We start from the raw sequence: 225,581 nt of genomic DNA, 5'->3' as shown, positions 1-225,581 counted from the left end.
CTCAAGGTCGTACAGATACGTTGTTCAGTGCTAAAACCGGGACGTAGGGATTCTTCTCAGCATTTCCAGTTTTGTTCGCCCTATATAGAATTTCTATAGGGAACATTTTGATGTCTTATATTCATGCCACTGCGCCGCACTACCCAACTGCCCCGGCTACGGGCGATATTATCTCAAGCTACATGTCGAAAACGTTTATTTCGTTGCCGGAACCACTCAGCGTAAAAGAAGCGCGCGAGATGTTCCTGCGACAATTAAATGACGATCATTTCCCCTGCGCCGTATTCGTGGTTTCCGGCGACAACCTGCGTGGAATATTATCGACTCGCGCGCTGTTACAAGCGTCCGACGATCATCAGCCGGTCGCGCAGTTGATGACCACCACCCTATTCCACGTCGGCCCGGACGATACCCGCGACGTGGCCGCGGAGCTTATCGAAAAGCACCGCCTGACGCTGCTACCGGTGATTGAAAACGGCAAGCTTATCGGCTGCCTCAATGAAAAAGAAATTGATAAGCTGTTAGCCAATGAAATCACCGAAGATGCGCAGCTTCAGGGGGCGACGTTGCCGCTGGAAAAACCGTATCTGGAGATTAGCCCGGTTACGCTGTGGAAAAAACGCGCCGTCTGGCTTCTGCTGCTGTTTATCGCGGAAGCGTACACCAGCACCGTGATTCAGCACTTTGAAGAGGCGCTGGAGTCCGCCATTGCGCTAGCCTTCTTTATCCCGTTGCTGATTGGCACCGGGGGCAACAGCGGTACGCAAATCACCTCGACGCTGGTGCGCGCCATGGCGCTAGGCGAAGTGGGCTTAAGGGATCTGGGGCGAATTCTGCGTAAAGAGATGTCGACGGCGATGCTGGTCGCCATCACGCTCGGCGCGGCAGGCTGCCTGCGAGCATGGATCATGGGCATTGGCCCGGAAATCACCTTTATCGTCAGCCTGACGCTGGTGTGCGTTACCATCTGGAGCGCGATCGTCTCCTCGGTGATCCCGCTGGTCATCAAACGCGTCGGCATCGACCCGGCGGTGGTTTCCGCGCCGTTTATCGCCACGCTGATTGACGGCACCGGGCTGATTATTTACTTCAAAATCGCCCAGCATTTCTTAGGGTTAAGCTAGCGCGAAGCCTCTCATTCCGTAGCCCGGCCAAGCGAAGCGACGTCGGTCTACAGGGTGAAGGTGTCGCCGGTTGCCGGGGAGATAACCTCCGGCAGCCACAGTTTTCCCCACGCGCCGGTGCAGTGGCAGCCCATGATTTTATCGGGGTTAAGCTGCTGTAAAAATTGCCTGACCTGCCAGAGCGTGCGCGGTGAAGCACTGCGCAGATGAAAACCGCCGATAATCGCGTGAACCTTGTCGATGCCGGTAATCTGCTGGCAGTGCCGCACGATGTTGATAATCCCGCGATGCCCGCAGCCGGTAATAATGACCAGCCCGCGTTCGGACAGATAAATCAACACCCCCTCATCAATCACGTAATCCGTTTGATCGCCGGTCACCCCGTAGGCTTTGGGGCTATCAACGGCTATTTCGCCTGACCAGATAAAACGGTCGCTAATGTGCAGCGGCGCGCGGGTGTACTCCATACGATGGCGAGCGTAATCAATCTCCAGCGACAGCTTTTTGATTTTATGGCTGCGCCCCGCCACGTTCAGCGCGGCATAGCGCTCGTTGCCAATGGTCGGGTGGCAAATAATGCGGCTGTTATCCGGCAGCCAAGGCACGCCGCCGCAATGGTCGTAATGACCGTGTGAAAGCACCGTCGCCGTGAGGTTATCCAGCGAAATCCCCATGCGTTCGGCATTGTACTGGAAGCTGTCATCGGGGCCGGTGTCGAAAAGAATCGAGGTGGTTTCATCCTCAAGCAGCAGGCTTAGTCCCGCTTTGGCTCGGAGTCCGCTATCGGCACCACGAGCCAGGTGGTTTTCAAGCAATACATGGATAGTTAATGCCATCATCTCATCCCTGAACATTTCGTAGCCCGGCAAAGCGAAGCGCCGCCGGGGCGTCTCGGTGCCAAACCCCGGCGTCGGCTACGCCTCGGCCGGGCTACGGGTTATTTCCCGGCTTCGGGGTGGGTGTCGAATGCCGCCATTATGGCTTCCAGCTCGCTAACGCTAAAGCCATATTTCGGATCGGTCACACCAAGCCCGAAGCGGGTTTGCAGCGCCTCGTACAGCGCGGGCACGTCCGGGAAATCTATCTTCTCGACCACGTGGTTGTTATCCCAGTGGGTAAAGTGGAAGTTGGTCAGCGTCATTTTGCCACCGTCCGGCAGGTGACGACACATCAGCAAATGGTGGCGGAAATGCGACTGAGGCCAGTGCGCCGACCAGAAGTTGCCCATCACGTAATCTGACGCATACTGACGACCTAAATCGAAGTGATACATCGACTGCCAGTGATCGTGGTGGCTGAACTGTAAAATCCATTCCTGATTTTCATACAGCAGACGATAGTCGCCGTGCGGCGTTGTCTGGGTGATATCCGCCAGCAGCTTGATTGGCGCGGTCAGCGTCTGCCCGCCAAAGCCGACGTCGGCAATCCAGCGCTCGCCGTCAACGTCCACCAGCAGCAGGCGGTGGGTTCTCGGCGGCATCTGCGGCGGATGCGATAGCACCACGCGGCCCAGCAGGCTGCGCACGTGGAAACCCAGTTCGCGCAGCGCGCGCTCGAACAGACCGTTTTGTTCAAAACAGTAGCCGCCACGGCGTGCGTGAACCAGCTTATCTTCCAGCGATTGATCGTCGAGGTGCATCTCGCGCGGCAGCAGCACGTCAAGGTTCTCGAAGGGAATGGCGCTGTTATGGTGGATATGCAGACTGCGCAGCGTCTCAATGGATACGTCAGGGGTTCCCGTCCAACCGAGACGAGCAAAATAGGCGCTTAGGAAAGGGGTCATCAATGCCTCCAGCGTTGGTGTCCGTTCTTTATAACCTATTTTGCCCGCTCCACTGACCGATTTGTGCGATCGGTTAACCTACCGTGTACTTCGCTGCATTAACCCCAGCGCGGTCAGCATTAACCCCAGCCCGACGAACAGCGTCAGGCTCGCCATCGCCATCCCCTGGCCGACCGAACCCTGCTCGAACTGCCGCCAGATAAACACCGCTACGGTCTGCGTCCCCGCCGGTGCCAGCAGCAACGAGGTCACCAGTTCACGGGAAGCAACGGCAAACACCATCAGCATCGCCGCCAGCAGCGCCGGAAACACCAGCGGCAGGACAATCAACCGTAGCGCCAGCCACGGCGATGCGCCGTGCACCCGCGCCGCGGGCTCCAGATTATTCCCCAACTGACGCAGCGCGCTGCCGACATAGCGTACCGGCCACGGCAGTAACAGACAGCAATAAGAGAGCAGCAGCATAAACCACGTGTTGTAAGGTGAGACCGGCCAGAACGGCTGATTCCACAATAGAATCAACCCAACGCCCACCACCACTCCCGGCAACGCCGCTGGCATCAGCGACAGCGCATCAATCAGTGCGCTGCCTTTGATTTTTTGTACCAGCACCAGCCAGGCCGCCACCAGCCCGAGCAGGCCGACAATCAGCGCCGACGCCAGCGCCAGCGATAAACTAGTGCCCAGCGCCGACAGCGCATCGCCCTGCTGCGCGAACAGCGCGCTAAAGTGCTTCAACGTAAAGTTGCCCATGTTCAATCCGCCGGAAAGCGTCCCCATCAGGCTGGTTGCGACCATCGATGCGCCGGGAAGCAGAACCGCCAGGCCACCAACGCCGCCCATCACCAGCAACGCAGGTAGCGTCATCACACCGAGCGACGCCCCGCTGTTCTCCCCGGGTTTTCCGGTGACGCTGGTGACCTCCGTCGTTCCCGTCAGCCGTTTTTGTAACCACCAGGCGAGCAGCGCCACGGTAATCAGCAGCACCGACAGCAGCGACGCACCGGTGAGATCGATAGGCCAGTCCGCGAGCTTTTTCTCAATGCCCACGGTGAGCATCACCACGCCCGCCCGCGAGCCAAGCGCCGCGGGCACACCGTACTCTTCAATCGCCAGAGTAAAGGCCAGCAGCATCCCCGCCGCCAGCGCCGGGGAAAGCATCGGCAGCGTGACGTGCCAGAATGCCCGCCAGGCGCTCGCCCCGTGAACCCGTGCAACAATTGCCAGCCGCTGCCCGCTCGCCAGCAGGCTGCGGGAGACGGCAAAATAGACCACCGGGAAGATATTCAGGGTCATCACCAGCACGATCCCGGTGCGGCTAAACAGCAGATCGTTCAGATCCCAACCGGTCAACTGCTGCAGGTAACCGTTATGCTGGAGCACCAGCATCCATGACAGCGCAGCGATATACGGTGGCGTGAGGAACGGAATTAAGAACAGCAGATCCCACAGTTTCGGCAGCGGCAGGTTAAACAGCCCGCGCAGCACGCCGAGCGGCAGGCCGACAATCACGCTCATCAACGCCACGCCGCAGGCAATCCATAAGGTTCCGCCGAGCATCGGCATCAACTGCCGGTCGCTCAGTAAAGCCGTAATCCCACTAAACGGCTGATGCAGCGAACCGGCGCTGAACTGCGGGAAAATAGCCTGTAACAGGATAAAAAAGAGCGGCAATGCCACCAGCACCACCAAAGCGATGAGGGTGACGAGAGAGAGGGATTTTTGTTTCACCCGAGGTTCCAGATTGTAGCCCGGCCAAGCGAAGCGCCGCCGGGGCTGTAGACAATGCTAAATCCCGGCGTCGCTTCGCTCGGCCGGGCGATGGAAATTTACTGCCCGAACAACGTATTAAACCGAGCCAGAACGGCGCTGCGCTCGCTGCTACCATCGCTGGCGGCTGGCAGTACTTTCAGGTCGTTCAGCAACGGGCGTTTCGCCGACACATCGCTGCGAGCCGGCATCAGCCACGCTTCGGCCACCATTGCCTGACCTTCCGGCGACAGCACGTAGTCGACAAAGGCTTTCGCCTCATCCGCATGTTGTGTGGATTTGAGGATCATCATCGGGCGCGGCGCAATCACCGTACCGCTTGCCGGGAAAATCACCTTCAGCGATTCGCCCTGGGCGATATTACCGTAGGAGACATAGTCCACCGCGCCAAATACCGCCGCTTTTGCCCCCTGCATCACCGGCGCCACCGCCTGCGCGTTCGGCCCGCTCACCACCATGCCGTTCTTTTTCAGTTCATCAAACAGCGCCCAGGCTTTCTCGCCCATACCGTTTTGTAACCCGATCAGCAAATCGAGCGAAGCACCGGAGAGCGCCGGGTCCGGCGTGGTGACGTTGTCTTTAAACGCCGCTTCGGTCAGATCGCGCCACTCTTTCGGCTCCGGAGTACCGCTTTTGGTGTTCCAGACAATCCCCAGCGCCGAAATACCCTGCGCCACATAGTCGGTAGATTTCAACGCCGCCGGAACCTTATCGGCATTCCCGCTCTGATATGGCAGCAACCAGCCGCGGCCGTGCAAGTCTTCAGCGGTGTCCCACGAGGCGGAAATCAGCACATCCGCCTGCGGGTTAGCCTGCTCGGCTTCCAGACGGGCCATCACCTTGCCGGTGGTGGCCTGGAAAATATTCACCTTCACACAGGTTTTCTTTTCATAGCCGCTGGCCAGATTTTTTGCCAGCGAGCCTGGGCCTGCGGTGTATACGGTCAGCGCATGGGCGCTGGAAATCATCGAAGCAGATAACATCATCGCGAGCGCAACGCCTTTTTTAACGGATTTCATACCAATTCCCCTGAGGTAGAAGCAACAGTGCGAACAGCAGCAATGCTGCCCGCAGAAAGGTGCACAATTCGGTCGGCCAGCAGTTCGGCCTCGCGGCGGTCGTGGGTGACGTACACGGCGGTGATGCCGAGCTGGCGCAGCAGTCGGCTCATCTCCAGACATAACGATTCACGCAGTTCGCTATCGAGGTTGGAAAGCGGTTCATCAAACAGCAGTACCCGTGGTTCGGCGACGATCGCCCTTGCCAGCGCCACGCGCTGCTGCTGCCCGCCGGAGAGCCCGGAAGGCTTACGTTCGCCAAAACCGGAAAGCCCGACCATCGCCAGCGCGTCATTAACACGGCGCGTCCGCTCATCGCGGGCCACGCCGCGCATTCGCAGTGAAAAAGCGACGTTTTCAGCGGCAGTCATATGCGGCCACAGCGCATAGTCCTGGAAAACCATGCCAATATCGCGCTGTTCGGGCGGCAGCCCCCAGCCGGGTCTGGCAATCAGACGGTCGCCAAAATGAATTTCACCTTCAGCGGGAACGGTGAGCCCTGCCAGCAGGCGCAGTAACGTGCTTTTGCCGCAGCCGGAAGGCCCAAGCAATGCCACGATGCTGCCCGCATCGATCTGCAGGTTGATGTGATTAAGAACGGTGGTGGCACCGAAAGCGAAAGAAACGCCATCGAGCCGAATGCCAGTTAGCGCGCGCATTTTCGCCCTCCCCGATGGGAAAGCGATGCTTCACCCGTGGTCGAAATCCGACGGGCCGCGCTCACCTGCATGAAGATCAGGGGAGCCAACATATTGTTATCCTCTTTGGGACTTAGTGCTGGCGACTATAGGCAGGTGATATGACGTATTGATTACGCTTTTATTGCGATTTAGTGTGTGGTTAACCGCATCCCATTATTCAGGAAATCCTTATGAGTCGTTTTCGCCCCGTTGAACTTCACCACGCCAGCCGCCTGCTCAATCACGGCCCGACCATCCTCATTACCAGCTTTGACGTCGAGTCCAAACGACGCAACGTGATGGCCGCGGCCTGGTCAATGCCGGTGGAGTTCGAGCCGCCGCACATCGCTATCGTGGTCGATAAGAGCGCCTGGTCGCGGGAAATTATTGAGCGCAACGGCACGTTCGGCATCGTGGTGCCAGGCGTCGCCGCCGCCAGTTGGACGTATGCCGTTGGCAGCGTCAGCGGACGCGAAGAGGATAAATTCAACGCCTACGGTATTCCGGTGGTAAAAGGCCCGGTGCTGGGGCTGCCGGTAATTGAAGAGAAATGTCTGGCGTGGATGGAGTGCCGACTGCTGCCCGCCACGGCCGCCGCCGGGCAGTACGATACGCTGTTTGGCGAAGTGGTTTCCGCCGCGGCGGATGAACAGGCGTTTGTCGCCGGACGCTGGCATTTCGACGACGATAAGCGCAATACGCTGCATCATCTTGGCGCAGGAACGTTCGTAGCAAGCGGAAAACAAGTCCGCGCCAATACACCGTCAGAGTAACTCAGCAAGCGCCGCCGGGGAGGGTTCGGTGCCATTCCCGGCGGCGCTTCGCTTGGCCAGGCTGCGGAGTCTTACATGCTGTAGCCGGGTTTTTTAATCAGCTCATCCATATGTGGGGCAATCTCGGTATCCCACACCTGCTGCCAGTCGCTCTGCTGCACCTGATTCAGGGCAACGCTAACGGCGCCCTCTTTGCTATTCAGATGGCGAATTAATACTTCGGTGATGTCCGCTGCCAGCGCGGTTTTTTGCTCGTCGTTCAGGTCGCGGGGAAAACATTTGATATCAACGTGTGGCATCTGCAGGGCTCCTTATGGTTAGAGCCATAAAGCTACCATAGCCTGGCGTAAACCACTGCCTTTTCGTGCGCTTAAGCGACAGATTGCCGCGCTTTTTCGGCCATCAATTGCCTGATAAACGCTTCGGTTTCACGCTGATTACGCAGCCGCACAAAGCGGATATGCTGCCACGCGGGGTCGGCCATATCCCGCAGATAGCGCGCGCGGTTTGGCCGCCAGGTTTTCAGCGTCCAGAGGATGATGGAGTCACGGCTGAAGAAGGAACGCCGGAAGCTCTCCCGGTTACCGGTGCCCGGCCACAATTCCTGTTGTCGCCACGCCCGGCTTGCGGCACGCCCGACAGCCTGGCGGAAGGTGCGCCAGAAGCTGTAATCGACCCACACCACCAGATCCACGTCGCGCCATTTTACCGGGCGACTGCGATTGTAATTACCGTCCAGCACCCAGGCCGGTGCAGCGGTTGCCTGCGTCAGCGCGGCAAAGAGTTCCTCATCGGTTACGCCCTGCCAGTCTGGTCGCCAGTAAAGCGTATCCATTTCGATATAGGGCACGGAAAACAGCGTCGCCAGACGCTTTGCCAGCGTCGATTTCCCCACGCCGCTGGTGCCTACCACATTGATTTTCATTGGCCTCTCACTCACGTTCCCGGGTTGCACATCGCGCGACGAACATTAAACTAAAAAAATCCCTCTGGAGCTATGAACCAGATTCATTAATGGCCACATCCCATGCTTAAAGACAACATCAACGACCTCATTTCGTTTATGGTCGTGGCGCGCGAGCGCAGCTTTACCCGTGCGGCGGCGCAGCTTGGCGTGTCGCAGTCGGCGCTGAGCCACGCGATGCGCAATCTGGAAAGCCGTCTCGACGTACGTCTGCTGACCCGCACCACCCGCAACGTGGCACCAACCGAGGCGGGCGAAAAACTGTATCAGCGTCTTAGCCCACATCTGCTGGAAATTGAGCAGGAGATTTCCGCGCTGCGTGACACCCGCGATCGTCCGGCGGGAAATATTCGCCTGACGGTGGGCGAACATTCGATGAATACGCTGATCTGGCCGCGAATCAAGCCATTTATGCAGCAATACCCGGAAATCAATATTGAAGTGACCGTCGACAACGGTCTGACCGATATTGTTGATGCGCGCTACGACGCCGGTATCCGGCTGGGTGAACAGGTGGCGCGCGATATGATAGCCGTGCGAATCGGCCCGGATATGCGCATGGCCGTCGTTGGCTCACCGGACTATCTGGCACGCTGCGGCGTGCCGCAAACGCCGCATGATTTACAGCATCACCGCTGTATTAATATGCGCCTGCCTACCCGCGGCGGGTTGTACGCATGGGAATTCGAAAAGGATGGCGAACCGCTGCGCGTCCGGGTTGAGAGCCAGCTGATTCTTAACTGTCTGCCGCAGCGTCTGGAAGCCGCTGAAGCGGGCCTGGGGTTAGCCTATGTGCCGGAAGACACCATCGCCGATGCCGTGGCCGCCGGACGTTTGCAGTCGGTGCTTGAAGACTGGTGTGCGCCGTTTGCCGGCTACTATCTCTACTACCCCAGCCGCCGTCAGCACACCGCCGCCTTTGCACTGCTGGTCGATGCGCTACGCTACCCGTAGCGACGATTTTGTAGGCCTGATAAGGCGAAGCCTTATCAGGCCTACATTCCTCTTGCGCTAAATAGCAGATTTAGGCTGCAGGTTTTCGTCAAACGCCAGACGCTTACGGTCCGGCTCTTCTTCGGTTAACGGTTCGACGGCAACCAGCGTCTTCTGACAGCGGTCGACCAGCACCTGATACTCGCGGGTGCCCTGCTTTTTCCACTCGCGCTCCTGCTCGGTTAAGGCGCGAATCGCCTTCGCCGGGCTGCCGAGAATCAGGTGGTTAGCTGGCATTTCCGCCCGCGCCTTCACGAAAGCACACGCGCCAACGATACTGTTTTCACCGATGGTCGCGCCGTCAATAATCACCGCACTCATGCCAACCAGCGCGTTACGGCCAATCACGCAGCCGTGCAGAATGGCGCCGTGGCCGATGTGCCCGTCTTCTTCCACCACCGTGTCCTGCCCGGGGAAACCGTGCATGACGCAGTTATCCTGAATGTTCGCGCCATCTTTGACGACGATACGCCCAAAATCGCCGCGCAGGCTGGCGTTCGGCCCCACGTAAACCCCTTTGCCAAGGATCACATCGCCAATCAGTACGGCGGTCGGATGAACGTAGCTTTCCACTGGAACAACCGGGGCCATCCCGTCAATCTGGTAAATCGGCATGGCTTCTCCTGTTACGCTTCGGGTAATCCCCCAAAACGCTGGTAATAGAGCGGCCCCGGCGCGGGCAGTTCGCCCACCGAGCTTTCGCCTTTTTCACTGACGAAAGCCTGCGCCCCTGGGGCAACGCGTTGATAAATGTTGATGCACAGCTGACGCGCCGTCTGCCCCAGCCAGTGCGCAGGCAGCAGCTCTTCCGGCAGCAGCGGATCTTTCAGCACCACCCGACGATAGAAGTGAATCAGCAGCAGGCGGATCTGGAAGCAGCGTTCCGGTGTCAGCTCCGCCGGTTCGGCGTCGCGCAGTAGCGCCAGCAGCGGGCGAAACAGCGTGATAAAAGCCTCATACATGGCGTTCTGTTCAGTCAGATGCCAGCACTCTTCCACGCGCTCACGCAGCGCAGCGCGGGAAAGCGCCAGCGGTGAGTGCGCCTCAAAGAAGATCACGTTTTCCGCCACGCCGGCTTCATGCAGCAGCGACTGCACGTCGGCGAGTTTTTGCGACGGTGAGGCCAGCAGGCTGGGCGCAAGGACGCCAAACCCCTGCCAGATAAGCTGTTTTTTCACTTCGGCGAGGGTCTGTTTTTCCAGCCCTTCGGAAAGCAGGAGCAGCCAGGTGCCGTCCCATTCCGGCGCGCTGGCGCGGTAAATTTTGCTCTCGGCACGGCGGGTTAAGCGCAATCCTTTGTCGCTGAGGCGGTAGAAGCTGCGGCGGCCGATACGCACCACGTCCAGCCACTCTTCTTTGTTGAGGCGAAACAGCGCGGTACGCACGAAGCGTTCACCGAATCCCAGCCCTTCCAGCAGCGCAGCGACGCTGCCCAGCCAGACTTCCCCGCCGCGCTGGGATAGGCAGTCTCCGTATAGCGACGCAATCAGCGAGGTGCCGCTGATGGGCATCGCGGTCACCGCCTGTTGAATAAAGCTATCGAGTTTTTCCATATGATTCATACTGTTGTTATTTTTGTCCTTTTCGAATCATAGCACAGGAATAAAGCAGCGAAACGCCAGGCGTTTGTAGACCGGATAAGGCAACGCCGCCATCCGGCAGCGTTGCGCCATTGTGCCTGATGGCGCTACGCTTATCAGGCCTACGAGAGTTAGCCGTTGGCAGCGGCTTTACGCAGGTCAAATACGCGGCAGGCCTTGCCTTCGGAGCGTGGAATGCTGCCGCAGTTAACGATGCTCACGTCCGTTGAAATGCCGACCATCGACTTAATGCGATGACGCAGGTGGTGGCAAATCTGGCAGCGCTGCTCGTGGCTCAGTACGAGGCTACTCTCTTTCAGCTCAACGCGAATCGAAAGTGAATCAAGATGCCCACGGCGATCGACTTCCAGCTGGTAGTGCGGCGCCAGATGTTCAATCTTGAGGATCTCTTCTTCCACCTGCGACGGGAAAACGTTCACGCCGCGAATAATCAGCATGTCGTCGCTGCGCCCGCTGATGCGATCCATCCGGCGCATAGTGCGGGCGGTGCCCGGCAGCAGGCGCGTCAGGTCGCGGGTGCGGTAACGAATGACCGGCAGCGCTTCTTTGGTGAGCGTGGTGAACAGCAGTTCGCCGTGCTCGCCGTCAGCCAGCGGCGTACCGTCGTCCGGGTTGACCACTTCCGGGAAGAAATGGTCTTCCCAGATGGTTGGGCCGTCGGCGGTTTCAATACACTCCATCGCCACGCCCGGCCCCATCACCTCAGACAGGCCATAGATATCCAGCGCGGTAATGCCCAGACGGCGTTCAATTTCCGCCTTCATGCCGGTGGTCCACGGCTCGGCGCCGAAGACGCCGGTACGCAGCGAACAGCCGCGCGCGTCGCCGCCCATCTGGCGTTCCAGCTCTTCAATCAGGTTCAGGCAGTAAGATGGCGTCACCATGATCATGTCAGGTTTGAAATCGCGGATCAGCTGCGCCTGTTTCTCGGTCTGGCCGCCGGACATCGGGATCACCGTCGCCCCTAAACGCTCGGCACCGTAGTGCGCGCCCAGGCCGCCGGTGAACAGGCCGTAGCCGTAGGCCACATGAATTTTATCCTTTGCCGAGCCACCAGCGGCGCGCAGCGAACGGGCGACGATGTTCGCCCAGGTATCGATATCGTTCTGCGTGTAGCCAACGACGGTCGGTTTACCCGTCGTACCGGATGACGCATGAATACGCACAATCTGTTCCATCGGTACCGCGAAGGTATCGAACGGATAGTTATCGCGCAGGTCCTGCTTGGTGGTGCACGGGAATTTGCTCAGGTCGCTCAGCTCACGGAAATCAGCCGGGTGAACCCCCGCCGCATCAAATTTGCGGCGGTACATCGGCACGTTTTCATAGGCGTGTTTGAGCGTCCACTTCAGGCGCTCGGTCTGCAGAGCGACTAATTCGTCACGCGATGCGGTTTCAATCGGATCTAATGTTGTTATCGTTGTCATTTTGTAGGGTACTCGCAGGTCAATTCGCTCACACACGCTCGAGGATCAGGGCAATGCCCTGGCCCACGCCAATACACATCGTACACAGCGCATAACGTCCATTGCGTCGTTCCAGCTCCAGCGTTGCCGCCAGCGCCAGACGCACGCCGCTCATCCCCAGCGGGTGGCCTAAAGCGATGGCGCCACCGTTTGGATTCACGTGCGGCGCATCATCCGCCAGCCCCAGCTGCCGCATCACGCCCAGCGCCTGGGCGGCAAAGGCTTCGTTCAGCTCAATCACGTCCATATCGTTAATATTCAGCCCGGCACGCTCCAGCACTTTACGCACCGCCGGAACCGGCCCCAGCCCCATGTACTTCGGCTCAACGCCCGCCGTCGCCATCGCCACGATGCGCGCCCGCGGCGTCAGTCCCTGTTCTTTTACCTGCTGTTCACTGGCGATAATCATCGCCGCCGCGCCGTCGTTCACGCCCGAGGCGTTGCCTGCCGTCACCACGCCGCCCTTGCGGAACGGGGTTTTCAACTGAGCAAGCTGTTCCATTGTGGTTTCCGCACGCGGGTGCTCATCGTCGCGCACCGCGCTGACCGCGCCCTTCTTACCGATAATCTGTACCGGTACGATTTCCTGCGCCAGAATGCCGTCACGCTGCGCTTTTGCCGTGCGCTGCTGGCTGCGGTAGGCGAAGGCGTCCTGATCTTCACGGCTTATATTTAACAATTCGGCTACATTCTCCGCCGTTTCCGGCATGCTGTCAGTACCAAATTGTTGCTGCATGAGCGGGTTCACAAAACGCCAGCCGATGGTGGTATCGAACATTTCCGCCTGACGCTGGAACGGCGCGGTGGCCTTGCCCATGACGAACGGCGCGCGAGACATCGACTCGACGCCGCCGGCAATCAACAGATCCGCATCGCCCGCCTTAATGGCTCGTGCGGCAAAGCCGATGGCGTCCAGCCCGGAACCGCACAGACGGTTGATGGTGGTGCCCGCTACGCTGTGCGGATAACCCGCCAGCAACGTTGCCATATGCGCCACGTTACGGTTGTCTTCACCTGCCTGGTTGGCGCAGCCGAAAATCACATCGTCGATGGCGCTGGCATCCAGGCGCGGGTTGCGACGGAGCAATTCACGCAGCGGGATCGCCGCCAGATCGTCAGCGCGAACCCCCGCCAGCGCGCCGCCGTAGCGGCCAATCGGGGTACGAATTCCGTCACAAATAAAGGCGTCACGCATTAGGCTTCTCCTGTGATTGTGCCGCCGATGCGGTGCGATTTTCCGCGAAACAGGGCAACGGTTTTTTGCTGTTGATTAACAATCTCAATGTCGTAAACGCCGGTCAGCTTGCCCTGCTGTTTCACCCGCGCGGTGGCGGTCAGCAGATCGCCAGTGAAGGCCGGGCGCAGGAAATCGATGCTCGCCGCCGACGCCACCGCCGCCAGCCCCTGGCTGTTACAGGCGTAGGCAAAGGCGGTGTCCGCGAGCGAAAACAGCTGCCCACCGTGACAGGTCTGGTGGCCGTTGAGCATCGATGGCAGCACCGCCATCGTCATCTGCGCATAGCCTTCATCCATTTCGATAATCTCGATGCCCAGCGCGCGGGCGCAGGTATCTTTCTCGTACATGGCGCGGGCGTTGCGCCAGGCCTGGTTACTCATGACGCATCTCCAGCAGCGCCATCTGGCGCAGTCGCGCACTTGGGCGGTAGCGTTCTTCGCCGTAGTGCTGTTGTAGGTTTTCCAGCAGGCGCAGCACGCGCCCCCAGCCAAGCGATTCACCCCAGGCAATCGGGCCGCGTGGGTAGTTCACCCCCAGACGCATAGCGGTATCGATATCATCCGCGCTGGCGACGCCTTTTTGCACCGCATCCAGCGCTTCGTTCGCCAGCATCGCTACCGTACGCCATACCAGCAGGCCGGGATAATCAGCAATGTGCAGAACCTTTTTGCCCTGCTGCTGGAAGTAGTACACCGCTTTGTCGGTTGCCGACTGTGGGTTGGTTTGCGCGCTCGCCAGTACGATCGTGTTGCCCGCCGCATGGTCATAAACCACCACCGGACGCTGATGCTGCACGCTTAAGGCCAGCGCGGTTTCACCGGTGGTTTCAAGGAGCAGCACATCATCCAGTTCAGTGACAACGTCACACTGAATGTTTTTTGCTGCATTTTCAGGCACTACCGCTGCAACAGCCAGATCAGGCGATACTTCAACAGGCCAGCGATAGACGCCGTGGCCGCTCTTCTTGCCCAGACGCCCGGCCAGCGCCAGCTCCTGCTGAAGCAGCGACGGCAGAAAACGGCGGTCCTGCCAGAAGGCGTTAAATACCGAACAGGTGACGGCAAAGTTGACGTCCTGACCAATCAGATCGGTCAGCGCCAGCGGCCCCATCGGGAAACCGCCGCCGTCGCGCAGCGCCGCGTCAATCACTTCCGGCGCGGCGACCTGTTCCTCCAGCGCACGCCAGGCTTCGGCGTAAAACGGGCGCGCCACGCGGTTGACAATAAAGCCCGGCGTGGAGCGGCAGCGCACCGGCTGCTTACCCCAGGCGCTGACGCATTGGCATAGCTGCTCAACCACTTCCGTTGAGGTGGCAAGGCCGCTCACCACTTCCACCAGTTTCATTACCGGTGCTGGATTAAAGAAGTGCAGCCCCGCCACCCGTTCCGGATGCTTCACTCCCGCCGCAATTGCGGTAATGGAAATCGACGAGGTATTGCTGGTCAGCAGCGTTGACGGCGAACAGATTTCCGCCAGTTGGCTGAACAGCGCCTGTTTAATCTCCAGGCGTTCCGAAGCGGCTTCAATCACCAGTTGCGCGTCGGCAAGCTGGTGTAATTCCGTCGCCGGTGTAATCCGCGCGAGCAGGGACTGCGCCAGCTCGGCGCTGATTTTCCCCCGGCTGACGCGGGCGTTGAGGCGCTCGGCAATGCCGTCGATAGCGCGGGTAATCGCCTCAGGCGAAATGTCATACAGCCGCACCGCGTGTCCGGCACTGGCCGCCACTTCGACGATCCCGGCCCCCATGGTGCCACCGCCAATCACGGCGACGGTGTGAAGAGTCTGGTTCATGGCTTATTTCCCGCTGAACTGTGGCTGACGTTTGGCGAGGAAGGCGCTGACGCCTTCGCGATAGTCGTCGCTGCGACCGGCCATGCGCTGATAATCCCGCTCCAGATCGAGCTGGCTTTCCAGCGTATTGGTTTCAGAAAGCTGAAGCGCTTTCTTAATTAACCCCAGCCCATAGGTCGGCTGGGAAGCAAAATGACGCGCCATGGCTAACGCGGTGTCTTTCAGTTCAGCGTCATCCACCACCTGCCAGATCATTCCCCACTGCGCGGCCTGTTCGGCGCTGAGGTTATCGCCCAGCATCAGTAAACCTACGGCGCGAGCGCGAGTGGTCACACGGGGCAGCAGCCAGCTACCGCCGCAGTCCGGCACCAGGCCAAGCTTGCTGAAGGCCATCACAAACTTCGCCGAACGCGCGGCCAGCACGATATCGCAGCCCAGCGCTAACGTTGCACCCGCCCCGGCGGCCACGCCGTTAACGGCGCAGATAACCGGTTTTGGCAACGCGGCTAAACGACGCACCAGCGGGTTATAAAAACGCTCCACCGACATGCCCAGATCCGGCGCAGGGCCGCTTGGGTCAACGTTACGGTCGTTCAGATCCTGTCCGGCGCAAAAACCGCGCCCGGCACCGGTAATCAGCAGGCAGCGAATGGTGTCGTCGCGCTCGGCCTGTTTCAGGCAGTTGGCGAGCTGCTGGTGCATCACGTCATTAAAGCTGTTGAGTCGGTCTGGGCGGTTCAGGGTGAGGGTCATTACACCCTGTTCCACTTCGCTGAGAATGAATGCGTCCACGATTAGCGTCCTTTAAATTCCGGGGTACGTTTTTCTAAAAAGGCGCTCACGCCTTCACGACGATCTTCGGTAGCGCTGAGCAGCGTAAATAACTGACGTTCCTGCACCAGACCGGCCTGTAAGCCCACTTCATGCGCCAGACGCAGCGACTGTTTCGCCGCCCGCAGCGCCAGCGGCGAGTGGCGAGCGATGTTTGCAGCCAGCTTCAAGGCGTATTCATCGGAGAGGTTCGCCGGATGAATGTCGCTCACCAGCCCAGCCTGCTGTGCGCGTTCGGCGTCAATGCCTTCGCCGCTCAGCACCATCCGACTCGCCAGCGCTTTGCCAACACTGCGAATAAGACGTTGCGTGCCGCCTGCGCCCGGCATGGTACCGAGGGTAATTTCCGGCAGGCCAAAACGGGCGTTATCGCCGGCAATCACCAGGTCACACAGCAGCGCCAGCTCGCAGCCCGCGCCCAGCGCGTAGCCGTTCACCACCGCAATCAGCGGCTTGTTGAAGGCGTCGATGCGCGCCCACAAACGGGGACGAATATCGTCGAAGGTGGCGGGCAGGTCTTTTTCGGCCATTTCGTTGAGATCGGCACCGGCCGCGAAATAGCGCGGGTTGCCGCTAATCACGCAGACGCTCACCGTCGGATCGGCCGCCGCGCTTTCCAGCGCTTCGGCAAGCAGCAATAGCAGCGTATTGTTCAGGGCATTACGCGCCTGCGGGCGGTTCAGCGTCAGCTGCAGCACGCGGTCATGACGGGTAATCAGCAGTTCGCTCATGCCGTCCCCCGTGCGTCAAAGTCGACCACCACATCCGCGCTTTTGGGCAGCGCCTGGCAGCTCAGCACATAGCCCGCCGCCACTTCATCGGCTTCCAGACTATAGTTAGCGGCCATTGCCACTTCGCCCTGCACCACTTTGCATTTACAGGTGGCGCACACGCCGCCTTTACAGGCAAACGGCAGGTCTGCGCCCTGACGCAGCGCGGCGTCAAGAATGCTGTCATCTTCGGCAGAGAGGGCAATCAGGCGGTCGCGACCGTCCTGGCGAATGGTCACCGTGCGGCCTTCTGCCTGTACGCCGGTGGCCCGCTTAACGCTGGTGCCAGGCGTGTTGAAACGCTCAAGATGAATGGATTTCTCCGGCACGCCCAGTTCGCGCAGCGCCACTTCGGCTTCGTCCATCATCGCCGACGGGCCGCAGATAAACGCGTCGTCAAAACGGCTAAAATCGAGCAGGGTTTTACCCAGCGCACGCAGCTTGTCGCCGTCAATGCGCCCTTGCAGCAGGTCGCTGTCCATCGACTCCTGGCTGAACAGATGCACCACCTGCAAACGCTGCGGGTAGCGATCTTTCAGGTCAGCCAGCGCCTGGCGGAACATCATGCTGTGGCTGCTGCGGTTACCGTAGATAAGCGTAAACCGGCTGTCCGCTTCGGTCGTCAGCGTGGCTTCGATAATCGCCATCATCGGCGTAATGCCGGACCCGGCGGCAATCGCCAGATACTCGGCCTGGCGTTCGGCCTGTGGCTGATAGCCAAAATGGCCCTGCGGCACCATCACCTCCAGCGCCATACCCTGCTGGATATCGCGCTGGGCATAGCGGGAAAAACGGCCGCCGTCGATGGCTTTCACCGCCACGCTGATTTCAGACGGCGAGCGGCTACGGCAGATGGAGTAGCAGCGCCGCAGCTCTACACCGCCGAGGCGGGCTTTCAGCGTCAGATGCTGGCCCGGGCGGAAGGCGTAATCGTTGCGCAGCGCCTCAGGAATAGCAAAAGTGATGGTCACCGCATCACGGGTTTCCGGCTCAACGTTTGCCACGGTAAGCGAATGAAATGTTGTCATCGCAGCCTCAAATACATTTAAAGTAATCAAAGGGTTCACGGCAGCTGTCGCAGCGATACAGCGCTTTACAGGCCGTGGAACCGAATTCACTAATCAGCGAGCTGTGGGTGCTGCCGCAGCGCGGGCAAACCACGTCTTTCGGCATCTCGCCGGCGTGGCAGGCATGGGCCTGCGGCGGGCTGATACCGTACTGGCGCAGGCGTTCGCGGGCATCCGGGCTCATCCAGTCGGTGGTCCATGGCGGATCGAGCTGTAGCACAATATGTACCGGCGTGTAGCCATGCGTGGTCATCACCGTACGAATCTCACCCAACAGGTGCTCGGTAGCCGGGCAGCCCGAGTAGGTTGGCGTAAAGCCAATCACCCAGCCGTCGCCGAGGCGTTCAACCCGGCGTACCATCCCCAAATCGGTAATGGTCAGCACCGGCACTTCCGGGTCGGGGATCGCGCTTAACAGTCCCCACACGGTGCGCACTTCGGCGGGTGCGATATCGGCAAGACGTTGCATAGCCACCTCCTGTTACCACTGCTGTCCAGGGTACGAACGCTGTAAATACTGCATCTCTGCCAGCATCGGACCGAGATGCTCACTGTGCAGCCCCTGCTTACCGCCGCTGCGGAACGCCGCCTCCTGGGGAATTTGCAGGCCGGAATCAAGCAGCGCGGTGTGGACCGTTGCCTGCCATTCCGCCTGGAGCGTGCGCGGATCGACGGCGATCCCCTGCTCGCTCAGGTCAATTTCCAGCGCATCGGCAACGAACAGTTCACCGGTATAGCGCCACAGGTTATCGACCGCCTGCTGCATACGCTGCGTCGAGAGCGCGGTGCCGTTACCCAGACGTTCCAGCCAGCCGCGGCTGAAGCGCTGGTGATAACGCACCTCTTTCAATCCTTTGGCCGCAATGGCGGCGAGCTGCGCGTCGCGGCTATAGACCAGACGGCTGAACAGCGCCACGTGCCAGACGTCGATAAAGAACTGGCGGGCAATGGTGTCGGCAAAGTTGCCGTTCGGCTGTTCAACCAGCAGCAGATTGCTGAACTGGCGTTCATCGCGGCCGAAGGCCAGCGTGTCTTCGTCGCCGTTACCGTTCAGTTCGGCGGCGTAGCTGAGAAAATTGCGCGCCTGTCCCAACAGATCGAGACCGATATTGGCCAGCGCCAGGTCGATTTCCAGCTCCGGTGCGTGGCCGCACCATGCGCCTAAACGCTGTGCCAGGATCAGGCCGTTATCGCCCAGACGCAGGGCATAGGTTGCAACGGGATTGAGAGTCGTCATCGTTGCCTCACATATGTTCCATGCCGTCCGGCACGGTGTAGAACGTCGGGTGGCGGTAGACTTTGCTTTCTGCCGGGTCGAAGAATTCACCGCGATCCTCCGGCTGCGAGGCAACAATTTCACTCGCCTTCACGACCCAAATAGAGCAGCCTTCGCTGCGGCGGGTGTACGCATCGCGGGCGTTCTCCAGCGCCATCTGGTCATCGGCGGCGTGCAGGCTGCCCACGTGACGGTGCGACAGACCCTGCTTGCTGCGGACAAACACTTCGTATAACGGCCAGTATGTTTTGCTCATGGTTCTCTCCTTACGCCGCATCGCGGGCCTGTTGTTTTTGAGCATGCGCCAGCGCAGCTTCGCGCACCCATGCCCCCTCTTCCCAGGCCTTGCGCTTGGCGCCCAGACGTTCGTGGTTGCAAATACCACGGCCGCTGATGACCTCATTCAATTCCTGCCAGTCAATCTCGCCGAAACGGTAGTGACCGGTTTCTTCGTCGTAGCGCAGATCGGCATCCGGTACGGTCATGCCGAGGATTTCAACCTGCGGAACGGTGTTATCCACAAAGCGCTGGCGCAGTTCGTCGTTGGAATGCAGTTTGATTTTCCACGCCATACTGCGGGCGCTGTTCGGCGAGTTGTCGTCGCTCGGCCCGAACATCATCAGCGCGGGCCACCAGAAACGATTGATCGCATCCTGGAGCATCTGGCGCTGTTCTTCGCTGCCCGCCGCCAGCGCCATACAGGCTTCAAAGCCCTGACGCTGGTGGAAGCTCTCTTCTTTGCAGATTTTGACCATCGCCCGGGCATACGGACCGTAAGAGGTACGGCACAGCGCCACCTGGTTGACGATGGCTGCGCCGTCGACCAGCCAGCCGATCACGCCAATATCCGCCCAGCTGAGCGTGGGGTAGTTAAAGATGGAGGAGTACTTCATCTGCCCATCGAGCATTTTCTGATACAGGTCTTCGCGGGCGCAGCCGAGGGTTTCTGCAGCACTGTAGAGGTACAAACCGTGGCCAGCCTCATCCTGCACTTTCGCCAGCAGAATCGCCTTGCGGCGCAGCGTTGGCGCACGGGTGATCCAGTTACCTTCCGGCAGCATGCCAACAATTTCCGAGTGCGCATGCTGACCAATCTGGCGGATCAGCGTCTTGCGGTACGCATCCGGCATCCAGTCCTGCGCCTCGATGGCGGTGTCCTGCGCGATGCGCTGGTCAAAGCGTTGTTCTTCTGTCACGTCATCACCTTTATGATTCCGATAAATCAAACAATTCATTTTTTGTGAATCATGTTGTTTTGTAAAAGTTACACTCTGGTTAAATAAAACCACAAATTTTGTTTGTGGATTTTGTGATGCGCACCGCAAAGCCTTTTAGTTTATTCAGCAAATTCAGAACCATAATCAATAAAGGTAAAGTGTTCGCGATCGCATTGTTAATAAATTATTAAAATCACGCTTGCATTTTGTGATTCATAAAAGAACTATTTATGGCGAGATTACGTAACATATCTGGAGATTTACGATGCAGCAGTTAGCCAGCTATTTATCCGGCGCCTGGCAGACCGGCCGGGGCCGCACCCGCACCATCCATCACGCCATTACCGGCGAGCCGCTTTGGGAAGTGACGAGCGAAGGGCTGGATATGGCGCAGGCGCGCCGCTTTGCCATTGAACACGGCGGCAAAGCGTTACAGGCAATGACCTTTATTGAACGCAGCGCGATGCTAAAAGCGGTAGCAAAGCATCTGATGGAACTGAAGGCCGACTTCTATGCCATATCCACCGAAACCGGCGCCACGCGCGGCGACAGCTGGGTGGATATTGAAGGCGGCATCGGCACGCTTTTCACCTATGCCAGCCTCGGCGGGCGTGAGCTGCCGGATGATGTGCTGTGGCCGGAAGATGAGCTGATTCCGTTGTCCAAACAGGGCGGCTTTGCCGCGCGCCACGTGCTGACCTCCAAATCCGGCGTTGCGGTACATATCAACGCCTTTAACTTCCCCTGCTGGGGGATGTTAGAAAAGCTGGCGCCGACCTGGCTTGCCGGCATGCCCGCGATCGTTAAACCGGCGACCGCCACCGCGCAGCTGACGCAGGCGATGGTCAAAGCCATTGTCGACAGCGGGCTGGTGCCGGACGGCGCAATAAGCCTGATCTGCGGCGGCGCGGGCGATCTGCTGGATAATCTGGATAGCCAGGACGTAGTGACCTTTACCGGCTCTGCGCATACCGGGCAGCAATTGCGCGTACATCCGAATCTGGTGGCGAAATCTGTGCCCTTTACCATGGAAGCGGATTCGCTGAACTGCTGCGTACTGGGCGACGATATCACCCCGGAGCAGCCGGAGTTTGCGCTGTTTATTCGCGAAGTGGTGCGCGAAATGACCACCAAAGCCGGGCAGAAATGTACCGCCATTCGCCGCATTATCGTGCCGCAGGCGCAGGTGAAAGCCGTCAGTGAAGCGCTGATTGCCCGCCTGCAAAAGGTGGTGGTCGGCGATCCGGCGCAGGAAGGCGTGAAGATGGGCTCGCTGGTCAACGCAGAGCAACGTCAGGATGTGCAGGACAACGTGAATCGTCTGGTGGAAGCCGGATGTGAAGTGCTGCTTGGCGGTAAGGCGGATCTCCACGCCGCTGGCGCGTTCTTCCCCCCTACGCTGCTGTTCTGCCCGCAGCCGGATGAAATCAGCGCCGTGCATGCGATTGAAGCCTTTGGCCCAGTGGCAACGCTGATGCCGTATCAGAACAGCGAACACGCCCTGACGCTGGCGCGCGCCGGTGAAGGTAGCCTGGCCGGCACGTTGGTGACGGCGAGCAGCGAACTGGCGCGAGAGTTTATCCTCGGTGCAGCCCGCGCCCACGGGCGTATTCAGGTGCTGAACGAAGAATCTTCCGCTGAGTCCACCGGCCACGGCTCACCGCTGCCACAGCTAGTACACGGCGGCCCGGGACGTGCGGGAGGCGGCGAAGAGCTTGGCGGCCTGCGCGCGGTGAAGCACTACATGCAGCGTACCGCCATTCAGGGCAGTCCAACCATGCTTGCCGCCGTTAGCCAGCAGTGGGTGCGCGGCGCGCAGGTCACGGAAGATCGCATTCACCCGTTCCGTAAATACTTCGAAGAGATCCAGCCGGGCGACAGCCTGCTGACGCCACGTCGTACACTGACCGAAGCGGATATCGTTAACTTTGCCTGCCTCAGCGGTGACCACTTCTACGCCCATATGGACAAAATCGCCGCTGCCGAGTCTATTTTCGGCGAACGCGTGGTGCACGGCTATTTCCTGATTTCCGCCGCTGCCGGTCTGTTTGTAGACGCGGGCGTTGGCCCGGTTATCGCCAACTACGGTATGGAAAACCTGCGCTTTATCGAGCCGGTCAAACCGGGCGATACCATCCAGGTGCGCCTGACCTGCAAGCGTAAAACGGTCAAACGCCAGCGCAGCGCCGAAGAGAAAGCGACCGGCGTGGTCGAATGGGCGGTAGAAATTTTCAACCAGCACCAGCAGGCGGTGGCGCTGTATTCCATTCTGACGCTGGTTGCGCGTCAGCACGGGGATTTCCCGGCGTAAGTTGGCGCTATTGCCTGATGGCGCTTCGCTTATCAGGCCGACAAAGCCATCCGGCAACACAAACACCTATGCCTCTGCGGAGGCATTTTTTGTATCTGGCAAAACTGACAAATAACCTGGCAAGCGCAGGCAAACACCGGATGACCATCGGCTGTTAGGTTAAGACACTGGAACTGAAAAGCCTGGCACGGCACAACATAACGATAAGATGAGGTCACAATGTCTAAAGCTTTGATTCGATCTAACCGAAAAACAGCGCTCGCGCTGGCTATCGCCCTGTGTTGCGTCGGGCCCGCCACGGCTTTCGCCCACGGCGGCGAAGCGCACATGGTGCCAATGGACAAAACGCTGCAGGAATTTGGCGCCGACGTGCAGTGGGACGACTATGCGCAGATGTATACCCTGATTAAAGACGGGGCGTTCGTGAAGGTCAAACCGGGCGCCAAAACGGCCATCGTCAACGGGAAAACGCTGACCTTGCAGGTACCGGTGGTGATGAAAAAAGGCAAAGCCTGGGTGTCAGAGACCTTTATCAACGACGTTTTCCAGTCTGGCCTCGATCAAACCTTCCAGGTCGAAAAAGTCCCACACCCGCTGAACTCGCTGTCATCCGCCGAGATTGGCGAAGCGGTCACTATCGTCAAAGCCGCGCCGGAATTCCAGCCGAATACCCGCTTCACCGAAATTTCTCTGCATGAACCGGATAAAAAAGCCGTATGGGAATTTGCCCTGAAAGGCACGCCGGTAAATGCACCGCGCACCGCCGATGTGGTGATGCTTGACGGTAAGCACGTGATTGAAGCGGTGGTCGATCTGCAAAATAAAAAGATCCTCTCCTGGACGCCTATCAAAGATGCCCACGGGATGGTGCTGATTGACGATTTCGTCAGCGTGCAGAACATCATCAACGCCAGCACCGAGTTTGCTGACGTACTGAAAAAACACGGTATTAAAGACACCACCAAAGTCATCACCACGCCGCTGACCGTCGGTTATTTCGACGGGAAAGACGGCCTTAAGCAGGACGCGCGACTGCTGAAAGTGGTGAGCTATCTCGATACCGGCGACGGCAACTACTGGGCGCACCCGATTGAAAACCTGGTGGCGGTGGTTGACCTTGAGCAGAAGAAAATCATCAAGATTGAAGAAGGCCCGGTGATCCCGGTGCCGATGGAATCTCGCCCGTTTGATGGCCGCGATCGGGTGGCAAAAACGGTGAAACCGCTGGAAATTATCGAGCCGGAAGGCAAAAACTACACCATCACCGGCGATATGGTCCACTGGCAGAACTGGGACTTCCACCTGCGGTTGAATTCCCGCGTCGGCCCGATTCTCTCCACCGTGACCTATAACGACAACGGCAAAAAACGCCAGGTGATGTACGAAGGGTCGCTCGGCGGGATGATTGTCCCATACGGTGACCCGGACGTTGGCTGGTACTTCAAAGCCTACCTGGATTCCGGCGATTACGGCATGGGCACCCTGACCTCGCCTATCGCTCGCGGCAAAGACGCGCCAAACAACGCCGTCCTGCTGGATGAAACCATTGCTGATTACACCGGCACGCCAACGACGATCCCTCGTGCGGTGGCGATTTTCGAACGCTATGCCGGGCCAGAGTATAAGCACCAGGAGATGGGCCAGCCGAACGTCAGCACCGAACGCCGTGAGCTGGTGGTGCGTTGGATCAGTACCGTAGGTAACTACGACTACATCTTCGACTGGGTATTCCACGAAAACGGCACCATCGGCATCGATGCTGGCGCAACCGGCATTGAAGCGGTAAAAGGCGTGAAGGCGAAAACCATGCACGACCCAAGCGCCAAAGATGACACCCGTTACGGGACGCTGATCGACCATAATATCGTCGGCACCACTCACCAGCATATTTACAACTTCCGCCTCGATCTCGACGTGGACGGCGAAAACAACAGCCTGGTGGCGATGGACCCGGAAGTGAAGCCGAACACCAGCGGCGGCCCGCGTACCAGCACGATGCAGGTGAATCAGTACACCATCGAGTCTGAGCAAAAAGCGGCGCAGAAATTCGACCCGGGCACCATTCGTCTGCTGAGCAACACCACCAAAGAGAACCGGATGGGGAATCCGATTTCGTATCAGATTATCCCTTACGCGGGCGGCACTCACCCGGCAGCGACCGGCGCCAAGTTTGCCCCTGATGAGTGGATTTACCATCGCCTGAGCTTTATGGATAAGCAGCTGTGGGTGACCCGCTATCATCAGGATGAACGCTATCCGGAAGGCAAGTACCCGAACCGTTCCGTACACGACACCGGGCTGGGGCAATATGCGAAAGATGACGAATCCTTGAGCAACCAGGACGACGTGGTCTGGATCACCACCGGCACCACCCACGTGGCGCGCGCCGAAGAGTGGCCGATTATGCCAACCGAGTGGGCTCATGCGCTGCTGAAGCCGTGGAACTTCTTTGACGAGACGCCGACCTTAGGCGAAAAGAAGAAGTAATTTGTGATAACGCGCCGCCAGATTGCCTGGCGGCGCTTTTTGTGGTCATTCCCGCCGCGATCGCAGATTGGCTATCTGTTTATCGACACAGCGACGCACAATCTCATCAGTAGTGGTCAAAACATCCCAGCCATCAAATGCCCCATAGCGCTGCTGAAATGTCACCGCAGGCGCTGACGTCAGACGCGTCTTCGCCCCGTATGGGCGAATAATTTCAATTTAAATGCGAGAATATCAAGAAAATGTATTTAACGCTGATATTATGCGCAATACAAAATATGACACATAATATATTAAAACCAGTCCGAAACGTGTAAATAAATTTAATTAAACGCATATCAATACCATGCATAATATATCAATAAAAAATAATTCTCTGTCAATCTAAAATATTAAAAACAATCGCCGATAAATAAATTGCACACAGCCCGTGTGACTAAGCCATTATCGAAGGAGAGTTATTATGTCTGATTTTGCTCTGGTCCTGAATGATATGCGCGATCACTATAAGAAGAATTTAGGCAAGAAAAGCGTCACCCGGTTCCGACCGGTAGAGGAAGTGCACGACGATATTTTGTTTGCCGCAGTAACGGATGACGTTGCCGTATCTGGCGAAGAAGTACTGGCACAGCTTAAAATCACCGCCAAGGCAGGCGCCACGGCAACCGCTACCGCAATCCAAAATGGCATTACTGACGCCACCGGCGTCCTCAAGGACCACGGAGCGACATCGTCTGCTGTCGATGATTTTATCAGTAAAATGAACAAGCAAAGGGAAGATGCTAAACAGAACGCCAGTAAAACGATTGATAAGATTTATGACGAAGCGATCAGTATCGGCAAAGAGCATCCGAAGTTGCAGGGTTTAATTGCCGGTCTCATGGACACAGTTAGCCAGTTATTCCATGAGCTGGTGAGTAAAATTGTCGACTTTGTGGCGGGCATCGTGAAATCCGTCGTAGCGTGGCTAAACACCGCATGGAAAAGCATCAACACGTTCTTCTCAAGCGTTGGCAGTTGGGTCTCCGGCTGGTTTTAAGCCGTTAATCCCAGAATAAAAAACCGCCATCCTGCGGAGTGCGTCAATTTTGCGCCTCCGCTTCAACGCTGCCACTGCGCGTTGGTGATTCAGCGCATTGCGATACCATGAGAATGCCTGTGTTATCAGGCTGATGTAAAATCTTATCCTGCCATTAAGCCAAAGTACGATTTATTCAGTAAAGCCTGCCGCAGGATAGCGGCAATACCGTGCTGCGCAATCAAATAATCCCCTTTATTTATATGCGTTTTTTTCATCCACAAATGGGCGACTTTTTTTTGTTCAGCTACAATAAAATTTAGCTCAACTCAAATAATGGACGCGATCGTTTTCAACGCACAGGCCCAGAGGGATACAACTAACTCACTGATTTAAATGAGGTTAAAAATAAAACAGAAATATTAAACTCATAATAGCCAGACAGCATATGTAAATAGAATGCTAACTAAATTATAATTCTTTCACATCTGATAGATAGGTAAGGTTAGTATGCGATTCATTGTCATGTTGTTAAGCATTGTGGTCTGCGCGCAGGTCTGGGCGGGCGAACTTCCCAAACCTACAGGGAAAGTCCTGCTAACACTGTCCGGCAATATCGAAAATACAAATGGTAGCGGTAAAGCGGCTCTGGATATCGCGGGTCTGGAGAAACTGGGCATGGTCAGTTTCCAGACAACCTCTCCCTGGTATAATGGGCGCACGACCTTTACGGGTATTCCCGTACAGAAATTAATGGATTATGTCGGCGCGAAAGGTTCCGTTGTTAAGGTCACCGCGCTTAATGACTACACCACCGTTATCCCGCTCAGCGATTTCAAGAAGTACAACGTGATCCTCGCTTTAAAAATCAACGGCGAGTATATGCGCATCCGTGACAAGGGGCCGTTATTCATTGTGTATCCCTATGACAGTCTGCCGGAACTGAATAATCAGATTTATTATTCCAGATCCGCATGGCAAGTCAGCAGAATGAATATTGAGTAAGGGTTCAGAAGCGCATTATGAACAGAATACTGGCGGCCATCATTTTTTCCCTTTTTATTTCTACGGGATATATTTCTTTCCTTGTGCATGAAAGGCAACAAGAGTTACAAAAGCTGACCCACTACACCGATTCATGGTCTGCTGCACAGCTGGTGTCAGAATATTACCGCTTCGAATCGTCGTTAGGCCTGTACACCATCGATGACACCATGCCCCTCGATGCGGTGCGTCTACGCCTCGATATTATGCTCAGCCAGAGTGCTTTACTGAAAGAAGGCGACCTGGGGCACTACATTGATAGCAATAAACCGCATCATTTACTGGCGGTGAAGCTGGAGGAGATTCTTGACTATCTGGACGCGAATCTTGAGAAGATGGACCGCCCGGAGCTCCAGGCATACCTGAAAAAAATGCATGCGCTTGATACCCCACTGGGCCGCCTGTCGTCCGGTGCCTTGAATAAAGATGTTAACTCAATTAATAACGCCAACCTCAAAATTCAAACGCTGTATTATATTTACTCAGCGACATCGGTCCTGCTGATAATACTGAGTGCGATACTGGGCGTTCTGATATTTTATCAGAACAGGAACATCCTGAAGGCGCACCTTCAGGTGAAAAGCCTGGCTGAAGAGTTGCAAAAATCGAAAGAAAAGCTGCAAATCCAGAATGCGAAACTGGAATATGACGTATTCCATGACTCTCTGACTCAGATGAATAACCGTCATTTCTTCTGGGGAAATTTGAACAGGACTATCGACATCGCCAAAGAAAACAACACCTCGGTCACTGTGATGTTGTTCGATCTGGACTGCTTCAAGGAAGTTAATGACACCTATGGTCATGATGTCGGTGACATCTTATTACGCCAGATCTCCCATCGGCTGAGCTCGATAAACTTTACCTCCGACGCGCTGTATCGCTTAGGTGGCGACGAATTTGCGTTTCTCTCGAGCGGTCTGACCGAAAATCGTGCCGTGTTGCTGGCGCAAAAAATCAGTGAATCCGTCAACCAGCCCTACACCATCTATAACTCGATTATCAATATCACCACCTGCGTCGGGATTGTTATCTCAGAAACGGAACGTCGCCCGGACTATCTGTACAAGTTCGCCGATTTGGCCCTTTATGAAGCCAAAAATGAAGGCGCAGGCAAGATTAAAGTCTTCCGTCAGCGCATGTTGGACAAGCTGCAGGAACGCCGGACCCTTGAGCATGATATGGCGCTTGCGCTCGTGAATAAAGAATTTGTGGTTTATTATCAACCCATTGTGGATTCATTCAGCCGCGAGATTTACAGCTATGAAGCCCTGATTCGCTGGGTGCATCCGTCAAAAGGGCTGATGTCACCGGACAGTTTTATTCCCGTTGCGGAAAAAACCGGCATGATCAACGAAATGGGAAGATCGGTGCTGGAAATGGCCTGCCGGGAGGCAGCTTCGTGGGCGATTCCGGCCAAAATATCCGTCAACGTCTCTCCGGTGCAGCTCAGCAGCAAAGGCTTTGCCGGCATCGTGCTGTCTATTTTGAAAGAAACCGGGCTACCGGCGGACCGCCTTGAGCTAGAGGTCACGGAAACCGCGCTGTTTACCGAGAGCAATACGCCGATGAATACGCTCAACAAGCTCAGATCCCTGGGCGTAACCATCGCCATCGATGACTTTGGCACCGGCTACTCTTCTTTGTCACGACTGAGCAGGCTGTCCTTCGACAAAATCAAAATAGACAAATCTTTTGTGCACTCGATATCCACCCAGGAAGACGCCCTGAATATTATCAAGCTCATCACCGGCATGGCAAAATCGCTCAATATGAAGGCGGTTGCAGAAGGGGTGGAAACGCTGGAACAGTTGGAAAGCCTGCAGGCGCTGGGCTGTGATTTCGCCCAGGGTTATCTGTTCAGTAAACCTCAGCCCTATATCGATGACGTGGTTAAATATCGAAAATTCCCCCTGTCATCGTAAAAGCGCTGCTGCCCTGCTATTGATGGATGGACCGAACAGGTCATCGTGCATCGTTAGCCTGGGCGGCATGCCATTGTTGATTTCATTCCGCCTTTATTACGCAGAAATACAGGGTTAACCGGAATGGCCTGTTTGCGGGTCGTTATTGCCGCGGTCTGCGTAATATAATCGCGGAAGTGCGGCGTTTGCCGGTGCTGCTGATAGTCTTCCTCGCTCGCATAAACTTCATAAAAATACCAGCGGCAGGCATTCGTGACGTCCGTTGCGGCATATATGGCAAGCACGCCGTGCTCCACGTCGAGCGAAGTCGCCATTTCCGGCAACACGCTATTTTTGAATGCGATCTGGAATTCCGGCTTCACCTCCACAATCACCAGATTATTGATGGTTCGTTCATCCTGAATAACGTGCTTATCACCGACAAATTGAGGTACCAGCGTGATTTTCTGTTTCTGCTCGATAATCTCCGCGGCATTGGCGGCGAATGTCTTATAAGCTGCGCCATTCAGATGCTGGTAATAAGCGTCATCGTCATTATAGAGTTCGACCATATAAGCCCGTCGCAGATCATCCTTGTGTTTCAGAGCATACATTGCCAGCGTGCCAACTTCGCTACTGATAGAGGCTGAAATGGTTTGCTCCGCGATCTCATCATAGCGAGCGCTCTGATTGGCTTTAACGATAAGTTCATAAAGATTGATCGCGATATTCTGCATATTGACCCCTTTGTCAACGTCACACGGTAAAGTCGGTCGTCAGCGGCTGGCAAAAAATGCCCGATCGCCCTACGCTGCCGGTTGGCTGCGGGATGTCTGCCCCTTCGCCGAGAGCCCCTGCAAAACAGTCACCAACCTGGCGGCATGTTCTCTGGCCTGCGTTTTTTGCTGCGCAATTTTATCTGCATCCCTGTCGGCATAGCTGATTCCGCAGGTGTAAACCGGGTCTAATAATTCAAGATTACACAGCCTTGCCGTGGTCTCAAAGGGGATTAAATAGTCCTCAACCGCGTGGCCGAAGAGCCCCTGCGCGTCATACAGCGACGCTGGCGCGCCCGTGGTAAACGAAAGTAGCAGCTTTTTACCGCCCAGTTTTGCCCTTGAACCATGGGCAAAGCCATGTACAAAAACCTCATCCAGCCAGCGCTTCATCAGCCCCGGCAGGCCGTACCAGGAAAATGGAAACTGCCAGACGATAATATCTGCCTTCAACAGGCTTTCCTGCTCAGCGAGAATATTGATTTTTCCGTCAGGATACAGGCTGTCCAGGCGACGAATTTCAGCATCAGGCAGCGCCGCGGCGATTTCGCCCAGAATAGTGGCATTCGCGATGGAATGATTCAGGTCAGGATGCCCGGAAATAATGGTAATATTTTTCATATTCAATGCGTTAGTTAGCTGTATGTGTATCGTAAAGTCAGTATAGACCTGGCCTATTATTATTTTTAGACGAGTAATAACTTAATCTCTTTTAGCTAAAAACGAATAATCACCGCCCGGTCTGGCAAAGGTGCGGGGGCACGTTGGTGCTGACCAACAGACCGCCCGTCGCGCCTGGAGCCATCGTGCCCGCCTACTTTTGATCTTTAAATTCCGCACTAAACAAGTTTTCCCAGTTCACAAATGAACCCAGCGGGATGCATTCGAACGACAGCAGATTTGCCTTTGCCAGCGGGAACTCAGCCATCGTTTCCATCGCCTCATCTACCGAGTCGCATTCCAGAAAAATGGCAACGCCGGGCCGGTCCTGGCGGAAATAGATATCGCGGATAAACCCGGCTTTATAAAGCCCCCAGGCGTGCAGCGCTTCAGCGGTCAGATGCGGCGCATACTGCTCAAGCGTGGCGCCGGCGGCGGGAACATCCAAACATAAAATTCTCATAACGGTCTCCTGGACACAGTTACCAGTGGGAAGTGGCTGAAGTATAATTGCTTGTATTCAGGAAGATTAGGTGCCGATGGGCTTAAGCATATTTAGCCTATAGTTAAGAATAAGTCGGGGATTTACTCAGGATGACAGCATGAATAATGCGATTTATAACCAGATACGCATATTTCAGAGCATTGCTCGCGAAGGCAGTATTTCCGCGGCCGCGCGAAAGCTGGAAATTACGCCGCCCTCGGTCAGCCATGCCCTCAAGCTGCTGGAACAGCATCTCGGCCACCCTCTTTTTGTCCGTACCACTCGGCGTATTGAGCTGACGGAAGCAGGCCAACAGCTGCTTGAGCAAACTACCGCAGCGGTGGACTCGCTGGAGAAATCGCTGGAAAGCCTGCGCGACCAGAATCGGGAACCTTCTGGCCTGGTGCGGATTACGCTTTCACGCTTCGCCTATCTGTTGATTCTGAAACCCGCAATGGCCGGCTTCTGCCAGCAATACCCGGGTATCCAGCTGGAGATATCGGTCTATGACGGTACCGTGAATATTATCGACGACCGTTTTGACCTCGGCATTCGTTTCGGCGATATTCTCGACGGCGGCGTCGTTGCCCGTCCGCTAATGAAATCGTTCCGTGAAGGGTTGTATGCTTCTGCGGCCTATCTCGCCGAATATGGCGTGCCTGAAGTGCCGGACGATCTCAACCGTCACCGGTTAATTGGCTACCGCTTTATCACCAACAATCGTATCCTGCCGCTTATTCTGAACGACAACGGCGAACCGCTGACCGTTGAGATGCCCAGCCAGCTCATCAGCAACGATATTGAGGTGATGGCCGACGGTATTCGGCATAATCTGGGGATTGGTCGTCTGTTTGAACCGGTTTATCAGTTACAGCCCGACCGGGAGAAATTTATCCCCGTCATGGAGCGCTACTGGCGAACCTATCCGTCGGTCTATCTTTATTACCCGAAAAGCGCCGGGAAAACGAAAAGAGTGAAGGCGTTGATTGATTTTCTGCTAAGCCATATGGAAAAACAGGCGTCATCTTAACCCCATCTCACCGCTGAGGATTTCACTATGCCCACCTTTTATCAACTTTCCGCCACCGCGCTGAATGGCCAGCCCGTCGCCATGGCTGATTTCGCAGGCAAGCTGGTTCTGGTGGTCAATACCGCCAGCCATTGTGGCTTCACGCCGCAATACGCGGGTCTTGAAGCGCTCTACCAGAAATATGCCGGTCGGGGGCTGGTGATACTGGGTTTCCCCTGTAACCAGTTCGGTAAACAGGAGCCCGGCGGCAGCGACGACATTTCCCGTACCTGCCACATCAACTATGGGGTGAGTTTCCCGATGTTCGAGAAAGTCGAGGTTAATGGTGCCGGCGCGCACCCGCTGTTTCGTTACCTGAAACGCGAACTGCCCGGCGTGCTGGGGGGGCGAATAAAGTGGAACTTCACCAAGTTTCTGATCGGCCGTGACGGTAAACCATTCAAACGTTTTGCGCCATTTACCACCCCGGAGAAATTGGAAGCGGCTATTCTTGACGCGCTCAAAAGTTAACCAGGCTTAACCATCAAAGCCTCGCACTTTTAGAAAATGCTTACCTGACGATTTAAGTTCTGTCTGATTATGCCGATTATCATTAACAATGAAAATACCAGGCTAAGGTAGCATTTTTAATGAAGGATATTGCGAAATATACAAAATCTTTGGATTTAGCAAAGTACTATGTTTATGCCTTTTATGATCGAGAGGATCCCTTCAAAAAGCCTTTTTACATCGGTAAAGGTAAATCAGGACGCTGTTTTGACCATATAAGAAACCCCGACGACTCGCCAAAATCTGCGCGTATTAAAGCGCTGCTGGCAAAGAAGAGCCTGGGCATCGATATTCTTCGACATGGCATGGACGAGCCCACGGCCAAACTGGTTGAAGCCACGTGTATCGACCTCCTTGGCGTGGGTGAATTGACGAACAAAGTGCGTGGAAGCAGCTCGCTGATGGGGCGCATCACCCTTGATTCTCTTCAACATTTACTGCTGCAAGAAGAAACCGAGATTGCACCGGAGCACGCTGGCCTCGCATTTCTGCTTAACAGTACCTACAAATCCGGTATGAGTGCATTGGAACTCTATGAGGCCACGCGCGGAATCTGGAAAAACGTGCCAAAAGATGACTCTTTAAAATTTGCTTATGCGACTTATGGTGGGCTGGTTATGGAAGTCTACGAAATACGGTGCTGGGTAAAAGCGGGTTCGCAAGAATACTTTACGCGTGAATTGAATATTGCCCCTGACACTCAACGAAGGGAGTTTGTTGGCCGAATTGCCGCTAAAGAAATCAGAGAGTTGTATGTTGGGAAGTTAATCAAAAAAGCACGCAGCCACGGTAGCCCGTTCGTTAAAGTCGGCGCGGGACAAGCTACGCCTTAACCGCACTGGCAAATCGTTTATTGTGTCAGAGACAGCGCCCGGTTTCTGACACAAATTATCGATATATTAAGAAAAAGTCATCGGTGTATAAACGGAAAGCGCGGAAATGGTGGGTTGAGTCGCTACCTCCCACACTTTTTTATCGCGAGAAAACTCAATGCCATCGGTATTGATCGAAACATTCTGGGGTTTATTTCCCGTCATCAAAGATGACAGTAAAAAATCAAACTCCTGGCTTTTAAGACACGTGTCTAATTGCGCAGCAGGCGGTGTTTGCAGATAGTACATCGTTCCGACATTTTCATTCTCGCTGCCCATGCGGAAGATACGGAGAGTCCACGGGGCTGAGGCTAACTGGAGCCCATCCTCAGTAGAAAAATAAATTCGCTCGTCACGCTCAAGCGCAATTGTCATTGTGATGAAAACCCCAGCATCACTTGATGTGATAATTTTTATATTTGACGGTTCGAACTGAATAAACATAGTCATCCTCAGCATCAATTCGGTTTTTGATGCCTTCTATCTTCTGCCTCGATTTTTTAGAATTCAATTGATTTTCGAAACGCTTCTCGAAGAAGAATCACTTTGAGGACATGCAGAAGTCTGAATGCGAGAATTCGAACAGAGTTTGCCGCTCCATCGTTAGACCCACTCTCTCCCGGAAAGGGAGAGAGTGCTGATGGTAAAAATTAGTACCGCACGCACACCGATTTCGTTTCACACCAGTCATTCAGCCAGTCCGGACCAAAATCACGCCCCGTCCCCGACTGCTTCATGCCGCCAAACGGCAGGTTGGCGTCAATCAGCGTATGGCTGTTGACCCATACCGTGCCGGCCTGCAGACGGTCAGTGTAGTTCAGCGCCTGGGTCAGATCGCGAGTCCAGACGCTGGCGGTCAGGCCAAAGTCGCTGTCGTTGGCAAGGCGCAGCGCTTCTTCACCGTCGGCCACCCGCACCAGGTTCACCACCGGGCCAAATACCTCTTCGCGGGTCAGGCGCAGGTTGGCATCCGGGTTAATGACCAGCGTTGGCGGAATGTAGAAACCCTGCGCATCCGGGCCGACGTTGCCGGTAATCAACTCCGCGTTGTGCTTGCGGGCGTCGTCCAGATAGGCCGCCACTTTCGCGCAGTGCGCCTGAGAAACCACCGGGTTAATCTGCGTGGTCTCCAGCATACCTGGCCCCACCTGCAGCGATTTCACCGCCTGCTCAAAGCCGCTGACCAGCGTATCGAACAGCGGCGCTTCAATATAGATACGCGAACTGGCGGCGCACACCTGCCCCTGGTTAAGGAAGCTGCCGGTCATCAGGCCCTCAATCACCCACGCCGGATCGGCGTCTTTCAGCACGATCGCCGGGTTTTTTCCCCCCAGTTCCAGCGTGACGCGGGTCAGTCGGTCGGCGGCAACGCGCGCAATCTGTTTACCCGTGGCGGTGGAGCCGGTAAAGCTGACTTTCGCTACGTGCGGGTGCGATGTTAACGCCGCTCCGCACTCGGCGCCGCTGCCGGTGACCACGTTGAACACGCCTTCCGGCACCCCCGCTTCGATGGCCAGTTCAGCCACGCGCAGCAGCGTCAGCGGCGTGGTTTCAGACGGTTTGATGACGATCGAGCAGCCCGCCGCCAGCGCGGGCATCACTTTCCACATGCCAATCATCAGCGGGAAGTTCCACGGAACGATACCCGCCACAACGCCTACCGGCTCTTTTTTGGTCCATGCCTGGTAGCGCGCGCCTTGCGGGAAAGGAATCGATACGTCCAGGGTGCGGCCGCTGATCTTGGTGGCCAGCCCGGCGGTGTAGCGCATCCAGTTCAGCGTACAGCCCACTTCGAAGGCGCGAGAAATGTTGATCGATTTACCCTGCTCCAGGGTTTCTAACTGGGCCAGCTCTTCACCATGCTGCTCCACCAGATCGGCAAAGCGCAGCAGAATGCGTTCACGCTCGGCAGGCGTGCGGCCAGCCCAGCTGCGGGAGACAAACGCACGCCAGGCCGACATCACCGCGCGGTCAACGTCCGCCGCGTTGGCATCGGCGGTTGTGGCAATCGCCTGACCCGTGGCCGGATCCCAGACGGTGAGACGTTTTTCGCTCTGCGCCGCCTGCTGTGCGCCATCAATAAACAGGCCATGCTGACGGTCTAAAAACTGCTGCACGCTGGCGAGCAGCGCTACCTGTGCTGCGGACATATCGTCTCCTTATTCTTCGCGGTTAGTCATTTCAGTCTACGGCGGGTCTGGCGAAGGCGCTTTTATCTGTGTGACATTCGCTTGTGCGGCTGTGACAGAGACCGCAATTAAACAGATTGCTCTGGCAGAAATGTGCAACAGGTAATAGTTCTTTCATATATTCCCCGCTGAGCCCTTGTTAAAGGCAACATAAATGCAACAATGCCAAAACATTTTCATTGCAGAGATGGCGTATGGCAGCGGTAAATAGCGGTGAGACCTATCAGTCGTGGCTGGCAAAAATCAATCAGGTGTGCGGGCATTTCGCCGCGCGTCCGTTGGATGGCGACTTTCATGGTGAGATAGACACCAGCTATGCGGGCAGCCTCAAGCTCAGCACGGTCACCACCCGCAACGTCAATCTGTTCCGCACTCGTCAGGAGATCCGCAGCGGCAACGATGCCTGGTTCTATACCGTGTTTCAGCTCTCCGGCCAGGCGAGCATTGAGCAGGATGATCGTCAGGTGCAGCTGGAAACCGGCGATATGACGCTGATCGACGCCTCGCGGCCCTGCTCCATCCTCTGGCAGCAAACGTCGCGTCAGGTCTCGCTATTGCTGCCGCGACAGTTGCTGGAAAACCAGCTGCGCGGGAGTGGAATTAGCGTGGCGACCCGGCTGGATAAATCGCTACCGATGGTACAGCTCAGCCAGCGCCTGCTGCACGAGAGCATGAGCAGCCCGCAGCTATCAGCCAGTGAAAGCGAAGCCGCGCTTGATGCCATGGTCTGCCTGCTGCGCCCGATGTTACATCAGCAAGACGTCCGACCGTCACGGCGTGAGAAGCAGTATCAGAAAATCATGGCCTTAATTGATGATGCGATTCAGGAAGAGCACCTGCGCCCGGAATGGCTGGCCAGCGAAACGGGAATGTCGGTACGCAGCCTCTACCGGCTGTTTGCCGATAAAGGTCTGGTGGTGGCGCAGTATATTAAAAACCGCCGACTCGATTTATGCGCACAGGCACTGTTGCGCGCGCACGGCGATGAAAAACTCGCCGGAATCGGCTACCGCTGGGGGTTCAGCGACCACAGTCACTTCTCCACCGCGTTTAAGCAGCGATTCGGCATGTCGCCGGGAGAATATCGCAAGCGCGGCCGCTAAATAGCGAGAATCAGTTATCTTCGACCAGTTGGGCCACGTCGTTACTGTTGATTTGACGTGCGTTGCCGTCCTGATCGGTATAGCTGGTCATACCGGTGTCTTTATCAAGCTTCGGTTTTCCTTGCGTCACAATCGTCTGCCCGCTTTTGGTGGTCATCACGTAATTGCTGCTACAGCCTGCCAGCGCCAGTAGCATGACGCTCGCGCACAGAATAGATAACGGCTTATTCATGGTATCTCCCTTATTTAACCCTACCCACAGTGGGTTTAAGTGTCTGTATTGTAGGCCCGAGCGCAAAAAATGAAACCAGACGGATGTAACAGAAGTTATATCGGGAGCGAGCGGGAGGCGCAACGCGCCCCCCGTCGGGGTGATTACAGCGCGATGCGGATGACATCGTCAGGCGCAGTGGCCTCTTTCTGGCGGGTAGACTCCTGCTTCACGCTCACAAACAGCGTGTTACCGTCGGCGGACAGCGCCAGGCTGTTCGGGAAGGTTGGCGTCTTGATGGTTTTTGTCACTTTATAATCTTTGGCGTCGATCACCGTCACGGTACCGGCTTTACGCTGGGTCACATACACTTCGTTGCGCGTCGGGTTAAACAGCACCGCCAGCCCTTCCTGGGTATCGACCTTCGACAGCACCTTGCCATCTTTCAGGTTAACCACCAGCAGCTCAGGCTGTTTGGAATCGGTGATGAACGCACGCTGTCCGGCTTTGTCCAGGCTGATGTTGATGTAGAAATGCTCTTTGCCGTCATCCTGTAGCTTCTGGCGCTTGACGATTTTGTTGCTGGCGGTATCAATGGTCACCAGCTCACCGTCGGCGTTGGTCACGTACAGACGTTCTTTATCCGCATCAACCGCCAGCCCGGTGCCGAAGCTACCTGTACCTTCAATGGTGGTTTTCAGAGCAATTTTATCGCCATCTACCACCCATACCGAGCTGCCTTCTTTACCAATGCCGGTGATGTACACGGTATTGGTTTTCTCATTTACCGCCAGCTGGCGCGGCTGCAACGGTTTCACGGTTTCGCTACGCTGACGTCCATCCAGAACCAGTCGCCCTTTCACATCGCCGGTTTTAGCGTCAATCGCCGTTACCGCGCCGTTGATCGTGTTGCCGAACCACAGGGTCTGGGTTTGCGCGTTCAGCGTGGCGCCAAACGGTTTAAGGTCGTTATGAATTGTCTGGGTCACTTCCAGCGTGACCGGGTCCAGGCGATACACCACCCCGCCCTTATCGGTTTTACGGCTCTGTGAGGTGGCCAGCCACAGCGCGTTCTCCTGCTGGCTGTAGGCCATTTCATATGCCCCTTTACCGACCGCTTTACGCAGCATTTCATCTGCGGCGTGTGCGCTAAAGCTCCCGGCCAGCAGTAAAGCACTCAACAACAGAGAACGGCGCAGGCGCGGTGCGGATAATTGACGTAATGACATGACGACTCCCTTTGATGAACTGAATGATTACTGCTTCACATGGCTTCAGCCTTCGCAGCGTCATGGCGCTGCGTTTTGTAGATGCGAATAGTAATCATTAATTCATGGAATGTGGAGCTTTTCTTTGCATCCGCAACCGAAATGCCTCTATTTAATTACCTGAAATTAACTATTTATGCTGCTAAAGTTTTCAATGTGTTTACAAAACATTACTCTAGTCGAGTCTGTTCCATTTGGTACATTTTGCGAGTTTTTCATGAAAATAATCACAGTACGCTCAGCAGCGCTGCCTGCGCTGCTGTTACCACTTGTTTTTGCTCCGTTTTCCTGGGCCAGTGACGAACAAACGTTGATTGTGACCGCCGCCCCTCAGACCGTGTCCGAACTGGATACCCCGGCAGCGGTCAGCGTGGTCGACGGTGAGGACATGCGCCATGCGACGCCGCGCGTGAATCTATCAGAATCGTTGGGCGCGGTGCCGGGCCTGCAAATTCAGAACCGTCAGAACTATGCGCAGGATTTGCAGCTCTCGATTCGTGGTTTTGGTTCGCGCTCCACCTTCGGGGTACGCGGCATTCGGATGTACGTTGATGGTATCCCCTCCACCATGCCGGACGGCCAGGGGCAAACCTCAAATATTGATATCGGCAGCATCGATCATATCGATGTGCTGCGCGGCCCCTTCTCTGCGCTGTACGGTAACGCTTCCGGCGGCGTGGTGAACGTGACCACAGAAAGCGGCAAACAGCCCACCACGCTTGAAGCCAGCAGCTACTACGGCAGCTATGGCACCTGGCACTACGTGATGAAGGCCAGCGGCGCGGTTGGCGATGGCAGCCACGCGGGCGATGTTGATTACACTGTGTCGACGAATCGATTCATCACTCGCGGTTATCGCGATCACAGCGCCGCGCGCAAGAATCTGGCCAATGCCAAGCTCGGCGTGCGCATCAATGATGCCAGCAAGCTGACGCTGCTGTTTAACAGCGTCGATATTAAAGCCAACGATCCCGGCGGGCTGGATGAGAACGAGCTGCAGCAGAACCGCGAACAGTCGCCGCGTGGCGATCAGTACAATACGCGTAAAAGCGTGAAGCAGACGCAGGCAGGCCTGCGCTACGAGCGCCAACTGAGCGAGCAGGATGATTTGAGCGTGATGATGTACGCCGGTGAACGACAGACGACACAGTACCAGTCGATTCCGCGCGGACCGCAGCTTAACCCGACTCATGCCGGCGGCGTGATCGATCTCGATCGCCACTATCAGGGCATCGATACCCGCTGGACGCACCGCGGCGAACTGCTCGTCCCGGTGACCCTCACCACGGGGCTTAACTACGAGAATATGAGCGAGAAGCGCCGCGGCTATGAAAACTTCGTCATGGACGGCAGTACGCCGGTCTACGGCGAGAAAGGCAATCTGCGCCGCAACGAGCGCAACCTGATGTGGAACCTCGACCCCTATCTGCAAACTCAGTGGCAGTTGACCGATAAGCTGAGCCTCGACGCGGGCGTACGCTACAGCTCCGTCTGGTTTGACTCCAATGACCATTACATTACCGCCAAAAATGGCGACGACAGCGGCGACGCCAGCTACCACAAATGGCTGCCAGCAGGATCGTTAAAGTACGCGCTGACCGATGCGTGGAACCTGTATCTCTCCGCCGGTCGCGGTTTTGAAACCCCGACCATCAACGAACTGTCGTACCGCTCGGACAACCGCAGCGGGCTGAACTTCGCCCTGCAACCCTCAACCAATGAGACCGTGGAGATAGGCAGTAAAACGCGTATTGGCAATGGCCTGCTGACCGCCGCACTGTTCCAGACCGATACTGATAACGAGATTGTCACCGACGCCAGCAGCGGCGGACGTACCAGCTACAAAAACGCGGGAAAAACCCGCCGCCAGGGCGCGGAGCTATCGCTGGATCAGCAGTTTGCTGAAAACTGGCGTGCCAAAGCGGCCTGGACATGGCTCGACGCCACCTACCGCAGCAACGTGTGCGATGACGCAAACTGTAACGGCAATCGTATACCGGGCATCGCGCGCAATATGGGCTTCGCCTCGCTGGGCTATGAGCCGGAAAGCGGCTGGTACGCGGGCGCGGACGTGCGCTATCTGAGCGACATCATGGCGAACGACGAAAACACCGCTCGCGCGCCGTCGTGGACCGTTGTCGGACTGAACACCGGCTATAAATTCGATATCGGTAACTGGAATCTGGACGTCTTTGGCCGCGTCGACAATCTGTTCGACCGCCAGTACGTTGGCTCGGTGATCGTTAACGAATCCAACGGCCGCTATTACGAACCGGCACCCGGCCGTAACTATGGCGTCGGGGTCAACGTCGCGTGGCGTTTTGAATAAATAACCTGAACGTTTCCGGGGAGCCCCGGAAACGGTTTACTCACGAAATCATCAATGGCTGTATTGTTTTTGCAGGAAACTTGCGGACTCATCAATAACCTGACATATAGCACTATAGCTGGCGTTAGATTCTTTTTTCTCCAGCGCCGACAGCAACGGCTGGTATACGTTTATTTGCTGAAACGGTTCCATAGAATTTAAATATAAATAATGACAACTGGGTCCCACGCGTACCCATAATTGTTCGATAATGGTCATTAACGTGGGCATTTCCGCGTATTCATATATTCGAAAACGAAACCGGTAATTACACTGCAGCATCCGTGTGATATCGCCCACAGCTTTTGCCTCATGAAATAATCCTGAGAGATGATGAAGTTCCCTTAATCTTTCCATGGTTATATGTTTAGACGCCGCTGCGGTCGCCATTCCTTCAAGATTTTTACGAATATGGTTTATTTCCTGATAGCCAGAATGGTTTAATACCGGGACCATAAATGCCTGTGCAGGCGCGGCCTGCAAGGCGCCAGAAGAAACCAGCCGCAGCAGCGCTTCTCGTACTGGCGTAATACTAATGCCCTGATTGACGGCAATTTCCCGAGTCACTAATCGTGCACCCGGCTTCAGTGCGCCAATGATCAGCGCGCTTTTGATATTATTCTCTACCTGCTGTGTCAAACTGATACGTTGTGCTTTAGCAAAATCCAGCATTTTTATTATAACTCCACATAGAATCGGCTCAGAGCCCTAATATAATTAATAGCTGGAGTTGGTTATTTTGCGCGAAAAATACAACATATATTTCAGAAACGAACCTTTAGTGAAATTTATGCCCCTAAGAGCGCTTCACCGTTTATCACAGTTAAAACCTCAGAAGATATAAAATCACGTCAGAGGAATATTCAAACGCACCACTAAATAAATACAAATGTGACCGCTATCGTTAATAAAGCGACAGTCGTTTGGCGGCCCCAGTTCCAGGCAGTCGCCGCCCCGCATGCGATGCGCGGTTTCGCCCTCCATAAACAGCAGCTCGCCCTGCTGCACCCAGATAAGCTGGCGCGCCATCGCGTAGGCCGATGCGGGCATGGGAATATCGCTGCCCGACGGCAGTTCAATCTGCACCAAATCGACCGGCAGCTCGCCGCGCGGTGAAACGTGACGACGGAGATAATGGCTCTGTGGATCGTGCCACACCGGCTGATCGGCAAAACGCAGCAGTTTGCCTTCCTGAATTTCCGCACGGGCAATCAGCGTTGACATGCTGATGCCAAATGCGCCGGACAGCCTCGCCAGCAGCGCTGCCGTGGGGCTGCTTTCGCCGCGCTCAATTTTGTGGATCATCGCCCGCGACACGCCCGCGCGCTCGGCCAGCTCGCTCAACGACCAGCCGCGAGACTCACGCTCAATGCGAATTCGTGCGCCGATGCGTTGATTTAGGTTGTCTTCAATAGTATTCATGGCGTAATAATATAGTGAACAACATACAGGGTGCAACTATGTCTATTCGTTTTGCGACAAAAGAAGACTGCGCCGCGATCGCGGCCATTTATAACCACGCCGTACTGCATACGGCCGCCATCTGGAACGATAAAACCGTCGATACCGATAACCGTATTGCCTGGTTTGAGGCGCGGCAGCTCGGCCATTTTCCGGTGCTGGTCAGCGAAGAAGACGGCGTGGTGACGGGCTATGCCTCCTACGGCGACTGGCGGGCGTTTGATGGTTTCCGCCATACCGTCGAACACTCCGTCTACGTCCACCCGGAGCATCAAGGCAAAGGTCTGGGCCATATTCTGCTTACCCGGCTGATTGAAGAAGCCAAACGTCGCGGCAAACACGTCATGGTGGCAGGGATTGAGTCGCAAAATCACGCGTCCCTGCATCTGCACGCCAAACACGGCTTCGTCACCACCGGGCAAATGCCGCAGGTTGGCACCAAGTTCGGCCGCTGGCTGGATTTAACCTTTATGCAGCTGCAACTGGATAACCGCTGCGACCCGGACGGTAACGCATGAATCAATCCCTCACGCTGACGTTTCTGATCGCCGCAGGGATTGGCCTGGTTATCCAGAACACGCTCATGGTGCGGATCACACAGTCCGCTTCGACGATTCTGGTAGCGATGCTGCTGAACTCATTAGTCGGCATCGTGCTGTTTGTCAGCATTCTGCTGATTAAGCACGGTCTGGCGGGCGTGAGCGAACTGGTTTCAACCATTAAATGGTGGACGCTGATCCCCGGCTTGTTGGGATCATTCTTCGTCTTTGCCAGCATTAGCGGCTATCAGTACGTGGGGGCGGCAACGACGATTGCGGTACTGGTCGCCAGTCAGCTGATTGGCGGGCTGGTGATGGATGTGGTGAGAAGCCACGGCGTACCCTGGCGAGCGCTGGTAGGACCGGTTTGTGGTGCAGTGATGTTGATTGTCGGCGCGTGGCTGATTGCAAAACGCCAGTTTTAATCGCTTGCGTAGGCCGGATAAGCGCAGCGCCATCCGGCCTACAAGAGGGCTTACAAAATCTTGCCACCTTCAGTGAGATGCTCCCTTCGCGCCTCTTCCTGTTCACGCTGATGCTGGCCGTGATGGGAAATGGTCACGCGCAGGCGCTGCTGCTGGGTGAAACGCTCTTCACGGCTCAGTTGCGTATCATCGCTCAGCGCGACCAGCAGCTCGTTCATATGCGTAATCACGCTTTCTGCAATCGCCGCATCAACGCGGGCGATGACCTCATCCAAATGTGACATATCTGCTCCTTAATTGATTTTCACTTTCGAGAAATCGCTGCCCATCAGACTGACGCTGTAGCCGCTCACGTTGCTGCGCGTGGCGTAGAACGTTTTGCCATTGGCAAGGGCAATCCACGGTACCTGCTGAGCGTAGATCTCCTGCGCCTGGCCGTACAGCGCGGCGCGTTTAGCCCGGTCGCTCACCACCAGCGCTTTTTTCACCAGACCATCATACTCTTTATTGCACCAGCGTGCGGCATTCGAGCCGGTCTTAATGCTGTCGCAGCCCAGCAGCGTGTTGGCGAAGTTATCCGGATCGCCGTTGTCCGACATCCAGCCGTAGAGCGCGCTGTCGTGTTCCCCTTTACGGATCCCGGAAAGGTACTCGCCCCATTCATAGGTGACAATTTTAGCCTTCACGCCGACTTTCGCCCAATCGTTCTGAATCATTTCCGCAATGCGGCGTGAATTCGGGTTATACGGGCGCTGCACCGGCATTGACCACAGGGTCACATCAACGCCCTTCTCCAGTCCCGCCTGCTTCAGCAGCGCTTTAGCCTTCTCGGGATCGTAGCTGTAATCCTTCAGATCCTTCTTATAGCCCATCATGTTTGGCGGGATCGGTGATTTTGCAACCGTACCTGACCCCATAAACACCGCGTTAACGATCGCTTGTTTATCGGTCGCGTAGTTCAGCGCCTGACGCACCAGAACGTTATCAAACGGTTTTTTCTCCGTGTTAAACGCCAGATAGCCAACGTTCAGCGCTTCAACCGCATGCAGCGTCAGATCGTGATTGCTTTTGATCGCCTCAAACTGGACCGGCGACGGTGCCGGAATAATCTGGCATTCGTTGGTTTGCAGTTTTGCCAGCCGCGTTTCAACGTTCGGCGTGATGGCGAAAATCAGGTGTTTCGTTGGCACCGGGCCATCCCAATAGTTCGGGTTGGCAAGATAGCGAATCTGCGAATCGACTTTGTACTGTTGCAGCACGTACGGGCCGGTACCGATAGGCCAGGTATCGACGTTCTCCGGCGTGCCTTTTTTCATCATCGCGTCTGCATATTCGGCGGAAAGAATAGACGCGAAATCCATCCCCCAATCGGCAAGAAACGCGGCATTGGGTTCGTTCAGGACAAACTGCACGTGGTAATCATCGACTTTTTTCACCGACTTAATCAGCTTATCGAGACCCACGTCGTTGAAATATTCGTAGTTACCCTGCGAAACCTTATGATACGGATGATCGTTGTCCTTCTGGCGCAACACGGAGAAGATCACGTCATCAGCGTTGAAGTCACGGGTTGGGGTAAAGAACTTGTTGCTGTTGAACTTCACTCCCTGACGCAGCGTAAACGTATAGGTCAGGCCGTCTTCCGAGATAGTCCAGTCGGTCGCCAGCGACGGGATGGGCGTATTTTTTACCGGGTCAAAGTTGATCAGGCGGTTGTACAGCGTTTGCGAGCTGGCGACAAACGTCGGGCCAGAGCTGGCAATTTGCGGGTTAAAGGACTCCGGCGAAGCTTCGGAGCAATAAACCAGCGTGTCATGATTGGCCGCAATGGCACCTGCCGGCAACAGCGCGCTGAGCGCCAGCGCGAGGAGCGTTTTCCCTGTCATCATGGTTATAAGCCTTTCGATTTTATTATATGAACGGCTTAATAACAGCACAGCGCCAGGTAACTGGCAAATAACCAATTTGTCTCAGGTTATACTGAATATCCGTTTTTTGCTGGTTTCTTCATCGCTTACCCATCAGGTTTTACTTAAGTCCAGATATTCAATGCCAGGAGAATTACCCTATTTACCCCTCTCTTTCACCGTTTGTTGCATCTTGCTTTGCGTAAAGTAATGCCGTGAAGAAGTCTATGGGACAGGAACGTGGCAAAAACTCTTTTACGCAGCGGAAGTCTTGATGACTTTCAGGCCGTAGGCGGCGGCGGGCAAACGGTATTTCACTCTGCGCTCCAGGTGCGCGAAACGCTGCGCCTACGCAAGCAAGACGCGCTGGTCGACTGCCTGGCGATACCGCAGCTGAACGATGAAGGTGACCGGGTAGACTGGTATTCGCCGGTTGACGGTACGCCAATTGGCTGGAAAGCGGCGAATGAATCTCAGCGCACGCGAGCGCTGCACTACTTAGAAGGATTGCAGGATAGCGCGCGGACGCTCAGCAAGAAATGCCTGCAATCTGAAAAAACGGCACAGCAGCTGTTCGGCGCGCTGCTGGAAAAAACGCTGCAGTTTCCCGGTGAAAACCACCTCTTTCTCGTCGACGGCAAGCCCGTCATCAGCTTCTGGGGCTTTGTAAACCTTAACGAAGGCGCGCGCGAAGACGTTTTTGACTGCCTGCGTTATGTGGAGCCCGAGCCGCCCGAAGTGCCGCTGATTGTCGAGCTGCCCGAAATAATAGAAGAACCCGAACCGGTTATCGCCACGTTCAGCGAGGCCGACGCCCCGTTGATTTCGCCAAATGAACCGCGCCTGGATGCTTACACTCTGCCGGAGGACGAGCCGGAAGAACAAACCCGCCCGGCAGAACCCGCGGAGCCGGTGGCGATGGTCATGACGCCCCCGCGTCGTCCGCGCTGGCTCTGGGCGCTGCCGCTGGCGGCCGCTATCGCCGCCGTTGCCATTGCGCTGCCGTTGATGATCCCCTCAACGCAGGCGGAAGCGGAGCCTGAGCCGGTAGCAAAAGATATTGCACCGCCGCTGCGGGCGGCGGCACCCGCCATGCCCACCCTGACGGACGGGCTGCCGCTGCATCAGGCAAGCGTCAAAACGACGCCGGACGTGAAAGAAGACGAAAAGGAAAAACCGCTGGTGATTGCCGCTATCCCAAAAGATGCGCTGGTGATGGATGCCGATCAAATGCGCGCGGGAACGACCCGCTTTCTCAACGGCAGCTGGCGTGCGCAGATGGATATCAGCGACGCCCATACCGGTAAAGCGCCCAATCTGCGCTACCAGATTCAGAACAATAAAGGCACCGCACGCCTGCTGCGCGACGGCAATATTGTCTGCAAAGCGGCGGTGTTCTCCGGGCTGCACCAGAACGGCGAGCTGATGATCAAAAGCCGCGGCAACGCGCAGTGCAGTGACGGCGCGCGCTATCCGCTGCCGGAAATCAGCTGCAAACCGGGCAACAGCAACGTTGCCGTATGCTCCGCGCGTTTCGATGCCAAAACGGTGGTGGCGCTGACCTTTAAGAAGACGGGAGCGTAAGCCATGCTGGTGACACTTTGCGATTACAAACAGAGCGTGACGCTGATTGCCAACAGCGGCGTGCAGTTCCTTGATTTTGGCCTCAGCCCGCAGGAATCGCTGCAAAACGGCCGCTTCGTGCGAAAAACCGCCAACGGCCCGCTGCTGCGTCTCGACTATGACGTGGTGAACCAGCGCTACACCCTGCCGGGTGAAGCGGGACGCCCGCCTGAGGTGGTCAAGCCGGAATCCACGCTCGCGCTGCACCATTCGTTGACGCTATTGGACGGAGTGTGGCTGCCCCTGCCGTTCCTGCGCTTTAACCCGCCGCGCACCTTCGTGGAAGGCCCGGATAACTGGGCGCGCGTGCAAATTCGCCGCCTCAATGAGCCGGACAGCGCGGGCAATAGCCACCGCGTAACCCTGGCATTTGATAGCCAGATTGGCCACGATGACCTTAACGCACTCTCGCCGGTCGCCAGCGACCTGCTGAACGGCACCCGCTTCGCGCTGGCCTGGCGCGATGACGAAATCAGCGATTTTCTCGACCAGACGTGGATTGACGGCTGGCTGCGCGAAGCCTTCCAGCAGAGCGTAACGACGCATGAAACCCGCAGCGAGCGCGATGTGGCGCAGGCGCTGCGCAGCTTTGAGTATCAGGGCCACTGGCTCAATATTCTGGCCCTGCTCGGCGAGCAGCTCACGGTACCGGAAATTAAAATGGTGACCGCCACGCTGAGCACCCCGGCGATTCCGGTTGATTTAATCCTCGATGTCGGCAACACCCATACCTGTGGCGTTATTATCGAAGACCACGGCGACGCGAACGACGGCCTGCGCCAGACCGCCGAGCTACAGGTCCGCTCGTTAAGCGAGCCGCAGTATCTGAATGAACCGCTGTTCACCAGCCGCGTCGAGTTTTCAGAGTCACGTTTCGGCAAGCAGCACTTCTCGGTGGAAAGCGGCCGCGAAGACGCCTTTATCTGGCCGTCGCTGGTGCGCGTGGGCGATGAAGCCCGTAAGCTGGCGATGCAGCGTGCCGGCACCGAAGGCTATAGCGGTATTTCCAGCCCGCGCCGCTATTTGTGGGACGAAACCCCGACCGTACAGGACTGGCGCTTTAGCCAGATGAACGGTAAAACCCAGCGCGAACCCCTGGCCACCGCCTTCCCGCTGATGAACCTGATGAACGATGAAGGCCAGCCGCTGTTTACGCTGCCGCCGGACGAGCGGATGCCGGTCTTCTCGCCGCAGTATAGCCGTAGCACCCTGATGACCCACATGCTGTGTGAAATTCTGGCGCAGGCGCTGGGGCAGATCAACAGCGTCGCTACCCGCCTGCGGCTGGGCTTCCCTGCCTCGCCGCGCCAGCTGCGTACGCTGATCCTCACCCTGCCGTCGGCGATGCCGAAACAGGAGCGGGAAATCTTCCGCCGCCGGATGTTTGAAGCGATTGCGCTGGTGTGGAAAGCCATGGGCTGGCATCCGCAGGATGAAGACTTTGCCAACGTGCGTCTGCAGGAAAAAAGCGTGGTTCCGGTACCGAAAATTCACATGGAATGGGATGAAGCCAGCTGCGGCCAGCTGGTCTGGCTGTACAACGAAGCGATCTCGCATTTTTCCGGGCAGACCGAAGCGTTGTTCGCCGCGATGGCACGCCCGGATCGCCAGCCCGAGCCGGGGGCTGCCCCCGGACGAGCGCTACGCATCGCCTCGCTGGATCTCGGCGGTGGAACCACCGACATGGCCATTGCGCAATACCAACTGGATGACGGCATCGGCGGCAACGTCAAAATTACCCCGCAGCTCCTGTTCCGCGAAGGGTTTAAAATCGCCGGTGACGATGTGCTGCTGGATATTATCCAGCGCTGCGTGCTGCCCGCCCTGCAAACCCAACTGCAAAAATCCGGCGTTGCCGACGCCCAGGCTCTAATGGCTACGCTGTTTGGCGACTCAGGCAGGCTTGATACCCAGGCGGTGCTGCGCCAGCAAACCGCCCTGCAGCTGTTTATGCCGATCGGCCATGCCATTCTGGCGGCGTGGGAGCAAAGCGACGTCCAGGACCCGCTGGCCGGGCTGCACGCTACCTTTGGCGAGCTGTTGAGCCAAACGCCAACCCGCAACGTGATGAACTATGTCGGCCAGGCCATTGAACATGCGCTCCCCGCAGGCAGCGCGCCGTTCGACCTGCTGGCAGTACCGTTAGAAGTCACCTTCAGCAACCTGCAAGACGCGATGCTTGCCGGGGAATTTACCCTCTCTGGCCCGCTGCACGCGCTGTGTGAAGCTATTTCTCACTACGCCTGCGATGTTCTGCTGGTGACCGGACGTCCTGGCTGTCTGCCGGGGGTACAGGCGCTGATTCGCTACCTGCAGCCGGTGCCGGTTAACCGCATGGTCTGGCTGGATAAATATCACGTTCATGAATGGTATCCGTTCAGTCAACAGGGGCGCATCGGCAACCCGAAATCCACCGCGGCCGTGGGCGCAATGCTGTGCAGCCTGGCGCTGGACCTTCGCCTGCCGCACTTTAATTTCAAAGCGGCCGACATTGGTGCCTACTCCACGGTGCGCTATCTCGGCGTTCTGGATAAAACCGTCAATACGCTGCGTGATGAAAACATCTGGTATCACGATCTCGATCTCGACAAACCCGGCGCAAAGCTTGACGCACGGCTGCATTTCCCGCTGCGTGGCAACGTGACGCTGGGCTTCCGCCAGTTAGCGAATACCCGCTGGCCCGCCACGCCGCTGTATACGTTGAGCATCAACTCGCCGGAGCTTGCAAAAGCGATCGCGGGCGACGGTGTTCTTCAGGTACGTCTGAAGCTTGAGGGCGGCAGCCGACACGAAGCGCCGCTGTCCTTTGTGCTGAGCGACGCCTGGCTACAGGACGGCACCCCGGTTTCGCCGGATGCCCTGACACTGAAGCTCAATACTCTGGCCGACCGCCGCCACAGCGGCAGCCACTACTGGATTGACAGCGGGAGCGTATTCCTGAAATGACCACTTTACCTGCAGTTATCGACTGGCTCGCCGCCGCCCGACAAACGCACCCGGCGCTGGACGACGATGCCGATGCGCTGATGATTCGCCTGCTGGCGCTCGACGCTCAGCACAAGGCACATCTGCACGCCAGCGCCCGTCGCGCCAGCATTGCCCTGTTTGGCCATTCGCAGGCCTCTAAGGCCCACCTGCTACGGACGCTGTGCGGCAGCGGCGACGGGCGGCTGACGGTACAAACGGGCAGTAAAACCCTTGATTACTTCAGCCATATCAATCCCGGGCATAGTCTGACCCAAATGGCGGTGCGTTTTAGCCGCGAGCAACCCACGCCCGATGACGCCTTCCCGCTGCGCCTGGCATTAATGAGCGAAGCCGATCTGGTTCAGCTGTTTATCGCCCACGCCTGGCAGCGCGGAGAGGTTAGACCGCCGGATAATGCGCTACTCGCCTCCCGCCTGCGCAGCTGGCAGAGCCTGCGCCAGCCGCAGCCGGTGGCAGGGATAACCGCCGCAGAGATTGCGGCCATCGCTCGCTTCTGGCGCGATACGCTGCCGAGCGCTTATCAGCAAATCGACGACACGCTGTGGTACCAGTTTGCCCATCTGCTGCCGTCGCTGGATCTCACCGCCCGCGCCCGCGCGTGGTCACTGCTCTGGGGGGAACAGCAGGCGCTGACCCAGCAATGGCTGACCCTGGCACACGCGCTGCATCAGGCGGGAAACCGTCGCGAAGTCATGGCGCCGCTGAGCCTGTTGGTCGATAGCTTCACGCTGCCCATGGATGCCTTCCTGACGCCGGGCGGCGACAGCGATGACGCGGTGCTGGTGCACCCGCTGACCGCCGAGGGCTATCAGAACGCAGTCAGCATACCGGTGGCGACGCTGGCGCTGCTGACCGTTGAACTGGTGCTGAATGTAGAACAAGGCGTGCTGGATAACGTTGATATTATTGATATTCCCGTCCCGGCGCTCGCCAACGATACGCCGCTGTGGGCCAGCAAATGCCGTTGGTTGCTCGATCATTACCGCCAGCAGCGCCAGCCGGATATTCTGTTAGCCTGCAACGCCACCGCCCAGCGCACCGCCATTCCCTCCACGGCGAAAGCGCTGCTGCGCTGGGTGCATGAAACCCAGCCAACGCAGGAAAATAAGCTGCCGGGCCTGGTCTGGGCGATTACGCCGCAAGACGATCGATTTGTCCATAAACGCCACTTTGATGAAGCGATTCAACAGCTGGTCGGCAAACCCGGCCAGCACTGGGGAACGCTGCAGGCGCTGGATCACAGCAGCCTTCAGCGGCTGATTGAATGGCTGTCGCAGGCCACGCTGCCTGAGCTACGCCAGCGCCGTTTTACCGCCATGTGCCAGGCACGTCACCAGCAGCTACGCGTTCTGTGTCAGCCGCTGCTGGCCTCCTCATGCCCATCGGCCGCACAGGCAGAAAGCCTGATTCGCGAACTGCAAACCCACGCCGCGCGCCACGGTGAGCTGCTGGAAGCGCTGCTGCCGCCGCTGAGCGAGTTCGACAGCCTGTGTCAGGTACAGCAGCAGCGCGAAGAGAAAGCCAGCGGTTTGTTTAACGATGCGGTGGATCTGTTTGCCGCGCCAGATACGGTGGCGCAGCATGCACCATCCTTCCAGGATCACGGTTCCCTGGCCTATGCGCTGTGGTCTAAGCACCTGCGTCAGTGGAGCCGTCAGCCTCACCCGTTGCTGACGCCCTCGGCCCAGCAGCAGCTGGTTCTGGCGCTGATTGCCGCCAGCCAGCGCCAGGGCTTAGCGTCACAGCTTCGTCGGGCCAGCGCGGAGCAGCAGGCCGGTGCCGCGCAGCTGCGCGCGCTGATCGGCAACTTCATTAACTGGCTAGGCTATGCCGAGCAGCCGGCTGAGCAACGTCCTGCCAGCCGTATTGCCAAAGGCAGCGCCATTTTCGCCACCGGCAGCACGACGGCCAGCGCACGCCTGACTCAGCTCGGCGAGCAGCCGGTTCACGCCGCCACGCGCTATGTGTACGACTGGCTGGTGGCGCTGTATGCGCGCAGCACCGAGCCCGGCGAGGCGGTGAATCTGCTCCAGCTCAGCGATAACGCCCAGCGCGAACTGCTGGCGTTTCTCGGGTAACCCTCGGCGGCACAGGGATGTGAACCGCTTTCAAAAGCTGAAAAAAAGCGTGCGAAATCCGCATCATGGATATTCAGCACGCTTGCGCCTCTCTACACTCGATGCGTTACCCGAGATGAGAAGAGGTTTCCATGACCATCACCTGTACCCTGCTGATTAACGGCGAAGCGTGCGCCGCGCAAGGCAATGCGACGTTTACACGCCATAATCCCATCGATCATTCCGTTGCCAGTATTGCCCCGGCGGCCACCCTCGCCGACGCGGTGCACGTTGCCGAGGCCGCCGCGGCGGCCTTCCCCGCCTGGCGCGATACGTCGCCCGGTGAACGTCGCCGCCTGCTGCTCGCGGCGGCCGAGCAGCTTGAACAACGCAGCGAACGCTTCACGGCAGCGATGCACGCCGAAACCGGCGCTACGCCGCACTGGGCGGGGTTTAACGTTCATCTCGGCGCGGATATTTTGCGCGAAGCGGCGGCGCTGACGACGCAAATCGAAGGTCTGGTGATCCCGTCTAATATTCCGGGTAACCTGGCGATGGCTATCCGCCAGGGGGCGGGCGTCGTGCTAGGCATGGCGCCGTGGAACGCGCCGATTATTCTGGCCGTTCGCGCCATCGCCACGCCGTTGGCCTGTGGTAATACGGTGATCCTCAAAGGCTCTGAGCTTTCTCCGGCTACGCAGGGGTTAATTGTTGAGGCACTGGCGGCCGCCGGGTTCCCGGCGGGCGTCGTGAACTATCTCACCTGCGCACCGCAGGATGCCCCAGCGATAGTCGAAACGCTGATTGCGCACCCCGGCATCCGACGGGTTAATTTTACCGGCTCCACGCCGGTGGGCCGAATCATCGCGCAGACCTGCGCGCAGCACCTGAAACCGGTCGTACTGGAGCTCGGCGGCAAAGCGCCGCTGCTGGTGCTGGACGATGCCGATATCGACCAGGCCGCCGCTGGCGCAACCTTCGGTGCGTTTGCCAATGCCGGGCAGATCTGTATGTCGACTGAACGGATCATCGTTGATCGGACCATTGCCGAACCGTTTATTGCCGCACTGGTAAAACGCGTCGAAGGCCTCCCCGCCGGGCTGCTGGGATCGGTGGTAGATAGCAAAACCATCGAGCGCTGCAATGCGTTAATTGACGATGCGTTGGCGAAAGGCGCCACGCTGTTGACCGGTGGCAAGGCCGACTCCACGCTAATGACGGCCACGCTACTGGATGGCGTCACGCCCGACATGCGCCTGTGGAACGAAGAATCCTTTGGCCCGGTCAAAGCGGTGATCCGCGCCCGTGATGAGCAGGATGCGGTACGCATCGCTAACGACAGCGCCTACGGTTTATCGTCTGCGGTCTACAGTCGGGATACCGCCCGCGCGTGGAATGTCGCGCAGGATCTGCAAACCGGCATTTGCCACATCAATGGCCCAACGGTGCATGACGAAGCGCAAATGCCGTTTGGCGGCACCAAAGATTCCGGATACGGCCGCTTTGGCGGGCGCGCGGGCGTCCACGAGTTTACCGAACTGCGCTGGGTGACAATGCAAACGCAGCCGCGCAAGCTACCGTTCTGACGCCAACGCCTGGCCGGGCTACAGGTTCGGCCAGGCGCCTCGCCTGGCTAGCGCTGCCAGCGCGTGTTCCACTCCCACAGGCGATTATGGTTCACATCATTCAGCTGCCGTGACGGCTGAGCGTTGCCGTTAAACGGCCGCGCCGTGGTGGCCGCCGCGCCCCACGGCGACAGTCGGTCATAGCCGCCATCAATCACGCTATCGACAATGAGCACCTGACCGTTGGCCGTGTTGCCCGGCAGGTAGCCGGTTTTCCCTGCCCCCTGATCCCACGCCCGCCCCAGCCTGGCCTTAAAGGTGCCTTTGTAACCTTCATCGGTAGTAAAGCGACTGTTTTTCACCAGAAAACCGTAGGGATTGTCCGGCAGCGTATTGGGTGCAAGCACGTAGGCCTCCGGCGATTTTCGGCTGGAAACGGTATGGAAATGCACGCGATCAAACACCGCATTGGCGCGGCCGAACACGTAGTCCACATCGCCTTCAATGTAGCTGTCCTGCACGTAAACGCGATGAATACGATCGGTCAGCGCATCGTTACGCCGGTTACTGACGTTGAGATAAAGCGTATCCTGCCGCCCCAACAGACGCATATTTTTCAGCTGTACACGGTCACCGTCGGTACGCAGCGCGACGCCCTGATGGGTGCCGCCGTCGACGGTATCGAGAAGGCTGTTAGCAATCGTCAGGTTCACCAGTTGAAAATCGTGGCTTTGCGACCAGAACACCGCCGCACAGTTGGTCCCTATCTGCGCGGTGGTTTTCCCCGCGCACAGCGCATACTGGTAGTACGCGGGCGACCCCGGAGGATAGTCTTCGGCGTTGACCGTCTGCCGGTAAGTTGCCGGACTGAACTGCGAGTCGATCGCGAATTCAATACGCACCGCCTCCGGCCCGTTGCCCGCCCCAAAAATCGTGATAGGCGGCGCATCGTCCGGGATATACACCGTGCCGACATACACACCCGGCTCAATGCGAATGTACAGACGCTCGGTCCCCTGGTGCTGAGCAATGGCAGCATCGATCGCTGGCTGAATGCGGGTGAAAGGTGCACCGGATGGCGCGACGCGCCACGGCGTATTGATGTTTTCCAGCGTGATTGCCGCAGGCCGCCAGGGGCCCTGCGGGCGGTCTGACAGACCGCCTTGCGCGAAATAGTTTTCAACGGTGTAAGGCGCGGCCTCCTGCGCCGTCAGCAGGGGCCGGGTTGCCGTTCCTGTTGACGACGGTGCCGCGCAGCCCTGTAGGACCAGCGGCATACAAAGCAGCGTCGACATGCCCAGATAAGGTCGTCTTGTCATCGGTTCTCCATGTGCAACGTTAAACAGAAACTAAGAACCGATAATAATGGAACGCTATTTTGTTTTAATCCTTCGCGATCACGCTTTGCCCTATTACGACAACGCTATCAGCAGGCCGTACAGCACTAACATACACACCAGCGTAAGCTGAACAACCCGGCACTCACGTTTTGATTTCTCAGCCATTATGCGACAGACGGAACGTCCCCTCGATCATCAATCGCGCCTGGCCGTACAGCGCCACGCGCCCTTCCTCACGCATCACACAACGCAGGGTTCCCTTCCGCGCGCCGCCCTGCTGGGCGCGCAGTGAATTTTTGCCACAGCGCTTCGCCCAGAACGGTGCCAACCAGGCGTGTGCTGATCCGGTGACAGGATCTTCATTAACGCCCACCTGAGGGCCAAACCAGCGGGATACAAAGTCAAATTCATCGTCTGGTGCCGTCACGATCACCCCTCGGGTATTAAAGGCAGCCAGCAGGTTAAAGTCCGGCGTCAGCGCATCGACGATCGCTTTATCATTCACCAGCACCACGATGTCATCAGACTGCCAGAAACCTTCAACGCCTTCACTCAGGCCAAGCGCAGCCAGCAGTCCCGGCGGTTCATCAATCGGCCGCAGCATTTTGGTCGGGAAATCCATGCACAGCTCGTCGCCTTCGCGCCGGACGGTCAGCAGGCCGCTACGGGTGGAAAATCGCAGCGTCTCGCCCGGATAGTTCAGCACGTTGAACAATATCCATGATGCGGCGAGCGTGGCGTGGCCACAAAGATCGACCTCCACCGCCGGCGTGAACCAGCGCAGATGAAAGCCGTCGTCGAGCGGGACGAAAAATGCGGTTTCAGAAAGGTTGTTTTCTGCAGCAATCGCTTTTAAGACGCTGTCATCCGGCCATTCGCGCAATGGCATAACGGCGGCAGGGTTACCGCCAAAAGGCTGCGCAGTGAAGGCATCAACCTGGTAAAACGGCAGCGTTAACGGGGTGTTAGTGTTCATTGAGTTTGTCCAGATAGTTGTAAATGGTGTAACGCGTCACGCCAAGCGCTTTCGCCACTTCATTGACGCTGCCTTTAATCTTGAAAACCCCCATGGCGTGCAGTTCGCTTACCACTCGCAGACGAAATGCTTTCGGGTTTTCCGTTGGCCCCGGCTGAAAGCGGCCTAACAGCGCCGTCAGCGAGCTTTCAGGCAGCGAACTGACCGGATGGTCAACGGGCTGGGCTGCGGGGACAGCGGAAACCAGGTAATCCAGCTCACGACGAAAACGCATCACCGGCTCCATATCGACGTTGACACAAAACGCGACGACCGCTTTGCCGCTGGCATCGTAATAGAGCGTCGAGGCGCTGCTCAGCGGTTTGCCGCCGTGCGTCAATGAGGTATAGCCGCTGAACAGGCGGGAAGAAGACGGCGGCTGCGATGCGTCAAGCAGCCCCAGAAACCCTTCATCGTCTTCCGGCCCGCTGAGCAGCCCATCACCCAGTTGCCGCCCGCTGACGTGCCCGTTGACAATGCCCACTACCGAGGACTGCGGCTGGGTTAGATCGTGCAGCACCACTTCCGTATTGGCCGGGAGCGTGGCTTTCAGTGCCTCCAGCGCAACGTTCAGCGTGGCGATCGTGGTGTCGCGTATCGAATTCATGGCTGCACCGCCTGAATCTCGATTTCAACATCGAGTGAGAACGCCAGCGCGCTGGTCGTCACGCTGCGGCTGGGGAAACCCTCAGGAAACCATAGACGCCAGGCGTGATTAAATTCAGCATAATGCGCCATATCGCTCAGCCAGACCTGCGCACGCACCACGTTACTCAGCTGTGCGCCCCCGCGCGCCAGCGTTTCACTGACCGAGCGCATAATGGCATTAACCTGCTCAGTTACGGTGCCGTACTGCGGCTGCCCCTCCGGGCTCATCGCCACCTGACCAGAAAGGAAAAGAAAACCGTTCGCCGCTACGGCGTCGGAAAAGGGAAAGGGTTTGGTCGTGGGATAACGGACGAGTGCCATCGTAAAACTCCTGAGGTAACGGAGAATTGACGATAGCATCGCCCGCTGACAATTTCAACAAAATTGCAATTTTCAACAAATGTTGATTTTCAGACGGCGGATTCAGCATCCATCTCACTAAACACCTGCTGCGCCAGATGCAGCGTCGCGTTGGCAGCCGGCAGGCCGCAGTACAGCGCTGAGTGCATGATCAACTCTTTTAGCTCATCGCGGGTCACCCCGTTGTTAAACGCCGCACGCAGGTGCATTTTCAGCTCCGCTTCACGGTTAAGCGCGATCAGCATCGCAATGGTTATCATGCTGCGGGTATGATGATCCAGCCCCGGCCGGGTCCAGGTTTCTCCCCACGCGTAGCGGGTAATGAAATCCTGAAATTCTTCGTTCAGTGGCGACAGGTTTTTCAGCGTCCGGTCAACGTGCGCATCGCCCAGCACCTTGCGGCGTACCGCCATCCCCTGTTCATAACGTTGCTTATCGTCCATTTTCCCTCCGTAAAAAGGCAATCAGCGCCGAGGTAAATTCCTCGCTGGCTTCCACGTTAGAGAGATGGGAAGCCGGTAAATTCACCAGGAAAGCGCCGTCAATCTGTTGGTGCAGGTAGTTGGCATCGGCAACCGTGGTGACCGGATCGTGTTCGCCAGCGATGATCAGCATCGGCAGTCGGATGGCCGCCACTTCGCCGCGCAGATCGGCCGCCGCCAGCGCTTCACAGCACTCGGCGTAGCCTTCGGCGTCGGCATGCGCCAGCTGATGGCACAACGGCTCAACAATCGCAGGCTGGTGCTGGCGAAAATCGGCAGAAAACCAGCGATCCGCCGAGCCCGCTGCCACCACGCCCATGCCTTCGCTTCGAACGGTGCGCGCACGCGACAGCCAGTTTGCCTGCTCGCCAATTTTTGCCGCCGTGTTGGCCACCGCCACCGCCATAAAGCGTTCTGGCGCAAAGCGGGCCAGCCAAAGCCCGGTCAGGCCGCCCATTGATATCCCGCAAAAGAAGGCGCGCTGAATATGTAAATGGTCAAGCAGCGTGATCACATCTTCACCCAACTGTGACAACGTCACTTTTCCGCGTTTACCCGTTTGCCCGTGACCGTGGGTATCGTAGCGGAGTACGCGAAAGTGCTCGGTTAGCGCGGGCATCTGCGCATCCCACATGGACTGGGTGGTTCCCAGTGAATTAGAGAGCACCAGTACCGGTGCCGTTTCTGGTCCTTCAAGACGATAATGGATATTCATGTCCCTGCTCCTGATAGCGCGCCAGTACCTGGCGCACGAAATGATCGGTACTGCCGATGGCGGCCGCTGGGTCCAGCAGCTGCGAAAGTTGCGCCGGGGAAAGGTGCTGGCTGACCAGCGGGTCCTTCTCCAACAGCGGTTGTAGCGGGCAATCCAGCGCGATGGCCCGCTGACAGAGTTTTTCTATCTGATGATGGGCGTCAGCTTTACCAATAAAGGCCGCCAGCGCCTGAGTGACCGATTCGGCCATAATCAAACCATGAGTGATATCCAGATTGGCGCGCATTTTCGCCGTATTGACCTGCATACCACGCAACAGATATTCACTGTTTTCCAGCACGCCGCCGGAGAGCATCACCAGCTCCGGCAGCGTCTCCCATTCGGCCTGCCAGCCGCCCAGCGCGCGTTCATGTTGCTGAATTTGCGCGGCATACAGCGTAGCCATTAGCCCCGTCATCCGCTGTACGGCGGCCAGAATGGCCGCGCAGCTGACCGGATTACGCTTATGCGGCATGGCCGAGGAGCCCCCCCTGCCTTCGGCAATCGGTTCGCTCACCTCTGCCACTTCGGTCTGCATCAGCAACGAGAAGTCATTGGCAAACTTGCCAAGCGTCACGCTCAGCCCGGCAAACCAACCGGCGACCTCAAGGATACGATCGCGTTGGCTGTGCCAGGGCGTAGACGGCAGCGCCAGCCCGAGCGTCGCAGACAGCCGCTGCGCCACCTCCGGCCCCTGCGCTTTCAGGGAGGCCAGCGTCCCCGCTGCGCCGCCAAACTGCAGCGACAGGACGCGTGGGCGCAGCTGTACGAGCCGTTCCTGCCAGCGTAGCAGCGCATCGAGCGTGCCAGCGAGCTTCAGGCCAAACGTGATGGGTAAGGCATGTTGCATCCACGTTCGCCCCGGCATCAGCGTGTGCTGGTAGCGCGCCGTCTGTTCTGCCAGCACCTGAATCAAACGGCACAGCCGGATTTCCGCTTCCTGAAGCGCGCCGCGCAGTTGAAGCACCAGGCCGGTGTCAATGGCGTCCTGGCTGGTCGCCCCCCAGTGCACATAGCGCGCAGCCTCAGGGTCTTGCGCCTTCACGCGCAGGGTGAGTTGCTTCACCAGTGGAATCGCCAGATTGCCCGCGTTCGCCGCCGCGCTTGCCAGCTCCGGCAGATCAAGCAGCTGCGCCCGGCACATCGCCGCGATGGGGGCCACCGCCGATTCGGGAATCACGCCGCACTGCGCCTGCGCGGTGGCCAGCGCCGCTTCAAAGTCCAGCATCCCCTGCACGGTCTGCTCGTCGCTGAAAAAATCAGTCAGCGCACGGGTACGCAATAGCGGGGTCAACACACTCATTCCAGCTCCTTATACGCGTTCAATAATCAGCGCGATCCCCTGTCCGACGCCGATACACATGGTACACAGCGCATACCGGCCGCCGGTACGACGCAGCTGGTAAGCAGCGGTCATCGCCAGTCGGCCGCCGGAGGCACCAAGCGGATGGCCCAATGCAATCGCCCCGCCGTTCGGATTCACATGGTGGGCGTCGTCAGGCAGGCCCAGATCGCGCAGCACCGCCAGCGCCTGCGCGGCAAACGCTTCATTCAATTCGATAACGTCCATCTGCGCCAGCGTTAACCCCGTCTGCGCAAGGACTTTTCGTACCGCCGGGGCCGGCCCGAACCCCATGATTCGTGGCGCAACGCCAGCGGTCGCCACGCCAACTACGCGGGCCAGCGGCTGTAAATCATTCTGCGTCATCGCCCGTTCGCTTGCCAGCAACAAGGCGCAGGCACCGTCGTTGACCCCGGAGGCATTCCCGGCGGTGACGGTCGCATCGGGGCGCACCACCCCTTTCAGTTTCGCCAGCGCCTCGATGGATGTGCTGCGCGGGTGTTCATCCTGTGAGAAATTCAGCGCTTCGCCCTTACGCTGCGGCACCCATACCGGAATCAGCTCATCGTTAAAGGCGCCGTTAGCCTGCGCCTGCGCGGTACGCTGCTGGCTGCGCAGCGCAAAGGCATCCTGATCGACACGCGAGATGGCGAAATCCATCGCCACGTTCTCCGCCGTCTCCGGCATCGAGTCTACGCCGTATAGTGCTTTCATTTGCCCGTTGATAAAGCGCCAGCCGATGGTGGTATCTTCCATTTTCATCGTACGGCTAAAGGCGCTTTCCGCTTTGCCCATCACAAACGGCGCACGCGACATACTTTCCACGCCGCCGGCAATCATCAGTTGCGTTTCGCCGCTTTTAATCGCGCGCGCCGCCACGCCGATGGCATCGAGGCTGGAGCCGCAAAGCCGGTTAATCGTACTGCCTGGCACCGTTTCCGGCAGACCGGCCAACAGCAGCGCCATGCGCGCGACGTTGCGGTTATCTTCCCCCGCCTGGTTGGCGCAGCCGTAGATCACATCATCAATACGCGATGGGTCTAACCCGCGATTGCGCTCCAGCAGCGCCTTCAGCGGCAGTGCCGCAAGGTCGTCAGCGCGAACGCCAGCCAGAGTACCACCAAAACGACCAAACGGTGTGCGTACCGCGTCGCAGATAAATGCTTGATTCATCATCATTCCTTAAGCGGTTTCCGCGACCGCGTCATAAGTCAGGGTAACCGGCGTGATGCGCTGAAGCTCATCAAAGGAGAGGCCGTTGAAAATCTCACGCACCACCGGGCCGTGGGCGGTGATATCGATAACCGCCAGGTCGGTATAAATACGGCTGACGCAGCCTACGCCGGTCAGCGGATAGGTGCAGTGCTCCACCAGCTTACATTCGCCGTCACGGGTCAGATGGTCCATCATGACAAACACCTGACGTGCGCCGACGGCCAGATCCATCGCGCCCCCCACGGCAGGAATGGCATCCGGCGCGCCGGTGCTCCAGTTGGCCAGATCGCCGCGAGCCGAAACCTGATAGGCCCCCAGTACGCAAATATCGAGATGGCCGCCGCGCATCATGGCGAACGAATCACCGTGATGGAAATAGCAGCCGCCCTGCAGCAGCGTCACGTACTCTTTCCCAGCGTTAATCAGCTCCGGGTCCTCCTCACCAGGTGCGGGCTTTGGCCCCATGCCCAGCAGGCCGTTTTCACTGTGTAAAAAAACTTCTTTATCCGACGGCAAATAGTTGGCGATGCGAGTTGGCAGCCCAATGCCCAGGTTAACGTAGGCCCCTTCAGGGATATCCTGTGCCACGCGTTTGGCCATATTGTCGCGAGAGAGTTTCTGCATTTTTCGGCTCCTTAAGCGCGCTGTGCCTGAGCGATGTGAGATTCCTGCGCATACACGCGCTGAACGAAGATGCCGGGCGTGACGACGTTTTCAGGATCGAGGTCGCCCAGCGCGACCATGCTGGCCACTTCCACAATGGTGGTTTTCGCCGCCGTAGCCATAATCGGCCCGAAGTTACGCGCAGCTTTACGGTAAACCAGATTGCCCCAACGGTCGGCCTGGTGAGCTTTAATCAATGCAAAATCAGCGCTTATCGGGTACTCCAGCACATAGTGGCGGCCATCGATTTCACGGGTTTCTTTGCCTTCCGCCAGCGGCGTGCCGTAGCCCGTAGGTGTGAAAATCGCCCCCAGCCCGGCGCCCGCGGCCTGAATGCGGGCCGCCAGGTTGCCCTGCGGTACCAGCTCCAGCTCGACGCTGCCGCGACGATAAAGATCATCAAAAATATGTGAATCGACCTGACGCGGGAACGAGCAAATCATCTTGCGCACGCGTCCGGCTTTGAGCAGCGCTGCGAGGCCGATTTCACCGTTACCGGCGTTGTTGTTGATAATGGTCAGGTCGCGCGCGCCCTGTTCAATCAGGGCATCGATCAGCAGCGTCGGCTGCCCGGCAGGCCCGAAGCCGCCAATCATAATCGTCGCGCCATCGTGGATACCCGCGACGGCATCGGCCAGCGACGGCACACTTTTATCAATCATCAGGTTGCTCCTTGTTGTGCGGTTATCGCACTAATATTCGTTGTTCGCACAAAATGTGACCCGCTTAACGATGTCGGTCAAGGGCGATAATCGAAATATGGTGCGATAATCGAACATCATGTATGTTTAGGTTCAGAATGTGATCGACGGCATAATCGGAGAGAAAAAGTGGACAAACATCCGGACGATATTTTGACGGGCGATAGCGACCCGTTTAAGGGCGACCCCAACTTTATGGCTTCGCTAGCACGCGGGCTGGAGGTGATTCAGGCGTTCACCCCACAGCGTCGGCTGCTGTCGATTTCGCAAATCAGCCAGAAGACGGGGATCCCGCGCGCGGCGGTGCGCCGCTGCCTGTATACGCTGGGCAAACTGGGTTTTGTTTACGCCGAGGACGGTAAGCATTTTCAGCTGCGTCCGCGTATTTTATCGTTGGGTCACGCGTGGCTGGCCTCTACCCCGCTGGCCCGTTCGGCGCAGCCGGTACTGAAACACTTGAGTGAGATGCTGAATGAGTCGTGCTCCATCGCCACGCTCGACGGCGACGATATTCTGTATATCGCCCGCGCCTCAAGCTCGCGCATTATGACTATCGATCTGGATATCGGCAGCCGTCTGCCCGCCTGGTCAACGTCAATGGGTCGCGTGCTGCTAAGCCATCAGCCGGAAGAGAAGCTAAACGATATGCTGGCACGCATCACCATGATTCGTTACACCCCGCAGACCATCGCCTCGGTCAGCAAGCTGCGCAGCGAGTTGAAGGCCGTACGCCAGCAGGGGTATGCGTTAAACGATCAGGAACTGGAAATGGGGCTGCGTTCACTGGCGGTGCCGCTGTTCAACGCCCAGGGCCAGGTTGAAGCCGCGCTAAACGTTGGCGTGCACGCCGGTCAGGTGTCGGCCAACGAGCTGCTCGAGCGCGTGCTGCCCGAGCTGCAAAAAGCCGCCGCAGAGCTGTCGCTGCTGCTGCGCTAACGGCTGCGTTTGGCGTGACGTTCCCAGTTTTCTTGCTTAGCGACCGCCGACTTACGCAGCGCCACGTAACATGCACCGCTGCCGCCATGATGCGGCAGCGCGCTGCAAAAGGCCTGAACGTCGTCAAATTCGGTTAACCAGCGGGCCAGATAGCTGCGGATGATATTAGCGTGCGAACCGTCCTCTTTGCCTTTACCGTGAATAATCAAGACATTACGCAAATTGTCACGCTGTGCCTGAACAATAAAGGCATACACATTCTGGCGGCAGCTTTCTACCGTTTGCTGGCGCAGCTCAAGGCTCGCCTGCTGGCCGTATTTTCCCTGACGCAGTTTATCCAGCACGCCGGTCTGTAGCCCTTCGCGCTTAAACTCCAGCGGCGTCCCCAGCGGGATGATGTCAAGAAAGCCGGTCGTCAGAAAATTGTCCAGCTGGAGCGTATCGATCTGCTGGCGGGTCCGGGAGTTTCGTACGGGCTGCCAGTGAACATCACTGTGCTGCTTCAGCGGCTGGACATCCTCCATGGCGCCAAGAAACAGCGATTTGTCGTCAAGATTCATGAGAACTCCCCAGTGTTGCAACTGGCGCATACTATAGCCGTGAGGATTGGCGTGCTCAATGCTTTTCCCTTTACTGTTAAATAATCACTCTGCGAAGTATATAAATGTGTAACAAATTCAAAATATGAATTATTTAACTCAACCTTAAATACAGTAAATCAGCCATTAATTGTTGGGGGCTATTTTGAATACGTGAAATAAATCACCAAGAATTATCTGGAAAATAAACGCAGACCCGTTATAAATAGTAATACCCGCTGTGCGGAGCAAAATGTGGGGAACGGTACGGATACAATTGTGTGGTTGCTGCGGGGTCTGGCGATGTCGACAGACCCCGATTTTTATTCTACGCCCGCCGGCAGTGACTTTACCCGCCCATTCAATGATATATCTTTACCTTACGGCCCTCGCTTTATATTCTCGCCTCGGCTTTATCTTATTTATTGATCAGTTTTAGCGAAGTTTACCTTTGATTATAAATACACCACATTAATTATAAGGTTATACATCTGAGGTATAGAGTCGTCCCCGCCCACATGCTATGGTGACGCGAGAATAATTTGCGTAAACAAATACAGAGAGTACGCATGCTGACTTTGCTTGAAGATAAAATAACCACCCCGCTTGGGCCGCTGTGGATTCTGTGCGATGAGCAATTTCATCTGCGCGCCGTTGAATGGGAAGAACACAGCGACCGCATGGAGCAGTTGCTGGATATCCACTACCGCGCCGAAGGCTATACCCGCGTAACGTCGGCTAACCCCGGCGGGCTCAGTCAGCAGCTGGCGAACTACTTTGACGGCGACCTGGCAATTATTGAATCGCTTCCCACCGCCACCGCTGGGACGCCGTTTCAGCGTGAAGTGTGGCAAGCTCTGCGCACCATTCCCTGCGGCCAGGTCATGCATTATGGCCAGCTCGCCGAACAGCTTGGTCGTCCAGGCGCTGCGCGCGCGGTGGGTGCAGCAAACGGCGCGAACCCGGTGAGCATTGTGGTCCCCTGCCATCGAGTCATCGGCCGCAACGGAACCATGACCGGCTATGCCGGAGGCGTGCAGCGCAAAGAGTGGCTTCTGCGCCATGAAGGTTACCTGCTGCTTTGATTTTCTGTGCCCTTTTCGACGTGCAACGGCGCGTTTAAGCGTAAAGATGTCTGAAATTTTATAAACCATATCAATTAGATATATATCAATCCAGGCTATCCCTTTTTAATCTTGGGTGAATACGCGCGTCGAGACTTACCTGCTCACCAAAAAGATGTTAAAATTGACCAATATCAATTACGGCTTGAGCAAACCTATGATCCCGGAAAAGAGAATTATACGACGCATTCAGTCTGGCGGTTGCGCGATCCATTGTCAGGATTGCAGCATCAGCCAGCTTTGCATCCCGTTCACTCTTAATGAGCATGAGCTTGATCAGCTGGATAATATTATCGAGCGCAAAAAGCCCATTCAGAAAGGGCAAACTTTATTCAAAGCCGGCGATGAACTGAAGTCTCTGTATGCGATCCGTTCCGGTACCATCAAGAGCTACACCATTACTGAACAAGGCGACGAGCAGATTACCGGCTTCCATCTGGCGGGCGATCTGGTTGGTTTCGATGCCATCGGCACCGGGCACCATCCGAGCTTTGCACAGGCGCTGGAAACCTCAATGGTTTGCGAAATTCCGTTCGAAACGCTTGACGATCTCTCGGGTAAAATGCCGAACCTGCGCCAGCAGATGATGCGTTTAATGAGCGGCGTGATCAAAGGCGATCAGGACATGATCCTGCTGCTGTCGAAGAAAAATGCCGAGGAGCGTCTGGCGGCATTTATCTACAATCTGTCACGTCGTTTCGCCCAGCGAGGCTTCTCTCCGCGCGAATTCCGTCTGACGATGACTCGTGGCGACATCGGTAACTACCTCGGCCTGACGGTCGAAACGATCAGCCGTCTGCTGGGTCGTTTCCAGAAAAGCGGCATGCTGGCGGTTAAAGGTAAATACATTACCATCGAAAACAGCGATGCGCTGGCGGTACTGGCGGGACATACCCGCAACGTTGCCTGATGCCCGTTTTGCTCTACAAATAAAAAACCCCGGCCTGCCGGGGTTTTTTATTGCCTTCGTTTAATCAAACACGCCGTTGATAATCGTCGTGACGATGGCCGTGCTCAGCGCAATCAGCACCAGATTGTCGCCAACGATCTGCCATTCGTAACCCGGGTAGTACGGCAGTTGATTCAGCATCGAACCGGGCACCGTTTTTTTGGCAATACCCGGCGGCAACGGTTTTCCACGGGCCAGGTTTTTAGCGATCCCCGGCGGTAACGATTTATAGCCGGTTAAGCCAAAGTTGACCGCTAGCTGCCTGGCCGCTGCATAGCTAATATCGCGATCGACACGATCGGGTTTACCGTAATCTTTTCGCCCTGCGCTCGCATGCCCGTTATCATGCCCGCCGCTCCACTGCTGGCTGCTTCCCTTGTTGCCATTATTGCCATTACCATGATTACCGTTTCCATTACCGTGCCCGTTGCCGGGATTAGCCAACGCGGGAGTGGTGCAAAGGACCAACGTCACGATCGCCACCACCGCCGTTGAGACTGAAGAACGTCTGGACATCATCATTTCCTTCTGTGCCGGAACCTATTAGTAATGTAAAAGATTCAGAACAAAATAACCTACGCAATAAATCTGATTTTTTAACCCGTGTGGCCGGCTCATGGCGCTGCGCTGCTGAATTCTTCCCGCCTGGCGCCGTCGGGTTAATTTATCCTGTTTATTGATCTTACGAAGGTTCTCCCCTGTTTCAATCCCATTATATGAGTTATCTTTTACTGACAAACTGTGGTTACAGCTGTAAGGAGACCCTGTATGGCCAGATATCAAAATATGCTCGTGGCGATTGACCCCAACCAGGACGATCAGCCCGCGCTGCGGCGCGCTGTTTATCTTCACAAGCTGATTGGCGGTCGCATTAAAGCGTTTTTGCCAATCTATGATTTTTCCTACGAGATGACGACCCTTCTGTCTCCTGATGAACGCACCGCAATGCGCCAGGGCGTCATTAGCCAGCGAACCGCATGGATCCGCGAGCAGGCGAAATTCTACCTGGAAGCCGGCGTTCCGCTGGAGATTAAAGTGGTATGGCACAATCGTCCGTTCGAGGCGATTATTCAGGAAGTGGTCAGCGGCGGTCATGATTTGCTGCTGAAAATGGCGCACCAGCACGACAAGCTGGAGTCCGTGATCTTTACCCCAACCGACTGGCACCTGCTGCGTAAATGCCCGTGCCCGGTGTGGATGGTAAAAGACCAGCCGTGGCCGGAGGGCGGGAAAGCGCTGGTTGCGGTCAATCTTGCCAGCGAAGAGGCGTACCACAACGCGCTGAACGAAAAGCTGGTCAAAGAGACCATCGAACTGGCCGAACAGGTCAACCATACCGAAGTGCATCTGGTCGGTGCCTACCCGGTGACGCCTATCAATATCGCCATCGAACTGCCTGACTTCGATCCCAGCGTTTATAACGACGCGATTCGTGGCCAGCATCTGATAGCCATGAAGTCGCTGCGCCAGAAGTTCGGCATTGATGAGAAGTTTACCCATGTAGAGAAGGGGCTGCCTGAAGAAGTCATCCCGGATCTGGCCGCACATCTGGATGCGGGTATCGTGGTGCTGGGCACCGTCGGGCGTACCGGCATTTCTGCCGCTTTCCTCGGCAACACCGCTGAACAGGTGATCGATCACCTGCGCTGTGACCTGCTCGCCATCAAGCCGAACGACTACCAGACGCCGGTTGAGATGGACGACGAAGAAGACGATTAAGCTCGTCTTTTAAGGCTAAAAACCGGCTGCTGGCCGGTTTTTTTATCTCTTATCGCTACCAGCCGACTTTGCTTCCCCGGCTGAACGGTGGAGTCTATCAATGGAGGCCTAGTCGCCAGGCAAAATCGATCTCTTCTTTGAGCTCAATAGCAGAGAGTGACATCAGATCGGCAAACTCCAGCTCGAGCTGCTTAACGCGTTTCAGGTACTGTGCGGGGGTTAAAGGCGTGGTTTCACGGCGGAGAAATTCGATTGCCAGTTGTGCAGGCGTTAACAAGGTATCCATAACTTCCTCTATAGGTTTAGACGACGTTATGCAGTATAGCACCTTTCGCTGCGCGTTTTTTGACCAAAAGCAATCGACAGACAAATAAAAGCCGCCCAAACAACAGGCGGCTTTTCTGCTTTATGCGCGTGATTAAAGCGCTTTCAGAATCGCGTCCACGCTCGCTTTCGCATCGCCGAACAGCATCTGGGTGTTCTCTTTAAAGAACAGCGGGTTCTGCACGCCGGCATAGCCGGTGTTCATCGAGCGTTTGAAGACGATAACGTTCTGCGCCTTCCACACTTCCAGCACCGGCATCCCGGCAATAGGACTCTTCGGATCGTCCTGCGCGGCTGGGTTAACGGTGTCGTTCGCGCCGATAACCAGAACGGTATCGGTGTCGGCGAAGTCGTCGTTAATTTCGTCCATTTCGAGCACGATGTCATAAGGCACCTTCGCCTCTGCCAGCAGCACATTCATATGCCCCGGCAGACGCCCGGCAACCGGGTGAATACCGAAGCGCACCTTGATGCCGCGCGCGCGCAGCTTCTCGGTGATTTCCGCCACCGGATACTGCGCCTGCGCGACCGCCATGCCGTAGCCCGGGGTGATGATGACCGAGTGCGAGTTTTTCAGCATCTCGGCGGTTTCTTCCGCGGTAATTTCGCGGTGCTCACCCACTTCTTCTTCGCTGCCGCTTGAGGAGCCGTCGGTACCAAAGCCGCCAGCGATAACGCTGAAGAACGAACGGTTCATCGCTTTACACATAATGTACGACAGAATGGCACCGGAAGAACCGACCAGCGCGCCGGTGACGATCAGCAGGTCGTTGCTGAGCATAAAGCCCGCCGCCGCCGCCGCCCAACCGGAGTAGGAGTTCAGCATGGAGACGACTACCGGCATGTCTGCCCCGCCAATTGACGCCACCAGGTGCCAGCCAAAGGCCAGCGCGATAACCGTCATTACCAGCAGGCACAGAACCTGGGTGCCAACGCTGTCGGTACGCACAAAAGCGACCATCAGCAGGAAGGAAACCACCAGCGCCGCCAGATTCAGCTTGTGGCGGTTTGGCAGCATCAGCGGCTTCGAGGACATCTTGCCGCACAGTTTGCCGAACGCCACGATAGAACCGGTGAAGGTCACCGCACCGATGAAGATACCGAGGAACACTTCGGTCAGGTGAATATTGACCAGAATCTGGTCCATGCCGGTTTCGTGCTGCAGGTAGCTGTTGAAGCCCACCAGCACCGCCGCCAGACCCACGAAGCTGTGCAGCACCGCCACCAGCTCCGGCATTTCGGTCATTTCCACTTTCTTCGCCAGGCGAATACCGATCGCGCCGCCGATAATCATCGCCAGCAAGATCCATGCGACGTTGCTGGTATCCGGCCCGAAGATGGTGGCAATCAGCGCAATGGCCATACCGGCAATACCGTAGTAGTTTCCCTGCTGTGACGTTTCGTGTTTAGACAAACCGGCCAGGCTGAAAATAAACAGGACGGCGGCAACAATGTATGCAGCTGTGACTAATCCTCCAGACATGTGTTACCCCTTATCCTTTGCGGAACATTTTCAGCATGCGCTGAGTGACGGTGAAACCACCAAAAATATTAATGCTGGCGATCAGCACCGCGATAAAGCTCAGGAAGCTCACCCAGCCTCCGTGGCCTATCTGCAGTAATGCTCCAACCACGATAATGCCCGAAATGGCGTTAGTCACCGACATCAGCGGCGTGTGCAGCGCATGAGAGACGTTCCACACCACGTAGTAACCAACGACGCAGGACAGCGCGAAGACGGTAAAGTGGCCGAGGAACTCTTTCGGCGCCACGTTCGCCAACCAGCCAAACAGGATAATGACCAGCGCAATCAGCGCGTATTTCCGCCACGGCGACGCCGGTTTTTCGGGTTCTTTTGCTGCCGGAGCTGCTTTTGGCGCAGCCTGCGGCTGGGCAGAAACCTGAATCGGCGGTGCCGGCCAGGTGACTTCCCCTTCGCGGATCACGGTTACGCCGCGAACCACGACATCGTCAAAGTCGATGGCGATATTGCCGTCTTTCTCTTTGCACAGCAGCTTCAGCAGGTTCACCAGGTTAGTGCCATACAGCTGGGAGGACTGCGTCGGCAGGCGGCCAGCCAGATCGGTATAACCAATCACCTTCACGCCGTTTGCGGTGGTGACGATTTCATTCGCCACGGTGTACTCACAGTTGCCGCCGTTCTGTGCGGCCAGATCGACAATGACGCTGCCCGGCGTCATGGAGTCGACCATTTCGCGGGTGATCAGCTTCGGTGCCGGTTTGCCCGGAATCAGCGCGGTGGTCACGATAATGTCGACCTCTTTTGCCTGGGCGGCAAACAGGGCCATTTCCGCAGCGATAAACGCCTCGGACATGACTTTGGCATAGCCGTCTCCGCTGCCGGCTTCTTCTTTGAAGTCCAGCTCGAGGAATTCGGCGCCCATGCTCTGCACCTGCTCTTTCACTTCCGGGCGAGTATCAAAGGCACGGACGATCGCGCCAAGGCTATTTGCCGCGCCAATGGCAGCAAGCCCGGCAACGCCCGCGCCGATCACCATCACCTTGGCCGGCGGCACTTTACCCGCAGCGGTAATCTGCCCGGTAAAGAAGCGGCCAAACTCGTGGGCGGCTTCAACAATGGCGCGGTAGCCCGCGATATTTGCCATCGAGCTCAGCGCATCCAGCGACTGCGCGCGGGAAATACGCGGCACAGAATCCATCGCCATCACGTTAATATTGCGCGCGGCGAGTTTCGCCATCAGCTCGGCATTTTGTGCCGGCCAGATAAAGCTAATCAGCGTGGTGCCCGGATTCAGCAACGCAATTTCTTCATCCAGCGGCGCGTTAACTTTGAGAATAACGTCGGATTGCCAGACATCGTCACCTGAGACGATTTCCGCCCCAGCCTGGACAAAGGCGCCATCATCAAAGCTGGCTAATTTTCCTGCACCACTCTCCACTGCCACGCTAAAACCGAGTTTCAGCAGCTGCTCTACCGTTTTCGGCGTTGCTGCAACTCGCGTTTCCTGGGCCCACCTCTCTTTCGGTACACCAATACGCATAACGATTCCCTTATAGCGGTTCTTATTTGATGGTTTGCCGTTTTGTCAGTTTGTTGCGGATACCCCGTCAGTGACCAACAGGCGAACAACCTGAATAAATAAAACAGTAACAAACTTTCTATAACCTACTGAAAATACCGATTGTGATCTAGCGCCGAAAAACAGTATTTTTGCATTAAATGCCAAATAAGGAGTTCCGGCCGCTGCAAACAGCGATATTTACCCCCATTTGAGTCGCGAACCTCATAATTCGCTTCATCTCCGTGGGAAAACATGATTTTTCGCGGGCGCAGCAGCGCGTTTAACATTCCATTAACTTAAAAAAGTCATATGGTTGACCGCTTTTTCTGGTCAAGCGCCCGTTTTTTCAACATATCAGGAAAAGTTATCCAAAACCGTCACCGGGTTCGCATCTGAAGTTAAAAATGACGCAGACAATGGCGTCATTTCAATGCCATAATCAGACGTTTTCCCATTAACAACATGACCCGAATTTGGTTTGCGCAAGGCGAAGGATTATTTTTATGAAGCTTAAGAACACCCTCCTCGTGTCCGTCATGCTGTCTGCCGCGGCAATGTCCGCCCAAGCAGCCACCGAGCTGACCCCGGAGCAAGCGTCCGCATTAAAGCCCTATGACCGCGTAGTGATCACCGGTCGCTTTACCGCCATTGGCGACGCCGTCAATGCGATGTCACGTAAAGCGGACAAAGAAGGCGCAGCCTCTTTCTATGTTGTCGATACGTCTGACTACGGCAACAGCGGCAACTGGCGCGTGACGGCTGACCTCTATAAACAAGATGCACCGAAGGCCGACACCCCGAAAAACCGCATCATCAACGGCGTAATGGAACTGCCGAAAGATCAGGCCGTTGAGCTGGAGCCGTACGACACCGTTACCGTGCAGGGCTTCTACCGCAGCCAGCCGGAAGTCAACGACGCCATTACTAAAGCCGCTAAAGCAAAAGGCGCAGACTCTTTCTTTATCGTGCGCCAGGTGGATGCCAACGACGGCGGTAACCAGCGTATTACTGCCTATATCTATAAAGCTGATGCGAAAAAACGTGTGCTGCAGAGCCCGGACGCCATTCCGGCTGACTCCGATGCGGGTCGTAAGATGCTGGCAGAAGGTGGCGAAGCCGCGAAACAGGTTGAGATCCCAGGCGTAGCCACCACGGCCGCAGTGGGTTCCGGCACCGGCGTAGGCCGCTTCTTCGAAACGCAAACATCGAAAGGCGGGCGTTACAGTGTCACGCTGCCGGATGGCACCAAGGTTGAAGAACTGAATAAAATCACCGCTGCGCAGATGATTCCGTTCGACAGCATCAAATTCACCGGTAACTACGGCAACATGACCGAAGTGTCTTACCAGGTGGCCAAACGTGCCGCTAAGAAAGGCGCTAAGTACTACCATATTACCCGTGAATGGCAGGAGCGCGGCGGCAACGTCACCATCAGCGCCGACCTGTACAAGTAAGCCACAGCAAAAGGCGGCCCCGGCCGCCTTTTTTATTCTTTTCCTGCCATCCTGTGTTGCATGTCTGCAGCGCTCTCCGTAAAATCGCCGCCTTCAGCGCAATCCTCCATTTTTATGCGATTTCGCCAAATAAATATTCTGGTTCTTCTCTTTCCACAACAGGATTCACATGGAAAAGAAATTAGGGCTTAGCGCCCTGACCGCTCTGGTTCTGAGCTCGATGCTCGGCGCCGGCGTTTTTAGTCTGCCGCAGAACATGGCGGAGGTAGCCAGCCCGGCAGCGCTGCTGATTGGCTGGGCCATTACCGGCGTCGGTATCCTGTTTTTAGCCGTCGCTATGCTGGTGCTGACGCGCATTCGCCCCGATCTTGACGGCGGCATTTTCACCTACGCCCGAGAAGGCTTTGGCGAGCTGATTGGCTTTTGTTCGGCGTGGGGCTACTGGCTCTGTGCGGTTATTGCCAACGTGTCGTATCTGGTGATTGTCTTTTCCGCCCTCAGTTTCTTTACCGATACGCCCGAACTGCGTCTGTTCGGTGACGGCAATACCTGGCAGTCGATCGTCGGCGCGTCGGTGCTGCTGTGGGTCGTCCACTTCCTGGTCCTGCGCGGGGTACAGACCGCCGCCAGCATTAACCTGGTTGCCACGCTGGCGAAGCTTGTGCCGCTAGGCCTGTTCATTGTGCTGGCCGCCATCGCGTTTAACAGTGATATCTTTACCCTGGATTTCCACGGCATCGATCTCGGCGTGCCGGTGTGGGAACAGGTGAAAAACACCATGCTGATTACCCTGTGGGTATTTATCGGCGTGGAGGGCGCGGTTGTTGTCTCGGCGCGTGCGCGCAATAAAAAAGACGTGGGCCGCGCGACCCTCCTGGCGGTCATTTCCGCGCTGGGGGTGTATTTGCTGGTGACGCTGCTGTCGATGGGCGTTGTCGCTCGCCCTGAGCTGGCGGAAATGCGTAACCCGTCAATGGCCGGGTTGATGGTGCGAATGATGGGGTCCTGGGGTGAGATTGTCATTGCCGCCGGGCTGATTGTTTCCGTCTGCGGTGCCTACCTCAGTTGGACGATTATGGCGGCGGAGGTCCCGCTGCTGGCCGCTACGCACAAAGCGTTTCCGCGTGTCTTTGCCCGCCAGAATGCTAACAATGCGCCCTCGGCCTCGCTGTGGTTAACGAACCTCTGCGTCCAGGCAAGCCTGGTGCTGATCTGGCTAACCGGCTCAGATTACAATACGCTGCTGACCATCGCGTCCGAAATGATCCTTGTACCTTATTTTCTGGTGGGCGCATTTCTGCTGAAGGTCGCCCGTCGCCCGCTGCATAAGGTGATTGGTATCGGCGCCTGTATTTATGGCTTATGGTTATTGTATGCGTCCGGCCCGATGCATCTGCTGCTGTCGGTGGTGCTTTACGCGCCGGGTCTGTTAGTGTTTATCTATGCACGCCGCACGCATCAGGATAATATCCTGCTCAAGCGCCGCGAATTAGCCTTAATTGGCCTGCTTCTGCTTGCCGCCGTGCCGGCAACGTGGATGTTGATGGGGTAACGCGTGTCGCCCCATCGTCGACAACATATGGAGATAACGATGGGAAATACGCTATCACGCCCCGTTCTGATAACCGGTGGAGGTCGCCGCATCGGCCTCGCCCTTGCCCACCATTTTCTCGCCCAGCAGCAGCCGGTGATCGTCAGCTACCGTACCCGCTACCCGGCCATCGATAGGCTGGAACAGGCCGGGGCGGTCTGCATTCAGGCCGATTTTTCCCACGATGATGGAATCTATACCTTTGCCGAGGCGGTAAAATCACGCTGCAGCGGCCTACGCGCCGTGCTGCACAACGCCAGCGGCTGGCAGGCGGAAAGCCCAACAACCCCGCTGAGCCATGTGCTCAACGCCATGATGCAAATTCACGTACACGCCCCCTACCTGCTTAACCATGAGCTGGAAGACCTGCTGCGCGGTCATGGGCACGCCGGGAGCGATATTATTCACTTCACCGACTACGTGGTTGAACGCGGCAGCGATAAGCATATTGCCTATGCCGCCAGTAAAGCCGCGCTGGATAATATGACCCGTTCGTTTGCCCGTAAACTGGCGCCGGAAGTCAAGGTTAACGCCATTGCGCCTGCGCTGGTGCTGTTTAATGAAGGCGACGATGCGGACTATCGTCAGAAGGCGCTGAATAAATCGCTGATGAAAATCGCCGGCGGCGAGAAAGAAATTATCAACCTGGTTGAGTATATTCTCACCAGCGATTACGTCACCGGCCGCTCCTACGCCGTCGACGGCGGGCGACCGCTGGTTTAAAGGTTAATGCAGGCGGCCCCATAGGAAAATCAACAGCCAGGCGCTGACGCCCCAACAGGCGACGGCGCCTGCTAATGCCAGCGGCAGACGCATCATGCCGGTGAAATACCACAGCGATAGCAGATACAGAAAGTACGGAATAATCGACCATATCCCAAAAACGATAGTGGCCCGCAGCGCCTCGGTGCCACGCTCGCTGGCAACGATATAGTGCGCAATCAGCGCAAAGGTAGGAAACAGCGGAATCAGTCCGGCGATGGCGTAGTTTTTCGTTTTTGCCAGAATGCCGATCAGTACCACCACCAGCGCGCCAAGCAGCGCCTTAATTAACAACCCCATCTTATTATTCACCAATATACAACATGTTGCTCCAGCATAGCGGAAGCGGTGCCATTAATGAATGGAAATTCAACGGTATTGCCAGCCCCCATTTTAACACGGCCGCAGGGGCGGCTTTTTGTGGCAGCAAAATCGCGCGCAGTGTATCGTAGCTTTTTTTAAGCCAGTGCGTAGAGTCATGAATAAGATCGTTTATGTTGAGGATGATCCGGATGTAGGCGCGTTGATCGCCGCTTATCTGGGTAAGCATGATATGGATGTGGTGGTCGAGCCACGCGGCGATAACGCCGAAGCAACCATTGCCCGCGAACAACCGGACCTGGTGCTGCTGGATATCATGCTGCCGGGCAAGGACGGCATGACGCTGTGTCGCGATCTGCGCGGCCAATGGCCGGGCCCGATCGTGCTGTTAACCTCACTGGACAGCGATATGAACCATATCCTGTCGCTGGAAATGGGCGCGAACGACTATATCCTGAAAACCACCCCACCGGCCGTGCTACTCGCGCGCCTGCGCTTGCATTTGCGCCAGCGCCCTACCGGCAGCAGCGCAGCAGCGCCCGCCCAGCCGGCGCTGACGCCGCATAAAGCCATTCGTTTTGGCACGCTGGCGATCGATCCGGTCAACCGCCAGGTGCTGCTGAGCGGAGACTCCATTGCCCTTTCCACCGCCGACTTCGATCTGCTGTGGGAGCTGGCTACCCATGCCGGGCAAATTATGGACCGCGACGCGCTGCTGAAAAATCTGCGCGGCGTAAGCTATGACGGGATGGATCGCAGCGTCGATGTGGCTATTTCACGCCTGCGCAAAAAGCTCCAGGACAGCGCGACGGAGCCTTATCGTATTAAAACCGTACGCAATAAAGGTTATCTTTTTGCGCCACATGCCTGGGAATAGCCATCAGCATTTTATGCTGGTGCTAAAACTATAACCCTCGAGAGACAGCGCACCACCCACCTTAAAAACAGCGTGTTTATGCTGCCAACGGCGCAAATCTTCGCCACATGGCAGCATTTTCTGCAATTACTCCGCAGCCAGATTCAGCGCAGCGGTGTTCACGCCGCGGGCAAAGCCATTTTCCAGTAGCCCAAGGGTCACGTTGTACACGTCCTCAGCGCTAATGCCTGCGTTCTCAAGCGGAAAGCTGAGCACCGCATCGCGAATCACCGTTATTGACAGCCCCAGGTCGGCCGCCATACGTACGGTAGAATTCACGCAGTAACCAGCTACGGCACCGATGACGGCAAGATCGTTTATCTGCGCACGCTTTAACCCGTCATAAAGATCGGTGGAGCTAAAGGCCGACGATGTGGTCTTGATAAATACCGCTTCACCGGCACGCTCTTCAAAGCCGGCAACGGGTTGAAACTGGGGTGAGTCCCGGTGCATCGGTGAGCTAGGCTCCAGCGTTTCGTGGCGCACGTGCAGCACCGGCTTGCCTGCCGCCCTGAATGCCGCAATGGCGGTGCGCATATTGTCGATACTGTTGGTGGGAAAATAAGCCATGCCCCCGGCGATTCTTTCCGGAACAAACCCCTGCATATCGATGATCAGTAACGCTTGCATAGCACCCTCGCGCGAACGGAAAACCACCAAACTACGTCCGTCACGCGAGGATAGCAAGCTGCTGATTTTAGGGTGTTAGCCTAAATAGCTGCGCGGAATAGTAGATCACTGAAAGGGAACTCAGCCCGGATTGCGCGATCTGATCATTCGCCAAACCAACCAAAACCACCAACCGGACTGAGCGATGCCGATCATAGCACCAATACCCCGTGGCGAACGACGCCTGATGCAGAAAGCTATTCATAAAACGCGCGATAAAAATCATGCCCGCAGACTCACGGCCATGCTGATGCTTCATCGGGGTGAACGGGTCAGCGATGTTGCCAGAACTCTCTGTTGTGCCCGTTCATCCGTTGGTCGCTGGATTAACTGGTTTACGCACTCAGGTATTGAAGGCCTGAAATCCTTACCCGCAGGGCGCTCCCGACGCTGGCCTTTTGAACATATCTGCACCCTGTTACGTGAGCTGATAAAGCATTCTCCCGGCGATTTTGGTTATCAACGTTCACGCTGGAGCACCGAATTACTGGCAATAAAAATCAATGAGATAACCGGTTGCCAGTTACATGCAGGAACCGTTCGCCGCTGGTTGCCATCTGCGGGGCTTGTATGGCGCAGGGCCGCGCCAACTCTGCGCATCCGTGACCCACATAAAGATGAAAAGATGGCGGTAATCCACAAAGCGCTGGATGAATGCAACGCAGAGCATCCGGTATTTTATGAAGATGAAGTGGATATTCACCTTAATCCTAAAATCGGTGCGGACTGGCAGTTGCGCGGACAGCAGAAACGGGTAGTGACGCCGGGGCAGAACGAAAAATACTATCTGGCCGGCGCACTGCACAGTGGCACGGGTAAAGTCAGCTACGTGGGCGGCAACAGCAAAAGTTCAGCGCTGTTTATCGCTCTGCTGAAGCACCTGAAAGCCACTTACCGGCGGGCGAAAACAATCACGCTGATCGTTGATAACTACATTATCCATAAAAGCCGCGAAACACAGCGCTGGTTGAAAGCAAATCCCAAGTTCAGGGTAATTTACCAGCCGGTTTACTCGCCGTGGGTGAATCATGTGGAACGGCTATGGCAGGCACTTCATGACACGATAACCCGTAATCATCAGTGCCGCTCAATGTGGCAGTTACTGAAAAAGGTCCGCCATTTTATGGAAACCGCCAGCCCATTCCCCGGAGGAAAACATGGTCAGGCAAAAGTGTAGCGGTATTAGGCGCAGCTATTTAGGGCCAGAACGTCATGAAAACGATCGCATCGCCACGATCTTTTTAACCTGGATATAGCCAGAGGTTTATAGGTTGTGTTGGTATCGTACGCCGACAGAATGCGACGCCGCATTATCATGTTTCATAAAATAAAAGCTGGTCAGAAACAGCCCCACCATAAACGGTATTTCGTACAACTCTTCCATCAGATCCGCATAATTCGGTTCACGCACAAACAAGGGTGCCAGCAGACGGTGATGTTCGATCGTGTCCGCAATCAAAAATGTCATCACCGTGACGGCCATTAACCACAGCGGCTTAGGGCTATCTTTAATGCGTCGAACAATCTCTTTACGCAGCGGCGACAACAGCAGAGAAAGAAGCACCCCTGCGACCAGTACCGTGGCTATCGCGTGAAACACAATACGCGGCGCATCAGGAAAATAAACGCGCCCCCAGCTGGTGCTGCGCCCAAGCAGCACCAGCCACCACAGCGTAGCCCACATCCAGAACTGTTTCTCGCCCGCCGGTTTTTCCCACGGCTTGCTGTAGCACACGGTAAACACGGCGCCAAACAGCAACCACAGCGCCTGTCCATTCTCGATATGTGTCACCAGCGCACCGTCGTCCAACGAAATACGCCACTCCGCCGCGAAAGGAAACAATGCGGAAAGCACCAGCAGGACCATCGCAGAGAATGAGAAGTGTGTGTCAAATTTCATCATCGTAATTTACCTTAAGAACCGACTTACGATAATAAAATTGAGAGGAGACAATACATTAGCATTGAATGCTATCTTCTTAAGGTTTTCTTAATATTCGCATCTTTGGCAAAAAACATTTAATGCTTTATTGCCCACACTTTTTGATCTGAGCCCGCACTGTATTTTATATAACAGCACATAATGCACAAATAGACGACGAGAAGAATATTCCTATCATCTCGTCATTATTCCGATCGTGACTATGATTGTTTAACAAGCCACCATCAGCGTGCATTGGCTTTATCGATCGCGTTATTTCCTGCCGTGCTTATGTTTATATTCACTCCCAATATGTCGACGGCATGACCGTCAGCGGCTAACGGCGTGGTATTAGGGGGATTTATCGGCAAATGAAATCACCGCTTCCCCGGCCACAGCCGCGGCGATTTATCTCGGTGACCCCGTGCGCTGCATGCAGAAAGTATGAATACAGTGTACTCTCCCGGGTACGCTGCTAACCGGCGGCTGGGTAGCGTTCTGGCCTGTTTGTACGCCAGAGTCATGCGCCCCCTCGCCACACCCTATTGAACGTTCGGTGGTTTTCGATGAAAAAGCTGTTTGTGCAGTTTTACCTGCTACTGTTTGTCTGCTTTCTGGTCATGACGATGCTGGTCGGGCTGGTCTACAAATTTACCGCCGAGCGTGCGGGGCGTCAGTCGTTGGATGACCTGATGAAAAGCTCGCTGTACCTGATGCGCAGCGAGCTGCGTGAGATTCCGCCGCGTAACTGGAGCAAAACGCTTAACGAACTGGATCTGAACCTGTCTTTCGATCTGCGCATTGAACCACTGAGCAAGTTCCAGCTGGCCGATAGCGCCATGCAGCACCTTCGCGCCGGTGATATCGTTGCGCTCGACGATCAGTACACCTTTATTCAGCGCATTCCGCGCAGCCACTATGTGCTGGCGGTCGGCCCGGTCCCGTATTTGTACTTTATGCATGAGATGCGGCTACTCGATATTGCCCTCATGGCGTTTATCGCCATTTCGCTGGCCTTCCCGGTATTCATCTGGATGCGCCCGCACTGGCAGGATATGCTACGTCTGGAAAACGCCGCGCAGCGCTTTGGCGACGGGCATCTGGGGGAGCGTATTCATTTCGACAGTTTATCCAGCTTCGAGCGGCTGGGCGTTGCTTTTAACCAGATGGCCGACAATATCAATGCGCTTATCGCCAGCAAAAAGCAGCTGATTGACGGCATTGCACACGAGCTGCGTACGCCGCTGGTTCGTCTGCGCTACCGTCTGGAGATGAGCGAGAACCTGACTGAAGCCGAGTCTCAGGCGCTGAATCGCGATATTAGCCAGCTGGAAGCGCTGATTGAAGAACTGCTGACCTACGCACGTCTTGATCGCCCGCAGACCGAGCTTTCTCTGACCACTCCCGACCTCCCGCGCTGGATAGCCGCGCACGTTGAAGATGTGCAAGCGGTGAACCCGCAGCGAGACATCACGCTTAAGCAGTTGACCCAGGGCGACTACGGCGCGCTGGATATGCGCCTGATGGAACGCGTTCTCGATAACCTGATCAATAACGCCATGCGTTACAGTCAGTCCCAGATTCAGGTCAGCCTGACCCTCAGCGGAAGCCAGGCCTGCCTGCTGGTGGACGACGACGGCCCGGGTATTGCCGCCGATGAACGCGAGCGCGTATTTGAACCGTTTGTTCGCCTGGATCCCAGCCGCGACCGCGCGACCGGCGGCTGCGGCCTGGGTCTGGCTATCGTCCACTCCATCGCCACGGCCATGGGCGGACACGCTAGCTGCGAAAGCAGCCCGCTCGGCGGCGCGCGCTTCAGTCTGCAATGGCCTATTTACCACTCTATTTCCCTGCCCGCGGCTAGCTGACCGCGGTTTGCACGGTGCCGAATCGTGGATTATAGTCACAACATCAAAAGTATGTTGTAACTAATTAACAACAGAGGAACGCGACCATGGCCAGTTACGATCTCGTTGAGCGCTTAACCGACACCTTCCGCCAGCTTGAACGCAACCTTGCCGAGCTGCGCAACGAGCTGTCTGCGTGCCGTCTGCTGACTGCCCGCATCTTCGCGCTGCCGGAAGTACCGAAAACCGCCGAGCACGCCCCGCTGTCGCGCATTCCGGTTGTCCAGCATCTCGGCCAGCCGGCGTTTGCCATGGCGCTTCAGCACTTCAGCCACCTGTTTATTCAGCAGCAGTCGGAAAACCGCAGCAGTAAGGCCGCGGTACGTTTGCCCGGCGCAATCTGCCTGCAGGCAGGCAGCGAACAGCACGATGCGCTCAGCCGCCGGGTCCAGCTGATTAACCGTCTGAAAGCCGAGCTGGAACAGATTATCACCGTTGATTCCGGCCTGCCGTCGGTGGCCCGTTTCGAATGGGTTCATCGCTATATACCGGGGCTAATTACCCTCAACGCCTACCGCTCGCTCACCCTGCTGCACGACCCGAGCACGATTCGTTTTGGCTGGGCCAATAAGCACATTATCAAAAACCTGACCCGTGATGAGGTGTTGGCACAGCTGGAGAAGAGTCTGAAATCGCCCCGCGCCGTGCCCCCCTGGACGCGGGAACAGTGGCAGGCGCGGCTGGAGCGCGAATATCAGGACATTGCCGCTCTGCCGCAAAAGGCCAGGCTGAAGATTAAACGCCCGGTGAAAGTGCAGCCCATTGCGCGCGTATGGTACGCCGGAGAACAAAAGCAGATACAGTACGCCTGCCCCGGCCCGCTGATTGCCGTCAGCAGCGGGCGCAACGGCGTCAGCGTACCGGATCTGGGCGAGCTGCTGGACTACGACGCCGATAATGTACAGCACCGGCATAAGCCGCAGGCACAGCCTCTACAGCTGCTTATTCCGCGGCTTCATCTGTGGCTCGCGACCGATTAACGCAGGCCCGGCAGGCTCCCTACCATCTCCTGCGGACGAACCCAAAGATCGAACTCTTCGGCGCTGAGATAGCCTAAAGCCAGCGCCGCATTTTTCAACGTCAGCCCCTCTTTGTGCGCCTTCTTGGCGATTTCTGCCGCTTTATCGTAGCCGATATGCGTATTCAGCGCGGTCACCAGCATCAGCGACTCATTAAGCAGTTGCTCAATTCGCTCGCGGTTTGGCTCAATGCCCACCGCACAGTGCGCGTTGAAGCTCTCCATGCCATCAGCCAGCAGTCGCAGCGATTGCAGCACGTTATGAATAATCATCGGCCGGTAGACGTTCAGTTCAAAGTTACCGGATGCCCCGCCCATATTCACCGCCACATCGTTGCCCATGACCTGGCAGCACAGCATGGTCATGGCTTCACACTGGGTTGGGTTGACCTTTCCTGGCATAATTGACGACCCCGGTTCGTTTTCCGGTATCGACAATTCACCGATACCGCAGCGCGGCCCCGATGCCAGCCAGCGCACGTCGTTGGCAATTTTCATCAGCGATGCCGCCAGCCCTTTCAGCGCACCGTGGGTATGCACCAGCGCATCGCAGGTGGCCAACGCTTCAAACTTGTTCGGCGCCGTTACAAACGGCTGCCCGGTCAGCACTGCCAGCTCTTTTGCCACGCGAACCGCATATTCAGGATGGGTATTCAGCCCGGTTCCCACCGCCGTCCCGCCCAGCGCCAGCTCGCTCAGGTGCGGCAGGCTCTGCTCCAGATGACGACGATTGTGCTCCAGCATGGCCACCCAGCCGGAAAACTCCTGCCCGAGGGTCAGCGGCGTGGCATCCTGAAGGTGGGTGCGGCCGATTTTGACAATATCGCGGAAGCGTTCGGCTTTCTGGCGTAACGTTTCCTGTAATATCGCAAGCTGCACCAGAAGATGTTCGCGCAGCGCGATGACCGCCGCCACGTGCATCGCCGTCGGGAACACGTCGTTAGAGCTCTGACTTTTGTTGACGTCATCGTTCGGATGGACCTTACGAGCCATCCCGCGCTCGCCGCCCAGCAGTTCGCTGGCGCGGTTGGCCAGCACCTCATTCATGTTCATGTTGCTTTGTGTGCCGGAACCGGTTTGCCAGATGGCCAGCGGGAACTCATCCTGATGACGGTTTTGCAGCACTTCATCGGCTGCCGCCATAATGGCACCGGCTTTATCCGCGGTGAGCAGGCCTAAATCCTGGTTGACCTTAGCCGCCGCGCGCTTGGTCAGCGCCAGGGCGTGAATCAGCGAAAGCGGCATTTTCTCCGTGGAAATACGAAAATGCTCCAGGGAGCGTTGGGTTTGTGCGCCCCACAGTTTGTCGGCGGGCACCTCGATAGGGCCCATTGAATCGCTTTCGCGGCGTGACGTTGTCATTACTTTCTCCTTGAATTCAAAGTGATTGTGAAGTGACAGTGCTCAAGCAGGCTAAGATCAGTATGGTACAAATAAAAAACCGCCCCGAGGGGCGGTGAAAGGATTACTTCACGCAGCGGGCGCACTGCGACGCCTGAATCTGCTGGAAGAAGTCGTTACCTTTGTCATCCACGAGGATAAACGCCGGGAAGTCTTCTACTTCAATTTTCCAGATGGCTTCCATTCCCAGCTCCGGGTACTCCACGCATTCAAGGCTCTTAATACTGCTCTGCGCCAGTACCGCCGCCGGGCCGCCGATGCTACCGAGGTAGAACCCGCCGTGTTTGTGGCAGGCATCGGTGACCTGCTGGCTACGGTTGCCTTTCGCCAGCATGATCATACTGCCGCCTTCCGACTGCAGCTGATCGACGTAGGAGTCCATACGGCCTGCGGTGGTTGGGCCCAAAGAGCCAGACGCGTAGCCCTCTGGCGTTTTTGCCGGGCCGGCATAGTAAATTGGATGATCTTTGATGTACTGCGGTAGACCTTCGCCTTTATCCATGCGTTCTTTCAGCTTGGCGTGGGCAATATCGCGCCCCACGATAATGGTGCCGCTCAGCGACAGGCGAGTGGAAACCGGATACTGAGACAGCTGCTTGAGGATCTCGCTCATCGGGCGATTGAGGTCAACCTTCACCGCTTCGCCTTCGCCCGCCTTACGCAGCGATTCCGGTATGTATTTACCCGGGTTGTTCTCCAGTTTCTCAATCCAGATGCCGTGACGGTTAATCTTCGCTTTGATGTTACGATCGGCGGAACACGAGACGCCCATCCCCACCGGGCAGGATGCACCGTGGCGCGGCAGACGAATCACCCGAACATCGTGGGCAAAGTACTTGCCGCCGAACTGCGCACCCAGCCCCAGGTTCTGCGCCTCTTCCAGCAGTTCTTTTTCCAGCTGTACGTCGCGGAAGGCCTGACCGTGCTCGTTCCCCTCGGTCGGTAGGCCATCGTAGTATTTCGTGGACGCTAGCTTCACCGTCTTCAGCGTTGCTTCCGCGGAGGTCCCGCCGATGACGAATGCGATATGGTACGGCGGGCAGGCCGCGGTTCCCAGGGTACGCATTTTCTCAACCAGATAGCTTTTCAGCTTCGCCGGGGTGATCAGCGCCTTGGTTTCCTGATACAGATAGGTTTTGTTCGCCGAGCCGCCACCTTTGGCAATGCACAGGAACTTATATTCGTCGCCATCGACGCTGTAGAGGTCAATCTGCGCCGGCAGGTTGGTACCGGTGTTGACCTCTTTATACATATCGAGAGGCGCGTTCTGCGAGTAGCGCAGGTTATCTTCAATAAAGGTGTCATACACGCCGCGCGCCAGCGCCGCTTCATCACCGCCGCCGGTCCAGACGCGCTGGCCTTTTTTACCCATGATGATCGCCGTGCCGGTATCCTGGCAGGTCGGCAGAATACCCTTCGCGGCGATATCCGAGTTACGCAGGAACTGCAGCGCCACGTGCTTGTCGTTTTCGCTGGCCTCCGGATCGTTAAGGATATCGGCCACCTGCTGCTGATGCGCGGGGCGGAGCATAAAGGAAGCGTCGTGGAAGGCGTGTTTGGCGAGGAGCGTCAGCGCTTGCGGGGCAACTTTGAGGACTTCCTGCCCTTCAAATTCTGCGACGGAAACGTAGTCGTTGCTCAACAGATAGTATTCGGTCTCATCCTTTTTTAACGGAAAAGGATCCTGATAATAAAAAGGTTTATTCGACATTGTGCTCTCACTTACTGCTTTGATGATGTTGTTAAAGGCAGTCTTTCCATTTGCCCGGTTAAAAGCGAGTTACCCTATCGTACACAATTTTTTAACAAAAACTGAGACTAGTACGACTTTTTATTTCTTGAGAATACGCGCGCGCTTTTTTTTGCTTTAATACGTCGCAAAGAATCCACATTGAAACAGGGCTTGATAATGCAAAAACTCATTAACTCAGTGCAAAACTATGCCTGGGGTAGCAAAACTGCGTTAACGGAACTCTACGGAATGGCCAATCCTGACGATCTGCCGATGGCGGAACTGTGGATGGGCGCGCACCCGAAGAGCAGCTCAAAAATTGCCGATGCTCAGGGAAATGTTCATTCACTGCGTGAGGTGATTGACGGCGACAAAACCGCGCTGCTAGGCGAGAAAGTCGCCGCGCGTTTTGGCGAATTACCCTACCTGTTTAAAGTCCTGTGCGCCGCACAGCCGCTTTCCATTCAGGTGCATCCGAGCAAAACGGCCGCGGAAACCGGCTTTGCCAAAGAAAATGCCGCCGGTATCGCACTGGACGCGGCGGAACGTAACTACAAAGATCCCAATCACAAACCTGAGCTGGTCTTTGCCCTTACCCCCTTCCTGGCGATGAATGCCTTCCGCGAATTCGGCCAGATCGCCGCGCTGCTGGCGCCGGTCGCCGACGCGAACCCGCTGATCGGTCAGTTTATTGCGCAGCCCGACGGCGACAACCTGAGCGCGCTGTTTGCCGGTCTGCTTAATATGCAGGGCGCAGAAAAAGCCCACGCCCTGCAGGTGCTGCGTCGTGCGCTGGAAGCCGAACGTGGCGACGCCTGGGATGCCATCCGCCTGATTGCCGAGTTCTACCCTGACGATAGCGGCCTGTTCTCACCGCTGTTGCTGAACATCGTCAAGCTGAATCCGGGCGATGCCATGTTCCTGTACGCCGAAACGCCGCACGCCTACCTGCGCGGTACCGGTCTGGAAGTGATGGCGAACTCCGACAACGTACTGCGCGCCGGTCTGACGCCGAAATACATCGATATTCCGGAACTGGTGGCGAACGTTAAGTTTGTTGCCAAACCGGCGAACACGCTGTTAACGCAGCCCGAGAAGCGCGGCAGCGAGCTGGACTTCCCGATTCCGGTCGATGATTTTGCTTTCTCTTTACATGACCTCAGCGCCAGCGAAACCCACCTGGCGCAGGACGGCGCGGCGATCGTCTTCTGCTTAGAGGGCGAGTCTGTACTGCATAAAAATGGCCAGCAGTTGGTGCTAAAACCGGGCGAGTCGGCGTTTGTCGCCGCCAATGAGTCACCGATTCAGGTCAGCGGCAGCGGCCGCTTAGCGCGCGTCTATAATAAGTTAAAGTAAATACTGAAGTTTCTGGACAGGCTTGCTACTCTTTCGCATAGCCTTATGACTTAACCAGGCGGCCTATTCGCCTGGTTTCATTTTTACGGACAAATACGATGAAAAAAACGCGGGTTGCTGTAGGCATCATTGTTGCTTTGGGGGTTATCTGGACGGGCGGAGCCTGGTACACGGGTAAACAGCTGGAATCACGCATCGCCGAAATGGTCTCACAGGCGAACGCCCAGTTGAAGCTGACCGCGCCGGAAGCGGGCCTTGAACTGAGCTACCAGGACTATCAGCGCGGCGTGTTCAGCAGTCAGCTGAAAATGGTGGTCAAGCCGCTGACGGGGGCCGAAAATTCATGGCTGAAACCGGGCCAGAGCGTACTGCTCGATGAAACCGTCAGCCACGGCCCCTTCCCGCTGGCATCGTTAAAATCCTTCAATCTGGCGCCAGCCATGGCGTCGGTTAACACCGTACTGGTCAACAACGATGTCACCAAACCGCTATTCGATATCGCCAAAGGGCAATCGCCGTTCGATATCAATACCCGTATTAGCTACGGCGGTGATACCGAGTCGGCTATTACCCTCAAGCCACTGGATTACGAGAAAGACACCGATAAAGTGACCTTCAGCGGCGGCGAATTCGTTCTCTCCGCCGACAGCCAGGGTAGCCTGGTGTCGCTGACCGGCGAAGCGAAGAGCGGCCAGGTTAACGCGGTCAACGAATACGATCAGAAGGTGCAGTTTACCTTTAACAACCTGAAAACCGACGGTTCGAGCAAACTGACCTCGTTTGATGAACGCATCGGCGATCAGACGCTGAGCGTCGAACGTCTGGCGATGAGCGTGGAAGGTAAAGATCTCGCCGAGCTCAACGGTATGCGCATTGCCGGTAAGTCTGAACTGACCGCCGACGGCAAAAAAATCAACAGCCAGCTCGACTACTCGCTTAACAGCCTGAAGCTGCAAAACAAAGACTTCGGCAGCGGACAGCTCACCCTGAAGGTCGACGGCATTGACGGTGTCGCCATGCATCAGTTCAGCCAGCAGTATCAGGCGCAGACCCAGGCGCTAATGGCGCAGCCGGACCTGGCAAAAAACCCGGAGCTGTATCAGCAAAAAGCGGTAGATGCACTGTTCAGCTCGCTGCCAATCCTGCTGAAAGGTGACCCAGTAGTGACACTGTCACCGCTGAGCTGGAAAAATGCCAAAGGGGAAAGTTCGCTGAACCTGTCGCTGGCGCTGAAAGACCCGGCGCAGGCTACCGGCGAAGCGCAGACGCTGTCACAACAGGTCGATCGCGGCGTGAAATCGCTGGACGCGAAGCTGAATATCCCAACGGACATGGCTGTCGAACTGATGACCCAGGTGGCGCAGCTGGAAGGCTATCAGCAGGAAGAAGCCGCTAAGCTGGCCAAACAGCAAATTCAGGGGCTGGCCGCGATGGGGCAAATGTTCCGTCTGACCACCACCCAGGATGACGCCATCAACAGCAGCCTGCAGTATGCCTCAGGCCAGGTCACCCTGAACGGGCAGAAAATGCCGTTGGATGATTTTGTCGGTATGTTCGGGATCCCGACGCTGGCCGACCCGGAAGAACCGGCGGACGCGCCGGCAGAGACGCCGGCACAGTAAGCCGCAGATAAGCCTACGGCCCCCGCGAAAAGCCCCGAATTGGGGCTTTTTTATTTTCTCACCACCAGCCGTGGCGGCATAATCAGATTTCGCGCCTCGCCCTGGCCGGTTTCAATGCGCTGCAAAATGCGCTCCGCCACGCTTTTGCCCATGTCACGGGCAGGCGTCGTTACCCAGGTTAAGGGCACATCGTCAAGCGCCTGCTCCGGCACCTCAGCAAACGCCGCCAGCGTGACCCGCTGCTCATAATAACTTTCAACGCTGTCTTCGCCGCTCTGCTTACCGGCGCGCATCAGGCCGAACCACGCGCCTACCGCAATCACGCTGTTGTAACACAGCACCGCGGTGATGGTCTGGTTGTGGCGCAGCAGGCCGGTAATCGCTTCCGCCGCCTGTTTCTGGCTGGACTCGCACTCCAGCACCCAATCGCTATGGAACGGCAGGCCGTACTTGATAAGCGTTGCGCAGTAGCCGCCCACCCGCTCCGCGCGGGTCAGCGATGAACTTTGCCCACCCAGCCAGGCAATACGCTGATGGCCGCGCCGAATCAGATGCTCGGTCACCAGTTGGGCCGCCTGCATGTTATCCGGACGAATAATGTCGACCTCGTCGAGATAGCTGGCGCGGGAGGCAAACACCAGCGGCGTCTCGGTTTCAGCGGCTTTGACCCGCAGTTCTGCGGCCCGGTCGACCGAACCGGCAATCACCACGCCGTCGACGCCCTGCGACACCAGCGCTTCAAAACGCTGGAGCATTTGCTCGCCGCAGTTGCCCCCCTGGGTCAAAAAGACCATTTTCCCCTGCGACTCGAGGGCGGCGGTTAACCCCGCCGTCAGTTCCGCATAAAACGGTGATGACAGATCGCCGACAATCAGACCAATCACGCCGGTTTGCCCGCCGCGCAGCGACACCGCCTGGCGGTTGCGCACGAAGCCCAACTGGTCAATCGCCTGATAAACCCGTTCCCCCGTGGCCGACGAGATACGCCCCTTGCCGCTCAGGACCAGCGAAACGGTGCTGACGGAAACGCCTGCCGCCAGCGCAACATCGTTAATGGTGACTTTCTTTGCAATCGCCATAGCGCCTGCGCGACTCCTTTTGCTTATCCGATAAAACGTTTTATCTCTAGGTATACTTTATAAACTGTATTATCCATTGCTTTTGTGATTTGTTTCTCACTAAAAATTGATAAAACGTTTTATCTTCCTTTACCGAAATTACCAGAAACCTTTTTTCAGGATTAAGGAGTCGTTTCATGACGGCGAAAACCGCACCAAAAGTCACCCTCTGGGAGTTCTTCCAGCAGCTTGGCAAAACCTTTATGCTGCCGGTCGCGCTGCTCTCCTTCTGTGGGATTATGCTCGGTATCGGCAGCTCATTAAGCAGCCATGACGTCATCACGCTACTGCCATGGCTCGATACCCCGTTCCTGCAAGCAGTCTTTATCTGGATGAGCAAAGTTGGCTCATTCGCGTTCAGCTTCCTGCCAGTGATGTTCTGTATTGCCATCCCGCTGGGTCTGGCGCGTGACAATAAAGGCGTTGCGGCCTTTGCCGGTTTCGTCGGCTACGCGGTCATGAACCTGGCGGTAAACTTCTGGTTGACGGCCAAAGGCATTCTGCCGACCACCGACGCCGCCATTCTGAAAGCCAACAACATCCAGAACATTATCGGTATTCAGTCCATCGACACCGGTATTCTCGGCGCGGTAATCTGCGGGATCATCGTCTGGATGCTGCACGAACGTTTCCACACCATCCGCCTGCCGGATGCGCTGGCGTTTTTCGGCGGTACCCGCTTCGTGCCGATTATTACTACCGTGGTCCTGGGCCTGGTCGGTCTGGTGATCCCGCTGGTGTGGCCGATTTTCGCCATGGGCATTAACGCGCTGGGTCACGTGATCAACAGCGCGGGCGATTTTGGTCCGATGATTTTTGGTACCGGTGAACGTCTGCTGCTACCGTTCGGCCTGCACCACATTCTGGTGGCATTGATCCGCTTTACCGAAGCCGGCGGAACCATGGACGTCTGCGGTCACAGCGTCAGCGGCGCGCTGACGATTTTCCAGGCCCAGTTAAGCTGCCCAACAACCCACGGCTTCTCCGAAAGCGCTACCCGCTTCCTGTCGCAGGGTAAAATGCCGGCCTTCCTCGGCGGCCTGCCCGGCGCTGCGCTGGCGATGTACCACTGCGCTCGCCCGGAAAACCGTCATAAAATTAAAGGCCTGCTGATTTCTGGCGTCATTGCCTGTGTCGTCGGCGGCACCACGGAACCGCTGGAATTCCTGTTCCTGTTCGTGGCACCGGTACTGTACGTCATTCACGCGCTGTTGACCGGCCTGGGCTTCACCATGATGGCGATTCTTGGCGTCACCATCGGTAACACCGACGGCAACATTATTGACTTCGTGGTGTTCGGTATTCTGCACGGTCTGTCTACCAAGTGGTATCTGGTACCGGTAGTGGCAGCGGTCTGGTTCGCCGTGTACTACGCCATTTTCCGCTTCGCTATCGTGCGCTTTAACATTAAAACGCCGGGCCGTGATATCGACAACGCACCGGCCGCAGAGCACGTTACCAGCGGCGCAACCGGCAAATCCGGCTACAACGTTCCGGCAATCCTGTCCGCACTGGGCGGCGCAGAGAACATTGTTTCGCTCGATAACTGCATCACCCGTCTGCGTCTGTCGGTCAGCGATATGGACAAAGTCAACGTCGATGCGCTCAAGGCCAACCGGGCGATTGGGGTGGTTAAGCTCAACCAGCACAATCTCCAGGTTGTCATCGGCCCGCAGGTTCAGTCGGTGAAAGATGAAATGTCGGTATTGATGCATTCCGTACAGGCGTAAACCACTTTGCCCCCGCCCGCTGCGGGGGCACAATAGCTCACCTCTTTTCTTCGTGAGGACCCTCACATGTTTGACTTCTCAACGGTGATTGACCGACATGGCACCTGGTGCACCCAGTGGGACTATGTTGCCGACCGCTTCGGCGACGCTGACCTGCTGCCGTTCACCATCTCGGATATGGATTTTGCCACCGCCCCCTGCATTCTCGACGCGCTCAGCAAGCGTTTATCTCACGGCGTATTTGGCTACAGCCGCTGGAAGAACGACGAGTTTTTACCGGCTATTGCCCACTGGTATGCCCACCGCTTTCACAGCACCATCGACACCAACAGCATCGTCTACGGGCCATCGGTGATTTACATGGTCGCCGAGATGATTCGTCAGTGGTCAGCCCCCGGCGACGGCATTGTGGTTCACACGCCGGCCTACGATGCCTTCTTTAAAACGATTGAAGGCAATCAGCGCGAAGTGGTAGGCGTTCCGCTTCATCAACGCGACGGCCAGTGGTTCTGCGATATGAACGTGCTGGAGGCCGCGCTATCGCAGCCGCAAAACCGCATCCTGCTGCTGTGCAGCCCGCAAAACCCAACCGGTAAAGTCTGGACCCGTGAAGAACTGCAAACGATGGCGGCGCTGTGCGCAAAACACAACGTTCGGGTGATCAGCGATGAAATTCACATGGACATGACGTGGGACGGTCATCGCCATATCCCGTGGTGCGACGTCGCACAAGGGCCGTGGGCGCTGTTCACCTCCGGCTCCAAAAGCTTCAATATTCCGGCTTTTACCGGCGCATACGGGCTGATCGACGACGAAGGCGCACGCAATGATTATCTCAACGCATTAAAAAGCCGTGACGGCCTCTCCTCGCCGTCCGTTCCCGCACTGGTCGCGCATATTGCCGCCTATCGGCACGGCGAACCGTGGCTGGACGCGTTGCGTGATTATTTGCAGGGCAATATGCGCTATCTCCAGCAAACGCTTAACGCAGCGTTTCCGGCGCTACAGTGGCAAGCTCCGCAGGCAACTTATCTGGCATGGATTGATTTACGCCCGCTCAATATTGACGATCGTGCGCTGCAGGATGTGCTGATCAAACAGCAAAAAGTGGCGATAATGCCCGGCTACACCTACGGTAATGAAGGCAACGGCTTCATTCGCCTCAACGCGGGGTGCCCGCGCGTGAAGCTTGAGCAAGGCGTGGAACGCCTGATTGCCGCTATCCGCACTCTGCACTAATCCCATCGCGCAACGTCGCCCGGCGTTGCGTATTTTCTCGCGCTACACACCGTGCAGCAAAATCTCGTAGGGCGCAAAAGCCTCGGCATATTGCTGACGTACGCTTTCCTCGACCACCAGCACGTCTATTTGCCGACAGCCGGCGACCACGTAGCGCGCGACGGCGGGAATTTTATCGGCCGTCAATCCAACAATAATTTCGCTACATTGCGGGATAACCGCTTTCTTGAATGCGCAGTCTGCATAGTCGAATCCGGTCAGCCCCGACTCCGGAGCCATGGCACAGCCGCCAATAAACCCCTGATCGAAAAGAATGTCGTTGACCTGCGCCAGCGCCGCGGCCCCTACGCTGCCACCGCTGCTGCGCTGGATCCCGCCGCCTAACATGATCACCTCACAGCGCGGCTTTTTAAGCAGCGCGCAGGCGATTTCCGGCGAATTGGTCACTGCCGTCAGAACCAACGTGTCGTCAATCGCCTCAGCCAGCGCCAGATTGGTGGTACCGGAATCAATAAACACGCAGCTATTGGGTTTGATAAGTTGTGCACATTTATGCGCGATGATGCTCTTTACATCCGCCTTTTGTGTTTTTCGTTCAATAAAGCTACCGGTATCAGGCAGCGTCGCGACAGCACCGCCGTAAACCTTCTTACACACGCCTTCCTTACTCAGTTCATGTAAATCACGGCGAATAGTGTGTTCAGACACCCCCAACTGCACGGCCAGTTCAGCACAAACAACCCGGCCTTGCTGCCCGAGCGCCTGGCGAATCAAGGCTTGTCGTTGATCCGGAAAAGCTGCATAATCGAGCATGAAATTACCTTTAATCATTAAACCGAGCAATAATAAGCATAATCGTGCATTGCAACAGTGACTGTCAACCCGCCCTGACTTTCGCCGTTGCGTACGTTAAAACCTTCTGGAGATCGGACATGAAAATTGCACACGTTGCGCTTTGGACGCAGGCGCTGGAAGCACAGGCGCGTTTTTGGGTGACGTTTTTTGACGGGAAAATCAACGAGAAGTACCGCAGCAAAACGAACCCGGGGTTCGAGTCATACTTTGTGACCGTCAATGAATCCATTGCCATCGAGTTGATGAGCAAACCCGGGCTACAGATTGCGCAGCCCGATAACAACACCACCGGATGGGTACATCTGGCGATTTCGGTCGGCAGCAAGGAGGCCGTTGATGCGCTGGCGGCGCGCGGAGCGGAGCAGCATATTCTGGTCTCCCCCCCACGTACCACCGGCGACGGATATTATGAAGCGGTGATTAAAGATCCGGACGGTAATCTTATCGAGATCGTCGCCTGATACCGTGGGATGTTCGCCAGCGCGCGATGATTGATACGTAAAAAATCTGCATAGTGAGATGCAGAGATTAAAATGCCGGTCGGAAAACGGTAGATGGATTGCCGTCATTGTTTTCAGGGGACGGAAGGCGAAAAATATCTGACGAGATAACGGTTACCCCCCCACATGACGCAGACGGTCGTATGGCGGCTTATACTTGTTTATATTTTAAGAACCCCGTTTTTGCGGCCAGACTTTCTTTATCAAAGTTAAGGTGTGCTTAAGGTTGTTTATTGATAATCAATTATCACATATTAAAAGGACATCACCGTGAAAAGAACCTTCGCCAAAAGCCAGATCCTGATGCACTGGCTCGTCCTGATCCTGATTATCATCGCCTATGCCGCCATGGAGCTGAAAGGCTTTGCCCCTAAAGGCAGCCCAGCCCGCGCAACAATAGCGTTAATCCACTACACGGCGGGGCTGAGCGTTTTGTTGTTGATGCTGGTCAGAGTGGTGTTAAAAATCACCCACCGCGACCCTGAAATTACCCCCACGCCGCCGCGCTGGCAGATTGCGGCCTCAAAGTCCGTGCACGGGTTGCTCTATTTAATGTTTCTCGCCTTGCCGTTGCTGGGAATGGCCTCGTTGTATTTCGGCCAGGTGGCATGGTCCTTTTTTGGTATCGCCCTACCGGTTGCCGAAGTCCCGAATCAAGATATTCAGCACAATTTAAAAGAGTGGCATGAATTAATTGCCAACGCGGGTTATTTTTTAATTGGTCTGCACGCGCTGGCGGCATTATTCCACCATTACATCATGCGTGATAATACGCTGCTGAGAATGCTGCCCATATCAAGCCACAAAAAATAACGACAAACCGGGTTAGACACGACGGTCAACGGGCTGGAATCTGCGGCCCGTTGACCTGAAAGCCGCAAAATACACACTGCTAAAAATTCATCGTCGTACAGCCAAATCCCTGTATCCTCGCAATTTTTTCAATACTTTTAATCAGTTATCTTCCTATGGTATAATGATTTGCACTTTAACTAAAACTCGAGTGCTATCATGATTGATACCAACCTGCCCCTAACTGACGTTCACCGCCATCTCGACGGAAACATTCGCGCCCAAACCATTCTTGATCTCGGCCGCCAGTACAATCTGACGCTGCCTGCGTCTACGCTCGACGCACTGCTGCCGCACGTTCAGGTCACCAGCAATGAACCCGATCTGGTGAGTTTCCTCAGCAAGCTCGATTGGGGCGTGAAGGTTCTGGCATCATTAGACGCCTGCCGCCGCGTCGCGTACGAGAACGTAGAAGACGCCGCGCGTAATGGCCTGCACTACGTTGAGCTACGTTTTTCCCCGCGTTATATGGCAATGAACCACGGTTTGCCGGTTGACGGCGTGGTTGAAGCGGTGATTGCCGGGGTGAAAGAAGGCAGTCGCGCGTTTAACGTTGATGCGCGCCTGATTGGCATTATGAGTCGCACCTTTGGCGAAGCCGCCTGTGAAGAAGAGCTGAACGCCCTGCTGGCGCACCGCGACGGTATTACCGCCCTCGATCTGGCCGGCGATGAGCTCGGTTTCCCGGGGCATCTGTTCCTGGAACACTTCAGCCGCGCACGCGATGCAGGCTGGCACATTACCGTGCACGCGGGCGAAGCTGCCGGCCCGGAAAGCATCTGGCAGGCGATTCGCGATTTAGGCGCCGAGCGTATCGGTCATGGCGTAAAAGCGGTTCAGGATCCGGCGCTGATGGATTTCCTTGCGGAAAAAGGTATCGGCATCGAATCCTGTCTGACCTCCAATATCCAGACCAGCACCGTACCGTCGTTGGCGCAGCATCCGCTGAAAACGTTCCTCGAGCATGGCGTGCTGGCCAGTCTGAATACGGACGACCCGGCGGTACAGGGCATTGATATCCAGCACGAATACCGCGTGGCGGCACCGGCGGCAGGCCTCACGGCTGCACAAATCCGTCAGGCGCAGATTAACGGGCTGGAGATGGCATTCCTCTCTGCGGCAGAAAAGCAGGCGCTGATCGCCCGCGTCCAGCGCGGATAACCTGCTCCCCGGCAGCCGCCGCTGCCGGGGTCTTTATTACCGTTTCGTTAGACCAGCGCCAGCGCCGCGCGATGTTTCGCCGATTCGATACCCAGCTCAATCAGCTCCATAATCTGAATCGCCTGGCCCGCCGGTACCGGGTTTTCGCCGATTCCGTTAAGCGCATCACGAATGCCCGCGTAGTATGCCGGATAGTTACCCGGCAGCGTCAGCCAGTTCTCTTCTACCCGCGTTTCCCCGTCAACCGTCGTCAGGATACCGTCTCGCATATCATAGCCCCAGTCGGCCTGCGGCAGACGTTCGCCGCTTTTCAGCCTATCTTCCTGCGGATCGAGGCCAAACTTCATATAACTGGCCTGCGAGCCATGTACGATGTAGCGCGCCGTTTCCGCCGCCGCCAGCAGCGTGCCGTGCAGCACCACGCGACGCTGCGGCCAGGTCAATACGGCATGAAAGTAGTCGGTGGCCTGCGCACCCGGGCGCAGCTGACCGAGATCGACATACAGGCTGTGCGGCAGGCCAAACAGATTGACCGCCTGATCCAGCAGATGAGGGCCCAAATCGTACCAGATACCGCTACCGAGCCCGGCCTGCTCGCGCCAGCGCGCGCGCACCTGCGGACGATAGCGGTCAAAGTGCGACTCAAAGTAAGTGACGTCACCGAGCTTACCTTCATTGATCAGCGCTTTCACCGTCAGAAAATCGCTGTCCCAGCGGCGGTTATGAAATACCGACAGCAGCTTGCCCTGCTGCTTTGCCAGCGCATCCAGCTCGCGAGCCTGTGACAGTGTCACTGTGAAGGGTTTGTCGGCCACGACGTTTTTCCCTGCCTCCAGCGCCGCTTTCGCCAACGGATAGTGCGTATCGTTAGGCGTAGGAATCACGACCAGATCAATGCTGGGGTCGTGGAACAGCGCCTGAGGATCGGAGACCACGCTGACCGTAGGCCAATCTGCGTGAACCTTACCGGCATCGCTGCTTGAGACAGCCGCCAGCGTCATCCCCGGCGTGCCGCAGATGAGCGGCGCATGAAACGTTTTACTGGCATAGCCATAGCCTACGAGTCCAACGCGGATTGAGTCACTCATATTTGCAGCCTCACTGGTGAAGTTTAAGGGGGTATTTTTATTTTGTAATCGATTTCTTATTTGACCTCATCTGGCGATAATGCACAACACTTTAATAACATTATGGCTTGCCTCCCCGAGAATCGATTAAAAAAACAACGCCCGTGGAATCGATCCCGCTGAAAACTTGCGTTGTGGCATGAGCGCGCTAATATCCTGGTCTGGCGTTACTTCTCAATGGATTGTTAAATAAATTTCATGAATTCTGTATTGTCTCGTATTGTTGAATTAATTGGTTGGGTTGTTCTCGGTTTTTCCGTTCTGCTGTTGTTTATTGCGCACCATATCGACGATTACAAGTCACCGGAGCCCGCCGCTACCGCCGCCGTCTCGCTGCAGAAAAAATAAGCCCATCGTGGGAAAAAAGTGATTCGGATCGCATAGATGCAACCGGTTTCTGAAACCGGTTGCAGATGATATTCACTCACTTTACACTCGCCTTATCACACAGATAAGGAGTGTTGTATGTCCGCTTTTCCCCAACATTTTCTCTGGGGTGCTGCTACGGCGGCGTACCAGGTGGAAGGTGCGTATAATGAAGACGGCAAAGGTCCGTCAATCTGGGATGTGTTTTCCCACCAGCCGGGAACGACGTATCAGGGTACCAACGGCGATATCGCCGTCGATCACTACCACCGCGTTAAAGAAGACGTAAAGCTCATGGCCGAAATGGGGCTTCAGAGCTACCGTTTTTCCATTTCATGGCCTCGCCTGCTGCCTGAAGGGCGCGGCACCATCAACGAAGCCGGAGTGAAGTTCTACAGCGATCTGATAGACGACCTGCTGGCCCACGGCATTGAGCCAATGATTACGCTCTACCACTGGGATCTGCCGCAGGCGTTGCAGGACGAAGGCGGCTGGGAAGCACGCTCCACCGCTGAGGCGTTCGAAGAGTACGCGCGGCTGTGCTATTCCCGCTTTGGTTCGCGGGTGCAAAAATGGGCCACCTTTAATGAAACCATCGTTTTTATCGGGCATGGTTATATTACCGGCAGCCATCCGCCGTCCGTGCGCAATCCGGCGCGCGCTATTCAGGCCTGTCATCACGTATTTATTGCGCATGCCATGGCCGTGAAAGCGTTCCGCGGCATGCAGATTAACGGCGAAATCGGCTTCGTTAACGTGCTGCAGCCCCACTCTCCGCTGACTCAAAGCGCAGAAGACATGGCTGCCAGCGAGTTAGCCGACGCGATTCACACCCACTGGTTCTACGACCCGGTATTAAAGGGCTGCTATCCTGCCGAACTGCTGGCACAGTCCCAGGCCCTTTGGGGAGTACCGCGCTTCGCGCCGGGCGATGATGACCTGCTGCGCAATAACCGCTGCGATTTTATCGGACTGAACTATTACCGCCGCGAAACCGTCTCTTCACAGCCGCCAGCAGAAAAAGTCAGCGGTGAACAGGGCGTCGAGGGGCTTTTCTATTTCGTGCGCAATCCACAGAGCGTCTATACCGAATGGGGCTGGGAAATCTGGCCACAGGGGCTGACCGACGGCATTATGATGATCAAGGCGCGCTACGGCGATATTCCGATGTATATCACCGAAAACGGCCTGGGCGCGGTTGACCCGATTATCGACGGAGAAGTGGTCGACGATCCTCGCATCGACTTCCTGCGCGTACATATTGATGCGCTGGAAACCGCCATTGAACAAGGCGCCGACGTGCGCGGGTATTATCCATGGTCGTTTATCGATTTGCTGAGCTGGCTGAACGGTTATAAAAAGCAGTATGGCTTTGTCTATGTCGACCACCAGCAGAACCTGGCGCGTAAGCGTAAGAAAAGCTTCTTCTGGTACAAAGATGTGATCGCCAGCCGCGGCGAACAGCGGTAACCTCAACCTTCTCTCTACAGGGCGTCAATCGGCGCCCTGATTGCATAAAAACGCATTAATTCTGGCGCGAAATCAATAAGCACATTTTCTGTTATTGTAATTCATTCCTATTAGCCAAATAATTAAGAATATCCTATAGAGGGTGAGCCGGATGCGCGAAACCCTCGCCAAAAATGGATGTCGATTAACAACATTGGCTATCAATGCCGCATTAACCGTCGCGTATTCTGCCCGTCTCCGGCGGAAATGACGTGCGGTGTGCCTTAACATTATAATGGATGCCCTCAAATGACCGTTCTGGATTATTTATTAAAGTTCCGCAAAGTCAGTTCGCTGGACAATCTTGAAAAACTTTATGACCACCTTAACTATTCCCTCACCAGTAACGAAGAATTGATCAATATGTATCGCGCCGCCGATCATCGTCGCGCGGAGCTGGTTTCCGGTGGCCGTTTGTACGATGTGGGCCAGGTGCCAAAGAACGTTTGGCGATTCGTGCAATAATAGTTTTTTCCTCAGCGCCAGTTGCTTATACTCCTCGACCTGTATTTTTCCATGCAACACTGGCGCTGATTTTCGGGAGACACAATGTCGGATAATTCTGCAGAACGTATTGGCGGATGGTTACTTGGCCCGCTGGCCTGGCTGCTCGTGCAGTTGTTGAGCATCACCATCACCCTGGCTAAATTTGGTTACGTCCTGCTGACGCCGCACACTCTGGCATTGGTAAAAGAAATGGGCGGCAGTAACATGCTGCTATTAGCCGCGTCGTTCCTGTCGTTTATTGCCATGTGGTATTACACGCTGTGGCTGACCATTGCCTTCTTCAAACGCCGCCGCAACGTTCCTAAACACTACATTATCTGGCTGATGGTTGGCGTACTGCTGGCAGTTAAAGCGTTCGCGTTTTCGCCGATCTCTGACGACCTGGCCGTGCGCCAGCTTCTGCTTCCGCTGTTAGCGGCGGCGCTAATCGTCCCCTACTTCAAACGTTCCCAGCGGGTAAAGCGTACGTTTACGCGTGCGTAATAACCCCACTGTTACCCTGTTGTCGCCCGACGCGCTTTGTCAGATAATAGGTGGCTTTTTTTGTTACAGGTCGAATGATGACTGACTATTTATTGCTCTTTATCGGTACAGTTCTGGTAAATAACTTCGTCCTGGTGAAGTTCCTTGGGCTGTGCCCGTTTATGGGCGTTTCCAAAAAACTGGAAACCGCAATGGGAATGGGGCTGGCGACAACCTTCGTCATGACGCTCGCCTCGATCTGCGCCTGGCTTATCGATACCTGGATTCTTATTCCGCTGGATTTAGTCTACCTGCGCACGCTGGCCTTTATTCTGGTCATCGCCGTGGTTGTCCAGTTCACCGAGATGGTCGTGCGGAAAACCAGCCCCGCGCTGTATCGCCTGCTGGGGATTTTCCTGCCGCTTATCACGACCAACTGCGCCGTGTTGGGCGTGGCGCTGTTGAATATCAACCTTGGCCACAACTTCCTGCAATCCGCGCTGTACGGTTTCTCCGCCGCCGTCGGTTTTTCGCTGGTGATGGTGCTGTTCGCATCGATTCGCGAACGTCTGGTGGTGTCCGACGTGCCGGCCCCGTTCCGCGGCAACGCCATTGCACTGATTACCGCAGGTTTAATGTCGTTGGCCTTTATGGGCTTTAGTGGGTTGGTGAAGTTGTAATGATAACCTTCTGGATTGCTGTCGCTGCGATCAGCCTGCTCGGGCTGATTTTTGGCGTCATTCTCGGGTACGCCTCGCGCCGTTTTGCCGTTGAAGACGACCCGGTCGTAGAAAAAATTGATGAACTGCTGCCGCAAAGCCAATGTGGGCAATGCGGTTATCCCGGCTGCCGCCCGTACGCCGAAGCGGTCAGTAACGGTGAAAAAATCAACTGCTGCGCCCCGGGAGGCGAAGCCGTCATGCTGAAAATCGCTACCCTGCTGAACGTAGACCCACAGCCGATTGACGGCGACGATGCGGCCCCCGAGCCGGCCCGCATGCTGGCAGTGATTGATGAAGATAACTGCATCGGCTGCACCAAATGCATCCAGGCCTGCCCGGTTGACGCCATTATTGGCGCCACCCGCGCCATGCATACGGTCGTGAGCGATCTGTGTACCGGCTGTAATCTGTGCGTGGCACCGTGCCCGACGCAGTGTATTACGCTGCGCCCGGTAGAGACGACCACCGAAAGCTGGAAATGGGACCTGCAAACGATCCCGGTACGAATTATTCCTGTGGAACACCATGCTTAAGCTATTCTCCGCCTTCAGAAAAGACAAAATCTGGGATTTCGACGGTGGCATTCACCCGCCCGAAATGAAAACGCAGTCTAACGGTACACCGCTGCGTCAGATTCCGCTCGCCCAGCGTTTTGTGATTCCTCTGAAGCAGCACATTGGCGCCGAAGGTGAACTGTGCGTGCAGCCCGGCGATCGCGTGCTGCGCGGCCAGCCGCTTACCCGCGGCTGGGGCCGTATGCTCCCCGTACACGCGCCGACCTCCGGGACGGTGGTGGCCATTGAGCCGCACGCCACCGCCCATCCGTCCGCCCTACCGGAAATGAGCGTCATCATTGATGCCGATGGTGAGGACCGCTGGATCGCCCGCGATGGCTGGAACGACTACAAAAACCGCAGCCGCGAAGTGTTGATTGAGCGTATTCATCAGTTTGGCGTCGCCGGCTTAGGCGGCGCGGGTTTCCCGACGGGTAACAAGCTGCGCGGCGGCGGTGACAAAATTGATACACTGATCATTAACGCCGCAGAATGCGAACCGTACATCACCGCAGACGATCGCCTGATGCAGGACTGCGCGGCGCAGATTGTTGAAGGTATTCAGATCCTGGCGCACATCCTGCAGCCGCAGCAGGTGCTGATTGGCATTGAGGACAATAAACCGCAGGCCATTTCGATGATGCGTGCGGTGCTGGCAGGCTGCCACGGTATCAGCCTGCGCGTCATCCCGACGAAATACCCGTCCGGCGGTGCGAAGCAGCTGACGCAGATTCTGACCGGTAAACAGGTGCCCCACGGTGGCCGCTCGTCGGATATTGGCGTACTGATGCAGAACGTGGGTACGGCCTACGCGGTCAAGCGTGCCATTATTGACGGCGAGCCGTTGACCGAACGCGTCGTCACCCTGACCGGTGAATCGATTAGCATGCCAGGCAACGTGTGGGCGCGTCTCGGCACGCCGGTGAAACATTTGCTTAGCCACGCGGGTTTCTGCCCCGTCAGCGATCAAATGGTGATTATGGGCGGCCCGCTGATGGGCTTTACCCTACCCTGGCTCGATGTGCCGGTGGTCAAAATCACCAACTGCCTGCTAGCGCCATCCCCGTCTGAAATGGGTGAACCGGAAGAAGAAAAGGGCTGCATTCGCTGTAGCGCCTGTGCCGACGCCTGCCCGGCCGACCTGCTGCCACAACAGCTTTACTGGTTCAGTAAAGGTCAACAGCACGATAAAGCAACGGCGCACAATCTGTCGGATTGTATCGAGTGCGGCGCCTGCGCCTGGGTGTGCCCAAGCAGCATTCCACTGGTGCAGTATTTCCGTCAGGAAAAAGCAGAAATTCACGCGATTCGCCAGGAAGAGCAGCGCGCTGCGGAAGCGAAAGCCCGTTTCGAAGCCCGCCAGCAGCGTCTCGAACGAGAGAAAATTGCTCGTGAAGAGCGTCATAAGAAAGCCGCCGTTCAGCCTGCCGCTAAAGATCAGGATGCTATCCACGCAGCCCTGGCGCGCGTGCGGGAAAAACAACAGCAGGCAACGCAGCCGATTATCATTCAGTCCGGTGCGCTACCGGACAACAGCGCCGTAGCCGCCGCGCGTGAAGCGCGTAAAGCACAGGCGCGCGCTGCCCAGGCGGAAAAACGCCTGAATGCGAGTGAAGCGTCAGATCCACGCAAGGCCGCCGTTGAGGCTGCTATTGCACGCACGAAAGCACGTAAAGCGCAGGACCCGCTGCCGGAAGCAGCATCGGCCGAAAGCGTCAACGACGCCGTCGACCCGCGCAAAGCCGCGGTTGAAGCCGCGATTGCCCGGGCCAAAGCGCGCAAAGCCGCCCAGCAGCCGGAAGCGGCGCCTGTTAAAACCGCCAGCGACGCCGTCGACCCGCGTAAAGCCGCGGTTGAAGCCGCGATTGCCCGAGCCAAAGCGCGCAAAGCCACCCAGCAGCCGGAAGCAGCGCCTGCCGAAACCGTCAGCGACACCGTCGACCCGCGTAAAGCCGCGGTTGAAGCGGCGATTGCCCGAGCCAAAGCGCGCAAAGCCACCCAGCAGCCGGAAGCGGCGCCAGCTGAAACCGTCAGCGACGCCGTCGACCCGCGCAAAGCCGCGGTTGAAGCCGCGATTGCCCGGGCCAAAGCGCGCAAAGCCGCACAACAGGACGTCAGCGAAGCTGCCGCCAATGACGACCCACGCAAAGCCGCCGTTGCCGCTGCTATTGCCCGTGTTCAAGCCCGGAAAGCCGCTCAGGCCGTTAACGAGGATTAAATGGTTTTCAAGATCGCGAGTTCCCCTTATACCCATAACCATCGCCAGACCTCTCGTATCATGATGCTGGTGATCGTCGCCGCACTGCCCGGCATTCTGGTGCAGAGCTGGTTTTTTGGTTGGGGAACCTTTATACAGCTCATCCTCGCAATCGTTGCTGCCTGCCTCGCCGAAGCGCTGGTACTGCGTCTGCGTAGGCAGAATATCGCCCGGACGCTAGCCGATAACTCGGCGTTGCTAACCGGCCTGCTGCTGGCCATCAGTATTCCCCCCTTCGCCCCGTGGTGGATGGTGGTGCTGGGGACCGTCTTTGCAGTGATCATCGCCAAGCAGCTGTACGGCGGGCTGGGTCAGAATCCGTTTAACCCGGCAATGATTGGCTACGTGGTGTTGCTGATCTCTTTCCCCGTACAGATGACATCCTGGCTGCCACCGCACGAGATTGCCGCCGTGACGCCGGGGTTTATGGATGCGCTGCAGGTGATTTTCACTGGCCATACGACGGCGGGTCAGGATATGAACGCGCTGAAGCTGGGCATTGACGGTATCAGTCAGGCCACGCCGCTCGACACCTTCAAAACCTCACTTCATGCCGGTCAGCCGGTCGAAACCGTTCTCAACGCCGCCATTTATCACGGTGCGCTGGCCGGTATTGGCTGGCAATGGGTGAATGTCGCTTATCTGGTCGGCGGCCTGTTCCTGCTCTGGCAGAAAGCGATTCGCTGGCATATTCCGGTCAGTTTCCTGGTCAGTCTGGCCTTCTGTTCAACGCTCGGGTGGCTGCTGCATCCGGAAAGCGTCGCCTCGCCGCAGATGCATCTGCTGTCAGGGGCAACCATGCTCGGTGCCTTCTTTATTCTGACTGATCCGGTAACGGCATCCACCACCAACCGCGGGCGCCTGATCTTTGGCGCGCTGGCGGGCCTGCTGGTATGGCTGATTCGCAGCTTCGGCGGCTACCCTGACGGCGTGGCCTTTGCCGTGCTGCTGGCCAATATCACCGTGCCGCTGATCGACTACTACACGCGCCCGCGCGTTTACGGACACCGCTGAGGATTGAGATGTTAAAAACCATGCGCAAACACGGTGTGACGCTGGCGCTGTTCGCGGCGGGCTCAACCGGGCTTACGGCGGCCATCAACCAGTTGACGAAGCACACCATTGACGATCAGGCTGAAAAGCAGCAAAACGCGCTGTTCCAGCAGGTGATCCCCGCCGACAGCTATAATAATTCACTGCTGAAAAGCTGCTTTGTGGTGAACGCTCCCGAGCTGGGTAAAGGTACGCACAAAGTTTACATCGCTCGCCTGGACGATAAACCGGTTGCCGCCGTGCTGGAAGCCACCGCGCCGGACGGTTACTCCGGGGCAATCCAGCTGTTGGTTGGTGCCGATTTTAACGGTACCGTTCTTGGGACCCGGGTAACCGAGCACCATGAAACACCCGGCCTCGGTGATAAAATCGAGCTACGCCTCTCCAACTGGATAACCTTCTTTGCTGGCAAAAAAATCGCGGGTGCAGATGACGGTCAGTGGGCGGTGAAAAAGGACGGTGGCCAGTTCGACCAGTTTACCGGCGCGACGATTACCCCACGCGCGGTGGTCAACGCAGTTAAACGCGCAGGGCTGTATGCTGAAACCCTACCGAATCAACTTTCACAACTGCAAGCCTGCGGAGAGTAAATCATGAGCGAGGTTAAAGAAGTTATCGTCCAGGGGCTCTGGAAGAACAACTCCGCATTGGTTCAGCTTTTAGGCATGTGTCCGCTGCTGGCGGTCACCTCAACCGCCACAAATGCGCTGGGTCTGGGTCTGGCGACCACGCTGGTGCTCACCCTGACCAACCTGGCTATCTCCAGCCTGCGTCGCTGGACGCCGGCGGAGATTCGTATTCCTATTTACGTCATGATCATTGCCTCAGTGGTCAGCGCCGTACAGATGCTGATTAACGCCTATGCGTTTGGCCTTTATCAGTCTCTGGGGATCTTTATTCCACTGATTGTGACCAACTGCATTGTCGTTGGCCGCGCCGAAGCCTTTGCGGCGAAGAAGGGCCCGGCGCTGTCGGCGCTCGATGGTTTCGCAATCGGCATGGGAGCTACCTGCACCATGTTTGTGCTGGGTTCTCTGCGCGAGCTGCTCGGCAACGGTACCTTATTCGACGGGGCCGATGGTCTGCTCGGCGGCTGGGCAAAAGCGCTGCGCATTGAAGTTTTCCATACCGACACCCCTTTCCTGCTGGCTATGCTGCCGCCGGGCGCGTTTATCGGCCTGGGCATGCTGCTGGCAATCAAATACCTGATTGATGAACGGACGAAACAACGACGCGCGCAGGCCGCTACGGCGGACGGCGCGAGCGTTGAAACGGCAGAGAAAGCCTGATGAACAAAGCCAAACGCCTGGAGATTTTAAGCCGCCTGCGGGACAACAACCCGCATCCGACCACTGAACTGAATTTTACCTCACCGTTTGAACTGCTGATTGCGGTTCTGCTGTCGGCACAGGCGACCGACGTCAGCGTCAACAAAGCCACGGCCAAGCTCTACCCGGTGGCCAACACACCGCAGGCAATGCTGGATCTCGGCGTTGACGGCGTGAAGCAATACATTAAAACCATCGGTCTGTTTAACAGCAAGGCAGAAAACGTCATCAAGACCTGTCGTATGCTGCTGGCGCTGCACGACGGTCAGGTACCGGAAGATCGCGCTGCGCTGGAAGCGCTGCCGGGCGTGGGCCGAAAAACGGCCAACGTGGTCCTCAACACCGCGTTTGGCTGGCCGACAATAGCCGTCGACACGCATATTTTCCGCGTCTGCAATCGGACAAACTTCGCACCGGGTAAAAACGTCGAACAGGTTGAAGAGAAACTGTTAAAGGTTGTCCCTGCCGAGTTCAAGGTTGACTGTCACCACTGGCTGATTCTGCATGGCCGCTACACCTGTATCGCCCGCAAGCCACGCTGTGGCTCCTGCATCATCGAAGATCTCTGTGAATACAAAGAGAAAACCGACCCGTAGCGCATTTTTGCGGCGTGGCAAGTCGATGGCACGCCGCCACCCTCTCGCGCCAACCGCAATTAACACCATATATTTATTCAGTATTTGGCATTTATATCGCTTATATAACGATTTTGCAGATTAAATACGTCATCACTAGCGAAAATTTCTATACAAACACTGACATGAACAGCCATGCAACATAATGTTGCATTTATGTTTCTTTACGTACAATCTGCCGTCATCATCACAATGCAACATTTGCAGCCAACAAAACGATCATCCAGCTTTTTTTCAGAATCCAGCCTATATCACTACTTCTAAGCGCGATCAGCAGAAGATATCGTTATATCCTACAGTTTTCCGCCCAATCCCAGAAGAAAAAACCATCTATTTTTAAACCGTGAAATTTAACGCTAAATAACATTTGCAAAGATGGTCGTTTGTGCCAGTCTTTTTATTTGTAACAGAGTATTGCAAAACCCTTGTTTGCAGGCGCAGGATAGTGAACATTACTTCCCGTTTCCCTCCAGAATAACTATAAGGCGGGTGCCAAAAAGAGCATCTCCGCCCAGTACACCCCCCATTAAGATGGGATGTAAATAAGAGGTATATGTGTCTACTGCAAACAATAAACCAACGGAAAGCGTTAGCTTAAACGCCTTCAAACAGCCTAAAGCGTTCTATCTCATTTTCTCCATCGAGTTATGGGAGCGTTTCGGCTTCTACGGCCTGCAAGGCATTATGGCCGTTTATCTGGTGAAACAGCTGGGTATGTCTGAAGCAGACTCCATTACGCTGTTCTCCTCCTTCAGTGCTCTGGTCTACGGTCTGGTTGCCATCGGCGGCTGGCTGGGCGACAAAGTACTGGGCACTAAGCGCGTTATTATGCTGGGGGCCGTGGTCCTCGCTATCGGCTACGCTTTAGTGGCGTGGTCAGGGCACGACGCCGGTATCGTCTATATGGGTATGGCGGCTATCGCTGTGGGTAACGGCCTGTTCAAAGCCAACCCGTCCTCTCTGCTGTCTACCTGCTATGCCAAAGACGACCCGCGTCTGGACGGTGCATTCACCATGTACTACATGTCCGTCAACATCGGTTCGTTCTTCTCTATGCTGGCAACCCCGTGGCTGGCGGCCAAATACGGCTGGAGCACCGCATTCGCACTGAGCGTTGTGGGTATGCTGATCACCGTAGTGAACTTCGCCTTCTGCCAGCGCTGGGTGAAACAGTACGGTTCTAAACCTGACTTCGAGCCGGTTAACTTCCGTAACCTGCTGCTGACCATCGTAGGCGTGGTTATTCTGGTTGCCGTTGCCACCTGGCTGCTGCACAACCAGGGCATCGCACGTATGGTTCTGGGCGTGATCGCGCTGGGCATCGTGATTATCTTTGGTAAAGAAACTTTCGCGATGTCCGGTGCGCCGCGTCGTAAAATGATTGTGGCCTTTATCCTGATGCTCGAAGCCATCATCTTCTTCGTGCTGTACAGCCAGATGCCGACATCGCTGAACTTCTTCGCGATTCGTAACGTTGAGCACACCATTCTGGGCATCGCGTTCGAGCCGGAACAGTATCAGGCGCTGAACCCGTTCTGGATTATTATCGGTAGCCCGATTCTGGCCGCTATCTATAACAAAATGGGTGATACCCTGCCGATGCCAACCAAGTTTGCCATAGGTATGGTGTTGTGTTCCGGTGCGTTCCTGATTCTGCCGCTGGGGGCAAAATTCGCCTCTGACGCTGGTATCGTCTCCGTGAACTGGCTGATCATCAGCTACGGCCTGCAGAGCATCGGTGAACTGATGATCTCCGGTCTGGGCCTGGCGATGGTGGCACAGCTGGTACCGCAACGTCTGATGGGCTTCATCATGGGTAGCTGGTTCCTGACCACTGCCGGCGCAAACATCATTGGCGGCTATGTCGCTGGCATGATGGCAGTACCGGAAAATGTGACCGATCCGCTGATGTCGCTGGAAGTATACGGCCGCGTGTTCCTGCAGATTGGCGTCGCGACTGCCGTGATTGCCGTACTGATGCTGCTGACCGCACCTAAGCTGAACCGCATGACTCAGGACGACTCAAAAGCAACTGCTGAAGGTAAAGTCGCTTCCGCCTAACGTCATCGGGAAACGAATAATTTTGGGCCGCTAACTGCTGTTAGCGGCTTTTTTTTTCTTACCGCAAGCACTAACATACCTTCATATCTATTGGTGCCCTTCTGCCAGTAGAGAACAAAAATAATCATAGTCTGAAGGAGTTACCCATGAAATTGTTCTATAAACCCGGCGCCTGTTCCCTCGCATCGCACATTACGCTTCGGGAGAGCGGAAAGGACTTTACGCTGATTGGCGTCGATCTGATGCACAAACGTATGGAAAACGGTGACGATTTCCTGGCGGTCAACCCGAAAGGCCAGGTTCCGGCGCTGCTGCTGGACGATAACACTCTGCTGACCGAAGGCGTGGCGATCATGCAGTACCTCGCCGATAGCGTAGCCGACCGCCAGCTGCTGGCACCGGTTGGCACCATCAACCGCTACAAAACGCTGGAGTGGATGAACTTCATCGCCACCGAGCTGCACAAAGGCTTTACTCCGCTGTTCCGTCCAGACACTCCGGAAGACTACAAACCAACGGTACGTGCGCTGCTGGATAAAAAACTGGCCTACATCGATGAGTCTCTGGCTGGCGCACAGTGGATCAGCGGCGCTCGCTTCACGATTGCCGATGCCTACCTGTTTACCGTGCTGCGCTGGGCGTTTGCTGTGAAGATGGATATGGCGGGATACAAAAATATTGCCGACTATATGGCGCGCGTTGCAGCGCGTCCGGCAGTCGCGGCGGCACTGGCCGCAGAAGGTCTGAAGTAATATCCCACGCCGGCTCGATAAGAGAGCCGGCGCTTTTACGCCGCAATCCGGCGCTGCCGACTACAGCTGAGTGGCGCTAAAGTGGCAGGTTGGTTTAGCAATACCATCCTGCGCGGCAACAACCTGCAGTTCGTACTCGCCCATCTCTTTCGTTGTAACCATGATTTCGTACACCGCTGCGGTGACATGCTCCAGCGCATCCTGCAACGAAGCCCCCTGTAGCAGTTTGACCAGCAGCAGCCCGCTGGTCACATCACCAACACCCACCGGGTGGCGTGCGCCAAAATCAATCAGCGGACGGCTGATGTGCCAGGCTTCATCAGCGGTGACCAGCAGCATTTCGAAACGGTCCGCGCTGTAGCCCGCACGCGCCAGATGTTTCACCAGCACAATTTGCGGCCCCAGGGAGATAAGCTCGCGCGCCGCCTGCACGGCGCCGTTAACGTCCTGCACATCATGACCGCAGAGGATCTCCAGCTCAATCAGGTTCGGGGCGATGATGTCGCTTGCCGGCAGCGCATAACGCTTGTGGAATTCCGCCACGCCCGGCGCAACGATACACCCTTTTTCCGGATGCCCCATCACCGGATCGCAAAAGTATTTTGCCTGCGGATTGGCCGCTTTCACCTGACGTACGACGCCAAGAATATGTTCACCCTGCTCTGCGGACCCGAGATAGCCGCTCAGCACGGCGTCACAGCGTTTCAACTGATCGATAGCCGCAATACCCTGCACTATCTCCGTAAGGTGCGCAGGCGGCATCACGCAGCCCGTCCATTGGCCATACTGCGTATGGTTGGAGAACTGCACCGTATTTAGCGGCCAGACGTTCGCGCCAAGACGGCGCATAGGAAATTCGGCGGCGCTGTTGCCCGCATGCCCGAAAACAACGTGGGATTGAATGGCGAGAATGTTGTTCATTAGTTCTACTCAGACGACAAAAAAGAAGGGGGCGTAGTTTCCCACGCCCCCCTGTTTCTAAAGATTACTTCCAGCAGATCAAACAGTAATTTTTCTTACCGCGGCGTAACAACGTGTAGCGCCCGAACAGAATATCGCTGTCTTTGAAGAAGTATTCCGGGTCAGCCTGTTTTTCACCGTTGATGGTGACCGCGTTTGACGCGATGGTTTTGCGCGCCTGCCCACGAGACGGCTGCAGTTCGGAATCGACCAGCGCCTGCATCAGGTCTGCGCCTTTATCCATCTCAACCATCGGCACGCCGTCCTGAGCCAACTGCTCAAAGTCAGCTTCGCTCAGCGCGCTCAGGGAGCCGCTGAACAGGCTGTCGGTGATGCGCTTCGCCGCCACCAGCCCTTCTTCGCCGTGCACCAGACGGGTGACCTGTTCGGCCAGTACGTACTGCGCGCGCGGTGCTTTGCCGCTGTTTTTGTCTTCTTCTTCCAGCGCATTGATCTCTTCAATGTCCATGAAGGTGAAGAACTTCAGGAAGCGGTATACGTCGGCATCCGCGGTGTTAATCCAGAACTGGTAGAATTTGTACGGGCTGGTTTTCTTCGGATCCAGCCATACCGCGCCACCTTCAGTTTTACCAAATTTGGTGCCGTCCGCTTTGGTAATCAGCGGAACGGTCAGACCGAACACCTGGTTCTGGTGCAGGCGACGAGTCAGGTCGATACCGGAGGTGATGTTACCCCACTGGTCAGAGCCGCCGATCTGCAGCGCAACGCCGTGCAGTTTGTTCAGGCAGGCAAAGTCATAGCCCTGCAGCAGGTTGTAGGAGAACTCGGTAAAGGAAATCCCCTGATCGTCACGGTTCAGACGCTGTTTCACCGCTTCTTTGTTAATCATCTGGTTAACAGAGAAGTGTTTGCCGATATCGCGCAGGAAGGTCAGCACGTTCATGCTGCCGAACCAGTCGTAGTTGTTCGCTGCAATGGCGGAGTTATCGCCGCAGTCAAAGTCCAGGAACGGCGCAACCTGCTTACGGATTTTGGCCACCCAATCCTGAACGGTATCTTCGGTGTTCAGCTTACGTTCAGCGGCTTTAAAGCTCGGGTCGCCAATCAGACCGGTCGCGCCGCCAACCAACGCCACAGGCTTATGGCCTGCCTGCTGGAAGCGTTTCAGGCATAACAATGGAACAAGATGCCCCAAATGCAAGCTGTCAGCGGTAGGATCGAAGCCGCAATAGAGCGCGATCGGGCCTTGCGCCAGTCGCTCTGCTAACGCTACCTCGTCCGTTACCTGGGCAACTAGCCCCCGCTCTTGCAGTTGTTTAATCAAGTTACTGCTTGCCATCAAATTCTCCATCTCTTTACGACTGCACCTTTGCCGGTACACGACTTTTCGCCAGACGCGAAAGCTCTATAGAATAAAGCGCTGACGCCCTCAGCGCTAGCGCTTAAAACAACAAATTTCGGGGATTACGGCGCCAGCCGGTCGATTTTCCAGGCACCGTCTTCGCGCTGGTATAAAAAACGATCGTGCAGACGATGTTCACCGCCCTGCCAGAACTCCATCTGTTCAACAGAGACGCGGAAACCACCCCAGAAACTCGGCAGCGGTACTTCACCCTGCTGGAATTTCTGCTTCAGCTCCATAAATTTGCTTTCGAGAATACCGCGCGCGGAGATGCGGCTGGACTGTTTTGACACCCAGGCACCTATCTGGCTATCGCGCGGTCGGCTATGGAAATATTTGACCACTTCCAGCGTCGATAAACGCTCGGCCTTGCCAATAACCATCACCTGACGATCCAGCATATGCCACGGGAACAGCAGGCTGATACGCGGATTTTGCTCGAGTTGATGCGCTTTGCGGCTGCCCAGGTTGGTGTAAAAGACCAGCCCTTTCTCGTCATAATGCTTCAGTAGAACAATACGCTGGTACGGCTGGCCGTTTTCATCGACAGTTGCCACTACCATCGCCGTCGGATCGGCCAGTTTTGCTTCACAGGCCTGAGAAAGCCAGCGTTCAAAAAGCGGGAGCGGTTCAGCGGGAAGGTCGTGGCGACGCAGGCCGCCACGGGTGTACTCTCGGCGCAGATGCGCAATTTGCTGCAGATCGTCGTTGTCAGACATGGCGTTGAAACCCGTAATCATTCGGTGGCGTTATTGTGCGCCGCCCGCCTGAAAATCTCAACGCTTAGGATTTTGTAACTGACAGTTATTCAACACGATACGGTCACGTTTGTAGACGGTCGCCTCATTGCCTTTCGACCAGAAAACGTAGATACCGTCGGTGTAACGCGCTCCGGAAGCGGAAACGCCCTGCGCAAGGGTCTGCTGTTGATTATCATAGATAAAGCTCACCTGCTGGCGCGAGTTGTTGAGATGCACCGTCAGCGGTTTTTCATCACACTGATACTCCAGCGTGTCGGTTTGCATCCGCTCCATAAACTGGTTATAGGCGCTACAGCCTGCGAGCATAAAAGGGAGAGCAACGATAAGAAGTTTTTTCATTTTTCCGGGCCTTTCGACATTCCTGGTCAAGGAGTGATTTTCACACTCCCGTTTTGCTTAAGTCTACCGGCCCAGTGTAAAAGATGATGTCAGTTAACTCTTATTATTCTGTGGGTTCGCGGGGAAAATGGCCCCCAGCACGCTTGCCTGTGACGCGCCGGTCACCGACGGCAGGTTGCCCGGTAACCCGGCAACGGTACGCCACGCCAGCCATGCAAAGGCCAACGCTTCCATATCATCACCGCTGATGCCGTATTCGTCGGTGGTCGCCACCTCGGTTCCGGCAAGCAGCCCGGCAAGGCGCGCCATAACCAGCGGGTTGCGGCTGCCCCCGCCGCACACCAGCAGACGCTCGCATCCACCGCTCAGCAGCACCTGCTCGCTGATGGTCACCGCCGTCAGCTCGGTCAGGGTCGCCTGGACGTCCTGGGCGCGCAGCCCCGGATAGCGTGCGAGGAACTGTGCCAGCCAGCCGTAGTTGAAGTACTCACGGCCGGTGCTTTTCGGCGCGGGTGCGGCGAAGTAAGGATCGCTCAGCATATCCTGCAACAGCGGCAGAATAACCCGACCTTCGTTCGCCCATTCGGCGTCTTTATCATACGGTTTGCCCAGGCTGCGCCAGATCCAGGCATCCATCAGCATATTGCCTGGACCGGTATCATAGCCGCGTACCGGCTGGCCGGGTATCAGCAGCGAAAGATTAGCAATGCCGCCAATATTCAGGATCATGCGGCGCTCGCTGGGGTCTGCCAGCAACGCCTGGTGAAAAGCCGGAACCAGCGGCGCGCCCTGCCCGCCAAGCGCCATATCGCGACGGCGGAAATCCCCCACCACGCTCACGCCGGTGCGGGCGGCAATAATATTGTTGTCGCCAATCTGTAGGGTATGGGGCGCATCGCCGGTCGGTTCATGCCAGACGGTTTGCCCGTGGCAGCCGATGGCCACAATATCCTGGGCGGCCAGTTTTTCCTGAGCCATCAGCGCCATAATGGCGTCTGCAAACAGATGCCCCAGTCGGTTATCCAACTGGCCCAGTTGAGAGAGCGTGAGCGGCTGCCCCTGGCAAACGGCCAGTACTGCTTCTTTCAGTGCGATGGGGATGGGCCAGGAAAGGCTCGCCAGCTGCGCCACGCTATGTTGATCAATAACCGCCAGCACCACATCCACGCCATCAAGGCTGGTTCCTGACATGACGCCAATATATCGCCCGGATTTCATACGCCGTCCTTAGTCAGCTCTGTAAAGTTAACACTCCAGCATAAAGCCGTACGTAATGCTATTAACCAATAATATTTTTTAACAATATACGTCCGCCCCACCGCTGTTTTTAGCGCTGCGCCACAGTTTTTCTTGCGTTTAGCGTTGGTTAAGTCAGGATGGCTTATTATCGTGAATAATGAATGCGGAAGATATGACCGCTCCGATCAAATGCCATATAATTGTTTAGTACGGATGCTCAAGAGAGCAATTCTTAGTGAACTGGAGATTCATAAATGATGTTACGCGTATTGGCTGTTTCAATGATTGGTTTATCCCTGGCCGGATGTGCCAACAACAGCGGTTTGTCAGGCGATGTTTACTCAGCATCCGAAGCAAAACAGGTTCAGAACGTGACCTACGGTACCATTGTACACGTGCGTCCGGTTCAGATTCAGGGTGGCGATGATAGCAACGTCATCGGCGCTATCGGCGGTGCAGTACTGGGTGGTTTCCTGGGCAACACCGTCGGCGGCGGTACCGGTCGTTCGCTGGCTACCGCAGCGGGTGCCGTTGCCGGCGGCGTAGCGGGCCAGAGCGTCCAGGGCGCGATGAACAAAACCCAGGGCGTCGAGCTGGAAATTCGTAAAGATGACGGCAACACCATCATGGTGGTGCAGAAACAGGGCGACACCCGTTTCTCAGCGGGTCAGCGCGTCGTGATGGCCAGCAACGGCCGCCAGGTAACCGTTTCTCCGCGTTAATGTTCTTCGGGTGCGTGCCTATCGCGCGCACCTGCTTTCATAATACTTACCGCTAACTTCCCTTCTATTAATTCATACTACAAATATACAAAGTCTATTCAGGCAATCTATTATTTGCGCACGGACAATATTTCTTTACAGCCAATCCATTAAAATTGAGCCCAATCCGGGCAGGACGCCCGAAGGTTTGCAGCGCTTAGCGTATACAGGACTCATCTATGCTTTTAAAATTCCCACTGCAACGCTTCTTGATTTATATCACGATATGCCTGATTGGTATTCTGTTACTCAATCATTTTTCTACTATTTTTATTCGCCACGTTCCCTCGATTGCGCCTATTCTTTTTCCCACGCTGACGATGTTTCTGATGGTCTTCCACACGATGATCGCGGTATTCATGGTGATGAAGTACCTGTGCGACAGGCAGCGTCTTTATTTGATGGCGATTGCCTGTGCCTTTGCCAGCTCAGCCATATTGATGATGGGGACGCTGAGCAGCTACCCGATGTGGTTCTTGTGCGGTGCCGCAAGCGAGGTGAACTATAACGATACGCTCATATTTTATTTATTCCGCAATATTATTATGACCGTATTGTTTATTGCTTCGGTGGGCCTATATGCCATCAAATCTCGCGATATGCACAGTACCAGAAATCATATTTTTATATTATGCGGCATCTTCGGGTTCGCCATTATTATGCTGATATTATCGTGGCTGTATTCCAGCCATAATCCAGCGTTAAGCGTACATCTGGTCGATAATGCCACATATCAATATAGCGAAACGTGGAACGATATTATGAACTGGGCATTGGTCATAATATGGTTGGTCACGCTATTTACGCTGATATTTATCACTCGCCTGAACAATATATTCTGGTATAGCGGTGCTTTCTTCTGCGCCTGCTATATCTTCACCCTACTGGTGCTGATGTCCGGTCAGGACACCGCCAGCTACAGCTGGTATCAGGCACGACTGTTTGAAACTATTTCAACAATGTTCCTGATCTTCGTTCTGTTTTGCGATGTGTTCACGCTGTACCGCCAGTCAAACACGAAATACCTGAACTCGTACCAAAACTGTGGGGAGGTGATCGTTTCTGCACTGTGAAGAATCTAGGGGAGAATGCCGGGAAGGCCGATGAATAGAGGGATTGCGTGGATTCTGTGATTTTGCACTGCAAAAAATAAAATGAGAAAAAATAGCTATTTTTGCGTTTAATTCTGCACTCGAATGAAAGGCTTTAGATCCTTTTTAAAGACCGTTTAAGCATTTTTCGATGCCAAGCACTATACCCTATAGTAGGTTGGTATGTAAGAAGTTGGCTTCAAAATCCATTTCGCTTAACCGGCCTTCTTGTCGTGACTTGTTAGGCCCGCTTCGGCTGTCTGTTGATCAGCTTCAGATGACCCTTTTTTCAGTTGCTCATTAAGGCGTAATAATCTTTCTTTATCTTCTATTGTGAGCATCTCCCAACTCGTCTCCCGCTCACTTTCATCAGTGAGTTTTTCTATCACTCCGTTTGCTCCCATTCTCATAAACAGACTAACCAGAGTCGCTCTTTGTTGGCGTGTTAAGGCCTGATAAATCATGGACCAAGCCAAGGATAAGTGCTCATCATTCTGAGTCCCAGACTGTGCTGGTGTGCCTGTAAATCCGATATAATTTGATGCGTTCTCTTCTAACTTCAGACCTTTAGCATCATCTATGTTGCCCTTGTGGGCCTCGTCAACCAATATTCCAGTAGCAAGCCATTCAAGAGGCACTCCTTCCACATGTGATATTTTTATTGCCACATTGAGTGATGGTTCTGTGCCGCGCGTAAGATAGTTATTCAAGGTTGAGAATGCCAGCCCCCAGTCAGCCGCAGCAGCTCGCACTGTACGGTGGCCAATTAGCTTCCGAATGCGTGAAGCAATGCTTTCTTTGCCTTCATCACTAATAGCAAAATCACTTTCTCTTTCCTGTTTCATTTTCCTTTCCTATAACTAGTTGATTTTTCTGCTGTACTCATAAAAACAAACCGCCAAACTCAAAAAGACAAAAGAAAGCGGTGTTTTTTGCTTTACATGCTCCACAAGTGGATCAATACTTATGCCAACGGATAACCCATGCGGATTATCCGCCCGGTTAACTTTTTAGGGTAATCGAAGTATGGAAAGAAATGAAGTACAGCGTGACTGGCATCGCATTGATATTGTCGCCGAGCTGCACAAGCGTGGCGTCACTATGCGCGGCCTTTCCGCCAGCGCGGGACTCAAACCCGACACGCTGAAAAATGCGCTGGCACGCTCTTATCCAAAAGGAGAGCGCATTATTGCAAATGCTCTCAATTTAGAACCCGCCAGTATCTGGCCAAGCCGTTACAACAAGGACCTGTGACATGTTCGTGACTGTTAACGAATTAGTTGGCGTCCCTGGATTGCCAACAACACAACAAGGACTGCGATACAGTCTTAAAAAAAGTGCAGGCAACTCCCCTGAACTGGTTCGCAAGCGTGCTGGCAGCAAAGCATTCGAGTACCACATCGACTGCCTGCCTGAACAGGCGCGTGAAATAGTCAAAGCCCGGCATTATCGGGAGGTGTTGAAACAGTCTGATTGCTCACCCGCTCCAGCGGCACCAAAGCGGGAAGTCACCACGACCCGTGATGAGCTGGCGTTATTACGGCAGTGCCCGGTATTGCTGGAGCGTGAAGTTTCCGACCTTACCGAACGCCAGAAACAGATCGCCGATGCGCGTGCATTATTAGCCGCAGAGGTTGAGCGCCTTCGGGATATCGGTATGTCTCGCGCATCGGCGGTTGAGTTCATCGCCAAAGAGTCACGCAAGGGTTCACTCCCGGAGAACATCCAGGCTGCGGCTGATATTGCCAATGCCCGTAAAGGCTCCAGCCGCCGTGGCGTGGGTGAAAGAACACTCCAGGAATGGCTGTCTGTTTACCTTTCAACCCGCCCTGGTATCGAACGCCTTGCTTTACTGGCCCCAGGCCATCTTAAAGCGCGTAAGCCTGAACAGATTAAGTGGCTCCCTGATTTTCTTGCTCACTGGCGGAAACTCTCAGGCCCTTCCCTGGTGGATGCGTGGCGTTCATTCAAGACTGAATGGCAGGCTATCTATGCGGGACAGCCAGCGATGCTCGCCGTCTGCCCGTCTTATGATGCCGTTCGCCGTGCGATGGAAAAGTTGCCCAAACGTGAACGCGCTCGCGGCCGTATCAGCGGTTCAGCGGCTCTCGCCTTTGAGGTTTACCAGAAACGTGACTGGTCACAGATGCCTGTAAATGGTTGCTGGATTGCGGATGGTAAATCGCTGGATATGAAAGTTGCTCATCCGGTCCATGGCCGCCCATTCACGCCCGAACTGACGCTGGTGATTGATGGACGAACCCGCTTCCTGGTGGGCTGGAGCCTGGCGCTCTCGGAGAACGTCATCGCCGTAGCGGATGCCTATCGCTACGCCATGAAATTCCACGGGAAACCTCTGTTCGTCTATTCCGATAACGGTGGCGGTGAAACAAACAAAACGCTGGATGCTGATATCACCGGTATTTTCACCCGCATGGGTATTGATCACCCGACCAGTATTCCTGGCCGACCTCAGTCTCGCGGGATTATCGAACGCCTGAACGCCGTAATACCGAGAGCGATTGCCAACAAATTTGATACTTACAACGGATTCGGGGCCGACCGTGAGCATGTCCGGATGACCGGTCGCGCCATCCAGTCAGCGATTAAGGCTCAGGAGAATGGCCGAGAGCTCACGAGCGTACAGCGTAACGCGCTGCGTAAACTGCCGTCATGGCAGATGCTGCTGGATACCATTGCTGAGGAAGTCGACAAATACAACAACCTGCATGAGCACAGCGAGTTACCGAAGCGTAATGGTGTTCATATGACGCCAGCACAGTACCGTCGCGAGGTTCTGGCCACTGAGGGTGACGAGATTGAATATCTGACGGATATCGAGCTTCGTGAAGCCTTCATGCCAGAGATGTGCCGTACCGCCCAGCGGGGCTGGATTGATCTGATGAACAACCAGTATTTCAGCGCTGACCTGATACAGGTCGATGGTGAAGAGGTTCGTGTTGCCTATGACATTCACGACCCTGCCGCCGTCATCATTCGCCGTATGGATGGTACTTATGTCTGCACCGCTATCTGGAACGGCAACAAGCGTGCCGCGCTGCCAACCAGCATGATGGATATCGCCGTTGAGAAACGCCGCCAGCGTCGTCTGAAGCGCATCGACGAACAGCGAGAAGAGATTGAAGCAGAGGCGCGAGGACTGCTGCCAGAAAGCGATATGTACCCTGATTTCGGCGCATTAATACCATCGGATGCCGAGCGTATTAATGATGACCGGGAACACGTGTTCCTGTTCGAGTCAGAGCGAGAAGAATGGCTGAAAAGTCAGGGCAATAAAAAAGCGGCCTTCTGACTGGACATCACAGGCCGCTGATTTACTAAAACAGAGGAAGTAATTATGTCAGCTAAAAATGAACTTGTCGAACTGATGAAAGCAAAAGGTCTTAACCAGACGCAGGTCGCCCGCGCTATTGGTAAGAGCTCTGCCGTAATCAGCCAGTACCTGAATAATAAATACGACGGCGATATTGCATCGCTGGAAAACGATATTCGTAGCTTTATCGATCGTCAGCATGAAAAAGAGCGTTCGGCACGTATCAGCGTCAAATTTGTTGATACCCCAACAACGCGCAAAGCCGTTGATGTTATACGCATGGCGCATGTCGAAGGTGATATCAACGTGCTTTACGGCGAAGCCGGTCTGGGCAAGACGATGATTTGCAAAGCCTACGTCTCTAAATACCGGGATGCGTTGCTGATTGAGGCCGACCCTGGCTACACCGCACGCGTAGTTCTGGAAGAACTCTGCAACCTGCTGGGGCTCAGTACCCGCGGCAATATGCATGAACTTAGCGAAGCCTGCATCAACAAGCTGCGCGACTCCGGGCGCGTGCTGATTATTGATGAAGCTGAGAACCTCCCTCTGCGTGCGCTGGAATCTATCCGCCGCATCCATGACAAAACGGGGATCGGCATCGTCCTGGTTGGTATGCCTCGCCTGATTCTGAACCTCAAGGGCAAACGCGGTGAGCTCGTACAGCTCTATAGCCGTGTCGGTTTCGCCCTCAACCTCGGGCATAGCCTGCCGGGTGCTGATATTGACGTCATCGCCAGCAGCGTTCTCCCGGATGGCCTGAATGAAGACCTGAGCAAAGCGCTGTTCAACGCGTCAAAAGGTAATGCTCGCCGACTGTTCAAGCTGCTGCGCGGTGCAGTTCGTACCAGTGCAATGAATGATGTTCCGGTCAGCGGTCATATCGTCAATCAGATAGCCGAAATGCTGATCCATTAATCCGGATTTAAGGAGGTTTTATGCTGACTTTAACATCAGATAACACGCTGGTTTCAGCGCTGTATCGTACCGAAGCTGTTGTCGTTTCCCTCCAGGCTCGTGGCGTGGAAGTGAAAGGCATCGTGGTTCGGGAAGGTCAGCCGGTCATTCGTATTCAGCGCCATGCCATGTGTGATTACCTGCTCAGCAGCGGTAAAGCCAGCTACATCGAATATGGCCAAGGGAAATCGGGTAAATACCGCCAGGGCCTTTTCATCCAGGACGGCTGTCGTGTCGTCTGGTCAGAATCTATTCATTGAAGGAGAAAATAAGTGGCAAAAGTCGTGATCAGCATAACCGATGCACCGCACGGCATCAGTGTGGAGTGCCAGGTTGTTCCAGATGAAAAAGACAGTGAGCTGACCCAGAAGGTCGCAGCCACTGTGGGGTATGGTCTGGCGGGCCATGTCAACGAAAAAATCCGTAATGCAATCCAGAAAAAGGGGAAGTCCAATGTCCACTGAATATCAACAATTTACTGATAAACCCGTACCAGCTGGTTATTGGGTTGATGCCAAAGGTGCCTTAATCCCAGAGCATCTGATTAAGCCGATTGATAAAGAGCGTGATCAGCTGGTTAAAGAACTGGTGTTTCATGCCAAAAAAGTGAATGAAATTCTCACTGAGTTTAAGAAGCGTGGTTTTACCGATATTGCCGCGTTTGTTGATCTCTCTGCTAATGAATACGGTGTGAGTGTCGGCGGGAAAAAAGGCAATGTCACCCTTTACTCTTATGATGGGTGCTACAAAATCCAACGAGCCATGAGCGACAAAATGTCATTCGATGAGCGTATTCAGGCAGCAAAAGAGCTGATTGACGCCTGCCTTTCAGACTGGACAGAGAATGCCCGCCCTGAAATCCGGGCGCTGATTAATGACGCATTCCGCGTTGATAAAACTGGGTTTATCAGAGTTGCAGAGGTTTTGAAACTGCGGAAACTCGATATTGATGATGAGCGCTGGCAGAAAGCGATGACTATCATTGGTGAGGCACTGCAACTGGTCGGAACGTCATCATACATTCGGGTCTATGAGCGTATCGGCGACAGTGAGAAATACCGCCCGATTGCCCTCGATATTGCCAGTGCGGGGGTGTGATATGTCTGGAAAGATTAAAGAAAATTCAGCCCGCAATAACTACGGATGCTATGCCACCGGCGCGATTCGTGCCGAACGTAATGGCGAATATTCCAGAGCCGCTGAGTTATGGGGTAAAGCGTTGATGTTTGCTCGTGGTACTTCCGGTCGATTCTGGGCCACTCGTCGACTGGAGTTCTGCGCGAACGCGGCTACTCGCGGTTGGGGGATTCCGGATGAAAGCTAAAGAGTTCAATCAGCGATACCCGGTTGGTAGCGTCTTTATTTATCAGCCAAATCCGGTTTTACGTGGCGGTAAGGTCGTCAGCACCGTTGACCTGGCTCGTGACTGCCGCGATGTATCAGTAGTTGAAATAAACCAGGAACCTTATTTCGCCAATATTAAATCGCTGATTCCTGCTGTCTGAAATAACTTTTAATTAAACCTGTTTTAAATATGGCGTAAACCCGCCGGGGCTGGCTTACGCCTGAATTAAGGAGTTCTGTAATGGAAAATAAAGAGAAATATCTCCAGCGTATTAAAAAACTGCTGGCAATGGCTCGTAATAACTCCAGTGCTGAAGAAGCAGCACTAGCGCTGAGACGTGCCCAGCGCCTGATGGAAACTCACAAACTGACTGAAGCCGATGCGGCGATGATGGATATCAACGAGGCATCCACTCAGAAAGCCCCATCACATGCTGAAAAGATGCCTGAATATATGGCGCTGCTGGCTCATATGATAGCGCTGGCATTCGGGGTTAAGTTCTATACCACCCACGGTCATGAGCGCTGGGATGCTCCAGCAAAACGAACCATCACCTATTACGGACCGGACGAACGTCCGCAGGTTGCAGCTTATTCCTTCGAGGTTCTTGGCAAGCAGCTGGCGAAGGCCCGTCGTGAATACACCGCCACGTTGCGTAAAAATATCAAACCCGCCACCAAGGTGGCTCGTGCCGATACGTTCTGCTCTGCCTGGGTGAATGGTGCCTATGCCGTTATCAGTGACTTTGCCGTCACTGAGGCCGAAGAGACTCTCATGGAGAGCTATAGCAGTAAAAAACTGAGTCAGGGCATGAAGAAACTGGAGCCTCGTAAACCGGGAAAAGCCAGCGGCACCGATGATGCAGCTAATCAGGGTTATCGGGCTGGCCGCAATGCGCAGTTACATCATGCTGTGACGGGGTCTTCAAATGCTGTAGCTCGAATTGAAGGGGGGCCTCAATGAGAGATATCACCGCACTGGCGCAACACCTAAGAGTGTATGCCGAAGAATTCAGTTATCCGGTTCTATCTCCTGATGATTGCAAAACGCTGGTAGATGCGCTGGAAGCAAGACAACCACACCACAACGGCCTGATGCAGCTCTCTAATGAACTGGTGATGGCTAAGCAGAGAATCGCAGAACTGGAGTCCGGCACAACCACCGCGTCGCAGAGCGATTACTTTGCCTCTCTGGTGGCAATGGCTCGTGTTTCAGCAGAAAAAGCGATGCGGAAGTTCCCTCAGCCGAACTACGTGCTTCTTAAGGTTGCGGAGGAAGCTGGCGAGGTCGTGCAGGCCGGGGTCCATTACGCAGAGAAACGGATGGAGTGGCAGCAGGTAGAGGGCGAGATTGTCCAGCTGTTGGCAATGCTGATTCGCCTGGTGACGGAGGGCGACCAGATTAATGGCATCACACCTCCGGCTGCTGGCATCCAGGTTATCGAAGGGGATAATTATGACTGAACAACAGCGCAAGCCGGTGGTATTCATCGCCGGGCCGATGACCGGGTATCAGGATTATAACCGGGCAGAGTTCGACGCCGAGGCTAGTGTCCTGTCCGATCGAGGCTTCACCGTACTAAATCCGGCGATACTTCCTGATGGCCTTGAGCACCAGCAATATCTGGCAATTACGCTGGCGATGCTGGAGCAGGCTGATTCCGTTTTCCTCCTGGATGGATGGGAAAAAAGCCGGGGTGCAATGCAGGAATTTCAGCGGGGCCGTGAGTTAGGTCTGGTATTTATGTTTCAGTCATGGGAGACAGCAACCCTCGCCATTATGCATAACCGCTACTCTCCTCGGGAGGTGACCAGTGAATAATGTTATTGGATGCCAGTTCCTGGACAATGGCAATCGACGCATCTGGCATTTTCGAAACACCAGCCAGGTTGTTGAATACCCCAAATTACCTCTCCGAATTCGATTCCAGTTTTTTGATGCTCATAACAGGAAAATTCGCGGCAAGGCCGAGCAAAGTGAAATGAGAATAGCCATTGACCATTATCGGAAGTTACGGGGGATTAAATAATGGATATCGGCTGGGTTTTAATTCTTATTATTTTTTATTTTCACCTGGGCTGGTGTTGGGTCAGCGTCCTGGAACGTATTAATCCAGATTACGTCTGGTCGCCTCTCAAGCACACCGCCGCACTGCTCCTTTGGCCATTCAGTCTAATCCTTGTCGATGCGGGAATGGAGGATACTCATGACCATCACGATTGATAGCATCTGGATTTTGCTTGGAATAGCGTGTGTTCTGGGGTTCGGTGGCTATCTGGGTGTTTACTGGGCTGTTCACTTTATTCTGGCCAGCAAAAATATTGGGTTTTGGTTAGCTGACAAAATTATCTGGCCGCTGTACCTAAAAGTTAAGGCATGGGGGCAAAAATGGACGAAATGACAGCGCGTGAACGAGCTCGCTTGCGTAAGCAGCGTTCCCGAGCAAGCCAGGCTAAAACATCTGGTTTAAACCGCTTTGAAATCATTATTAACGATCAGGAGCTGGCCGCGCTTGAGCGTGGCCGTGTAAACCGTAACCCCGGACGTGAACCTTATAGCCGTAATGAATATATCGCACTATTGCTGCTTAATGATGCTCGTCAGTTACAACAGCAAGAAGAGAACACTCCTGCATGTAAAAAATGTGGTTCAAAACCGCCAGAGCATTGTGGTGGGGCTTTCAAGGGGGAGCATAATTGCTGGTTAACGCTGAAATGTCTGAAGCTGAACTTAACCAGTGTGACTGGTCACAGTGAAAATAATGGTGAGGTGTGACCATGTTAATTAATAAGAAGGCGTTAATTGGGGCAATTAAAGCGGGTCAGAAATGGCTTCTTTGGGATGATACTACCTATCGCAGCACTATGCAGCGAATTACCGGAAAAACATCAAGTACGAAATGTACACTTGAGGAATTACAAAAACTACGCGAATATATGCATGAGCAGGGATTTCCCAGAAAAACATCCAGGAAGCATGGCCGCAAGCCTAACGTCGCCAAATCGCGTAAAGCAATACTAAGTAAGATTGAAGCGTTACTGGCAGACTCGGGACGCCCCTGGCAATATGCTGAGTCCATAGCGGAACGAATGTTTCATCAAAAAGTGATTGAATGGCTTGATGATGAACAATTAACCAAGCTGTTACAGGCTTTAGTCATCGACGCGAGACGACGCAATAAGTAATAATAAAGCGGGAAGACAATAGTTCTTCCCGCTTTTTGATCCGGAGGGTATATGGAACTTGAGAAGGTTAAATCGCTTTTGCCGGAAACGGTACTTGATATTGCTGGCCTGATTGGTTTTCCGGCAACGGCATTGCTGATTAAAGCCCTTGGAGGTACGACTATACCGTTTGGCAAGGGGGTTCGTGCCGTTGGTGCACGTCGCATGGGACTACTCAGAGATGCTGTCGGCGACGAGAATACGTTTATCCTGACAAAACATTTTGGTGGCCTTCCTCCGGTTTATCTTCCTCGCTGTGATCGTGCCCTCCGTGAGCTGCGTAACCGTTCATTCATTGTTGAGTTCGAAGCCTTACGTGAACAAGGTCTATCTTCCTTACGTCTGATGACTGAACTGTGCCCTAAGTATGGATTCAGTGATCGTTTTGGTTGGGAGTTACTTGCCGCAAAAAAAATAAAACCGATTCCGTCGCAAGAACAACTTTTTTAGGAGCTTCAATGAAAATCAGAATGCTTATGATTTTGCTTGTTTTGAGTTCTAGTGCTTTTGCCGCACAGAAAGAGAACGAAGATATAAAAAATGCACGTTTACTTATGGCTAAAACAAAATACTTAGTATCTAGATTTGATGATGCTATCATTTTGAATGGTCAAGGAAACCCATCATCACTATTAGCTTTAAATAAAGATATGGGCGATTTGTATAAGGATGGTATTAGAAAATATGGGATGTCAGCTGAAAATGGCTTTAAAGTCTCACCATTTTCTGATTGCAGTACGATGAGCACAGCTGCATACAATCTCTGGCAGGAGAAAAAATCCACATTAACCGATAGTGCTAAAAATGTAGAACATGTCAATTCTACTTATATTAACGCTTATAGCGATTGCAAGAGGGCAATACAGTCCTTCTTGATGCATGAGAATGCAAATGCAACTGATGAGAAAATAACAATTATTGACGTTCCATAATTTACCACTGAACCTCCTCATTCTTATCCAGCACCTAAGGAAGGTGCGAACAAGTTCCTGATATGAGATCATCATGTTCATCCGGAGCGCATCCCAGAGGGACATCATGAGCCATCAACTCACCTTCGCCGATAGTGAATTCAGCACTAAGCGCCGTCAGACCCGAAAAGAGATTTTCCTCTCCCGCATGGAGCATATTCTGCCATGGCAGAATATGACCGCTGTCATCGAGCCGTTTTATCCCAAGGCGGGCAATGGCCGACGGCCCTATCCGCTGGAGACCATGCTGCGTATTCACTGCATGCAGCATTGGTACAACCTGAGCGACGGTGCCATGGAAGATGCCCTGTACGAAATCGCCTCCATGCGCCTGTTTGCCCGATTATCCCTGGATAGCGCCCTGCCGGATCGCACCACCATCATGAATTTCCGCCACCTGCTCGAGCAGCATCAACTGGCCCGTCAATTGTTCAAGACCATCAATCGCTGGCTGGCCGAAGCAGGCGTCATGATGACCCAAGGCACTTTGGTGGATGCCACCATCATTGAGGCACCCAGCTCTACCAAGAACAAAGAGCAGCAACGCGATCCGGAGATGCATCAGACCAAGAAAGGCAATCAGTGGCACTTTGGCATGAAGGCCCACATTGGTGTCGATGCCAAGAGTGGCCTGACCCACAGCCTAGTCACCACCGCGGCCAACGAGCATGACCTCAATCAGCTGAGTAATCTGCTTCATGGAGAGGAGCAATTTGTCTCAGCCGATGCCGGCTACCAAGGAGCGCCACAGCGCGAGGAGCTGGCCGAGGTGGATGTGGACTGGCTGATCGCCGAGCGTCCCGGCAAGGTAAAAACCTTGAAGCAGCATCCGCGCAAGAACAAAACGGCCATCAACATCGAATACATGAAAGCCAGCATCCGTGCCAAGGTGGAGCACCCGTTTCGCATCATCAAGCGGCAGTTCGGCTTCGTGAAAGCCAGATACAAGGGGCTGCTGAAAAATGATAACCAACTGGCGATGTTATTCACCCTGGCCAACCTGTTTCGGGTGGACCAAATGATACGTCAGTGGGAGAGATCTCACTAAAAACCGGAAATAACGCCAGAAATGGCGGAAAAAATAGCCTAAATAGGCTGATTCGATGTGTTTGCGGGAAAAAAATCGGCCCAGATCCGCGAAATTTTAATCAGCGAGTCAGCTTTGGAAGAAATGACCTGCTTATTCGCACCTTCCCTAACCCAATGAAATACTGACGCCATCCCTAATTAACCGGATGGCGTCATGCTTTTAACTCAATCACAATTTCAGAAGGCAGCAGGCATTTCAGCCGTTGTCGCTGCCCGCTGGCTGGCACCTCTTTGTGCCGCTGCTAATGAATTCCAGATTAATACCCCAAAAAGGCTGACGGCATTCATTGCTCAGGTCGGTCATGAAAGCGGTGGCTTTAACACTATTAGCGAGAATCTCTATTACTCCGACGCTGAGCGTGTTGCCAGAATCTTCCGAAGCGATTTTGATCTTAATAAAAACCGCATCATTGAACCCGCTGAAGTCGAATTTGCACGTCGATATATCCGAAACCCAGAGAAAATGGCGAATTACGTTTATGCCAATCAGGGTGGTAACGGTAATGAAGCTTCCGGCGATGGCTGGCGTTATCGCGGCCGTGGGCTAATCCAGATCACATTGCGAAATAATTACCGGGACTGTGGTAAAGGCCTGGGGCTTGACCTGCTTAATAATCCAGACCTGTTGCTTGATTTCAATCAGGCTGCCCGAAGTGCGGCATGGTACTGGAGGACGAACGGCTGCAACGAGCTGGCCGACAGTGGCAGTTTTCTGGCTATCACCCGCCGTATTAACCCTCCTGCACAGGGACAAGCTGATCGTCAGGCACGTTATGACGTGGCTAAGGCAGCGTTATGCGTCTGATCTCCCTGGGTGACCTCATCACCAATCCCGGCTCTGGGCGGCTTTCCACCTCCGACACCATCATTCTGGGAGCCTTCCTTATCAGCTCCTTTGTGCTCGTCTGGGTCACGGTCACCCGAACTGAGATTGCGACTGAATTGTACTGGGCTTATCTGGGCGCGTGGGTTGCTCAGAGCCAGGCATCGAAACACATGTCCATTAAACGAGCCAGAGAGGTGAACAATGTGGGCGATAACCCTGAAACTTCTCAAAAGTAACTGGAAATCACTTCTGCTAATCGTCGTTCTGTCGGGTGGTGGTGTATGGCTGGGAACGCTCATTACGCAATCGCAGTTGAGTGACCAGGCGCTTGCGTTCAGTAAGGAAAAATCGACGCTTATCAGCGAGTTTAACACGCAAAAATCACAGTGGGATCAGGAGCGTATTACCGCCGCGAACCAGTATGCGTCCGACCTTAAAGATGCGCTGGCGTCGCAACAAGCCTGGCAGCGTAAAGCTGACGAAATAAGCCGTCAGCTCGCGGAACAGGATGCATCCCATCGTCGGGAAGTAAAAGACCTGAAAGAGAGGCTTAAAAATGCGATTAAAAGCGATGGTAATACTTATACCGGTATTGGCCCTGCCAGCCTGCAACTCTGGCGTGAAGCCCTCGGCTACCCCTCAGCCCAAACAGTCCACGCTGGTCACCATCTGCCAGAAACCACCGGCAGCGCTACTGGTGATACCGGAGATGCCCTCCGCGCCGGTGGCGGACTCTCTCCCTCCGGGATAGTTGGTCATAGCGCGGAATATGGCAAATGGTGCCTGTCACTCCGCGACCGTCTGCAAGCTATTAACGATTACTACAGGTGAAAGGAGTGAACACGGTAATGACTCTCGACACGGCCTTCCAGATTGCTGTGGGACTGGCCGCACTCTTTGGCGGCATTTTTATTCGCCGCCTGAATCAGGATATTCACGACCTCGAAAAAGCCGTCGAACGCATCCGCGACGAGTATCAGCGCCGCGAAGATGCCCGGACGAACTACACAGCAATGATGGATGCGATGAAAGAGCTGCGAGCGGCCATTGAGCGCATCGATAACAAACTCGACAGGAAAGCCGACAAATGAAAGCCAGACAAAAGCGCCGTACCCGCCGTATCCCGATTGCCAGCAATGAGCACGAAACGCTGAACCGAATCTCTGCTCAGCTCGACCGTCTGCAAATGCCAGTTAACCCCGATATTCTGGGCGGTATCAACGACAAGCTGGAGCGAATCGACTCCCGTTTATCAGCCATTAATGCCGATGCAACCCGTCATGGCGCAAAAGCCGGGGCTATCGCCGGTGGAGTTACTGGCGGTCTTATTGCTGTAGCCATCCTGTTAATCCGCGCAAAGCTGGAGCTATAGGTATGGCTCATCCGCAGGAAACACGGGAAAAACTGCGACGGTCGTACATCTTCAGCCAGATGTCGCTTGAAATTGCGTCAGCACAGGCAGGTGTTGCGTTTGCGACAGCGCGGCGCTGGAAGAAGGAAGCGCAGGATACGGGGGATGACTGGGACAAACTGCGGGCTGCTCACATTATGGCGGGCAACGGGCTGGAGGATATTGGCCGCGCCATTCTCACCGGTCTGATGACACAGTACCAGGTCACGCTGGAACTGCTTACCACCAATACCGACCTTCAGGCAGATAAGCGCGTTGAACTGCTGGCAAGCCTGGCAGATGCCTTCAATAAAGCCGTTGCAGCCAACAAAAAGATTCTGCCGGAGGTTAGTCAACTGGCGGTGGCGCTGGATGTGATCCAGAAGCTGAGCACCTTCGTGGCCGAGCATTACCCGCAGCATCTTGCTGCGTTCGTTGAAATTCTGGAGCCCTTCGGGGGCGAAATGGAGAAGCATTATGGCTGACAAGTTGATTCGCGTTAACTCGCGTGTAAGCGTCATGGCGAGCCAGGTGGCCTACGTAGAGTTACCGGAATTCCGGGATGAAGTGAACGTCCACCTGCTTGACGGGCGCATCGAATGCCTTGAGTTCTCCCTGCGTAATGAACGATGGGCCGCGAAAGACCGGTTTGAAAAGGCGGTTAATGACGCTTTAAATGGGGTTTAAGCCTGTGTCCAGTGGTAAAAAACTTTCCAGTAAAGATTTCCTCGCCGAGCTTGCCGAGCTGGGGGCCAGCCTTCGTCGGACCATCGAGGCCGAAGATGTTGGATTTGATCCGAAGCCTGCGGCGATAGCCGTTCGCCGCGCAAGCGTAGCTGACCCAGTCACCGGCTTTGAGTTTTTTGTGCAGAACTACTTCCCGCACTATGTTCGCCATACCGCCAAAAGTGAGCTGCATAAGCATCTCTACAGTCGCCTGCCAGAGATTGTCCAGGCAACGACCGGGCAGAACGATGCCATCGCTGCACCTCGTGGTGAAGCTAAATCCACCATCGTTAGCCAGCTGTTTGTTATCTGGTGTATCGTCCTGGCGCTCAAGCATTACCCGGTCATCATTATGGACTCGATAGACCAGGCTTATCCGATGCTTGAGGCCATCAAGGCCGAGCTACAGTTTAACCCGCGCCTGCTGATGGATTTCCCCGAAGCAACGGGCGGTGGGCGTGTCTGGCAGATGGGCACAATTCTCACCCGCAACGACATCAAAGTTCAGGTGGCCGGTAGCGGTAAAAAACTGCGTGGTCTGCGCCATGGCCCATATCGTCCTGACCTGGCTGTACTCGATGATATCGAGAACGATGAACAGGTACGTAACCCGGAGCAACGTGACAAGCTGGACAACTGGCTGAAAAAAACCGTACTGCCACTGGGCGGCGCGGGTTCTAAGTTCGATGTGGTCTATATCGGCACCATTCTGCACCACGACTCGGTACTCTCCCGTACCCTCAAAAACCCGCTATGGAAGCGAGCCCGTTTTAAGGCACTTATCAGCTGGCCACACAACATGGAGCTGTGGGACAAGTGGGAAGAGATACTGCGTAACAATGATGAGGATGGTGAAGCACTGGCGCAGGCTTTCTACACAGAACATGAGGAAGAGATGGAGGCCGGTGCGATTGTCTCATGGGCTGCAAGACCGCTTTATACCCTGATGTTGATCCGCGCCCGTGATGGTCACAGTACCTTCGATGCCGAATATCAGAATGACCCGGTTAGCGGTGAAGATGCACCGTTTGCGGGCTGCATTCAGTTCTGGGTTAACCGCCTGGCAGAGTGGCGCTTCTATGGTGCCCTTGACCCCAGTCTTGGTAAGGCGGGAAACAGTCGTGACCCCTCGGCGATCCTCGTCGGTGGATATAACCGTTTTACCGGCATACTTGATGTGGTCGAAGCCCGTATCCGTAAGCGTGTGCCTGACATGATTATCTCAGACGTCATTGCGCTACAAAAAGAATACCGCTGTCTGGTCTGGGCCGTGGAAAGCGTCCAGTTCCAGGAGTTTCTGCGCACTGAACTGGTGAAGCGTTCTGCTGCTGCGGGTGTCCCGGTTCCTGCCCGTGCTGTCATGCCGCATACCGATAAACTCCTGCGTATTGAGTCCCTTCAGCCACATATGGCCAACGGACTTATCCGTCTGCACTCCACCCAGAGCACACTGATTGAGCAACTGCGCCACTTTCCTAAGGCTGACCACGATGATGGCCCAGACTGTCTTCACATGCTGTGGGCACTGGCGGTCTCAGGCGCGGGTAATTTTGAATTTAAAGCCGTTCCCCGCCGTGGCCATGGCGACCGGTTCGGCACATCCGGAGGATGGTAATGGTACAGATTCTCGACCAGTATGGTCGCCCTCTTGATCGTCAGGTCCTGAAGGCCCCGCAAACGGCAAAGACGGTACAGCTCAACCGCAGCTGGCCAACGCATCCGTCGCGCGGTATCACCATCTCAAAATTACCGCGCATCCTTGAGGCTGCTGAGCAGGGAGACCTTGCCGCCCAGGCCGATCTCTTTGAGGATATGGTGGAGCGTGATGGTCATATCTTTTCGGAGATGAGTAAGCGAAAGAATGCGCTGCTCACCCTGGACTGGAGTATTGAGCCACCACCGAACGCCACCGAAGAAGAGCGTAAAATAGCCGAGATAGTGTCTGGCTGGTTTGCTGAAATTCCCGACTTTGAGGACATCACCCTCAATGCGGCCGAGGCTATCGGCCACGGGTTCGCTGCGATGGAAATCGAAAAGTGGGAACTCGCCGACGGCGTCTGGTTGCCGGTGAAGATTAAATTGCGTCCGCATCGCTGGTTCTGTACCACCCCCGATAAGGGTGACGAAATTCGCCTGAATGACGGCACAATGGACGGCGCTGAACTGTGGCCGTTCGGCTGGCTGGTGCATACCCACAATGCCAAATCAGGTTATATCTCGCAGTCCGGGTTATACCGTGTACTGGTCTGGCCATATCTCTTTAAGAACTTCGGCGTTCGTGACCTTGCTGAGTTTCTGGAAATCTATGGTCTCCCGGCTCGTATTGGCACTTACCTCCCCGGTGCTACCGAAGATGAGCAGGATAAACTGATGCAGGCGCTGGTATCGTTGGGGCATAACGCCTCGGGCGTCATCCCTGAAGGGACAACCATCGAGTTTAAATCGGCGGCCAGCGGGCAATCAGATCCCTTTATGGCGATGATTGACTGGGCTGAACGTACCGAGTCCAAGGTCATTCTGGGCGGGACGCTGACCAGCCAGGCTGATGGTAAGAGCTCAACTAACGCGCTGGGCAACGTACATAACGAAGTCCGCCATGATCTTCTCACTGCCGATGCCCGCCAGATAGAGGGTTTTTATCGTGGTTTCATCCGCATGTTACTGGCCATTAACGGCTATGACATCAGCTCCCGCCGACAGCCTCGTCTGGTCTTTGATACACGGGAACTGGAGAGTATTAAGGACTTTGCGGAAGGTGTGGCTACCCTGGTTGATCGCGCCGGTCTGGCGTCTATTCCGGCATCATGGGTGCATAAAAAGGTTGGCATTCCTGAGCCGCAAAAAGGTGAAGTCGTGCTGGCAGCTCCCGCACGCAATGCAACAATGGCGGGATTGTCTTTGCAAAATGGTGCGGCCTGGTCGAACTTCACCGCACTCAGTACCCGTACCGATATTACCGACCCGGCACAGGATGCACTGGATAAGACCAACCCAGGCATCGCCATTGGTGAAGCCATGGAGAAACTGATAGCACCGGTCATAGCGGCATTAAATCAGGGACAGTCTCCCGATGAAGCGCTGGACATTATTGCTGCCAGTTACCCGTTACTGGATGATTCGCAGCTACAGCAGCTGCTGAAGCAGGCTCTGTTTGTGAGCGAAGTCTGGGGACGTCTCAATGCCGAAAGCTGATGTTGATCTCAGTTACGCCATCGGTCTGAAACCCGAAGAAGCGATTGAGTATTTCAAATCCAAAGGCTATGCCATCGGGTTTAACTGGCATGACGTTGAGGCCAGCGCTCACGCTACGTCGTTTACTGTCGCGGGCGTACTGAAGCAGGATGTGCTGGAAGATATTCACGCAAGCTTACTCAGCATGAAGGACAGCGGCGGTACATTGCGGGACTTTGAGCGACAACTGACCCCCATACTGACCCGCAAGGGGTGGCTTGCCGATAAGGCGAAGCTGTTGGCCGATGATGATGGTGTGCTGGAGGGCAAGCAGCTGACGCCCCGCCGCCTTCGTACCATCTTTGAGACCAATATGCAGGCGTCCTATGCTGCCGGTCGTTATGCTGAACAGATGGCGAATACTGAGTTTCGCCCTATCTGGGAGCGTGTTGCGGTTATGGATACGCATACCCGCCCACTTCATGCTCGTCTCAATGGGTTTACCGCCCGCTATGATGACCCAGTCTGGCAATTCATGTACCCGCCAGACGGCTATCACTGCCGCTGCCGCATCCGTGCCAGAACAGAGGCTGATGCGAAACGCCTCGGTATCGAAGTGAAGTCGTGGGCAGAAGATATCGTGACCGTTCAGCAGGCATGGGGACCGAAAGAGACCCGCGAAGTTAAGGCTCTGCGCTACAAAGGGGAATTGTATACGCCTGATGCTGGCTTTGGTCAGAATCCCGGCCAGGGATGGTTGTCGTCACTGGGGCAACGTCTTATGGATAAATCAGCCACCACCACACCGCGTATCGCGAGCGAAGCTATCCACCAGACGCTCTCTGATAAAACCGTATTAAATGCTGTTTCCGACGATGTGCGCCGCTGGGTGGATCAGGTTAGCCTGCGCACGTCTACTCGTGGTGACCTGAAGCGCGTCGGGGGCATTTCTCCGGCGTTGTTGACCCGTCTGGAAGAGCGCGGCATTCGTCACCCGGTGACACTCAGCATCCACGAAGCCGATGTTAGCCAGGCTCCTGGCCCTCTATGGTCCGAGCTTCCAGCGTTGCTGGCGTCGCCCGAAGACGTTTGGCTCGATGGCGACAATCTGCTGTGGACGTTGTTCGGGGATAGCGGCACCCGCGCCGTTCGGGGCACAGGCACAGCAGACGGCTGGCGTCTGTCACTGGTCAACGGCGGCGACGTTACCAGGGCACAGGATATATCTGATGGCGCAGTATTACTGAGTTCAAAGCGATGAGCTATACCATCACCTATGACACCGGTGATTTTGAGAAGTCGCTGGGTAAGCTGATAAACGAGCTTGAGAACCGGGAACCCATCATGCGCGAGCTGGCGGCAGCCATGGCAGATGCGGTGGAAGAAAACTTCGCTCGTGAAGGCCGTCCGGAGTGGATGGGCTGGAGTCCCCGATATGCACGCAAACGTCATGGCGGTAAAATTCTGCAAAAATCCGGGAGACTGGCCAAAAGCATCACCCAGTACAGCACCAATGACGAAGCGGTTGTCGGCACCAATGTCAAATATGCCCGTATCCACCAGGAGGGTGGCGAAATTAATATCGCCGCCCGCAGCCAGCAGGCCTATTACCGCCAGCATAAAAATGGCAGTGTCGGTAACCGGTTCGTCAAAAAGTCCCGATCCAACTTCTCTCAATGGAACACCATCGGGGAATACAAAATCACGATGCCAGCCAGACCGTTCCTGCATCTGACCGAGGATGATATCAGCGGCATGGAAACGACGATTGAGACCTATTTGCAGCGGATTATCGAATAGGCCATTAAGCGAAGCGAGAGCCACCATGACGCGTTTAATGGAAAAGTGGTAGACTGATTCGTCATGCGACCCGTCAGGCGTTTTTAAAAGGGGTTTAAAAACGTTTGTCATGCTTTCTCCTTTGTTCTCTCCCTCGTATGTCTGTTTCACTTCGATAACTCCCCACTGAAGTCCCTCAGGCTAATCATCTTTTTCCCGCTGCCGTACTCTGGGCGGCATGAAAACATGTATCGCCGCTCTGGCAATTGAAATCAACAAAGCGACTCCCGGTGTCATCCAGTTGTTTCCGGCTGGTGAGTTCCGGGCGATGGACGGTCGTCCTGATGATGTCGCGCACTGGGTCATGACGGCGGAGATTGCTGCTGCGCTGATTGCTCAGGCAGATGCACGTCAGACGCCCTACATGCTGGATTATGAACATCAGGTGCAACAGGCGAAGACCAACGGTCTGCCCGTTCCGGCCGCGGGCTGGTTCAAGCAACTGGAATGGCGGGAAGGTGAAGGCCTTTTTGCGATTGACGTTGCCTGGACTGCTCGCGCGGCAGAGATGATTGCCGCCGATGAGTACCGCTATATCTCTCCTTTATTTGCTTACAGCAAACCCGATGGCTATGTGCAGCTGCTGATTAATGCTGCGCTGACCAATACCCCGGCACTTGATGGCATGGATGAGGTCATTCTGGCCGCAGCCTCGCTCCTGAGCGCCACCGACAATCCACAACCAGAGGACTCCACCGCAATGGATGAGTTACTTGAACGTCTACGCTGGATGCTGAATCTGCCGATCACAGCAACCCAGGACGACATTATCGCCGAGCTGAACAAGCTCATTGACCAGCTGTCCGGTGGTCAGGGAACGGCAGCTGCTTCAGTCAGCCTGATTGAGATCCTCGCTCAGCGTGAGCAGTCCATTGCTCAACTGAGTGCCCAGGTCGAGAGTCCTGACCCGGCTAAATGGGTGGCCGTCGATGTCATGAACAGTGCGATTCAGCAGGCAGTCGCAAAAGCAGGTTCGACGAACGAAGCCGCGCTGGCCATCCAGCAGGCAGAAACTCTCGTCACGGTAGCGCTCAGTGATGGCCGACTTCTACCGGCACAGGAAGCGTGGGCGAAGTCACTGGCTAAATCCGACCCGGCAAGCCTTACCGCTTTCATTGATAAGGCACCGAAGATTGCTGCGTTGAGTCACAGCCAGACTGGTGGCCTGCCACCAAAAGGTGCGCCTGAGCGTGAACCTGCGGGTGATGACGACACATTGAATGTCGCGGTCTGCTCCCTGATGGGCACCGACCCCGATGAAATCTCTTCTTTCTATAAAGGAGCGAAGTAATGACCGGTGATCGCAATACCCCTCATCGTGACGAAAAGCTGGGTCCTCAGCCGATGGCTGCTGCGACCGTGATTTATGGTGGTCATATGGTCGCCGTCAATGCGACCGGCTATGCCGTTCCGGCAAGTGCAGGCGCTGCGGTATCCACGCAGACGGTTCTCGGTGTATCTGATGGCTGGGCAGATAACACGGGGGGTGCTGATGGCGATGCACTGGTCATTATTCGCCGTGGTCGGGGCTTCCTTTTTGCCAACAGTACCGCTGATCCGGTAACCCAGGCTGAGGTGGGGAAAAACTGTTACGTCGTGGACAGCGTGACAGTGGCCAAGAGCAGCGACACAGACAAACGTCCGTACGCAGGCAAAGTCGCCGGGATCGAAGCCGACGGTGTCTGGGTCTATTTCTGACAGGAGAATCACAGTGTTAGTCAATAAACAGAACGTTAAATCCATTTTTATCAATCTGAAAGCCACCTTTCAGAAGGCCTTCACCCAGACCCCGTCAGACTGGCAAAAGGTCGCCATGGTGGTGCCATCCACCGGTAGCCAGAACGATTACTCCTGGTTGAGTCGTTTCCCTAAGATGCGGGAATGGATTGGTGAAAAGGTTATTAAGTCACTCGCTGCCTTTAACTACACCATCCAGAACAAAGACTGGGAAGCGACCGTTGAAGTTGACCGTAACGATATCGAAGACGATCAGCTCCTTGGTTATGCTCAGCAGGCTCAGGCTGCGGGACAATCAGCGGCAGAACTGCCCGCCGATATTGTCTTTGCGCTGCTGAGTGATGGTTTTAAAAATCTGTGCTACGACGGTCAGTTCTTCTTTGATAGCGACCATCCCGTCAATGGGGCCTCTGTCTCCAACAAGGGAACCAAAAAACTCAATGCCGATACGCTGGCCAAAGCGCAAGCCAGTTATGGAGCCGCTCGTACTGCGATGCGTAGCTTCAAGGATGAAGAAGGCGAATCCCTACGTATTAACCCGACCGTTCTGGTGGTGCCTCCGGCGCTGGAAGATGTGGCTAACTATCTGATGACGGCAGACCGTTTCCCGGACAACACCCCGAACATCTATAAGGGGACGTCTGAGGTGATGGTCGTGCCAAACCTCAAATCTGATACCGCCTGGTTCCTGCTGGATACCAGCAAGCTGATGAAGCCGCTGATTTATCAGGAGCGTAAAAAGCCGGACTTCGTCGAGCAGACGGACTACAGCAACGATAACGTCTTTATGAATAAGAAGTTCCGTTTCGGTGCCGAAGCACGTGCCAACGGTGGCTACGGTTTCTGGCAGATGGGCTATGGCTCTGATGGGAGTGTTGCGTAATGCCGATTCAAATCACTGCGAAACGCGATGGCTTTCGCCGCTGCGGCATCGCCCACAGCGAAACCACAACCACGTACGGTGATGATCACTTCACCCAGGCGCAGTTGCAGGAGCTGAAGTCTGAGCCAAACCTGATTGTCATTGAGGTGGCAGAAGGCGCGGAAAACGGCAATGTGCATACTGCGCTGGTTGACGCCGGTAATCGTATCGTTGAGCTCGAAGCCGTCGTACTTCAGCTCAATAGCGATGCCAGCGAGTTGAAGTCGAAACTCGATACCGTGACAGCCGAACGTGACGAACTGGCGGCAAAACTGGGGCTGCTGACTGCTACCGGGAGTGATGGCGCACAGGTTGCCGAACCGGCGCAAGATACGAAAGCGGAAGCTGCCGATGAGGCAGGCTCTGCGGACGATAAAACGTCAGGCAAGAAAAAGGGTTAACCCATGTATGCGACCCGAGATGACATGGTGAAAGCGTTTGGCGAGCGGGAATGCATCGCCATCACCGACCGGGATTTAACCGGGCTGATTGATGACGATGTTATGAGCGCCGCACTGTCGCAGGCCAGTGCCGAAATCGACGGTTATCTCTGCGGTCGCTACCCGGTGCCATGGTCTGATGAACCCCGAGTTCTGGTGGGTAAGTGCTGCAATATCACGCGTTATCTGTTGTGCGGTGCCGACACCCAGATGACCCAGGAGATTCGTGAACGTTACGAAGACACCATCCGATATCTGGAAAAGGTGGCTTCCGGAAACATTTCGCTGGGGCGTACGGGAGCCGGGGCTGTAATACGCAGCACTTCCGGTGCGAAAGTCGTATCTGGTGGGCGCGTCTTCGGACGCGACCAGACGGATGGAGGCGGATTCTGATGGTTATCACGCAGATAGAGCAGGCTATCGTTGCCCGTCTGAAACAGGGCCTTGGCAGGATGGTCAGGGAGGTCAGCTCCTATGGTGGTGAGATGGATGGCGAGCCAGCTGAGGTTATCCGCCAGTTACCCGGCGTCTGGGTCACGTTTGGTGGTATTCAGAAGACTGAACGCCTCAACACTGCCCGCAATAAGTTCGTTACCTATGGCCGGTTTGTGGTCATTGTTGGCGATCGAAGCGTGCGCAGCGAAGAGGCCTCCCGCACCGGTGGTGTCGGCAAGGATGAAATCGGTACGTACCGGATGGTAGCCGCCGTCAGACGCCTTCTGTCCGGACAGGATTTTGATGATGCCGGGCTGAAAATTGATGCGTTGCTACCGGGCAAGGTTCGAACTCTGTTTAACACCCAGTATGAACGCAGCGCATTGTCTGTGTTTGCCTGTGAATTTGACACCAAATGGGTAGAGAACGCACTGGAGAATGGTCGTTTCCCTCTGGAGAATGCCCCGGTTGGCCATGAGGATAACCTGTTTACTCCGTATGGCGGCAAAACGACTGAAGATGATCCGGCGTGGTTATCAACCAATTTAAGTTATTACCTGGAGCCCGGAGATGACCGGGCTGATGCAGAGGACATTATTCCCCATGCCAGTAAAAACAGTTAAAGCCCGGGAGGGTATCCGGGTCCCGATGGAGAATACCCCGCGCCGTTATATCACCGACGCAAAGGCCATCACAGTTCCTGAGACCGCCTATTACCTGCGCCAGATTATGAATGGCGATCTGGTTGAGGTTCTCCCGGAGCAAGCAGAGCAGCCTGCCATTACGGATATTCCTGAAAAAGAGGTGAAACGTGTCCAGTCCAAACGTTGAATTTTTCGAAATCGGCAGCAGCATTCGCAAGCCGGGTAAGTACTTTGAGTTCAATACCCGCCTCGCCGTACGCACTCTGCCAGGCAACCTTCAACGGGTGCTGATGATGACGCCAATCCTGCCTACCGGAACAGCTCAACATCTGCAAATCGTTGATATCTACTCAGACGAACAGGCTGCGACATTCTTCGGGCGCGGCTCGCTGGGGCATCTGATGGCACGTGCAGCGATCAAGTCTAATCCGTACCTGTCGTTGCAGATGATCGGTTCTCGCGGAAGCCAGACACAAATGGCCGCCACAGGAAAAATTACGCTGACCGGGCCAGCAACAGCGGCCGGGGAAGTGAAAGCTACCATCAATGGTACTGATGTGACAGCCGCTGTCAGCGACGCTGATACCGCGCTGGCCGCAGCTATTACCGCAAAATCCTCGTTGCCGGTAACGGCATCAGCTCAGGCTGCGGTGGTCACTCTGACGGCGAAGCAGCCCGGAACAGCGGGTAATGCGATCACCGTCGTCTCTTCGGCAACAGCTACGGGGGTGACTGCGACCGTAGCCGATATGGCCGGGGGAAGCAGCACGATTGCCGAGCCCGCTGGCGCGGTTGCCGCCACCGGAAAGGTCACCATCACGGGTCCCGCAACCGGTAATGGTACGCTGAGTATTTATATCGGTGATACTCGTCTTGATGTGGCCGTCGCCTCCGGGGATGCCGTGGATATTATTGCCACAGGGCTTATGGCCGCAGTAGCTGCGTCTCCAGACCTGCCAGTGACTGTTACCAGTGCTCAGGGGGTGCTGACATTTACGGCCAGAACTAAAGGGATTGATGGTAACGATATCTCCCTGCGAGCCATTACGGGAGCGGCGGGAACCACAGTGGCCGTGACGGCTATGGCGGGCGGGAGCGGAAATTACGATCTTGCTCCAGTGCTCGCGGCGGCGTTCGCCGGTGGCCACAACATCGTGGTTTCACCTTATAACGATCAGCCCTCCCTGACTACGCTGCGCTCTCATCTGACCAATGTCAGCGGCCCGCTTGAGCAGCGTGGTGCTATTGGTGTCGCAGGCTGGAAGAAAAGTCTCAGTTCCGCGATTACGCTGGCGGAATCGCTTAACGAAGGCCGTATCACGCTGGGGTGGCATAACGGCTCGGTCAAGTTGCCGTGCGAGATTGCTGCTTCCTATGCGGCGGTGATCGCCTCGGAAGAAGACCCGGCCCGTCCACTTAACACCCTGGCTATGGATGCGCTTGACGTAACCGCAATGGAGAACTGGCCCGGTCGTACTGAGCAGGAAAATGCCCTGCATAATGGGGTGACGCCATTTGAAATCGGGCCAGGTGATAAAGTTCAGATCGTCCGCGCTATCACCACTTATACCCGCAACGCTGAAGGCGTTGATGATGTGGCATTACTCGACCTGACCACCATTCGCACACTGGATTACGTCCGCAAGTCATGTCGTGAGCGTATCTCCCTACGATTCCCACGCGACAAACTCAGCACACGAACGCCGCCAAAAGTGGAAAGCGAACTGCTGGACGTGTTGCTGAAGCTTGAAGAGCTGGAGATTGTTGAGAACGTGATGGCCAATCGCGCCGATCTGATCGCAGAGAAAGACTCTCAGGATGCCAACCGCCTCAATGCGCGTATTCCGGCAGATGTGGTGAACGGTCTCCATGTCTTCGCGGGTCGCATCGACCTTTACCTGTAAGGAGTGACTAAAAATGGCACTTGAAGAATACGTTGGCGCCATCGTCATGGAAGTGGATGGCCAGGAGATTGAAGTCACGGACCTCAAGGTCGATACCAATACCGGTCGTAAGCTGGTGAAAACCATGAACCGTACCGGACGAGCTAAGGGCTTTTCCCGTGGTATCGCAGAGATTCAGCTTTCTCTGACCGTGGTGATTCCGGCCTCCGGTGACCTGGACTGGGCAGGTATCGAAGGGTCGAAGATTACTGAGTACCCACTCAGCAACACGGGTAAGCGTACGTCTTACCTGGACTGCTTTACCCTGACCGTGGGCAAAACCTACAGCGTGGATAACGAAGCACGCCGCGATATCACCATGCAGGCATTACGTGAGGTCACTGAATAATGGAAAAACACGAGCTTTTATACGGCGTTAAAGCCGGTGATAAAGTGCATTACGATTTCAGCGTTGGCCTGCCGGTCGTGAAAGATACCATCGAAGCGCTGCGCCTGACGGATGAAGCCTGCGGCACCACGGAAGGTGCTTCAGCAGGGATGTACTACCGTGTGGCGGTTATGGCCAGCGCATTAACCGCTTTGGGTGACTTAGCCAAAGAAGACATCACGCCGGAGCTGCTGCTTAACGAGCTCAATGATGATGACTTCGACATCATTGATGCGCAGATTGAAGCCGCTAAAAAAAAGCGGATGCGTTTGAGCAGCGCATCAGCGGCTACCGCCTCACAGTCCTCGCACTCGGAAAATACGGCATAAGCGAGCAGCAAATCGGAAACATGACGCGTCCAGAACTGGACGCGCATATCGATGCACTGGCCCGTCTGCACGGCAAAAAATCCGATAAAACCTCTTCGCGTACTGTGCGCAGCGTCAAATCCCGACGCAAAAAGAAACCCGTCCGGAGATAACTTATGGCACGCAACCTTCAGCTTGCGCTCTCCCTTTTGGCCCGAGATGGTGCATCGAAAGTCCTGAAGCAGGCAATGCAGGACATCATCAAGCAGACCAGGGCGACGCAAAAAGCAGGTGATGAGCAGGCAAAATCACAGCAGCAAAATACCAGTTCGGCTATTCGTGCATCGCGAACGCTTCAGGATGAGTATCGTCGCGCCAGTTCGGCGCGTTCATCGCTTGGCATCCGTTCCGAGCGTGAAATTCGGCGTGAAATCCAGCAGACACAGGCCGCCTATAATCGACTGACCCGAGCGGGTACGATGTCCGTGAATGAACAAAGTCGAGCCTTCCGAGCCATGACTGAGCGTGTTAGCAGGCTGCGTACTGAGCTGGTTGGTGTCAGTGAAACGATGACCCGAATGCAAAAGATCAAAGCAGTAGGCTCAACTGTTGCAGCTGTTGCGGGTGGTGTTACCGCTGCTGCTATGGTAATCAAAGACCCAGTACAGCGGCAGATGGCATTCGAACGTACAAATGCCGGGATTGCTAATACTGCATTTAATGAATTATCGCCTGAAGAGCGAAAGAAAAAAATTCCGATAATAAATAATGCTATTCGCGAATCCGTCCGTAAAGGAGGCGGAACGCCGGAGGCGGCGCAGTCAACACTTGGCTCGTTATTTGCTGCTGGTCAGGTTGATAATAATACCGCCATGAAAATACTACCTGATATTATGAAATACGCCACTGCTACTGGAGCTAACCCGGAAGATTTAGCGAAAATAGCATCAGCTGGAATAGCAAACTTTGGTATTAAACCAGAAGATTTACCTACATTTTTTGATAAATCTGTTCGCTCTAGTGAGAACGGTAGTTTTGAGTTATCCGATATGGCGGCCAAACTATCAACACAGATGGCAGCGGCCAGTAAATTAGGGAAGGTGCGAACAAGTTCCTGATATGAGATCATCATGTTCATCCGGAGCGCATCCCAGAGGGACATCATGAGCCATCAACTCACCTTCGCCGATAGTGAATTCAGCACTAAGCGCCGTCAGACCCGAAAAGAGATTTTCCTCTCCCGCATGGAGCATATTCTGCCATGGCAGAATATGACCGCTGTCATCGAGCCGTTTTATCCCAAGGCGGGCAATGGCCGACGGCCCTATCCGCTGGAGACCATGCTGCGTATTCACTGCATGCAGCATTGGTACAACCTGAGCGACGGTGCCATGGAAGATGCCCTGTACGAAATCGCCTCCATGCGCCTGTTTGCCCGATTATCCCTGGATAGCGCCCTGCCGGATCGCACCACCATCATGAATTTCCGCCACCTGCTCGAGCAGCATCAACTGGCCCGTCAATTGTTCAAGACCATCAATCGCTGGCTGGCCGAAGCAGGCGTCATGATGACCCAAGGCACTTTGGTGGATGCCACCATCATTGAGGCACCCAGCTCTACCAAGAACAAAGAGCAGCAACGCGATCCGGAGATGCATCAGACCAAGAAAGGCAATCAGTGGCACTTTGGCATGAAGGCCCACATTGGTGTCGATGCCAAGAGTGGCCTGACCCACAGCCTAGTCACCACCGCGGCCAACGAGCATGACCTCAATCAGCTGAGTAATCTGCTTCATGGAGAGGAGCAATTTGTCTCAGCCGATGCCGGCTACCAAGGAGCGCCACAGCGCGAGGAGCTGGCCGAGGTGGATGTGGACTGGCTGATCGCCGAGCGTCCCGGCAAGGTAAAAACCTTGAAGCAGCATCCGCGCAAGAACAAAACGGCCATCAACATCGAATACATGAAAGCCAGCATCCGTGCCAAGGTGGAGCACCCGTTTCGCATCATCAAGCGGCAGTTCGGCTTCGTGAAAGCCAGATACAAGGGGCTGCTGAAAAATGATAACCAACTGGCGATGTTATTCACCCTGGCCAACCTGTTTCGGGTGGACCAAATGATACGTCAGTGGGAGAGATCTCACTAAAAACCGGAAATAACGCCAGAAATGGCGGAAAAAATAGCCTAAATAGGCTGATTCGATGTGTTTGCGGGAAAAAAATCGGCCCAGATCCGCGAAATTTTAATCAGCGAGTCAGCTTTGGAAGAAATGACCTGCTTATTCGCACCTTCCTTAGGTATGAGAGGTCTTCAGGACTATGATAAATTACTGGCAATGAATCAGGCAAATGCATTAACGTCAGGCACACCAGATTCAGCTGCAACTAACGTTGAAAACTATTTAAATAAAATCACAAGCGCTGACACACAAAATTCCATGAAAAATTATCGTTTTCGTGGGAAGGACGGCAAGACGGTCCCTTATATGGAGTATCTATCACAACAGCGTTCGCAAGGTGTGAACACTTCTGATGCATTTATGAAGGCAGTGGATAGTATCGTTTCGTCAGATAAAGGCGTGCAGCGCCTACGAGCAGAATCAAAACAATTCCAAGGGACAGAAAAGGGAAATAATGCGGAAGCTGCGCTGAAGGTTCTTATTTCATCGATTACATCAAAGATTATTGCTGATAGAGAAGCTGGTGCCGCACTAACAACAAATATTCTTCAGCGGGAATATATTAAGAACCAAATCTCAGGCACTCGTAATTCTACGGGGGCTGGAGCAGCATCGTTTGATGTAATTTCATCAACAAACGATTTCAAATCCCAGCAACTAGAAGCTGAGAAAATGTTTTCTGAACAGGATTCCATGAAACCTGTTGCGGATTTATATGGTGATCTCGCCAGCAAGTTGGCCGACTATTCAAAAGAATATCCAGAATTAACAACAGCTATTTCAGGGGCGACTACAGCGATTAAAGCAATGTCGGCCGCCGCTATCGCATTCGCGGGTCTGAGCTTCCTCACCGGCGGTGGAGTTAAATTACCAGGTGGTATTAAGTTACCTGGTGGCGGTGCTGGAGGTGGTGGTGTTCTGGGTCGTACCTGGGGAGCAATCACAAAAGGTGGTGGCCCTCTAAAATGGCGAATTGCTGGCCCTCTGGCTGCCGCATATGCAGTCTATGACCTCAATAATACCTATGATGACGCGCGAGATGATGCCGGTAATGCAGGTATGAATACTGGTGAGTTTCTCGTCAATAAAATGAAAGAGCGGGATAAGAATAAGAAGCCACTCTTCGATATCGATCTAAATAGCTGCGCGGAATAGTAGATCACTGAAAGGGAACTCAGCCCGGATTGCGCGATCTGATCATTCGCCAAACCAACCAAAACCACCAACCGGACTGAGCGATGCCGATCATAGCACCAATACCCCGTGGCGAACGACGCCTGATGCAGAAAGCTATTCATAAAACGCGCGATAAAAATCATGCCCGCAGACTCACGGCCATGCTGATGCTTCATCGGGGTGAACGGGTCAGCGATGTTGCCAGAACTCTCTGTTGTGCCCGTTCATCCGTTGGTCGCTGGATTAACTGGTTTACGCACTCAGGTATTGAAGGCCTGAAATCCTTACCCGCAGGGCGCTCCCGACGCTGGCCTTTTGAACATATCTGCACCCTGTTACGTGAGCTGATAAAGCATTCTCCCGGCGATTTTGGTTATCAACGTTCACGCTGGAGCACCGAATTACTGGCAATAAAAATCAATGAGATAACCGGTTGCCAGTTACATGCAGGAACCGTTCGCCGCTGGTTGCCATCTGCGGGGCTTGTATGGCGCAGGGCCGCGCCAACTCTGCGCATCCGTGACCCACATAAAGATGAAAAGATGGCGGTAATCCACAAAGCGCTGGATGAATGCAACGCAGAGCATCCGGTATTTTATGAAGATGAAGTGGATATTCACCTTAATCCTAAAATCGGTGCGGACTGGCAGTTGCGCGGACAGCAGAAACGGGTAGTGACGCCGGGGCAGAACGAAAAATACTATCTGGCCGGCGCACTGCACAGTGGCACGGGTAAAGTCAGCTACGTGGGCGGCAACAGCAAAAGTTCAGCGCTGTTTATCGCTCTGCTGAAGCACCTGAAAGCCACTTACCGGCGGGCGAAAACAATCACGCTGATCGTTGATAACTACATTATCCATAAAAGCCGCGAAACACAGCGCTGGTTGAAAGCAAATCCCAAGTTCAGGGTAATTTACCAGCCGGTTTACTCGCCGTGGGTGAATCATGTGGAACGGCTATGGCAGGCACTTCATGACACGATAACCCGTAATCATCAGTGCCGCTCAATGTGGCAGTTACTGAAAAAGGTCCGCCATTTTATGGAAACCGCCAGCCCATTCCCCGGAGGAAAACATGGTCAGGCAAAAGTGTAGCGGTATTAGGCGCAGCTATTTAGGTAAAGCATTTAGCTCCTGGTGGAGCTCACCTTCTACTATCGGACAGGTTGACCCAGCCACAACAGGCGTGCCGTCATATTTGCTTCCCCAACAGCCAAAAAGTCAGCCTCTTACGATCACGACTAAAGTGATGCTTAATGAACGTGAAATTGCTCAGGCCGTCAATGAGTTCAATGGTGAACAGTCAAACCGCGGTTCAACAGGAGGCCCTCAGTGAGCTGGGAAGAGTCCCTACAGGATGCCTCATTTCGTGGCGTTCGCTTTGATATCGTCAACACCCGTGATAGTGCCAGCCGGGATACTGCTGTTTATGAGTATCCCTATGTGGACGGCGGTGATGTTGAAGACCTTGGCCGCAAGCCACGTAATCTAAGGGTGACTGCCTTATTCTGGGGTGATGACTATGAAACCAGGTTGCAGGCATTTCTGGCCGCGCTCGATGTGCGTGGCAGCGCTGAAATGATCCATCCGGTATTTGGTTCAATGCTGTATATGCAGTGTATCGAATACCAGGCGTCTCATGAAGCAGAGAACGTGGACTACTGTGTGGTCGAAGTAGTCTTTATTCAGGCCAGGCCGGGCATTGCCTTGTTTGGCGCAAGCGACCCAATGTCGCAGGCTGATATCGCCTTCAATCAGGTACAATCGGCGCTTGACGGCATTCAAAATGCTATTGATGACCTCCTGTCGCCACTGCGCACGGCAAAGAAGTGGATGAAGCGTGCCAAATCACTGGCAACGACGGCACTGGGTATGGTTACTGTCCTCAAAGGTGAACTTACCGGCTTTGTCAGCAGTACGACGGATTTTGTTAACTATCCGGCCGCATTTATGAATGACCTTCAGAATGCGCTGTCGCTCACATCGTTATCTTCTAAATCATCCGTCAGCAGCAATCCGGGGAGCTATGCGAAGTCAGCCGATGTTACTGGGGTAGCGGGCATCGTCATGGCTGACTGGGGGCGTGGGCGTACGGCTCTTCAGGATGTGGCCGCTCTGCCAGAGCAAATCGTCACCGGGCAAACCTCTGCATCAGTTACCGTTCCGGGCGGTTCATCTGTTGACGACATCACTACACTGGTCACAGCGGTCAAAGTGCAGGTCGCACTGCAAATGGTACTGGACGCGACAGATATTCTGAGCGATCAGGACCTCGGGGATTTGCTCTCCCCGGATGATATCGAACATATTGCCGGTGATACCCGAACATCATTGCAGACAGCCATCACGCAAATCCGTGATGCGTTCGCCAGTGATACGCAGAATGTCAGTTCCACCGCCACTCCAGCCGGTATTACCTGGTTACCTGTCGTTGACAGTCTCAAGACACTGGCGGTCATCGTTCAGGAACAGGCGACAGCGGTCATGATGCAACGCCCTCCGCTGACAACCCGTGTCGTCAGCGCTGAGACTAACCTGCATTTGCTGGCGCATCTGTGGTACGGAGATTACACCCGCGCCACCGAGCTGCTTCGCCTCAACCCGTCACTACGCAACCCTAATGCCATCAAAACCGGAGACATTCTGAATGCCTACTCCCGATAAAACAGAGCAGGATAAAGTCACGCTTGTCATCGACGGCAAGGTGCACAGTGCCTGGAGTCGCTATCAGATTGATTCTGATTTTCTGGTTCCGGCAGATGCCTGGAGTGTTACGCTGGGTCTGCCCGAAGGTAAATTCCCGGCGGTAATCCAGCGCGGTGCACCAGTGGTGGTAAGAATTGGTAATGATGTAGTGATGTCCGGGCGTATTGATGCCGTACAACGTCGGGTCTCCCGCCAGCAAGTCTCACTCACGGTGACTGGACGGGATGGTTCAGCGGTGCTGGTTGACTGTGCTTCACCGGTATTCACATCCCGTCAGTTAAGCCTGGAAGAAGTGATCGCCCGAATCGTGCGGCCGCTGGGCGTGAAAAATATCCGCATTATGGCCGAGTCCTCTATCCAGAGCGACAAGGTCAGCGTTGAGCCTGGTGAGCGAGCCTGGGATACGCTGGAGCGTGCTGCATCCGCACGTGGCCTGTGGCCATGGTTTGACCCGGACGGGACGCTGGTTATAGGGGGACCGGATTACACCGCAGACCCACTGGCAACACTCATTCTTAATCGTGATGGTAAAGGCACCAATGTCCTTGATCTGAATGACCGGTCATCCATAAACGGAAGTTTTTCGGAGCTGACTGTACTGGCGCAGGGCCACGCGCAGGGTAGCAAGTCGGCAAAGAATGACACTGAAATTATAGACGTAGACGATAGTAGTGATACGGCTTCAGAGCCGATGACAGCTGCGCAGTTGGCGGATGATTCGGCTGATGTTACAGATGATGATGATATCTTAATGACCACCGGGACGCCTGAAACAGGCCAGCATGGTCTGCGTAGCACCGTACGCGATACTACAGTCCCCTATTATCGACCACAAATCATGATGGTTGGAGATGCCGACAACCAGGAGCAGGCTGATTTCAGGGCCAGAAAAGCGATGGCTGATGCACGCCTTAATGGTTATGACCTTACCGCTGTCGTTCAGGGGCATCGCATGGCCAGTGGCAAGCTATGGCAACCCGGCCAGCGTGTACGGGTGCGCTGCGATATTCTGGGCATTGACGATATTTATTTTCTGATGGGGCGAGAATTCTCCGGTGGCCGTCCTGACGGAGCTATTACAACCCTTCGGTTTAAAGAAGACGGCATCTGGATACCTGATGCGTTTCCGAAAAAACGCAAGACGCGCAAACGCCGTACTAAGACTAATAAAGAGCTGGAGATTATCGATGTGGAATAAAATTGACAGCAGAATTAACAGTGCGTTAAACCGCATTAGAAAGGCGTTCAGAGGCGTTTTAACCCGCGCTAACAGTACCGGCGATGTACAGACTGTCCAGGTTAAAGGCGTACATGGTGAGGTGCTTCAGGACGCCGAACTGTACCAGCACTATGGTTTTACGTCTAACCCGCAGCCGGGGACGAAAGCGATCATATTGCCGCTTAATGGCCTCACCAGCCACAGCATTATCATTGCAACAGAACATGGTGGTTATCGTCTCAAGGCGCTGAAATCCGGAGAGGTTGCTATCTATACTGATGAAGGTAGTAATATTGTCCTGAAGCGCGGAAAGCTTATTGAAGCGAACTGCGATTATTTTTTGATGAATGCAAAAAAACAATTCAAAGTTGTGACGGAAGATTTTGATGTGACAGCGACCACGGGGGCACAATTCGACACGCCATTACTCCACGGAACTAATGATGTTTCTGACGGTAAATCATCAGTACAGGCGATGCGAGATACATTTGACGACCACGACCATAAGCATGGTGGCGATGCCGGAACAACAGATAAACCCAATCAGCAAATGTAATTCATGGTATTGTTTATTTTCTCCAGCCTTTAAATACCACTGAACCCCATCAGCATTATTTAAATATTCCATACCGATAGTATATCGGTATGGAAATGCTTATTGACCCTGTGACCGGTGATTATACCGGCGAATCATCCGATACCCTGGCGAATGCTGTTTATATTCGCCTGATGACACCTCTCGGCTCATGGTGGGCGGACCCGTCACTCGGTTCAAAGCTTCATTTACTCCAGCGTGAAAAAGATAAATCCCGCGTTCGTCTGCTGGCCCGGCAATACGCTGAGCAGGCTCTCCAGCCATTACTGGATGATGGCCGGGCCAGCAGTATTGTCGTGCAGACCGAAAGCTATCAGCCGGGCTGGTTGCTCCTTCTGGTCACAGTGATGTCCTCGACCAACATTTCACAGACCTGGAAATACCCGGTTAAGGTGAGCTGATGCCATTTACTACTAAAACTGCGGCGCAGGTACGTGATGACCAGCTACGTGATATTAAAAACCTGCTTCAGTTGCCCGACAGTAAGCTTGGCCCTGACAGTGACTGGTACGTTCGCGCATCGGCCGTCGGCAGCGTAGCTGAAGGCTGCTATCAGCACCAGGCATGGATTATCCGACAAGTGTTCCCCGATACAGCTGACCCGGAATACTTGTATCTTCATGCGCGAATCCGTGGCCTGACAAAAAAACCGGCAAACAGTGCAAGCGGTCCTGCAACCTTCACAGGGCAAGCGGGAACGCGAGCCGCAGCGGGGTTGGTATTCAAGCGCGATAACCTGACATGGAGCACCCTTGATGAAGTGGTTATTGGTGACAACGGACAGGGAACGACTCAGGCGGTTTCGGCACTTATCGGTACTGCGGGGAATACTGCTGCCACGACGGCCACGCTAACCAACACTCCTGCTGGATTTGATAGTTCGGTGACTGTGGGAGTTATGGCCGGGGGGACTGAAGAAGAGACTGACGATGAGCTGCTTGCTCGTTTGCTGGAAATTATTCGTCGACCACCCGCAGGTGGTAATAAATATGACTATAAGCGATGGGCGCTAGAAGTATCCGGTGTCACAGCTGCTTATATTTATCCTTTGCGCCGGGGGCTTGGTACGGTTGATATTGTTATTACGTCAGCCGGTGGCTTGCCATCTCAGGATGTCATTGATCGGGTAACTGATCATATTAACGATGTCCGTCCCGTTACGGCTAAAGGTATTCTTGTTCTGGGGCCGACAATTAAGGACTTTGATGTCCGGGTCAAAGTCTCTCTTGACGGCATTACTCTCGCTGATGCCAAAACAGCCATCACCTCGGCATTGCAGGAAGACGACCTACGTCGGGAACCGGGTGATTCTTTCATCCGTAGCCAGGCATCAACCCTGATTTCGCTTATCCCTGGTATCACTGATATTGAGATGGTTACACCAGCAGCGAATATTGTTCCCGTAACTGATGCGACAAAAATTGAATGGCTTCGCCTCGGAAATGTGGAGGTGGAGTCACTATGAGCGCCTTTACCATCCTGAACCTTTTACTGCCAAAGGGTAGTTACGCGACATCCCAGCCCACCCTTTCAGCCTCGCTACAGGCTGAGTCGCATGTATTTGATGATATTGAATCATCTGCCGATATTGTCGAGGGTGCGGTGACCCCTTATCGTGCAGGTGCACTTCTTGCCGACTGGGAGCGCGTTCTTGGGCTAACGTCATCTCCTAATGCCAGTTTTCAGCAACGCCAGCAACGGGTACTGGCAAAACTGTCTGAAACAGGTGGACTGAGCATCCCTTACTTCACTCGCCTTGCAGCCCGCCTTGGCTACGACATTTCCATCGAAGAGCCTAAACAGTTCCGGGCTGGTAGCAGCCGAGCTGGCGACCGGCTCTGGGATAAAGACACTATTTGGGTCTGGCTGGTCAACGTCAGTAATTCGAAAACAATAGCATTCCGTTTTCGCGCAGGTGCTTCTGCTGCTGGTGAGCGGTTGACCTCATTTGGAGACCCTATTATCGAAGAGATGTTTAAAGACCTCAAACCCGCTCATACCTATTGTTATTTTGCCTACCAGGGAAACTCATAATGAAACCGTTAATGCCTCCCATTGATACCCCGGATAAACTCTTCCATGACGGTAATCCTGCAACAGGTGCGGAAGGTACTATTGTCCCGGCAGAACACCTTAATAATGAACAGGCATCTATACGCGATCTTCAAAGCGAGATGATTGCCATTCTTACTGCTGCTGCGATGGCACCAGAATCAACTGCTGGTCAGCTTCTGGCAGCGTTGAATAAACTCTATGCCCCCGGTAACGATACCCTGGGAGCGCTGGCTTCTCTGGTCGGTGCTGCTAACAAACTTCCATACTTTACTGGTCCTAAAGGGGCGGCCCTGACAGACCTGACGGCTTTCGCCATAACGCTGCTTAGCCGTAGTGATGCCGCAGGTGTTCTCTCAGACCTTGGTATAGGAGAAGCTGCGAAACGCGCGGTTGGTAACTCTGCAAACCAGATACCTGATATGTCATTCTTTGCTTCTAGCCAGGAATTGTCAGGATGGGAAAAACTGCCTAACGGGAACATTCGCCAGTGGGGGACGGTAGCAGCGTCAATAAACGATACTGATTATCGAAATTTCCCAATCCCTTTCCCAAACAAATGTTTTGTCATTGTCGCTGGTTACTCGGATTTCTCCAGCTATGGATTTGGATGCGCAGCAGCGCCAACATCTAAATCACAATTTATTGTTTCTTCCAGGAATAGCGGTGGAACGTTATCAAACGCTAAAGTTTCATTTTTTGCGGAGGGCTATTGATATGAATACCTACGTTTTTTCTGCATCAAATTGCGCATTTTTCCCAGTGTGTATGATTGATTCCTATAAGGCGGCGGGATGGGATTTATCAGACATCATTGGCGTGGCGGATAGTATTTATCGTGAGTTCAATGCGCCGAAAGCAGGTAAAACCATGGGGGCTTCTGACGGCCTGCCTGTATGGATTGATGCTGCGAGGCCATCTGATGAGCAGAAGATTGCTAATGCAGAACAGAAAAAGACCGAACTACTGGCTGAAGCAGTGGCAGAAATTGAATGGCGTAAATTCGCTGTCAGCAAGGGCATAGCCACAGCGGAGGAAGTTGACGAACTTGATGCTTGGGAGATGTACCGGGTACTGCTGATGCGTGTAGATACCAGCAAAGCACCCGATATTGTATGGCCTGAATTACCAGCAAAATAATATTTGTTTTTTATTTTTGCTCTGTTATCCCATTGGCGGCTTTAATTCAATATCAGACTCATCCTCCTGGTTTTCCCCCTCGCTGGTTTCATCAGGCAATGGTGGTGGCGCAATAAATTCACCATCGATAAACCCCCATCCTATGCCAGCTTCTGGTGGTGCAGGGTGGGCTACTCCTTGAGCTGGCTCCCATTTCTCAGCGCCATCCCAGAGGACAATATTAGTTACCACATTGCCCTCAACTATCGCGTAAATATTTCCCATTAGCGCCACCTCTTACCATTCAATAATCACAAATCCCGGAGAGCCATTCCCGCCACTCCCACCGCTAGCTACACCTGCGTTATTCCCGTATTTACCACCACCGCCACCACCGCCAGCGCCGTAACCATCTGCCGTAGAACCTGCCATCCCCCCTTGAGTTCCGGCGCGACCGCTACCGCCACCACCACCGAATGGCGATGATGCCCCACTGCCACCACTGGCACATCCAGCGGTGATATGCCCGTCATTACCATAGCCACCTGATGGGTATCCGCTCCCGGAAATGCCACCTGTAGCACCATCAGTGCCATTGATAGCGTTACTGCCGCCACTCCCGCCTTTTAATGTTTGCAGTGCACCAATAATGGTATCGCCTCCCGCAGTTGCCACGCCGCCTCGGTCAACGTTTCCCACACCACCGACACCTGCAGCACCGATTGTGATCATGAGCGATGAGCCTGGTGTAACTGTGAATTTTTTCTTGATTATGGATTGCCCGGCGCCACCGCCACCACCACCACCGCCAAAGTACGCATTTGAACCGCCGGCACCCGGCGCACCTCCTCCACCGGCTGCGCAACCCGTAACGTAGATTTCAGTTATTGACGCGGGAATAGCGAGCTGAGCAGATGAGGTGAAAACAATTTGCTTCGACTCTTTCAAACCAACCTTTGAAAATGGTCACCTATATAGGTGACCATTCGGGTTAATGCAGCGTTGTAGTTGAGCTGGACTCTGCCATTGCCACTGTCAATTCATCGCCTTCGGCTGAGATCTTAATGGTATTACTTCCTTCTGATTTAGCGCCTTTTGGTAGACCTAGCTGATCATAGATACACAAGAATCTTGAATCATTTATAAAGGTGATTTCTGTTACAGTCCCACCTTCAACGACCTTAGAGTCTATTGATTTTATCAAATTGATATCCTGAACATTAATGTGCTTTATCGCATCCCAGTTAAGGCTGATGTCCACGTTATCCTTTTGCATCGTTATCACATGACCGGCCTTATGCTGGGTTGTGACTTTTCCATCAGGGCTCATCGTAATCTTTTGCCCCATGTGATAAATAATTTGAGTTCCGTCTTCGAGACACTCGATTTTTGGCTCTTTAGTAAAGTCGTTCATGAAAATCCTTCAATTATCTGTTGCTGGAAGGTGCTAATCTACACGAATCCTTGGTTATGTATGTAATGAGGCTCTAGAAATCCCCTTGAATATAAATAAATTTTTATGGTGTTGGCTTGTAATGCTCGCGTAGCTCTTTGTCAAAAGTGAAACTCTGATAACCTGGTTCTACTGACGAACAGAAGGATGAGCAGGAGATCGCTTTATGATTATTGGGTATGCACGAGTATCAAGTAACCATCAGGACACCGAGCTTCAGATGCAGGCGCTCAGAGCTGCTGGCTGTAAGTTAATTTTTGAGGAAAAGGCTTCTGGCCGTAAGACGAATCGACCAATCTTGAAGAAAGTGGTTGAGATGCTTGAACCCGGTGACGAATTGGTCATCTGGAAGTTAGATCGTATCGGTCGCAATGTACTGCACGCATTATTGACCTTTCAGAGCCTCGCAGAACGCAATGTTAATATTCGTTCTATTACAGATGGCGTTGACCTGAGCACTGCCAGTGGGCGCTATAACTTCCGTAATATTCTCTCTGCGGCACAATATGAGTCTGATCTGAATAGTGAACGCACTCTGGCAGGGTTAGCGGTTGCCCGCGCTAAGGGGAGGATTGGCGGACGTAAGCCTAAGTATACTGATGAGCACTGGGATGCGTTTGAACGGGAAATTAAGTCCGGCTGCTCACATCGTGATATAGCTCTCAAATATGGGGTCGGCCTGTCGACTCTCTACAAACGTTATCCGGCTCAGCAAGAGCATCACTAAACACTCTTTGCGTTCATTTTTGCACTGTGCAGAATGTGTCTTTTTGGCACCTTCTGGCAGTGCAAAATTTATCGCGTTTTGGTGCAAAAAAAATCGCCGCGCTACAAAACTCCATCCGCGATCCATTAACGCGGCTGTACAATCGCAGCTATTTCTACGACTCTTTTACCGCGCTACAGGCTTCTATCGCCAGCGGAAACCCGGTATCGGTTATTGTGAGCGATCTGGACCACTTCAAGCGCATTAACGACAAATATGGTCACCTGCAGGGCGATAAGGTGATTCAGTTCGTCGCGAAAGTGCTACAGGACTCGGTACGCCAGAATGATATCGCCGCGCGCATCGGCGGTGAAGAGTTTGCGCTGCTGTTAGCCAACACCGATGCAGAAGAAGCCCACGCTATCGCGGAACGTATTCGTCTGGCCATCGGCCAGCATGATTCCAATAGCAGCCAGGACAAGCTGCCTGAGCCAATTACCATCAGTATCGGCGTCTTTACCGTGACCGATTTGTCGGTACCGGTTGAAGAGTGCGTGCGTCGCGCTGATGAGGCGATGTACCGCGCGAAGGGAACGGGACGAAACCGCGTTGTGGTGTGGGAATGAGAGTATCCCCCTTCACCAGGCGTATGCGAGGGGGATAATAAAAAACCCGCGATATTCGCGGGTTTTTAGTGTCAATCGCGTGATTGCAGCTCGATGATGTTCTGCTCAAGCTTACGAATAAGCGTCGTCAGGATCTCCAGCTCATCGGCTGAGATACCTGCCAGAATATCACCGCGCGTATGGCTGATGACCGCTTCCATTTCCTGAATCAGCGGTTCAGCCTTCTCAGTTAACTTAATACGTTTAGCACGACGGTCGCTGGCACAGGTCTGGCGGGAGATCAGTCCCTTCTCTTCCAGCTGATCCAGTGTTCGTACCAATGACGGCTGCTCAATGCCGATCGCTTTAGCCAGTTGGATTTGCGACTGTTCGGGCGGAAGCTGATGAATGTTATGCAGCGTGACCCAATGTGTCTGCGTAAGTTCCAGAGGTTTGAGGCGATGGTCAATCAGAGCACGCCAAATGCGCACCAACCGTGCCAGATCAGAACCTAATGGCGATTCCAATTTCATCTCCTTATAATTAGCTTGCTAAGTTATTATACTGATTTTAGAATAGTGTGCAGTATTTAAATTAGCAAAACAAATGAATTGCCACGTGCACGTAAACCAGATCCATGCTTTACACTGTTTCAAATCATGTGATTTTATGTCAAAACACGACACACTATCGAGTTATAACTCTTCAATTGCAAAGGATTTCTGCTTGTGAAGTCGATTCTCCACATCCCGGGACTGCCTCTACAAGACCTTGTCGTCGGTGCTTCGATCTATTTTCCTCCCGTATTTAAGGCAGTTTTGCTCGGCTTCCTGTTCTGGCTGGTTCTCCACCGTCTGCTGCGTGACTGGATGTACGCTGGTGATATCTGGCACCCGCTATTAATGGATCTCTCTTTCTTTGCGCTTTCGGTATGCCTCGCGCTGCTGCTCCTTGTCTGGTGGTGATGTCATTCAATGAAAAAATTAAAATACTTCTCAACGCTGCTGATCGCCGCCGTTGCTATCGTCGCCGTCTGGCTGGTCTGGAACTATTACATGCAGTCACCGTGGACGCGTGACGGTAAAATTCGCGCCGAACAGGTCGACATCACCCCGCAGGTATCCGGTAGCATTCTGCACCTCAACGTGAAGGATAATCAGTTTGTGAAGGCCGGTGACGTTCTGTTCGAAATAGACCCAACGCCGTGGAAAATCACCGTCATGAACGCCGAAGCCAAATGGGCCAAGGCGCAGTCCGACCTACTGCGCGCAAGCCATGAAGTGGAACGTCGACGGGGGCTGTCGCAAAATGTTATCTCCGCTGAAGACCTTGATACCGTCAACATCGCGCTGAAAGTCGCGCGGGCCAATGCAGACGCCGCTAAAGCCGAACTGGACCATGCCCGCTGGCAGCTGGCGCAAACCGAAGTCAAAGCGCCGGTCGACGGCTGGGTCACCAACCTTACGACCCGAGCAGGCAACTATGCCGCGGTCGGCCAGCCGGTTTTCGCCCTTATCGACAGCCACTCATTTTATGTTGTCGGCTATTTTGAAGAGACCAAGCTGCGGCATATCCGCGAAGGCGACCGCGCAGATATCGTACTCTATAGCGATAATAAAAAGTTACAGGGTCACGTTTCCAGCATCGGTCGCGCTATCCACGATCAGAGCCTGGCCACGGATGGAACGCTGGTTGCAGACATCAAGCCAACCATCCCCTGGGTGCGCCTGGCCCAGCGCGTCCCGGTTCGCATTGCGCTTGATCCACAGCCTGCGGATACCATCCTGATCGCGGGCACCACGTGCACGGTGTCAATTACAGGCCGTCAGCAATGACCCTGCCCACGCTGACGTGGAGCGCATTGCCCTGGTTTAAAGCCACCGTTCCTCAGTGGCGCTACGCACTGCGCAACGCGATCGCCATGTGTCTGGCGCTGACCTTCGCCTACTGGCTGAATCTTGACGAACCGTATTGGGCCATGACCTCCGCTGCGGTGGTCAGCTTCCCCACCGTCGGCGGCGTCATCAGCAAAAGCCTGGGCCGCATCGCGGGCAGCCTGCTGGGCGCCAGCGCCGCGCTGCTTATCGCCGGGCACACGCTGACCGACCCGTGGCTCTTTTTGTTCGCGATGTCTGGCTGGCTGGGTTTTTGCACCTGGGCCTGCGCGATGTACAGCAATAATGTCGCCTACGCCTTCCAACTGGCGGGCTACACCTGCGCCATCATTGCTTTCCCGATCATTAACGTGGTCGACGCGACTAAACTGTGGGAGATAGCTCAGGCACGCGTTTGTGAAGTGATCGTCGGTATTCTGTGCGGCGGGCTGATGATGATGATTTTGCCCAGCACCTCCGACGGCAGCGCGCTGCTTACCGCGCTGAAAAATATGCACGCGCGTCTGCTTGAGCATGCCAATATGCTGTGGCAGCCGGTGACCACCGACGCCATCCGCAGCGCCCACCAGAGCGTCATCAGTCAGATCCTGACCATGAATCTGCTGCGCATTCAGGCCTTCTGGAGCCACTATCGTCTGCGTCGGCAAAATGCGCTGCTCAACTATCTGCTGCACCAGCAGCTGCGCCTCACCAGCGTTATCTCCAGCCTGCGGCGGCTAATGCTCAACTGGCCCAATCTGCCAAATCATGTTCGCCCGGTGCTGGAAACCTTGCTCCAGGCGCTGGCGTCTCCGGGCTGTGACGCCTACACCGTCGCGCGTATTATCGCCCCTCTGGCCCCCGTCGATCCGCAGGATTATCGCCACCATGCCTTCTGGGATCGCCTGCGCTATTTTTGTCGTCTGTACCTTAAAACCAGTCGCTGGCTTCAGCGGCTGGAGAACGCAACGGCGGTCACAGAGTTTTCCGTCCCGGCTGCGCCCGCACTGATGCGCCATACCGATCACGCCGAGGCGGCCTGGAGCGGTATCCGGACCTTTTTCGCCCTGGTCAGCGTGGGAGCATTAAGCATCAGCACCCAGTGGGAGTCCGGCGCGGCGGCGCTGACGCTGGCAGCCATTTGCTGCGTGCTTTATTCCAATGTCCCCTCGCCGTTCAGCTCTCTCACGCTGCTGATGCGCACGCTGATTCTGCTGTCATTCTTTAGCTTCGGCGTTAAGTTTGGCCTGATGGTGCAAATTAACGATCTGTGGCAGTTCATGCTGTTCTTATTTCCACTGCTACTGACCATGCAGCTGTTAAAGCTACAAATGCCGAAACAGGCACGGCTGTGGGGATCGCTGATCGTCTTTATGGGTTCGTTTATCGCCGTAACTAACCCACCGGTGTATAACTTCGCCGATTTTCTCAACGATAATCTGGCCAAGATTATCGGCGTCGGGCTGGCGTGGCTGGCATTTGCGGTACTGACGCCCGGCTCGGACGCGCGCAAAAGTCGTCGCCATATTCGCGCGTTACGCCGTCACTTTGTCGATCAGCTCAGTCGTCACCCGTCAAACCGCGAACATGAGTTTGAATCTCTGGTTTATCATCATGTTAGCCAGCTCAGCGCGAGCCAGGATGATGCCGCGCGCCGCTGGCTGCTGCGCTGGGGCGTGGTGCTGCTGAACTGTTCGCACGTGGTGTGGCAACTGCGAAGCTGGGAGGCGCGCTCGGACCCGCTGTCGCAGGTGCGCGATATGTGTATTAGCCTGCTGCGGGATGTGATGAGCGAACGCGGGGTGCAGCAACGACCGTTAGCCGCAACCCTTGAAGAACTGCAGCGAATTTGCGCCGCCCTGGCCCATCATCACCAGCCTGCTGCTCGTGAACTGGCGTCCATCGTCTGGCGGCTGTACTGCTCGCTATCGCAGCTTGAGGCGGCACCGGCACCCGATACGCTGACCGAGCAAACGGCGTAAAAACGACAGCAGGCGGCAGCGCCTGCTGTTTAGACATTACGGCACGTCGTAGCCCAATGCAGCTTTACGAATGCGGAACCACTGCTGACGAGACATATCGAGAGACTGCGCGACAATTGCCGAACGCACGCGCTCAATTTTCCCGGAACCGATAATCGGCAGCGGCTGCGACGGCAGGCGCATGACCCACGCGTAGACCACCTGTTCAATGCTCCCGGCATTCAGCTCATTCGCCACCTTTGCCAGCTCATCGCGCAGCAGCTGGAACGCGTCGTCGTTAAACAGGCGACCACCGCCCAGGCATGACCAGGCCATCGGACGAATACGCAGTTGCTGAAGCTGATCCAGCGTGCCATCCAGCAGCGTCGGCTGATGAACAGGCGAAATTTCAACCTGGTTCGTCGCCAGCGTGAACGGCAAACGCGACTGCAGCAGCGCAAACTGCGCTGGCGTAAAGTTTGACACCCCAAAATGACGCACTTTGCCGCTCTGATGCAGCGCCGTAAACGCCTCGGCCACTTCGTCCGCATCCATCAGCGGGTCCGGACGGTGGATAAGCAACAGGTCAATAACGTCGGTCGCCAGATGACGCAGTGACTGTTCAGCGCTGTGCACAATGTGCTGGCGATCGGTAATGTAATGCCCGATTGCATGTTCCGGTTTTGCCGTGGTGGCAATACCGCATTTGGTGACAATTTCCATCCGTTCACGCAGGTGCGGTGCCAGCTTCAGGGCTTCACCGAACGCCGCTTCACACTGGTAGCCGCCGTAGATATCGGCGTGGTCAACGGTCGTCACGCCAAGATCCAGATGCGCTTCCATAAAGCTGGCAAGCTCACGCGCGGACATATTCCAGTCCATCAGACGCCAGTAGCCCATGACGAAGCGTGAAAATTCCGGCCCCTGCGGCGCCAAAGTAATACGTTGAACCATAACCACTTCCTCAACAAAAAAGTTGGATTGAGTATACGCACTTTTGCGCTTAAAACAGTGAGGGCTGCTGAGGATCTTCCGTTGGATTCGCTTTCGCTGCGCGCAATTTGCGCAGTAGCCGCTGGCGACATAGCCGCAGCACTTCCTGTTTTTGCGCATCGCTCATCGTCTGCCAGTTAAAACGCTCGTCGCGACTACGAAAACAGCCGCGACAAAAGCCGCGTTCGTCCGACTGACAAATTCCCCGGCACGGACTTTGAACCGGGAAAAACTCCAGTTGCTCTGCCACGTTAGCCTCCCCATTACCTCGTCATTCCTTCATTGAAGACGTTTACTTCCCAGTACGCAACTTTTATCCCCTTTCGTGCTCATCTGGCGAGATGGGGCAAAAAAAATTTGCATTAGACCAATCGGTCTATTACAGTGCCAGCTATGAGCAAATCCATTGAACATGATACCCGTGAACATATCCTGGCAACCGGCGAGCGTCTTTGCATGCACCGCGGTTTCACCGGGATGGGCCTGAGCGAACTCCTGAAGACGGCGGAAGTGCCGAAGGGATCGTTCTATCACTATTTTCGTTCAAAAGAAGCCTTTGGCGTGGCCATGCTGGAGCGGCATTTTGCTGATTATCACCAGCGCCTGACGCAGCATTTCACGCAAGGGGCCGGTAACTACCGTGACCGCTTGCTGAACTACTACCAGCACACGCTTGAACAGTTTTGCCAGCAGGGTTTGATTAGCGGTTGTCTGACCGTCAAGCTGTCTGCTGAGGTGTGCGATCTTTCTGAAGATATGCGTACCGCCATGAATAAAGGTGCTAGCCAGATTATGGTTCTGCTCGCGCAAGCGCTGGAAAACGGCCGCCGTGAAGGCTGCCTGACGTTCAGCGGTGAAGCCGCCATGACAGCCCAGGTGCTCTATTCACTGTGGCTGGGGGCGAACCTGCAGGCAAAAATTTCGCGCAGTTCTGCACCGCTGGAAAGCGCGCTGACGCACGTCAGAAATCTGATTGCTGCGCCGGAATAATCCCGGCGTTTTTATTTCGTAAATTGCTAGACGACCGGTCTACTTAGGAGTCACCATGTCACAAGAAAAACTGTTTACCCCACTGAAAGTGGGTGCGGTTACCGTCCCAAACCGCGTGTTTATGGCCCCGCTGACGCGCCTGCGTAGCATCGTGCCAGGCGACATTCCCACTCCGCTGATGGCCGAGTACTATCGCCAGCGCGCCAGCGCAGGCTTGATTATCTCTGAAGCCACTCAGGTTTCCGCCCAGGCCAAAGGCTACCAGGGCGCGCCGGGTCTGCACAGCCCAGAGCAGATTGCCGCGTGGCAGAAAATTACCGCCGGCGTGCACGCTGAAAACGGCCGTATCGCCGTACAGCTGTGGCACACCGGGCGTATTTCACACAACAGCCTGCAGCCAAACGGTGAAGCGCCTGTTGCCCCTTCCGCGCTGAGCGCCGGTACCCGCACTTCGCTGCGTGATGAAAATGGTCACGCGATTCGCGTCGATACCTCTATGCCACGCGCGCTGGAAACCGCTGAAATTCCGGGGATCGTGAACGATTTCCGCCAGGCGATTGCCAACGCTCGTGAAGCCGGATTCGACCTGGTTGAGCTGCATTCTGCTCATGGCTACCTGCTGCACCAGTTCCTTTCTCCGTCTTCTAACCACCGTACCGATCAGTATGGCGGCAGCGTTGAAAACCGCGCGCGTCTGGTGCTGGAAGTGGTGGATGCCGGGATTAAAGAATGGGGTGCCGACCGCATCGGTATTCGCGTGTCGCCGATTGGTAGCTTCCAGAACGTCGACAACGGTCCGAACGAAGAAGCCGATGCGCTGTATCTGATAGAAGAACTGGGTAAACGCGGTATTGCCTATCTGCATATGTCCGAACCTGACTGGGCGGGTGGCGAGCCGTATAGCGATGCCTTCCGTGAGAAAGTACGCGCACGTTTCCATGGCCCCATCATTGGTGCGGGTGCCTATACGCCAGAAAAAGCCGAGGAGCTGATTGAAAAAGGGCTGATTGACGCCGTTGCTTTTGGCCGCGCTTATATTGCCAACCCGGATCTGGTCGCTCGCCTGCAGCACAAAGCCGAGCTGAACCCACAACGCCCGGAAAGCTTCTACGGCGGCGACGCGGAAGGCTACACCGATTACCCAACCCTGTGATCCTACATTGATAGCGGCGGCCTTCCGCCGCTATACTAGTCAGATTATTCATAAGTAAGGACGAGGGATATCATGCGTTTACTGCATACCATGCTGCGCGTCGGCGACCTGCAACGCTCCATTGATTTTTACACCAAGGTGCTGGGCATGAAGCTGCTGCGCACCAGCGAAAACACCGAGTACAAATACTCGCTGGCCTTTGTGGGCTACGGTGACGAACGTGATGAAGCGGTGATCGAGCTGACCTATAACTGGGGCGTAGACAAATACGACCTGGGCAACGCATACGGTCATATCGCGCTGAGCGTTGATAACGCTGCCGAAGCCTGCGGCCGTATTCGTCAGAACGGCGGCAACGTCACTCGTGAAGCCGGCCCGGTAAAAGGCGGCACCACGGTGATTGCGTTTGTTGAAGATCCGGACGGTTACAAAATCGAACTGATCGAAGAAAAAGATGCCGGCAAAGGTCTCGGCAACTGATTTTCTGCGGGTGCTTTTAGCACCCGTTTTTTCCCCCTGCCTTTCCAAGCCGCGGCAAAATTTGCCATAATGCGCGCTACTTTTTCTGAGTTAAGAGATTCTGATGTCCGACAATGCGCAACTTAATGGTCTATGCGACCGTTTTCGTGGGTTTTATCCAGTGGTGATTGATGTTGAAACCGCCGGATTCAATGCCAAAACGGATGCCCTGCTCGAAATAGCGGCAATTACGTTGAAAATGGATGAGCAAGGCTGGCTGATGCCGGACAACACGTTACATTTCCACGTTGAACCGTTTGAGGGAGCGAACCTCGAGCCGGAGGCGCTGGCGTTTAACGGGATCGATCCGAATAACCCGCTGCGTGGCGCGGTCAGCGAATACGATGCGTTGCACGCCATCTTCAAAATGGTACGCAAGGGTATTAAAGATAGCGACTGTAACCGCGCGATTATGGTGGCCCACAACGCGACGTTCGATCATAGCTTTATGATGGCTGCCGCCGAGCGTGCATCGCTGAAACGCAACCCTTTCCATCCATTCGTGACCTTCGACACCGCCGCGCTGAGCGGGCTGGCGTTGGGACAGACGGTTTTATCGAAAGCCTGCGCTGCGGCAGGTATGAATTTCGACAGCAGCCAGGCCCACTCTGCCCTGTACGATACCGAGCAGACCGCCATTCTGTTCTGCGAGATCGTCAACCGCTGGAAACGTCTGGGCGGCTGGCCGCTGCCCGTCGTTGCGGAATAACGCAAAAAAAAGCGACCTGACGGTCGCTTTTTTATTTCTGCATAGCACTCCCCGATGCCGCGCAACGCGCCATCGGGATTGAAGATTTATTCCGCTTTTGGCTCTTCCGCTTTATACTTCGCCGCGGTTTCTTTGATCAGCGGCTGCAGTTCGCCACGCTGATACATTTCAATGATGATATCGCAGCCGCCAACCAGCTCGCCGTCAACCCACAGCTGCGGGAAGGTCGGCCAGTTTGCATATTTTGGCAGTTCGGCACGGATGTCCGGATTCTGCAGGATATCAACATAAGCAAAGCGTTCGCCGCAGGCAGACAGCGCCTGAACGGCCTGCGCAGAGAAACCGCAGCTTGGCAGCTTCGGGGAGCCTTTCATGTACAGCAGGATCGGGTTCTCAGCGATCTGGCGCTGAATTTTTTCAATTGTTTCGCTCATTGTCTTGCTTCCTCAAACTTCTTTTTACGGCAGTAGTCCACCATTGTAACGTTTTGCGGCCTGAACAGAAAATAACATTTTATTCACGCCTTATTATTTTATCCTCTGCGCATTGAAGTTGCCTTATAAATATGTGTTTATCGGCAGCTGGATGAAAAACCTGCTCATTTTTTAGCTCAAGCTGTATCAAATGATGTTTTTTTTTGCACTTGCTAACGAAACAGCGTTTTGGGATGAAAAACACTATTAACATTTCGTGTTTTTATGGATTAGAATCGTTGGGTTTTGTAAACCATACCCAGGCAAGGATATTTAGCCTGCATACTCAGAGGGTTGTTCAGTGGCGCAGATAAAAAAATGGTCGATCACGCTCTGTGCATTGTTGTTTACATCGTTATCGTTCACGCCGTTGGCGCATGCAACAGGGCATGCCAAAACACCGACGGCGCAAAAATCACTTCCCGTTAAGGGCAGTGAACGCAAGAAAAAGAATACGGTCAGCAAATCAACCAGCAAGAAAAAAACCAGCACCGTCGCGAAGAACAAAACCGCACCCGCGGTCAGCAAAGCGAAAAAGGCCGCTACCCCTTCACGTAAAACGGTCGCCAGCAAAACCCGCAAAGCCAGCGCGGTAAAAACCGCCAGCGTCGTGACAACCTGCAAGACGACCCGCAAAGGGCATAAAAAAACCTGTACCACCAGCAAAGTAGAAAGTCAGCCCACCACCATCGCCCAGGCGCATAAAGTTCGCGTGCAGAAAGCGCAAAAAACCGCCATGAACAAACTGATGGGCCAGTTGGGTAAACCCTACCGCTGGGGCGGCAACTCGCCGCGTACCGGTTTCGATTGCAGCGGTCTGGTTTACTATGCTTATAAAGATCTGGTGAATATCCGTATTCCACGTACCGCTAACGAAATGTACCACCTGCGCGATGCCCGCCCGGTTGACCGCAGCGAGCTGGAAAGCGGTGATTTAGTCTTCTTCCGGACCCAGGGTCGCGGCACTGCCGATCACGTCGGCGTGTATGTTGGTAACGGTAAATTTATCCAGTCGCCTCGCACCGGTCAGGACATCCGCATTACCTCGCTGAGCGAAGACTACTGGGTACGCCACTATGTCGGCGCCCGTCGCGTGGTAACCCCGAAGACGATTCGTTAATTACTTACCCCGTTTGTTAATAAACGGGGTAAGCTTATCTTTTATCTCACCTTTTAATTTGCTACTCTATCCCCACTCAATACAAGGTTATTGAGAGTAAAAATAATAAAAGGAGAGTAGCAATGTCGTTCGAATTACCTGCATTACCGTATGCCAAAGACGCCCTGGTTCCGCATATTTCTGTGGAAACGCTTGAGTATCATTATGGTAAACACCACCAGACTTACGTCACCAACCTGAACAACCTGATCAAAGGCACCGCCTTTGAGGGTAAAACGCTCGAAGAGATCGTACGCACCTCTGAAGGCGGCGTGTTCAATAACGCGGCTCAGGTCTGGAACCACACCTTCTACTGGAACTGCCTGGCGCCGAACGCCGGCGGCGAACCGACCGGTGCCGTTGCAGAAGCGATTAACAAATCCTTCGGCAGCTTCGCCGACTTCAAAGCCCAGTTTACCGATGCCGCAGTGAAAAACTTCGGCGCAGGCTGGACCTGGCTTGTGAAGAAAGCTGACGGTTCTCTGGCCATCGTATCCACGTCTAACGCCGGCACCCCGCTGACCACCGACGCGAAGCCGCTGTTGACCGTCGACGTGTGGGAACATGCTTACTATATTGACTACCGCAACGCCCGCCCTAACTACCTGGAGCACTTCTGGGCTCTGGTGAACTGGGCGTTCGTGGCTGAAAATCTGGCTGCGTAAGCACAAAAAACCCGGCGTTGTCATGCTTCGCCGGGTGATATGCCATCGCGCAGAAGGCTTGCCTTCTGCGTTTTTTTTTACTCGCTGACCAGCGCCTGCGCACCACGGCGACGGCCGCTGAAGAACACGACCGCCAGCGCCAGCGCAGCAACGATCGCCCCCATCACCGGTACAAAGCTGTAGCCCAGCCCGCCCGATATAACCGCACCGCCGACCACGGCCCCCAGCGCATTACCGAGGTTAAACGCGCCAATATTCACCGACGACGAAAGCCCCGGCGCTTCGTGTGCTACCCGCATCACGCGCATCTGTAGCGGCGGCACCACGGCAAACGTTGCCGCGCCCCACACCACCATGCTAAACGCCGCCCCCACCTGGCTCTGCGCCAGCCAGGGAATGGCCAGCATAATGGCCATCAGCAGCAGCAAGAAACCTTTGAGCGTACCGCTAACCGAGCGGTCAGCAAATTTGCCGCCAAGGAAGTTGCCAATAGAGAAGCCAACGCCAATCAATACCAGCATCAACGTAATAAATCCCGGCGTGGCGTGCGTCAGGGTCCGCAATACCGGCGAAATGTAGGTATAAAGCGTAAACATCGCACCAGCGCCGAGCACGGTGGTCAGTAAGGCAGAAAGTACCTGTGGGCGCACCAGTACCGCCAGCTCACGCTTAACGTCCGGTTTTTCCCCTGCCCCACCCTTCGGCAGCGACAGCCACAGCCCCGCCATGGCGACAATCCCAAGGCCAGCGGTCGCCAGGAACGACATGCGCCAGCCAATGGTTTCACCCAGCCAGGTCGCCGCCGGAACGCCGCCGATATTGGCAATTGTCAGGCCCATAAACATGGTCGCTACCGCGCTCGCCTGCTTATGCTTCGGCACAACGCTCGCGGCAACCACCGACCCCAGACCAAAGAACGCGCCGTGGTTGAGGCTGGTAATAATGCGCGACAGCATCAGCGTGGTGTAGTCAGGCGAGATAGCCGACAGCACGTTACCAAGGGTAAAAATCGCCATCAGGAAAATCAGCGCATTGCGCCGCGCGCGATGAGACAACAGCAGCGTCATCAGCGGGGCCCCGACCATCACGCCCACGGCGTAGGCGCTGATCAACATTCCCGCGGCGGGAATAGAGACGTCAACGCCCTTCGCAATGACCGGCAGCAGCCCCATGGGCGAGAATTCGGTGGTCCCTATGCCAAAGGCGCCAATCGCCAGGGCAAGCAGGGGATAATTGACTTTCATGCAAAAACTCCGGTTGGCCGCGCACAGCTGGCGGCATGACAACATAGGGCAAAAGCATGACATCAATCACAGAAAATCAGAAGTGTACAAAACAGCAAAAGATTATTGCTAATTTGATAACAATTGACGGGAGGGAGCGAACTCCCTCACCGGAGGAATTAATGCAATACGGCGGTCAGTGCAGCGGCAACAATGAGCGCAAGCGTAATAATGGTAGTGGTGAGCGACAGCTTAAGTTCGGTACTCATCAATTTTTCTCCTTTTTATTGCCACAGTGAAACTGAGCTTACTCATTTTTGCACAGATAATCGTAAAAATCTTCACAGATTTAGCAGGATGTTGTTTTTTGCTCTTCCACTTTGCGTCGGGATACGTCAAAATTCGACGCTTATTTATAAGCGTACCGGCCATTGACCCCCTCCTGTCGTCCTGTATCGTTTTCCCGGCGAATCGCAATTCACAAAATTGCGTCAGGGTGTGTGAAGGCAAACGTTTTCCTTTCGATTTTTTCAGGGGCAGGCCAGGGTCTGGAGTGAGATGGAATGGCAACAATTAAAGATGTAGCGAAGCGCGCAAACGTTTCCACTACAACCGTATCACATGTAATTAACAAAACGCGTTTTGTCGCCGAAGAGACGCGTGAAGCGGTCTGGGCGGCGATTAAAGAACTGCACTACTCGCCGAGCGCCGTTGCCCGCAGCCTGAAGGTCAACCACACCAAATCCATTGGTTTGCTGGCCACCAGCAGTGAAGCAGCCTATTTTGCCGAAATTATTGAGGCCGTAGAGAAAAACTGCTTCCAGAAAGGGTATACCCTGATCCTCGGCAACGCGTGGAACAATCTTGAGAAGCAGCGCGCGTACCTGTCAATGATGGCGCAAAAGCGCGTCGACGGTCTGCTGGTCATGTGCTCAGAATACCCGGAGTCACTGCTCTCCATGCTGGAAGAGTATCGTCACATTCCAATGGTGGTGATGGACTGGGGCGAAGCCAAAGCCGATTTTACCGACTCGGTTATCGATAACGCCTTCGAAGGCGGTTATATGGCGGGCCGCTATCTGATCGAACGCGGCCATCGCGATATCGGCGTGATCCCGGGCCCGCTGGAGCGCAATACCGGCGCAGGCCGTCTGGCAGGCTTTATGAAAGCGATGGAAGAAGCGCAGATTAACGTACCGGCAAACTGGATTGTTCAGGGCGACTTTGAACCAGAATCCGGCTACCGGGCGATGCAGCAGATTCTGTCCCAGCACCCGCGCCCAACCGCCATCTTCTGCGGCGGCGATATTATGGCCATGGGCGCACTGTGTGCCGCCGATGAAATGGGGCTGCGCGTGCCGCAGGATATTTCGCTGATCGGGTATGATAACGTGCGTAACTCACGTTTCTTCACCCCCGCGCTGACCACTATCCATCAGCCGAAGGACTCGCTTGGCGAAACGGCCTTTAACATGCTGATGGATCGCATTGTCAGCAAGCGCGAAGAGTCACAGTCAATTGAGGTGCACCCGCGCCTGATTGAGCGTCGTTCTGTGGCCGACGGTCCGTATCGCGACTACCGCCGTTAATCGCGTTCTGCGAGCGCCCTATACGGGCGTTCGCAGCCACTCCTCGTTCAGCGTCTCACTATCCCCCAGGTACTCCAGCAGCCAGCTTAATGCCGGTGACGCTTCACTTTGCTGCCACGTGAGGCAACAGGCGGCATCCGGGAACGGGTTCTCCAGCGTCAGTGCGACCCACTCTCCGCTCTCCAGCCATGGCTGAGCCAGATGCCCCGGCACCATCGCCGCACATAAGCCGGCGGAAATACAGGTTTCTGACGACGCCCAATCCGGCACCACCACGCGTTTTTGGTTATCCAGCAGCCAGGTCGTACGCTTAGGCAGCGAACGCGAAGTATCCTCGCGCACCAGTGACGGCCAGTTGCGCAGCACATCATCGCTGAGCGGCCCATCCAGACGCGCCAGCGGATGTGCGCTGGACACCACGCAGTGCCAGTTGAGCATTCCCATATCCCGAAAAGCAAAGCGCCCCCCGACCGGAATCGCCTGCGTGGCGCCAATCGCCAGCTCGACGCGGCCGTCCGCCAGCGCATCCCATACGCCGTTAAAGACTTCCTGGTAAACAATCAGCTCAACGTCGCTAAAGTGACGGTAAAAATCGACGATCAGCTGGCGCGTACGCTGTGGCTTAACAATATTATCAACGGCAATCGCCAACTGGCCACGCCAGCCGTTGGCAATCTGCTGGCACTGCTGGCGGGTGATCTGCATTTTTTTGATAACAGACCGCCCTTCTTTCAGGAACCATGCCCCGGCAGGCGTTAATTCCACGTCGCGATGACGGCGTTCAAACAGCGGTACAGCCAGCCACTCTTCCAGCTGTCGTACCGTATAGCTTACCGCAGAAGGCACACGATGCAGTTCCTGCGCGGCGGCGCTAAAGCTACCGTTACGCGCTACCGCATCAACGACTTCAAGAGAATATTCAGACCACATTTTCTGCCTGCAAAAAATTTGAATCCATGGCTCAAATATTAGCGTTTCACAACCCTGAATGCACTCTCTACACTCGGCGGCAAGGTTAATATCAGATAATAAAGGGCAATTTATGCAACCTGGGAAAGGATTTTTAGTCTGGCTCGCGGGGCTGAGCGTGCTGGGTTTTCTGGCCACCGACATGTACCTGCCTGCTTTTGCTGCCATTCAGCAAGACCTGCAAACGCCGGCCTCGGCGGTCAGCGCCAGCCTGAGTTTGTTCCTGGCCGGCTTCGCCGTCGCGCAGCTGCTGTGGGGGCCGCTGTCTGACCGCTATGGCCGCAAACCCATTCTGCTGGCGGGCTTAACCATTTTCGCCGTGGGCTGTCTGGGGATGCTGTGGGTCCGTGACGGCACTACCCTGCTGGTGCTGCGCTTTGTGCAGGCGGTCGGTGTATGCGCCGCAGCCGTTACCTGGCAGGCAATGGTCACCGACTACTATCCGGCCCAGCGTACTAACCGCATTTTCGCAACCATCATGCCGCTCGTCGGGCTGTCACCCGCGCTGGCACCGCTGCTTGGCAGCTGGCTCCTGGTCCACTTTGACTGGCAGGCCATCTTTGCGACGCTGTTTATTATCACGCTGGTGCTGATGCTGCCGGCTTTTCGTCTCAAGCCCGCGCACAAAAAGCACGCCGTCAACGGAGAAAAGCTGACGTTTATGCGCCTGCTGCGCAGTAAAGACTATCGCGGTAACGTACTTATCTACGCCGCCTGCTCCGCCAGCTTCTTTGCCTGGTTGACCGGCTCGCCGTTTATCCTGCACGAAATGGGCTATAGCCCGACCGTCATTGGCCTGAGCTATGTGCCGCAGACAATCGCGTTCCTGATTGGTGGCTACGGTTGTCGCGCCGCACTGCAAAAATGGCAGGGTTCACAGCTGCTGCCATGGCTGCTGGTCGGGTTCGCACTGAGCGTCGTGGGAACCTGGGCCGTCGGCCTGGCCCAGGATGTGTCGCTGAGCGCACTGCTGATTCCGTTCTGCGTGATGGCCACCGCTAACGGCGCTATCTATCCGATCGTCGTGGCACAGGCGCTGAAGCCGTTCCCACAGGCCACCGGTCGCGCGGCGGCGTTGCAAAATACGCTTCAGCTCGGTCTGTGCTTCCTGGCCAGCCTGGCGGTATCGACACTGATTGCGACTCCGCTGCTTACCACTACCAGCGTGATGCTGGTAACCGTAGTGCTGGCCGGTATCGGTTACGGCATGCAGCGCGCCGCCCGTCGCGCCGAACGCCAGGCTGACGCCGCTGCGTCCCACGTCTGAATATTCCTCGCATCAATACCTCCATAAATGATTAGGGCGCTAAGTTTTTTTGTTGAATCAAGGCACTTAGCGTCCTATACTGGATCGGCATCACATAATTAGTATACATTGAACTTATTATGCGGAAGCAGGACGGCTTCCCCTTAAACCACGGATTGGCTTTCGGCAAGGGGTTCTTCCCTTCCTCTGTGCTACGTCGGATAGCAGGCTCACGAATTTTTCGTGACATTTCTCACAAACCAGAAAAAAGCGTCTACGCTGTTTTAAGGTTCTGATCATCAGGTCGGGATGGAGAAGCTATGAGCTCATCGTGTATAGAAGAAGTAAGCGTACCGGATGACGACTGGTATCGTATCGTTAGCGAGCTGCTAAACCGAGCAGGCATTGAAATTAACGGCAATGCCTCCTGCGATATTCAGGTTAAAAATCCGCGTCTTTTTAAACGAGTTTTACAGGAAGGTTCGCTGGGTCTTGGCGAAAGCTATATGGACGGTTGGTGGGAATGCGATCGTCTGGATATCTTCTTCGACAAGGTACTGCGCGCCGGACTTGAAAACCAACTCCCCCATCATTTCAAAGATACGCTGCGCGTGGCCGGTGCGCGTTTGTTTAACCTCCAGAGCCGCAGACGCGCCTGGCAGGTGGGCAAAGAGCACTACGACCTCGGCAACGATCTCTTTAGCCGCATGCTCGACCCTTTCATGCAATACTCCTGCGGCTACTGGAAAGAGGCTGAAAACCTCGAGCAAGCCCAGCAGGCCAAGCTTGAGCTTATCTGCCAGAAGCTGCAGCTGGCGCCGGGAATGCGCGTGCTGGATATCGGCTGCGGATGGGGTGGCCTGGCAGCCTATATGGCGAAAAACTACGGCGTGACCGTCAAGGGCGTCACCATTTCCGCTGAACAGCAGAAGATGGCGCAGGCGCGTTGTGAAGGGCTGGACGTTGAGATTTTGCTCCAGGACTACCGCGACTTAAACGATCAGTTCGACCGCATCGTGTCCGTCGGCATGTTTGAGCACGTTGGGCCAAAAAACTACGACACCTATTTCTCCGTCGTTGACCGCAATCTCAAGCCCGATGGGTTGTTTTTACTGCACACCATTGGTTCGAAAAGAACCGACAACAATGTCGATCCGTGGATCAACAAATACATCTTTCCGAATGGCTGTTTACCGTCCGTGCGCCAGATTGCCGTCGCCAGCGAACCACACTTCGTGATGGAAGACTGGCACAACTTTGGTGCCGACTACGATACCACGCTCATGGCCTGGCATAGCCGTTTCCTCGCCAGCTGGCCGGAAATCGCCGACAACTATTCTGAACGATTCAAACGCATGTTCAGCTACTATCTTAACGCCTGTGCGGGAGCCTTCCGTGCGCGTGATATTCAGCTGTGGCAGGTTATGTTCTCCCGTGGGGTTGAACAAGGTCTGCGCGTCGCGCGGTAATCCGGCATTGACGCCTGCGCCACCCGGCGCAGGCGTTTTCCGTTATTCTGCTACCGCCTGCGCGGCAGCCTCTTTCGCGGCCATCACGCGTTCAACGGTATCCACTACCGCCTGCGTTTGCGGATCGATCTCGATATTCACGCGGTCACCCAGACGTTTTTTTCCCAGCGTCGTGCGCTCCAGCGTCTCTGGAATCAGGTGCACGCAAAAACGCGTCGCCGTGACTTCACCTACCGTCAGGCTAATACCGTCGATGCCGATAAATCCTTTGTAGAGGATATATTTCATCAGCGACGGGTCCTGGATTTTAAACCAAATCTGTTTGTTGTTTTCAGACGTCAGAATTTTAGCCACTTCCGCAGTGGTCATAATATGACCCGACATCAAATGGCCGCCAATTTCGTCGCTGAACTTCGCCGCGCGCTCAACGTTAACGACGTCACCAACCTTCACATCGCCAAGGTTGGTAATACGCAGCGTCTCTTTCATCAGATCGAAGCTAATCTGGTCGCCGTTGATTTCCGTGACCGTTAAGCAACAGCCGTTGTGTGCAACCGAAGCCCCGGTTTCCAACCCGGCCAGCATAGATTCTGGCAGCGCTACTACGTGGGTGCGGAAGTTCGGTTTCTCATCAATAGACACGATTTTTGCCGTGCCCTGCACAATACCCGTGAACATATCGTCAACTCCTATTAATCATCGTGCCGGCATCGCTACCGGTTCATCTGCTACGCACAATAGCAGTTGATAAAACAGGTTGCCACCTTCCGCGCCGCTCCCCCCTTTTTTTGACTAGATTAATAGCAAATCCCCGCTACAATATCGGAGCAATTCCTCTATTTATTCTTCTTGCTGCCGGTTAAGGCGGCTTATCTGTCTCCCGTACACGGCGTACGGCGAGAATAAATAACAACAATACAGGTGTTCACGTGCAGAAGTACTTTAGCGAAGCGCGTCAGTTATTAGCTCTGGCTATCCCGGTTATCCTTGCGCAGGTAGCACAAACGGCCATGGGGTTCGTTGATACGGTGATGGCCGGCGGTTACAGCGCCACCGATATGGCCGCCGTGGCGATCGGCACGTCTATCTGGCTACCCGCCATTCTTTTCGGCCACGGCCTCCTGCTGGCGCTGACGCCGGTTATCGCCCAGCTTAACGGCTCCGGCCGACGCGACCGCGTCGCGCTTCAGGTTCGCCAGGGGTTCTGGCTGGCCGGTTTTGTCTCGCTGCTGATCATGGTTGTCCTGTGGAATGCGGGCCATATTATCCGCGCCATGCATAACATTGACCCGGCGCTGGCCGACAAAGCCGTTGGTTATCTGCGTGCGCTGCTGTGGGGCGCGCCGGGCTATCTCTGCTTCCAGGTAGCACGTAACCAGTGTGAAGGGCTGGCGAAAACCAAGCCCGGCATGGTCATGGGCTTTATCGGCCTGCTGGTGAACATTCCGGTGAACTATATCTTTATTTACGGGCATTTTGGGATGCCGGAACTCGGCGGCGTTGGCTGCGGTGTGGCAACCGCCTCGGTTTATTGGGTGATGTTCTTCAGCATGCTGTACTACGTCCGCCACGCAGGCTCGATGCGAGATATTCGTCACCACGCGCGTTTTAGCGGCCCGGACCTCACCATTCTGAAGCGGCTGACCACGCTGGGGCTGCCGATTGCGCTGGCGCTATTCTTCGAAGTGACGCTGTTCGCGGTTGTCGCACTGCTGGTCTCTCCGCTGGGGATCGTGGATGTCGCTGGCCATCAGATTGCGCTCAACTTCAGCTCGCTGATGTTCGTTCTGCCGATGTCGCTGGCGGCAGCGGTGACGATTCGCGTAGGCTTCCGTCTGGGCCAGGGTTCAACGCCCGACGCACAGGTTTCTGCCCGCACCGGCCTGGGCGTCGGCGTATGCATGGCCGTCTGTACGGCAGTATTCACGACGCTGATGCGGACCCATATCGCCCTGCTCTATAACGATAACCCGGAAGTGGTGACGCTGGCGGCACAGCTGATGCTGCTGGCAGCGCTGTATCAAATCTCCGACTCCATTCAGGTGATTGGCAGCGGAATTTTGCGCGGTTATAAAGATACTCGCTCCATCTTCTTTATCACCTTTATTGCCTACTGGGTGCTGGGCCTGCCGTGCGGCTATGTGCTCGCGCTGACCGATCTGGTGGTTGAGCGCATGGGTCCGGCGGGTTTCTGGTGGGGCTTCATTATTGGTCTGACCTCGGCCGCAATCATGATGATGCTCAGAATGCGTTTCCTTCAGCGTCAGCCTGCGGCGGTTATTTTACAACGCGCGGCACGCTAATTGCCCCGCCCGCGCCGCCGTGAACCCACGCGGCGCGGGCCGTACCTTAGTGGTGCAGCATCTCTTCTACAACCTGCTTGCTGGTGAGCTGGTACGGATAGTACGTCGGCCAGTTATCCATCTCAGCCAGCAGCGCTTCCTGCGACTGGTTGCCCATAAAGATATGGAAATGTGCGGATTTACGCGGCGCGATCGTGTGATCGCTGAACTGCACGTATTTCGGCGCAGCGCTTTTGGCATCCTGACACTCAAACAAATAGCGCACCCCTTTTTTGCCTGACGCGTAGGTTAACACCTTGTGCCCGGCATAGCGGTACTGGCAGGCGCTGACCTTGTCACCTACGTGAAACTCCATGACGCCGTTTTCAATGCCAATCATGTTCACGTCCGTCGCGTAACCTTTACGGTAATACTCTTTAATCTGCGCGAACGTTTTGCTATGGTCTTTTTGCGCTTTCTGGCGGAAAACCGGATCGAGCTCGCCGGACAGCAGCAGCGCATTCACCGACTCCCACACGCCGTCCCAGTCCTCAAGCGGGCGATCCTTCACGTCGCTGACGTCAAAAATGCCTTCTGCTGCCTTCTGCTCTTTTTCCGACAACGGCTTGCCGTGATCGTGATGTCCATGGGCCCATGTTTGCCCGCTCATCAGCAGCGCGCCCATCGCTAGCGCCATTTTTCCCAGATGCTTCACTCGCCTCTTCCTTCTGTGATATTGACAGGATGCAAAACGTTATAACATTACATTTCCATTTTCAACCATCGATGACAAAAATGGCCGGCAGCGGCAGGAGTGGTAAAAAGCGTCAAAAGTGGGGGGAATAAAAGCCAGCGAGATCAACGTATTTTGTAAAGCGAAGAAAAATGCGTCAGAGATGGGCAAAAGTTCTCCAGTCGCGTGAAATCACACATTTTCCACTTGCCACAGCCCGCCGCTGCCGCTAATATTCGTCCCCGTTGCCGCAAGCAACAATGCGTTCGTAGCTCAGTTGGTTAGAGCACCACCTTGACATGGTGGGGGTCGTTGGTTCGAGTCCAATCGAACGCACCATTATGCGTTTATAGCTCAGTTGGTTAGAGCACCACCTTGACATGGTGGGGGTCGTTGGTTCGAGTCCAATTAAACGCACCATAACGCGTTCGTAGCTCAGTTGGTTAGAGCACCACCTTGACATGGTGGGGGTCGTTGGTTCGAGTCCAATCGAACGCACCATATCCTCTCGATATGGCGCCTCTCTCTTCTCTTATGTATCACATCATCACGGCAGCTTGGTTAAGCGCTGTACGCTGATGCCGTCCAGCTTTCCATCCAGCGTTGCCAGAAAATCATCATGGTACGGCATTGCGACGTGCTTTTTCAGATCATCCTCTGATTTCCAGCGCTCGATAAACACGAACGATACCCTGCCCTCGTTCGCCAGCTCACGCACGTCGGGAATGGCCTTACTTTCATGAAGATCGTACTGCAGGCACCCCGCCTCCTGGTGCGTCAGCGGTACCATGGCCTGCGCGGCTTGTCTGATGGTGTCGATATATTCCGGACGGGGGGTGAGAGTGGCAACAATCTTGACTTCGCTCATGTGAGATCCTTCGTGCATTAATGACTACCCCGAGCGGCTTCACGCGGAAACCACCCGGGGACCTGAATTATTCAGGCTAGCAACGGAGTCTCATTTTCGCCAACCCTCGGCCAGCGAACGGCGATTACTTCACCAGCGTTTGTTTTTTCTCAACGTCTTTCAGGCCACCCTCATTGATGGCGTTCTTGTAGCCCATTTTTTGCAGCAGCGTTTCTGCTTTACCCGACTGGTTGCCGGTATTGCAGTACAGGTACAGCGTATCGTTTTTGTCCTGCGTCACTTCGCCAATTCGCGCCGCCAGCTGCTTAAGCGGAATATTCACCGCGCCCTGAACATGCGTTTCCTGATACTGTTCTGGCGTGCGTACATCAATCCAATGCTCAGCGGCCCAGGTCGCGGTAGAGGCCAGCATAACGGTACCGGCAAGCAGGATATTTTTAAGCAGTCGAAGCTGTTTAGACATGATATTTCCTCAAATTAAACGTCACGTCAGATTATAGCCCTCTGATTTATAGGGGATAGCCATCATTCGCGGTAAAAAGGTGACCTGAGTCATGTATCATGACCATTCAGCTCCATGCAAGCCTAGGGCAGCTTTGCGTATTCGTCGTCACTCACCGCTTCAAGCCACTCATTTGAGGCTCCCGGCGCCGGGACTTCAACCGCGATGTGGGCAAACCAACTATCGTGCGCCGCGCCGTGCCAGTGTTTGGTACCGGCAGGAATATTCACCACATCGCCCGCCTTCAGCTCACGTGCCGCTTCACCCCACGCCTGATACCAGCCCCGCCCACCGGTCACCAGCAAAATCTGCCCACCCTGATGATGAATGTGCCAGAAGTTACGACAGCCGGGTTCAAACGCTACGTTGCCAATCGTCACTCCCTCACGGGACAGCATGGTCAGGTAGCTGGTTCCGGTAAAATATTGCGCGTAGGCTTCATTTTTTTCACCGCGCGGGAAGGCGCTATTACCATCAAACGGTGTGTTCATCACTGCTCCTGTTGATTAAGAAATTGTTCAAGCACCGCACGCGCGTTTTCAGCCATGGCGGGCAAACATTTTTCCGCCAGTACCGCGATAAACGTCCGCAGTTGCTCCACCGTAATGCCATTATGACGGCTGATGGTGTAGTGACTTTTCAGCTGACTTTCCGCCCCTTGAATGGCCGCCAGCGCCGCGATAGTCGCCAGTTCGCGAGTAGGCCAGTCCAGCACATCGCGCTGGAAGATATCGCCAAACAGATGCGCCTTCAGATAAACGTCTATTGCGGGTGCAAAGTCGAACAGCGGCCCGCTAACCGGCTGCCCGACCAGCCGGGTCTGATTATCCGTTCCCGCAACAAGGCTGTTCCAGCCCTCCGGCGGCAGCGTGGCGCTTTTGCCCTCGTCGTCCACCTTCCCCTGCCGTTTGCGCGCGTCCACAACCGACATAAAACAGCCCAATGCATTCAGGCTGCGTGGAAAACCGCAATAGGCGTAGAGCTGAACCAGCACGTCTTTAATTTCATTAATCGTTAAGCCTGCATCAAGCCCTGCATTTAGCGCCTGATCGAGTTTGTCCATCGCGCCGCAGGCGGTAAATGCTGCAATCGGGATTAGCGCCTGCTGGCGAGCGTTCAGTAAGGTGTGCATGTTATGGTCTCCGAAACGGAGCCGTCGCCCCGTCTGAATGTGTGGATGCGAGAATTATAGCGAGCGACGACGATGGCGATTAGCGGGGTAAATCAGAACTGGCCTATGAATAAATTTCATCAATCATGCGGGTCGGCAGGAGGGTAAAAAACGAACAGCGCATAACGTCAAGCCCAGGCCCTCAGATACCAATAAAAACGGGCCATTCGGCCCGCTAATGATTAACACACTTCCAGCGCCCGCGTACGGGCCCTCTCAGCCTGCTTTCGGTAATGTTCATACCTTGCACAAAACCAGGCTTTCTGCTGCGCGTTCATGTTGCCCGTTACGGCGCTGATGTCGATGGGATGGCCCAACGCGTGCATATGAGCAAAGCTGCGGGCCAAAAAATCAAAATTGGTTAATGCCTGTGGGTCCTGTTTCTGCATTGCATATCCCTCCGAACTGGTTCATTTTTTAAGGTTATATGCTTTCCTGTTTCCAGTATTCGCCTGTTATCGATATCACTTTGAACAATGCGTGCGCATTCCAGTCGCGCTACGTCACATTTTGACCAAGAGTTCGGCAAAAGAGACGGTTCGTGCTGAATAGACGGTCGGCGGCTGTCTGAGTGGGTACATTAATCAACATTTTTGCAATATACTGTGACAAGTGTAGAACAGAGTGAGTACATGACGAATGGAAATTGATCTCGACAATCTGGTTTTTGATGGATTAGACGAAGCGCAGGAACGTAATGCGGAGCGTCTGGACGATGCGGATAAGAAAGCGCAGGCGATTATCGCCGATGACGACTGCGGCGACGCCTGCAAAATCTGATAAAAAACCGGCACCCCGTGCCGGTTTTTTATTATCCCTCTCGCTGCATTCGTCGCATCGCGCAGTGGTAGGCACCATTGCGAACCGAACGCCGCAGGATGGCGGCAATCAAACGCACACCGCCGCGTACCGCACGCCGTTCGATCGGGCTCAGCCGTAAATCCAGCATGTCTTGCGCCCAGCCGGGCAGCAGATCGATTCCCGCCTTGATGAAAATCACCCCGGCGGGCTGCGCCAACCGGCCGGGCAGTCGCGTCGTCATGAGCACCCTCGCCACCTCACGCGTCCGTTCGTCGCAGCGCAGCTGTGGGCGCATTCGCGCCAGATAGTCCGCCACCGCGTCCGGCGTCTTCGGCACGTTTCGCGCGCCCAGCCGCTCGGCGATGCTGGCCGATTCGATAAAATACTGGGCCTGTCGCGCAGGACTCACCACCGTACGCCGATAGCGCAGGTGTGAGGCCATAAACGATCGGCATTCCGCAACGTGCACCCAGGTCAGTAAGTCCGGGTCGTTAGCCGCATACGGCGTACCGTCGTTATCTACGCCGTTAATTCGCGCGTGAATCGCGTTGACTTTGGCAATCAATCGCTCGGCGTCTGGCTCGGTCGCAAACGTTGTTGCGGAAATGAACTGGCTGGTACGCCGCAGGCGACCGAAAATATCGTCACGAAATGACGAATGATCCCAAACGCCTGCCAGCGCCAAGGGGTGCAGCATTTGCAGCAGCAACGCGCTGATGCCACCGCACAGCATGGAGGTAAAATCGCCGTGCACCGGCCAGATGGCCGACTGCGGGCCAAACAGTCCCGGATCGCCGATAGGATGCTCGAAGTCTATTTCTTTCAACGCCATCCCCGTCAGGCCCAGTACCTGCTGCTCAATACGCTGACGTAGCCACTCCATTGCCCCCTCCCCGCACGTTAGATTTGACGCGCGTTATCAAGCCACGCGTACACCGCCGCCAGATCCTGCTCGGCCAGCCCGCCCTGCGCTGCGTTCTCCCACAGTGTGGCAATATCGCTCATCATCGGCATCGTGCCTTGCGGCGCGTTTGCCAGCGCCAGACGCGCATCCTTCAGCGCATGCTGTAGCTGCATCTGCGGGGTATAGTCGTTCTCGCGGATCATCGCCAGCTTCCCTTTCACGTACGGTGCTGCCAGCGGGCCGCCTTCCAGCGTTTCCCAAAGCTTGTCCGCCGTGAAGCCAAACTGTTTTGCCAGCTGCATGCTTTCCGCCACGCCCTGCATCATGGCAATCAGCCAGGCGTTGATCACCAGCTTCATTTTCTGGCTGTTACCCACCTCACCGTACCACTGTGTCCCGCGAGAAATCGCGTCAAACACCTGCTGCGCCGCCTCGGCGCGGGTGCGATCGCCGCTGGCCATCACCAGGATCTGCGCATTTTCAGCCGGGGCTTTAGTACCGGATACCGGTGCATCGAGGTAGAGCATATCCGGGCGCAGCGCGTGAAGCTGCGCGACCGCATTCGCGGTTTCCTGAATCCCGATAGTCCCCATCTGGCAGAAAGTCGCCCCCTGCTGGCAGGACGGGGCTACGGCGCGGATCAGCGACTGCGTCGCATCGCCGTCGGTCAGCATGGCGATAACCACCTGCGCATCGGCGACCGCCAGCGCAGGGTCATTACACAGCTGTAACCCCGCGTGCTCGAGGTCCTCGCCACGGCCTGGCGTGCGGTTCCAGCCGTATACCGTGAAGCCTTTTTTTAGCAGATTGGCCGCAAATGCGTGCCCCATTGCGCCCAATCCCAGAACCGCTACCGCGGGCAGTGCCTTCATTTCTCTCTCCTCACATGCTCGGTCGTTTTTTGTAGCCTGATGATTTTCCGGTCATAATGCAACCGGTTAGTCCATCATAGTGTCCGCCGTTGAGGTCTGGCATTAGCGAGGGTTGCGCTATTCGCTTTTTCGCCCACCGGATTTGCCGATGGCTTTGTGAAGATCGTTAATGCGTTTCATGGAGCGTAGCGTGCGCTGCGAAGCCGTCGACGCGACCGACAGCACCAGCATCTCCAGGCACACCATCACCGTCCCGTGCAACGGCACACGGCCGTTTTCACCACGTGGAACATGGATGACCACCTGAGACATTTCGCTAAACCGCGAGTCGGTTGCCTGGGTCAACAAAATCGTCGGAATACCCAAACGTGCGGCCTCGCGCAGGGTCGTCAGCCCTTCACGGTGCGGAGACTTTTGCCCCATCATAATCAGCACATCGCCACGCTGGAGTGAAATTAACTGTTCAGCCAGGCTAAATCCGGTGCGATTAAGGACATACGACGGCAGGCCGATACGGTTGAACATTCGCGCGGTATAGTCGGTGAGAATACCCGATGCCCCAATGCCAAACAGCGCAACCTGACGGGCGTCGCTCAGCAGCGCGACGGCGCGAGCGATAGCCGCACGGTTATCCGGTGTGGCCAGTACTTCACAGGCGCGCAGGTGTCCTTCCAGGACAAAATCAATGCTGGCGCTGACGTCGCTGGTTAGCGTCGCCACGGTAGAGGCCATTTTTTCTGATGACGTGATGGTCGGGCCAAACCAGTGCTGCATCGTTTGCTTAAGGTCACGTAGCCCGGCGAAGCCTAGCGCCTGAATGGCGCGCACCACCGTCGCATCTGAGGTTTGCGTCGCCGCTGCAATCTCCATTGCCGTGTGGTCAAGCACCGCTTCGCGGTTATCGTCAATCCAGTGCGCCACGGCTAATAGCCGTGGCGACAGCTGTGCCGCCCGGTTGCGCAGGCGCTCGCCGAACAAATCTACCCGTTTTTTTTCCTTACGCTGCACGCTCTGGCTCATTTGCCCTCCGAGGCAAGCGGTCTTCCGGCAATCTGGGACTGCACCTGCGCCACCAGCAGGCTCAACGCCGCATACGAGTTGGAGATAACTTCATCGCGCGGCAGCAGGACATAGTGCCCGGTACGGCAGGCGCGCATAAAATCGCACCAGCCCGGCATCACTTTTTCCATCTCATTGAGCTCATCCTGCGGTTTACCGCCGGTGTCGGAGCGCCAGGTGGCAAAGACAAAATCCGCATCCAGATCCGGCATTTGTTCAGCGCTAACGTCGATTCGCTGTCCGTCGGGAATGCGTTCGATCAACGGCGGGAAATGAAAGCCGGCATCGCGCAGGACGCGGCCCAGTGAGTGGTATGAATGATGTACGGTCACTTTGCCATTATTGGCTTGAATGACCGATACGCTGATATTTTGCGTATCCACGGTCTGCTTGAGCTGCGCAATCTGCGTCTGATAGCGGTGGTCAAGCACCGCCAGCCGCGCCTGAGTGCCGGTAAGCTGCGCCAGTTTGCTGTAAATTCGCGGCGCACTGCCCAATAAATGGTCAATACTGACCGTGGGGGCAATTTTTGCCAACTGCTCTATCGGCACATTGCGGTTAGGCTCGGTGATAATCAGGTCAGGCTTTGCCGCCGCCACGGCCTCAAGATCGATATCAGCGGTGCCAATGAACGCGATGTCGCTATTCTCAAAATCCACGCCGGTGAGTTCGGCGCTGGCGCGCAGATAATGGCTACCGTCAGGCCGCGTACGCCCGTGGCTGGCAACCGGCGGCACGCCGAGTTCAATCAGCGGAATGGTAATATCGAGATCGTGCATCGATACAATGCGTTTCGGGTGCTCAGGCACCTGCACCACCCGCCCCAGATCGTCAGTAAATGCCTGCGTTTGCGCGCCAGCAACGGCGCTTATCAGCCACAAAACGGGCAATAACCCTCGAATGGTCATGGATCCTCACAAAGCGTCGCGGCGACGCCACAGCAGTAAAATAAAGAACGGACAGCCGATCAGGGAAATAATGATCCCCGCCGGAATTTGCAGCGGCGCAAACGCCAGGCGCCCAAGGGTATCGGTGAGCAACACCAGCAGTGCGCCAATCAGCGCACTGCCGGAAAGCAGCGCAACCTGCCCGCCGCGCAGTAAGAAGCGCGCCATATGCGGCGCCATCAGTCCGACAAATCCCAGGCTACCGACGCAGGATACGCTCGCCGCCGTCAGCAGCACCGGCGCGAAAAAGCGCAGCAGGGTCAGGCGCGAAAGGCGCACGCCCAGACTGCTGGCAACCGAATTGCCCAGCATCGCCACATCTGCAGCCCGCGCAGTCAGATACAGAATCACGACCGCAGGCAACGCCCACGCGACGGCCACAGCAAGCAGCGGCCAGGTCGCGGCGTGCAGGCTGCCGGCAAGCCAGGTCATCGCCGTCTGGACATCACGTATATCTGCGGTGGTGACAAACAGCCCCATCGCCGCCGACAGCGCCCATGACACGCCAATACCAATCAAAATAAAGCGCGGCCGTGAAAGATCCCGCGCCAGCACAATCACCAGCAGCGCCACCAGGACACCACCGACCATCCCCACCAACGGCCGCCAGGCCAGGCTTAGCGACGGGAAAACGAGGATCAGCGTCAGCACCACAACGCTGGTGCCTTCTTTCACGCCGATAAGCCCAGGGTCGGCCAGACCGTTACGGGTCATCGACTGCATCGCAGCGCCGGCCAGCCCCAGCATACCGCCGCAGAAAATCGCCATCAGCAGGCGCGGCAGGCGGATATCCCGCACGATATAAAGCTGCTGAGCGTTAAGCGACTGGGGATAAAACAACGCGCGCCCAATGTCGCTGGTAGGGATCGGTAACGAACCGCGCGTTACCCCATAGAGCAACAACAGCGCAATCATCACCGCCAGCAGTGCGCTAATTTTTAATAGCCTTGGGCGTAACAAAACCCGCCAGGGGCCTAGCGTCAACGGGCGGAAGCCCGCTTTGGTCACCGCGCGCGTCATTTGAAATACCTCACGGCAATAGCGATAAACACCGGAGCCCCGATCAATGCGGTCATCACCCCCGTGGCGAGCTCCTGCGGGGCCAGCAGCCAGCGGGCAAGAATATCGGCCAGCAGCAGCAGCAGCGCGCCGGTCGGTAGCGCCAGCAACAGCCCAACGCGTACATCCTGCCCGGCCCAGCGACGAATCACATGTGGCACAACCAGCCCAATAAATCCGATCGGCCCGGCGATTGAAACCGATGCGCCGCACAGCAGCGCAATCGCCACGACGCCCAGTAGCCGGGTCCGCGCCACCGACACGCCCAGCCCGCTGGCAACGCGGTCGCCCAACGCCAGAATATTCAGCCGCGGCGTCAGGCACGCCGCCATCAGCACACCCAATAGTGCCGGGAGGCAGGCCAGCTGTAGCGAGGGAAAATTCATACCGGCTAAATCACCGGCGAGCCAGGTGCGCATCGCCTGGAGCGTCTGCTCATCCAGGATCAAAATAGAGGCTGTTATCGCTGAAGCAAACGCCGATAGCGCCACGCCGCAGAGGGTTATTTTCATGGCCGTCGCCCCCGCGCGTCCGGCGCAGGCCAGCAGCATGACCAGACCAAACAGGGCCGCCGCCCCGCCCGCTGCTGCCAGCGGGCGGCTGATACCCCAGTCGCTAAACGACACCCCTGCCGCCGAGCAGGCCACCACCGCCAGCGTGGCACCGGCGTTCAGGCCGAGGATATGCGGCTCACCTAAGGGATTGCGAATAACGGTTTGTAGCAACAGACCCGCCGCGCCAAGCGACGCGCCGGTGAGCAGCGCCGCCAGCAGTCGGGTTAATCGCAGGCTGACAATAATACGATGGTCAAAATTACGCGGATCGTAGTGGAATAAGGCCTCCACCACGACGCGCGGCGCAATCATCCGCGCGCCAAGGCCAAGATGGATAATCGCCGCCGCGCACAACAGCGCACCAAGCAGCATCAATGCCGAGAACGGACGGAAAGAACGCGGTCGCGCCAGCATGCTTTGCTCCGACATCAGGACAACGCCGAACGCGCGCAAAACGGCATAAACAACGGTTTGCCGGTCTGCGGGTTATGCAACATCTGCACGTCAACGTCGAACACCTGTTTGATCAGCGTCGGCGTGCACGTTTGCTGCTCATCAATCACGCCCGCAATACGCCCCTGCTTCATAAACACCAGCGTATCGGCGTAGTTAACGGCAAAATTGAGATCGTGCAGTACGGTAATGACCGTGCGCCCATGTTCGCGGGTCAGTTGCTGAAGGAGTTCAAGGATCTCCACCTGGTAGCGCAGATCGAGCCAGGTGGTTGGCTCATCCAGTAAAATGGTAGGGGTTTGCTGCGCCAGGGCCATAGCAATCCAGCAGCGCTGACGCTGGCCGCCGGAAAGACTGTCTACCGCCAGATGCGCATATTCCAGCGTCCCGGTCAGCCGAAGCGCCTCTTCCACCGCCAGCTCGTCCTGCTCTGACCACTGACGAATCAGCCCCTGCCAGGGATAGCGGCCACGCGACACCAGTTCAAATACCGTCAAACCTTCCGGGGTCAGCGGCGACTGCGGCAGCAGCCCCAACTGGCGTGCGACCTGCTTTGTCGGTTGCTGATGAATATCGCGACCATCAAGACGTACACAGCCGCCCAGCGGCTTGAGCATGCGCGCAATCGTATTCAGTAAGGTGGACTTACCCGACCCGTTAGCCCCTGCCAGCACCGTCATTTTACCGACGGGCAGCGTCAGGCTGATGTTATCGACAATTCGCTGATTACCGTATCCTGCGCACAGGGATTCCAGCACAATCCCGCTTTCCTGCGGGGTATCTTGCCGCTGAGGCATATTTCGTTCTCTCCGGCCGCAACGACGTGATATCGTTTCGCACTTTAAATAAATCTCATTCTCTTTTGATCATGCAATGACGTAATGTAGTAGTCAAGCTCGCTACATTACCACTTTGCTTCATAAGGTTTTCGAGCGCCGCCGCGTTCCGCCAGACACATCATGAACAATAAAAATATAAATATTCAAATAGTTAAAACAGACCACCTCGTTACTCTCGCCCCTGAAAGTCTGCGTTACCTGTGCCTTATAAATTTATTCCTCCATGCATTTACTACTACATTTCGTCATGTTTGAATGATTCTCATTACATATCCGGAACGTTTATAACGCATGTGAACGGATAGATTTTGCGATTCAGGGCAATGATTTTTATACAATTTGTCTGCCGTCCATCGGCAGATTTTTTATGGGAAACAGAGAGATGACACAGTTATCCCCGACGTTCACGGGAACTACCGGGCGCGCGCTTTTTTCACTGCTTTTTCTGGGGGCGGTCGCGTCCCCTTCGCTGATGGCGGCGGAAGCACAGCCGCAGGGTGACGCGGCAAAAAAAGAAGAATCCATGACGGTGGTCGGCGCGACCGCGCAGGCAGATCGGGACGTGACGGACGGCTACCAGCCGCTCAGCAGCTCGACGGCCACGTTGACCTCAATGCCTATGCTCGATATTCCGCAGGTGGTGAATACCGTCAGCGATCGGGTACTGGCCGATCAGCATGCCACTTCACTCGATGAAGCGCTGTATAACGTCGCCAACGTTGTGCAAACCAATACCCTCGGCGGCACCCAGGATGCCTTCACCCGTCGCGGCTTTGGCGCAAACCGCGACGGTTCGATTATGACCAACGGTCTACGTACCGTATTGCCGCGCAGTTTTAATGCCGCGACGTCGCGTGTTGAAGTGTTGAAAGGACCCGCCTCGACGCTGTATGGCATACTCGATCCCGGCGGGCTGATTAATGTTGTCACCAAACGCCCGGAACGTACCTTTTCGGGTGATATTTCCGCCACCTCCAGCAGCTTCGGCGGCGGTACCGGACAGATTGACGTCACCGGGCCTATCGACGGTACCCGGCTGGCCTATCGCCTGATTGGTGAATACCAGAATGAAGATTACTGGCGCAGCTTTGGTCAGTCGCGTAGCAGCTTTATTGCCCCTTCCCTGACCTGGTTTGGCGATGACGCCACGGTTAACCTGTCGTGGTCCCACCGGAACTACAATACGCCTTTCGATCGCGGCACAATTTTTGACCTGAATACCGGTCAGGCGGTTAACGTACCGAGTAAAGAACGCTTCGACGAACCGTTTAACATTACCGACGGCAATTCTGACCTCGCGCAGTTGAACGCGGAGTACCGTCTCAATAGCCAATGGACCGCGCGTTTCGACTACAGCTTCAGCCAGGATATGTACAGCGACAACCAGGCGCGCGTGATGGCCTATGACGCCAAAACCGGCGACCTGACCCGCCGCGTCGACGCCACGCAGGGTTCAACCCAGCGCATGCATGCCACGCGGGCAGATTTACAAGGAAACGTGGTGATCGGTGGCTTCTATAATGAGCTGCTCACCGGCATCGCCTATGAGAATTATGACCTGCTGCGCACGGATATGATCCGCTGTAAGAATGTTAAAAAGAGCCTTAATATCTACAATCCGGTGTACGGTACGCTGGATAAATGCACCACCGTGTCGGCTGCCGACAGCGATCAGCGTATTCAGCAGGAAACCTACGCCACCTATTTACAGGACGCGTTATATCTGACGGATAAATGGATTGCGGTCGCGGGCGTGCGCTACCAGTACTACACCCAGTATGCGGGCAAAGGCCGTCCGTTCCAGGCAAATACCGACAGCCAGGATGAAAAACTGACGCCGAAATTCGGCCTGGTGTACAAACTGTCGCCGCAGGTCTCGCTATTCGGTAACGTCGCGCAGTCGTTTATGCCGCAGTCCTCTATTGCCAGCTACATTGGCGATCTGCCGCCGGAAGAAGCAACCTCCTACGAAGTCGGCGCCAAGTTCGACCTCTTCGACGGTGTAACGTCGAACGTGACCTTCTTTGATATCCACAAACGCAACGTGCTGTATACCGAAACCATCGGCGATGAAACCTACGCGAAAACCGCCGGGAAAGTCCGCTCACGGGGGATTGAAGTTGACGTTGCCGGTTCATTGACCGACAACCTGAATATTATCGGCAGCTATGGCTACACCGACGCGAAGGTTCTGGAAGATCCGGACTATGCGGGTAAGCCGCTGCCGAACGTACCGCGCCATACCGGTTCGCTATTCCTGACCTATGACATTCACAACGTCTACGACAGCAATACCTTAACCGTAGGCGGCGGTGGTCACGCTCTGAGCCGCCGTTCCGGCACCAACGGCGCGGACTACTACTTACCGGGTTATGCCGTCGCGGACGTTTTCGCCGCGTACAAAATGAAGCTGCAATATCCGGTCACCTTGCAGGTTAACGTTAAGAACCTGTTTAACAAGACCTACTACACCTCGTCAATTGCCAGCAATAACCTGGGTAACCAGATTGGCGACCCGCGTGAAGTGCAGTTTACGGTGAAAATGTCCTTCTGATCCTGCCGCCCGGGGCCAGCGTACGTGCAGGCTTCGGGCTTTACATACTCTTTCAATCCATCGTCACTTCCCTACAGTATCCTTACGCATAATAGCCACTTTAACTTTTGGACAACATTTGTGACTTTGAGGGATTAGCGCGATGCGACACACACTGCAACTTTCACGCTGGCTGGCCGGGATTGTGCTTGCCGTCAGCGTTGCGCTGCCGGTCAGCGCCAACACCTGGCCGCTGCCGCCGCCGGGTAGCCGCCTGGTGGGTGAAAACCGCTTCCACGTCGTCGAAAACAACGGCGGTTCACTGGAAGCCATTGCGAAAAAATATAACGTCGGTTTCCTGGCGCTGCTGCAGGCCAATCCAGGCGTTGACCCTTACGTACCGCGTCCCGGCAGCGTGCTGACCATCCCACTGCAGACGCTGCTGCCGGATGTACCGCGTGAAGGCATTGTGCTTAACCTCGCCGAGCTACGGCTGTATTACTATCCGCCGGGCAGCAATACCGTCACCGTTTACCCTATTGGCATCGGTCAGCTTGGCGGCACCACGGTGACACCGACCATGGTCACCACCGTCTCCGATAAACGCGCCAATCCGACCTGGACGCCGACGGCCAACATCCGCGCACGCTACCGCGCGCAGGGCATCGAGCTGCCTGCTGTCATGCCGGCCGGGCCGGACAACCCGATGGGCCATCACGCCATTCGTCTGGCGGCCTACGGCGGTGTGTACCTGCTGCACGGCACCAATGCCGATTTCGGCATCGGTATGCGCGTGAGCTCCGGCTGTATTCGCCTGCGCGATAACGACATTAAAGCGTTGTACGATAAGGTGTTCCCGGGCACTAAAGTGAACATTATTAATACGCCGATCAAAGCGTCTATTGAGCCAAACGGCGTGCATCTGGTCGAGGTCCACCAGCCGTTGTCTGAGCATATTGATGACGATCCGAAAACACTGCCGATTGTGCTGAATGCCAGCATGCAGGCGTTTAGCCAAAGTGCGGGTACCGATGCGGAAGTGATGAATAAAGTCATGACCGTGCGTTCCGGTATGCCGGTCGATGTGACCCGCCATCACGGCGTCACGCAGCAAAATATGTAGAAAAAACGCTGAAAAGTAAAAGGCCCTGAGCGGGGTACGCTCAGGGCCTTTTTTATTGCAGTGACATAAGCATTATGAGGGTTTTAACGCTTATTTATAGATTACCGCAGTGCCGTGAAGGGAGTTCGGACCGCTAACAGAGGTGATGCGGAAAGATTTCGCACCCATTTCGTCGGCTTTCTGCGCTAATTCTTGTTCCAGGGATGCCAGGTTCGGGCCTGCGGATGCGGCAATGTTGCCGACTTTATGCTGGTCTGCCGGAGTGGATTGCACTTCAACAGCGGCAAAACTTGCAAATGACAGTGAGCTCAGTACAGCAGCGATGGCCAGGGTTTTTACGTTTTTCATGATTGTTACCTTGCAGATGAATTTTGTAGGTCAGACGTTATTAACTTAACGATCGATAAGATAATAATAATGAGATCCAGGTCACACGTCAACGTATTTTTATAACGACCGTTTATTTATTATAAATTCATATATTTTTCATACAAATATGATGAATTCGTATTTCTCGGCGGAAGCGCTAGCCCCCGCCGCAGATTATTTTTATAATGACCGTTCACTAATCACCGACTGAGGTAGGCGGCACGATGACAACTGACACGCAAGGTTGCGCGAAAAAAGGCCGTGGGCGACCTAAAGTATTCGACCGGGAAGCGGCGCTTGATAAAGCGATGACGCTATTCTGGCAGTATGGTTACGAAGCAACATCCCTCTCCGACCTTGTCGAGGCTACGGGGGCAAAGGCACCGACGCTGTACGCTGAATTTGTGAATAAAGAGGGGCTGTTCCGCGCCGTTCTCGATCACTATATCAGCCGCTTTGCATCGAAGAATGAAGCCTGTCTGTTTTGCGAAGAACAGACGCTCATTGAAGCGTTACGCAACTATTTCACCGCTGTCGCAACCTGCTTTACCAGCAAGGACACGCCGGCGGGCTGCTTTATGATTAACACGTCGGCGGCCCTGGCGGCGTCTTCTAAAGAGATCGCGAAGACTATCAAGTCACGCCACGCGGTACAGGAGCAGACGCTGAGCCAGTTCCTGCAGCTGCGGCAAGCGCGCGGGGAAATCCCGGCAGAGAAAAACGTCGCCGAACTGGCGCTGTTCCTGGGCTGTATTTTACAGGGCATGTCAATCAGCGCTCGCGAAGGGGCAAGCTTTGAAACGCTGATGCAAATTACGGAAACCACCCTGCGTCTGTGGCCGCAGATGATTGCCGCATAAAAAAACGCCCCGCAGTCGGGGAGACGACGGGGCGAATCGCACACTCATGCTTTTTTAGGCTTTATTCAGTACCAGCTGGCCGTTGCTGTCCAGCGGGATCTGGCTACCAGGCTGTTTATCCATGCGGATTTTTCCCTGCTGGTCGCCGATTTTATAAGTCACATCATAGCCGAGCGTCTTCTCAGACTTGTCATACACCGTCTTACAACGCTGCTCGGTGGTGGTGTAGGTATCGTTGTTCTGCATCGCACCCTGCACCTGATTACCGGCATAGCCGCCGCCCAGCGCACCGACGACGGTGGCAACGTCTTTACCTCGCCCGCCGCCGAACTGATGGCCAATGACACCGCCTGCCACCGCGCCCAGCACTGAGCCAGCGATACGATTTTCATCCTGGACCGCACGACGGTGGGTGACCGTCACGTTGCGGCACTCTTTACGCGGGTTTTTTACGGTTTCCTTGATGGGCGTAGCGGAGATCACCTGCGCATACTGCGGGCCGCGATCGAAGACATTCATACTCGCCACGGCCGCCACCCCAAGCGCGGCGGCGACGCCAATACCCATACCCGCCAACATTGATTTATTCACGGGACATCCTCTTTTGTTGCTATTGGTAACAATTGTGCAACTTAAGGTAAATGACCGCTATCAGACAAAAGCCCAAAAGCAGGATTTTCTCTGGCGAAAGAGGTGTTTGAGAGAATTCTGAAGGCCAACGAGAGGATAAACACGGGTAACGATTTGAAACCTGGAAAGCGTGGCACCATCAGGCTACGTTGGCATGCATTGCCGAATAGCGCTGTGCCAATCCGGCCTGCACGCATCAGAACATGCAGGCCGGGTGCAGAGATTAGTGCAGCTTCAGACGCGGGCGAATGACGCGGTTGATACTTCCCACCAGCATCATCAGACCGGTTTTGCAGTAACCGTGCAGCGCAATCTGGTGCATACGATACAACGAGATATACACCATACGGGCAATACGCCCTTCTACCATCATTGAGCCGCGCATCAGGTTGCCCATCAGGCTGCCAACGGTCGAGTAGTTGGACAGTGACACCAGAGAGCCGTGATCCTTATAGGTGTACGGCTTCAGCTCTTTGCCTTTCATCTGCGCCAGAATGTTATTCAGCGCACAGGTTGCCATCTGGTGTGCAGCCTGGGCGCGCGGCGGCACAAAGCCCCCTTCAGGACGCGCGCAGGATGCGCAGTCGCCGATCGCATAGATATCCGGGTCGCGGGTGGTTTGCAGCGTCGGCTCCACCACCAGCTGATTAATGCGGTTGGTTTCCAGCCCGCCGATCTCTTTCATAAAGTCCGGCGCTTTGATGCCTGCCGCCCACACCATCAGATCGGCCTGAATATATTCGCCGTCTTTGGTGTGCAAACCGCCCTGGTCTGCGCTGGTCACCATCGTTTGGGTCAGTACGCGCACGCCCATTTTAGTCAGTTCGCTGTGCGCAGCGCCGGAAATGCGCGGCGGCAGCGCGGGCAGAATGCGTTCGCCGGCTTCCACCAGCGTGACGTTCAGCGCTTCATTGCTCAGGCCTTTATAGCCGTAGCTGTGCAGCTGTTTCACCGCGTTGTGCAGCTCAGCCGACAGCTCAACGCCGGTCGCCCCACCGCCGACAATCGCAATGTTGACCTTGCCATTCGCGCCAAGGTTAGCCGAATATTTCAGGAACAGGTTCAGCATTTCCTGGTGGAAACGACGCGCCTGATGCGGGTTATCGAGGAAGATACAGTGCTCTTTCACGCCCGGGGTGTTGAAATCGTTCGAGGTGCTGCCCAGCGCCATCACCAGCGTGTCATACGCCAGCTTACGCTCCGGCACCAGCAGCTCGCCCTTTTCATCGCGCAGCTCGGCCAGCGTAATGGTTTTTGCTTCGCGGTTGATGTCCATCACCGAACCCAGCTGGAACTGGAAATGATGATTACGCGCATGCGCCAGATAGCTCAGCGCATCTACGCCTTCATCAAGCGAACCGGTCGCCACTTCGTGCAGCAGCGGCTTCCACAGGTGGCTATGGTTACGGTCTACCAGCGTAATTTTCGCTTTTTTACCGCGGCCAAGTTTGTGCCCCAGCTGAGTCGCCAGTTCCAGGCCGCCAGCGCCGCCACCTACAATTACAATTTTCTTCATTGGCGTAGTCACGAGACCCCCTTAAAATTTATTAACCAATTGTTAATTAAAAGTTATAAATATAGCCTTTAATTAACAACAAGTTACTAACAAGAAACCATTCAGCTGCAATGAGAATAACACGAATGGTGCATTGGTCATACCAAAATTGATGTGTATCAAGTTTTATCGCGCAGAAGTTGAACGAACGGCGGCTAAGCCCGCAAAAAACGCCCGTGCCAGGTTGAAAATTAACAAAAAAAAGCCCCGGCGACTCGACGACGCCGGGGCTTTTCCGATCCGCGTTTAACCTAACGTTTTAAACGCTTTGATTCGCTGCAGGTGCGGCGAGATATTCTTGAACTTATGGCCCTGCTGTTCGTCCCAGATGATCTCGTAGTAATGATGCAGCATGTCAGCTGAACGCTGGCTATCCAGCGCGTCATCATGACGAGAGAGAATGGCCAGGCAACGATCGCGGTTTTTCTCACGGAAGTTATTGACGCACTTAGTGGCAATATCCACGTACTCTTCCGGGCGATCTATCTTGCCGTCCATGTTCTCGTTGGGGAACAGATTCGGGTTAAACATCACCTGGCGAATATCACACAGGAAACCGATACGTTCGGCCCAATAGCCACCCAGCCCCACGCCGCAAATCAGCGGACGCTCATCGGCGTTCAGCTGCAGCATTTTGTCCACTTCTTTAAGCAGATGCTGCATGTCATGCTTCGGATGCCGCGTGCTGTAGCTAATCAACCGTACATCCGGGTCGATAAACTGCAGCTGCAGCACTTTTTCATGGTTACCAGGGCTATTCGAGTCAAAACCGTGTAAATAGATAATCATCGCGTCCTCACCACACCATTACTCCCACACCGGGAGGGTTAATGACCAGCCTTCACATCCTGCCAGCGTTCATGGAGTTGTTCCAACTGAGCGCTAACCGTTTTCCAGCGGGCGGAGTCCATCAGTTCCTGACGGCTAAATGAACCTTTATGATACAACTTCGTAACACGCTCTGCGTTGATCGGTGACAGGTTATCCAGCACGCTCACCGCACCTTTACGATTATTGCAGACGAGGATCATATCGCAACCGGCATCGAGCGACGCCTGGCCGCGCTCGGCGTAGCTACCCATAATTGCCGCGCCTTCCATCGACAGATCGTCAGAGAAAATCACGCCGTTGAACCCCAGCTCGCCGCGCAGTACGGTTTGCAGCCAATGGGCGGAACCGCTGGCTGGACGCGGATCGACCGCATCATAAATAACGTGCGCCGGCATAATCGCGTCCAGCGCATTCTCGGTAATTAACGTCTTGAACACCGCCATATCTTTTGCACGGATGTCCGCTTCCGGACGAGGATCGTGCGGCGTCTCTTTGTGCGAGTCGGCGGTGACCGCGCCGTGGCCCGGGAAATGTTTACCGGTGGTTTTCATACCGGCACTGTGCATACCGTCAATAAAATGGCGTGCCATCGCCAGCGCCTTTTGCGGGTCTTCATGATAGGAGCGCTCGCCGATGGCGGTGCAAATGTGCCCAACGTCGAGCACCGGCGCGAAGCTGATATCAATATCCATGGCGATCATTTCGCTGGCCATCAACCAGCCCGCCTCGGCCGCCATGCGCCCCCCTTGCTCTTCGCCCAGAACGGCGGCAAAAGACTGCGCGGCCGGCAGGCGGGTGAAACCTTCACGGAAGCGCTGCACGCGGCCGCCTTCCTGATCCACGGCCACCACCAGATGGTTACGCGACGCGCTGCGAATCTGGCGTACCAGCTCACGTAGCTGCGCCGGATCGTGATAGTTACGGGTAAACAGAATTAAGCCACCCACCAGCGGGTGCGCCAGAATCTCACGTTCTTCGGCATCCAGCTCGTAGCCTTCCACATCCAACATTACTGGCCCCACACGGCCTCCTTATCATTCTTAAGCTGCTGCCAGGTTTTATTGGCCAGCGTGATAAATTGTTCGTCACCGGTCTGCTGCCAGCGACACTCGAACCAGCCCGCCATCAGCATCAGTACCCATGGTCGCCAACGCATTGTCTGACGCCAAAGCCGTTCCGGCGGTATTCTCGCCAGCATGGCGTAGGCCTGCACCAGCTGATGACGCTGTTGATTGTCCTTCGTCCACACGGCCGCCAGCTCCAGGGCAACATCACCGTCACCGGCGTATTCCCAGTCGATCAGACGTAAACCGTCTACCGTGTGCACAATATTGCCCGCGTGGACATCCATATGCAGCGGCGCCAGCCGTAACGGGCGCGGCTCCCCCTGCTGACGCAGGCGCTGCAAACAGCGAAGCCAGCGCGGGGTTCGTCGCGACGGGCTACACTGCTGCCAGTACTGCTCAAGCAGCGGCAACAAAGCGAGCCGCCAGCCGAATCGGCGCTGCTGGTGTAAATCATACAGGAGAGTGGCCAGCGGTCGAGGCGCCGGGAGCACGCTTTTGATCTCTCCGGCTAAAAAATCGACCGCCATCCAGCCGGGCGTATAAAAGATAGGCTTTGGCGCCAGCGTCGACGGTAGCTGACGCAGCGCATGATACTGTCGAAGGAATTCGCTTTCCGGCGCATCGGGCGCGTGATGCTGGCGTAGCACCAGCCGCCTTTCGCCGCATTGCAAAATACAGCTGCTGCCGCTCAGCCCTGAGGTTTCAGGGCTGGCGACGACGTGATAATGCGGAAATTCGCGTGACAACAGCGCGTCACGCGAGAGTTTACTGTTGCGCAACCGCACCCTTACCTGACCAGACGATTTCACCGCTTTGCACCAGCATCAGCTGCATTTGCAGCGTCGGCGCATTGACGTTGCCGGTGGCGTTGGTATACAGCACATACTGGGCGCCGACGTTGCGGGCAATCCCCATCGCTTTACTGCGCGAACCCAGGCTATCCTGCGGCGACAGGCCCAGCTGTTGTTTCGCTACCGCCAGCTGCTGCGCAGAGACCAGCGTGAACTTGCCGTTCCCCGCCAGCGCATTACGCAGCGCGGTGGTGGCTTCGCCCGCGTTCAGCGAACCGTTGGTGCGGTTGTTGACGCTATCGACCAGCAGAATGCTGCCCGCGTTAACGCCGCCGGTTTGCAGCATTTTTGCGACCAGCGGCTGCGTTGCGCCGTTCCAGTCGTAATGACGCACACGCGGCGTAGGCTGCGCTGGCGTTTCTCCGCCGTGCTCAATCGGCCCCGGCTGCTGCGGAATCGTCGGCACCGTCGGTACCGTCGGCACCGGCTGCTGCGGCTCAACAGGCTGCTGTGGCTGCTGCGGATTCGCCGTCTCTACCGGTGCAGGCTGTTGACGTACCGTACACCCGGCAAGCACGATTGCCAGCGAAGCAATCAACGCATAGCGACCCAATTTACTCATTCCTGTTTACCCCTCAGAGATAAAGATGCAGTCGGGCTTTATGCGCCCCCAAACCGTTAGCTGTCCCGTACAGGGTGACCGAGCCCATCGCGGGTATCGTCACGCTGCGCGGCGCCTCCAGCGGGTGCATTTCCAGCCCTCTGGCGTCATACCAATAAAAACGATAATGAACGGTGACCGGCTCTCGCCTTTCATTGAACAGCTTTGCACTGGCGGTGGCCTGAATGTCCGACAGCGTCAGTTCAGGCTGTTCTGCGCTGATCCCGGCGGCCAGAACGTTGGACTCCATCACCAGCGTCTGCTGTTCACCGACGGCGATTTCCGGGCGTGAATGACACCCGGATAGCAGCGCCGTAGCCAGCAAAAGAACCAGACATGCCGATTTCATAAGTTAGCCTTTATGTGCCAGCATCGGCCCCAGCGGGCGCCCGCCCAGCAGGTGCATATGAATGTGGTAAACTTCCTGACCGCCGTGACGGTTGCAGTTCATGATCAGGCGGTAGCCATCTTCGGCAATCCCTTCATCCTGCGCAATTTTGGCCGCCACCGTGACCATCCGCCCCAGCGTTTGCTCATGCTCCGCGCTAACGTCATTAGTGGTGGCAATCAGCGTATTTGGCACAATCAGAATGTGGGTCGGGGCCTGCGGAGAGATATCACGAAAAGCGGTCACCAGTTCATCCTGATACACCATGTCCGACGGGATTTCCCGACGAATAATTTTGCTGAAAATGGTTTCTTCTGCCATAACGAATTCCTTTATTATTGTCCTATGCCGTCGGTAAAAGCGTGGCCGACAAACAGGTTAGATGCCAGGATTATGAGCGAGTTACAGCCCTTCTTTCAACCGGAATAGACTTTTTCTTATCCCTGCCAGTATGTTACTTGCGCACCCACTGACCGTTAATCCCCTGCACATATTCCCCAGGCTGCGCTTTTTCAATCAGTTTTTTTCCAGCGAGCCGCGCCACGTCCTGCGGCGGCAGGTTATGACTTTGCGCAAGCTGCTGATAGCTCTCACTACGGGCCTGATTAATCTTTTTCACCAGCGCCAGCGTTTCACTGTCCTGCTCGATCGGCGCCAGATAGCCGCCCTGCGTTTCGCCTACCCGCCCCTGTGTGCGGGCGTCCGACAGCGTTAATGCCATCGCCTGCGCGCCGATCAGGCCCCCCAGCAAAACCGCGATTATACGCATTTGTCTTATCATCACCGGCCTCAGAATAGATCGCTACGCGATTTGAGCAGATCCTCAACGTCCTTATCGGCCTTGATGCGGATTTCATGCTCAATCTTGACGTTCATATTGATGGTAATCGGCTCTTTCGGCGCCGCCACCTCTATACGCGGTACACAGCCCGATAGCAATGCCGTTGCCGCGACGGCCAGCATGGCGATGGATAATTTCATTGTTGCTCCTTACATTCCTTGCCGCTACGACACGGCACCCCGGGAAGGGTCGCGTGTTGCTCAAGCCATGACTGAAGTTTGTCGCCAAAGCGCAGGCTTCGCCACAAATCAAAAACATTCTCCTGGTGCGTATAGTTGAGCTGCACCGTACTGCGTTTTTCATCCATCACCCCGGTACCGGTAACCGTAGCCTGAAGCGATAACTGTCCCAGACTATCGAGGTTAATGCGCGTCCACGAGCGTGAGATTTCCAGGTAGCGCAGCCAGTTGATGGCGGCGCCAGCGGCGATGTTGTCCGCAGCAACCGCATCGGCAGTGTCTTTATCAAGCCGGAGGGTCATCGGGCCCGGGTTATGCAGCCAGCCGTCTTTAATAATCCACTGACTGTCGTTCAGCCACAGCGGCAGCGCGCCATCGACCGCTCCGGACATTGCAAACTGTTTCGGGTTAACCGCGCTCACCAGTTCACTGGTCGAAATATGCTGTAAACGCAGCAGCGCCGCATCATGCTGCGGCAACCGCAGCTGCTGCATCGTCACCTTGCCGCCAAGCACATCAACGCTGACGTCGCTCAGCTGCAATGGCGATGCTTCGCTCCACGGCCAGGTGCCCTGAAGGTCGGCGGTCACGTTACGTGCGGTCACCTGGTTAACAATTTCGGCGATACGCAGCGAAACCGGACGTCGCGTCCCCAACTGCCAGACGCCCGACTTCAGACGGAACGGCAGCACAAAATCAACGCCATTAATTTCGTTATCCGGCATCCACGCGCTGCCGCTGCGCAGCACGCCGTGGCCGCCTGCTTCAAAGCCTTGACCAGCGGCGGCGGAAAAGGCGACCTGTGCGTACAGCGACCCTTCGCGTAGCTTCATTTTCCAGTCCGGCGGCACCAGCGGCTGGAATACCGTCAGCGACTGCTTGGGCCACCACGCCTGGCCGCGCAGACGCTCACCGTCCCAGCGCCCGGTCACGCGCACCGGGCCGATAGCCTGCGCCTTGAGGTCACCTTTAAACTGAAAGAATGTGGGATCGCGCCCTTCCACGCTGAAGGTTAACGCCGAGGCTGGCAGTACGCTGCCGCCGGTAAAACGGGTTTCGCTGGCGTCCAGCGCCAATGCGCCGGTAAAGGACGGATGCTGTTCATTGCGGATCCAGTGAATCGGCTGCTCCAGCTTCAGGCGCGGCTTATCAATAGTCATGGTGCCGTACTGGAGCTTATCAAAACCGGTCGATAACGTATTGAGGACAATCGCGCTGTCGCGCCACTCTCCGGTGCCGGTCACATCCCACCGAGCCTGCATCGGAGTGAAATGACCGTCGCCCCAGTAGCGCCACTGCCAGGTGCCTTTATCCGGCATAAAGTTGTCGGCCTGCCCATCAAGGTGCAGCACAAAATCCCCGGTCTGCTGCTCGTGGGCGCGAAGGATCGCCTGCAGGCGGCCATCAATCCCCTGAGTGGAGATTTTCACCCCGGCCAGCGGCCAGCGCACGTCGTCAATATTGAGCGCATCAATCACTCGCCCGCGTGAACGCAGCAGTGCCCCGGGCTGGAACGCCAGCACCGGCGTCATCAGCGGGCCGCTGAGATGTGCGGGCAGTTTGGCGTAGAAAATCAGATCGCCCTGCTTGGCTTCCCCCACCAGCTGAAGCGGCATGTCGCTGTTGTCCATACTGAGCACGCCGGGCCCCATGTTCAACACCGCCACGCCTTTGCCGGCATCGCCGGAGGTGAGCACGCTAAGACGACCGCTTACCTGCGTCTTATCTACCCCCTGCTGCCAGTTTTCCAGCTTCACGCCTACGCGCCCGCTCAGCGGAATACCGGCCTGATAAGGCCAGTTCCAGCGGCCATCGCTGATGGTGAGCCGTTGTTCGGTTAAGGTCCACGGCAAATCGACCAGCGGATCGTCTTCACCGCGGGCCATCATCACCAGTTGACCTTGATTACCGTCCCAGTTGAGCTCGGCGTCAACCGGAGACGGCACCTGAGGCACCTGAAACGTCGACTCGAGATGCCCTTTGATCGGTAAGCCATCCGGCACCAGCGGCAGCGTAAATTCCCCCAGCAGCTTTACCGGCGGTTCCCCGTCAAGCAGGCTAGCGCGAAACTCGCTGACCGTCAGCGCCTGCCCGTGCAGGCGGGCACGCAGTGCGACCTGCTCGCCCTCGTACGCGATGTCCTGGCGCTGCGGGGTGAGCGAAGACGTTAGCTTGCCCTGCCATTTTTGCCAAGGCGAAATGCTGAGCGAATCAATCGTCAGCCAGGTATTGGGCAGCATTGACTGCCACTCCGCCAGCGTGCGCGGCGCACCGGGCACGGCATCGTTTTGTGGCAGTTTAGTAAAGCAGAGTGAGTTGAGGTTGACCGCCGTGGCGTGCAGTCGCCAGCGGCTTGGGTGTGACAGGGTCACTTCTTTGAGCGTCGCCAGTTCGCAGTCGCCTACCAGATAGCGAAGATCGGGAATGCGTAGCGCCGATCGGGTCAGCCGCGGGCTTTCGTTAAAGGCAATGCGCGTTCCGGCCGGAAGCCAGATGCCCACCAGCGTAGGAACCCAGTACCCCAACGTCATCACCAGCGTGAGCGGCAGCAGTACTAAAAGCAGGAGTAGCGCAATGATGGCTTTATATTTACCCTTCATGGGTGCAGTCATATCCAGATTGAAAAAGCAGTCATGCCTGGCCGCACAGCGGGCGGTCCAAAGGCGCATATTGTGTCATGTCAGACCAGATAGTGAAACCGCTGTGATGGATTAAGCGTAGCTGCTGCATAATAAAATGTGAGGAATTTCAGTTGATTCTGATTGAGATTACCTCTACGCGCCCCCATTTAAACGACCTATACTCATGCGTATATCTTTACGTATCCTTAGCATTCAAAACATTTTTATATTTTGTAAGATTTTTTGAATTATGCTAACTTGACTCTAAAATCATTGGAGAAAAGTCTCATGAAAATCGCCGTTTACAGTACAAAGCAGTACGATAAAAAGTATCTGCAAAATGTTAATCAGGCATATGGATTTGAGCTTGAGTTTTTTGATTTCCTGTTAACGGAGAAAACCGCCAAAACGGCCCATGGCTGTGAAGCGGTGTGTATTTTCGTTAACGATGACGGTAGCCGTCCGGTGCTGGAAGAGTTAAAAGCCAACGGCGTGAAGTACATTGCGCTGCGCTGCGCGGGCTTCAACAACGTCGATCTCGACGCGGCGAAAGAGCTGGGGCTGCGCGTGGTGCGCGTGCCGGCCTACGACCCGGAAGCCGTTGCCGAACACGCTATCGGCCTGATGATGACCCTGAACCGCCGCATTCACCGCGCCTATCAGCGCACCCGCGATGCCAACTTCTCACTGGAAGGGCTGACCGGTTTCACCATGTTCGGTAAAACCGCTGGCGTGATCGGCACCGGGAAGATCGGCGTTGCCGCCCTGCGTATTCTCAAAGGTTTCGGCATGCGCCTGCTGGCCTTTGATCCGTACCCAAGCGCTGCCGCGCTTGAACTGGGCGTGGAGTATGTCGACCTGCCGACGCTGTTTGCCGAGTCGGACATTATTTCACTGCACTGCCCGCTGACGCCGGAGAACTACCACCTGCTGAACGCCAGCGCATTTGAAAAAATGAAGAACGGCGTGATGATTGTTAACACCAGTCGTGGCGCCCTGATTGACTCCCAGGCGGCGATTGAAGCCCTGAAAACGCAGAAAATCGGCGCGCTGGGGATGGACGTCTATGAAAATGAACGCGATCTGTTCTTTGAAGATAAGTCGAATGACGTGATTCAGGATGACGTATTCCGTCGTCTTTCCGCCTGTCACAACGTGCTGTTTACCGGCCACCAGGCGTTCCTGACTGCGGAAGCCTTGACCAGCATCTCAGAAACCACGCTGCAAAACCTGCAGCAAATCGACACCGGTGCTGATTGCCCTAACGCTATCGCCTGATGTCCACCGCTCCCCGGCAACAACGGCCGGGGAGCATTTTCGGATAAGCCCCACAGACACGCCCCGCGTTAAAGTTAGACTTCAATATATTCACCAAACCAATAATTAAGAAGAAGTACTGTGCCATGAAGAACCTGTTTTTCCTGCTGGCGGCGGCCGCCCTTCTCTCAGGCTGCGTTTACAACAGCAAAATGTCGACCAACGGCGAGAGCCTTGCGCATCATCGCTTTGTGTTAGAAAGCGTGAACGGTAAGGCGGTCAGCAGCCATAGCGCTCCACTCGAGCTGAGCTTTGGCGAAAGACAGCCGATTCTGGAGCGGATTTATATTTCAGGCAGTATGTGCAACGGTTTTTCCGGCACCGCAACGTTACATAAAGGCGAGCTGAAGGCCACCGATCTGGCGGTGACCCGAAAACTGTGCAGCGACCCACAGCTTAATTCGCTGGACGGAACGCTGAGCACCATGTTGCGCCAGGGCGCGCAGGTTGATTTAACCGAGCAGCAGCTGACCCTCGCCACGGCAGACCAGACGCTGATTTATCGCCTGGCCGATTTAGTGCATTAACGCTTAGTAATTACCGCAGGTGCCAACGGCAAGCGACTGTTCGCTGCAGCGTTTGCCGTTTGGCAGCGCGCACATACCGATACTGGAGCCGTCCAGCTGGCGCGCGGCAGAAAGTGAGCCGCCAATCATCGCGCAGTTGGCTTCACCAGTGCTGGACATCGCCGCTCTCATTCCCGGCGTAACGTGTGCGGCAGTCGCCTGCTGAACGGGCTCACTGCTGCACGCAGATAATAATAGCGCCGCACACCCCACTAAAAACGCAGCTCGCATCTCTTCTCTCCGTATTGCAAAAATAAGAACAAACCTAAGCATCATAGGCAGCGCGAGCCGCTCCGTCGAGAGACGAAGTGCGCATTTATGCGCTGTAGAAACATTTTCTGGCAATTTTGTGGCGAAAATCATTCGCCTCATTGATATCGACGCCCCCTTAGGACACAAAAGCAAAAATGATTCAGCCCGAGGTTTGCTAGACTTCCCTTAACATCATCCTCAAGAGCGATGTGTCAATGACGAACAATTTCCCGGTTGGCGGCGCTCCCGCGGACCACTTTTTTGCGCAATGTAAGGTGTCATAATCCATGATCACAATTGATGGTAATGGCGCGGTCGCCTCGGTGGCGTTCCGTACCAGCGAAGTCATCGCCATTTATCCGATCACGCCAAGCTCAACCATGGCTGAACAGGCTGACGCCTGGGCGGGCAACGGGCTTAAGAACGTCTGGGGCGACGTGCCGCGCGTGGTCGAGATGCAGTCGGAGGCAGGCGCGATTGCCGCCGTACACGGGGCGCTACAAACGGGTGCCCTGTCAACGTCCTTTACCTCATCGCAGGGCCTCTTGCTGATGATCCCCACGCTGTATAAGCTCGCCGGACAGCTGACGCCTTTTGTGTTGCACGTTGCAGCACGTACCGTCGCCACCCACGCGCTGTCGATTTTTGGCGACCATTCTGATGTCATGGCCGTACGCCAGACCGGCTGCGCGATGCTGTGCGCCAGCAGCGTGCAGGAAGCGCAGGACTTTGCGCTGATTGCCCATATCGCTACGCTGAAAAGCCGCGTACCGTTTATTCACTTCTTTGATGGTTTCCGCACCTCACACGAGATCAACAAGATCGTGCCGTTGGCCGACGATACGATTCGCAGCCTGTTACCGCAGGAAGACATCACCGCTCACCGCGCCCGCGCCCTCAATCCTGAACACCCGGTTATCCGCGGTACCTCGGCAAACCCGGACACTTATTTCCAGTCTCGTGAAGCCACTAACCCGTGGTATAACGCGGTTTACGACCACGTTGAGCAGGCGATGGATGATTTTGCCGATGCCACCGGCCGGCGTTACAAACCGTTCGAATACTACGGTCATCCGCAGGCTGAACGCGTCATTGTGATTATGGGGTCAGCGATTGGTACCTGCGAGGAAGTGGTAGATGAACTGCTGACCCGCGGTGAGAAGGTCGGCGTACTGAAAGTTCGCCTGTATCGCCCGTTCTCCGCAGCGCACCTTCTGCAGGCGCTACCGGAAAGCGTGCGCAGCGTGGCGGTCCTCGATCGCACTAAAGAGCCGGGGGCTCAGGCCGAACCGCTGTATCTCGACGTCATGACCGCGCTAGCGGAAGCCTTTAACCAGGGCGAGCGCGAAACGCTGCCGCGCGTGATTGGCGGCCGCTACGGGCTCTCTTCAAAAGAGTTCGGCCCGGACTGCGTGCTGTCTATTTTCAACGAATTGACGGCGGCCAAGCCGAAGCCACGCTTCACCGTCGGTATCTACGATGACGTAACCCATCTCTCCTTGCCGCAGGTAGAAAACACTTTACCGTCGCGCGCACGTCTGGAAGCGCTGTTCTACGGACTGGGCAGCGACGGCAGCGTCTCTGCGACCAAAAACAACATTAAGATTATCGGTAACTCCACGCCATGGTTTGCGCAAGGGTACTTCGTCTATGACTCCAAAAAGGCGGGCGGCCTGACGGTCTCTCACCTGCGCGTCAGCGACGAGCCGATCCGTTCTGCCTATCTGGTGGCACAGGCCGATTTTGTCGGCTGCCATCAGCTGCAGTTTATCGATAAATACCAGATGGCCGAGCGCCTGAAGCCCGGCGGTATTTTCCTGCTCAATACGCCCTACAGCGCCGATGAAGTCTGGGCGCGCTTGCCGCAGGAAGTGCAGGCCGTACTGAACCAGAAACAGGCGCGCTTCTACGTGATCAATGCGGCGAAAATCGCCCGTGAATGCGGCCTGGCGGCGCGAATTAATACCGTTATGCAGATGGCCTTCTTCCACCTCACGCAGATTCTGCCGGGCGATAGCGCGCTAATGGAGTTGCAAAACGCCATTGCCAAAAGTTACAGCAGCAAAGGTCAGGATCTGGTTGAGCGTAACTGGCAGGCGCTGGCGCTGGCCCGTGAATCGCTGTTTGAGGTTCCGCTACAGCAGGTTAACGCCAGCAGCCCTAATCGCCCGCCGGTGGTCTCCGACGCCGCTCCGGACTTTGTCAAAACGGTCACCGCGGCGATGCTGGCCGGTCTTGGCGACGCGCTGCCGGTATCTGCCCTGCCGCCGGATGGTACCTGGCCTGTCGGCACCACCCGCTGGGAAAAACGCAACATTGCCGAAGAGATTCCTATCTGGAAAGAAGATCTTTGCACCCAGTGTAACCACTGCGTTGCCGCCTGCCCGCACTCGGCCATCCGCGCGAAGGTGGTGTCGCCGGAAGCCATGGATAACGCCCCGGCCTCCCTACACTCTCTCGACGTGAAGTCGCGCGACATGCGCGGTCAGAAATATGTCTTACAGGTGGCGCCAGAGGACTGCACCGGCTGTAATCTGTGCGTTGAAGTCTGTCCGGCAAAAGACCGACAGAATCCGGATATCAAAGCCATCAACATGATGTCGCGTCTGGAACACGTAGAAGAAGAGAAAGTGAACTATGACTTCTTCCTCGAACTGCCGGAAATCGACCGCAGCAAGCTGGAGCGCATTGATATTCGTACCTCCCAGCTTATCACTCCGCTGTTTGAATACTCCGGCGCCTGCTCCGGCTGCGGCGAAACGCCGTATATCAAACTGCTGACTCAGCTATACGGCGACCGTATGCTGATTGCCAACGCCACCGGCTGTTCTTCCATTTACGGTGGTAACCTGCCTTCGACGCCGTACACCACCGATGCTAACGGCCGCGGGCCGGCGTGGGCTAACTCCCTGTTTGAAGACAACGCCGAGTTTGGCCTGGGCTTCCGCTTAACGGTCGATCAACATCGTCAGCGCGTGATGCGCCTGCTGGACGGTTTTGCCGAGCATATTCCGGCAGAACTCAACGACGCGCTGCACGCGGATGCAACGCCAGAAGTGCGTCGTGAGCAGGTTGCCGCCTTACGCAGCGCGCTTAGCGGCGTAGAAGGCGCCGAAGAGCTGCTGACCGATGCGGACGCATTGGTTGAGAAATCCATCTGGCTTATTGGCGGCGACGGCTGGGCCTACGACATCGGTTTCGGCGGTCTGGACCATGTCATGAGTCTGACCGAAAACGTCAATATTCTGGTGCTTGATACCCAGTGTTATTCCAACACCGGCGGGCAAGCCTCAAAAGCGACCCCGCTCGGCGCGGTCACCAAATTTGGTGAGCACGGCAAGCGCAAGGCGCGTAAGGATTTGGGCGTCAGCATGATGATGTACGGTCATGTGTACGTGGCGCAAATTTCGCTCGGCGCACAGCTTAACCAGACGGTGAAAGCTATCCAGGAAGCGGAGTCCTACCCGGGGCCATCGATTATCATCGCCTATAGCCCATGCGAGGAGCACGGTTACGATCTGGCGCTCAGCCACGATCAGATGCGTCAGCTCACCGCGACCGGATTCTGGCCGCTGTTCCGCTTTGACCCGCGTCGTGCCGATGAAGGCAAGATTCCGCTGGCGCTGGACTCACGTCCGCCGTCAGACGCGCTGGCCGAAACGCTGATGAACGAGCAGCGTTTCCGTCGCCTGAACAGCCAGCAGCCAGAGGTGGCAGAGCAGCTGTGGAAAGACGCGGCAGAGGATCTGCAAAAACGCTACGACTTCCTTGCCATGATGGCCGGAAAAGCGGAAAAACCAGCGCCACAGGAATAACCGCTCTAAGGTCATTCTGAAACCATAAAAAAAGCCCGAATAGTTATTCGGGCTTGTCATTTAAGATAACGAATAAGAATAATGACACACGGCAACATAAATAAATCACGGAATAATAAAGGCATATAACGGCCGCAGCTTACGTTATATATCGTTACTTGTATAATTTTAAATTTGTATATATTTTGACAAATCATTCACCAAAATTATTACCATTTCAATTGACTCACCTCCTTTAGATTTTACTTATCGCGTTACAAATATTATTTACCCTCTCGAATTTTTCTCTATTAGCATGGCCATACTTCCTGTATCGGGAAGCGCACAAATAAAAATACTAAAGGAATATACTCAATGAACAGAAAAGTACTGGCCCTCATCATTCCTGCCCTGCTCACCGCAGGCGCAGCCCATACCGCAGAAGTTTATAATAAAGACGGCAATAAATTAGACATCTACGGCAAGGTAGATGGTCTGCATTATTTTTCTAATAATTCCGGCTCTGATGGCGACCAGAGCTATGTTCGTTTCGGTTTCAAGGGCGAAACACAAATTAACGAGATGCTGACCGGTTACGGCCAGTGGGAATACAACGTTCAGGCCAATACCGAAGAAAGCGATACGGGCAACGCGTGGACCCGTCTCGGCTTCGCGGGCCTGCGCTTCGGTAATTACGGCTCATTCGACTACGGTCGTAACTATGGCGTATTGTACGACGTTGAAGGCTGGACCGACATGCTGCCAGAGTTCGGCGGCGACACTTACACCAACGCGGATAACTTTATGACTGGCCGCGCCAACGGCGTAGCGACCTATCGCAACAACGACTTCTTCGGTCTGGTCGACGGTCTGAACTTTGCTCTGCAGTATCAGGGTAAAAATGAAAACCAGGGTGGCGAAGGCGACAATAGCTATGGCACAAACAACCGTTCTGACGGCAATGTCCGTAAAGACAACGGTGACGGCTTCGGTCTGTCCACCTCTTACAATCTGGGGATGGGCGTGAGCGCTTCGGCCGCGTACGCGACTTCCGATCGTACTAACGCGCAGAAAACAGATACCACTGCCGATGGCGATAAAGCAGACGCATGGACCGTCGGTCTGAAATACGACGCCAATAACCTTTACCTTGCATCCATGTATTCAGAAACGCGTAATATGACGCCATACGGTGATGATAACGGCGTGGCCAACAAAACGCAGAACGTTGAAGTTACCGCACAATACCAGTTCGATTTTGGTCTGCGCCCGGCAATCTCTTATCTGCAATCTAAAGGCAAGGATTTATACACCGGCAACAACAATGTAAAAGCAAACGCAGTCGGCGACAAAGACCTGGTGAAATACCTGGATCTGGGCGCGACTTATTACTTTAATAAGAATATGTCCACCTACGTGGATTATAAAATCAACCTGCTTGACGGCAACGATACCTTCTATCAGGAAAACGGTATCAACACCGATAACGTTGTCGCGATGGGCCTGGTTTACCAGTTCTAAGACGATATAAGAACCCGCCGCTAATGCCGATCGGTCAGGAACGGTAGGCCGGATAAGGCGTTTTACGCCGCCATCCGGCAATCAGCGCGCAGTGTGCCGGATGCTAATCCGGCCTGCGCAAGCATGACGGTCATTGCCGGCGGGTTTTCTTTATTTACTGCACCACGCTTTCGCCGTGGATTTCCCCTTTGAATCCGGTTTTAGCAATGGCCGCTAATAGCCGCTGATTATCAAAGTTTTCGGGCACCACCACCTGCGCCTGACGCGTTTTCAGCGAAGCCTTAGCCTTAATAACGCCCTCGGTACTGCGCAAAGCCTGGTTAATGGAAATTACACACAGCGGGCAGTTCATTTCGCCAACATCAATGGTGACCAGCTTATCGGCCGCCCAGCCAAACGGCGTAAACATCAGCAGCGCCAGACAAATCGCTTTTTTCATTCCATCCACTCCCAGACCCAGGGCAAAACGTAAGGATAAGTGATTAACGCCAGCACCAGCGGCACCGCCAGCCAGTACAACCACACCAGCACCCGACGGCTTACCACGTTCACGCATACCGGCTTAGCCGACAGATGCAAGTGCCAGAACCCGCGCGCCATCAGCCCCAGAGCGACGATCACCATCGGAATCTGTAGCCACGAGGCACCGGGAATACCCACCAGCCCCGCCGCCGATATGCCAAACACCAGATACAACAGCGGCCCGATGCAGCACAGCGTTGATGCGCCGGCGGCGATCACCGCCGCCAGCAGCGTCAGCAGCCCGCCCTTAATGCTGTTCGACGCTGACATAATCGTAACTAAAGGCGGCCGGATCGTAGAAGTTCAGCGGATCGCCATCCACTTCGGCGTAAGGGTAGCCCAGATTGTTCACGTCGCCCTGCTCTGCGGCAGGTGACAGCGCGAAATCCCGCGCGTGGTTAAAGCCGACCCAGTTCATTTCCCAGTTACCAAACAGGTAATCGTTCACTGCCGTCACCGCCGGATCGCCGTTCTCTTTTTTCTCCGTCAAACGCATTTTGGTCACATCCGCCGGATCTGCGGGCATCCAGCCAAAACCAGCCAGCCAGAACATGGCGCGGCAGTGTTGACCACCGCTGATTTTGGCCACACCTTTATCGTCGGCGCTGCCGAAGGCTTTCGTCGAGTAGCCGTTCAGCTTACGGCTGGCACCTAAGCGGATGCCGAACATTTCACGCGCCGGAATGCCGACCGCGCGGCACAGCGCCACAAACACCGAGTTGATATCGGTACATTTGCCGCCCAGCTTGTTGGTTTTGAGAATTTCGCCGACGTCGCCGGTGCCGCAGCCAATCACCGCATCATCACGATGCATATGGGTGCTCACCCAGTTGTGAATCAGACGCGCCTGCTTGAGCGGCGCTTTTTCATCGGCAATAATTTTCAGCGCAGTCTCTTTCACCAGGCCATCAACCGGAATGTGCGGCGTGGCCAGCAGGAAAGGTTTGATCTCGTCGGGGATCACGGCGCCGGCGACCGGCAGCTGCCAATCGGCCAGGCGATTGTCTTTCAGCACCTCCCAGTCGCGCGTTTCAATGTCCATTTCGACTTTGATATCCAGCGCCCCGTCAGATGATGGCCAGGTCACAAACAGCACTTTCGCACCATAGCGATTATTAGCATTTAACGTCGCGCTCTGGTAATTACCGCTGAAAGAGAGGTTCAGCAGCTGCTGGAAGGCGGTATCTTCTGGGATAGGGATCCACAAATTCACCTTGCCAGAAGAACCTTGCGGAGCCTTCAGGCTATAGGTTTGCGTCATCACAAAACGGCGGTATTTGCCGGAAGAAGAGACGGCGGGCTGCGCTTTCGCTTCAGTTTTGGCAAAAACCGGACTGACCAGACCCAGCGTGGACAGGGCCGCAGCGCCTTTCAGGAAGTTACGCCTTTGCATTGTGTATCCTTCATCACCAGAAAAAGCTGGCGCTTCACCCCGCACCTGCGGAGGCTGGGCGCTATTATGCGGCCATGTATTCAGCACGACAATGGATATGAGGATGCAAACGGCATCATCGGTTAAAATCACGCCCCCGCCTGCGTAATGTTATAACAAATCGAAAAAGATGAGCAAACCTGCGGATGGCTCCGATAATATTCAGCCAGCATGAAGTAAATAACGGAAAAGCACGCTCACCGAAATTCAACCCCAGGTAAATTTATTGGCACACGCTTGCGTAATTTCTCATCAATTATTGTTAATCAGCTCACCGGCAATACGCCATTAGCGCTGAAATAATATGTTAACTTAATGGCTTGTTATCAATGACGTTACCTGTAAACTGTTTCACGAGTTCGCCTGACAATGGGTTTTAAATTGCATCGTGGCAGCCGTTGATAAATCACGACTGGCGGCAATTGATTATAAAAAATAAAAATTCATGTGGTTTTATGTTACAAATGAAAAGAAAATCAACAGAAAAGCAAAATAAAGACTCATTTATTACGTCTCGTTACACAATAATCTGTCTTGGTATTCTTGGCTGCCTCGGCGTTTTACTGGTAAGGGTCGCCGATCTGCAGTTTCTGAACCACCCGATGCTGGCAAAAGAGGCGGATCAGCGCTCGCTGCGCACCGTGGTACTGCCCACCAACCGCGGTACGCTGGTCGATCGCGATGGCGAAGCATTGGCCATGAGCGTCCCGTCACGTGACGTGGTGGTCGATCCGGTGAAAATCGTTGAGGCCAGCCCCAATTTTCGCGATGCAAAATGGCAATATCTCGCCGCAGCGCTGAATACCACCACCGATCAAATTGCGAACAAAATTTACCAGAATTCCCGGCGTCATTTTCTTTTCCTTGAGCGGAAAGTTGAGCTCGGGATTGCTAAGGATATCGCCGATCTGCATATAAAGGGCATCAGCGAAATTTATGACGACAGCCGCTTCTACCCAATGGGCGAAGCGGCAGCCCCACTAATAGGTATTGTGGGCGCCGATAATACGGGGCTCAACGGTGTTGAAAAAGGCTACGATACTATTTTACAGGGTGAGCCGGGCAAAGAAATTTATCGTAAGGATGCCAACGGCGATATTATCAGCGTTCTGGATTACGATGCACCGAAACAGCCACCTACCGTTCAGCTCAGTATCGATAAATTCGATCAGTACACGCTGTACAGCAAACTTCGTGAAGGCGTTCTGCTGAACAAGGCCGACTCCGGCGCGGCGGTGCTGGTGAAAATCGACACCGGCGAAATCCTGGCGATGGCTTCGTATCCCTCTTACAACCCCAATAACTTTGATAACGCCACCCCATTGCAAATGCGTGACGTGGCGATTAACGACAGCTTTGAGCCCGGTTCAACGGTGAAGCCATTAGTGATCATCGAAGGCCTGGAAAGGCATATTATTCAGCCCAATACCCTGCTTGATACCACGCCCTACCGCGTCAACGGGCACCTGATCCGCGACGTGGGTCACTGGCCGCAGCTCACGCCGACCGGTATTCTGCAAAAATCGAGCGATATTGGCGTGTCGCATATTGCGCTGGCCATGCCGGCCCAGGCGCTGGTTGATACCTACCACGCTTTTGGGCTGGGTAAGCCAACCGGTCTGGGATTGACCGGCGAAAGCGTTGGCTACTTCCCGCTGCATCGCCAGCAGTGGGCCGATATCGAACGCGCCACCTTCTCCTTTGGCTATGGGCTCCGCGTGACGCCGCTGCAAATTGCACGTGAATATGCCACCCTCGGGTCATTTGGTATCTATCGCCCGCTATCCATTACCAAAGTGACTCCGCCGGTTATCGGCCAGCAGATTGCCGATCCGTCAATTGTCAAAACGGTGGTGCACATGATGGAGAGCGACGTGCTGCCCGGCGGCAGCGGCGTACGCGCAGCGGTGCCGGGATACCGTCTGGCAACCAAAACGGGGACCGCGGAAAAGCTGGGTGACAGCGGCAAATATGACGGCGGCTACGTGAACTACACCGCTGGCGTCGCGCCGGTCAGCCATCCGGAAGTGGCGCTGGTCGTCGTGGTGAATAACCCGACGGCCGGTACCCACTTCGGGGGGTCGGTAGCAGCACCAATATTTGGCAACATTATGGGGCCCGTGCTGAAAAATATGAATATTGCCCCGGACGCGCTGTTGCAGTAGCTCATACCATCAGGCTGCCGCACGGCGGCGTGCGCCCGAAATGGGCCGCTGGGGTCATAGCCAGCGGCCTTTTTTGTTATCAATGACGCAAAAAAAACCGCCCCGTTGAACGCGGAGCGGTTTTTTCAGACCTCAGCAATGATTACTTGCTGGTATCCAGTTCGTCGAAACCTTTCACCAGATCGTCAATTGCTTTCATCTGCTTCAGGAACGGTTCCAGCTTCGCCAGCGGCAGCGCGGACGGGCCGTCGCAGCGCGCATGGTCCGGATCCGGATGCGCTTCAATGAACAGACCGGCAATTCCCACCGCCATACCGGCGCGCGCCAGTTCGGTGACCTGCGCACGACGGCCGCCGCTTGCGGCGCCAAACGGGTCGCGGCACTGCAGCGAGTGGGTGACGTCGAAGATAACCGGCGAGTTGTTGGACGCTTTTTTCATTACGCCAAAGCCCAGCATATCAACGACCAGGTTGTCATAACCGAAGTTAGAACCACGGTCGCAAAGAATCACTTTGTCGTTGCCGCCTTCGATGAATTTGTCCACGATGTTACCCATCTGGCCCGGGCTAACAAACTGCGGCTTCTTCACGTTAATGACCGCGCCGGTTTTGGCCATGGCTTCCACCAGGTCAGTCTGACGAGCGAGGAACGCTGGCAGCTGAATCACGTCCACCACGTCGGCAACCGGCTGCGCCTGGCTGGCTTCGTGCACGTCAGTGATGATTTTCACGCCGAAGGTTTGCTTCAGCTCCTGGAAAATTTTCATCCCCTCTTCCAGGCCTGGGCCGCGGTAAGAGTGGATAGAGGAACGGTTGGCTTTATCAAATGAAGCTTTAAACACGTAAGGGATGCCCAGCTTCTGGGTCACGGTCACGTAGTGTTCGCAAATACGCATCGCCAGGTCGCGTGACTCCAGCACGTTCATGCCGCCAAACAGAACAAACGGCAGATCGTTTGCTACCTTGATATCACCAATGCTAACCACTTTTTCTTTCATAAGATCGCCTTGTTAGGGTATTTCCGCGATTATAACCGGGATTTTTCCCGTTTAGTGAAGAGTAATTTGTTTATGCGCGATGGTGTTAATCTGCGCGCGAATCATTTCGCTGATCGGGTCTTCCGGACATTGCTCAACGAAATAGTTTAAATCGTTCAGTGCGATGTGCTCACATTCCAGCTGGGCATAAATCAGCCCGCGGTCGCGAATTTCGTAGGGATCTTCCGGGTTAAACTGCAGCAACGCCTCGCTGGTACGCAGCGCCAGCTCCATCTGCCGCTCTTCCATGAGCGCCGATTTCAGCGTGTCGAGCAGTTTACGCACCACTTCGGCGTTATCCGCTTCATCGAGATCCTCATTGAACAGCTCCGCCATCGGGCTGATGTTGCCCTTCAGCCACACGTCGAGCGTATGCTCGTCAAGCGTGTCGCCGTTAAACGGGTTGATCAGCCACAGCTCTTCGTTGTCGACGTCGGCGCGCAGCAGCAGCTGGGTCGGGAAAATCACCGGCACCACCGGAATATCCAGATGCCCGGCGATCCACAGCACAATCGCACCGAGCGCCACGGCGCTGCCCTGACGATTTTTCAGCACCTGATCCAGCCACAGCGCATCCGACAAGCGGTAGACGCCGGAGGAGTCGCCAAAGTTCCACTCGTGGTAGAACAACTCAATCAGGCGTTCCATCTGGCGCGTCAGCGTCCAGGAAGGGCTGATCTCTTCCCGCGCCAGCGCCACCAGGCACTCGAGCTGCTCGCGCACCTTCTGCGACGGGAAATCATCACGAATTAATTCGGAAATAAGGATCATGCCGTCGCACAGCGGCGCTTTATTAAATTCAAAATCAGCCAGTGACTTCATACCCTACCCCAACAGCGGAACTTTAGTGATGGCGAGTTTAACGATGATGCACAACACCATCAGCGCCAGCAAAAACGCAATAAACTTGCTCTGCTGGCTGCGCGGACGACGACGTCCAAGCGCGACAAACCCCAAAAAGATGTAAATGATAACGCCAAACAGTTTCTCCGTCAGCCATCCCCCCTCTTCGGTAAAGGGAAAATAGCGCGTCATCACCATCAGCGCGAGGCCGCTGAGCAGCAGCACGCTGTCAACCGCGTGCGGTAAAATGCGCACCCAGCGCGCCTCAAACAGGGCGCTGCGGTGGTGCATCCACCAATAGCGCAGTGCGAAAAAGGAGACGGAAACTACCGCCGACGCGATGTGCAAATAGAGCACAAACTGGAAAAAACTCATGCCTGTGCCTCCGGAGCGCCAGGCCACTGCGCCAGCGTCAGACGATCGTTGTCACCATAGTCACGGCAGGTTTGCACCTGCGCATAGCCGGCTGAGGTAAAGAGCGCGCGAACCGCCGCCCCCTGCCGCCAGCCATGTTCCAGCAGCATATAGCCGCCGGGCTCCAGCCAGTCACGCCCCTGGTTAACGATATGGGCTAAATCGGCCAGACCGCTATCCCCGGCCACCAGCGCGGTTTTCGGTTCAAAGCGCACGTCGCCCTGGCTAAGATGTTCGTCCTGTTCATCAATGTACGGCGGGTTGCTGACAATCATGGCAAAACGCTGTGGGCTCAACGCGCTGAACCAATCGCTTTGCATTATCGTCACGTTCGTTATCCCAAGATGGTCCGCGTTACGCTGCGCCAGGGCCGCCGCATCGGCAATATAATCGACGGCTGTCAGCTGGCAGTCCGGCCGTTCGCTGGCCAGAGCCAGGGCCACCGCGCCGGTGCCGGTACCGAGATCGAGGATCCGGCACGGCCTCTGCGGCAGACGCGCCAGCGCCTGTTCAACCAGGCACTCGGTATCCGGGCGAGGGATCAGGGTCGCTGGAGAGACAAACAGCGGCAGCGACCAGAACTCACGGCTACCCACCAGGTGGGCAATGGGCTCGCCGTTTTGTCGCCGTGCCAGCAGCTGCGTTAGCGTTTCCGCCTGTGCCGCGCTCAGCGTCGTTTCATCAAACGCGAGAATTTGCGTGCGCGATTTACCGGTCACATGCCCTAACAGGATCTCCGCATCGCGACGCGGGCTTTCCCCCCCCTGCAGCGTCGCGATAGCCTGCTGTAGCCACTCTCTCCAGGTCATCATTCCTGCTCGGACAGCGCCGCCAGCTGGTCAGCCTGGTATTCCTGCACGATAGGCTCAATCAGCATATCCAGCTTGCCTTCCATCGTTTCGTCCAGGCGGTAGAGCGTCAGGTTGATGCGGTGATCGGTCACGCGCCCCTGCGGGAAGTTGTAGGTACGGTTACGATCGCTACGATCGCCGCTGCCCAGCAGGTTGCGGCGTTCAGAGGCTTCCGCCTGCTGACGGCGGGCAATCTCTGCCGCGCGAATACGCGAGCCCAGCACTGACATCGCTTTGGCTTTGTTTTTGTGCTGCGAACGTTCATCCTGACATTCCACCACGATGCCGGTCGGCAGGTGGGTAATACGGATAGCCGAGTCGGTGGTGTTAACGTGCTGACCGCCCGCGCCCGAAGAACGGAAGGTATCGATACGCAGGTCCGCCGGGTTGATATCCGGCAATTCCGCTTCCGGCACCTCTGGCAACACGGCTACGGTACAGGCGGAGGTATGAATACGCCCCTGAGATTCGGTGGCCGGAACGCGCTGTACGCGATGACCACCGGACTCAAACTTCAGGCGACCGTAAACGCCTTCACCGCTGATTTTGGCGATCACTTCTTTGTAACCACCGTGCTCACCTTCGTTGGCGCTCATGATCTCAACACGCCAGCGGCGCGATTCAGCGTAGCGGCTGTACATGCGGAACAGGTCGCCGGCAAACAGCGCTGCTTCATCACCGCCGGTACCGGCGCGTACTTCAAGGAAAGCATTGCGTTCGTCGTCCGGATCGCGAGGCAGCAGGAGCACCTGAAGCTGTTGCTCCAGTTCTTCTTCTTTGGCTTTGGCTTCCTGCAACTCTTCCTGCGCCATTTCGCGCATTTCCGGGTCGTCGAGCATCATCTGGGCAGTTTCAATATCGTCCTGAACCTGGCGCCAGTCGGTATAACAGCGAGCCACGTCGCCCAGCTGTGCGTATTCGCGGGACAGCGCGCGGAAACGGTCCTGATCGGCAATAGTTGCTGCGTCTCCGAGCAGCGCCTGAACTTCTTCATGGCGCTCGTAGAGAGCTTCCAGTTTAGCAACAATAGAAGGCTTCATTGGCGTAAATGCACCTTGTTATAAATAGAGTTGTGCTACTCCAGCCCGAGGCTGTTGCGCAGAATATGCAGGCGTTCGTCATCCCCGTCACGGGCGGCCTGCTGAAGAGATTTGGTTGGCGCGTGGATCAGGCGGTTGGTTAACTTGCGCGCCAGATCCTGCATGATGACCTGCGGATCGCCACCCTGTTCGAGCGCGGCGATCGCTTTAGCGGTGAGTTCCTCACGCGCCGTTTCAGCCTGGGAGCGATAATCACGAATGATGTCGCTGGCGCTTTGCGCGCGTAGCCAGGCCATAAACTCACTGGTTTCCTGCTCGACGATGGTTTCAGCCTGTACCGCCGCGGCTTTACGCTGCGCAAGGTTATTCTGAATAATGTTTTGCAGGTCGTCCACGCTGTAGAGATAGGCGTTAGCGAGTTTCCCCACCTCCGGCTCTACATCGCGTGGCACGGCAATATCCACCAGCAGCATCGGCTGGTTGCGACGCGCTTTCAGCGCGCGCTCCACCATCCCTTTACCGATAATTGGCAGCGGGCTGGCGGTAGAACTGATAATGATGTCGGCCTCTTTCAGGCGTTCATCGACGTCGCTCAGCGCGATCACCTCAGCGCCGACCTCATCGGCCAGTACCTGTGCGCGTTCGCGGGTACGGTTGGCAATCACCATTTTTTTCACGTGATGTTCGCGCAGATGGCGCGCCACCAGCTCGATGGTTTCTCCCGCACCTACCAACAGTACGGTGACCGACGAGAGCGATTCGAAAATCTGTCGCGCCAGGGTACAGGCCGCAAACGCCACCGACACCGCGCTGGCGCCGATATCCGTTTCCGTGCGCACGCGCTTGGCAACAGAGAAGGATTTCTGGAACATGCGTTCCAGCTCGCTGACGTGCAGATGCCCGCGGCTGGAATCAGCAAACGCTTTTTTTACCTGCCCTAAGATTTGCGGCTCGCCCAACACCAGCGAGTCCAGCCCGCTGGCAACGCGCATCAGATGGCTGACGGCGTCGTTGTCCTGGTGCCAATAAAGGCTCTGGCGCAGTTCTTCTTCATTCAGGCCGTGGTAATCGCACAGCCAGCGGATAATCGCTTCATGCTGATTATCCTGCTCTTCTACGCTGAGATAGAGCTCGGTGCGGTTACAGGTCGACAGGACCACGCCCCCCTGTACCATTGGCTGAGCCAGCAGGCTCTCCAGCGCCTGGTCAAGCGTATCTGGCGAAAACGTGACGCGTTCTCGCAGCGCTACCGGGGCTGTTTTATGATTGATGCCAAGAGCTAAAAGGGTCATTGTGCGGGAGTAGTACCAGCGTTGATAAGGTTAGTCTGAGCGCATCATACAGGATGCGCGAGATCAATAAAAGGGAGGCTCCCCTTTTGGAGTAATAGGCAAGCTGGGTTAATTTTATGATTTAAGACAACTTGAGCGTAGACGCTGCCCACGGGCGACGCTAGCATTAAGCGTTATAATCGTAACGCACATCAAGGATTGTCATCATGGCCCTGCCTCGCCTGATTCGTTTGCTGCCTCTCGCAGCACTGGTTCTTACCGCCTGTACCGTTAATGCACCGAAAGGCCCTGGTAAAAGCCCCACCTCGCCGCAGTGGCAGCAGCACCAGCAGGAAGTGCGCCAGCTGAGTCAATATCAGACGCGCGGCGCTTTCGCCTATTTGTCCGACCAGCAAAAAGTGTATGCCCGTTTCTTCTGGCAGCAAACCGGCCAGGATAACTATCGTCTGCTGCTGACCAACCCGCTGGGCAGCACCGAAATGGAACTGATTGACCGACCGGGCTCCGCGCAGCTAACCGACAATAAAGGCCAGCGCTATACCGATACCGACGGCGAAGAAATGGTGGGCAAACTGACCGGTATGCCGATTCCGCTGAACAGCCTGCGCCAGTGGATCCTCGGCCTGCCGGGCAACGCTACCGACTATACGCTCGACGACCAGTACCGCCTGAGCGAGTTGCACTACACCGAAAACGGTAAGACCTGGAAAGTGGTCTACAGCGGCTACGACAGCAAAACCCAGCCAGCGCTGCCGTCTAACATGGAGCTGACCGAAGGCAGTCAGCGCATAAAGCTGCGCATGGATAACTGGATTGTAAGATGATGACCACCTGGCCCTCACCCGCCAAGCTCAACCTGTTTTTATACATCACCGGGCAGCGCCCTGACGGCTATCATACGTTGCAGACGCTGTTCCAGTTCCTCGACTACGGCGACACGCTGACGATTGTGCCGCGCTCGGACGGACAGCTACGGCTGCTCACGCCGGTCAAGGGCGTGCCGAATGAAGAAAACCTGATTATTCGCGCCGCGCGGCTGTTGATGAAAACGGCGGCGGCATCGCAGCGCCTGCCAGCCGGTAGCGGTGCCGATATCAGCATTGAAAAACGTTTGCCGATGGGCGGCGGTCTCGGCGGTGGTTCATCCAACGCAGCGACCGTGCTGGTGGCGCTTAACCACCTGTGGCGATGCGGGCTGTCGGGAGACGAGCTGGCGGCCATCGGGCTGACGCTCGGTGCCGACGTGCCGGTGTTTGTTCACGGCCATGCGGCATTTGCCGAAGGGGTTGGCGAAGTGCTCACCCCGGTTGAGGTGGCGGAAAAATGGTACCTGGTTGCCCATCCCGGGGTCAGTATCCCGACCCCGGTCATTTTTCGCGATCCGGAGCTGCCACGAAATACCCCGGTCAGGTCAATAGAAACGTTATTAAAATGTGAATTCGGCAATGATTGCGAGGTTATCGCAAGAAAACGTTTTCGCGAGGTTGATGATGTGCTTTCCTGGCTGTTAGAATACGCGCCGTCGCGCCTGACTGGAACAGGAGCCTGTGTTTTTGCTGAATTCGACACGGAACTCGCTGCCCGCCAGGTGCTTGAGCAAGCCCCGGAATGGTTGCAAGGCTTTGTGGCAAAAGGTGTTAACCTCTCGCCATTGAAGCAAGCCCTGCTCTGAATCATTCGGTTTCCGTCAGTATTGCTGACGAAAGAAGAATGGTGATGAGTACCAAGCCGGGCAAACTGAGCTCCGGTGACAACGTCACCCTGTTCCAGACGTTGCATCGCGCTCTTTAATACACCGCCTGGATGAAATCGCGCCTGGCCCGCACAGTTTTTGGCCCGTTTCATCCACCACTGGACGCATGCCTGAGGTTCTTCTCGTGCCTGATATGAAGCTTTTTGCTGGTAACGCCACCCCGGAACTAGCACAACGTATTGCCAACCGCCTGTACACTTCTCTCGGCGACGCCGCTGTAGGTCGCTTTAGCGACGGCGAAGTCAGCGTACAAATCAATGAAAACGTACGCGGTGGTGATATTTTCATCATCCAGTCCACTTGTGCCCCAACTAACGACAACCTGATGGAATTAGTCGTTATGGTTGATGCCCTGCGCCGTGCTTCCGCAGGCCGTATCACCGCCGTTATCCCTTACTTCGGTTATGCTCGCCAGGACCGTCGCGTTCGCTCTGCTCGTGTACCTATCACCGCTAAAGTTGTTGCTGACTTCCTGTCCAGCGTAGGCGTTGACCGCGTACTGACCGTAGACCTGCACGCTGAACAGATCCAGGGCTTCTTCGATGTCCCGGTGGATAACGTATTCGGTAGCCCAATCCTGCTCGAAGATATGCTGCAGCTGAACCTGGATAACCCAATCGTGGTTTCTCCGGACATCGGCGGCGTGGTTCGCGCTCGCGCTATCGCTAAGCTGCTGAACGATACCGACATGGCTATCATCGACAAACGTCGCCCGCGTGCGAACGTGTCTCAGGTTATGCATATCATCGGCGACGTTGCCGGTCGTGACTGCGTGCTGGTTGATGACATGATCGATACCGGCGGCACGCTGTGCAAAGCGGCTGAAGCGCTGAAAGAGCGTGGTGCTAAACGCGTATTCGCCTACGCAACTCACCCGATCTTCTCCGGCAACGCGGTAAACAACCTGCGTAACTCCGTCATCGACGAAGTGGTTGTCTGCGATACCATCCCGTTAAGCGATGAGATCAAAGCGCTGCCGAACGTTCGCACCCTGACCCTGTCCGGGATGCTGGCCGAAGCGATTCGTCGTATCAGCAACGAAGAATCCATCTCTGCCATGTTCGAACATTAATCGAATCTGGTTAAAAAACCCGCTGCGGCGGGTTTTTTTGTCTATAGTATTTATTTGTATGATTTATGCCAACTTCACTGCCATTCACGTGACAGATGATGCGCTCATGGATGAAACAGTATTGTGAATAAATTATTCTCCTCCGATATCATGCCTTTCCGCGCGCTGATCGACGCCTGCTGGAAAGAGAAGTACAGCTCGGCGCGCTTTATGCGCGACCTGATTGCCGGGATAACCGTCGGTATCATTGCCATTCCGCTGGCGATGGCGTTGGCTATTGGCAGCGGGGTTGCGCCACAGTACGGCCTGTATACCTCGGCCGTCGCGGGGATCGTTATCGCCCTGAGTGGTGGCTCCCGCTTTAGCGTATCCGGCCCCACCGCGGCCTTCGTGGTGATCCTCTATCCCGTTTCGCAGCAGTTTGGTCTGGCAGGCCTGCTGGTGGCGACCCTGATGTCCGGAATATTCCTGATCCTCTTTGGCCTGGCCCGCTTTGGCCGCCTGATCGAATATATTCCGCTGTCGGTGACGCTTGGCTTCACCTCGGGGATTGGTATTACCATCGGGACCATGCAGATTAAAGACTTCCTCGGTCTGCAAATGACGCACGTTCCGGAACACTACTTACAGAAGGTGGGCGCGCTGGTAATGGCGCTGCCGACCATCAACGTTGGCGATGCGGCCATTGGCATCGTCACCCTCGGCACGCTGATCCTCTGGCCACGCCTCGGCCTGCGCCTGCCGGGCCACCTGCCTGCGCTTATCGCCGGCTGCGTGGTCATGCTGTTGGTCAACCTGCTCGGCGGACACGTTGCGACCATTGGTTCCCAGTTCCACTACGTGCTGGCCGACGGCTCTCAGGGCAACGGCATTCCGCAGCTGCTGCCGCAGTTTGTGCTGCCGTGGGATCTCCCGGGCTCCAGCTTCACGCTGAGCTGGGCATCGCTGCATGCGCTGCTGCCCGCCGCATTTTCGATGGCCATGCTCGGGGCCATCGAATCGCTGCTGTGCGCGGTGGTGCTTGACGGCATGACCGGCACCAAACACAAGGCTAACAGCGAACTGGTTGGTCAGGGTCTGGGCAACATTGTCGCCCCGTTCTTCGGTGGTATTACCGCCACTGCCGCGATCGCGCGTTCCGCGGCTAACGTTCGCGCAGGTGCCACCTCACCGGTTTCCGCGGTTATTCACGCTATTCTGGTGATTCTGGCGCTGCTGATCCTCGCGCCGGTGCTGTCCTGGCTGCCGCTGTCGGCGATGGCCGCCCTGCTGCTGATGGTGGCATGGAATATGAGCGAGGCGCATAAGGTCGTGTATCTGCTGCGCAAAGCGCCAAAAGACGACATTATTGTGATGCTGATTTGCATGTCGCTGACCGTGCTGTTTGATATGGTCATCGCTATCAGCGTCGGCATCGTGCTGGCTTCGCTGTTGTTTATGCGCCGGATTGCGCGTATGACGCGTCTGTCGGCGGTTAACGTGTCGGTGCCGGATGATGTGCTGGTACTGCGCGTCATTGGCCCGCTGTTTTTTGCCGCTGCAGAAGGTTTATTCAGCGATCTGGAAACGCGCATTGCCGGTAAACGCATTGTGGTGCTGAAATGGGACGCGGTCCCGGTACTGGATGCCGGTGGCCTGGATGCCTTCCAGCGTTTTGTGAAAAAACTGCCTGAAGGCTGCGAGCTGCGGGTATCTAACCTGGAATTCCAGCCGCTGCGCACCATGGCGCGCGCGGGTATTCAGCCGATTCCTGGCCGTCTGGCATTCTTCCCAAACAAAGATGCCGCCCTGGCAGACATCCTCTGACCGTAGCCCAGCCAAGCAAAGCGCCGCCGGGAATCGCACCGTAGCCTCCCCGGCGTCGCGTGACATCACAGGCAAAAAAAATGGCTCCCTCGGGAGCCATTTTTATCGCAACGTGATTGCTTACGCTTTCAGCAACTGCTCAGCGGTGTCTTTCACGCTCCCCAGCAGAACTTTAACGTCCTCCAGGCACACCGTCGGGTTCAGCAGCGTCAGCTTCAGGCAGGTGATGCCATCCGATTCAGTCACGCCGACGTTGGCGCTCCCCGAAGCCAGCAGAACGTCACCAATACGCTGGTTCAGCAGCGCAACGAACGCCATGTCATCGCTTTCAGGACGGAAGCGGAACAGCACGCTTGCCAGCTGCGGCTCCATCACCAGCTCCAGATGCGGCTGAGTTTTGACAAACGCAGCCACATCACGCGCCAGCGTGACGCCGTTATCAATGATTTCGGCGTACTGCTTTTTGCCCAGCGCTTCAAGACCCATCCACAGCTTCAGCGCATCGAAACGGCGCGTGGTCTGCAGCGACTTCGACACCAGATTCGGCACGCCAGCCTCTTCATCGAATTCTGAGTTCAGGTACGCCGCCTGATAGCGCATCAGCTCGTAGTGACGCGCATCTTTAAGCAGGAACGCGCCGCAGCTGATGGTCTGGAAGAACTGCTTGTGGAAGTCCAGCGTCACGGAGTCCGCCAGCTCAAGACCGTTCAGGAAGTCGCGATACTTCTCAGACAGCAGTAACGCCCCGCCCCACGCTGCATCCACGTGCATCCAGATCTGATGCTCCGCCGCCAGCGCCGCGATATCCGCTAACGGATCGATGGCGCCAGCATCGGTGGTCCCGGCGGTGGCGACAATCGCCATCACCTGCTCGCCGTTGGCTTTCGCCTGAGCCAGCTTGGCTTTCAGGTCAGCCAGATCCATACGCGAGAATGCATCGGTCTTCACCTGAGTGACGGAACGGTAGCCCAGCCCCATCAGTGCCATGTTTTTCTGCACGGAGAAGTGCGCGCTTTCAGAGCAGAACACTTTGATTTTGCTCAGGTCACCGGTCAGACCATTCTGCTGAATGGAATGCCCCTGGCGGGCGAAGAAGGCATCGCGCGCCAGCATCAGGCCCATCAGGTTGCTCTGGGTACCGCCGCTGGTAAACACGCCGGCGTCGCCCGCCGTATAGCCCACCTGCTCGCGCAGCCATTCGATCAGCTTGATCTCAATGATGGTGGCGGACGGGCTCTGGTCCCAGGAGTCCATGCTCTGGTTGGTGGCGTTGATCAGCACTTCCGCCGCCTGGCTAATCACCAGGCTCGGGCAGTGCAGGTGCGCCACGCACTGGGCATGGTGGACTAACAGGCTGTCTTTCAGAAAGTATTCAACCGCACGCTCAATAGCGGCCTGGTTGCCCAGGCCCTGAGACGTAAAGTCCAGGTTGATGCGTTCGCGCAGTTGCTCAACGGTTTTGCCCTGATACATCTCAGGCTGCTTCAACCATTCAACGACCGCTCGCGTACTCTGCTCGATAGCATCCTGATAGGCGGCAATGCTTTGCGCCGAGCCGGACAGAATCGGGTTTACGTCTGACATTCGATCCAACTCCGTTTAAACCGGCTTCACGCCAGCGCCCAGCAGGGCGTTTTCGAATTTATCGAGGAACACTTCCAGCTCAGCGTTGGTGATCAGCAGAGACGGCAGCAGACGCAGTACGCAACCGTTGCGGCCCCCACGCTCCAGAATCAGCCCATTTTCGAAGCATTTTTTCTGCAGCAGCGCGGACAATTCGCCATCGGCCGGGTAGCAGCCCATATGATCCTGCGCTTCGTTCGGCTTCACGATCTCAATACCAATCATCAGACCCAGACCACGTACATGACCAATCACCGGGTAGCGTTTCTGCAGGTCAGCCAGCTTGCCTTTCAGCCACTCGCCCTGGGCAGCCACTTTATCGGCAATGTTGTCGTCTTTGAGGATCTTCAGCGTCGTCAGGCCGGTCGCCATCGCCAGCTGGTTGCCACGGAAGGTGCCGGTGTGGTGGCCCGGGGCCCATGCGTCGAACTGCTTTTTAATGCCCAGAACCGCCAGCGGCAGACCGCCGCCAACCGCTTTGGACATCACAATGATATCTGGCTCAATGCCAGCGTGTTCGAAGGCGAACAGCTTACCGGTACGTGCGAAACCAGCCTGAACTTCATCGATGATCAGCAGAATGCCGTGTTCCTGAGTCACTTTACGAATACGTTGCAGCCACTCAACCGGCGCCGGGTTCACGCCGCCTTCGCCCTGCACGGCTTCAAGGATCACGGCCGCAGGTTTACGCACGCCGCTTTCAACGTCGTTAATCAGGTTTTCGAAGTAATAGGTTAATGCTTTGACGCCAGCCTCGCCGCCGATACCCAGCGGGCAGCGGTACTCATGCGGATACGGCATGAACTGCACTTCCGCCATCATGTTGCTGACGGCTTCTTTCGGTGACAGGTTGCCGGTCACGGACAGCGCGCCGTGGGTCATCCCGTGGTAACCGCCGGAGAAGCTGATCACGCTGGAACGGCCGGTCACTTTTTTCGCCAGCTTCAGGGCCGCTTCAACGGCATCTGCGCCGGACGGACCGGTGAATTGCAGGCAATATTCTTTGCCCTGCCCCGGTAATAAGGACAGTAAATAAGATGAAAATTCATCTTTTAATGGGGTAGTAAGATCAAGCGTATGTAACGGTAAGCCGCTTGTGATGACACTTTGAATGCTCTGCAGCACTTCAGGATGATTATGACCAAGCGCCAGGGTTCCGGCACCTGCCAGGCAATCAAGATATTGATTATTTTCTACGTCAGTAATCCAGACGCCCTGCGCTTTAGCGATGGCTAATGGCAGTTTACGTGGATAGCTGCGGACATTAGATTCAAACTCAGCCTGTCTTGCTAAAAAGGTATCATTGCTCTGTGGTAATGAATTAGCACTTAAAGTATCAATACGGACTTTATCCGTCATCATATCACTCCTACAACCAGGTGTAGATTAACGCCTGATTGAATAAATGGTTATAAGGATTACCTGTAAAAAAGCGCGGCTAATATATGTTGTTTTAGCGTTGGACTCAATCATTTATTTTAAGGTCTGAAACATCGTTTAATTTTCATTTAAAATCAATGAGTAACACCGACGCAGCGCCCTCAAATTTATTAAATTTTGTTACCATTTGTCTTAAAGACCTCTCCGCAGAAGCCTCCCGCATGATGTATTAAAAGCCATCTTATTTTCATGGTTTTATTATTCACTTACACGAATTTACCATTAATAATGTAAGCACTAACCGCCGAATGCATGATTTTTCACTTGTTTATGCTGAAATAAAATAAAAAAGTCGATCCCTCTGGATAAATCACTTACTATGGCGCGCTTATTTGCAGGCTCTGTAAATAAAGAACTAATGCGCATCACCCGGTAACGCGTACAGGCGAAACACGTTATCGACAACAGGAGCCTTTCCTGGGTTGTCATCAGAAATGTTCGCGGGCGGACATTTCGTAAGGCGAAGACGCTTCCCTTATGCCGAGAATGAAAATTTTCTAGCCATGCTTTCATGGCGCCCTGATATGAGATTGTTATGACACGCATTTATCCACAATTCATCGTTGCCAAATTTGGCGGCACCAGCGTCGCTGATTTTGACGCGATGAACCGCAGTGCCAGCATTGTTCTTGCTGATCCCAACGTTCGTTTAGTCGTTCTTTCTGCTTCGGCAGGCGTGACCAACCTGCTGGTCGAACTTTCTGAAGGTCTGGAAAGCCATCGGCAATTAGACAAGCTCGAGACGTTACGTACTATCCAGTACAACATTATTTCCCGCCTGAAGCAGCCTTCGGTTATCAGCAAGGAAATCGATAATCTCCTCGACAATATCGGCCGCCTGGCGCAAACCGCCGCGGCGTCGCCTTCCACCGCGCTGAGCGATGAACTCGTGAGCCACGGCGAGCTGATGTCTTCGCTGCTCTTTACCGAGGTCATGCGCGAGCGCGAGGTCGAAGCCAGCTGGTTTGATGCGCGCAGCGTGATTCGCACTAACGCCAACTACGGTTGCGCTGAGCCGGACGTCGCCGCGCTGGCTGAACTGGCCGAAATGCACCTGCGCCCACGCCTTGAGCAGGCCATCATGATTACCCAGGGGTTTATTGGCCGCGATGCCAGCGGGCACACCACGACGCTCGGCCGCGGTGGGAGCGACTATACCGCGTCGCTGCTCGGCGAAGCCCTCCACGCGGCACGGGTGGATATCTGGACCGACGTGGCCGGTATTTATACAACCGACCCGCGTATTGCGCCTAATGCCAAACGGATCGACCGCATCTCGTTTGCCGAAGCGAGCGATATGGCAGCCTACGGCGCGAAAGTGCTACACCCCGCCACGCTGATGCCGGCGATGCGCAAAAACATTCCGGTGTTCGTTGGCTCCAGCAAAAATATCGCCGCTGGCGGTACGCTGGTTTGCTGCACGACGGACAACCCGCCGCGCTACCGTGCGGTGGCGGTGCGCCGCAAGCAAACGCTGCTGCGCTTGCACAGCCTGGATGCACAACCGTCCTGCCATTTCTTAGCGCAGATGTTTGCGCTGTTAGCGCGTCATTCGGTGGCCGCCGATCTGGTGACAACCTCCGAAAACAGCATTGCGCTCGCGCTGGACTCCACTCACGCCACCTCGGGTGAAGATCACACGCTGACCACATCGTTATTTACCGAGCTGTCTTCCCACTGTCGCGTAGAAGTGGAAACCGGCCTGGCACTGGTGACGCTGGTCGGCAATCAGCTTACGCAGGTCTCTGGCGTGTTTAAGGATGTTTTTGTCTGGCTTGAGACGCATGCGGTTCGCATGGTCTGCCACGGTGCCTCCAGCAATAATCTTTGCATTCTGCTGCCCGCGGATGAAGCCGATAGCGCCGTTAAGGCCCTGCATTTGCGGCTGTTTGAGTCATAAGGTGATAAAAACAAAAAGTCCCGGTCTTAACGGCCAGGACTTTGTTAACTGTCTCAGTGGCTCCTTCACGGAGCCCTTATTTAGCCAGGACGGTGTGATGACCCACCGCCGCGACGGCAGCGCTTGTCGTAGTGACGAACCCACCAGTACCGATCGCTCACCTGCTCGTGCCCGCCGACACGCGCCCCGGCCAGCCAAAGAATCGCGCCGACGAAGATGCTGAGTACGGCCCCGTGCGCAAAGAACTGCGGGAGGTCAAGCTGCGGCAGCTGGTTTAAAATAGAATAACCGACGCCGACGACCATCACGAGCAGGCCTAACCCCATGAGCACATTACCGAGTAACGAAGCGTTTTTGCGTTTCATAGTGTCACCTCCGTAGATTGGCTTTGGGTTTCGGGATATATCCCTATTCCATGTGTGTAAAGTATAGACAACACCGCTGTGGATAAGTGCGCTACCGATCACAAATAGGCACATATCATCAACATAACTTTACATTTAAGTTACTGATATGCTTTTCAATGCGCATTATCACTCTGGAAAACTATTCCGT

240 protein-coding genes, 3 tRNA genes, 1 pseudogene and 1 riboswitch (1 of these 245 running past the window's edge) are annotated in these 225,581 nt (G+C 55.5%); of the genes and pseudogenes, 135 read left to right on the top strand and 109 right to left on the bottom strand.

Annotated features, from left to right (window positions below; all coding sequences use genetic code 11):
- Positions 1-56, top strand: a riboswitch (M-box (ykoK) riboswitch) (it extends 128 nt beyond the left edge of the window).
- A gap of 54 nt (positions 57-110) precedes the next feature.
- Positions 111-1,124, top strand: a complete 1,014-nt coding sequence (locus H7R76_RS11245; protein ID WP_182967801.1) for a magnesium transporter — start codon at positions 111-113, stop codon at positions 1,122-1,124.
- 47 nt (positions 1,125-1,171) lie between these two features.
- On the opposite strand, the gene H7R76_RS11240 is transcribed toward H7R76_RS11245, so the two are convergent.
- From H7R76_RS11240 to H7R76_RS11220, 5 genes are all read right to left on the bottom strand, one after another.
- Positions 1,172-1,960 (bottom strand): MBL fold metallo-hydrolase, encoded by a 789-nt coding sequence (locus H7R76_RS11240; protein ID WP_182967959.1) that lies wholly within the window; start codon positions 1,958-1,960, stop codon positions 1,172-1,174.
- A gap of 101 nt (positions 1,961-2,061) precedes the next feature.
- The gene (gene nhoA / locus H7R76_RS11235) at positions 2,062-2,907 is read right to left on the bottom strand and encodes an N-hydroxyarylamine O-acetyltransferase (RefSeq protein WP_182967799.1); all 846 of its coding nucleotides are present in this window, start codon (positions 2,905-2,907) and stop codon (positions 2,062-2,064) included.
- A gap of 78 nt (positions 2,908-2,985) precedes the next feature.
- Positions 2,986-4,638 (bottom strand): ABC transporter permease, encoded by a 1,653-nt coding sequence (locus H7R76_RS11230; RefSeq protein ID WP_182967797.1) that lies wholly within the window; start codon positions 4,636-4,638, stop codon positions 2,986-2,988.
- Positions 4,639-4,736: 98 nt separating this feature from the next.
- Positions 4,737-5,696 carry an ABC transporter substrate-binding protein gene (locus tag H7R76_RS11225; protein ID WP_182967795.1) on the bottom strand — a complete coding sequence of 320 codons (960 nt, stop codon included), beginning with the start codon at positions 5,694-5,696 and terminating at the stop codon, positions 4,737-4,739.
- Positions 5,693-6,394 (bottom strand): ABC transporter ATP-binding protein, encoded by a 702-nt coding sequence (locus H7R76_RS11220; RefSeq protein ID WP_106926973.1) that lies wholly within the window; start codon positions 6,392-6,394, stop codon positions 5,693-5,695. Before H7R76_RS11220 ends, H7R76_RS11225 begins: the two co-directional genes overlap by 4 nt.
- 212 nt (positions 6,395-6,606) lie before the next feature.
- Between H7R76_RS11220 and H7R76_RS11215 the strand changes: the two genes are divergently transcribed.
- A complete protein-coding gene (locus H7R76_RS11215) occupies positions 6,607-7,188 on the top strand; it encodes a flavin reductase family protein (protein WP_182967793.1) in 582 nt (193 codons plus the stop codon).
- A 71-nt stretch (positions 7,189-7,259) separates the two neighbouring features.
- Here the strand turns inward: H7R76_RS11215 and pptA are convergent, their stop codons facing one another.
- Positions 7,260-7,487 (bottom strand): tautomerase PptA, encoded by a 228-nt coding sequence (gene pptA, locus H7R76_RS11210; protein ID WP_035897392.1) that lies wholly within the window; start codon positions 7,485-7,487, stop codon positions 7,260-7,262.
- A gap of 71 nt (positions 7,488-7,558) precedes the next feature.
- The gene (locus H7R76_RS11205) at positions 7,559-8,113 is read right to left on the bottom strand and encodes an AAA family ATPase (protein ID WP_106926970.1); all 555 of its coding nucleotides are present in this window, start codon (positions 8,111-8,113) and stop codon (positions 7,559-7,561) included.
- A 102-nt stretch (positions 8,114-8,215) separates the two neighbouring features.
- On the opposite strand from H7R76_RS11205, the gene H7R76_RS11200 reads away from it, so the two are divergent.
- Positions 8,216-9,106 carry a LysR family transcriptional regulator gene (locus tag H7R76_RS11200; RefSeq protein ID WP_182967791.1) on the top strand — a complete coding sequence of 297 codons (891 nt, stop codon included), beginning with the start codon at positions 8,216-8,218 and terminating at the stop codon, positions 9,104-9,106.
- Positions 9,107-9,163: 57 nt separating this feature from the next.
- Here H7R76_RS11200 and paaY read toward each other — a convergent pair whose 3' ends face one another.
- From paaY to paaA, 13 genes are all read right to left on the bottom strand, one after another.
- Positions 9,164-9,760 (bottom strand): phenylacetic acid degradation protein PaaY, encoded by a 597-nt coding sequence (paaY, locus tag H7R76_RS11195; RefSeq protein ID WP_182967789.1) that lies wholly within the window; start codon positions 9,758-9,760, stop codon positions 9,164-9,166.
- Between the two features lie 11 nt (positions 9,761-9,771).
- On the bottom strand, positions 9,772-10,698 hold the full coding sequence (gene paaX, locus H7R76_RS11190; RefSeq protein ID WP_182967787.1) for a phenylacetic acid degradation operon negative regulatory protein PaaX: 927 nt from the start codon (positions 10,696-10,698) through the stop codon (positions 9,772-9,774).
- 158 nt (positions 10,699-10,856) lie between these two features.
- The gene (gene paaK / locus H7R76_RS11185) at positions 10,857-12,173 is read right to left on the bottom strand and encodes a phenylacetate--CoA ligase PaaK (RefSeq protein ID WP_182967785.1); all 1,317 of its coding nucleotides are present in this window, start codon (positions 12,171-12,173) and stop codon (positions 10,857-10,859) included.
- 28 nt (positions 12,174-12,201) lie between these two features.
- Complete coding sequence (gene pcaF / locus H7R76_RS11180) at positions 12,202-13,407, bottom strand: 3-oxoadipyl-CoA thiolase (RefSeq protein WP_182967783.1); 1,206 nt, start codon at positions 13,405-13,407, stop codon at positions 12,202-12,204.
- Complete coding sequence (gene paaI, locus H7R76_RS11175; RefSeq protein WP_071696746.1) at positions 13,407-13,829, bottom strand: hydroxyphenylacetyl-CoA thioesterase PaaI; 423 nt, start codon at positions 13,827-13,829, stop codon at positions 13,407-13,409. Before paaI ends, pcaF (H7R76_RS11180) begins: the two co-directional genes overlap by 1 nt.
- Positions 13,822-15,240 (bottom strand): 3-hydroxyacyl-CoA dehydrogenase, encoded by a 1,419-nt coding sequence (locus H7R76_RS11170; protein WP_182967781.1) that lies wholly within the window; start codon positions 15,238-15,240, stop codon positions 13,822-13,824. Before H7R76_RS11170 ends, paaI begins: the two co-directional genes overlap by 8 nt.
- Before the next feature lie 3 nt (positions 15,241-15,243).
- Positions 15,244-16,032, bottom strand: coding sequence for a 2-(1,2-epoxy-1,2-dihydrophenyl)acetyl-CoA isomerase PaaG (paaG, locus tag H7R76_RS11165; RefSeq protein ID WP_182967779.1), 789 nt, complete (start codon positions 16,030-16,032; stop codon positions 15,244-15,246).
- Between the two features lie 2 nt (positions 16,033-16,034).
- Entirely contained in the window at positions 16,035-16,802 is a 768-nt protein-coding gene (paaF, locus tag H7R76_RS11160) for a 2,3-dehydroadipyl-CoA hydratase PaaF (RefSeq protein WP_182967777.1), read from the bottom strand.
- Positions 16,799-17,869, bottom strand: a complete 1,071-nt coding sequence (gene paaE / locus H7R76_RS11155) for a 1,2-phenylacetyl-CoA epoxidase subunit PaaE (protein WP_182967775.1) — start codon at positions 17,867-17,869, stop codon at positions 16,799-16,801. Before paaE ends, paaF begins: the two co-directional genes overlap by 4 nt.
- 7 nt (positions 17,870-17,876) lie before the next feature.
- Entirely contained in the window at positions 17,877-18,377 is a 501-nt protein-coding gene (paaD, locus tag H7R76_RS11150) for a 1,2-phenylacetyl-CoA epoxidase subunit PaaD (RefSeq protein WP_071696741.1), read from the bottom strand.
- Positions 18,378-18,389: 12 nt separating this feature from the next.
- Positions 18,390-19,145: a 1,2-phenylacetyl-CoA epoxidase subunit PaaC gene (paaC, locus tag H7R76_RS11145; protein ID WP_049016306.1), complete on the bottom strand. Its 756-nt coding sequence runs from the start codon at positions 19,143-19,145 to the stop codon at positions 18,390-18,392.
- Positions 19,146-19,152: 7 nt separating this feature from the next.
- Positions 19,153-19,440, bottom strand: a complete 288-nt coding sequence (paaB, locus tag H7R76_RS11140) for a 1,2-phenylacetyl-CoA epoxidase subunit PaaB (protein ID WP_003030843.1) — start codon at positions 19,438-19,440, stop codon at positions 19,153-19,155.
- Positions 19,441-19,450: 10 nt separating this feature from the next.
- Positions 19,451-20,380, bottom strand: coding sequence for a 1,2-phenylacetyl-CoA epoxidase subunit PaaA (gene paaA / locus H7R76_RS11135; protein ID WP_236645166.1), 930 nt, complete (start codon positions 20,378-20,380; stop codon positions 19,451-19,453).
- A 286-nt stretch (positions 20,381-20,666) separates the two neighbouring features.
- Between paaA and paaZ the strand changes: the two genes are divergently transcribed.
- The 5 genes from paaZ to H7R76_RS11110 all read left to right on the top strand — a co-directional run bounded on the left by paaZ (position 20,667) and on the right by H7R76_RS11110 (position 29,186).
- On the top strand, positions 20,667-22,712 hold the full coding sequence (paaZ, locus tag H7R76_RS11130; protein WP_182930552.1) for a phenylacetic acid degradation bifunctional protein PaaZ: 2,046 nt from the start codon (positions 20,667-20,669) through the stop codon (positions 22,710-22,712).
- 219 nt (positions 22,713-22,931) lie between these two features.
- Entirely contained in the window at positions 22,932-25,199 is a 2,268-nt protein-coding gene (gene tynA, locus H7R76_RS11125) for a primary-amine oxidase (protein WP_106926948.1), read from the top strand.
- 463 nt (positions 25,200-25,662) lie between these two features.
- Entirely contained in the window at positions 25,663-26,238 is a 576-nt protein-coding gene (locus H7R76_RS11120) for a hypothetical protein (RefSeq protein WP_182967773.1), read from the top strand.
- A 489-nt stretch (positions 26,239-26,727) separates the two neighbouring features.
- Positions 26,728-27,222: a putative pterin-binding protein gene (locus tag H7R76_RS11115; RefSeq protein WP_106926944.1), complete on the top strand. Its 495-nt coding sequence runs from the start codon at positions 26,728-26,730 to the stop codon at positions 27,220-27,222.
- Between the two features lie 17 nt (positions 27,223-27,239).
- Entirely contained in the window at positions 27,240-29,186 is a 1,947-nt protein-coding gene (locus H7R76_RS11110) for a putative bifunctional diguanylate cyclase/phosphodiesterase (protein ID WP_106926942.1), read from the top strand.
- A gap of 53 nt (positions 29,187-29,239) precedes the next feature.
- Here the strand turns inward: H7R76_RS11110 and H7R76_RS11105 are convergent, their stop codons facing one another.
- The 3 genes from H7R76_RS11105 to H7R76_RS11095 form a co-directional block, all read right to left on the bottom strand.
- On the bottom strand, positions 29,240-29,902 hold the full coding sequence (locus tag H7R76_RS11105) for a putative quinol monooxygenase (protein ID WP_106926941.1): 663 nt from the start codon (positions 29,900-29,902) through the stop codon (positions 29,240-29,242).
- 69 nt (positions 29,903-29,971) lie between these two features.
- A complete protein-coding gene (locus H7R76_RS11100) occupies positions 29,972-30,562 on the bottom strand; it encodes an NAD(P)H-dependent oxidoreductase (RefSeq protein ID WP_106926939.1) in 591 nt (196 codons plus the stop codon).
- Between the two features lie 193 nt (positions 30,563-30,755).
- The gene (locus tag H7R76_RS11095; RefSeq protein WP_182967771.1) at positions 30,756-31,064 is read right to left on the bottom strand and encodes a superoxide dismutase; all 309 of its coding nucleotides are present in this window, start codon (positions 31,062-31,064) and stop codon (positions 30,756-30,758) included.
- A 139-nt stretch (positions 31,065-31,203) separates the two neighbouring features.
- On the opposite strand from H7R76_RS11095, the gene H7R76_RS11090 reads away from it, so the two are divergent.
- The 3 genes from H7R76_RS11090 (at position 31,204) to H7R76_RS11080 (ending at position 33,497) form a co-directional block, all read left to right on the top strand.
- Positions 31,204-32,115, top strand: coding sequence for a LysR family transcriptional regulator (locus H7R76_RS11090; RefSeq protein ID WP_106926935.1), 912 nt, complete (start codon positions 31,204-31,206; stop codon positions 32,113-32,115).
- 27 nt (positions 32,116-32,142) lie between these two features.
- Positions 32,143-32,625 (top strand): glutathione peroxidase, encoded by a 483-nt coding sequence (locus H7R76_RS11085; RefSeq protein ID WP_182967769.1) that lies wholly within the window; start codon positions 32,143-32,145, stop codon positions 32,623-32,625.
- A 119-nt stretch (positions 32,626-32,744) separates the two neighbouring features.
- A complete protein-coding gene (locus tag H7R76_RS11080; RefSeq protein ID WP_182967767.1) occupies positions 32,745-33,497 on the top strand; it encodes a hypothetical protein in 753 nt (250 codons plus the stop codon).
- 66 nt (positions 33,498-33,563) lie between these two features.
- Here the strand turns inward: H7R76_RS11080 and H7R76_RS11075 are convergent, their stop codons facing one another.
- The gene (locus H7R76_RS11075) at positions 33,564-33,980 is read right to left on the bottom strand and encodes a hypothetical protein (RefSeq protein ID WP_182967765.1); all 417 of its coding nucleotides are present in this window, start codon (positions 33,978-33,980) and stop codon (positions 33,564-33,566) included.
- Between the two features lie 206 nt (positions 33,981-34,186).
- A complete protein-coding gene (locus H7R76_RS11070; RefSeq protein ID WP_106926930.1) occupies positions 34,187-35,686 on the bottom strand; it encodes an aldehyde dehydrogenase family protein in 1,500 nt (499 codons plus the stop codon).
- 233 nt (positions 35,687-35,919) lie between these two features.
- Here H7R76_RS11070 and feaR point away from each other — a divergent pair, with 233 nt between their 5' ends.
- Positions 35,920-36,828, top strand: coding sequence for a transcriptional regulator FeaR (gene feaR, locus H7R76_RS11065; protein WP_182967763.1), 909 nt, complete (start codon positions 35,920-35,922; stop codon positions 36,826-36,828).
- 10 nt (positions 36,829-36,838) lie between these two features.
- Here the strand turns inward: feaR and H7R76_RS11060 are convergent, their stop codons facing one another.
- Together H7R76_RS11060 and yncE are read right to left on the bottom strand one after the other, a co-directional pair.
- Entirely contained in the window at positions 36,839-37,060 is a 222-nt protein-coding gene (locus H7R76_RS11060) for a YgdI/YgdR family lipoprotein (protein WP_106926926.1), read from the bottom strand.
- 143 nt (positions 37,061-37,203) lie between these two features.
- Positions 37,204-38,268, bottom strand: coding sequence for a 7-bladed beta-propeller protein YncE (gene yncE, locus H7R76_RS11055; RefSeq protein WP_106926924.1), 1,065 nt, complete (start codon positions 38,266-38,268; stop codon positions 37,204-37,206).
- A 256-nt stretch (positions 38,269-38,524) separates the two neighbouring features.
- Between yncE and pqqU the strand changes: the two genes are divergently transcribed.
- Positions 38,525-40,636, top strand: coding sequence for a TonB-dependent receptor PqqU (pqqU, locus tag H7R76_RS11050; protein ID WP_182967761.1), 2,112 nt, complete (start codon positions 38,525-38,527; stop codon positions 40,634-40,636).
- A gap of 51 nt (positions 40,637-40,687) precedes the next feature.
- On the opposite strand, the gene H7R76_RS11045 is transcribed toward pqqU, so the two are convergent.
- A complete protein-coding gene (locus tag H7R76_RS11045; RefSeq protein ID WP_106926920.1) occupies positions 40,688-41,347 on the bottom strand; it encodes a GntR family transcriptional regulator in 660 nt (219 codons plus the stop codon).
- A gap of 174 nt (positions 41,348-41,521) precedes the next feature.
- Positions 41,522-42,097, bottom strand: coding sequence for a helix-turn-helix domain-containing protein (locus tag H7R76_RS11040; protein WP_182930540.1), 576 nt, complete (start codon positions 42,095-42,097; stop codon positions 41,522-41,524).
- 38 nt (positions 42,098-42,135) lie between these two features.
- On the opposite strand from H7R76_RS11040, the gene H7R76_RS11035 reads away from it, so the two are divergent.
- Both H7R76_RS11035 and H7R76_RS11030 read left to right on the top strand, forming a co-directional pair.
- Positions 42,136-42,654, top strand: a complete 519-nt coding sequence (locus H7R76_RS11035) for a GNAT family N-acetyltransferase (protein WP_182930539.1) — start codon at positions 42,136-42,138, stop codon at positions 42,652-42,654.
- Positions 42,651-43,100 carry a DMT family transporter gene (locus H7R76_RS11030; protein WP_106926914.1) on the top strand — a complete coding sequence of 150 codons (450 nt, stop codon included), beginning with the start codon at positions 42,651-42,653 and terminating at the stop codon, positions 43,098-43,100. The genes H7R76_RS11035 and H7R76_RS11030 overlap by 4 nt, the downstream gene beginning before the upstream one ends.
- A gap of 50 nt (positions 43,101-43,150) precedes the next feature.
- Here H7R76_RS11030 and H7R76_RS11025 read toward each other — a convergent pair whose 3' ends face one another.
- Together H7R76_RS11025 and H7R76_RS11020 are read right to left on the bottom strand one after the other, a co-directional pair.
- Positions 43,151-43,384, bottom strand: a complete 234-nt coding sequence (locus tag H7R76_RS11025; protein WP_106926912.1) for a DUF2526 family protein — start codon at positions 43,382-43,384, stop codon at positions 43,151-43,153.
- A 9-nt stretch (positions 43,385-43,393) separates the two neighbouring features.
- Positions 43,394-44,989 carry an ABC transporter substrate-binding protein gene (locus H7R76_RS11020; protein WP_182967759.1) on the bottom strand — a complete coding sequence of 532 codons (1,596 nt, stop codon included), beginning with the start codon at positions 44,987-44,989 and terminating at the stop codon, positions 43,394-43,396.
- A gap of 258 nt (positions 44,990-45,247) precedes the next feature.
- Between H7R76_RS11020 and H7R76_RS11015 the strand changes: the two genes are divergently transcribed.
- The 4 genes from H7R76_RS11015 to H7R76_RS11000 all read left to right on the top strand — a co-directional run bounded on the left by H7R76_RS11015 (position 45,248) and on the right by H7R76_RS11000 (position 53,261).
- Positions 45,248-46,591 carry an SrfA family protein gene (locus H7R76_RS11015; protein WP_182967757.1) on the top strand — a complete coding sequence of 448 codons (1,344 nt, stop codon included), beginning with the start codon at positions 45,248-45,250 and terminating at the stop codon, positions 46,589-46,591.
- A 3-nt stretch (positions 46,592-46,594) separates the two neighbouring features.
- Entirely contained in the window at positions 46,595-49,576 is a 2,982-nt protein-coding gene (locus H7R76_RS11010; protein WP_182967755.1) for a virulence factor SrfB, read from the top strand.
- Positions 49,573-51,696, top strand: coding sequence for a virulence factor SrfC family protein (locus H7R76_RS11005; protein WP_182930534.1), 2,124 nt, complete (start codon positions 49,573-49,575; stop codon positions 51,694-51,696). Before H7R76_RS11010 ends, H7R76_RS11005 begins: the two co-directional genes overlap by 4 nt.
- Before the next feature lie 131 nt (positions 51,697-51,827).
- Positions 51,828-53,261: an aldehyde dehydrogenase gene (locus tag H7R76_RS11000; protein WP_182967753.1), complete on the top strand. Its 1,434-nt coding sequence runs from the start codon at positions 51,828-51,830 to the stop codon at positions 53,259-53,261.
- A gap of 47 nt (positions 53,262-53,308) precedes the next feature.
- Here H7R76_RS11000 and H7R76_RS10995 read toward each other — a convergent pair whose 3' ends face one another.
- From H7R76_RS10995 to H7R76_RS10950, 10 genes are all read right to left on the bottom strand, one after another.
- The gene (locus H7R76_RS10995; RefSeq protein WP_182967751.1) at positions 53,309-54,559 is read right to left on the bottom strand and encodes a putative acyl-CoA thioester hydrolase; all 1,251 of its coding nucleotides are present in this window, start codon (positions 54,557-54,559) and stop codon (positions 53,309-53,311) included.
- A gap of 178 nt (positions 54,560-54,737) precedes the next feature.
- Positions 54,738-55,556: a PhzF family phenazine biosynthesis protein gene (locus H7R76_RS10990; protein ID WP_182967750.1), complete on the bottom strand. Its 819-nt coding sequence runs from the start codon at positions 55,554-55,556 to the stop codon at positions 54,738-54,740.
- Entirely contained in the window at positions 55,546-56,202 is a 657-nt protein-coding gene (locus tag H7R76_RS10985) for a helix-turn-helix transcriptional regulator (protein WP_182967748.1), read from the bottom strand. Before H7R76_RS10985 ends, H7R76_RS10990 begins: the two co-directional genes overlap by 11 nt.
- Positions 56,199-56,564, bottom strand: coding sequence for a RidA family protein (locus tag H7R76_RS10980; RefSeq protein WP_182967746.1), 366 nt, complete (start codon positions 56,562-56,564; stop codon positions 56,199-56,201). Before H7R76_RS10980 ends, H7R76_RS10985 begins: the two co-directional genes overlap by 4 nt.
- 89 nt (positions 56,565-56,653) lie before the next feature.
- Entirely contained in the window at positions 56,654-57,046 is a 393-nt protein-coding gene (gene pcaC / locus H7R76_RS10975; RefSeq protein ID WP_182967744.1) for a 4-carboxymuconolactone decarboxylase, read from the bottom strand.
- The gene (gene pcaD, locus H7R76_RS10970) at positions 57,036-57,800 is read right to left on the bottom strand and encodes a 3-oxoadipate enol-lactonase (RefSeq protein WP_106926889.1); all 765 of its coding nucleotides are present in this window, start codon (positions 57,798-57,800) and stop codon (positions 57,036-57,038) included. Before pcaD ends, pcaC begins: the two co-directional genes overlap by 11 nt.
- Complete coding sequence (locus H7R76_RS10965) at positions 57,778-59,142, bottom strand: 3-carboxy-cis,cis-muconate cycloisomerase (RefSeq protein WP_182967742.1); 1,365 nt, start codon at positions 59,140-59,142, stop codon at positions 57,778-57,780. Before H7R76_RS10965 ends, pcaD begins: the two co-directional genes overlap by 23 nt.
- Before the next feature lie 9 nt (positions 59,143-59,151).
- Positions 59,152-60,354: a 3-oxoadipyl-CoA thiolase gene (gene pcaF, locus H7R76_RS10960; protein WP_106926885.1), complete on the bottom strand. Its 1,203-nt coding sequence runs from the start codon at positions 60,352-60,354 to the stop codon at positions 59,152-59,154.
- Between the two features lie 9 nt (positions 60,355-60,363).
- A complete protein-coding gene (locus H7R76_RS10955) occupies positions 60,364-61,020 on the bottom strand; it encodes a 3-oxoacid CoA-transferase subunit B (protein ID WP_182967740.1) in 657 nt (218 codons plus the stop codon).
- A gap of 11 nt (positions 61,021-61,031) precedes the next feature.
- Positions 61,032-61,721, bottom strand: coding sequence for a 3-oxoacid CoA-transferase subunit A (locus tag H7R76_RS10950; RefSeq protein ID WP_106926881.1), 690 nt, complete (start codon positions 61,719-61,721; stop codon positions 61,032-61,034).
- 168 nt (positions 61,722-61,889) lie between these two features.
- Between H7R76_RS10950 and H7R76_RS10945 the strand changes: the two genes are divergently transcribed.
- A complete protein-coding gene (locus H7R76_RS10945; protein ID WP_106926879.1) occupies positions 61,890-62,696 on the top strand; it encodes an IclR family transcriptional regulator domain-containing protein in 807 nt (268 codons plus the stop codon).
- Here the strand turns inward: H7R76_RS10945 and smrA are convergent.
- Positions 62,693-63,256, bottom strand: coding sequence for a DNA endonuclease SmrA (gene smrA / locus H7R76_RS10940; protein WP_106926877.1), 564 nt, complete (start codon positions 63,254-63,256; stop codon positions 62,693-62,695). The genes H7R76_RS10945 and smrA overlap by 4 nt on opposite strands.
- A 587-nt stretch (positions 63,257-63,843) precedes the next feature.
- Here smrA and ogt point away from each other — a divergent pair.
- Both ogt and fnr read left to right on the top strand, forming a co-directional pair.
- A complete protein-coding gene (gene ogt / locus H7R76_RS10935; RefSeq protein WP_106926875.1) occupies positions 63,844-64,359 on the top strand; it encodes a methylated-DNA--[protein]-cysteine S-methyltransferase in 516 nt (171 codons plus the stop codon).
- A gap of 196 nt (positions 64,360-64,555) precedes the next feature.
- Positions 64,556-65,308 carry a fumarate/nitrate reduction transcriptional regulator Fnr gene (gene fnr, locus H7R76_RS10930; protein ID WP_182967739.1) on the top strand — a complete coding sequence of 251 codons (753 nt, stop codon included), beginning with the start codon at positions 64,556-64,558 and terminating at the stop codon, positions 65,306-65,308.
- 60 nt (positions 65,309-65,368) lie between these two features.
- Here the strand turns inward: fnr and H7R76_RS10925 are convergent, their stop codons facing one another.
- Positions 65,369-65,863 carry an anti-virulence regulator CigR family protein gene (locus H7R76_RS10925; RefSeq protein ID WP_182967957.1) on the bottom strand — a complete coding sequence of 165 codons (495 nt, stop codon included), beginning with the start codon at positions 65,861-65,863 and terminating at the stop codon, positions 65,369-65,371.
- A 252-nt stretch (positions 65,864-66,115) separates the two neighbouring features.
- Here H7R76_RS10925 and uspE point away from each other — a divergent pair, with 252 nt between their 5' ends.
- Positions 66,116-67,066: a universal stress protein UspE gene (gene uspE, locus H7R76_RS10920; RefSeq protein WP_106926870.1), complete on the top strand. Its 951-nt coding sequence runs from the start codon at positions 66,116-66,118 to the stop codon at positions 67,064-67,066.
- A 97-nt stretch (positions 67,067-67,163) separates the two neighbouring features.
- Here the strand turns inward: uspE and H7R76_RS10915 are convergent, their stop codons facing one another.
- The 3 genes from H7R76_RS10915 to pntA form a co-directional block, all read right to left on the bottom strand.
- Positions 67,164-67,352 (bottom strand): YdiH family protein, encoded by a 189-nt coding sequence (locus tag H7R76_RS10915; protein WP_106926868.1) that lies wholly within the window; start codon positions 67,350-67,352, stop codon positions 67,164-67,166.
- Positions 67,353-67,484: 132 nt separating this feature from the next.
- The gene (pntB, locus tag H7R76_RS10910; RefSeq protein WP_106926866.1) at positions 67,485-68,873 is read right to left on the bottom strand and encodes a Re/Si-specific NAD(P)(+) transhydrogenase subunit beta; all 1,389 of its coding nucleotides are present in this window, start codon (positions 68,871-68,873) and stop codon (positions 67,485-67,487) included.
- 10 nt (positions 68,874-68,883) lie between these two features.
- Positions 68,884-70,413 carry a Re/Si-specific NAD(P)(+) transhydrogenase subunit alpha gene (pntA, locus tag H7R76_RS10905; RefSeq protein WP_182930526.1) on the bottom strand — a complete coding sequence of 510 codons (1,530 nt, stop codon included), beginning with the start codon at positions 70,411-70,413 and terminating at the stop codon, positions 68,884-68,886.
- Positions 70,414-70,937: 524 nt separating this feature from the next.
- Here pntA and ydgH point away from each other — a divergent pair.
- The 3 genes from ydgH (at position 70,938) to folM (ending at position 74,202) form a co-directional block, all read left to right on the top strand.
- Positions 70,938-71,888 carry a DUF1471 family protein YdgH gene (ydgH, locus tag H7R76_RS10900; protein ID WP_106926862.1) on the top strand — a complete coding sequence of 317 codons (951 nt, stop codon included), beginning with the start codon at positions 70,938-70,940 and terminating at the stop codon, positions 71,886-71,888.
- A 169-nt stretch (positions 71,889-72,057) separates the two neighbouring features.
- On the top strand, positions 72,058-73,440 hold the full coding sequence (locus H7R76_RS10895; protein WP_106926860.1) for an amino acid permease: 1,383 nt from the start codon (positions 72,058-72,060) through the stop codon (positions 73,438-73,440).
- Between the two features lie 39 nt (positions 73,441-73,479).
- The gene (gene folM / locus H7R76_RS10890) at positions 73,480-74,202 is read left to right on the top strand and encodes a dihydromonapterin reductase (RefSeq protein WP_106926858.1); all 723 of its coding nucleotides are present in this window, start codon (positions 73,480-73,482) and stop codon (positions 74,200-74,202) included.
- Positions 74,203-74,205: 3 nt separating this feature from the next.
- Here folM and H7R76_RS10885 read toward each other — a convergent pair whose 3' ends face one another.
- Positions 74,206-74,541, bottom strand: a complete 336-nt coding sequence (locus H7R76_RS10885; RefSeq protein WP_182967737.1) for a GlpM family protein — start codon at positions 74,539-74,541, stop codon at positions 74,206-74,208.
- Between the two features lie 178 nt (positions 74,542-74,719).
- Here H7R76_RS10885 and rstA point away from each other — a divergent pair, with 178 nt between their 5' ends.
- Positions 74,720-75,439 carry a two-component system response regulator RstA gene (gene rstA / locus H7R76_RS10880; RefSeq protein WP_182930524.1) on the top strand — a complete coding sequence of 240 codons (720 nt, stop codon included), beginning with the start codon at positions 74,720-74,722 and terminating at the stop codon, positions 75,437-75,439.
- 126 nt (positions 75,440-75,565) lie between these two features.
- Here the strand turns inward: rstA and H7R76_RS10875 are convergent, their stop codons facing one another.
- The gene (locus tag H7R76_RS10875; RefSeq protein WP_182967735.1) at positions 75,566-76,108 is read right to left on the bottom strand and encodes an isochorismatase family protein; all 543 of its coding nucleotides are present in this window, start codon (positions 76,106-76,108) and stop codon (positions 75,566-75,568) included.
- Positions 76,109-76,292: 184 nt separating this feature from the next.
- Here H7R76_RS10875 and H7R76_RS10870 point away from each other — a divergent pair, with 184 nt between their 5' ends.
- Entirely contained in the window at positions 76,293-77,324 is a 1,032-nt protein-coding gene (locus tag H7R76_RS10870; RefSeq protein ID WP_003033020.1) for an IS630-like element ISEc33 family transposase, read from the top strand.
- An 87-nt stretch (positions 77,325-77,411) separates the two neighbouring features.
- Here the strand turns inward: H7R76_RS10870 and H7R76_RS10865 are convergent, their stop codons facing one another.
- Positions 77,412-78,047 (bottom strand): hypothetical protein, encoded by a 636-nt coding sequence (locus tag H7R76_RS10865; protein ID WP_182967956.1) that lies wholly within the window; start codon positions 78,045-78,047, stop codon positions 77,412-77,414.
- Positions 78,048-78,634: 587 nt separating this feature from the next.
- On the opposite strand from H7R76_RS10865, the gene rstB reads away from it, so the two are divergent.
- On the top strand, positions 78,635-79,936 hold the full coding sequence (rstB, locus tag H7R76_RS10860) for a two-component system sensor histidine kinase RstB (protein ID WP_182928662.1): 1,302 nt from the start codon (positions 78,635-78,637) through the stop codon (positions 79,934-79,936).
- A gap of 86 nt (positions 79,937-80,022) precedes the next feature.
- The gene (gene tus, locus H7R76_RS10855) at positions 80,023-80,955 is read left to right on the top strand and encodes a DNA replication terminus site-binding protein (RefSeq protein WP_182930522.1); all 933 of its coding nucleotides are present in this window, start codon (positions 80,023-80,025) and stop codon (positions 80,953-80,955) included.
- On the opposite strand, the gene fumC is transcribed toward tus, so the two are convergent.
- Positions 80,952-82,355 (bottom strand): class II fumarate hydratase, encoded by a 1,404-nt coding sequence (fumC, locus tag H7R76_RS10850; protein WP_182967733.1) that lies wholly within the window; start codon positions 82,353-82,355, stop codon positions 80,952-80,954. The two genes, tus and fumC, sit on opposite strands and share 4 nt — an antisense overlap.
- Before the next feature lie 103 nt (positions 82,356-82,458).
- Positions 82,459-84,105 carry a class I fumarate hydratase FumA gene (fumA, locus tag H7R76_RS10845; RefSeq protein ID WP_182967731.1) on the bottom strand — a complete coding sequence of 549 codons (1,647 nt, stop codon included), beginning with the start codon at positions 84,103-84,105 and terminating at the stop codon, positions 82,459-82,461.
- A 198-nt stretch (positions 84,106-84,303) separates the two neighbouring features.
- Between fumA and manA the strand changes: the two genes are divergently transcribed.
- Together manA and H7R76_RS10835 are read left to right on the top strand one after the other, a co-directional pair.
- Positions 84,304-85,482 (top strand): mannose-6-phosphate isomerase, encoded by a 1,179-nt coding sequence (gene manA / locus H7R76_RS10840; protein WP_106926844.1) that lies wholly within the window; start codon positions 84,304-84,306, stop codon positions 85,480-85,482.
- A 98-nt stretch (positions 85,483-85,580) separates the two neighbouring features.
- Positions 85,581-87,104, top strand: a complete 1,524-nt coding sequence (locus tag H7R76_RS10835; protein ID WP_182967729.1) for a YdgA family protein — start codon at positions 85,581-85,583, stop codon at positions 87,102-87,104.
- Positions 87,105-87,154: 50 nt separating this feature from the next.
- Here H7R76_RS10835 and H7R76_RS10830 read toward each other — a convergent pair whose 3' ends face one another.
- Positions 87,155-88,183, bottom strand: coding sequence for a Mal regulon transcriptional regulator MalI (locus H7R76_RS10830; protein ID WP_182967727.1), 1,029 nt, complete (start codon positions 88,181-88,183; stop codon positions 87,155-87,157).
- 176 nt (positions 88,184-88,359) lie between these two features.
- Between H7R76_RS10830 and malX the strand changes: the two genes are divergently transcribed.
- Together malX and H7R76_RS10820 are read left to right on the top strand one after the other, a co-directional pair.
- On the top strand, positions 88,360-89,952 hold the full coding sequence (malX, locus tag H7R76_RS10825) for a maltose/glucose-specific PTS transporter subunit IIBC (RefSeq protein ID WP_106926838.1): 1,593 nt from the start codon (positions 88,360-88,362) through the stop codon (positions 89,950-89,952).
- Between the two features lie 66 nt (positions 89,953-90,018).
- Positions 90,019-91,191: a MalY/PatB family protein gene (locus H7R76_RS10820; RefSeq protein ID WP_182967725.1), complete on the top strand. Its 1,173-nt coding sequence runs from the start codon at positions 90,019-90,021 to the stop codon at positions 91,189-91,191.
- A 42-nt stretch (positions 91,192-91,233) separates the two neighbouring features.
- Here the strand turns inward: H7R76_RS10820 and H7R76_RS10815 are convergent, their stop codons facing one another.
- Positions 91,234-92,004 carry a DeoR/GlpR family DNA-binding transcription regulator gene (locus H7R76_RS10815; protein WP_106927051.1) on the bottom strand — a complete coding sequence of 257 codons (771 nt, stop codon included), beginning with the start codon at positions 92,002-92,004 and terminating at the stop codon, positions 91,234-91,236.
- A gap of 119 nt (positions 92,005-92,123) precedes the next feature.
- On the opposite strand from H7R76_RS10815, the gene H7R76_RS10810 reads away from it, so the two are divergent.
- From H7R76_RS10810 to add, 3 genes are all read left to right on the top strand, one after another.
- Positions 92,124-92,507 carry a VOC family protein gene (locus H7R76_RS10810; RefSeq protein ID WP_182930503.1) on the top strand — a complete coding sequence of 128 codons (384 nt, stop codon included), beginning with the start codon at positions 92,124-92,126 and terminating at the stop codon, positions 92,505-92,507.
- 309 nt (positions 92,508-92,816) lie between these two features.
- Positions 92,817-93,359 (top strand): cytochrome b561, encoded by a 543-nt coding sequence (gene cybB, locus H7R76_RS10805; protein ID WP_182967723.1) that lies wholly within the window; start codon positions 92,817-92,819, stop codon positions 93,357-93,359.
- A gap of 198 nt (positions 93,360-93,557) precedes the next feature.
- Entirely contained in the window at positions 93,558-94,559 is a 1,002-nt protein-coding gene (add, locus tag H7R76_RS10800) for an adenosine deaminase (RefSeq protein ID WP_182930502.1), read from the top strand.
- A gap of 47 nt (positions 94,560-94,606) precedes the next feature.
- Here the strand turns inward: add and H7R76_RS10795 are convergent, their stop codons facing one another.
- Complete coding sequence (locus H7R76_RS10795; protein ID WP_182967721.1) at positions 94,607-95,647, bottom strand: oxidoreductase; 1,041 nt, start codon at positions 95,645-95,647, stop codon at positions 94,607-94,609.
- Positions 95,648-95,884: 237 nt separating this feature from the next.
- Here H7R76_RS10795 and blr point away from each other — a divergent pair, with 237 nt between their 5' ends.
- The 13 genes from blr to gstA all read left to right on the top strand — a co-directional run bounded on the left by blr (position 95,885) and on the right by gstA (position 107,892).
- The gene (gene blr / locus H7R76_RS10790; RefSeq protein ID WP_182967719.1) at positions 95,885-96,034 is read left to right on the top strand and encodes a division septum protein Blr; all 150 of its coding nucleotides are present in this window, start codon (positions 95,885-95,887) and stop codon (positions 96,032-96,034) included.
- A 117-nt stretch (positions 96,035-96,151) separates the two neighbouring features.
- Positions 96,152-97,522: a GH1 family beta-glucosidase gene (locus tag H7R76_RS10785; RefSeq protein ID WP_182930500.1), complete on the top strand. Its 1,371-nt coding sequence runs from the start codon at positions 96,152-96,154 to the stop codon at positions 97,520-97,522.
- A gap of 288 nt (positions 97,523-97,810) precedes the next feature.
- Positions 97,811-98,026, top strand: coding sequence for a transcription modulator YdgT (gene ydgT / locus H7R76_RS10780; RefSeq protein ID WP_106926822.1), 216 nt, complete (start codon positions 97,811-97,813; stop codon positions 98,024-98,026).
- Positions 98,027-98,110: 84 nt separating this feature from the next.
- The gene (locus H7R76_RS10775) at positions 98,111-98,551 is read left to right on the top strand and encodes a DUF2569 domain-containing protein (protein ID WP_106926820.1); all 441 of its coding nucleotides are present in this window, start codon (positions 98,111-98,113) and stop codon (positions 98,549-98,551) included.
- A 77-nt stretch (positions 98,552-98,628) separates the two neighbouring features.
- The gene (gene rsxA / locus H7R76_RS10770; protein ID WP_064545680.1) at positions 98,629-99,210 is read left to right on the top strand and encodes an electron transport complex subunit RsxA; all 582 of its coding nucleotides are present in this window, start codon (positions 98,629-98,631) and stop codon (positions 99,208-99,210) included.
- Positions 99,210-99,785 carry an electron transport complex subunit RsxB gene (gene rsxB / locus H7R76_RS10765; protein WP_182930499.1) on the top strand — a complete coding sequence of 192 codons (576 nt, stop codon included), beginning with the start codon at positions 99,210-99,212 and terminating at the stop codon, positions 99,783-99,785. The genes rsxA and rsxB overlap by 1 nt, the downstream gene beginning before the upstream one ends.
- Complete coding sequence (gene rsxC, locus H7R76_RS10760) at positions 99,778-102,024, top strand: electron transport complex subunit RsxC (RefSeq protein ID WP_182967717.1); 2,247 nt, start codon at positions 99,778-99,780, stop codon at positions 102,022-102,024. Before rsxB ends, rsxC begins: the two co-directional genes overlap by 8 nt.
- A complete protein-coding gene (rsxD, locus tag H7R76_RS10755) occupies positions 102,025-103,077 on the top strand; it encodes an electron transport complex subunit RsxD (RefSeq protein WP_182967715.1) in 1,053 nt (350 codons plus the stop codon).
- Positions 103,078-103,085: 8 nt separating this feature from the next.
- The gene (gene rsxG / locus H7R76_RS10750; protein WP_106926811.1) at positions 103,086-103,706 is read left to right on the top strand and encodes an electron transport complex subunit RsxG; all 621 of its coding nucleotides are present in this window, start codon (positions 103,086-103,088) and stop codon (positions 103,704-103,706) included.
- A gap of 3 nt (positions 103,707-103,709) precedes the next feature.
- A complete protein-coding gene (locus tag H7R76_RS10745) occupies positions 103,710-104,405 on the top strand; it encodes an electron transport complex subunit E (protein WP_182967713.1) in 696 nt (231 codons plus the stop codon).
- The gene (gene nth, locus H7R76_RS10740) at positions 104,405-105,040 is read left to right on the top strand and encodes an endonuclease III (protein WP_106926807.1); all 636 of its coding nucleotides are present in this window, start codon (positions 104,405-104,407) and stop codon (positions 105,038-105,040) included. The genes H7R76_RS10745 and nth overlap by 1 nt, the downstream gene beginning before the upstream one ends.
- 594 nt (positions 105,041-105,634) lie before the next feature.
- On the top strand, positions 105,635-107,140 hold the full coding sequence (dtpA, locus tag H7R76_RS10735; protein WP_106926804.1) for a dipeptide/tripeptide permease DtpA: 1,506 nt from the start codon (positions 105,635-105,637) through the stop codon (positions 107,138-107,140).
- A gap of 146 nt (positions 107,141-107,286) precedes the next feature.
- Positions 107,287-107,892: a glutathione transferase GstA gene (gene gstA / locus H7R76_RS10730; protein WP_106926802.1), complete on the top strand. Its 606-nt coding sequence runs from the start codon at positions 107,287-107,289 to the stop codon at positions 107,890-107,892.
- A 60-nt stretch (positions 107,893-107,952) separates the two neighbouring features.
- Here gstA and pdxY read toward each other — a convergent pair whose 3' ends face one another.
- The 5 genes from pdxY to anmK all read right to left on the bottom strand — a co-directional run bounded on the left by pdxY (position 107,953) and on the right by anmK (position 112,533).
- The gene (gene pdxY, locus H7R76_RS10725; protein WP_106926800.1) at positions 107,953-108,813 is read right to left on the bottom strand and encodes a pyridoxal kinase PdxY; all 861 of its coding nucleotides are present in this window, start codon (positions 108,811-108,813) and stop codon (positions 107,953-107,955) included.
- A gap of 64 nt (positions 108,814-108,877) precedes the next feature.
- Positions 108,878-110,152, bottom strand: coding sequence for a tyrosine--tRNA ligase (gene tyrS / locus H7R76_RS10720; protein ID WP_106926798.1), 1,275 nt, complete (start codon positions 110,150-110,152; stop codon positions 108,878-108,880).
- Between the two features lie 125 nt (positions 110,153-110,277).
- On the bottom strand, positions 110,278-110,934 hold the full coding sequence (gene pdxH, locus H7R76_RS10715) for a pyridoxamine 5'-phosphate oxidase (protein ID WP_106927049.1): 657 nt from the start codon (positions 110,932-110,934) through the stop codon (positions 110,278-110,280).
- 57 nt (positions 110,935-110,991) lie between these two features.
- Positions 110,992-111,315 carry a C-type lysozyme inhibitor gene (gene mliC, locus H7R76_RS10710; protein WP_106926796.1) on the bottom strand — a complete coding sequence of 108 codons (324 nt, stop codon included), beginning with the start codon at positions 111,313-111,315 and terminating at the stop codon, positions 110,992-110,994.
- 93 nt (positions 111,316-111,408) lie between these two features.
- Positions 111,409-112,533, bottom strand: a complete 1,125-nt coding sequence (gene anmK, locus H7R76_RS10705) for an anhydro-N-acetylmuramic acid kinase (RefSeq protein WP_182930492.1) — start codon at positions 112,531-112,533, stop codon at positions 111,409-111,411.
- 275 nt (positions 112,534-112,808) lie between these two features.
- Between anmK and slyB the strand changes: the two genes are divergently transcribed.
- The gene (gene slyB, locus H7R76_RS10700; protein ID WP_106926792.1) at positions 112,809-113,276 is read left to right on the top strand and encodes an outer membrane lipoprotein SlyB; all 468 of its coding nucleotides are present in this window, start codon (positions 112,809-112,811) and stop codon (positions 113,274-113,276) included.
- Positions 113,277-113,494: 218 nt separating this feature from the next.
- The gene (locus H7R76_RS10695; protein ID WP_182967711.1) at positions 113,495-114,388 is read left to right on the top strand and encodes a membrane-associated sensor domain-containing protein; all 894 of its coding nucleotides are present in this window, start codon (positions 113,495-113,497) and stop codon (positions 114,386-114,388) included.
- A gap of 233 nt (positions 114,389-114,621) precedes the next feature.
- On the opposite strand, the gene H7R76_RS10690 is transcribed toward H7R76_RS10695, so the two are convergent.
- On the bottom strand, positions 114,622-115,251 hold the full coding sequence (locus H7R76_RS10690) for a helix-turn-helix domain-containing protein (protein WP_063616978.1): 630 nt from the start codon (positions 115,249-115,251) through the stop codon (positions 114,622-114,624).
- 181 nt (positions 115,252-115,432) lie between these two features.
- Here H7R76_RS10690 and H7R76_RS10685 point away from each other — a divergent pair, with 181 nt between their 5' ends.
- From H7R76_RS10685 to H7R76_RS10435, 51 genes are all read left to right on the top strand, one after another.
- Positions 115,433-115,660, top strand: a complete 228-nt coding sequence (locus tag H7R76_RS10685) for a helix-turn-helix domain-containing protein (protein ID WP_001568891.1) — start codon at positions 115,433-115,435, stop codon at positions 115,658-115,660.
- 1 nt (position 115,661) lies between these two features.
- On the top strand, positions 115,662-117,719 hold the full coding sequence (locus H7R76_RS10680) for a Mu transposase C-terminal domain-containing protein (protein WP_063616979.1): 2,058 nt from the start codon (positions 115,662-115,664) through the stop codon (positions 117,717-117,719).
- A 45-nt stretch (positions 117,720-117,764) separates the two neighbouring features.
- On the top strand, positions 117,765-118,658 hold the full coding sequence (locus H7R76_RS10675) for an AAA family ATPase (protein ID WP_061548759.1): 894 nt from the start codon (positions 117,765-117,767) through the stop codon (positions 118,656-118,658).
- A gap of 20 nt (positions 118,659-118,678) precedes the next feature.
- Positions 118,679-118,957, top strand: coding sequence for an HI_1482 family protein (locus H7R76_RS10670; protein WP_063616980.1), 279 nt, complete (start codon positions 118,679-118,681; stop codon positions 118,955-118,957).
- Positions 118,958-118,969: 12 nt separating this feature from the next.
- The gene (locus tag H7R76_RS10665; protein WP_181522749.1) at positions 118,970-119,161 is read left to right on the top strand and encodes a hypothetical protein; all 192 of its coding nucleotides are present in this window, start codon (positions 118,970-118,972) and stop codon (positions 119,159-119,161) included.
- Positions 119,151-119,795, top strand: a complete 645-nt coding sequence (locus H7R76_RS10660; protein ID WP_063616982.1) for a DUF3164 family protein — start codon at positions 119,151-119,153, stop codon at positions 119,793-119,795. Before H7R76_RS10665 ends, H7R76_RS10660 begins: the two co-directional genes overlap by 11 nt.
- A 1-nt stretch (position 119,796) precedes the next feature.
- Positions 119,797-120,021, top strand: a complete 225-nt coding sequence (locus H7R76_RS10655; RefSeq protein WP_074168272.1) for an ANR family transcriptional regulator — start codon at positions 119,797-119,799, stop codon at positions 120,019-120,021.
- The gene (locus tag H7R76_RS10650) at positions 120,011-120,202 is read left to right on the top strand and encodes a hypothetical protein (protein WP_063616983.1); all 192 of its coding nucleotides are present in this window, start codon (positions 120,011-120,013) and stop codon (positions 120,200-120,202) included. Before H7R76_RS10655 ends, H7R76_RS10650 begins: the two co-directional genes overlap by 11 nt.
- Positions 120,203-120,282: 80 nt before the next feature.
- Entirely contained in the window at positions 120,283-121,005 is a 723-nt protein-coding gene (locus H7R76_RS10645; protein WP_063922158.1) for a DUF2786 domain-containing protein, read from the top strand.
- On the top strand, positions 121,002-121,505 hold the full coding sequence (locus H7R76_RS10640) for a hypothetical protein (RefSeq protein ID WP_063616985.1): 504 nt from the start codon (positions 121,002-121,004) through the stop codon (positions 121,503-121,505). Before H7R76_RS10645 ends, H7R76_RS10640 begins: the two co-directional genes overlap by 4 nt.
- Complete coding sequence (locus H7R76_RS10635; RefSeq protein ID WP_063616986.1) at positions 121,498-121,863, top strand: DUF4406 domain-containing protein; 366 nt, start codon at positions 121,498-121,500, stop codon at positions 121,861-121,863. Before H7R76_RS10640 ends, H7R76_RS10635 begins: the two co-directional genes overlap by 8 nt.
- A 207-nt stretch (positions 121,864-122,070) precedes the next feature.
- On the top strand, positions 122,071-122,265 hold the full coding sequence (locus H7R76_RS10630; protein WP_003030382.1) for a hypothetical protein: 195 nt from the start codon (positions 122,071-122,073) through the stop codon (positions 122,263-122,265).
- Positions 122,249-122,443, top strand: coding sequence for a hypothetical protein (locus H7R76_RS10625; RefSeq protein WP_003030380.1), 195 nt, complete (start codon positions 122,249-122,251; stop codon positions 122,441-122,443). Before H7R76_RS10630 ends, H7R76_RS10625 begins: the two co-directional genes overlap by 17 nt.
- On the top strand, positions 122,431-122,817 hold the full coding sequence (locus H7R76_RS10620) for a hypothetical protein (protein WP_003030378.1): 387 nt from the start codon (positions 122,431-122,433) through the stop codon (positions 122,815-122,817). Before H7R76_RS10625 ends, H7R76_RS10620 begins: the two co-directional genes overlap by 13 nt.
- Positions 122,818-122,819: 2 nt before the next feature.
- A complete protein-coding gene (locus tag H7R76_RS10615; protein ID WP_003030376.1) occupies positions 122,820-123,227 on the top strand; it encodes a gp16 family protein in 408 nt (135 codons plus the stop codon).
- 51 nt (positions 123,228-123,278) lie between these two features.
- Positions 123,279-123,716, top strand: coding sequence for a hypothetical protein (locus tag H7R76_RS10610; protein WP_063922159.1), 438 nt, complete (start codon positions 123,279-123,281; stop codon positions 123,714-123,716).
- Positions 123,717-123,724: 8 nt separating this feature from the next.
- Positions 123,725-124,198, top strand: a complete 474-nt coding sequence (locus H7R76_RS10605; protein ID WP_063922160.1) for a hypothetical protein — start codon at positions 123,725-123,727, stop codon at positions 124,196-124,198.
- A gap of 106 nt (positions 124,199-124,304) precedes the next feature.
- Positions 124,305-125,285, top strand: a complete 981-nt coding sequence (locus H7R76_RS10600) for an IS5-like element ISKpn26 family transposase (RefSeq protein WP_182930037.1) — start codon at positions 124,305-124,307, stop codon at positions 125,283-125,285.
- 195 nt (positions 125,286-125,480) lie between these two features.
- Positions 125,481-126,131, top strand: coding sequence for a glycoside hydrolase family 19 protein (locus H7R76_RS10595; RefSeq protein ID WP_003030371.1), 651 nt, complete (start codon positions 125,481-125,483; stop codon positions 126,129-126,131).
- A complete protein-coding gene (locus H7R76_RS10590) occupies positions 126,122-126,388 on the top strand; it encodes a DUF2644 domain-containing protein (RefSeq protein ID WP_003030369.1) in 267 nt (88 codons plus the stop codon). The genes H7R76_RS10595 and H7R76_RS10590 overlap by 10 nt, the downstream gene beginning before the upstream one ends.
- Entirely contained in the window at positions 126,354-126,983 is a 630-nt protein-coding gene (locus H7R76_RS10585; RefSeq protein WP_063922161.1) for a hypothetical protein, read from the top strand. Before H7R76_RS10590 ends, H7R76_RS10585 begins: the two co-directional genes overlap by 35 nt.
- 17 nt (positions 126,984-127,000) lie before the next feature.
- Entirely contained in the window at positions 127,001-127,243 is a 243-nt protein-coding gene (locus tag H7R76_RS10580; protein ID WP_182967709.1) for a hypothetical protein, read from the top strand.
- Positions 127,240-127,524 (top strand): hypothetical protein, encoded by a 285-nt coding sequence (locus tag H7R76_RS10575; RefSeq protein ID WP_003030362.1) that lies wholly within the window; start codon positions 127,240-127,242, stop codon positions 127,522-127,524. Before H7R76_RS10580 ends, H7R76_RS10575 begins: the two co-directional genes overlap by 4 nt.
- A gap of 2 nt (positions 127,525-127,526) precedes the next feature.
- Complete coding sequence (locus H7R76_RS10570; protein WP_003030360.1) at positions 127,527-128,027, top strand: DUF1804 family protein; 501 nt, start codon at positions 127,527-127,529, stop codon at positions 128,025-128,027.
- Positions 128,020-128,229, top strand: a complete 210-nt coding sequence (locus H7R76_RS10565) for a hypothetical protein (protein ID WP_003030359.1) — start codon at positions 128,020-128,022, stop codon at positions 128,227-128,229. Before H7R76_RS10570 ends, H7R76_RS10565 begins: the two co-directional genes overlap by 8 nt.
- Positions 128,219-129,883, top strand: a complete 1,665-nt coding sequence (terL, locus tag H7R76_RS10560; protein WP_063922162.1) for a phage terminase large subunit — start codon at positions 128,219-128,221, stop codon at positions 129,881-129,883. Before H7R76_RS10565 ends, terL begins: the two co-directional genes overlap by 11 nt.
- Positions 129,883-131,460 carry a DUF935 domain-containing protein gene (locus tag H7R76_RS10555; protein WP_063922163.1) on the top strand — a complete coding sequence of 526 codons (1,578 nt, stop codon included), beginning with the start codon at positions 129,883-129,885 and terminating at the stop codon, positions 131,458-131,460. The genes terL and H7R76_RS10555 overlap by 1 nt, the downstream gene beginning before the upstream one ends.
- Positions 131,447-132,700: a phage head morphogenesis protein gene (locus tag H7R76_RS10550; RefSeq protein WP_182967707.1), complete on the top strand. Its 1,254-nt coding sequence runs from the start codon at positions 131,447-131,449 to the stop codon at positions 132,698-132,700. Before H7R76_RS10555 ends, H7R76_RS10550 begins: the two co-directional genes overlap by 14 nt.
- Positions 132,697-133,239 carry a phage virion morphogenesis protein gene (locus H7R76_RS10545; protein ID WP_003030352.1) on the top strand — a complete coding sequence of 181 codons (543 nt, stop codon included), beginning with the start codon at positions 132,697-132,699 and terminating at the stop codon, positions 133,237-133,239. The genes H7R76_RS10550 and H7R76_RS10545 overlap by 4 nt, the downstream gene beginning before the upstream one ends.
- A gap of 217 nt (positions 133,240-133,456) precedes the next feature.
- Complete coding sequence (locus H7R76_RS10540) at positions 133,457-134,569, top strand: phage protease (RefSeq protein WP_063922165.1); 1,113 nt, start codon at positions 133,457-133,459, stop codon at positions 134,567-134,569.
- Entirely contained in the window at positions 134,569-134,976 is a 408-nt protein-coding gene (locus H7R76_RS10535) for a hypothetical protein (RefSeq protein WP_063922166.1), read from the top strand. Before H7R76_RS10540 ends, H7R76_RS10535 begins: the two co-directional genes overlap by 1 nt.
- A gap of 13 nt (positions 134,977-134,989) precedes the next feature.
- The gene (locus tag H7R76_RS10530; RefSeq protein WP_003030348.1) at positions 134,990-135,898 is read left to right on the top strand and encodes a Mu-like prophage major head subunit gpT family protein; all 909 of its coding nucleotides are present in this window, start codon (positions 134,990-134,992) and stop codon (positions 135,896-135,898) included.
- Positions 135,898-136,338: an HI1506-related protein gene (locus H7R76_RS10525; protein ID WP_063922167.1), complete on the top strand. Its 441-nt coding sequence runs from the start codon at positions 135,898-135,900 to the stop codon at positions 136,336-136,338. The genes H7R76_RS10530 and H7R76_RS10525 overlap by 1 nt, the downstream gene beginning before the upstream one ends.
- 3 nt (positions 136,339-136,341) lie before the next feature.
- Positions 136,342-136,770, top strand: coding sequence for a gp436 family protein (locus tag H7R76_RS10520; protein WP_181522747.1), 429 nt, complete (start codon positions 136,342-136,344; stop codon positions 136,768-136,770).
- Complete coding sequence (locus H7R76_RS10515; RefSeq protein WP_063922169.1) at positions 136,770-137,435, top strand: DUF1834 family protein; 666 nt, start codon at positions 136,770-136,772, stop codon at positions 137,433-137,435. Before H7R76_RS10520 ends, H7R76_RS10515 begins: the two co-directional genes overlap by 1 nt.
- On the top strand, positions 137,416-137,643 hold the full coding sequence (locus tag H7R76_RS10510) for a hypothetical protein (RefSeq protein WP_032933147.1): 228 nt from the start codon (positions 137,416-137,418) through the stop codon (positions 137,641-137,643). Before H7R76_RS10515 ends, H7R76_RS10510 begins: the two co-directional genes overlap by 20 nt.
- Positions 137,624-139,360: a phage tail sheath subtilisin-like domain-containing protein gene (locus tag H7R76_RS10505; RefSeq protein WP_227673963.1), complete on the top strand. Its 1,737-nt coding sequence runs from the start codon at positions 137,624-137,626 to the stop codon at positions 139,358-139,360. The genes H7R76_RS10510 and H7R76_RS10505 overlap by 20 nt, the downstream gene beginning before the upstream one ends.
- Before the next feature lie 13 nt (positions 139,361-139,373).
- Complete coding sequence (locus H7R76_RS10500; RefSeq protein ID WP_003030339.1) at positions 139,374-139,748, top strand: hypothetical protein; 375 nt, start codon at positions 139,374-139,376, stop codon at positions 139,746-139,748.
- Positions 139,748-140,116, top strand: a complete 369-nt coding sequence (locus H7R76_RS10495; RefSeq protein WP_003030336.1) for a hypothetical protein — start codon at positions 139,748-139,750, stop codon at positions 140,114-140,116. Before H7R76_RS10500 ends, H7R76_RS10495 begins: the two co-directional genes overlap by 1 nt.
- Before the next feature lie 155 nt (positions 140,117-140,271).
- Positions 140,272-141,213, top strand: a complete 942-nt coding sequence (locus tag H7R76_RS10490) for a phage tail tape measure protein (RefSeq protein WP_227673962.1) — start codon at positions 140,272-140,274, stop codon at positions 141,211-141,213.
- A gap of 45 nt (positions 141,214-141,258) precedes the next feature.
- The gene (locus H7R76_RS10485; protein WP_182930037.1) at positions 141,259-142,239 is read left to right on the top strand and encodes an IS5-like element ISKpn26 family transposase; all 981 of its coding nucleotides are present in this window, start codon (positions 141,259-141,261) and stop codon (positions 142,237-142,239) included.
- Between the two features lie 57 nt (positions 142,240-142,296).
- Positions 142,297-143,427 (top strand): hypothetical protein, encoded by a 1,131-nt coding sequence (locus H7R76_RS10480; RefSeq protein ID WP_182968081.1) that lies wholly within the window; start codon positions 142,297-142,299, stop codon positions 143,425-143,427.
- Positions 143,428-143,510: 83 nt separating this feature from the next.
- The gene (locus H7R76_RS10475; RefSeq protein ID WP_003033020.1) at positions 143,511-144,542 is read left to right on the top strand and encodes an IS630-like element ISEc33 family transposase; all 1,032 of its coding nucleotides are present in this window, start codon (positions 143,511-143,513) and stop codon (positions 144,540-144,542) included.
- Between the two features lie 237 nt (positions 144,543-144,779).
- On the top strand, positions 144,780-146,111 hold the full coding sequence (locus tag H7R76_RS10470) for a DNA circularization protein (protein WP_063922172.1): 1,332 nt from the start codon (positions 144,780-144,782) through the stop codon (positions 146,109-146,111).
- A complete protein-coding gene (locus H7R76_RS10465; protein ID WP_003030329.1) occupies positions 146,095-147,351 on the top strand; it encodes a phage baseplate assembly protein in 1,257 nt (418 codons plus the stop codon). Before H7R76_RS10470 ends, H7R76_RS10465 begins: the two co-directional genes overlap by 17 nt.
- Positions 147,341-147,928, top strand: a complete 588-nt coding sequence (locus H7R76_RS10460; RefSeq protein WP_063922173.1) for a phage baseplate assembly protein V — start codon at positions 147,341-147,343, stop codon at positions 147,926-147,928. The genes H7R76_RS10465 and H7R76_RS10460 overlap by 11 nt, the downstream gene beginning before the upstream one ends.
- An 89-nt stretch (positions 147,929-148,017) precedes the next feature.
- On the top strand, positions 148,018-148,368 hold the full coding sequence (locus H7R76_RS10455; RefSeq protein ID WP_003030324.1) for a phage GP46 family protein: 351 nt from the start codon (positions 148,018-148,020) through the stop codon (positions 148,366-148,368).
- Positions 148,368-149,432, top strand: a complete 1,065-nt coding sequence (locus tag H7R76_RS10450) for a baseplate J/gp47 family protein (protein ID WP_063922174.1) — start codon at positions 148,368-148,370, stop codon at positions 149,430-149,432. Before H7R76_RS10455 ends, H7R76_RS10450 begins: the two co-directional genes overlap by 1 nt.
- Positions 149,429-150,001 (top strand): YmfQ family protein, encoded by a 573-nt coding sequence (locus tag H7R76_RS10445; protein WP_063922175.1) that lies wholly within the window; start codon positions 149,429-149,431, stop codon positions 149,999-150,001. Before H7R76_RS10450 ends, H7R76_RS10445 begins: the two co-directional genes overlap by 4 nt.
- Positions 150,001-150,735, top strand: coding sequence for a gp53-like domain-containing protein (locus H7R76_RS10440; protein ID WP_227673961.1), 735 nt, complete (start codon positions 150,001-150,003; stop codon positions 150,733-150,735). Before H7R76_RS10445 ends, H7R76_RS10440 begins: the two co-directional genes overlap by 1 nt.
- Position 150,736: 1 nt before the next feature.
- Complete coding sequence (locus tag H7R76_RS10435) at positions 150,737-151,159, top strand: tail fiber assembly protein (protein WP_182967705.1); 423 nt, start codon at positions 150,737-150,739, stop codon at positions 151,157-151,159.
- A gap of 24 nt (positions 151,160-151,183) precedes the next feature.
- On the opposite strand, the gene H7R76_RS10430 is transcribed toward H7R76_RS10435, so the two are convergent.
- From H7R76_RS10430 to H7R76_RS10420, 3 genes are read right to left on the bottom strand one after another with little or no spacing between them, the layout of a single operon-like run.
- Positions 151,184-151,423, bottom strand: coding sequence for a hypothetical protein (locus H7R76_RS10430; protein WP_182967703.1), 240 nt, complete (start codon positions 151,421-151,423; stop codon positions 151,184-151,186).
- 12 nt (positions 151,424-151,435) lie between these two features.
- Positions 151,436-152,086, bottom strand: a complete 651-nt coding sequence (locus H7R76_RS25250; RefSeq protein ID WP_502711064.1) for a glycine-rich domain-containing protein — start codon at positions 152,084-152,086, stop codon at positions 151,436-151,438.
- 43 nt (positions 152,087-152,129) lie between these two features.
- Positions 152,130-152,552: a hypothetical protein gene (locus H7R76_RS10420; protein WP_003030314.1), complete on the bottom strand. Its 423-nt coding sequence runs from the start codon at positions 152,550-152,552 to the stop codon at positions 152,130-152,132.
- Between the two features lie 205 nt (positions 152,553-152,757).
- Between H7R76_RS10420 and H7R76_RS10415 the strand changes: the two genes are divergently transcribed.
- A complete protein-coding gene (locus H7R76_RS10415) occupies positions 152,758-153,318 on the top strand; it encodes a recombinase family protein (RefSeq protein ID WP_003030312.1) in 561 nt (186 codons plus the stop codon).
- A 92-nt stretch (positions 153,319-153,410) separates the two neighbouring features.
- Positions 153,411-153,923 (top strand): annotated as a pseudogene (locus H7R76_RS10410) (GGDEF domain-containing protein); the annotation flags it as partial.
- 71 nt (positions 153,924-153,994) lie between these two features.
- Here H7R76_RS10410 and slyA read toward each other — a convergent pair.
- The gene (gene slyA, locus H7R76_RS10405; protein WP_106926788.1) at positions 153,995-154,435 is read right to left on the bottom strand and encodes a transcriptional regulator SlyA; all 441 of its coding nucleotides are present in this window, start codon (positions 154,433-154,435) and stop codon (positions 153,995-153,997) included.
- Positions 154,436-154,630: 195 nt separating this feature from the next.
- Between slyA and H7R76_RS10400 the strand changes: the two genes are divergently transcribed.
- Genes H7R76_RS10400 through H7R76_RS10390 form a run of 3 tightly spaced genes read left to right on the top strand, consistent with a single transcriptional unit; the run spans position 154,631 to position 157,758 of the window.
- Positions 154,631-154,867: a DUF1656 domain-containing protein gene (locus H7R76_RS10400; RefSeq protein ID WP_106926786.1), complete on the top strand. Its 237-nt coding sequence runs from the start codon at positions 154,631-154,633 to the stop codon at positions 154,865-154,867.
- A gap of 9 nt (positions 154,868-154,876) precedes the next feature.
- Positions 154,877-155,737, top strand: a complete 861-nt coding sequence (locus H7R76_RS10395; RefSeq protein WP_182930490.1) for an efflux RND transporter periplasmic adaptor subunit — start codon at positions 154,877-154,879, stop codon at positions 155,735-155,737.
- The gene (locus H7R76_RS10390) at positions 155,734-157,758 is read left to right on the top strand and encodes an FUSC family protein (RefSeq protein ID WP_182967699.1); all 2,025 of its coding nucleotides are present in this window, start codon (positions 155,734-155,736) and stop codon (positions 157,756-157,758) included. Before H7R76_RS10395 ends, H7R76_RS10390 begins: the two co-directional genes overlap by 4 nt.
- 36 nt (positions 157,759-157,794) lie before the next feature.
- Here the strand turns inward: H7R76_RS10390 and H7R76_RS10385 are convergent, their stop codons facing one another.
- Together H7R76_RS10385 and H7R76_RS10380 are read right to left on the bottom strand one after the other, a co-directional pair.
- Positions 157,795-158,691: an aldo/keto reductase gene (locus H7R76_RS10385; protein WP_182967697.1), complete on the bottom strand. Its 897-nt coding sequence runs from the start codon at positions 158,689-158,691 to the stop codon at positions 157,795-157,797.
- Positions 158,692-158,740: 49 nt separating this feature from the next.
- Positions 158,741-158,980, bottom strand: a complete 240-nt coding sequence (locus H7R76_RS10380) for a DUF1289 domain-containing protein (RefSeq protein WP_106926778.1) — start codon at positions 158,978-158,980, stop codon at positions 158,741-158,743.
- 143 nt (positions 158,981-159,123) lie between these two features.
- Between H7R76_RS10380 and H7R76_RS10375 the strand changes: the two genes are divergently transcribed.
- The 4 genes from H7R76_RS10375 to rnt all read left to right on the top strand — a co-directional run bounded on the left by H7R76_RS10375 (position 159,124) and on the right by rnt (position 162,101).
- On the top strand, positions 159,124-159,720 hold the full coding sequence (locus tag H7R76_RS10375) for a TetR/AcrR family transcriptional regulator (protein ID WP_106926776.1): 597 nt from the start codon (positions 159,124-159,126) through the stop codon (positions 159,718-159,720).
- Positions 159,721-159,775: 55 nt separating this feature from the next.
- Positions 159,776-160,873, top strand: coding sequence for an alkene reductase (locus H7R76_RS10370; RefSeq protein WP_106926774.1), 1,098 nt, complete (start codon positions 159,776-159,778; stop codon positions 160,871-160,873).
- Positions 160,874-160,945: 72 nt separating this feature from the next.
- Positions 160,946-161,353: a lactoylglutathione lyase gene (gloA, locus tag H7R76_RS10365; RefSeq protein WP_182967695.1), complete on the top strand. Its 408-nt coding sequence runs from the start codon at positions 160,946-160,948 to the stop codon at positions 161,351-161,353.
- Positions 161,354-161,456: 103 nt separating this feature from the next.
- A complete protein-coding gene (gene rnt / locus H7R76_RS10360) occupies positions 161,457-162,101 on the top strand; it encodes a ribonuclease T (protein WP_106926770.1) in 645 nt (214 codons plus the stop codon).
- A gap of 86 nt (positions 162,102-162,187) precedes the next feature.
- On the opposite strand, the gene grxD is transcribed toward rnt, so the two are convergent.
- Positions 162,188-162,535, bottom strand: coding sequence for a monothiol glutaredoxin 4 (gene grxD, locus H7R76_RS10355; RefSeq protein ID WP_106926768.1), 348 nt, complete (start codon positions 162,533-162,535; stop codon positions 162,188-162,190).
- A 340-nt stretch (positions 162,536-162,875) separates the two neighbouring features.
- Here grxD and H7R76_RS10350 point away from each other — a divergent pair, with 340 nt between their 5' ends.
- Both H7R76_RS10350 and sodB read left to right on the top strand, forming a co-directional pair.
- Entirely contained in the window at positions 162,876-163,694 is an 819-nt protein-coding gene (locus H7R76_RS10350; protein WP_182930488.1) for a C40 family peptidase, read from the top strand.
- 122 nt (positions 163,695-163,816) lie between these two features.
- Entirely contained in the window at positions 163,817-164,398 is a 582-nt protein-coding gene (gene sodB, locus H7R76_RS10345) for a superoxide dismutase [Fe] (protein WP_106926764.1), read from the top strand.
- A 77-nt stretch (positions 164,399-164,475) separates the two neighbouring features.
- Here the strand turns inward: sodB and H7R76_RS10340 are convergent, their stop codons facing one another.
- Positions 164,476-165,642, bottom strand: coding sequence for an MFS transporter (locus H7R76_RS10340; RefSeq protein WP_182967693.1), 1,167 nt, complete (start codon positions 165,640-165,642; stop codon positions 164,476-164,478).
- Between the two features lie 158 nt (positions 165,643-165,800).
- The gene (gene cydH / locus H7R76_RS10335) at positions 165,801-165,890 is read right to left on the bottom strand and encodes a cytochrome bd-I oxidase subunit CydH (RefSeq protein WP_106926760.1); all 90 of its coding nucleotides are present in this window, start codon (positions 165,888-165,890) and stop codon (positions 165,801-165,803) included.
- A 294-nt stretch (positions 165,891-166,184) separates the two neighbouring features.
- Here cydH and purR point away from each other — a divergent pair, with 294 nt between their 5' ends.
- Positions 166,185-167,210 (top strand): HTH-type transcriptional repressor PurR, encoded by a 1,026-nt coding sequence (gene purR / locus H7R76_RS10330; protein WP_064545731.1) that lies wholly within the window; start codon positions 166,185-166,187, stop codon positions 167,208-167,210.
- An 18-nt stretch (positions 167,211-167,228) separates the two neighbouring features.
- Here the strand turns inward: purR and punR are convergent, their stop codons facing one another.
- Complete coding sequence (punR, locus tag H7R76_RS10325) at positions 167,229-168,140, bottom strand: DNA-binding transcriptional activator PunR (RefSeq protein ID WP_106926758.1); 912 nt, start codon at positions 168,138-168,140, stop codon at positions 167,229-167,231.
- 112 nt (positions 168,141-168,252) lie between these two features.
- On the opposite strand from punR, the gene punC reads away from it, so the two are divergent.
- Both punC and cfa read left to right on the top strand, forming a co-directional pair.
- Complete coding sequence (gene punC / locus H7R76_RS10320) at positions 168,253-169,446, top strand: purine nucleoside transporter PunC (protein WP_182967691.1); 1,194 nt, start codon at positions 168,253-168,255, stop codon at positions 169,444-169,446.
- Positions 169,447-169,745: 299 nt separating this feature from the next.
- A complete protein-coding gene (gene cfa, locus H7R76_RS10315) occupies positions 169,746-170,894 on the top strand; it encodes a cyclopropane fatty acyl phospholipid synthase (RefSeq protein WP_106926754.1) in 1,149 nt (382 codons plus the stop codon).
- Between the two features lie 42 nt (positions 170,895-170,936).
- On the opposite strand, the gene H7R76_RS10310 is transcribed toward cfa, so the two are convergent.
- Positions 170,937-171,572, bottom strand: a complete 636-nt coding sequence (locus H7R76_RS10310) for a riboflavin synthase subunit alpha (RefSeq protein ID WP_106926752.1) — start codon at positions 171,570-171,572, stop codon at positions 170,937-170,939.
- A 251-nt stretch (positions 171,573-171,823) separates the two neighbouring features.
- Between H7R76_RS10310 and mdtK the strand changes: the two genes are divergently transcribed.
- Positions 171,824-173,197, top strand: a complete 1,374-nt coding sequence (mdtK, locus tag H7R76_RS10305; RefSeq protein ID WP_106926750.1) for an MdtK family multidrug efflux MATE transporter — start codon at positions 171,824-171,826, stop codon at positions 173,195-173,197.
- Between the two features lie 46 nt (positions 173,198-173,243).
- Here the strand turns inward: mdtK and zinT are convergent, their stop codons facing one another.
- Positions 173,244-173,873: a metal-binding protein ZinT gene (gene zinT / locus H7R76_RS10300; protein WP_106927047.1), complete on the bottom strand. Its 630-nt coding sequence runs from the start codon at positions 173,871-173,873 to the stop codon at positions 173,244-173,246.
- A 298-nt stretch (positions 173,874-174,171) separates the two neighbouring features.
- Between zinT and H7R76_RS10295 the strand changes: the two genes are divergently transcribed.
- The 3 genes from H7R76_RS10295 to H7R76_RS10285 all read left to right on the top strand — a co-directional run bounded on the left by H7R76_RS10295 (position 174,172) and on the right by H7R76_RS10285 (position 174,410).
- A tRNA-Val gene (locus tag H7R76_RS10295) sits at positions 174,172-174,248 on the top strand.
- A 4-nt stretch (positions 174,249-174,252) separates the two neighbouring features.
- Positions 174,253-174,329 (top strand) — tRNA-Val (locus H7R76_RS10290).
- Positions 174,330-174,333: 4 nt separating this feature from the next.
- Positions 174,334-174,410: transfer RNA gene (locus H7R76_RS10285), tRNA-Val, on the top strand.
- A 46-nt stretch (positions 174,411-174,456) separates the two neighbouring features.
- On the opposite strand, the gene H7R76_RS10280 is transcribed toward H7R76_RS10285, so the two are convergent.
- The 5 genes from H7R76_RS10280 to H7R76_RS10260 all read right to left on the bottom strand — a co-directional run bounded on the left by H7R76_RS10280 (position 174,457) and on the right by H7R76_RS10260 (position 176,839).
- Complete coding sequence (locus H7R76_RS10280; RefSeq protein WP_106926748.1) at positions 174,457-174,777, bottom strand: putative quinol monooxygenase; 321 nt, start codon at positions 174,775-174,777, stop codon at positions 174,457-174,459.
- Between the two features lie 124 nt (positions 174,778-174,901).
- The gene (pspE, locus tag H7R76_RS10275; RefSeq protein WP_374956743.1) at positions 174,902-175,222 is read right to left on the bottom strand and encodes a thiosulfate sulfurtransferase PspE; all 321 of its coding nucleotides are present in this window, start codon (positions 175,220-175,222) and stop codon (positions 174,902-174,904) included.
- Between the two features lie 140 nt (positions 175,223-175,362).
- Positions 175,363-175,770 (bottom strand): cupin domain-containing protein, encoded by a 408-nt coding sequence (locus H7R76_RS10270; RefSeq protein ID WP_182930484.1) that lies wholly within the window; start codon positions 175,768-175,770, stop codon positions 175,363-175,365.
- A complete protein-coding gene (locus tag H7R76_RS10265) occupies positions 175,770-176,411 on the bottom strand; it encodes a carboxymuconolactone decarboxylase family protein (protein WP_182967689.1) in 642 nt (213 codons plus the stop codon). Before H7R76_RS10265 ends, H7R76_RS10270 begins: the two co-directional genes overlap by 1 nt.
- Positions 176,412-176,632: 221 nt before the next feature.
- On the bottom strand, positions 176,633-176,839 hold the full coding sequence (locus H7R76_RS10260; RefSeq protein ID WP_106926740.1) for a glycogen synthesis protein GlgS: 207 nt from the start codon (positions 176,837-176,839) through the stop codon (positions 176,633-176,635).
- Between the two features lie 250 nt (positions 176,840-177,089).
- Here H7R76_RS10260 and H7R76_RS10255 point away from each other — a divergent pair, with 250 nt between their 5' ends.
- Complete coding sequence (locus tag H7R76_RS10255) at positions 177,090-177,230, top strand: hypothetical protein (protein ID WP_106926738.1); 141 nt, start codon at positions 177,090-177,092, stop codon at positions 177,228-177,230.
- A 31-nt stretch (positions 177,231-177,261) separates the two neighbouring features.
- Here the strand turns inward: H7R76_RS10255 and H7R76_RS10250 are convergent, their stop codons facing one another.
- The 7 genes from H7R76_RS10250 to H7R76_RS10220 form a co-directional block, all read right to left on the bottom strand.
- The gene (locus tag H7R76_RS10250; RefSeq protein WP_106926736.1) at positions 177,262-178,134 is read right to left on the bottom strand and encodes an oxygenase MpaB family protein; all 873 of its coding nucleotides are present in this window, start codon (positions 178,132-178,134) and stop codon (positions 177,262-177,264) included.
- 17 nt (positions 178,135-178,151) lie between these two features.
- On the bottom strand, positions 178,152-179,027 hold the full coding sequence (locus tag H7R76_RS10245; RefSeq protein WP_182967687.1) for an NAD(P)-dependent oxidoreductase: 876 nt from the start codon (positions 179,025-179,027) through the stop codon (positions 178,152-178,154).
- A 117-nt stretch (positions 179,028-179,144) separates the two neighbouring features.
- Positions 179,145-180,047: a MurR/RpiR family transcriptional regulator gene (locus H7R76_RS10240; RefSeq protein ID WP_106926732.1), complete on the bottom strand. Its 903-nt coding sequence runs from the start codon at positions 180,045-180,047 to the stop codon at positions 179,145-179,147.
- Positions 180,044-180,994: an ABC transporter substrate-binding protein gene (locus H7R76_RS10235; protein WP_182930481.1), complete on the bottom strand. Its 951-nt coding sequence runs from the start codon at positions 180,992-180,994 to the stop codon at positions 180,044-180,046. The genes H7R76_RS10240 and H7R76_RS10235 overlap by 4 nt, the downstream gene beginning before the upstream one ends.
- A 6-nt stretch (positions 180,995-181,000) precedes the next feature.
- Complete coding sequence (locus tag H7R76_RS10230) at positions 181,001-182,053, bottom strand: FecCD family ABC transporter permease (protein ID WP_182967685.1); 1,053 nt, start codon at positions 182,051-182,053, stop codon at positions 181,001-181,003.
- Positions 182,050-183,075 carry a FecCD family ABC transporter permease gene (locus H7R76_RS10225; RefSeq protein ID WP_106926728.1) on the bottom strand — a complete coding sequence of 342 codons (1,026 nt, stop codon included), beginning with the start codon at positions 183,073-183,075 and terminating at the stop codon, positions 182,050-182,052. Before H7R76_RS10225 ends, H7R76_RS10230 begins: the two co-directional genes overlap by 4 nt.
- Positions 183,075-183,896: an ABC transporter ATP-binding protein gene (locus tag H7R76_RS10220; protein WP_106926726.1), complete on the bottom strand. Its 822-nt coding sequence runs from the start codon at positions 183,894-183,896 to the stop codon at positions 183,075-183,077. The genes H7R76_RS10225 and H7R76_RS10220 overlap by 1 nt, the downstream gene beginning before the upstream one ends.
- 514 nt (positions 183,897-184,410) lie before the next feature.
- On the opposite strand from H7R76_RS10220, the gene H7R76_RS10215 reads away from it, so the two are divergent.
- Positions 184,411-186,492 carry a TonB-dependent siderophore receptor gene (locus H7R76_RS10215; RefSeq protein ID WP_227673974.1) on the top strand — a complete coding sequence of 694 codons (2,082 nt, stop codon included), beginning with the start codon at positions 184,411-184,413 and terminating at the stop codon, positions 186,490-186,492.
- Between the two features lie 142 nt (positions 186,493-186,634).
- Entirely contained in the window at positions 186,635-187,594 is a 960-nt protein-coding gene (ldtC, locus tag H7R76_RS10210) for a L,D-transpeptidase LdtC (protein WP_182967681.1), read from the top strand.
- Positions 187,595-187,684: 90 nt separating this feature from the next.
- Here the strand turns inward: ldtC and bhsA are convergent, their stop codons facing one another.
- Complete coding sequence (gene bhsA, locus H7R76_RS10205) at positions 187,685-187,942, bottom strand: multiple stress resistance protein BhsA (protein WP_106926720.1); 258 nt, start codon at positions 187,940-187,942, stop codon at positions 187,685-187,687.
- 245 nt (positions 187,943-188,187) lie between these two features.
- On the opposite strand from bhsA, the gene H7R76_RS10200 reads away from it, so the two are divergent.
- Complete coding sequence (locus H7R76_RS10200) at positions 188,188-188,823, top strand: TetR/AcrR family transcriptional regulator (protein WP_182930478.1); 636 nt, start codon at positions 188,188-188,190, stop codon at positions 188,821-188,823.
- A gap of 54 nt (positions 188,824-188,877) precedes the next feature.
- Here the strand turns inward: H7R76_RS10200 and H7R76_RS10195 are convergent, their stop codons facing one another.
- The 11 genes from H7R76_RS10195 to H7R76_RS10145 all read right to left on the bottom strand — a co-directional run bounded on the left by H7R76_RS10195 (position 188,878) and on the right by H7R76_RS10145 (position 198,366).
- Positions 188,878-189,414, bottom strand: a complete 537-nt coding sequence (locus H7R76_RS10195) for a glycine zipper 2TM domain-containing protein (protein WP_106926716.1) — start codon at positions 189,412-189,414, stop codon at positions 188,878-188,880.
- Between the two features lie 262 nt (positions 189,415-189,676).
- On the bottom strand, positions 189,677-190,981 hold the full coding sequence (locus tag H7R76_RS10190) for an NAD(P)/FAD-dependent oxidoreductase (RefSeq protein WP_106926714.1): 1,305 nt from the start codon (positions 190,979-190,981) through the stop codon (positions 189,677-189,679).
- A gap of 273 nt (positions 190,982-191,254) precedes the next feature.
- On the bottom strand, positions 191,255-191,797 hold the full coding sequence (gene ycfP / locus H7R76_RS10185; RefSeq protein ID WP_106926712.1) for an alpha/beta hydrolase YcfP: 543 nt from the start codon (positions 191,795-191,797) through the stop codon (positions 191,255-191,257).
- Positions 191,798-191,835: 38 nt separating this feature from the next.
- A complete protein-coding gene (gene nagZ / locus H7R76_RS10180) occupies positions 191,836-192,849 on the bottom strand; it encodes a beta-N-acetylhexosaminidase (RefSeq protein WP_182967679.1) in 1,014 nt (337 codons plus the stop codon).
- Entirely contained in the window at positions 192,849-193,691 is an 843-nt protein-coding gene (gene thiK / locus H7R76_RS10175) for a thiamine kinase (protein ID WP_182967952.1), read from the bottom strand. Before thiK ends, nagZ begins: the two co-directional genes overlap by 1 nt.
- Entirely contained in the window at positions 193,672-194,310 is a 639-nt protein-coding gene (lpoB, locus tag H7R76_RS10170; protein WP_181358000.1) for a penicillin-binding protein activator LpoB, read from the bottom strand. Before lpoB ends, thiK begins: the two co-directional genes overlap by 20 nt.
- A 22-nt stretch (positions 194,311-194,332) precedes the next feature.
- Positions 194,333-194,707 (bottom strand): YcfL family putative periplasmic lipoprotein, encoded by a 375-nt coding sequence (locus H7R76_RS10165; protein ID WP_106926704.1) that lies wholly within the window; start codon positions 194,705-194,707, stop codon positions 194,333-194,335.
- A gap of 3 nt (positions 194,708-194,710) precedes the next feature.
- On the bottom strand, positions 194,711-195,067 hold the full coding sequence (gene hinT / locus H7R76_RS10160) for a purine nucleoside phosphoramidase (RefSeq protein WP_106926702.1): 357 nt from the start codon (positions 195,065-195,067) through the stop codon (positions 194,711-194,713).
- A gap of 133 nt (positions 195,068-195,200) precedes the next feature.
- Positions 195,201-195,515, bottom strand: coding sequence for a YdbL family probable chaperone protein (locus H7R76_RS10155; protein WP_227673960.1), 315 nt, complete (start codon positions 195,513-195,515; stop codon positions 195,201-195,203).
- A gap of 20 nt (positions 195,516-195,535) precedes the next feature.
- Positions 195,536-195,727 carry a YnbE family lipoprotein gene (locus H7R76_RS10150; protein ID WP_106926698.1) on the bottom strand — a complete coding sequence of 64 codons (192 nt, stop codon included), beginning with the start codon at positions 195,725-195,727 and terminating at the stop codon, positions 195,536-195,538.
- A complete protein-coding gene (locus H7R76_RS10145; protein WP_182967675.1) occupies positions 195,724-198,366 on the bottom strand; it encodes a YdbH family protein in 2,643 nt (880 codons plus the stop codon). Before H7R76_RS10145 ends, H7R76_RS10150 begins: the two co-directional genes overlap by 4 nt.
- Positions 198,367-198,675: 309 nt before the next feature.
- On the opposite strand from H7R76_RS10145, the gene H7R76_RS10140 reads away from it, so the two are divergent.
- Together H7R76_RS10140 and hslJ are read left to right on the top strand one after the other, a co-directional pair.
- The gene (locus H7R76_RS10140) at positions 198,676-199,665 is read left to right on the top strand and encodes a 2-hydroxyacid dehydrogenase (RefSeq protein ID WP_106926694.1); all 990 of its coding nucleotides are present in this window, start codon (positions 198,676-198,678) and stop codon (positions 199,663-199,665) included.
- A gap of 125 nt (positions 199,666-199,790) precedes the next feature.
- Positions 199,791-200,231, top strand: a complete 441-nt coding sequence (gene hslJ / locus H7R76_RS10135; protein WP_182967673.1) for a heat shock protein HslJ — start codon at positions 199,791-199,793, stop codon at positions 200,229-200,231.
- Positions 200,232-200,234: 3 nt separating this feature from the next.
- On the opposite strand, the gene H7R76_RS10130 is transcribed toward hslJ, so the two are convergent.
- Positions 200,235-200,501 carry a putative hemolysin gene (locus H7R76_RS10130; RefSeq protein WP_182930475.1) on the bottom strand — a complete coding sequence of 89 codons (267 nt, stop codon included), beginning with the start codon at positions 200,499-200,501 and terminating at the stop codon, positions 200,235-200,237.
- Positions 200,502-200,809: 308 nt separating this feature from the next.
- Here H7R76_RS10130 and nifJ point away from each other — a divergent pair, with 308 nt between their 5' ends.
- Together nifJ and ompC are read left to right on the top strand one after the other, a co-directional pair.
- A complete protein-coding gene (gene nifJ / locus H7R76_RS10125; RefSeq protein ID WP_182967671.1) occupies positions 200,810-204,337 on the top strand; it encodes a pyruvate:ferredoxin (flavodoxin) oxidoreductase in 3,528 nt (1,175 codons plus the stop codon).
- A 354-nt stretch (positions 204,338-204,691) separates the two neighbouring features.
- Positions 204,692-205,837 (top strand): porin OmpC, encoded by a 1,146-nt coding sequence (gene ompC, locus H7R76_RS10120; RefSeq protein ID WP_182967669.1) that lies wholly within the window; start codon positions 204,692-204,694, stop codon positions 205,835-205,837.
- Between the two features lie 154 nt (positions 205,838-205,991).
- Here ompC and H7R76_RS10115 read toward each other — a convergent pair whose 3' ends face one another.
- The 3 genes from H7R76_RS10115 to H7R76_RS10105 are packed head-to-tail and all read right to left on the bottom strand — an operon-like array spanning position 205,992 to position 207,752.
- Positions 205,992-206,276 carry a heavy-metal-associated domain-containing protein gene (locus tag H7R76_RS10115; RefSeq protein ID WP_106926684.1) on the bottom strand — a complete coding sequence of 95 codons (285 nt, stop codon included), beginning with the start codon at positions 206,274-206,276 and terminating at the stop codon, positions 205,992-205,994.
- Positions 206,273-206,629: a hypothetical protein gene (locus tag H7R76_RS10110; RefSeq protein WP_197975075.1), complete on the bottom strand. Its 357-nt coding sequence runs from the start codon at positions 206,627-206,629 to the stop codon at positions 206,273-206,275. The genes H7R76_RS10115 and H7R76_RS10110 overlap by 4 nt, the downstream gene beginning before the upstream one ends.
- Positions 206,607-207,752 (bottom strand): transglutaminase-like domain-containing protein, encoded by a 1,146-nt coding sequence (locus H7R76_RS10105; protein WP_106926680.1) that lies wholly within the window; start codon positions 207,750-207,752, stop codon positions 206,607-206,609. Before H7R76_RS10105 ends, H7R76_RS10110 begins: the two co-directional genes overlap by 23 nt.
- Before the next feature lie 503 nt (positions 207,753-208,255).
- On the opposite strand from H7R76_RS10105, the gene H7R76_RS10100 reads away from it, so the two are divergent.
- Positions 208,256-209,956 carry a penicillin-binding transpeptidase domain-containing protein gene (locus H7R76_RS10100; RefSeq protein ID WP_374956741.1) on the top strand — a complete coding sequence of 567 codons (1,701 nt, stop codon included), beginning with the start codon at positions 208,256-208,258 and terminating at the stop codon, positions 209,954-209,956.
- 142 nt (positions 209,957-210,098) lie between these two features.
- Here H7R76_RS10100 and kdsA read toward each other — a convergent pair whose 3' ends face one another.
- The 6 genes from kdsA to hemA are packed head-to-tail and all read right to left on the bottom strand — an operon-like array spanning position 210,099 to position 215,432.
- Positions 210,099-210,953, bottom strand: coding sequence for a 3-deoxy-8-phosphooctulonate synthase (kdsA, locus tag H7R76_RS10095; RefSeq protein ID WP_182930472.1), 855 nt, complete (start codon positions 210,951-210,953; stop codon positions 210,099-210,101).
- Positions 210,954-211,004: 51 nt separating this feature from the next.
- Complete coding sequence (gene sirB1 / locus H7R76_RS10090) at positions 211,005-211,814, bottom strand: invasion regulator SirB1 (RefSeq protein ID WP_106926674.1); 810 nt, start codon at positions 211,812-211,814, stop codon at positions 211,005-211,007.
- A 3-nt stretch (positions 211,815-211,817) separates the two neighbouring features.
- Entirely contained in the window at positions 211,818-212,210 is a 393-nt protein-coding gene (gene sirB2, locus H7R76_RS10085) for an invasion regulator SirB2 (RefSeq protein WP_182967667.1), read from the bottom strand.
- Positions 212,207-213,058, bottom strand: a complete 852-nt coding sequence (gene prmC, locus H7R76_RS10080) for a peptide chain release factor N(5)-glutamine methyltransferase (RefSeq protein WP_182930624.1) — start codon at positions 213,056-213,058, stop codon at positions 212,207-212,209. Before prmC ends, sirB2 begins: the two co-directional genes overlap by 4 nt.
- Positions 213,058-214,140 carry a peptide chain release factor 1 gene (gene prfA / locus H7R76_RS10075; protein WP_035891560.1) on the bottom strand — a complete coding sequence of 361 codons (1,083 nt, stop codon included), beginning with the start codon at positions 214,138-214,140 and terminating at the stop codon, positions 213,058-213,060. Before prfA ends, prmC begins: the two co-directional genes overlap by 1 nt.
- Positions 214,141-214,175: 35 nt before the next feature.
- Positions 214,176-215,432 (bottom strand): glutamyl-tRNA reductase, encoded by a 1,257-nt coding sequence (hemA, locus tag H7R76_RS10070; RefSeq protein WP_106926668.1) that lies wholly within the window; start codon positions 215,430-215,432, stop codon positions 214,176-214,178.
- A gap of 206 nt (positions 215,433-215,638) precedes the next feature.
- On the opposite strand from hemA, the gene lolB reads away from it, so the two are divergent.
- From lolB to dauA, 4 genes are all read left to right on the top strand, one after another.
- Positions 215,639-216,256, top strand: coding sequence for a lipoprotein insertase outer membrane protein LolB (gene lolB / locus H7R76_RS10065; RefSeq protein ID WP_182967665.1), 618 nt, complete (start codon positions 215,639-215,641; stop codon positions 216,254-216,256).
- Positions 216,256-217,104: a 4-(cytidine 5'-diphospho)-2-C-methyl-D-erythritol kinase gene (gene ispE, locus H7R76_RS10060; RefSeq protein ID WP_182967948.1), complete on the top strand. Its 849-nt coding sequence runs from the start codon at positions 216,256-216,258 to the stop codon at positions 217,102-217,104. The genes lolB and ispE overlap by 1 nt, the downstream gene beginning before the upstream one ends.
- A 205-nt stretch (positions 217,105-217,309) precedes the next feature.
- On the top strand, positions 217,310-218,257 hold the full coding sequence (gene prs, locus H7R76_RS10055) for a ribose-phosphate diphosphokinase (RefSeq protein WP_003856663.1): 948 nt from the start codon (positions 217,310-217,312) through the stop codon (positions 218,255-218,257).
- 123 nt (positions 218,258-218,380) lie between these two features.
- Positions 218,381-220,063, top strand: a complete 1,683-nt coding sequence (gene dauA / locus H7R76_RS10050; RefSeq protein WP_106926663.1) for a C4-dicarboxylic acid transporter DauA — start codon at positions 218,381-218,383, stop codon at positions 220,061-220,063.
- 120 nt (positions 220,064-220,183) lie between these two features.
- On the opposite strand, the gene H7R76_RS10045 is transcribed toward dauA, so the two are convergent.
- Both H7R76_RS10045 and H7R76_RS10040 read right to left on the bottom strand, forming a co-directional pair.
- A complete protein-coding gene (locus H7R76_RS10045; RefSeq protein WP_420258005.1) occupies positions 220,184-221,647 on the bottom strand; it encodes a pyridoxal phosphate-dependent decarboxylase family protein in 1,464 nt (487 codons plus the stop codon).
- A 15-nt stretch (positions 221,648-221,662) separates the two neighbouring features.
- Complete coding sequence (locus tag H7R76_RS10040; RefSeq protein WP_096878374.1) at positions 221,663-223,048, bottom strand: diaminobutyrate--2-oxoglutarate transaminase; 1,386 nt, start codon at positions 223,046-223,048, stop codon at positions 221,663-221,665.
- Between the two features lie 613 nt (positions 223,049-223,661).
- Here H7R76_RS10040 and lysC point away from each other — a divergent pair.
- The gene (gene lysC, locus H7R76_RS10035; protein ID WP_182967661.1) at positions 223,662-225,026 is read left to right on the top strand and encodes a lysine-sensitive aspartokinase 3; all 1,365 of its coding nucleotides are present in this window, start codon (positions 223,662-223,664) and stop codon (positions 225,024-225,026) included.
- An 80-nt stretch (positions 225,027-225,106) separates the two neighbouring features.
- Here the strand turns inward: lysC and ychH are convergent, their stop codons facing one another.
- Positions 225,107-225,391 (bottom strand): stress-induced protein YchH, encoded by a 285-nt coding sequence (gene ychH / locus H7R76_RS10030; RefSeq protein ID WP_106926655.1) that lies wholly within the window; start codon positions 225,389-225,391, stop codon positions 225,107-225,109.
- Between the last annotated feature and the right edge of the window lie 190 nt (positions 225,392-225,581).

Source organism: Klebsiella sp. WP8-S18-ESBL-06, assembly GCF_014169755.1.
GTDB lineage: Bacteria > Pseudomonadota > Gammaproteobacteria > Enterobacterales > Enterobacteriaceae > Kluyvera > Kluyvera ascorbata_B.
This window is presented reverse-complemented; position numbering and strand designations above follow the sequence as displayed.

Bases quoted from the DNA above. Each gene is read 5' to 3' on its own strand.
- H7R76_RS10820 (WP_182967725.1), top strand. From the start codon at position 90,019: ATGTTTGACTTCTCAACGGTGATTGACCGACATGGCACCTGGTGCACC.
- paaZ (WP_182930552.1), top strand. From the start codon at position 20,667: ATGCAGCAGTTAGCCAGCTATTTATCCGGCGCCTGGCAGACCGGCCGG.
- sirB1 (WP_106926674.1), bottom strand. From the start codon at position 211,814: ATGAAGTCACTGGCTGATTTTGAATTTAATAAAGCGCCGCTGTGCGAC.
- H7R76_RS10165 (WP_106926704.1), bottom strand. From the start codon at position 194,707: ATGAAATCGGCATGTCTGGTTCTTTTGCTGGCTACGGCGCTGCTATCC.
- H7R76_RS10475 (WP_003033020.1), top strand. From the start codon at position 143,511: ATGCCGATCATAGCACCAATACCCCGTGGCGAACGACGCCTGATGCAG.
- H7R76_RS11205 (WP_106926970.1), bottom strand. From the start codon at position 8,113: ATGAAAATCAATGTGGTAGGCACCAGCGGCGTGGGGAAATCGACGCTG.
- rsxG (WP_106926811.1), top strand. From the start codon at position 103,086: ATGTTAAAAACCATGCGCAAACACGGTGTGACGCTGGCGCTGTTCGCG.
- H7R76_RS10420 (WP_003030314.1), bottom strand. From the start codon at position 152,552: ATGAACGACTTTACTAAAGAGCCAAAAATCGAGTGTCTCGAAGACGGA.
- tus (WP_182930522.1), top strand. From the start codon at position 80,023: ATGGCCAGTTACGATCTCGTTGAGCGCTTAACCGACACCTTCCGCCAG.
- H7R76_RS10375 (WP_106926776.1), top strand. From the start codon at position 159,124: ATGAGCAAATCCATTGAACATGATACCCGTGAACATATCCTGGCAACC.
- ogt (WP_106926875.1), top strand. From the start codon at position 63,844: ATGCTGACTTTGCTTGAAGATAAAATAACCACCCCGCTTGGGCCGCTG.
- H7R76_RS10870 (WP_003033020.1), top strand. From the start codon at position 76,293: ATGCCGATCATAGCACCAATACCCCGTGGCGAACGACGCCTGATGCAG.
- H7R76_RS10280 (WP_106926748.1), bottom strand. From the start codon at position 174,777: ATGAGCGAAGTCAAGATTGTTGCCACTCTCACCCCCCGTCCGGAATAT.
- H7R76_RS10655 (WP_074168272.1), top strand. From the start codon at position 119,797: ATGTCTGGAAAGATTAAAGAAAATTCAGCCCGCAATAACTACGGATGC.
- H7R76_RS10515 (WP_063922169.1), top strand. From the start codon at position 136,770: ATGGTTATCACGCAGATAGAGCAGGCTATCGTTGCCCGTCTGAAACAG.
- pdxH (WP_106927049.1), bottom strand. From the start codon at position 110,934: ATGTCTGACAACGACGATCTGCAGCAAATTGCGCATCTGCGCCGAGAG.
- pqqU (WP_182967761.1), top strand. From the start codon at position 38,525: ATGAAAATAATCACAGTACGCTCAGCAGCGCTGCCTGCGCTGCTGTTA.
- punC (WP_182967691.1), top strand. From the start codon at position 168,253: ATGCAACCTGGGAAAGGATTTTTAGTCTGGCTCGCGGGGCTGAGCGTG.
- paaY (WP_182967789.1), bottom strand. From the start codon at position 9,760: ATGCCGATTTACCAGATTGACGGGATGGCCCCGGTTGTTCCAGTGGAA.
- H7R76_RS10245 (WP_182967687.1), bottom strand. From the start codon at position 179,027: ATGAAGGCACTGCCCGCGGTAGCGGTTCTGGGATTGGGCGCAATGGGG.
- H7R76_RS10145 (WP_182967675.1), bottom strand. From the start codon at position 198,366: ATGAAGGGTAAATATAAAGCCATCATTGCGCTACTCCTGCTTTTAGTA.
- H7R76_RS10615 (WP_003030376.1), top strand. From the start codon at position 122,820: ATGTTAATTAATAAGAAGGCGTTAATTGGGGCAATTAAAGCGGGTCAG.
- lysC (WP_182967661.1), top strand. From the start codon at position 223,662: ATGACACGCATTTATCCACAATTCATCGTTGCCAAATTTGGCGGCACC.
- add (WP_182930502.1), top strand. From the start codon at position 93,558: ATGATTGATACCAACCTGCCCCTAACTGACGTTCACCGCCATCTCGAC.
- paaI (WP_071696746.1), bottom strand. From the start codon at position 13,829: ATGAGTAACCAGGCCTGGCGCAACGCCCGCGCCATGTACGAGAAAGAT.
- H7R76_RS10595 (WP_003030371.1), top strand. From the start codon at position 125,481: ATGCTTTTAACTCAATCACAATTTCAGAAGGCAGCAGGCATTTCAGCC.
- H7R76_RS10680 (WP_063616979.1), top strand. From the start codon at position 115,662: ATGTTCGTGACTGTTAACGAATTAGTTGGCGTCCCTGGATTGCCAACA.
- H7R76_RS11025 (WP_106926912.1), bottom strand. From the start codon at position 43,384: ATGTCACATTTGGATGAGGTCATCGCCCGCGTTGATGCGGCGATTGCA.
- H7R76_RS10140 (WP_106926694.1), top strand. From the start codon at position 198,676: ATGAAAATCGCCGTTTACAGTACAAAGCAGTACGATAAAAAGTATCTG.
- H7R76_RS10625 (WP_003030380.1), top strand. From the start codon at position 122,249: ATGACCATCACGATTGATAGCATCTGGATTTTGCTTGGAATAGCGTGT.
- H7R76_RS10450 (WP_063922174.1), top strand. From the start codon at position 148,368: ATGCCATTTACTACTAAAACTGCGGCGCAGGTACGTGATGACCAGCTA.
- purR (WP_064545731.1), top strand. From the start codon at position 166,185: ATGGCAACAATTAAAGATGTAGCGAAGCGCGCAAACGTTTCCACTACA.
- H7R76_RS10520 (WP_181522747.1), top strand. From the start codon at position 136,342: ATGTATGCGACCCGAGATGACATGGTGAAAGCGTTTGGCGAGCGGGAA.
- H7R76_RS10535 (WP_063922166.1), top strand. From the start codon at position 134,569: ATGACCGGTGATCGCAATACCCCTCATCGTGACGAAAAGCTGGGTCCT.
- H7R76_RS10550 (WP_182967707.1), top strand. From the start codon at position 131,447: ATGCCGAAAGCTGATGTTGATCTCAGTTACGCCATCGGTCTGAAACCC.
- pntB (WP_106926866.1), bottom strand. From the start codon at position 68,873: ATGTCTGGAGGATTAGTCACAGCTGCATACATTGTTGCCGCCGTCCTG.
- gloA (WP_182967695.1), top strand. From the start codon at position 160,946: ATGCGTTTACTGCATACCATGCTGCGCGTCGGCGACCTGCAACGCTCC.
- H7R76_RS11070 (WP_106926930.1), bottom strand. From the start codon at position 35,686: ATGTCCGCAGCACAGGTAGCGCTGCTCGCCAGCGTGCAGCAGTTTTTA.
- H7R76_RS10985 (WP_182967748.1), bottom strand. From the start codon at position 56,202: ATGAATTCGATACGCGACACCACGATCGCCACGCTGAACGTTGCGCTG.
- H7R76_RS10620 (WP_003030378.1), top strand. From the start codon at position 122,431: ATGGACGAAATGACAGCGCGTGAACGAGCTCGCTTGCGTAAGCAGCGT.
- H7R76_RS10040 (WP_096878374.1), bottom strand. From the start codon at position 223,048: ATGATGACGGATAAAGTCCGTATTGATACTTTAAGTGCTAATTCATTA.
- H7R76_RS10915 (WP_106926868.1), bottom strand. From the start codon at position 67,352: ATGGATACCTTGTTAACGCCTGCACAACTGGCAATCGAATTTCTCCGC.
- paaF (WP_182967777.1), bottom strand. From the start codon at position 16,802: ATGAGCGAACTGCTGATTACCCGTCATGACCGCGTGCTGCAGCTGACG.
- H7R76_RS11040 (WP_182930540.1), bottom strand. From the start codon at position 42,097: ATGAATACTATTGAAGACAACCTAAATCAACGCATCGGCGCACGAATT.
- H7R76_RS11060 (WP_106926926.1), bottom strand. From the start codon at position 37,060: ATGAATAAGCCGTTATCTATTCTGTGCGCGAGCGTCATGCTACTGGCG.
- H7R76_RS10430 (WP_182967703.1), bottom strand. From the start codon at position 151,423: ATGGGAAATATTTACGCGATAGTTGAGGGCAATGTGGTAACTAATATT.
- H7R76_RS11045 (WP_106926920.1), bottom strand. From the start codon at position 41,347: ATGCTGGATTTTGCTAAAGCACAACGTATCAGTTTGACACAGCAGGTA.
- H7R76_RS10685 (WP_001568891.1), top strand. From the start codon at position 115,433: ATGGAAAGAAATGAAGTACAGCGTGACTGGCATCGCATTGATATTGTC.
- H7R76_RS10215 (WP_227673974.1), top strand. From the start codon at position 184,411: ATGGCGGCGGAAGCACAGCCGCAGGGTGACGCGGCAAAAAAAGAAGAA.
- zinT (WP_106927047.1), bottom strand. From the start codon at position 173,873: ATGGCGCTAGCGATGGGCGCGCTGCTGATGAGCGGGCAAACATGGGCC.
- H7R76_RS10745 (WP_182967713.1), top strand. From the start codon at position 103,710: ATGAGCGAGGTTAAAGAAGTTATCGTCCAGGGGCTCTGGAAGAACAAC.
- H7R76_RS10555 (WP_063922163.1), top strand. From the start codon at position 129,883: ATGGTACAGATTCTCGACCAGTATGGTCGCCCTCTTGATCGTCAGGTC.
- H7R76_RS10965 (WP_182967742.1), bottom strand. From the start codon at position 59,142: ATGAGTGTGTTGACCCCGCTATTGCGTACCCGTGCGCTGACTGATTTT.
- paaK (WP_182967785.1), bottom strand. From the start codon at position 12,173: ATGACAACGATAACAACATTAGATCCGATTGAAACCGCATCGCGTGAC.
- rstB (WP_182928662.1), top strand. From the start codon at position 78,635: ATGAAAAAGCTGTTTGTGCAGTTTTACCTGCTACTGTTTGTCTGCTTT.
- H7R76_RS10590 (WP_003030369.1), top strand. From the start codon at position 126,122: ATGCGTCTGATCTCCCTGGGTGACCTCATCACCAATCCCGGCTCTGGG.
- H7R76_RS11245 (WP_182967801.1), top strand. From the start codon at position 111: ATGTCTTATATTCATGCCACTGCGCCGCACTACCCAACTGCCCCGGCT.
- H7R76_RS10415 (WP_003030312.1), top strand. From the start codon at position 152,758: ATGATTATTGGGTATGCACGAGTATCAAGTAACCATCAGGACACCGAG.
- hemA (WP_106926668.1), bottom strand. From the start codon at position 215,432: ATGACCCTTTTAGCTCTTGGCATCAATCATAAAACAGCCCCGGTAGCG.
- H7R76_RS11080 (WP_182967767.1), top strand. From the start codon at position 32,745: ATGAAGGATATTGCGAAATATACAAAATCTTTGGATTTAGCAAAGTAC.
- H7R76_RS11240 (WP_182967959.1), bottom strand. From the start codon at position 1,960: ATGGCATTAACTATCCATGTATTGCTTGAAAACCACCTGGCTCGTGGT.
- H7R76_RS10250 (WP_106926736.1), bottom strand. From the start codon at position 178,134: ATGGAGTGGCTACGTCAGCGTATTGAGCAGCAGGTACTGGGCCTGACG.
- rsxD (WP_182967715.1), top strand. From the start codon at position 102,025: ATGGTTTTCAAGATCGCGAGTTCCCCTTATACCCATAACCATCGCCAG.
- H7R76_RS10980 (WP_182967746.1), bottom strand. From the start codon at position 56,564: ATGGCACTCGTCCGTTATCCCACGACCAAACCCTTTCCCTTTTCCGAC.
- H7R76_RS11215 (WP_182967793.1), top strand. From the start codon at position 6,607: ATGAGTCGTTTTCGCCCCGTTGAACTTCACCACGCCAGCCGCCTGCTC.
- H7R76_RS10460 (WP_063922173.1), top strand. From the start codon at position 147,341: ATGTGGAATAAAATTGACAGCAGAATTAACAGTGCGTTAAACCGCATT.
- pcaF (WP_106926885.1), bottom strand. From the start codon at position 60,354: ATGAATCAAGCATTTATCTGCGACGCGGTACGCACACCGTTTGGTCGT.
- H7R76_RS10235 (WP_182930481.1), bottom strand. From the start codon at position 180,994: ATGACCATTCGAGGGTTATTGCCCGTTTTGTGGCTGATAAGCGCCGTT.
- feaR (WP_182967763.1), top strand. From the start codon at position 35,920: ATGGCAGCGGTAAATAGCGGTGAGACCTATCAGTCGTGGCTGGCAAAA.
- H7R76_RS10815 (WP_106927051.1), bottom strand. From the start codon at position 92,004: ATGCTCGATTATGCAGCTTTTCCGGATCAACGACAAGCCTTGATTCGC.
- H7R76_RS11075 (WP_182967765.1), bottom strand. From the start codon at position 33,980: ATGTTTATTCAGTTCGAACCGTCAAATATAAAAATTATCACATCAAGT.
- H7R76_RS10545 (WP_003030352.1), top strand. From the start codon at position 132,697: ATGAGCTATACCATCACCTATGACACCGGTGATTTTGAGAAGTCGCTG.
- sodB (WP_106926764.1), top strand. From the start codon at position 163,817: ATGTCGTTCGAATTACCTGCATTACCGTATGCCAAAGACGCCCTGGTT.
- manA (WP_106926844.1), top strand. From the start codon at position 84,304: ATGCAAAAACTCATTAACTCAGTGCAAAACTATGCCTGGGGTAGCAAA.
- cfa (WP_106926754.1), top strand. From the start codon at position 169,746: ATGAGCTCATCGTGTATAGAAGAAGTAAGCGTACCGGATGACGACTGG.
- H7R76_RS10110 (WP_197975075.1), bottom strand. From the start codon at position 206,629: ATGTCAGCGTCGAACAGCATTAAGGGCGGGCTGCTGACGCTGCTGGCG.
- H7R76_RS10585 (WP_063922161.1), top strand. From the start codon at position 126,354: ATGTGGGCGATAACCCTGAAACTTCTCAAAAGTAACTGGAAATCACTT.
- H7R76_RS10950 (WP_106926881.1), bottom strand. From the start codon at position 61,721: ATGATTGATAAAAGTGTGCCGTCGCTGGCCGATGCCGTCGCGGGTATC.
- paaB (WP_003030843.1), bottom strand. From the start codon at position 19,440: ATGAGCAAAACATACTGGCCGTTATACGAAGTGTTTGTCCGCAGCAAG.
- H7R76_RS10220 (WP_106926726.1), bottom strand. From the start codon at position 183,896: ATGCCTCAGCGGCAAGATACCCCGCAGGAAAGCGGGATTGTGCTGGAA.
- H7R76_RS10605 (WP_063922160.1), top strand. From the start codon at position 123,725: ATGAAAATCAGAATGCTTATGATTTTGCTTGTTTTGAGTTCTAGTGCT.
- H7R76_RS10465 (WP_003030329.1), top strand. From the start codon at position 146,095: ATGCCTACTCCCGATAAAACAGAGCAGGATAAAGTCACGCTTGTCATC.
- rsxA (WP_064545680.1), top strand. From the start codon at position 98,629: ATGACTGACTATTTATTGCTCTTTATCGGTACAGTTCTGGTAAATAAC.
- H7R76_RS11085 (WP_182967769.1), top strand. From the start codon at position 32,143: ATGCCCACCTTTTATCAACTTTCCGCCACCGCGCTGAATGGCCAGCCC.
- H7R76_RS11105 (WP_106926941.1), bottom strand. From the start codon at position 29,902: ATGCAGAATATCGCGATCAATCTTTATGAACTTATCGTTAAAGCCAAT.
- paaC (WP_049016306.1), bottom strand. From the start codon at position 19,145: ATGACGACTCTCAATCCCGTTGCAACCTATGCCCTGCGTCTGGGCGAT.
- anmK (WP_182930492.1), bottom strand. From the start codon at position 112,533: ATGAAATCCGGGCGATATATTGGCGTCATGTCAGGAACCAGCCTTGAT.
- mliC (WP_106926796.1), bottom strand. From the start codon at position 111,315: ATGAAAAAACTTCTTATCGTTGCTCTCCCTTTTATGCTCGCAGGCTGT.
- H7R76_RS10540 (WP_063922165.1), top strand. From the start codon at position 133,457: ATGAAAACATGTATCGCCGCTCTGGCAATTGAAATCAACAAAGCGACT.
- H7R76_RS10495 (WP_003030336.1), top strand. From the start codon at position 139,748: ATGGAAAAACACGAGCTTTTATACGGCGTTAAAGCCGGTGATAAAGTG.
- H7R76_RS10675 (WP_061548759.1), top strand. From the start codon at position 117,765: ATGTCAGCTAAAAATGAACTTGTCGAACTGATGAAAGCAAAAGGTCTT.
- rstA (WP_182930524.1), top strand. From the start codon at position 74,720: ATGAATAAGATCGTTTATGTTGAGGATGATCCGGATGTAGGCGCGTTG.
- H7R76_RS10785 (WP_182930500.1), top strand. From the start codon at position 96,152: ATGTCCGCTTTTCCCCAACATTTTCTCTGGGGTGCTGCTACGGCGGCG.
- H7R76_RS10225 (WP_106926728.1), bottom strand. From the start codon at position 183,075: ATGTCGGAGCAAAGCATGCTGGCGCGACCGCGTTCTTTCCGTCCGTTC.
- H7R76_RS10600 (WP_182930037.1), top strand. From the start codon at position 124,305: ATGAGCCATCAACTCACCTTCGCCGATAGTGAATTCAGCACTAAGCGC.
- H7R76_RS10610 (WP_063922159.1), top strand. From the start codon at position 123,279: ATGGAACTTGAGAAGGTTAAATCGCTTTTGCCGGAAACGGTACTTGAT.
- H7R76_RS10835 (WP_182967729.1), top strand. From the start codon at position 85,581: ATGAAAAAAACGCGGGTTGCTGTAGGCATCATTGTTGCTTTGGGGGTT.
- H7R76_RS10395 (WP_182930490.1), top strand. From the start codon at position 154,877: ATGAAAAAATTAAAATACTTCTCAACGCTGCTGATCGCCGCCGTTGCT.
- pcaC (WP_182967744.1), bottom strand. From the start codon at position 57,046: ATGGACGATAAGCAACGTTATGAACAGGGGATGGCGGTACGCCGCAAG.
- H7R76_RS10995 (WP_182967751.1), bottom strand. From the start codon at position 54,559: ATGACAAGACGACCTTATCTGGGCATGTCGACGCTGCTTTGTATGCCG.
- H7R76_RS11095 (WP_182967771.1), bottom strand. From the start codon at position 31,064: ATGAGAATTTTATGTTTGGATGTTCCCGCCGCCGGCGCCACGCTTGAG.
- pcaD (WP_106926889.1), bottom strand. From the start codon at position 57,800: ATGAATATCCATTATCGTCTTGAAGGACCAGAAACGGCACCGGTACTG.
- folM (WP_106926858.1), top strand. From the start codon at position 73,480: ATGGGAAATACGCTATCACGCCCCGTTCTGATAACCGGTGGAGGTCGC.
- pdxY (WP_106926800.1), bottom strand. From the start codon at position 108,813: ATGAACAACATTCTCGCCATTCAATCCCACGTTGTTTTCGGGCATGCG.
- paaX (WP_182967787.1), bottom strand. From the start codon at position 10,698: ATGGAAAAACTCGATAGCTTTATTCAACAGGCGGTGACCGCGATGCCC.
- ycfP (WP_106926712.1), bottom strand. From the start codon at position 191,797: ATGATTATCTATTTACACGGTTTTGACTCGAATAGCCCTGGTAACCAT.
- H7R76_RS10130 (WP_182930475.1), bottom strand. From the start codon at position 200,501: ATGCGAGCTGCGTTTTTAGTGGGGTGTGCGGCGCTATTATTATCTGCG.
- rsxC (WP_182967717.1), top strand. From the start codon at position 99,778: ATGCTTAAGCTATTCTCCGCCTTCAGAAAAGACAAAATCTGGGATTTC.
- H7R76_RS10955 (WP_182967740.1), bottom strand. From the start codon at position 61,020: ATGCAGAAACTCTCTCGCGACAATATGGCCAAACGCGTGGCACAGGAT.
- uspE (WP_106926870.1), top strand. From the start codon at position 66,116: ATGGCCAGATATCAAAATATGCTCGTGGCGATTGACCCCAACCAGGAC.
- H7R76_RS10775 (WP_106926820.1), top strand. From the start codon at position 98,111: ATGTCGGATAATTCTGCAGAACGTATTGGCGGATGGTTACTTGGCCCG.
- cydH (WP_106926760.1), bottom strand. From the start codon at position 165,890: ATGAGTACCGAACTTAAGCTGTCGCTCACCACTACCATTATTACGCTT.
- H7R76_RS10150 (WP_106926698.1), bottom strand. From the start codon at position 195,727: ATGAAATTATCCATCGCCATGCTGGCCGTCGCGGCAACGGCATTGCTA.
- H7R76_RS11030 (WP_106926914.1), top strand. From the start codon at position 42,651: ATGAATCAATCCCTCACGCTGACGTTTCTGATCGCCGCAGGGATTGGC.
- H7R76_RS11170 (WP_182967781.1), bottom strand. From the start codon at position 15,240: ATGAACCAGACTCTTCACACCGTCGCCGTGATTGGCGGTGGCACCATG.
- H7R76_RS11115 (WP_106926944.1), top strand. From the start codon at position 26,728: ATGCGATTCATTGTCATGTTGTTAAGCATTGTGGTCTGCGCGCAGGTC.
- H7R76_RS10310 (WP_106926752.1), bottom strand. From the start codon at position 171,572: ATGTTCACGGGTATTGTGCAGGGCACGGCAAAAATCGTGTCTATTGAT.
- H7R76_RS10630 (WP_003030382.1), top strand. From the start codon at position 122,071: ATGGATATCGGCTGGGTTTTAATTCTTATTATTTTTTATTTTCACCTG.
- H7R76_RS10810 (WP_182930503.1), top strand. From the start codon at position 92,124: ATGAAAATTGCACACGTTGCGCTTTGGACGCAGGCGCTGGAAGCACAG.
- terL (WP_063922162.1), top strand. From the start codon at position 128,219: ATGGGGTTTAAGCCTGTGTCCAGTGGTAAAAAACTTTCCAGTAAAGAT.
- H7R76_RS11110 (WP_106926942.1), top strand. From the start codon at position 27,240: ATGAACAGAATACTGGCGGCCATCATTTTTTCCCTTTTTATTTCTACG.
- H7R76_RS10570 (WP_003030360.1), top strand. From the start codon at position 127,527: ATGGCTCATCCGCAGGAAACACGGGAAAAACTGCGACGGTCGTACATC.
- prmC (WP_182930624.1), bottom strand. From the start codon at position 213,058: ATGACCTGGAGAGAGTGGCTACAGCAGGCTATCGCGACGCTGCAGGGG.
- H7R76_RS10635 (WP_063616986.1), top strand. From the start codon at position 121,498: ATGACTGAACAACAGCGCAAGCCGGTGGTATTCATCGCCGGGCCGATG.
- H7R76_RS11220 (WP_106926973.1), bottom strand. From the start codon at position 6,394: ATGCGCGCGCTAACTGGCATTCGGCTCGATGGCGTTTCTTTCGCTTTC.
- H7R76_RS10385 (WP_182967697.1), bottom strand. From the start codon at position 158,691: ATGGTTCAACGTATTACTTTGGCGCCGCAGGGGCCGGAATTTTCACGC.
- H7R76_RS10580 (WP_182967709.1), top strand. From the start codon at position 127,001: ATGACTCTCGACACGGCCTTCCAGATTGCTGTGGGACTGGCCGCACTC.
- H7R76_RS11010 (WP_182967755.1), top strand. From the start codon at position 46,595: ATGCTGGTGACACTTTGCGATTACAAACAGAGCGTGACGCTGATTGCC.
- kdsA (WP_182930472.1), bottom strand. From the start codon at position 210,953: ATGAAAGAAAAAGTGGTTAGCATTGGTGATATCAAGGTAGCAAACGAT.
- H7R76_RS10155 (WP_227673960.1), bottom strand. From the start codon at position 195,515: ATGCGTATAATCGCGGTTTTGCTGGGGGGCCTGATCGGCGCGCAGGCG.
- bhsA (WP_106926720.1), bottom strand. From the start codon at position 187,942: ATGAAAAACGTAAAAACCCTGGCCATCGCTGCTGTACTGAGCTCACTG.
- H7R76_RS11225 (WP_182967795.1), bottom strand. From the start codon at position 5,696: ATGAAATCCGTTAAAAAAGGCGTTGCGCTCGCGATGATGTTATCTGCT.
- H7R76_RS10240 (WP_106926732.1), bottom strand. From the start codon at position 180,047: ATGAGCCAGAGCGTGCAGCGTAAGGAAAAAAAACGGGTAGATTTGTTC.
- slyA (WP_106926788.1), bottom strand. From the start codon at position 154,435: ATGAAATTGGAATCGCCATTAGGTTCTGATCTGGCACGGTTGGTGCGC.
- H7R76_RS10255 (WP_106926738.1), top strand. From the start codon at position 177,090: ATGGAAATTGATCTCGACAATCTGGTTTTTGATGGATTAGACGAAGCG.
- punR (WP_106926758.1), bottom strand. From the start codon at position 168,140: ATGTGGTCTGAATATTCTCTTGAAGTCGTTGATGCGGTAGCGCGTAAC.
- hslJ (WP_182967673.1), top strand. From the start codon at position 199,791: ATGAAGAACCTGTTTTTCCTGCTGGCGGCGGCCGCCCTTCTCTCAGGC.
- H7R76_RS10660 (WP_063616982.1), top strand. From the start codon at position 119,151: ATGTCCACTGAATATCAACAATTTACTGATAAACCCGTACCAGCTGGT.
- hinT (WP_106926702.1), bottom strand. From the start codon at position 195,067: ATGGCAGAAGAAACCATTTTCAGCAAAATTATTCGTCGGGAAATCCCG.
- fumC (WP_182967733.1), bottom strand. From the start codon at position 82,355: ATGACAACGTCACGCCGCGAAAGCGATTCAATGGGCCCTATCGAGGTG.
- slyB (WP_106926792.1), top strand. From the start codon at position 112,809: ATGATGTTACGCGTATTGGCTGTTTCAATGATTGGTTTATCCCTGGCC.
- H7R76_RS10795 (WP_182967721.1), bottom strand. From the start codon at position 95,647: ATGAGTGACTCAATCCGCGTTGGACTCGTAGGCTATGGCTATGCCAGT.
- lolB (WP_182967665.1), top strand. From the start codon at position 215,639: ATGGCCCTGCCTCGCCTGATTCGTTTGCTGCCTCTCGCAGCACTGGTT.
- H7R76_RS11005 (WP_182930534.1), top strand. From the start codon at position 49,573: ATGACCACTTTACCTGCAGTTATCGACTGGCTCGCCGCCGCCCGACAA.
- H7R76_RS10575 (WP_003030362.1), top strand. From the start codon at position 127,240: ATGAAAGCCAGACAAAAGCGCCGTACCCGCCGTATCCCGATTGCCAGC.
- sirB2 (WP_182967667.1), bottom strand. From the start codon at position 212,210: ATGAGTTTTTTCCAGTTTGTGCTCTATTTGCACATCGCGTCGGCGGTA.
- pptA (WP_035897392.1), bottom strand. From the start codon at position 7,487: ATGCCACACGTTGATATCAAATGTTTTCCCCGCGACCTGAACGACGAG.
- H7R76_RS10990 (WP_182967750.1), bottom strand. From the start codon at position 55,556: ATGAACACTAACACCCCGTTAACGCTGCCGTTTTACCAGGTTGATGCC.
- H7R76_RS11020 (WP_182967759.1), bottom strand. From the start codon at position 44,989: ATGATGACAGGGAAAACGCTCCTCGCGCTGGCGCTCAGCGCGCTGTTG.
- blr (WP_182967719.1), top strand. From the start codon at position 95,885: ATGAATTCTGTATTGTCTCGTATTGTTGAATTAATTGGTTGGGTTGTT.
- H7R76_RS10510 (WP_032933147.1), top strand. From the start codon at position 137,416: ATGCCAGTAAAAACAGTTAAAGCCCGGGAGGGTATCCGGGTCCCGATG.
- H7R76_RS10200 (WP_182930478.1), top strand. From the start codon at position 188,188: ATGACAACTGACACGCAAGGTTGCGCGAAAAAAGGCCGTGGGCGACCT.
- malX (WP_106926838.1), top strand. From the start codon at position 88,360: ATGACGGCGAAAACCGCACCAAAAGTCACCCTCTGGGAGTTCTTCCAG.
- H7R76_RS10695 (WP_182967711.1), top strand. From the start codon at position 113,495: ATGCTTTTAAAATTCCCACTGCAACGCTTCTTGATTTATATCACGATA.
- H7R76_RS10895 (WP_106926860.1), top strand. From the start codon at position 72,058: ATGGAAAAGAAATTAGGGCTTAGCGCCCTGACCGCTCTGGTTCTGAGC.
- pntA (WP_182930526.1), bottom strand. From the start codon at position 70,413: ATGCGTATTGGTGTACCGAAAGAGAGGTGGGCCCAGGAAACGCGAGTT.
- pcaF (WP_182967783.1), bottom strand. From the start codon at position 13,407: ATGCGTGACGCCTTTATTTGTGACGGAATTCGTACCCCGATTGGCCGC.
- H7R76_RS10390 (WP_182967699.1), top strand. From the start codon at position 155,734: ATGACCCTGCCCACGCTGACGTGGAGCGCATTGCCCTGGTTTAAAGCC.
- gstA (WP_106926802.1), top strand. From the start codon at position 107,287: ATGAAATTGTTCTATAAACCCGGCGCCTGTTCCCTCGCATCGCACATT.
- rnt (WP_106926770.1), top strand. From the start codon at position 161,457: ATGTCCGACAATGCGCAACTTAATGGTCTATGCGACCGTTTTCGTGGG.
- nth (WP_106926807.1), top strand. From the start codon at position 104,405: ATGAACAAAGCCAAACGCCTGGAGATTTTAAGCCGCCTGCGGGACAAC.
- H7R76_RS10645 (WP_063922158.1), top strand. From the start codon at position 120,283: ATGGAAAATAAAGAGAAATATCTCCAGCGTATTAAAAAACTGCTGGCA.
- H7R76_RS10045 (WP_420258005.1), bottom strand. From the start codon at position 221,647: ATGTCAGACGTAAACCCGATTCTGTCCGGCTCGGCGCAAAGCATTGCC.
- H7R76_RS10105 (WP_106926680.1), bottom strand. From the start codon at position 207,752: ATGCAAAGGCGTAACTTCCTGAAAGGCGCTGCGGCCCTGTCCACGCTG.
- H7R76_RS10650 (WP_063616983.1), top strand. From the start codon at position 120,011: ATGAAAGCTAAAGAGTTCAATCAGCGATACCCGGTTGGTAGCGTCTTT.
- H7R76_RS10100 (WP_374956741.1), top strand. From the start codon at position 208,256: ATGAAAAGAAAATCAACAGAAAAGCAAAATAAAGACTCATTTATTACG.
- H7R76_RS10340 (WP_182967693.1), bottom strand. From the start codon at position 165,642: ATGAAAGTCAATTATCCCCTGCTTGCCCTGGCGATTGGCGCCTTTGGC.
- H7R76_RS10500 (WP_003030339.1), top strand. From the start codon at position 139,374: ATGGCACTTGAAGAATACGTTGGCGCCATCGTCATGGAAGTGGATGGC.
- yncE (WP_106926924.1), bottom strand. From the start codon at position 38,268: ATGTCATTACGTCAATTATCCGCACCGCGCCTGCGCCGTTCTCTGTTG.
- nhoA (WP_182967799.1), bottom strand. From the start codon at position 2,907: ATGACCCCTTTCCTAAGCGCCTATTTTGCTCGTCTCGGTTGGACGGGA.
- H7R76_RS10440 (WP_227673961.1), top strand. From the start codon at position 150,001: ATGAAACCGTTAATGCCTCCCATTGATACCCCGGATAAACTCTTCCAT.
- ompC (WP_182967669.1), top strand. From the start codon at position 204,692: ATGAACAGAAAAGTACTGGCCCTCATCATTCCTGCCCTGCTCACCGCA.
- H7R76_RS10690 (WP_063616978.1), bottom strand. From the start codon at position 115,251: ATGAAACAGGAAAGAGAAAGTGATTTTGCTATTAGTGATGAAGGCAAA.
- H7R76_RS10435 (WP_182967705.1), top strand. From the start codon at position 150,737: ATGAATACCTACGTTTTTTCTGCATCAAATTGCGCATTTTTCCCAGTG.
- H7R76_RS10565 (WP_003030359.1), top strand. From the start codon at position 128,020: ATGGCTGACAAGTTGATTCGCGTTAACTCGCGTGTAAGCGTCATGGCG.
- H7R76_RS10370 (WP_106926774.1), top strand. From the start codon at position 159,776: ATGTCACAAGAAAAACTGTTTACCCCACTGAAAGTGGGTGCGGTTACC.
- H7R76_RS10485 (WP_182930037.1), top strand. From the start codon at position 141,259: ATGAGCCATCAACTCACCTTCGCCGATAGTGAATTCAGCACTAAGCGC.
- H7R76_RS10455 (WP_003030324.1), top strand. From the start codon at position 148,018: ATGGAAATGCTTATTGACCCTGTGACCGGTGATTATACCGGCGAATCA.
- H7R76_RS11120 (WP_182967773.1), top strand. From the start codon at position 25,663: ATGTCTGATTTTGCTCTGGTCCTGAATGATATGCGCGATCACTATAAG.
- H7R76_RS10230 (WP_182967685.1), bottom strand. From the start codon at position 182,053: ATGACGCGCGCGGTGACCAAAGCGGGCTTCCGCCCGTTGACGCTAGGC.
- H7R76_RS10925 (WP_182967957.1), bottom strand. From the start codon at position 65,863: ATGTCCAGACGTTCTTCAGTCTCAACGGCGGTGGTGGCGATCGTGACG.
- nifJ (WP_182967671.1), top strand. From the start codon at position 200,810: ATGATCACAATTGATGGTAATGGCGCGGTCGCCTCGGTGGCGTTCCGT.
- ydgH (WP_106926862.1), top strand. From the start codon at position 70,938: ATGAAGCTTAAGAACACCCTCCTCGTGTCCGTCATGCTGTCTGCCGCG.
- H7R76_RS10490 (WP_227673962.1), top strand. From the start codon at position 140,272: ATGGCACGCAACCTTCAGCTTGCGCTCTCCCTTTTGGCCCGAGATGGT.
- H7R76_RS10445 (WP_063922175.1), top strand. From the start codon at position 149,429: ATGAGCGCCTTTACCATCCTGAACCTTTTACTGCCAAAGGGTAGTTAC.
- ydgT (WP_106926822.1), top strand. From the start codon at position 97,811: ATGACCGTTCTGGATTATTTATTAAAGTTCCGCAAAGTCAGTTCGCTG.
- H7R76_RS10525 (WP_063922167.1), top strand. From the start codon at position 135,898: ATGCCGATTCAAATCACTGCGAAACGCGATGGCTTTCGCCGCTGCGGC.
- nagZ (WP_182967679.1), bottom strand. From the start codon at position 192,849: ATGTTGGATGTGGAAGGCTACGAGCTGGATGCCGAAGAACGTGAGATT.
- H7R76_RS10115 (WP_106926684.1), bottom strand. From the start codon at position 206,276: ATGAAAAAAGCGATTTGTCTGGCGCTGCTGATGTTTACGCCGTTTGGC.
- H7R76_RS11035 (WP_182930539.1), top strand. From the start codon at position 42,136: ATGTCTATTCGTTTTGCGACAAAAGAAGACTGCGCCGCGATCGCGGCC.
- ldtC (WP_182967681.1), top strand. From the start codon at position 186,635: ATGCGACACACACTGCAACTTTCACGCTGGCTGGCCGGGATTGTGCTT.
- H7R76_RS10265 (WP_182967689.1), bottom strand. From the start codon at position 176,411: ATGCACACCTTACTGAACGCTCGCCAGCAGGCGCTAATCCCGATTGCA.
- tyrS (WP_106926798.1), bottom strand. From the start codon at position 110,152: ATGGCAAGCAGTAACTTGATTAAACAACTGCAAGAGCGGGGGCTAGTT.
- prfA (WP_035891560.1), bottom strand. From the start codon at position 214,140: ATGAAGCCTTCTATTGTTGCTAAACTGGAAGCTCTCTACGAGCGCCAT.
- H7R76_RS10670 (WP_063616980.1), top strand. From the start codon at position 118,679: ATGCTGACTTTAACATCAGATAACACGCTGGTTTCAGCGCTGTATCGT.
- ispE (WP_182967948.1), top strand. From the start codon at position 216,256: ATGACCACCTGGCCCTCACCCGCCAAGCTCAACCTGTTTTTATACATC.
- fumA (WP_182967731.1), bottom strand. From the start codon at position 84,105: ATGTCGAATAAACCTTTTTATTATCAGGATCCTTTTCCGTTAAAAAAG.
- H7R76_RS10875 (WP_182967735.1), bottom strand. From the start codon at position 76,108: ATGCAAGCGTTACTGATCATCGATATGCAGGGGTTTGTTCCGGAAAGA.
- fnr (WP_182967739.1), top strand. From the start codon at position 64,556: ATGATCCCGGAAAAGAGAATTATACGACGCATTCAGTCTGGCGGTTGC.
- H7R76_RS10640 (WP_063616985.1), top strand. From the start codon at position 121,002: ATGAGAGATATCACCGCACTGGCGCAACACCTAAGAGTGTATGCCGAA.
- H7R76_RS10830 (WP_182967727.1), bottom strand. From the start codon at position 88,183: ATGGCGATTGCAAAGAAAGTCACCATTAACGATGTTGCGCTGGCGGCA.
- smrA (WP_106926877.1), bottom strand. From the start codon at position 63,256: ATGAATCTTGACGACAAATCGCTGTTTCTTGGCGCCATGGAGGATGTC.
- paaE (WP_182967775.1), bottom strand. From the start codon at position 17,869: ATGACAACATTTCATTCGCTTACCGTGGCAAACGTTGAGCCGGAAACC.
- tynA (WP_106926948.1), top strand. From the start codon at position 22,932: ATGTCTAAAGCTTTGATTCGATCTAACCGAAAAACAGCGCTCGCGCTG.
- rsxB (WP_182930499.1), top strand. From the start codon at position 99,210: ATGATAACCTTCTGGATTGCTGTCGCTGCGATCAGCCTGCTCGGGCTG.
- H7R76_RS11100 (WP_106926939.1), bottom strand. From the start codon at position 30,562: ATGAAAAATATTACCATTATTTCCGGGCATCCTGACCTGAATCATTCC.
- ychH (WP_106926655.1), bottom strand. From the start codon at position 225,391: ATGAAACGCAAAAACGCTTCGTTACTCGGTAATGTGCTCATGGGGTTA.
- H7R76_RS10270 (WP_182930484.1), bottom strand. From the start codon at position 175,770: ATGAACACACCGTTTGATGGTAATAGCGCCTTCCCGCGCGGTGAAAAA.
- H7R76_RS10865 (WP_182967956.1), bottom strand. From the start codon at position 78,047: ATGAAATTTGACACACACTTCTCATTCTCTGCGATGGTCCTGCTGGTG.
- H7R76_RS11000 (WP_182967753.1), top strand. From the start codon at position 51,828: ATGACCATCACCTGTACCCTGCTGATTAACGGCGAAGCGTGCGCCGCG.
- H7R76_RS11200 (WP_182967791.1), top strand. From the start codon at position 8,216: ATGCTTAAAGACAACATCAACGACCTCATTTCGTTTATGGTCGTGGCG.
- paaD (WP_071696741.1), bottom strand. From the start codon at position 18,377: ATGCAACGTCTTGCCGATATCGCACCCGCCGAAGTGCGCACCGTGTGG.
- grxD (WP_106926768.1), bottom strand. From the start codon at position 162,535: ATGAGCGAAACAATTGAAAAAATTCAGCGCCAGATCGCTGAGAACCCG.
- H7R76_RS10885 (WP_182967737.1), bottom strand. From the start codon at position 74,541: ATGGGGTTGTTAATTAAGGCGCTGCTTGGCGCGCTGGTGGTGGTACTG.
- H7R76_RS11090 (WP_106926935.1), top strand. From the start codon at position 31,204: ATGAATAATGCGATTTATAACCAGATACGCATATTTCAGAGCATTGCT.
- H7R76_RS10260 (WP_106926740.1), bottom strand. From the start codon at position 176,839: ATGCAGAAACAGGACCCACAGGCATTAACCAATTTTGATTTTTTGGCC.